Annotated in this window: 213 protein-coding genes, 9 tRNA genes, 1 other RNA gene and 1 pseudogene (2 of these 224 only partly in view); 89 read left to right on the top strand and 135 right to left on the bottom strand. The window is 54.9% G+C overall.

Features of this window, described 5'->3' with window-relative positions; all coding sequences use genetic code 11:
* From nrdI to emrB, 12 genes are all read left to right on the top strand, one after another.
* Window positions 1–197, top strand: partial view of a class Ib ribonucleoside-diphosphate reductase assembly flavoprotein NrdI gene (gene nrdI, locus FD428_RS05020; RefSeq protein WP_012134787.1) — the 3' end only. It extends 214 nt beyond the left edge of the window; 197 of the gene's 411 nt are visible here — the last part of the coding sequence; the start codon falls outside the window, past its left edge; its stop codon occupies window positions 195–197.
* Window positions 170–2,314 carry a class 1b ribonucleoside-diphosphate reductase subunit alpha gene (gene nrdE / locus FD428_RS05015; protein ID WP_114848656.1) on the top strand — a complete coding sequence of 715 codons (2,145 nt, stop codon included), beginning with the start codon at window positions 170–172 and terminating at the stop codon, window positions 2,312–2,314. Before nrdI ends, nrdE begins: the two co-directional genes overlap by 28 nt.
* Before the next feature lie 10 nt (window positions 2,315–2,324).
* The gene (nrdF, locus tag FD428_RS05010; protein WP_012134789.1) at window positions 2,325–3,284 is read left to right on the top strand and encodes a class 1b ribonucleoside-diphosphate reductase subunit beta; all 960 of its coding nucleotides are present in this window, start codon (window positions 2,325–2,327) and stop codon (window positions 3,282–3,284) included.
* A gap of 354 nt (window positions 3,285–3,638) precedes the next feature.
* Complete coding sequence (gene proV, locus FD428_RS05005; protein WP_012134791.1) at window positions 3,639–4,841, top strand: glycine betaine/L-proline ABC transporter ATP-binding protein ProV; 1,203 nt, start codon at window positions 3,639–3,641, stop codon at window positions 4,839–4,841.
* On the top strand, window positions 4,834–5,898 hold the full coding sequence (gene proW / locus FD428_RS05000; RefSeq protein WP_047461746.1) for a glycine betaine/L-proline ABC transporter permease ProW: 1,065 nt from the start codon (window positions 4,834–4,836) through the stop codon (window positions 5,896–5,898). Before proV ends, proW begins: the two co-directional genes overlap by 8 nt.
* A 189-nt stretch (window positions 5,899–6,087) precedes the next feature.
* Complete coding sequence (gene proX, locus FD428_RS04995; protein WP_012134793.1) at window positions 6,088–7,083, top strand: glycine betaine/L-proline ABC transporter substrate-binding protein ProX; 996 nt, start codon at window positions 6,088–6,090, stop codon at window positions 7,081–7,083.
* Window positions 7,084–7,274: 191 nt separating this feature from the next.
* Window positions 7,275–8,459, top strand: coding sequence for an MFS transporter (locus FD428_RS04990; RefSeq protein ID WP_012134794.1), 1,185 nt, complete (start codon window positions 7,275–7,277; stop codon window positions 8,457–8,459).
* Between the two features lie 124 nt (window positions 8,460–8,583).
* Entirely contained in the window at window positions 8,584–9,321 is a 738-nt protein-coding gene (locus tag FD428_RS04985) for an AzlC family ABC transporter permease (protein ID WP_012134795.1), read from the top strand.
* Window positions 9,311–9,646 (top strand): L-valine transporter subunit YgaH, encoded by a 336-nt coding sequence (ygaH, locus tag FD428_RS04980; RefSeq protein WP_047461737.1) that lies wholly within the window; start codon window positions 9,311–9,313, stop codon window positions 9,644–9,646. The genes FD428_RS04985 and ygaH overlap by 11 nt, the downstream gene beginning before the upstream one ends.
* Before the next feature lie 90 nt (window positions 9,647–9,736).
* Window positions 9,737–10,267, top strand: a complete 531-nt coding sequence (mprA, locus tag FD428_RS04975) for a transcriptional repressor MprA (RefSeq protein WP_012134797.1) — start codon at window positions 9,737–9,739, stop codon at window positions 10,265–10,267.
* A gap of 128 nt (window positions 10,268–10,395) precedes the next feature.
* Entirely contained in the window at window positions 10,396–11,568 is a 1,173-nt protein-coding gene (gene emrA / locus FD428_RS04970) for a multidrug efflux MFS transporter periplasmic adaptor subunit EmrA (RefSeq protein ID WP_024130884.1), read from the top strand.
* Between the two features lie 16 nt (window positions 11,569–11,584).
* The gene (gene emrB / locus FD428_RS04965) at window positions 11,585–13,123 is read left to right on the top strand and encodes a multidrug efflux MFS transporter permease subunit EmrB (protein WP_012134799.1); all 1,539 of its coding nucleotides are present in this window, start codon (window positions 11,585–11,587) and stop codon (window positions 13,121–13,123) included.
* A gap of 121 nt (window positions 13,124–13,244) precedes the next feature.
* Here the strand turns inward: emrB and luxS are convergent, their stop codons facing one another.
* From luxS to mltB, 18 genes are all read right to left on the bottom strand, one after another.
* Window positions 13,245–13,760, bottom strand: a complete 516-nt coding sequence (gene luxS, locus FD428_RS04960) for an S-ribosylhomocysteine lyase (protein ID WP_012134800.1) — start codon at window positions 13,758–13,760, stop codon at window positions 13,245–13,247.
* A 149-nt stretch (window positions 13,761–13,909) separates the two neighbouring features.
* Window positions 13,910–15,466: a glutamate--cysteine ligase gene (gene gshA / locus FD428_RS04955; protein ID WP_114848657.1), complete on the bottom strand. Its 1,557-nt coding sequence runs from the start codon at window positions 15,464–15,466 to the stop codon at window positions 13,910–13,912.
* 73 nt (window positions 15,467–15,539) lie between these two features.
* Window positions 15,540–15,968, bottom strand: coding sequence for a YqaA family protein (locus tag FD428_RS04950; protein ID WP_012134802.1), 429 nt, complete (start codon window positions 15,966–15,968; stop codon window positions 15,540–15,542).
* Window positions 15,965–16,531, bottom strand: a complete 567-nt coding sequence (yqaB, locus tag FD428_RS04945; protein ID WP_049011712.1) for a fructose-1-phosphate/6-phosphogluconate phosphatase — start codon at window positions 16,529–16,531, stop codon at window positions 15,965–15,967. The genes FD428_RS04950 and yqaB overlap by 4 nt, the downstream gene beginning before the upstream one ends.
* Before the next feature lie 265 nt (window positions 16,532–16,796).
* Window positions 16,797–16,873: transfer RNA gene (locus FD428_RS04940), tRNA-Arg, on the bottom strand.
* A 62-nt stretch (window positions 16,874–16,935) separates the two neighbouring features.
* Window positions 16,936–17,012 (bottom strand) — tRNA-Arg (locus FD428_RS04935).
* Between the two features lie 61 nt (window positions 17,013–17,073).
* Window positions 17,074–17,150 (bottom strand) — tRNA-Arg (locus tag FD428_RS04930).
* A 62-nt stretch (window positions 17,151–17,212) separates the two neighbouring features.
* A tRNA-Arg gene (locus FD428_RS04925) sits at window positions 17,213–17,289 on the bottom strand.
* Window positions 17,290–17,292: 3 nt separating this feature from the next.
* A tRNA-Ser gene (locus FD428_RS04920) sits at window positions 17,293–17,385 on the bottom strand.
* 346 nt (window positions 17,386–17,731) lie between these two features.
* Window positions 17,732–17,917, bottom strand: a complete 186-nt coding sequence (gene csrA, locus FD428_RS04915) for a carbon storage regulator CsrA (RefSeq protein WP_000906486.1) — start codon at window positions 17,915–17,917, stop codon at window positions 17,732–17,734.
* Window positions 17,918–18,156: 239 nt separating this feature from the next.
* Window positions 18,157–20,784, bottom strand: a complete 2,628-nt coding sequence (alaS, locus tag FD428_RS04910; protein ID WP_047461723.1) for an alanine--tRNA ligase — start codon at window positions 20,782–20,784, stop codon at window positions 18,157–18,159.
* 131 nt (window positions 20,785–20,915) lie between these two features.
* Complete coding sequence (gene recX, locus FD428_RS04905) at window positions 20,916–21,416, bottom strand: recombination regulator RecX (protein ID WP_047461718.1); 501 nt, start codon at window positions 21,414–21,416, stop codon at window positions 20,916–20,918.
* A gap of 106 nt (window positions 21,417–21,522) precedes the next feature.
* Complete coding sequence (gene recA / locus FD428_RS04900; protein ID WP_012134806.1) at window positions 21,523–22,587, bottom strand: recombinase RecA; 1,065 nt, start codon at window positions 22,585–22,587, stop codon at window positions 21,523–21,525.
* 96 nt (window positions 22,588–22,683) lie between these two features.
* Window positions 22,684–23,181, bottom strand: coding sequence for a nicotinamide-nucleotide amidase (gene pncC / locus FD428_RS04895; protein WP_024130886.1), 498 nt, complete (start codon window positions 23,179–23,181; stop codon window positions 22,684–22,686).
* Window positions 23,182–23,310: 129 nt separating this feature from the next.
* On the bottom strand, window positions 23,311–24,189 hold the full coding sequence (locus tag FD428_RS04890; protein ID WP_024130887.1) for a metal ABC transporter substrate-binding protein: 879 nt from the start codon (window positions 24,187–24,189) through the stop codon (window positions 23,311–23,313).
* A gap of 14 nt (window positions 24,190–24,203) precedes the next feature.
* Complete coding sequence (locus tag FD428_RS04885; protein WP_114848658.1) at window positions 24,204–25,064, bottom strand: metal ABC transporter permease; 861 nt, start codon at window positions 25,062–25,064, stop codon at window positions 24,204–24,206.
* Window positions 25,061–25,714, bottom strand: coding sequence for a metal ABC transporter ATP-binding protein (locus tag FD428_RS04880; RefSeq protein ID WP_071257943.1), 654 nt, complete (start codon window positions 25,712–25,714; stop codon window positions 25,061–25,063). The genes FD428_RS04885 and FD428_RS04880 overlap by 4 nt, the downstream gene beginning before the upstream one ends.
* Window positions 25,715–26,019: 305 nt before the next feature.
* Window positions 26,020–27,120, bottom strand: a complete 1,101-nt coding sequence (gene mltB / locus FD428_RS04875) for a lytic murein transglycosylase B (RefSeq protein WP_104868275.1) — start codon at window positions 27,118–27,120, stop codon at window positions 26,020–26,022.
* A gap of 255 nt (window positions 27,121–27,375) precedes the next feature.
* Between mltB and srlA the strand changes: the two genes are divergently transcribed.
* The 7 genes from srlA to gutQ all read left to right on the top strand — a co-directional run bounded on the left by srlA (window position 27,376) and on the right by gutQ (window position 32,344).
* Window positions 27,376–27,939, top strand: a complete 564-nt coding sequence (gene srlA, locus FD428_RS04870; RefSeq protein ID WP_012134812.1) for a PTS glucitol/sorbitol transporter subunit IIC — start codon at window positions 27,376–27,378, stop codon at window positions 27,937–27,939.
* Window positions 27,936–28,907, top strand: a complete 972-nt coding sequence (locus tag FD428_RS04865; protein WP_012134813.1) for a PTS glucitol/sorbitol transporter subunit IIB — start codon at window positions 27,936–27,938, stop codon at window positions 28,905–28,907. Before srlA ends, FD428_RS04865 begins: the two co-directional genes overlap by 4 nt.
* An 11-nt stretch (window positions 28,908–28,918) precedes the next feature.
* On the top strand, window positions 28,919–29,281 hold the full coding sequence (srlB, locus tag FD428_RS04860) for a PTS glucitol/sorbitol transporter subunit IIA (protein ID WP_012134814.1): 363 nt from the start codon (window positions 28,919–28,921) through the stop codon (window positions 29,279–29,281).
* A gap of 17 nt (window positions 29,282–29,298) precedes the next feature.
* Complete coding sequence (gene srlD / locus FD428_RS04855) at window positions 29,299–30,078, top strand: sorbitol-6-phosphate dehydrogenase (RefSeq protein WP_012134815.1); 780 nt, start codon at window positions 29,299–29,301, stop codon at window positions 30,076–30,078.
* A gap of 101 nt (window positions 30,079–30,179) precedes the next feature.
* Window positions 30,180–30,539 carry a transcriptional regulator GutM gene (gene gutM, locus FD428_RS04850; RefSeq protein ID WP_012134816.1) on the top strand — a complete coding sequence of 120 codons (360 nt, stop codon included), beginning with the start codon at window positions 30,180–30,182 and terminating at the stop codon, window positions 30,537–30,539.
* 73 nt (window positions 30,540–30,612) lie between these two features.
* Window positions 30,613–31,386 (top strand): glucitol operon DNA-binding transcriptional repressor SrlR, encoded by a 774-nt coding sequence (gene srlR / locus FD428_RS04845; RefSeq protein ID WP_012134817.1) that lies wholly within the window; start codon window positions 30,613–30,615, stop codon window positions 31,384–31,386.
* A complete protein-coding gene (gene gutQ, locus FD428_RS04840) occupies window positions 31,379–32,344 on the top strand; it encodes an arabinose-5-phosphate isomerase GutQ (protein ID WP_047461702.1) in 966 nt (321 codons plus the stop codon). The genes srlR and gutQ overlap by 8 nt, the downstream gene beginning before the upstream one ends.
* On the opposite strand, the gene norR is transcribed toward gutQ, so the two are convergent.
* A complete protein-coding gene (norR, locus tag FD428_RS04835; protein WP_012134819.1) occupies window positions 32,341–33,861 on the bottom strand; it encodes a nitric oxide reductase transcriptional regulator NorR in 1,521 nt (506 codons plus the stop codon). The two genes, gutQ and norR, sit on opposite strands and share 4 nt — an antisense overlap.
* Window positions 33,862–34,047: 186 nt before the next feature.
* Here norR and norV point away from each other — a divergent pair, with 186 nt between their 5' ends.
* Window positions 34,048–35,496 carry an anaerobic nitric oxide reductase flavorubredoxin gene (gene norV / locus FD428_RS04830; protein ID WP_012134820.1) on the top strand — a complete coding sequence of 483 codons (1,449 nt, stop codon included), beginning with the start codon at window positions 34,048–34,050 and terminating at the stop codon, window positions 35,494–35,496.
* The gene (norW, locus tag FD428_RS04825; protein WP_071257938.1) at window positions 35,493–36,626 is read left to right on the top strand and encodes an NADH:flavorubredoxin reductase NorW; all 1,134 of its coding nucleotides are present in this window, start codon (window positions 35,493–35,495) and stop codon (window positions 36,624–36,626) included. The genes norV and norW overlap by 4 nt, the downstream gene beginning before the upstream one ends.
* Before the next feature lie 2 nt (window positions 36,627–36,628).
* Here norW and FD428_RS04820 read toward each other — a convergent pair whose 3' ends face one another.
* The 4 genes from FD428_RS04820 to FD428_RS04805 all read right to left on the bottom strand — a co-directional run bounded on the left by FD428_RS04820 (window position 36,629) and on the right by FD428_RS04805 (window position 40,981).
* Window positions 36,629–36,853 (bottom strand): hypothetical protein, encoded by a 225-nt coding sequence (locus tag FD428_RS04820; protein WP_123907432.1) that lies wholly within the window; start codon window positions 36,851–36,853, stop codon window positions 36,629–36,631.
* Window positions 36,854–36,883: 30 nt separating this feature from the next.
* On the bottom strand, window positions 36,884–39,124 hold the full coding sequence (gene hypF / locus FD428_RS04815; RefSeq protein ID WP_114848659.1) for a carbamoyltransferase HypF: 2,241 nt from the start codon (window positions 39,122–39,124) through the stop codon (window positions 36,884–36,886).
* 143 nt (window positions 39,125–39,267) lie between these two features.
* Window positions 39,268–39,813 (bottom strand): electron transport protein HydN, encoded by a 546-nt coding sequence (hydN, locus tag FD428_RS04810; RefSeq protein ID WP_024130889.1) that lies wholly within the window; start codon window positions 39,811–39,813, stop codon window positions 39,268–39,270.
* A 154-nt stretch (window positions 39,814–39,967) separates the two neighbouring features.
* Entirely contained in the window at window positions 39,968–40,981 is a 1,014-nt protein-coding gene (locus FD428_RS04805) for a LacI family DNA-binding transcriptional regulator (protein ID WP_024130890.1), read from the bottom strand.
* Between the two features lie 264 nt (window positions 40,982–41,245).
* On the opposite strand from FD428_RS04805, the gene ascF reads away from it, so the two are divergent.
* Both ascF and FD428_RS04795 read left to right on the top strand, forming a co-directional pair.
* Window positions 41,246–42,700, top strand: coding sequence for a PTS cellobiose/arbutin/salicin transporter subunit IIBC (ascF, locus tag FD428_RS04800; protein ID WP_114848660.1), 1,455 nt, complete (start codon window positions 41,246–41,248; stop codon window positions 42,698–42,700).
* Window positions 42,701–42,722: 22 nt separating this feature from the next.
* A complete protein-coding gene (locus FD428_RS04795) occupies window positions 42,723–44,147 on the top strand; it encodes a 6-phospho-beta-glucosidase (protein WP_060815974.1) in 1,425 nt (474 codons plus the stop codon).
* 101 nt (window positions 44,148–44,248) lie between these two features.
* Here the strand turns inward: FD428_RS04795 and hycI are convergent, their stop codons facing one another.
* From hycI to hycA, 9 genes are all read right to left on the bottom strand, one after another.
* Complete coding sequence (gene hycI / locus FD428_RS04790) at window positions 44,249–44,722, bottom strand: hydrogenase maturation peptidase HycI (protein WP_114848661.1); 474 nt, start codon at window positions 44,720–44,722, stop codon at window positions 44,249–44,251.
* On the bottom strand, window positions 44,715–45,125 hold the full coding sequence (locus FD428_RS04785) for a formate hydrogenlyase maturation HycH family protein (protein WP_058668007.1): 411 nt from the start codon (window positions 45,123–45,125) through the stop codon (window positions 44,715–44,717). Before FD428_RS04785 ends, hycI begins: the two co-directional genes overlap by 8 nt.
* The gene (gene hycG / locus FD428_RS04780) at window positions 45,122–45,889 is read right to left on the bottom strand and encodes a formate hydrogenlyase subunit HycG (RefSeq protein ID WP_012134830.1); all 768 of its coding nucleotides are present in this window, start codon (window positions 45,887–45,889) and stop codon (window positions 45,122–45,124) included. Before hycG ends, FD428_RS04785 begins: the two co-directional genes overlap by 4 nt.
* Window positions 45,889–46,431 carry a formate hydrogenlyase complex iron-sulfur subunit gene (locus FD428_RS04775; RefSeq protein ID WP_114848662.1) on the bottom strand — a complete coding sequence of 181 codons (543 nt, stop codon included), beginning with the start codon at window positions 46,429–46,431 and terminating at the stop codon, window positions 45,889–45,891. Before FD428_RS04775 ends, hycG begins: the two co-directional genes overlap by 1 nt.
* A gap of 9 nt (window positions 46,432–46,440) precedes the next feature.
* Window positions 46,441–48,150, bottom strand: a complete 1,710-nt coding sequence (gene hycE, locus FD428_RS04770; RefSeq protein ID WP_012134832.1) for a formate hydrogenlyase subunit HycE — start codon at window positions 48,148–48,150, stop codon at window positions 46,441–46,443.
* A 17-nt stretch (window positions 48,151–48,167) separates the two neighbouring features.
* On the bottom strand, window positions 48,168–49,091 hold the full coding sequence (locus tag FD428_RS04765; RefSeq protein ID WP_104868271.1) for a respiratory chain complex I subunit 1 family protein: 924 nt from the start codon (window positions 49,089–49,091) through the stop codon (window positions 48,168–48,170).
* 2 nt (window positions 49,092–49,093) lie between these two features.
* Window positions 49,094–50,920 carry a formate hydrogenlyase subunit 3 gene (gene hycC, locus FD428_RS04760; protein WP_114848663.1) on the bottom strand — a complete coding sequence of 609 codons (1,827 nt, stop codon included), beginning with the start codon at window positions 50,918–50,920 and terminating at the stop codon, window positions 49,094–49,096.
* Complete coding sequence (hycB, locus tag FD428_RS04755) at window positions 50,917–51,528, bottom strand: formate hydrogenlyase subunit HycB (RefSeq protein ID WP_047461668.1); 612 nt, start codon at window positions 51,526–51,528, stop codon at window positions 50,917–50,919. The genes hycC and hycB overlap by 4 nt, the downstream gene beginning before the upstream one ends.
* A 146-nt stretch (window positions 51,529–51,674) precedes the next feature.
* Window positions 51,675–52,136 (bottom strand): formate hydrogenlyase regulator HycA, encoded by a 462-nt coding sequence (gene hycA, locus FD428_RS04750; protein ID WP_012134837.1) that lies wholly within the window; start codon window positions 52,134–52,136, stop codon window positions 51,675–51,677.
* A gap of 209 nt (window positions 52,137–52,345) precedes the next feature.
* Between hycA and hypA the strand changes: the two genes are divergently transcribed.
* From hypA to FD428_RS04715, 7 genes are all read left to right on the top strand, one after another.
* Window positions 52,346–52,717, top strand: a complete 372-nt coding sequence (hypA, locus tag FD428_RS04745; protein ID WP_024130894.1) for a hydrogenase maturation nickel metallochaperone HypA — start codon at window positions 52,346–52,348, stop codon at window positions 52,715–52,717.
* A 103-nt stretch (window positions 52,718–52,820) separates the two neighbouring features.
* Window positions 52,821–53,693 carry a hydrogenase nickel incorporation protein HypB gene (gene hypB, locus FD428_RS04740; RefSeq protein WP_012134839.1) on the top strand — a complete coding sequence of 291 codons (873 nt, stop codon included), beginning with the start codon at window positions 52,821–52,823 and terminating at the stop codon, window positions 53,691–53,693.
* Entirely contained in the window at window positions 53,684–53,956 is a 273-nt protein-coding gene (hypC, locus tag FD428_RS04735) for a hydrogenase 3 maturation protein HypC (RefSeq protein WP_047461662.1), read from the top strand. The genes hypB and hypC overlap by 10 nt, the downstream gene beginning before the upstream one ends.
* Window positions 53,956–55,077 (top strand): hydrogenase formation protein HypD, encoded by a 1,122-nt coding sequence (gene hypD / locus FD428_RS04730; RefSeq protein WP_012134841.1) that lies wholly within the window; start codon window positions 53,956–53,958, stop codon window positions 55,075–55,077. The genes hypC and hypD overlap by 1 nt, the downstream gene beginning before the upstream one ends.
* Complete coding sequence (gene hypE, locus FD428_RS04725; protein WP_114848664.1) at window positions 55,074–56,084, top strand: hydrogenase expression/formation protein HypE; 1,011 nt, start codon at window positions 55,074–55,076, stop codon at window positions 56,082–56,084. Before hypD ends, hypE begins: the two co-directional genes overlap by 4 nt.
* A gap of 303 nt (window positions 56,085–56,387) precedes the next feature.
* Window positions 56,388–58,466 carry a formate hydrogenlyase transcriptional activator FlhA gene (flhA, locus tag FD428_RS04720; RefSeq protein WP_024130895.1) on the top strand — a complete coding sequence of 693 codons (2,079 nt, stop codon included), beginning with the start codon at window positions 56,388–56,390 and terminating at the stop codon, window positions 58,464–58,466.
* A 44-nt stretch (window positions 58,467–58,510) separates the two neighbouring features.
* Window positions 58,511–58,939: a molybdopterin-binding protein gene (locus FD428_RS04715; RefSeq protein WP_012134844.1), complete on the top strand. Its 429-nt coding sequence runs from the start codon at window positions 58,511–58,513 to the stop codon at window positions 58,937–58,939.
* Between the two features lie 76 nt (window positions 58,940–59,015).
* Here the strand turns inward: FD428_RS04715 and FD428_RS04710 are convergent, their stop codons facing one another.
* Window positions 59,016–59,360, bottom strand: a complete 345-nt coding sequence (locus FD428_RS04710; RefSeq protein WP_024130896.1) for a nitrous oxide-stimulated promoter family protein — start codon at window positions 59,358–59,360, stop codon at window positions 59,016–59,018.
* A 187-nt stretch (window positions 59,361–59,547) separates the two neighbouring features.
* Between FD428_RS04710 and sitA the strand changes: the two genes are divergently transcribed.
* From sitA to mutS, 5 genes are all read left to right on the top strand, one after another.
* Complete coding sequence (sitA, locus tag FD428_RS04705) at window positions 59,548–60,465, top strand: iron/manganese ABC transporter substrate-binding protein SitA (protein WP_047461652.1); 918 nt, start codon at window positions 59,548–59,550, stop codon at window positions 60,463–60,465.
* Entirely contained in the window at window positions 60,462–61,283 is an 822-nt protein-coding gene (sitB, locus tag FD428_RS04700) for an iron/manganese ABC transporter ATP-binding protein SitB (RefSeq protein ID WP_058668011.1), read from the top strand. Before sitA ends, sitB begins: the two co-directional genes overlap by 4 nt.
* Window positions 61,280–62,140 (top strand): iron/manganese ABC transporter permease subunit SitC, encoded by an 861-nt coding sequence (gene sitC / locus FD428_RS04695; RefSeq protein ID WP_012134848.1) that lies wholly within the window; start codon window positions 61,280–61,282, stop codon window positions 62,138–62,140. The genes sitB and sitC overlap by 4 nt, the downstream gene beginning before the upstream one ends.
* Window positions 62,131–62,979, top strand: a complete 849-nt coding sequence (gene sitD / locus FD428_RS04690; RefSeq protein WP_012134850.1) for an iron/manganese ABC transporter permease subunit SitD — start codon at window positions 62,131–62,133, stop codon at window positions 62,977–62,979. Before sitC ends, sitD begins: the two co-directional genes overlap by 10 nt.
* A 148-nt stretch (window positions 62,980–63,127) precedes the next feature.
* Entirely contained in the window at window positions 63,128–65,689 is a 2,562-nt protein-coding gene (gene mutS / locus FD428_RS04685) for a DNA mismatch repair protein MutS (RefSeq protein ID WP_114848665.1), read from the top strand.
* Window positions 65,690–65,785: 96 nt separating this feature from the next.
* Here the strand turns inward: mutS and FD428_RS04680 are convergent, their stop codons facing one another.
* Genes FD428_RS04680 through FD428_RS04670 form a run of 3 tightly spaced genes read right to left on the bottom strand, consistent with a single transcriptional unit; the run spans window position 65,786 to window position 68,053 of the window.
* Window positions 65,786–66,022, bottom strand: a complete 237-nt coding sequence (locus FD428_RS04680) for a non-oxidative hydroxyarylic acid decarboxylases subunit D (RefSeq protein WP_012134852.1) — start codon at window positions 66,020–66,022, stop codon at window positions 65,786–65,788.
* 10 nt (window positions 66,023–66,032) lie between these two features.
* Complete coding sequence (locus FD428_RS04675) at window positions 66,033–67,460, bottom strand: non-oxidative hydroxyarylic acid decarboxylases subunit C (RefSeq protein WP_110493893.1); 1,428 nt, start codon at window positions 67,458–67,460, stop codon at window positions 66,033–66,035.
* Window positions 67,460–68,053, bottom strand: coding sequence for a non-oxidative hydroxyarylic acid decarboxylases subunit B (locus tag FD428_RS04670; RefSeq protein WP_112001657.1), 594 nt, complete (start codon window positions 68,051–68,053; stop codon window positions 67,460–67,462). Before FD428_RS04670 ends, FD428_RS04675 begins: the two co-directional genes overlap by 1 nt.
* A 168-nt stretch (window positions 68,054–68,221) precedes the next feature.
* On the opposite strand from FD428_RS04670, the gene FD428_RS04665 reads away from it, so the two are divergent.
* Window positions 68,222–68,626, top strand: coding sequence for a MarR family winged helix-turn-helix transcriptional regulator (locus FD428_RS04665; RefSeq protein ID WP_024130898.1), 405 nt, complete (start codon window positions 68,222–68,224; stop codon window positions 68,624–68,626).
* A 131-nt stretch (window positions 68,627–68,757) separates the two neighbouring features.
* Here the strand turns inward: FD428_RS04665 and rpoS are convergent, their stop codons facing one another.
* The 12 genes from rpoS to cysD form a co-directional block, all read right to left on the bottom strand.
* Window positions 68,758–69,750, bottom strand: a complete 993-nt coding sequence (gene rpoS, locus FD428_RS04660) for an RNA polymerase sigma factor RpoS (RefSeq protein WP_000081498.1) — start codon at window positions 69,748–69,750, stop codon at window positions 68,758–68,760.
* A 62-nt stretch (window positions 69,751–69,812) separates the two neighbouring features.
* Complete coding sequence (gene nlpD / locus FD428_RS04655; protein ID WP_104868264.1) at window positions 69,813–70,940, bottom strand: murein hydrolase activator NlpD; 1,128 nt, start codon at window positions 70,938–70,940, stop codon at window positions 69,813–69,815.
* A 138-nt stretch (window positions 70,941–71,078) separates the two neighbouring features.
* Window positions 71,079–71,705, bottom strand: a complete 627-nt coding sequence (pcm, locus tag FD428_RS04650; RefSeq protein WP_012134859.1) for a protein-L-isoaspartate O-methyltransferase — start codon at window positions 71,703–71,705, stop codon at window positions 71,079–71,081.
* Entirely contained in the window at window positions 71,699–72,460 is a 762-nt protein-coding gene (surE, locus tag FD428_RS04645; RefSeq protein WP_012134860.1) for a 5'/3'-nucleotidase SurE, read from the bottom strand. The genes pcm and surE overlap by 7 nt, the downstream gene beginning before the upstream one ends.
* Window positions 72,441–73,490, bottom strand: a complete 1,050-nt coding sequence (gene truD / locus FD428_RS04640) for a tRNA pseudouridine(13) synthase TruD (protein WP_114848666.1) — start codon at window positions 73,488–73,490, stop codon at window positions 72,441–72,443. Before truD ends, surE begins: the two co-directional genes overlap by 20 nt.
* Entirely contained in the window at window positions 73,487–73,966 is a 480-nt protein-coding gene (gene ispF, locus FD428_RS04635; protein ID WP_114848667.1) for a 2-C-methyl-D-erythritol 2,4-cyclodiphosphate synthase, read from the bottom strand. The genes truD and ispF overlap by 4 nt, the downstream gene beginning before the upstream one ends.
* Window positions 73,967–74,105: 139 nt before the next feature.
* On the bottom strand, window positions 74,106–74,801 hold the full coding sequence (gene ispD, locus FD428_RS04630) for a 2-C-methyl-D-erythritol 4-phosphate cytidylyltransferase (protein ID WP_012134863.1): 696 nt from the start codon (window positions 74,799–74,801) through the stop codon (window positions 74,106–74,108).
* Between the two features lie 18 nt (window positions 74,802–74,819).
* Window positions 74,820–75,131, bottom strand: coding sequence for a cell division protein FtsB (gene ftsB, locus FD428_RS04625; RefSeq protein WP_012134864.1), 312 nt, complete (start codon window positions 75,129–75,131; stop codon window positions 74,820–74,822).
* A 201-nt stretch (window positions 75,132–75,332) separates the two neighbouring features.
* The gene (locus tag FD428_RS04620) at window positions 75,333–75,656 is read right to left on the bottom strand and encodes a DUF3561 family protein (RefSeq protein ID WP_012134865.1); all 324 of its coding nucleotides are present in this window, start codon (window positions 75,654–75,656) and stop codon (window positions 75,333–75,335) included.
* Between the two features lie 49 nt (window positions 75,657–75,705).
* Entirely contained in the window at window positions 75,706–76,311 is a 606-nt protein-coding gene (cysC, locus tag FD428_RS04615) for an adenylyl-sulfate kinase (RefSeq protein WP_114848668.1), read from the bottom strand.
* Window positions 76,311–77,738, bottom strand: coding sequence for a sulfate adenylyltransferase subunit CysN (cysN, locus tag FD428_RS04610; RefSeq protein WP_114848669.1), 1,428 nt, complete (start codon window positions 77,736–77,738; stop codon window positions 76,311–76,313). The genes cysC and cysN overlap by 1 nt, the downstream gene beginning before the upstream one ends.
* A gap of 9 nt (window positions 77,739–77,747) precedes the next feature.
* Window positions 77,748–78,656: a sulfate adenylyltransferase subunit CysD gene (gene cysD / locus FD428_RS04605; protein WP_047461624.1), complete on the bottom strand. Its 909-nt coding sequence runs from the start codon at window positions 78,654–78,656 to the stop codon at window positions 77,748–77,750.
* A gap of 253 nt (window positions 78,657–78,909) precedes the next feature.
* Between cysD and FD428_RS04600 the strand changes: the two genes are divergently transcribed.
* Window positions 78,910–79,953 (top strand): aminopeptidase, encoded by a 1,044-nt coding sequence (locus FD428_RS04600; RefSeq protein WP_114848670.1) that lies wholly within the window; start codon window positions 78,910–78,912, stop codon window positions 79,951–79,953.
* 118 nt (window positions 79,954–80,071) lie between these two features.
* Here the strand turns inward: FD428_RS04600 and cysH are convergent, their stop codons facing one another.
* From cysH to cysJ, 3 genes and pseudogenes are all read right to left on the bottom strand, one after another.
* Window positions 80,072–80,806 carry a phosphoadenosine phosphosulfate reductase gene (gene cysH / locus FD428_RS04595; RefSeq protein WP_049008633.1) on the bottom strand — a complete coding sequence of 245 codons (735 nt, stop codon included), beginning with the start codon at window positions 80,804–80,806 and terminating at the stop codon, window positions 80,072–80,074.
* 101 nt (window positions 80,807–80,907) lie between these two features.
* Window positions 80,908–82,619 (bottom strand): annotated as a pseudogene (gene cysI / locus FD428_RS04585) (assimilatory sulfite reductase (NADPH) hemoprotein subunit).
* A complete protein-coding gene (gene cysJ, locus FD428_RS04580; protein WP_114848671.1) occupies window positions 82,619–84,424 on the bottom strand; it encodes an NADPH-dependent assimilatory sulfite reductase flavoprotein subunit in 1,806 nt (601 codons plus the stop codon). The pseudogene cysI and the gene cysJ overlap by 1 nt, the downstream one beginning before the upstream one ends.
* A gap of 307 nt (window positions 84,425–84,731) precedes the next feature.
* Between cysJ and queD the strand changes: the two genes are divergently transcribed.
* The 4 genes from queD (at window position 84,732) to FD428_RS04560 (ending at window position 87,356) form a co-directional block, all read left to right on the top strand.
* A complete protein-coding gene (queD, locus tag FD428_RS04575; RefSeq protein WP_012134875.1) occupies window positions 84,732–85,094 on the top strand; it encodes a 6-carboxytetrahydropterin synthase QueD in 363 nt (120 codons plus the stop codon).
* Between the two features lie 81 nt (window positions 85,095–85,175).
* The gene (locus FD428_RS04570; protein ID WP_114848672.1) at window positions 85,176–86,447 is read left to right on the top strand and encodes an FAD-dependent oxidoreductase; all 1,272 of its coding nucleotides are present in this window, start codon (window positions 85,176–85,178) and stop codon (window positions 86,445–86,447) included.
* On the top strand, window positions 86,438–86,698 hold the full coding sequence (locus FD428_RS04565; protein ID WP_012134877.1) for a ferredoxin: 261 nt from the start codon (window positions 86,438–86,440) through the stop codon (window positions 86,696–86,698). Before FD428_RS04570 ends, FD428_RS04565 begins: the two co-directional genes overlap by 10 nt.
* Before the next feature lie 82 nt (window positions 86,699–86,780).
* A complete protein-coding gene (locus FD428_RS04560; protein WP_012134878.1) occupies window positions 86,781–87,356 on the top strand; it encodes a glycerol-3-phosphate responsive antiterminator in 576 nt (191 codons plus the stop codon).
* A 166-nt stretch (window positions 87,357–87,522) separates the two neighbouring features.
* Here the strand turns inward: FD428_RS04560 and FD428_RS04555 are convergent, their stop codons facing one another.
* The 5 genes from FD428_RS04555 to FD428_RS04535 all read right to left on the bottom strand — a co-directional run bounded on the left by FD428_RS04555 (window position 87,523) and on the right by FD428_RS04535 (window position 92,898).
* Window positions 87,523–88,377: an electron transfer flavoprotein subunit alpha/FixB family protein gene (locus FD428_RS04555; RefSeq protein WP_114848673.1), complete on the bottom strand. Its 855-nt coding sequence runs from the start codon at window positions 88,375–88,377 to the stop codon at window positions 87,523–87,525.
* The gene (locus tag FD428_RS04550) at window positions 88,374–89,156 is read right to left on the bottom strand and encodes an electron transfer flavoprotein subunit beta/FixA family protein (protein WP_114848674.1); all 783 of its coding nucleotides are present in this window, start codon (window positions 89,154–89,156) and stop codon (window positions 88,374–88,376) included. The genes FD428_RS04555 and FD428_RS04550 overlap by 4 nt, the downstream gene beginning before the upstream one ends.
* Window positions 89,134–90,483 carry an MFS transporter gene (locus FD428_RS04545; protein WP_114848675.1) on the bottom strand — a complete coding sequence of 450 codons (1,350 nt, stop codon included), beginning with the start codon at window positions 90,481–90,483 and terminating at the stop codon, window positions 89,134–89,136. Before FD428_RS04545 ends, FD428_RS04550 begins: the two co-directional genes overlap by 23 nt.
* A gap of 111 nt (window positions 90,484–90,594) precedes the next feature.
* Entirely contained in the window at window positions 90,595–92,049 is a 1,455-nt protein-coding gene (locus tag FD428_RS04540; RefSeq protein WP_012134883.1) for an FAD-binding oxidoreductase, read from the bottom strand.
* Between the two features lie 63 nt (window positions 92,050–92,112).
* Window positions 92,113–92,898: an SDR family oxidoreductase gene (locus FD428_RS04535; protein WP_104868255.1), complete on the bottom strand. Its 786-nt coding sequence runs from the start codon at window positions 92,896–92,898 to the stop codon at window positions 92,113–92,115.
* Between the two features lie 317 nt (window positions 92,899–93,215).
* On the opposite strand from FD428_RS04535, the gene FD428_RS04530 reads away from it, so the two are divergent.
* Together FD428_RS04530 and FD428_RS04525 are read left to right on the top strand one after the other, a co-directional pair.
* Window positions 93,216–94,514 carry a nitrate/nitrite transporter gene (locus tag FD428_RS04530; protein WP_114848676.1) on the top strand — a complete coding sequence of 433 codons (1,299 nt, stop codon included), beginning with the start codon at window positions 93,216–93,218 and terminating at the stop codon, window positions 94,512–94,514.
* 25 nt (window positions 94,515–94,539) lie between these two features.
* On the top strand, window positions 94,540–96,018 hold the full coding sequence (locus tag FD428_RS04525) for an FGGY-family carbohydrate kinase (RefSeq protein ID WP_114848677.1): 1,479 nt from the start codon (window positions 94,540–94,542) through the stop codon (window positions 96,016–96,018).
* 149 nt (window positions 96,019–96,167) lie between these two features.
* Here the strand turns inward: FD428_RS04525 and queE are convergent, their stop codons facing one another.
* The 9 genes from queE to rlmD all read right to left on the bottom strand — a co-directional run bounded on the left by queE (window position 96,168) and on the right by rlmD (window position 106,690).
* Window positions 96,168–96,839 (bottom strand): 7-carboxy-7-deazaguanine synthase QueE, encoded by a 672-nt coding sequence (gene queE, locus FD428_RS04520; protein ID WP_114848678.1) that lies wholly within the window; start codon window positions 96,837–96,839, stop codon window positions 96,168–96,170.
* A gap of 301 nt (window positions 96,840–97,140) precedes the next feature.
* Entirely contained in the window at window positions 97,141–97,488 is a 348-nt protein-coding gene (locus tag FD428_RS04515) for a hypothetical protein (RefSeq protein ID WP_114848679.1), read from the bottom strand.
* 4 nt (window positions 97,489–97,492) lie between these two features.
* A complete protein-coding gene (locus FD428_RS04510; RefSeq protein ID WP_114848680.1) occupies window positions 97,493–98,278 on the bottom strand; it encodes a DUF4225 domain-containing protein in 786 nt (261 codons plus the stop codon).
* A 12-nt stretch (window positions 98,279–98,290) separates the two neighbouring features.
* A complete protein-coding gene (locus FD428_RS04505) occupies window positions 98,291–98,605 on the bottom strand; it encodes a hypothetical protein (RefSeq protein ID WP_114848681.1) in 315 nt (104 codons plus the stop codon).
* Window positions 98,606–98,804: 199 nt separating this feature from the next.
* Window positions 98,805–100,103, bottom strand: a complete 1,299-nt coding sequence (gene eno, locus FD428_RS04500; RefSeq protein ID WP_012134889.1) for a phosphopyruvate hydratase — start codon at window positions 100,101–100,103, stop codon at window positions 98,805–98,807.
* An 89-nt stretch (window positions 100,104–100,192) separates the two neighbouring features.
* Window positions 100,193–101,830 (bottom strand): glutamine hydrolyzing CTP synthase, encoded by a 1,638-nt coding sequence (gene pyrG / locus FD428_RS04495; protein ID WP_047461602.1) that lies wholly within the window; start codon window positions 101,828–101,830, stop codon window positions 100,193–100,195.
* 353 nt (window positions 101,831–102,183) lie between these two features.
* Window positions 102,184–102,975, bottom strand: coding sequence for a nucleoside triphosphate pyrophosphohydrolase (gene mazG, locus FD428_RS04490; RefSeq protein ID WP_012134891.1), 792 nt, complete (start codon window positions 102,973–102,975; stop codon window positions 102,184–102,186).
* 130 nt (window positions 102,976–103,105) lie between these two features.
* Complete coding sequence (gene relA, locus FD428_RS04485) at window positions 103,106–105,340, bottom strand: GTP diphosphokinase (RefSeq protein ID WP_012134892.1); 2,235 nt, start codon at window positions 105,338–105,340, stop codon at window positions 103,106–103,108.
* A gap of 51 nt (window positions 105,341–105,391) precedes the next feature.
* Window positions 105,392–106,690, bottom strand: coding sequence for a 23S rRNA (uracil(1939)-C(5))-methyltransferase RlmD (rlmD, locus tag FD428_RS04480; protein WP_114848683.1), 1,299 nt, complete (start codon window positions 106,688–106,690; stop codon window positions 105,392–105,394).
* A 57-nt stretch (window positions 106,691–106,747) separates the two neighbouring features.
* Between rlmD and barA the strand changes: the two genes are divergently transcribed.
* Window positions 106,748–109,504 (top strand): two-component sensor histidine kinase BarA, encoded by a 2,757-nt coding sequence (gene barA, locus FD428_RS04475; protein ID WP_049009494.1) that lies wholly within the window; start codon window positions 106,748–106,750, stop codon window positions 109,502–109,504.
* Window positions 109,505–109,636: 132 nt separating this feature from the next.
* Here barA and FD428_RS04470 read toward each other — a convergent pair whose 3' ends face one another.
* The 8 genes from FD428_RS04470 to syd form a co-directional block, all read right to left on the bottom strand.
* Entirely contained in the window at window positions 109,637–110,779 is a 1,143-nt protein-coding gene (locus FD428_RS04470) for a glycerate kinase (RefSeq protein WP_047461590.1), read from the bottom strand.
* A gap of 81 nt (window positions 110,780–110,860) precedes the next feature.
* Window positions 110,861–112,201 carry a glucarate dehydratase gene (gene gudD / locus FD428_RS04465; RefSeq protein WP_024130902.1) on the bottom strand — a complete coding sequence of 447 codons (1,341 nt, stop codon included), beginning with the start codon at window positions 112,199–112,201 and terminating at the stop codon, window positions 110,861–110,863.
* A 19-nt stretch (window positions 112,202–112,220) separates the two neighbouring features.
* Complete coding sequence (locus FD428_RS04460) at window positions 112,221–113,561, bottom strand: enolase C-terminal domain-like protein (RefSeq protein ID WP_012134897.1); 1,341 nt, start codon at window positions 113,559–113,561, stop codon at window positions 112,221–112,223.
* A 2-nt stretch (window positions 113,562–113,563) separates the two neighbouring features.
* The gene (gene gudP / locus FD428_RS04455) at window positions 113,564–114,916 is read right to left on the bottom strand and encodes a galactarate/glucarate/glycerate transporter GudP (protein ID WP_012134898.1); all 1,353 of its coding nucleotides are present in this window, start codon (window positions 114,914–114,916) and stop codon (window positions 113,564–113,566) included.
* Window positions 114,917–115,372: 456 nt separating this feature from the next.
* The gene (locus tag FD428_RS04450) at window positions 115,373–115,822 is read right to left on the bottom strand and encodes a flavodoxin (RefSeq protein ID WP_012134900.1); all 450 of its coding nucleotides are present in this window, start codon (window positions 115,820–115,822) and stop codon (window positions 115,373–115,375) included.
* 18 nt (window positions 115,823–115,840) lie between these two features.
* Window positions 115,841–116,623: a tRNA pseudouridine(65) synthase TruC gene (gene truC / locus FD428_RS04445; protein WP_047461581.1), complete on the bottom strand. Its 783-nt coding sequence runs from the start codon at window positions 116,621–116,623 to the stop codon at window positions 115,841–115,843.
* Window positions 116,623–116,952, bottom strand: coding sequence for a YqcC family protein (locus tag FD428_RS04440; protein WP_114848805.1), 330 nt, complete (start codon window positions 116,950–116,952; stop codon window positions 116,623–116,625). The genes truC and FD428_RS04440 overlap by 1 nt, the downstream gene beginning before the upstream one ends.
* A 634-nt stretch (window positions 116,953–117,586) precedes the next feature.
* Entirely contained in the window at window positions 117,587–118,132 is a 546-nt protein-coding gene (gene syd / locus FD428_RS04435) for a SecY-interacting protein (RefSeq protein ID WP_114848806.1), read from the bottom strand.
* 68 nt (window positions 118,133–118,200) lie between these two features.
* Between syd and queF the strand changes: the two genes are divergently transcribed.
* From queF to xni, 5 genes are all read left to right on the top strand, one after another.
* Window positions 118,201–119,049 carry an NADPH-dependent 7-cyano-7-deazaguanine reductase QueF gene (gene queF, locus FD428_RS04430; protein WP_114848807.1) on the top strand — a complete coding sequence of 283 codons (849 nt, stop codon included), beginning with the start codon at window positions 118,201–118,203 and terminating at the stop codon, window positions 119,047–119,049.
* Between the two features lie 114 nt (window positions 119,050–119,163).
* Complete coding sequence (gene ppnN, locus FD428_RS04425) at window positions 119,164–120,528, top strand: nucleotide 5'-monophosphate nucleosidase PpnN (RefSeq protein ID WP_024130903.1); 1,365 nt, start codon at window positions 119,164–119,166, stop codon at window positions 120,526–120,528.
* A 564-nt stretch (window positions 120,529–121,092) separates the two neighbouring features.
* A complete protein-coding gene (sdaC, locus tag FD428_RS04420; protein WP_049009488.1) occupies window positions 121,093–122,382 on the top strand; it encodes an HAAAP family serine/threonine permease SdaC in 1,290 nt (429 codons plus the stop codon).
* Window positions 122,383–122,442: 60 nt separating this feature from the next.
* Window positions 122,443–123,810 (top strand): L-serine ammonia-lyase II, encoded by a 1,368-nt coding sequence (gene sdaB, locus FD428_RS04415; protein WP_012134908.1) that lies wholly within the window; start codon window positions 122,443–122,445, stop codon window positions 123,808–123,810.
* A 170-nt stretch (window positions 123,811–123,980) separates the two neighbouring features.
* Window positions 123,981–124,736 carry a flap endonuclease Xni gene (gene xni / locus FD428_RS04410; protein WP_047461571.1) on the top strand — a complete coding sequence of 252 codons (756 nt, stop codon included), beginning with the start codon at window positions 123,981–123,983 and terminating at the stop codon, window positions 124,734–124,736.
* Between the two features lie 80 nt (window positions 124,737–124,816).
* Here xni and fucO read toward each other — a convergent pair whose 3' ends face one another.
* Window positions 124,817–125,965: a lactaldehyde reductase gene (fucO, locus tag FD428_RS04405; protein WP_058668032.1), complete on the bottom strand. Its 1,149-nt coding sequence runs from the start codon at window positions 125,963–125,965 to the stop codon at window positions 124,817–124,819.
* Between the two features lie 25 nt (window positions 125,966–125,990).
* On the bottom strand, window positions 125,991–126,638 hold the full coding sequence (fucA, locus tag FD428_RS04400; RefSeq protein WP_012134912.1) for an L-fuculose-phosphate aldolase: 648 nt from the start codon (window positions 126,636–126,638) through the stop codon (window positions 125,991–125,993).
* Window positions 126,639–127,193: 555 nt separating this feature from the next.
* Here fucA and fucP point away from each other — a divergent pair.
* The 5 genes from fucP (at window position 127,194) to fucR (ending at window position 133,038) form a co-directional block, all read left to right on the top strand.
* A complete protein-coding gene (gene fucP / locus FD428_RS04385; protein ID WP_012134914.1) occupies window positions 127,194–128,504 on the top strand; it encodes an L-fucose:H+ symporter permease in 1,311 nt (436 codons plus the stop codon).
* A 31-nt stretch (window positions 128,505–128,535) separates the two neighbouring features.
* Window positions 128,536–130,311 carry an L-fucose isomerase gene (gene fucI, locus FD428_RS04380; RefSeq protein ID WP_114848808.1) on the top strand — a complete coding sequence of 592 codons (1,776 nt, stop codon included), beginning with the start codon at window positions 128,536–128,538 and terminating at the stop codon, window positions 130,309–130,311.
* A gap of 103 nt (window positions 130,312–130,414) precedes the next feature.
* Window positions 130,415–131,833, top strand: coding sequence for an L-fuculokinase (gene fucK, locus FD428_RS04375; RefSeq protein WP_047461559.1), 1,419 nt, complete (start codon window positions 130,415–130,417; stop codon window positions 131,831–131,833).
* A gap of 1 nt (window position 131,834) precedes the next feature.
* Window positions 131,835–132,257 (top strand): L-fucose mutarotase, encoded by a 423-nt coding sequence (fucU, locus tag FD428_RS04370; protein WP_114848809.1) that lies wholly within the window; start codon window positions 131,835–131,837, stop codon window positions 132,255–132,257.
* A 58-nt stretch (window positions 132,258–132,315) separates the two neighbouring features.
* On the top strand, window positions 132,316–133,038 hold the full coding sequence (fucR, locus tag FD428_RS04365; RefSeq protein ID WP_012134922.1) for an L-fucose operon activator: 723 nt from the start codon (window positions 132,316–132,318) through the stop codon (window positions 133,036–133,038).
* A gap of 82 nt (window positions 133,039–133,120) precedes the next feature.
* Here the strand turns inward: fucR and rlmM are convergent, their stop codons facing one another.
* The 4 genes from rlmM to FD428_RS04345 form a co-directional block, all read right to left on the bottom strand.
* The gene (gene rlmM / locus FD428_RS04360) at window positions 133,121–134,221 is read right to left on the bottom strand and encodes a 23S rRNA (cytidine(2498)-2'-O)-methyltransferase RlmM (protein ID WP_114848810.1); all 1,101 of its coding nucleotides are present in this window, start codon (window positions 134,219–134,221) and stop codon (window positions 133,121–133,123) included.
* Window positions 134,214–134,609: a DUF423 domain-containing protein gene (locus tag FD428_RS04355; RefSeq protein ID WP_012134924.1), complete on the bottom strand. Its 396-nt coding sequence runs from the start codon at window positions 134,607–134,609 to the stop codon at window positions 134,214–134,216. The genes rlmM and FD428_RS04355 overlap by 8 nt, the downstream gene beginning before the upstream one ends.
* An 18-nt stretch (window positions 134,610–134,627) precedes the next feature.
* On the bottom strand, window positions 134,628–135,545 hold the full coding sequence (gene gcvA / locus FD428_RS04350) for a glycine cleavage system transcriptional regulator GcvA (protein ID WP_012134925.1): 918 nt from the start codon (window positions 135,543–135,545) through the stop codon (window positions 134,628–134,630).
* Window positions 135,546–135,894: 349 nt separating this feature from the next.
* Window positions 135,895–136,122, bottom strand: coding sequence for a YgdI/YgdR family lipoprotein (locus tag FD428_RS04345; protein WP_024130904.1), 228 nt, complete (start codon window positions 136,120–136,122; stop codon window positions 135,895–135,897).
* A gap of 198 nt (window positions 136,123–136,320) precedes the next feature.
* Between FD428_RS04345 and csdA the strand changes: the two genes are divergently transcribed.
* Complete coding sequence (gene csdA, locus FD428_RS04340; RefSeq protein ID WP_112001595.1) at window positions 136,321–137,526, top strand: cysteine desulfurase CsdA; 1,206 nt, start codon at window positions 136,321–136,323, stop codon at window positions 137,524–137,526.
* A complete protein-coding gene (gene csdE, locus FD428_RS04335) occupies window positions 137,526–137,972 on the top strand; it encodes a cysteine desulfurase sulfur acceptor subunit CsdE (RefSeq protein ID WP_071257909.1) in 447 nt (148 codons plus the stop codon). The genes csdA and csdE overlap by 1 nt, the downstream gene beginning before the upstream one ends.
* Before the next feature lie 77 nt (window positions 137,973–138,049).
* Here the strand turns inward: csdE and tcdA are convergent, their stop codons facing one another.
* Entirely contained in the window at window positions 138,050–138,856 is an 807-nt protein-coding gene (tcdA, locus tag FD428_RS04330) for a tRNA cyclic N6-threonylcarbamoyladenosine(37) synthase TcdA (protein ID WP_012134929.1), read from the bottom strand.
* Window positions 138,857–138,995: 139 nt separating this feature from the next.
* The gene (gene mltA, locus FD428_RS04325; protein WP_012134931.1) at window positions 138,996–140,093 is read right to left on the bottom strand and encodes a murein transglycosylase A; all 1,098 of its coding nucleotides are present in this window, start codon (window positions 140,091–140,093) and stop codon (window positions 138,996–138,998) included.
* A gap of 208 nt (window positions 140,094–140,301) precedes the next feature.
* Between mltA and FD428_RS04320 the strand changes: the two genes are divergently transcribed.
* The 3 genes from FD428_RS04320 to FD428_RS04310 all read left to right on the top strand — a co-directional run bounded on the left by FD428_RS04320 (window position 140,302) and on the right by FD428_RS04310 (window position 140,729).
* A tRNA-Met gene (locus tag FD428_RS04320) sits at window positions 140,302–140,378 on the top strand.
* A gap of 46 nt (window positions 140,379–140,424) precedes the next feature.
* Window positions 140,425–140,501: transfer RNA gene (locus FD428_RS04315), tRNA-Met, on the top strand.
* Window positions 140,502–140,652: 151 nt separating this feature from the next.
* Window positions 140,653–140,729, top strand: a tRNA-Met gene (locus FD428_RS04310).
* 72 nt (window positions 140,730–140,801) lie between these two features.
* Here the strand turns inward: FD428_RS04310 and amiC are convergent.
* The gene (gene amiC / locus FD428_RS04305; protein WP_024130905.1) at window positions 140,802–142,055 is read right to left on the bottom strand and encodes an N-acetylmuramoyl-L-alanine amidase AmiC; all 1,254 of its coding nucleotides are present in this window, start codon (window positions 142,053–142,055) and stop codon (window positions 140,802–140,804) included.
* A gap of 233 nt (window positions 142,056–142,288) precedes the next feature.
* Between amiC and argA the strand changes: the two genes are divergently transcribed.
* The gene (gene argA / locus FD428_RS04300) at window positions 142,289–143,620 is read left to right on the top strand and encodes an amino-acid N-acetyltransferase (protein ID WP_024130906.1); all 1,332 of its coding nucleotides are present in this window, start codon (window positions 142,289–142,291) and stop codon (window positions 143,618–143,620) included.
* 93 nt (window positions 143,621–143,713) lie between these two features.
* Here the strand turns inward: argA and recD are convergent, their stop codons facing one another.
* The 13 genes from recD to FD428_RS21935 form a co-directional block, all read right to left on the bottom strand.
* Window positions 143,714–145,540: an exodeoxyribonuclease V subunit alpha gene (gene recD / locus FD428_RS04295; protein WP_114848279.1), complete on the bottom strand. Its 1,827-nt coding sequence runs from the start codon at window positions 145,538–145,540 to the stop codon at window positions 143,714–143,716.
* On the bottom strand, window positions 145,537–149,082 hold the full coding sequence (recB, locus tag FD428_RS04290; protein WP_114848280.1) for an exodeoxyribonuclease V subunit beta: 3,546 nt from the start codon (window positions 149,080–149,082) through the stop codon (window positions 145,537–145,539). The genes recD and recB overlap by 4 nt, the downstream gene beginning before the upstream one ends.
* Complete coding sequence (gene ptrA, locus FD428_RS04285; protein WP_114848281.1) at window positions 149,075–151,963, bottom strand: pitrilysin; 2,889 nt, start codon at window positions 151,961–151,963, stop codon at window positions 149,075–149,077. The genes recB and ptrA overlap by 8 nt, the downstream gene beginning before the upstream one ends.
* A gap of 181 nt (window positions 151,964–152,144) precedes the next feature.
* Window positions 152,145–155,513, bottom strand: a complete 3,369-nt coding sequence (gene recC / locus FD428_RS04280; RefSeq protein WP_114848282.1) for an exodeoxyribonuclease V subunit gamma — start codon at window positions 155,511–155,513, stop codon at window positions 152,145–152,147.
* Window positions 155,514–155,525: 12 nt separating this feature from the next.
* A complete protein-coding gene (locus FD428_RS04275; RefSeq protein WP_012134939.1) occupies window positions 155,526–155,849 on the bottom strand; it encodes a prepilin-type N-terminal cleavage/methylation domain-containing protein in 324 nt (107 codons plus the stop codon).
* The gene (locus FD428_RS04270; RefSeq protein ID WP_114848283.1) at window positions 155,834–156,241 is read right to left on the bottom strand and encodes a DUF2509 family protein; all 408 of its coding nucleotides are present in this window, start codon (window positions 156,239–156,241) and stop codon (window positions 155,834–155,836) included. Before FD428_RS04270 ends, FD428_RS04275 begins: the two co-directional genes overlap by 16 nt.
* Window positions 156,238–156,801, bottom strand: coding sequence for a prepilin peptidase-dependent protein (locus FD428_RS04265; RefSeq protein ID WP_114848284.1), 564 nt, complete (start codon window positions 156,799–156,801; stop codon window positions 156,238–156,240). The genes FD428_RS04270 and FD428_RS04265 overlap by 4 nt, the downstream gene beginning before the upstream one ends.
* On the bottom strand, window positions 156,792–157,262 hold the full coding sequence (locus FD428_RS04260) for a prepilin peptidase-dependent protein (RefSeq protein ID WP_114848285.1): 471 nt from the start codon (window positions 157,260–157,262) through the stop codon (window positions 156,792–156,794). Before FD428_RS04260 ends, FD428_RS04265 begins: the two co-directional genes overlap by 10 nt.
* A 184-nt stretch (window positions 157,263–157,446) precedes the next feature.
* Complete coding sequence (gene thyA / locus FD428_RS04255) at window positions 157,447–158,241, bottom strand: thymidylate synthase (RefSeq protein WP_114848286.1); 795 nt, start codon at window positions 158,239–158,241, stop codon at window positions 157,447–157,449.
* A 6-nt stretch (window positions 158,242–158,247) separates the two neighbouring features.
* Window positions 158,248–159,123 carry a prolipoprotein diacylglyceryl transferase gene (gene lgt / locus FD428_RS04250; protein ID WP_047461522.1) on the bottom strand — a complete coding sequence of 292 codons (876 nt, stop codon included), beginning with the start codon at window positions 159,121–159,123 and terminating at the stop codon, window positions 158,248–158,250.
* 510 nt (window positions 159,124–159,633) lie between these two features.
* Window positions 159,634–161,880, bottom strand: a complete 2,247-nt coding sequence (ptsP, locus tag FD428_RS04245) for a phosphoenolpyruvate--protein phosphotransferase (RefSeq protein WP_012134945.1) — start codon at window positions 161,878–161,880, stop codon at window positions 159,634–159,636.
* A 13-nt stretch (window positions 161,881–161,893) separates the two neighbouring features.
* Window positions 161,894–162,424 carry an RNA pyrophosphohydrolase gene (rppH, locus tag FD428_RS04240; protein ID WP_114848288.1) on the bottom strand — a complete coding sequence of 177 codons (531 nt, stop codon included), beginning with the start codon at window positions 162,422–162,424 and terminating at the stop codon, window positions 161,894–161,896.
* Between the two features lie 351 nt (window positions 162,425–162,775).
* Window positions 162,776–162,922, bottom strand: a complete 147-nt coding sequence (locus FD428_RS21935; RefSeq protein ID WP_047461519.1) for a hypothetical protein — start codon at window positions 162,920–162,922, stop codon at window positions 162,776–162,778.
* Window positions 162,923–163,108: 186 nt separating this feature from the next.
* On the opposite strand from FD428_RS21935, the gene mutH reads away from it, so the two are divergent.
* From mutH to FD428_RS04220, 4 genes are all read left to right on the top strand, one after another.
* On the top strand, window positions 163,109–163,801 hold the full coding sequence (gene mutH, locus FD428_RS04235; protein ID WP_112001587.1) for a DNA mismatch repair endonuclease MutH: 693 nt from the start codon (window positions 163,109–163,111) through the stop codon (window positions 163,799–163,801).
* 78 nt (window positions 163,802–163,879) lie between these two features.
* Window positions 163,880–164,593 carry a TerC family protein gene (locus tag FD428_RS04230; protein WP_012134949.1) on the top strand — a complete coding sequence of 238 codons (714 nt, stop codon included), beginning with the start codon at window positions 163,880–163,882 and terminating at the stop codon, window positions 164,591–164,593.
* Window positions 164,594–164,739: 146 nt separating this feature from the next.
* On the top strand, window positions 164,740–164,958 hold the full coding sequence (gene ygdR, locus FD428_RS04225) for a lipoprotein YgdR (RefSeq protein WP_012134951.1): 219 nt from the start codon (window positions 164,740–164,742) through the stop codon (window positions 164,956–164,958).
* Between the two features lie 119 nt (window positions 164,959–165,077).
* A complete protein-coding gene (locus FD428_RS04220; protein WP_047461513.1) occupies window positions 165,078–166,118 on the top strand; it encodes an NADP(H)-dependent aldo-keto reductase in 1,041 nt (346 codons plus the stop codon).
* A 118-nt stretch (window positions 166,119–166,236) separates the two neighbouring features.
* Here the strand turns inward: FD428_RS04220 and lplT are convergent, their stop codons facing one another.
* Window positions 166,237–167,433 carry a lysophospholipid transporter LplT gene (gene lplT / locus FD428_RS04210; RefSeq protein WP_114848289.1) on the bottom strand — a complete coding sequence of 399 codons (1,197 nt, stop codon included), beginning with the start codon at window positions 167,431–167,433 and terminating at the stop codon, window positions 166,237–166,239.
* Window positions 167,426–169,585, bottom strand: coding sequence for a bifunctional acyl-ACP--phospholipid O-acyltransferase/long-chain-fatty-acid--ACP ligase (aas, locus tag FD428_RS04205; protein WP_047461507.1), 2,160 nt, complete (start codon window positions 169,583–169,585; stop codon window positions 167,426–167,428). The genes lplT and aas overlap by 8 nt, the downstream gene beginning before the upstream one ends.
* A 592-nt stretch (window positions 169,586–170,177) precedes the next feature.
* On the opposite strand from aas, the gene galR reads away from it, so the two are divergent.
* Window positions 170,178–171,206: an HTH-type transcriptional regulator GalR gene (gene galR / locus FD428_RS04195; RefSeq protein ID WP_047461505.1), complete on the top strand. Its 1,029-nt coding sequence runs from the start codon at window positions 170,178–170,180 to the stop codon at window positions 171,204–171,206.
* 13 nt (window positions 171,207–171,219) lie between these two features.
* A complete protein-coding gene (locus FD428_RS04190) occupies window positions 171,220–172,239 on the top strand; it encodes a LacI family DNA-binding transcriptional regulator (RefSeq protein ID WP_047461502.1) in 1,020 nt (339 codons plus the stop codon).
* Between the two features lie 102 nt (window positions 172,240–172,341).
* Here the strand turns inward: FD428_RS04190 and lysA are convergent, their stop codons facing one another.
* The gene (lysA, locus tag FD428_RS04185; RefSeq protein ID WP_114848290.1) at window positions 172,342–173,604 is read right to left on the bottom strand and encodes a diaminopimelate decarboxylase; all 1,263 of its coding nucleotides are present in this window, start codon (window positions 173,602–173,604) and stop codon (window positions 172,342–172,344) included.
* A gap of 124 nt (window positions 173,605–173,728) precedes the next feature.
* Here lysA and FD428_RS04180 point away from each other — a divergent pair, with 124 nt between their 5' ends.
* The gene (locus tag FD428_RS04180; RefSeq protein WP_114848291.1) at window positions 173,729–174,664 is read left to right on the top strand and encodes a LysR family transcriptional regulator; all 936 of its coding nucleotides are present in this window, start codon (window positions 173,729–173,731) and stop codon (window positions 174,662–174,664) included.
* On the opposite strand, the gene FD428_RS04175 is transcribed toward FD428_RS04180, so the two are convergent.
* Entirely contained in the window at window positions 174,651–175,343 is a 693-nt protein-coding gene (locus FD428_RS04175; RefSeq protein ID WP_058668045.1) for an aspartate/glutamate racemase, read from the bottom strand. The genes FD428_RS04180 and FD428_RS04175 overlap by 14 nt on opposite strands.
* Window positions 175,344–175,485: 142 nt before the next feature.
* On the opposite strand from FD428_RS04175, the gene FD428_RS04170 reads away from it, so the two are divergent.
* A complete protein-coding gene (locus FD428_RS04170) occupies window positions 175,486–175,812 on the top strand; it encodes a cupin domain-containing protein (RefSeq protein ID WP_047461492.1) in 327 nt (108 codons plus the stop codon).
* Window positions 175,813–175,897: 85 nt separating this feature from the next.
* Here FD428_RS04170 and kduD read toward each other — a convergent pair whose 3' ends face one another.
* The 4 genes from kduD to FD428_RS04150 form a co-directional block, all read right to left on the bottom strand.
* Window positions 175,898–176,659 carry a 2-dehydro-3-deoxy-D-gluconate 5-dehydrogenase KduD gene (gene kduD / locus FD428_RS04165; protein ID WP_005123393.1) on the bottom strand — a complete coding sequence of 254 codons (762 nt, stop codon included), beginning with the start codon at window positions 176,657–176,659 and terminating at the stop codon, window positions 175,898–175,900.
* Window positions 176,660–176,715: 56 nt separating this feature from the next.
* Complete coding sequence (gene kduI / locus FD428_RS04160; RefSeq protein ID WP_058668046.1) at window positions 176,716–177,552, bottom strand: 5-dehydro-4-deoxy-D-glucuronate isomerase; 837 nt, start codon at window positions 177,550–177,552, stop codon at window positions 176,716–176,718.
* A 392-nt stretch (window positions 177,553–177,944) separates the two neighbouring features.
* Window positions 177,945–179,123 carry an acetyl-CoA C-acetyltransferase gene (locus tag FD428_RS04155; RefSeq protein WP_047461488.1) on the bottom strand — a complete coding sequence of 393 codons (1,179 nt, stop codon included), beginning with the start codon at window positions 179,121–179,123 and terminating at the stop codon, window positions 177,945–177,947.
* Window positions 179,124–179,230: 107 nt separating this feature from the next.
* A complete protein-coding gene (locus tag FD428_RS04150; protein WP_114848292.1) occupies window positions 179,231–180,109 on the bottom strand; it encodes a LysR family transcriptional regulator in 879 nt (292 codons plus the stop codon).
* Between the two features lie 104 nt (window positions 180,110–180,213).
* Between FD428_RS04150 and FD428_RS04145 the strand changes: the two genes are divergently transcribed.
* Window positions 180,214–180,669 (top strand): multidrug/biocide efflux PACE transporter, encoded by a 456-nt coding sequence (locus FD428_RS04145; protein ID WP_024130912.1) that lies wholly within the window; start codon window positions 180,214–180,216, stop codon window positions 180,667–180,669.
* Between the two features lie 141 nt (window positions 180,670–180,810).
* A complete protein-coding gene (locus FD428_RS04140) occupies window positions 180,811–182,040 on the top strand; it encodes an amino acid permease (RefSeq protein ID WP_012134968.1) in 1,230 nt (409 codons plus the stop codon).
* A gap of 61 nt (window positions 182,041–182,101) precedes the next feature.
* Here the strand turns inward: FD428_RS04140 and FD428_RS04135 are convergent, their stop codons facing one another.
* Both FD428_RS04135 and FD428_RS04130 read right to left on the bottom strand, forming a co-directional pair.
* Complete coding sequence (locus FD428_RS04135) at window positions 182,102–182,563, bottom strand: hypothetical protein (RefSeq protein WP_123907428.1); 462 nt, start codon at window positions 182,561–182,563, stop codon at window positions 182,102–182,104.
* Window positions 182,550–183,251, bottom strand: a complete 702-nt coding sequence (locus tag FD428_RS04130; RefSeq protein ID WP_114848294.1) for a winged helix-turn-helix domain-containing protein — start codon at window positions 183,249–183,251, stop codon at window positions 182,550–182,552. The genes FD428_RS04135 and FD428_RS04130 overlap by 14 nt, the downstream gene beginning before the upstream one ends.
* A 689-nt stretch (window positions 183,252–183,940) precedes the next feature.
* Here FD428_RS04130 and FD428_RS04125 point away from each other — a divergent pair.
* Window positions 183,941–184,642, top strand: coding sequence for a transcriptional regulator (locus FD428_RS04125; protein ID WP_024130913.1), 702 nt, complete (start codon window positions 183,941–183,943; stop codon window positions 184,640–184,642).
* Between the two features lie 32 nt (window positions 184,643–184,674).
* On the opposite strand, the gene rcnR is transcribed toward FD428_RS04125, so the two are convergent.
* Window positions 184,675–184,947, bottom strand: coding sequence for a Ni(II)/Co(II)-binding transcriptional repressor RcnR (rcnR, locus tag FD428_RS04120; RefSeq protein ID WP_012134972.1), 273 nt, complete (start codon window positions 184,945–184,947; stop codon window positions 184,675–184,677).
* A 120-nt stretch (window positions 184,948–185,067) separates the two neighbouring features.
* Here rcnR and FD428_RS04115 point away from each other — a divergent pair, with 120 nt between their 5' ends.
* The 6 genes from FD428_RS04115 to FD428_RS04090 all read left to right on the top strand — a co-directional run bounded on the left by FD428_RS04115 (window position 185,068) and on the right by FD428_RS04090 (window position 192,886).
* Window positions 185,068–185,931 carry a nickel/cobalt efflux protein RcnA gene (locus tag FD428_RS04115; RefSeq protein WP_114848295.1) on the top strand — a complete coding sequence of 288 codons (864 nt, stop codon included), beginning with the start codon at window positions 185,068–185,070 and terminating at the stop codon, window positions 185,929–185,931.
* A 982-nt stretch (window positions 185,932–186,913) separates the two neighbouring features.
* Window positions 186,914–187,447 carry a fimbrial protein gene (locus tag FD428_RS04110; RefSeq protein WP_114848297.1) on the top strand — a complete coding sequence of 178 codons (534 nt, stop codon included), beginning with the start codon at window positions 186,914–186,916 and terminating at the stop codon, window positions 187,445–187,447.
* Window positions 187,448–187,499: 52 nt separating this feature from the next.
* A complete protein-coding gene (locus FD428_RS04105) occupies window positions 187,500–188,249 on the top strand; it encodes a fimbria/pilus periplasmic chaperone (protein ID WP_114848298.1) in 750 nt (249 codons plus the stop codon).
* Window positions 188,230–190,797 (top strand): fimbrial outer membrane usher protein, encoded by a 2,568-nt coding sequence (locus tag FD428_RS04100; protein WP_114848299.1) that lies wholly within the window; start codon window positions 188,230–188,232, stop codon window positions 190,795–190,797. The genes FD428_RS04105 and FD428_RS04100 overlap by 20 nt, the downstream gene beginning before the upstream one ends.
* 3 nt (window positions 190,798–190,800) lie before the next feature.
* The gene (gene stbD, locus FD428_RS04095; RefSeq protein ID WP_114848300.1) at window positions 190,801–192,138 is read left to right on the top strand and encodes a fimbrial usher protein StbD; all 1,338 of its coding nucleotides are present in this window, start codon (window positions 190,801–190,803) and stop codon (window positions 192,136–192,138) included.
* Window positions 192,104–192,886 carry a fimbria/pilus periplasmic chaperone gene (locus FD428_RS04090; protein ID WP_114848301.1) on the top strand — a complete coding sequence of 261 codons (783 nt, stop codon included), beginning with the start codon at window positions 192,104–192,106 and terminating at the stop codon, window positions 192,884–192,886. Before stbD ends, FD428_RS04090 begins: the two co-directional genes overlap by 35 nt.
* Window positions 192,887–192,899: 13 nt before the next feature.
* On the opposite strand, the gene FD428_RS04085 is transcribed toward FD428_RS04090, so the two are convergent.
* The 3 genes from FD428_RS04085 to FD428_RS04075 form a co-directional block, all read right to left on the bottom strand.
* Window positions 192,900–193,172: a GNAT family N-acetyltransferase gene (locus FD428_RS04085; RefSeq protein ID WP_047463941.1), complete on the bottom strand. Its 273-nt coding sequence runs from the start codon at window positions 193,170–193,172 to the stop codon at window positions 192,900–192,902.
* A gap of 11 nt (window positions 193,173–193,183) precedes the next feature.
* Entirely contained in the window at window positions 193,184–193,414 is a 231-nt protein-coding gene (gene yjdI, locus FD428_RS04080; protein ID WP_071257888.1) for a 4Fe-4S mono-cluster protein YjdI, read from the bottom strand.
* A gap of 121 nt (window positions 193,415–193,535) precedes the next feature.
* On the bottom strand, window positions 193,536–195,089 hold the full coding sequence (locus FD428_RS04075; RefSeq protein WP_058668056.1) for an L-lactate permease: 1,554 nt from the start codon (window positions 195,087–195,089) through the stop codon (window positions 193,536–193,538).
* A gap of 492 nt (window positions 195,090–195,581) precedes the next feature.
* On the opposite strand from FD428_RS04075, the gene FD428_RS04070 reads away from it, so the two are divergent.
* Genes FD428_RS04070 through FD428_RS04060 form a run of 3 tightly spaced genes read left to right on the top strand, consistent with a single transcriptional unit; the run spans window position 195,582 to window position 198,427 of the window.
* The gene (locus FD428_RS04070; RefSeq protein WP_024130919.1) at window positions 195,582–196,301 is read left to right on the top strand and encodes a (Fe-S)-binding protein; all 720 of its coding nucleotides are present in this window, start codon (window positions 195,582–195,584) and stop codon (window positions 196,299–196,301) included.
* 10 nt (window positions 196,302–196,311) lie between these two features.
* The gene (locus FD428_RS04065) at window positions 196,312–197,739 is read left to right on the top strand and encodes a LutB/LldF family L-lactate oxidation iron-sulfur protein (protein ID WP_047461453.1); all 1,428 of its coding nucleotides are present in this window, start codon (window positions 196,312–196,314) and stop codon (window positions 197,737–197,739) included.
* The gene (locus tag FD428_RS04060; RefSeq protein ID WP_012134990.1) at window positions 197,732–198,427 is read left to right on the top strand and encodes a lactate utilization protein C; all 696 of its coding nucleotides are present in this window, start codon (window positions 197,732–197,734) and stop codon (window positions 198,425–198,427) included. The genes FD428_RS04065 and FD428_RS04060 overlap by 8 nt, the downstream gene beginning before the upstream one ends.
* Window positions 198,428–198,602: 175 nt before the next feature.
* On the opposite strand, the gene FD428_RS04055 is transcribed toward FD428_RS04060, so the two are convergent.
* The 5 genes from FD428_RS04055 to actS form a co-directional block, all read right to left on the bottom strand.
* The gene (locus FD428_RS04055) at window positions 198,603–199,088 is read right to left on the bottom strand and encodes an Hcp family type VI secretion system effector (protein ID WP_064910234.1); all 486 of its coding nucleotides are present in this window, start codon (window positions 199,086–199,088) and stop codon (window positions 198,603–198,605) included.
* A gap of 1 nt (window position 199,089) precedes the next feature.
* On the bottom strand, window positions 199,090–199,608 hold the full coding sequence (locus FD428_RS04050; RefSeq protein ID WP_114848302.1) for a hypothetical protein: 519 nt from the start codon (window positions 199,606–199,608) through the stop codon (window positions 199,090–199,092).
* Window positions 199,589–200,104, bottom strand: coding sequence for a DUF2778 domain-containing protein (locus tag FD428_RS04045; RefSeq protein WP_110493853.1), 516 nt, complete (start codon window positions 200,102–200,104; stop codon window positions 199,589–199,591). Before FD428_RS04045 ends, FD428_RS04050 begins: the two co-directional genes overlap by 20 nt.
* Before the next feature lie 441 nt (window positions 200,105–200,545).
* Window positions 200,546–200,619, bottom strand: a tRNA-Gly gene (locus FD428_RS04040).
* 79 nt (window positions 200,620–200,698) lie between these two features.
* Window positions 200,699–201,445 carry an amidase activator ActS gene (gene actS, locus FD428_RS04035; RefSeq protein ID WP_058668057.1) on the bottom strand — a complete coding sequence of 249 codons (747 nt, stop codon included), beginning with the start codon at window positions 201,443–201,445 and terminating at the stop codon, window positions 200,699–200,701.
* A gap of 200 nt (window positions 201,446–201,645) precedes the next feature.
* Here actS and idi point away from each other — a divergent pair, with 200 nt between their 5' ends.
* Window positions 201,646–202,191 (top strand): isopentenyl-diphosphate Delta-isomerase, encoded by a 546-nt coding sequence (idi, locus tag FD428_RS04030; protein WP_114848303.1) that lies wholly within the window; start codon window positions 201,646–201,648, stop codon window positions 202,189–202,191.
* 99 nt (window positions 202,192–202,290) lie between these two features.
* Here the strand turns inward: idi and lysS are convergent, their stop codons facing one another.
* The 5 genes from lysS to xerD all read right to left on the bottom strand — a co-directional run bounded on the left by lysS (window position 202,291) and on the right by xerD (window position 208,375).
* Window positions 202,291–203,808 carry a lysine--tRNA ligase gene (gene lysS, locus FD428_RS04020; RefSeq protein WP_012134993.1) on the bottom strand — a complete coding sequence of 506 codons (1,518 nt, stop codon included), beginning with the start codon at window positions 203,806–203,808 and terminating at the stop codon, window positions 202,291–202,293.
* Window positions 203,809–203,817: 9 nt separating this feature from the next.
* Window positions 203,818–204,916 (bottom strand): peptide chain release factor 2 gene (gene prfB, locus FD428_RS04015; protein ID WP_096753903.1). Its coding sequence is split into 2 segments (ribosomal slippage): window positions 203,818–204,840 and window positions 204,842–204,916, totalling 1,098 coding nucleotides; the frame shifts between segments, so codons are not numbered across the junction.
* 86 nt (window positions 204,917–205,002) lie between these two features.
* Window positions 205,003–206,736 carry a single-stranded-DNA-specific exonuclease RecJ gene (recJ, locus tag FD428_RS04010; RefSeq protein WP_114848304.1) on the bottom strand — a complete coding sequence of 578 codons (1,734 nt, stop codon included), beginning with the start codon at window positions 206,734–206,736 and terminating at the stop codon, window positions 205,003–205,005.
* 5 nt (window positions 206,737–206,741) lie between these two features.
* Complete coding sequence (dsbC, locus tag FD428_RS04005) at window positions 206,742–207,455, bottom strand: bifunctional protein-disulfide isomerase/oxidoreductase DsbC (protein WP_114848305.1); 714 nt, start codon at window positions 207,453–207,455, stop codon at window positions 206,742–206,744.
* A gap of 23 nt (window positions 207,456–207,478) precedes the next feature.
* On the bottom strand, window positions 207,479–208,375 hold the full coding sequence (gene xerD, locus FD428_RS04000) for a site-specific tyrosine recombinase XerD (protein ID WP_012134998.1): 897 nt from the start codon (window positions 208,373–208,375) through the stop codon (window positions 207,479–207,481).
* Window positions 208,376–208,478: 103 nt separating this feature from the next.
* Here xerD and fldB point away from each other — a divergent pair, with 103 nt between their 5' ends.
* Complete coding sequence (fldB, locus tag FD428_RS03995) at window positions 208,479–209,003, top strand: flavodoxin FldB (RefSeq protein ID WP_012134999.1); 525 nt, start codon at window positions 208,479–208,481, stop codon at window positions 209,001–209,003.
* A 97-nt stretch (window positions 209,004–209,100) separates the two neighbouring features.
* Here fldB and FD428_RS03990 read toward each other — a convergent pair whose 3' ends face one another.
* On the bottom strand, window positions 209,101–209,508 hold the full coding sequence (locus FD428_RS03990) for a protein YgfX (protein WP_114848306.1): 408 nt from the start codon (window positions 209,506–209,508) through the stop codon (window positions 209,101–209,103).
* Window positions 209,489–209,755: an FAD assembly factor SdhE gene (sdhE, locus tag FD428_RS03985; RefSeq protein WP_112001575.1), complete on the bottom strand. Its 267-nt coding sequence runs from the start codon at window positions 209,753–209,755 to the stop codon at window positions 209,489–209,491. The genes FD428_RS03990 and sdhE overlap by 20 nt, the downstream gene beginning before the upstream one ends.
* Before the next feature lie 256 nt (window positions 209,756–210,011).
* On the opposite strand from sdhE, the gene ygfZ reads away from it, so the two are divergent.
* Window positions 210,012–210,992 (top strand): tRNA-modifying protein YgfZ, encoded by a 981-nt coding sequence (gene ygfZ / locus FD428_RS03980; protein WP_058668058.1) that lies wholly within the window; start codon window positions 210,012–210,014, stop codon window positions 210,990–210,992.
* A gap of 151 nt (window positions 210,993–211,143) precedes the next feature.
* Here ygfZ and FD428_RS03975 read toward each other — a convergent pair whose 3' ends face one another.
* Together FD428_RS03975 and yqfB are read right to left on the bottom strand one after the other, a co-directional pair.
* Window positions 211,144–211,803, bottom strand: coding sequence for a hemolysin III family protein (locus tag FD428_RS03975; RefSeq protein WP_012135004.1), 660 nt, complete (start codon window positions 211,801–211,803; stop codon window positions 211,144–211,146).
* A gap of 161 nt (window positions 211,804–211,964) precedes the next feature.
* Window positions 211,965–212,276, bottom strand: coding sequence for a N(4)-acetylcytidine aminohydrolase (gene yqfB / locus FD428_RS03970; RefSeq protein ID WP_114848307.1), 312 nt, complete (start codon window positions 212,274–212,276; stop codon window positions 211,965–211,967).
* Between the two features lie 52 nt (window positions 212,277–212,328).
* Between yqfB and FD428_RS03965 the strand changes: the two genes are divergently transcribed.
* The gene (locus FD428_RS03965) at window positions 212,329–213,057 is read left to right on the top strand and encodes a MurR/RpiR family transcriptional regulator (RefSeq protein WP_114848308.1); all 729 of its coding nucleotides are present in this window, start codon (window positions 212,329–212,331) and stop codon (window positions 213,055–213,057) included.
* 120 nt (window positions 213,058–213,177) lie between these two features.
* The gene (bglA, locus tag FD428_RS03960) at window positions 213,178–214,611 is read left to right on the top strand and encodes a 6-phospho-beta-glucosidase BglA (protein WP_012135007.1); all 1,434 of its coding nucleotides are present in this window, start codon (window positions 213,178–213,180) and stop codon (window positions 214,609–214,611) included.
* Between the two features lie 109 nt (window positions 214,612–214,720).
* Here bglA and gcvP read toward each other — a convergent pair whose 3' ends face one another.
* The 7 genes from gcvP to ygfB all read right to left on the bottom strand — a co-directional run bounded on the left by gcvP (window position 214,721) and on the right by ygfB (window position 224,225).
* Window positions 214,721–217,594, bottom strand: a complete 2,874-nt coding sequence (gene gcvP / locus FD428_RS03955; protein ID WP_047461420.1) for an aminomethyl-transferring glycine dehydrogenase — start codon at window positions 217,592–217,594, stop codon at window positions 214,721–214,723.
* A 221-nt stretch (window positions 217,595–217,815) separates the two neighbouring features.
* Window positions 217,816–218,205, bottom strand: a complete 390-nt coding sequence (gene gcvH, locus FD428_RS03950; protein WP_012135010.1) for a glycine cleavage system protein GcvH — start codon at window positions 218,203–218,205, stop codon at window positions 217,816–217,818.
* A 25-nt stretch (window positions 218,206–218,230) separates the two neighbouring features.
* Window positions 218,231–219,325, bottom strand: a complete 1,095-nt coding sequence (gene gcvT / locus FD428_RS03945; RefSeq protein WP_110493846.1) for a glycine cleavage system aminomethyltransferase GcvT — start codon at window positions 219,323–219,325, stop codon at window positions 218,231–218,233.
* Window positions 219,326–219,775: 450 nt separating this feature from the next.
* Window positions 219,776–220,978 carry an FAD-dependent 2-octaprenylphenol hydroxylase gene (gene ubiI / locus FD428_RS03940; protein ID WP_047461414.1) on the bottom strand — a complete coding sequence of 401 codons (1,203 nt, stop codon included), beginning with the start codon at window positions 220,976–220,978 and terminating at the stop codon, window positions 219,776–219,778.
* Window positions 220,979–221,120: 142 nt separating this feature from the next.
* Window positions 221,121–222,299, bottom strand: a complete 1,179-nt coding sequence (ubiH, locus tag FD428_RS03935) for a 2-octaprenyl-6-methoxyphenyl hydroxylase (protein WP_114848309.1) — start codon at window positions 222,297–222,299, stop codon at window positions 221,121–221,123.
* Window positions 222,296–223,621 (bottom strand): Xaa-Pro aminopeptidase, encoded by a 1,326-nt coding sequence (gene pepP / locus FD428_RS03930; RefSeq protein ID WP_049008277.1) that lies wholly within the window; start codon window positions 223,619–223,621, stop codon window positions 222,296–222,298. The genes ubiH and pepP overlap by 4 nt, the downstream gene beginning before the upstream one ends.
* 25 nt (window positions 223,622–223,646) lie before the next feature.
* Window positions 223,647–224,225 (bottom strand): UPF0149 family protein YgfB, encoded by a 579-nt coding sequence (gene ygfB, locus FD428_RS03925; RefSeq protein WP_123907426.1) that lies wholly within the window; start codon window positions 224,223–224,225, stop codon window positions 223,647–223,649.
* 166 nt (window positions 224,226–224,391) lie between these two features.
* Here ygfB and zapA point away from each other — a divergent pair, with 166 nt between their 5' ends.
* The 3 genes from zapA to FD428_RS03910 all read left to right on the top strand — a co-directional run bounded on the left by zapA (window position 224,392) and on the right by FD428_RS03910 (window position 225,569).
* Entirely contained in the window at window positions 224,392–224,721 is a 330-nt protein-coding gene (zapA, locus tag FD428_RS03920) for a cell division protein ZapA (protein WP_006686880.1), read from the top strand.
* A 41-nt stretch (window positions 224,722–224,762) separates the two neighbouring features.
* A non-coding RNA gene (gene ssrS / locus FD428_RS03915) (6S RNA) lies at window positions 224,763–224,946 on the top strand.
* Window positions 224,947–224,966: 20 nt separating this feature from the next.
* Window positions 224,967–225,569 carry a 5-formyltetrahydrofolate cyclo-ligase gene (locus tag FD428_RS03910; RefSeq protein WP_047461402.1) on the top strand — a complete coding sequence of 201 codons (603 nt, stop codon included), beginning with the start codon at window positions 224,967–224,969 and terminating at the stop codon, window positions 225,567–225,569.
* An 88-nt stretch (window positions 225,570–225,657) separates the two neighbouring features.
* Here FD428_RS03910 and serA read toward each other — a convergent pair whose 3' ends face one another.
* Complete coding sequence (gene serA / locus FD428_RS03905) at window positions 225,658–226,890, bottom strand: phosphoglycerate dehydrogenase (RefSeq protein WP_047461397.1); 1,233 nt, start codon at window positions 226,888–226,890, stop codon at window positions 225,658–225,660.
* A 268-nt stretch (window positions 226,891–227,158) separates the two neighbouring features.
* Window positions 227,159–227,818: a ribose-5-phosphate isomerase RpiA gene (rpiA, locus tag FD428_RS03900; protein ID WP_024130929.1), complete on the bottom strand. Its 660-nt coding sequence runs from the start codon at window positions 227,816–227,818 to the stop codon at window positions 227,159–227,161.
* A 158-nt stretch (window positions 227,819–227,976) separates the two neighbouring features.
* Between rpiA and argP the strand changes: the two genes are divergently transcribed.
* Entirely contained in the window at window positions 227,977–228,870 is an 894-nt protein-coding gene (argP, locus tag FD428_RS03895; RefSeq protein ID WP_012135021.1) for a DNA-binding transcriptional regulator ArgP, read from the top strand.
* Between the two features lie 154 nt (window positions 228,871–229,024).
* Here argP and FD428_RS03890 read toward each other — a convergent pair whose 3' ends face one another.
* The 3 genes from FD428_RS03890 to FD428_RS03880 form a co-directional block, all read right to left on the bottom strand.
* On the bottom strand, window positions 229,025–229,753 hold the full coding sequence (locus FD428_RS03890) for an oxidative stress defense protein (RefSeq protein ID WP_012135022.1): 729 nt from the start codon (window positions 229,751–229,753) through the stop codon (window positions 229,025–229,027).
* Window positions 229,754–229,846: 93 nt separating this feature from the next.
* On the bottom strand, window positions 229,847–230,482 hold the full coding sequence (argO, locus tag FD428_RS03885; RefSeq protein WP_058668062.1) for an arginine exporter ArgO: 636 nt from the start codon (window positions 230,480–230,482) through the stop codon (window positions 229,847–229,849).
* A gap of 203 nt (window positions 230,483–230,685) precedes the next feature.
* Window position 230,686: a 1-nt sliver of a small-conductance mechanosensitive channel MscS gene (locus FD428_RS03880; protein WP_114848310.1), read on the bottom strand. The gene runs 857 nt beyond the window's last position; only 1 of the gene's 858 nt is visible here; its start codon lies off the right edge, out of view — the gene reads right to left on this strand; its stop codon straddles the right edge of the window (only 1 of its three bases is visible, at window position 230,686).

Below are 230,686 nucleotides of genomic sequence, written 5' to 3'. Positions count from 1 at the left end.
GGGCGTTAATTCGCGGCGTGATCGCCTCCGGCAACCGTAACTTTGGCGAGGCTTACGGTCGCGCTGGCGAGGTCATTTCACAAAAATGCGGCGTCCCCTGGCTGTACCGCTTTGAACTGATGGGAACGCAAAGCGACATCGACAACGTCCGAAAAGGAGTGAGCGAATTTTGGCAACGACAACCGCAGAACGTGTGAAGCAAGAAACGATGGATTATCACGCGCTGAATGCCATGCTGAATCTGTACGATAAAGCAGGCCATATTCAGTTCGACAAGGATCGGCAGGCGGTAGAGGTGTTCTTTGCCACCCATGTCCGCCCCAATTCCGTCTCCTTTGCCAGCCAGGACGAGCGCCTGGAGTATCTGCTTCGCGAAGGCTATTACGACGAAAGCGTTTTAACCCGCTACGATCGCGCTTTCGTGGTGAAGCTGTTTGCTCACGCCCACGCCAGCGGTTTTCGCTTCCAGACGTTCCTTGGCGCGTGGAAATATTACACCAGCTATACGCTGAAAACGTTCGACGGCAAACGCTACCTTGAAGACTTTGAAGACCGGGTGACAATGGTGGCGCTGACGCTGGCGCAGGGCAATGAAGCGCTGGCGATGCAGCTTACCGATGAAATCCTCTCCGGGCGCTTTCAGCCGGCCACGCCGACCTTCTTAAACTGCGGCAAACAACAGCGCGGCGAGCTGGTCTCCTGCTTCCTGTTACGCATTGAAGACAATATGGAGTCCATCGGTCGGGCGGTTAACTCGGCGCTACAGCTTTCCAAGCGCGGCGGCGGCGTGGCGTTTTTGCTCTCGAATCTTCGTGAAGCGGGCGCGCCGATCAAGCGTATTGAGAACCAGTCCTCGGGCGTGATCCCGGTAATGAAGATGCTGGAAGACGCCTTTTCTTACGCTAATCAGTTAGGGGCGCGTCAGGGGGCGGGCGCCGTGTATCTGCATGCGCACCACCCGGATATCCTGCGTTTTCTCGACACGAAACGCGAAAACGCCGATGAAAAGATCCGCATTAAAACGCTGTCGCTGGGCGTGGTGATCCCGGACGTAACGTTCCGTCTGGCGAAAGAAAACGCGCAGATGGCGCTGTTCTCGCCTTACGATGTCGAACGCATTTACGGCAAACCGTTCGGAGATATCGCCATTAGCGAACGGTACGATGAGCTGCTCGCCGACGAACGCGTACGCAAGCAGTACATCAACGCGCGCGAATTTTTCCAGCGGCTCGCGGAAATCCAGTTTGAGTCAGGCTATCCCTACATCATGTATGAGGATACGGTAAACCGCGCGAACCCGATTGCCGGTCGCATCAACATGAGCAACCTGTGCTCGGAGATTTTGCAGGTCAACAGCGCCTCCACCTATGATGAAAATCTGGATTACGCGCAGACCGGGCATGATATCTCCTGCAACCTCGGTTCGCTGAACATCGCCCATACGATGGACTCCCCGAATTTTGGCCGCACGGTGGAAACGGCGATTCGCGGCCTGACGGCGGTATCGGATATGAGCCATATCCGCAGCGTACCGTCAATTGAAGCCGGAAACGCCGCGTCACACGCGATTGGCCTGGGGCAGATGAACCTGCACGGTTATCTGGCGCGAGAAGGCATTGCCTACGGCAGCCCGGAGGCGCTGGATTTCACCAACCTCTATTTCTACACCGTGACCTGGCACGCGCTGAATACCTCAATGATGATGGCGCGTGAACGCGGTAAAACCTTCGCCGGATTCAAACAATCGCGCTATGCCAGCGGCGAGTATTTCGAACAATATTTGCAGGGCGACTGGCAGCCGAAAACCGACACGGTTCGTGCGCTCTTTGCCCGTAGCGGCATTACGCTTCCGGGCCACGAAATGTGGGCGCGGTTGCGGGATGAGGTGATGCGCTACGGCATCTATAACCAGAATTTACAGGCGGTGCCGCCGACCGGTTCCATTTCCTATATCAACCACGCGACGTCAAGCATTCACCCGATCGTGTCGAAGATAGAGATCCGCAAAGAAGGAAAAACCGGACGCGTTTACTACCCGGCCCCGTTTATGACCAATGAGAACCTGGACATGTACCAGGACGCCTATGAAATCGGCCCGGAAAAAATCATTGATACCTATGCCGAAGCCACACGCCACGTTGATCAGGGACTGTCGCTGACGCTGTTCTTCCCGGATACCGCGACAACCCGCGATATCAACAAAGCCCAGATTTACGCGTGGCGAAAAGGGATCAAAACGCTGTATTACATCCGTCTGCGTCAGCTGGCGCTGGAAGGTACTGAAATAGAAGGCTGCGTATCATGCGCGCTATAAGGAGAGCAGGATGAAACTATCACGCGTGAGCGCCATCAACTGGAACAAGATTCAGGATGATAAAGACCTGGAAGTGTGGAACCGCCTGACCAGCAACTTCTGGCTGCCGGAAAAGGTGCCGCTTTCCAATGATATCCCCGCCTGGCAGACACTGAGCGCCGCCGAGCAGCAGCTTACCATCCGCGTGTTTACCGGATTAACGCTGCTCGACACCATTCAGAATATCGCCGGGGCCCCCGCGTTGATGCAGGACGCGCTGACGCCGCATGAAGAGGCGGTGCTGTCAAACATCAGCTTTATGGAAGCGGTACATGCCCGCTCGTACAGCTCGATTTTCTCTACGCTTTGCCAGACGAAAGACGTAGACGCGGCCTATGCCTGGAGTGAGGAAAATGCGCCGCTGCAACGCAAGGCGCAGATTATCCTGCAACATTACACCGCCGACAATCCGCTGAAAAAGAAAATCGCCAGCGTATTCCTGGAATCTTTCCTGTTCTATTCCGGCTTCTGGCTGCCAATGTATTTTTCCAGCCGGGGCAAGCTGACCAACACCGCCGACCTGATTCGTCTGATTATTCGTGACGAAGCGGTACATGGTTATTACATCGGCTATAAATACCAAAAAGGGCTGGAGAAACTGTCGGAATCCGAACGCGACGAATTGAAGCATTTCGCCCTTGATTTACTGATGGAGCTGTATGACAACGAGTCTCGCTATACGGAAGAACTGTATGCCGAAACCGGTTGGGTGGCAGACGTTAACGCCTTTCTCTGTTACAACGCCAATAAAGCGTTGATGAACCTGGGCTACGAAGCGTTATTCCCCGCAGAAATGGCGGAGGTCAATCCTGCCATACTTGCTGCGCTTTCACCGAATGCGGATGAAAACCATGATTTCTTCTCCGGTTCAGGCTCCTCCTATGTGATGGGAAAAGCCATCGAAACCGAAGACGAAGACTGGAATTTTTGACGGCGATTATCGCGGTAAATATCGATCACACTTCCGCGATAATATTTTAACGGGATCACGTTTTTATCACACAATTATTTCTGTGTGATCTACACTCAATATCTGCCACATTATTCGCCTGAATTTCAGCAATTCAGGCGCATTTTCGGTGGTCGTTACAAAAAATATCGCTCTCCCCCCACTCCCGCTCAGCCCTTATATCATGGGAAATCCCGGCAAATGGCCTCCGGCAATATTTGTGTCTGAGGAAAATTCAGGGTTGTCTCAGATTCTCAGTATGTTAGGGTAGAAAAAGGTGACTATTTCTATCAGGTATCGTATCGACATAATAAATAACAGGAATCTTTCTATTGCATGGCAATTAAATTAGAAGTTAAGAATCTCTATAAGATATTTGGTGAGCATCCGCAGCGAGCTTTCAAATATATTGAAAAAGGACTTTCGAAAGAGCAAATTCTGGATAAAACAGGGCTATCGCTTGGCGTTAAAGACGCCAGTCTGGCCATTGAAGAAGGCGAGATTTTTGTCATCATGGGATTATCCGGTTCGGGTAAATCCACAATGGTACGCCTTCTCAATCGCCTGATTGAACCCACCCGCGGGCAAGTGCTGATCGACGGCGTTGATATTGCAAAAATATCTGACGCCGAGCTTCGCGAGGTGCGCAGAAAGAAAATTGCGATGGTTTTCCAGTCATTTGCATTAATGCCGCACATGACCGTACTGGATAATACGGCATTCGGCATGGAATTAGCCGGCGTTGCCGCTGAAGAGCGCCGTGAAAAAGCGCTGGATGCCTTACGCCAGGTGGGGCTGGAGAATTATGCGCACGGCTACCCGGATGAACTCTCCGGCGGTATGCGTCAGCGTGTCGGTCTGGCCCGCGCATTAGCGATCAACCCTGACATTCTGTTAATGGATGAGGCCTTCTCGGCGCTCGATCCCTTAATTCGTACCGAGATGCAGGATGAGCTGGTAAAACTACAGGCAAAACATCAGCGTACCGTCGTTTTTATTTCCCACGATCTCGATGAAGCGATGCGTATTGGCGATCGTATTGCCATTATGCAAAACGGCGAAGTCGTTCAGGTGGGAACGCCAGATGAAATTCTGAATAACCCGGCGAATGATTATGTCCGCACCTTCTTCCGTGGGGTCGATATTAGCCAGGTGTTCAGCGCCAAAGATATTGCCCGCCGCAGCCCGGTGGGATTAATTCGTAAAACGCCAGGTTTTGGTCCGCGTTCCGCACTGAAATTATTGCAGGATGAAGACCGTGAATTTGGTTATGTGATTGAACGCGGTAATAAGTTTGTCGGCATTGTTTCCATCGACTCATTAAAAGCAGCATTAAGCCAGGCGCAAGGTATTGAAGCAGCACTTATTGACGAGTCACTGGCGGTGGATGCGCAAACACCTCTTAGCGAGTTGCTCTCTCATGTTGGCCAGGCGCCTTGTGCGGTGCCGGTTGTCGACGAGGAACAACAGTATGTCGGCATTATTTCAAAACGCATGCTGCTACAGGCTTTAGATCGCGAGGGGGCAAACAATGGCTGAACAAACTAATCCGTGGGATACCGCGCCAGCGGCGGATAGCGCCGCGCAATCCGCCGACGCCTGGGGAACGCCTTCGGGCGCGCCTGCCGATGGCGGCGGCGCAGACTGGCTGACTAGCGCTCCCGCGCCTGCGCCAGAACATTTTAATATTATGGACCCGTTCCATAAGACGCTGATCCCGCTGGACAGCTGGGTCACTGAAGGGATCGACTGGGTCGTTACGCATTTCCGCCCCGTTTTCCAGGGCATCCGTGTGCCGGTGGATTACATTCTCAATGGCTTCCAGCAGCTGTTGCTGGGTATGCCAGCTCCGGTGGCGATTATCATTTTCGCACTGATCGCCTGGCAGATCTCCGGCCTGGGGATGGGGGCCGCCACGCTGGTGTCCCTGATTGCCATCGGCGCGATTGGCGCCTGGTCACAGGCGATGATTACCCTGGCGCTGGTGCTGACCGCCCTGCTGTTCTGCGTGGTCATCGGTTTGCCGCTGGGGATATGGCTGGCGCGCAGTCCGCGTGCGGCGAAGATTGTCCGCCCGCTGCTGGATGCGATGCAAACAACGCCTGCGTTCGTCTATCTGGTGCCAATCGTGATGCTGTTCGGTATCGGTAACGTGCCGGGGGTGGTAGTGACCATTATCTTTGCCCTGCCGCCGATTGTGCGTCTGACCATTCTGGGGATTAACCAGGTTCCGGCGGATTTGATCGAAGCTTCACGCTCATTTGGCGCCAGTCCGCGTCAGATGCTGTTTAAAGTACAGCTACCGCTGGCCATGCCCACCATTATGGCGGGTGTTAACCAGACGCTCATGCTTGCCCTCTCCATGGTAGTGATCGCCTCTATGATTGCCGTCGGCGGGCTTGGTCAGATGGTGCTGCGTGGTATTGGCCGCCTCGACATGGGGCTGGCGACCGTCGGCGGGGTCGGTATTGTGATCCTCGCTATCATTCTGGACCGCCTGACCCAGGCCGTTGGTCGCGACTCGCGCAGCCGTGGCAACCGCCGCTGGTATACCACCGGTCCCGTTGGGCTTATCACTCGCCCTTTCGTTAAGTAATTCACCCGTTGCCCGGTGGCGCATTGCTTACCGGGTCTACAATTCATTAGCTTACACAAAATCGTTCAAGTTGCATCGCGGCGGCAAACGAATGTGTCCCCAGGAGCGTACACGCAGTACGTGACCGGGGGGCATGAGTGCAGCCAACAAAGAGGCAGCTTGAAAGATGAAGTGTAATAAGGAACAACGATGCGACATAACATTCTATTTGCCACAGCGTTTGCCACCCTTGTCTCTACCAGCGCATTCGCTGCCGACCTGCCGGGCAAAGGCGTTACCGTACAGCCGGTGCAGAGTACCATCACCGAAGAAACCTTCCAGACGCTGCTGGTCAGCCGCGCGCTGGAGAAACTGGGTTATACCGTCAATAAGCCAAGCGAAGTTGATTACAACGTCGGTTACACCTCCATTGCCTCTGGCGATGCAACTTTTACCGCCGTGAACTGGCAGCCGCTGCATGATGATATGTACGCCGCTGCGGGCGGAGACAAAAAGTTCTATCGCGAGGGGGTATTCGTGACGGGCGCCGCGCAGGGTTATCTGATCGACAAGAAAACCGCTGAGCAGTACAAGATCACTAACCTCGCCCAGTTAAAAGACCCGAAAATCGCCAAAATCTTTGATACCAACGGCGACGGCAAAGCTGACATGATGGGTTGTTCGCCAGGCTGGGGTTGTGAAGCGGTGATTAACCACCAGAACAAAGCGTTCGATCTGGAAAAAACCGTCGACGTCAGCCACGGTAACTATGCCGCGATGATGGCCGACACCATCACCCGCTTCAAAGAAGGCAAGCCGATTCTGTACTACACCTGGACGCCGTACTGGGTGAGCGACGTGATGAAGCCGGGTAAAGATGTTGTCTGGTTACAGGTGCCGTTCTCTTCCCTGCCGGGCGAGCAGAAAGACATTGATACTAAACTGCCGAACGGCGCGAACTATGGCTTCCCGGTGAACACCATGCACATTGTCGCCAACAAAGCCTGGGCAGAGAAAAACCCGGCAGCGGCGAAGCTGTTCGCCATCATGAAGGTACCGCTGGCGGATATCAACGCGCAGAACGCGATGATGCATGAAGGCAAATCGTCCGAGGCCGATGTTCAGGGTCACGTTGACGGCTGGATCAAAGCCCACCAGCAGCAGTTTGACGGCTGGGTAAAAGAAGCGCTGGCCGCGCAGAAATAACCCACTCGTCGGCCTTAAAGCTGCGCGCCATCAGGCGCAGTAACCACACCAATGCCGGATGGTGGCGCGATGCGCCTTATCCGGCCTATACGCCCTCCCCCAACCGCACAATCCATCACTCAACAAACCACTCACATTCATAAACATCCGCTATGATTGATACCCCAGGAAATCATATCTGACTCAAAATAATGACTAAATCCACTCACGGGCTTAGCCCGGCGCTGATTGTTTTAATGTCCGTGGCAACCGGTCTGGCCGTCGCCAGTAACTATTACGCCCAGCCGCTGCTCGATACTATCGCAAACAATTTCTCGCTTTCCGCCAGCTCGGCGGGCTTTATCGTTACCGCCGCTCAGTTGGGCTATGCCGCCGGATTGCTCTTTCTGGTGCCGCTGGGCGATATGTTCGAGCGCCGGACGCTCATCGTCTCCATGACGCTGCTGGCCGCAGGCGGCATGCTGATTACCGCCAGCAGTCAGTCGCTCGGTATGATGATTCTCGGCACGGCGCTCACCGGGCTGTTCTCCGTCGTGGCGCAAATCCTGGTGCCGCTGGCGGCGACGCTCGCCACGCCGGATAAGCGCGGCAAAGTGGTCGGCACCATCATGAGCGGCCTGCTGCTGGGGATTTTACTGGCGCGTACCGTTGCCGGATTGCTGGCGAATCTTGGCGGCTGGCGCACCGTCTTCTGGGTCGCTTCTGTGCTGATGGCGCTGATGGCCGTCGCGCTGTGGCGCGGTTTACCAAAGGTGAAATCAGAAACGCATCTTAACTATCCGCAGCTATTGGGTTCCGTGTTCAGCCTGTTTATCCACGACGGCCTCCTGCGCACCCGCGCGTTGTTAGGCTGCCTGACGTTCGCCAACTTCAGCATTCTCTGGACATCGATGGCCTTTTTACTGGCCGCGCCGCCGTTTAACTATTCCGAAGGGATGATTGGGCTGTTTGGTCTGGCGGGAGCCGCTGGCGCGCTGGGCGCACGTCCGGCGGGCGGTTTTGCCGATAAAGGGAAGTCCCATCTCACCACGACTTTCGGCCTGCTGTTGCTGTTGCTCTCCTGGCTGGCTATCTGGTACGGACACAGCTCCGTGCTGGCGCTGATTATTGGCATCCTGGTGCTGGATCTCACCGTGCAGGGCGTACACATCACCAATCAGACGGTGATTTACCGCGTCCACCCGGATGCGCGTAACCGGCTCACCGCCGGGTATATGACCAGCTACTTTATCGGCGGCGCCGCCGGTTCGTTGATTTCGGCATCGGCCTGGCAGCATGCCGGCTGGGCCGGCGTTTGTCTGGCCGGTACCACCGTCGCCGCGCTCAATCTGCTGGTCTGGTGGCGAGGTTTTCACCGACAAGAAGCCGCAAATTAAGCAGATGGCAAGCGTTTACCTTTGATTGAGCTCCCCAGGGTGTTAAGGCGTCCCCCACTCTGTTAAGGTTATATGATTCATTTATGCTGGTTATTTTAACATCGGTGACGAATCAGATAATCTTATGGAAAGCCCTGCACCCCAGTCTGAGCCCCGTCCGGCAACATTAACGGAAGGATTCAAAGACAGTTTACCGATAGTCATAAGTTATATTCCGGTGGCGTTTGCGTTTGGCCTTAACGCCACCCGTCTGGGCTTTACTCCCCTCGAAAGCGTTTTTTTCTCCTGTATTATTTACGCAGGCGCCAGCCAGTTCGTCATCACCACCATGCTCGCGGCGGGCAGCACATTATGGGTCGCCGCGCTGACCGTGATGGCGATGGACGTACGCCATGTGCTGTACGGCCCTTCCCTGCGTAGTCGCATCAGCCAACGGCTCAGTAAACCTAAAACCGCCCTGTGGGCATTTGGTCTCACCGATGAAGTGTTTGCTGCCGCCACGGCCAAACTGGTGCGGGATAACCGCCGCTGGAGTGAAAACTGGATGATCGGCATCGCGTTCTGCTCCTGGGCCTCCTGGGTGCTCGGCACGGTCATTGGCGCATTTTCCGGGAGCGGATTGCTGAAAGGCTTCCCCGCCGTTGAGGCGGCATTAGGTTTTATGCTACCAGCCCTGTTTATGAGCTTTTTGCTCGCCTCTTTTCAACGCAAACAAACGCTGTGCGTCACGGCGGCGTTAATCGGCGCGCTGGCAGGCGTCACGCTGTTTTCCATTCCTGCGGCTATCCTGGCGGGTATCGCCAGCGGGTGTCTGACCGCCTTGATCCAGTCGTTCTGGCAAGGAGCGCCCGATGAGTTATGAGGTTTTGCTGCTGGGGCTGCTGGTTGGCTGCGCCAATTATTGTTTTCGTTATTTACCGCTTCGTCTGCGAATGGGAAACACCCGTCCCGCCAGGCGCGGGGCAACGGGCGTGTTGCTCGACACCATTGGCATCGCATCCATCTGCGCCCTGCTGGTGGTGTCTACGGCTCCCGAAGTGATGCACGACGCCAGCCGGTTCATTCCGACGCTGGTCGGGTTTGCCGTCCTGGGCGTCAGTTTCTACAAGACGCGCAGCATCATCATCCCAACGCTACTGAGCGCTCTGGGCTATGGACTCGCCTGGAAGATAGGGGTCATTTTATAACCCAAAAGAATCATTTTAAATTAATAATACATTTACTTTATTTGTCACTGTCGTTACTATATCGGCTGAAATTAATGAGGTCATGCCCAAATGGATAGTTCGTTTACGCCCATTGAACAAATGCTAAAATTTCGCGCCAGCCGCCACGAAGAGTTTCCTTACCAGGAGATCCTTCTGACCCGCCTTTGCATGCATATGCAAGGCAAACTGCTGGAAAACCGCAATAAGATGCTGAAAGCTCAAGGGATTAACGAGACGTTGTTTATGGCGTTGATTACGCTGGAGTCTCAGGAAAACCACAGTATTCAGCCATCTGAACTGAGTTGCGCGCTGGGTTCGTCCCGTACCAACGCAACACGTATCGCAGATGAGTTAGAGAAACGCGGCTGGATCGAACGTCGTGAAAGCGATAACGACCGTCGCTGCCTGCATCTGCAACTGACTGAGAAAGGTCACGCGTTTTTGCGCGAGGTGTTACCGCCTCAGCATCACTGCCTGCACCAGCTATGGTCCTCTCTCAGCACCGCCGAAAAAGATCAACTTGAGCACATCACTCGTAAGCTCCTGACGCGTCTCGATCAGATGGATCAGGATGGCGCCGTTCTTGAGGCGCTACGCTAACGCGTCGACACGCTCAATCATCCAGATTTATAAAAGAAAAAACTGACAGGCCAGCACGTCATACTGCTGGCCTTTCTGACAAAAACGTCGGCCCAGCCGATATGAAAAATAAGATCGTGGAGAACAACATGAGCGCAAATGCGGAGACTCAAACCCCGCAGCAACCGGTTAAGAAGAATGGCAAACGTAAAAGCGCGCTAATCCTTTTAACCTTGCTCTTTATCGCAATTGCCGTGGCATATGGGATTTATTGGTTTTTAGTACTGCGTCATATCGAAGAGACGGATGATGCGTACGTGGCAGGGAACCAGGTTCAAATCATGGCGCAGGTATCAGGCAGCGTGACGAAAGTCTGGGCTGATAACACTGACTTTGTAAAACAGGGCGACGTGCTGGTCACGCTCGACCAGACGGATGCCAGACAGGCATTCGAAAAAGCGAAAACGGCGCTGGCCTCCAGCGTTCGCCAGACGCACCAGTTGATGATCAATAGCAAGCAGCTCCAGGCCAGCATTGAAGTGCAGAAAACCGCACTGGCACAGGCGCAAAGCGACTTTAATCGTCGCGTGCCGCTGGGCAATGCGAACCTGATTGGTCGCGAAGAGCTGCAACACGCGCGTGATGCCGTCGCCAGCGCGCAGGCGCAGCTGGATGTGGCAATTCAACAATATAACGCAAACCAGGCGATGATCCTCGGCAGCAAGCTGGAAGATCAGCCTGCCGTGCAACAGGCGGCCACGGAAGTGCGCAACGCCTGGCTGGCGCTGGAACGTACCAAAATCGTCAGCCCGATGACCGGCTACGTCTCCCGCCGAGCCGTACAGCCTGGCGCGCAGATTAGCCCGACCACGCCGCTGATGGCGGTCGTGCCTGCCACCAACCTGTGGGTGGACGCGAACTTCAAAGAGACGCAGCTCGCCCATATGCGTATCGGCCAACCGGCAACGGTCATCAGCGATATTTACGGCGATGACGTGAAATACACCGGTAAGGTTGTCGGCCTGGATATGGGGACAGGCAGCGCCTTCTCCCTGCTTCCGGCGCAAAACGCGACCGGCAACTGGATCAAGGTCGTGCAGCGCTTGCCTGTACGTATTGAACTGGATGCGCAGCAACTGGCGCAGCATCCGCTGCGTATCGGCTTATCAACCCTCGTCACCGTGGATACGTCGAATCGCGACGGACAGGTGCTGGCAAGCCAGGTTCGTAGTACCCCGGTTTCTGAGAGTAACGCACGAGAAATTAATCTCGCTCCGGTCAATAAGCTGATCGAAGAGATTGTGCAGGCCAACGCGGGATAATCCTGAGGTGCGTGTAATGCAACAGCAAAAACCGCTGGAAGGCGCGCAGCTGGTCATTATGACGATTGCGCTGTCGCTGGCGACATTCATGCAGGTGCTGGACTCCACCATTGCTAACGTGGCGATCCCCACCATCGCCGGGAACCTTGGCTCATCGTTGAGCCAGGGGACATGGGTTATCACCTCATTCGGGGTGGCGAACGCGATCTCCATCCCGATTACCGGCTGGCTGGCGAAACGCGTCGGGGAAGTGAAGCTGTTCATGTGGTCAACCGTCGCCTTTGCCATTGCGTCATGGGCGTGCGGGGTCTCCAACAGTCTGAACATGCTGATCTTCTTCCGCGTGGTTCAGGGTGTCGTCGCAGGGCCGTTAATCCCGCTCTCACAGAGCCTGTTGCTGAATAACTATCCTCCCGCAAAACGTTCTATCGCGCTGGCGCTATGGTCGATGACGGTGATTGTCGCGCCGATCTGCGGCCCGATACTGGGCGGCTACATCAGCGATAACTATCACTGGGGCTGGATTTTCTTCATCAACGTGCCGATTGGGGTTGCGGTCGTGCTGATGACGCTGCAAACCCTGCGCGGTCGCGAGACCCGCACCGAGCAGCGACGTATCGACGCTATCGGCCTGGCGCTGCTGGTGATTGGTATCGGCAGTCTACAGATCATGCTTGACCGCGGGAAAGAGCTGGACTGGTTCGCCTCGCAAGAGATTATCATCCTGACCGTGGTCGCCGTCATTGCCATCAGTTTCCTGATTGTCTGGGAGCTGACCGACGATAACCCAATCGTTGACCTCTCTTTGTTCAAGTCGCGTAACTTCACGATTGGCTGTTTGTGTATCAGTCTCGCCTATATGCTCTATTTCGGCGCGATTGTGTTGTTACCGCAGCTGTTGCAGGAGGTATACGGCTATACCGCGACGTGGGCCGGCCTGGCCTCAGCGCCGGTCGGGGTAATCCCGGTGATCCTGTCGCCGATTATCGGACGTTTCGCCCACAAGCTGGATATGCGCAGGCTGGTCACGTTCAGCTTTATCATGTATGCCGTCTGCTTTTACTGGCGTGCGTGGACGTTTGAGCCGGGTATGGATTTCGGCGCATCGGCCTGGCCGCAGTTTATTCAGGGCTTCGCCGTAGCCTGCTTCTTTATGCCGCTCACCACCATCACGCTCTCCGGCTTGCCGCCTGAGCGTCTGGCGGCGGCGTCGAGTCTGTCTAACTTTACGCGAACGCTGGCGGGGTCAATTGGCACATCAATCACTACCACCATGTGGACCAACCGTGAAGCGATGCACCATTCGCAATTGACCGAGTCGGTGAATCCGTACAACCCCAATGCCCAGGCGATGTACGATCAGCTACAGGGGCTGGGGATGACGCAGCAGCAGGCGTCAGGCTGGATCGCCCAGCAGATTACCAATCAGGGGCTGATTATTTCCGCCAATGAGATCTTCTGGATGTCGGCCGGGATCTTCCTCGTGCTGCTTGGGCTGGTCTGGTTCGCCAAACCACCTTTCGGCGCGGGCGGCGGCGGTGGAGGCGCGCATTAATAAAAAAGCCAGTTCATCATGAACTGGCTTTTTTTTGCCGGATGGCGGCTACGCCTTATCCGGCCTACAGAACACACATTGTAGGCCCGGTAAGCATCGTGCCACCGGGCATTGCATTCGACTAGATATGCAGTTCCTGCAATTTATCTTTCGGCAGGGCCAGCTCTTCGTTGCTGTTGATGCGAACGTCGTGTTCCAGAATATGACGTGCAATATCCTGCGCTTCGCTCAGAGAGTGCATCTGATACGTACCGCACTGATAAACGTTCAGCTCCGGGATCTGATTCTGCTCCTTCACTTTCAGCACGTCAGCCATCGCGGCTTTCCAGGCGTCCGCCACACGTTGTTCGTCAGGCGTACCGATCAGGCTCATGTAGAAACCGGTACGGCAGCCCATCGGGGAGATATCGATAATCTCAACGCCGTTGCCATTCAGATGATTACGCATAAAGCCAGCGAACAGGTGCTCCAGCGTATGGATACCCTTCTCAGGCATCACTTCTTTATTCGGGATGCAGAAACGCAGGTCAAACACGGTAATGGTATCGCCATGCGGGGTGTTCATCGTTTTCGCGACCCGGACTGCTGGTGCTTCCATCCGGGTATGATCGACTGTGAAGCTATCTAACAACGGCATTTAGCCACCTCCGATAATATTTTTTAAAATAAACTGAACTCTTCGTTCCGGGGCGAGTCTGAGTATGTGAAAGACGCGCATTTGTTATCATCATCCCTGTTTTCAGAGATGAAATTTTGGCCACTCACGAGTGGCCTTTTTCTTTTCTGTCAGGCGTGCTTTTCCAGCCACGCATCAAACGGTTCGGTATCCGCCGCTTCAACCTCAAGCTGACGACGCGTTGACGCCTCACGTTCAGCAATGAAGTCCTCTTCACGCAAAATTTCCAGCGGTTCTTCGCGCAGCAGATTGCGATAAGCCTCGCCCAGCGCTTTGCCGGTGCCGCCAATCCCGGTATCAATCATCGATCGCAGAATACGCGCTGAGAACGTCAGCTCCGGGTTGTCGAAACAGGCAACCAGTTCATCACATACCTTCTGATAATCCTCTCCCCCGTGGATGCTGTCCAGCGTTTGCGCCACACGTTTCAGGTCGCGGAACAGATCTTTACCCACTTTCGGCAGCGGGAACTGCGCGGTTTCACAGCCAATCCCTAACGTCAGCCCCGGTTTCCGCCCTTCCAGAATCACCCGATTCCAGTTCGTGCGCGTACACAGCAGCTCGTCGCTGCTCATTTCCGGCGCATCGGCCAGTACGCACCAGACCATAAACAGATCCAGGAAACGCACCTGCTGCTCGTCCACGCCAATGGGCGAGAACGGGTTAATATCCAGCGAACGCACTTCGATATATTCAATCCCGCCGCGCAGAAGCGCATCTGACGGCGTTTCTCCGCTACGCGTCACGCGTTTAGGGCGGATCGGCGCATACAGCTCGTTCTCAATCTGTAGCACGTTACCGTTGATTTGCAGGCGTTTACCGTCCTTCTCCAGACCGATCTCCGCATACTCCGTGGACGGCGTTTTGATCGCGCGCTTCAATCCTGCCACATATTCATGCAGATCGTTAAACGTAATTCCAAGATTGCTTTGCGACTTATTGGTATAACCCAGGTCGCTCAAACGCAGCGACGTTGCATACGGCAGGTAGTACATACCGCAGTCCGTTTTTTCAAACGGCAGCGTGGTGGGTTTGCCCTGCAAGAATGAGGAACAAATAGCCGGAGAGGCGCCAAACAGATACGGAATGACCCACCCAAAACGGTAATAGTTACGGATCAGGCGGAAATAGCCTGCGGAAATTTTCTCTTTCGCATCTTCCCCGTCCACGACGCCACACTTCGCCTGCCAGAATGCCATCGGCAGCGAAAAATTGTAGTGTACGCCGGAGATGGTTTGCATCAACGCGCCGTAACGGTTTTTCAACCCTTCCCGGTAAAGCGTTTTCAAACGACCAATATTTGACGTACCGTACTGCGCCAGCTCAATATCCTGCCCTTCAGCAATATAGCAAGGCATACTCAGCGGCCACATTCGCTCATCACCCAAATTTCTGGCCGTATAGCGATGCAGGTCGCGCATCAATGTGAGCATATGCTGAATATCGCCGTCTACCGGGGTAATAAACTCCAGCAGGGCTTCAGCAAAATCTGTCGTGACCCATTTGTGCGTCAGCGCCGAGCCTAACGCGTCAGGATGACCCGTGGTTGCCAGCGTGCCATCAGCGTTAACACGCAGCGTTTCGCGCTCCAGCCCGCGTTGAATCCCCTTTAGTGCCTGAGGATGCCTTTCCAGCCAGGTCAGAGCCTGTGATACGTCCGGGATCAAATTGACCTCCCGCCTGTCAAAATCGTTTTAATTAGCATAATTGTAATGGTGACGGTAAATGTCTATCCCACAATTAGTGCCACCACATAATGCCCTGAACCGTAGCGGCTGCGACGATAACGTAACGCAACGCTTTACCAAGGCATAAAAAAAAGAGCACTGGCCCCCACGAGATGCGCATCCATCCCGCTAACAGGCACAGCAAATCACCGATAACCGGCGCCCAGCTTAATAATAGTGTGACTGCACCGTAGCGCTTAAGCCAGCCAGTGGCTTTTTCCTGCCAGCGCGATGTTTTGCGCAACGGAAAAAAACGCCCAAGGATAACGTTAGTTAACCCTCCAAGGCTATTACCCATTGTTGCTGTTAAGACTAAGACCCAGGGATGACTTACCCCGGAGACTAACATGGCAACTAAAACAACTTCGGAATTACCGGGCAACAGCGTGGCGCTGAGAAAACTGCTGGCAAACAGTGACAGGAGCGACAGCCCGTCACTCACAATAGTCGAACGTCCACGGCATCCATTCCCGCCGCGCGTGCTGCCTGCAAGCCGAAATCCGCATCCTCAAACACGACGCATTGCGTCGGCACAACGCCCATACGCTTCGCACACAGCAGGAACGTGTCCGGCGCGGGTTTGTGGTGCAGAACATGATCCGCAGCGACAACTGCATCAAAATAACGACGCAGCCCCAGATGGGTCAATAGCGCTTCGGCAATTGCGCTTTCGCTGCCCGTTCCCACCGACAGAGGTCGACGGCCGTACCAGGCTTTAACCACCTCAACCAGCGGCAGAGGCTCTACGCTATCCAGCAACATGCTTTTCACTGCATCAGTTTTTTCTTGCGCCAGCGCATGAGGGTCAAGATCGGCGTGATTCAGTTCGATAATCGACTGCGCGATACGCCAGGTTGGAGAACCGTTAAGCGCCACCATCGCTTGCAGATCAAAGCGAAGACCATAGCGCCCTAATACCTCGTCCCACGCCTTACGGTGCGTCGGCTCGGTATCCAGGATGGTGCCATCCATATCAAAAATCAAACCCGCATAACGTTCGTACATCGTGTTCTCACAAACCAAATGACCAGATGTTACTTTATCGTAATTGACTGATTTTGTCGCTGACAGAGAAATGAGGATTGTTCAGGGTAGAGAGGTAATGGAGGTATTCAGGAGAAGATGGTGGAGAAGAAGATGGTGCATCCGGGAGGATTACTCGGCTGCGCCTCGCCCTACGGGCCGTTGCTGAAGCAACGTTATCCTCCCTGGTGCTTGCGACGATTTCGCAGACCATGAAACAACAGCGTAACTGTTATAACGGAGAAGATGGTGCATCCGGGAGGATTCGAACCTCCGACCGCTCGGTTCGTAGCCGAGTACTCTATCCAGCTGAGCTACGGATGCATCGGGAAACTTACTTTATTGCAGATTTTGATACCGCTACTAAAGCCGTATCAAGTAAGAGATGGTGCATCCGGGAGGATTCGAACCTCCGACCGCTCGGTTCGTAGCCGAGTACTCTATCCAGCTGAGCTACGGATGCATTGGGAAACTTATTTACTGCCGATATTGATACCGCTACAAAAGCCATATCAAGTAAGAGATGGTGCATCCGGGAGGATTCGAACCTCCGACCGCTCGGTTCGTAGCCGAGTACTCTATCCAGCTGAGCTACGGATGCATCGGGAAACTTACTTTATTGCAGATTTTGATACCGCTACTAAAGCCGTATCAAGTAAGAGATGGTGCATCCGGGAGGATTCGAACCTCCGACCGCTCGGTTCGTAGCCGAGTACTCTATCCAGCTGAGCTACGGATGCAAATGGCGGTGAGGCGGGGATTCGAACCCCGGATGCAGCTTTTGACCGCATACTCCCTTAGCAGGGGAGCGCCTTCAGCCTCTCGGCCACCTCACCACGCGCCTCTTACGAGTGCTTCGAAGAACTTGTTTCTGCTCATCGTCGCTGCGTGGCGCACATATTACTTTCTGGGACTTATAAGTCAAACAATTTTTCCCGCGCTTTTATCGTTTGCACACTTCACGCTCAATTAGTCTGCAAAAACGGCAAAAAGGGTGTTTTATCAACAGATAAATCGGCGTGTTACACCGCCTGAGCGCAGGCAGAAAAACCGAATAACCAGGAAAGAGCCTGCCGGCACGGGAAGCGATACGGAAAAAGAGTGAAGAAAAATGAAAAAGAGAAAGAGAAAGGACGCGAGGAGCAGGTTGCGCCTCATCGGAAGAGATGAGACGCGAAAACCTTAGTAACTGGACTGCTGGGATTTTTCAGCCTGGATACGCTGGTAGATCTCCTCACGATGGACAGAGACTTCTTTCGGGGCGTTTACGCCAATGCGCACCTGGTTGCCCTTTACCCCTAAAACTGTCACGGTGACCTCATCTCCAATCATGAGGGTCTCACCAACTCGACGAGTCAGAATCAGCATTCTTTGCTCCTTGAAAGATTAAAAGAGTCGGGTCTCTCTGTATCCCGGCATTATCCATCATATAACGCCAAAAAGTAAGCGATGACAAACACGTAAAGTGTAAGCAGTCACGGCATCACATTCTGTTAAACCTAAGTTTAGCCGATATACACAACTTCAACCTGACTTTATCGTTGTCAATAACGTTGATGCAAACGCCGCAGACCGGGGCCTGCGGCGTTAGATAACGCTTATAGTTATTACAGTTTTGCGCTAACCCAGCCTTTCACACTGGCTAACGCTGCTGGCAGAGCAGCCGCATCCGTACCACCGGCTTGCGCCATGTCTGGACGTCCGCCGCCCTTGCCGCCCACCTGCTGAGCGACCATGCCGACCAGCTCCCCTGCTTTCACGCGGTCGGTCACATCCTTCGACACGCCCGCAATCAGAGAAACCTTACCTTCCGCTACCGTTGCAAGAACGATAACGGTAGAACCCAGTTGATTTTTCAGATCATCAACCATCGTACGCAGCATTTTTGGCTCAACGCCCGCAAGCTCGCTAACCAGCAGCTTCACGCCGTTGATATCAACCGCTTTGCTGGAAAGGTTCGCACTTTCCTGCGCGGCAGCCTGTTCTTTCAACTGCTGCAACTCTTTTTCAAGCTGACGCGTACGTTCCAGTACAGAGCGGACTTTTTCGCCCAGATTCTGGCTGTCGCCCTTCAGCAGCTGTGCGATATCGCTTAAGCGATCGCTTTCAGCGTGCAGCGTAGCAATCGCGCCTTCGCCCGTAACCGCTTCAATACGGCGAACGCCTGCCGCAGTACCGGATTCAGAAACGATGCGGAACAGACCGATATCCCCCGTACGGCTGGCGTGCGTACCGCCACACAGTTCGGTGGAGAAATCGCCCATGCTCAGCACACGAACGCGATCGTCATACTTCTCGCCAAACAGCGCCATTGCGCCTTTGGCTTTCGCCGCTTCAAGGTCCATGATGTTGGTTTCGACCGGCAGGTTGCGACGGATTTGCGCATTCACCAGATCTTCCACCGCACGGATTTCAGACGGTTTCATCGCTTCATTATGCGAGAAGTCGAAACGCAGGACTTTGTCGTTAACCAGCGAGCCTTTCTGCGCTACGTGCGTGCCCAGAATCTGGCGCAGCGCCGCGTGCATCAGGTGCGTCGCAGAGTGGTTCAGGCGAATACGCGCCCGGCGAGCGTCATCCACATCAGCCTGCACCGCATCGCCCACTTTCAGGGAACCGGTCGAAAGCGTACCGATATGTCCAATCGCCTGGCCATATTTTTGCGTATCGCTAACCGCAAACGCGAAGCCTGCGCCTTTCAGTTCGCCTTTATCGCCAACCTGACCGCCGGATTCCGCATAGAACGGCGTCTGATCCAGTACGACAACGGCTTCCTGACCCGCGCTAATCGCATCTACCGCTTTACCATCCACAAACAGCGCGGTCACTTTACCGTTCAGTTCCAGATGGTCATAACCTTTAAATTCTGACGCGCCGTCAACGCGGATCATCGCGTTATAGTCTGCGCCAAAACCGCTGGCCTCACGCGCACGACGACGCTGTTCTTCCATCGCGGCTTCAAATCCCGCTTCATCAACTTTGATGTTGCGCTCGCGGCAAACGTCCGCCGTCAGGTCAACCGGGAAGCCGTAGGTGTCATACAGACGGAAAGCGGTTTCGCCATCCAGCGTGTCGCCGGAAAGCTTCGCCAGCTCTTCGTCCAGCAGCGCCAGACCACGTTCCAGCGTACGGGCAAACTGCTCTTCTTCCGTTTTCAGAACCTGCTCAACCTGCGCCTGCTGGCGCTTCAGCTCTTCACCGGCAGAGCCCATAACGTCAATCAGCGGCCCAACCAGCTTGTAGAAGAAGGTCTCTTTCGCGCCCAGCATGTTGCCATGACGAACCGCACGACGAATGATACGGCGCAGCACATAGCCACGGTTTTCATTCGACGGAACCACGCCGTCGGCGATCAGGAAAGCGCAGGAACGGATGTGGTCGGCAATCACGCGCAGCGACTTGTTGCTCAGGTCGGTCGCGCCAGTCACCTTCGCAACGGCTTCAATCAACGTGCGGAACAGGTCAATTTCATAGTTGGAGTTAACGTGTTGCAATACAGCGGCAATACGCTCCAGACCCATACCGGTATCGACGGACGGCTTCGGCAGCGGTTCCATCGTGCCGTCAGCCTGACGGTTGAACTGCATGAAGACGATGTTCCAGATCTCAATATAGCGATCGCCATCTTCTTCCGGGCTTCCCGGAGGGCCGCCCCAGATGTGATCGCCGTGGTCGTAGAAGATCTCGGTACATGGACCGCACGGCCCTGTATCGCCCATCTGCCAGAAGTTGTCGGACGCGTATGCCGCGCCTTTGTTATCACCAATTCGGATGATACGTTCGCGCGGAATGCCGACTTCTTTTTCCCAGATCTCGTAGGCTTCATCGTCAGTTTCATAGACGGTCACCCACAGACGCTCTTTTGGCAGGGCAAACCAGTTTTCACCGGTCAGCAGTTCCCACGCAAACTGAATCGCGTCGTGTTTGAAATAGTCGCCGAAGCTGAAGTTACCCAGCATTTCGAAGAAGGTGTGGTGACGTGCAGTGTAACCGACGTTTTCCAGATCGTTGTGTTTACCACCCGCACGTACGCAACGCTGCGAAGTGGTGGCGCGGGAATAATTACGCTTGTCGAGCCCAAGGAAAACATCCTTGAACTGGTTCATCCCGGCGTTGGTAAACAACAAAGTTGGGTCATTGTTTGGCACCAGGGAGCTGCTGGCAACTACCTGATGTCCTTTACTGTGGAAAAAATCGAGAAACGCCTGACGGATCTCAGCGGTGCTCTTGCTCATAATTATCCTGAAATCAAGCTAACGAAATATCATTACCCGCCTCAGCGCTCATATGCCCTGCCCGGCTGGCAATTGAAAAAAGTGGGAATAAGATAAGTTTTCTTTACGGGGAAGTAAAATCCCGTATGCAGTCAATCGTCAAAATTTCGCCATATCTCCTGAATATCCTCCATCAGATAGCCACGATAAAGCAGGAAACGCTGGACTTTGACCTTTTCCGAAAATGCGGCTGGTAAGGGTTCGCCATATTTGCGGATCGCCTGTTCGCGAGCAAGAAGCAACCACTCAATCTCGCATTCACGCATTGCGCGTTCAATCGCCTCACGCGCAATGCCTTTTTGATTCAGCTCCTGCCGAATACGTGCCGGGCCATAACCTTTACGGCTGCGGCTGGCGATAAAGCGCGAAACAAAACGATGATCATCAAGGTAGTTGTGCTCATGGCACCAGGCGATAACCCGTTCATAGTCTTCCGGCGCCGCATCGATCTCTTCCGGCCCGTTTTTTCCCATAACCGGTGCGGAGAGTTTACGCCGCAGTTCCTGTTCACTGTGATCGCGTACCGCCAGAATACGTACCGCGCGATCCAGCAGACGGTTATATGCGGGGCGTCGCGGTGTGGATTCACTCATAACAAACCTTCGGAAAAAGAAATGCAAAAAGGGCCGCAAGATATGCAGCCCTTCAAAGTATAAGCCCGATAAGACGCCAGAGCGCCGCCACCGGGCAATGCAACGATTAGAAATCTTCGTTGGTTTCTTTCACACCTTCACCGTTGTCATCAACGGAGAAGTCTGGCGTCGAGTCCTGGTTGCTCAGCAGCAGCTCACGCACTTTTTTCTCGATCTCTTTGGCGGTCGCCGGGTTCTCTTTCAGCCAGGCAGTGGCATTCGCTTTACCCTGACCGATTTTCTCGCCGTTATAGCTGTACCATGCACCGGCTTTCTCGATCAGCTTCTCTTTCACGCCCAGGTCAACCAGTTCGCCATAGAAGTTGATGCCTTCGCCGTAGAGGATCTGGAACTCAGCCTGTTTAAACGGCGCGGCGATTTTGTTCTTCACAACCTTCACGCGGGTTTCGCTACCCACGACGTTTTCGCCCTCTTTCACCGCGCCGATACGGCGGATATCCAGACGAACGGACGCGTAGAATTTCAGCGCGTTACCCCCGGTAGTGGTTTCCGGGTTGCCGAACATAACGCCAATTTTCATACGGATCTGGTTGATGAAGATCAGCAGGGTGTTGGACTGTTTCAGGTTACCGGCCAGCTTACGCATCGCCTGGCTCATCATACGCGCCGCGAGGCCCATATGAGAGTCGCCGATTTCACCTTCGATTTCCGCTTTCGGCGTCAACGCCGCCACGGAGTCAACAACGATAACGTCTACAGCGCCTGAACGCGCCAGCGCATCACAGATTTCCAGCGCCTGCTCGCCGGTGTCCGGCTGGGAGCACAGCAGGTTGTCGATATCGACGCCCAGTTTGCGGGCATAGATAGGGTCCAGCGCATGTTCGGCGTCGATAAACGCACAGGTTTTGCCTTCACGCTGTGCAGCGGCAATCACCTGAAGCGTCAGGGTGGTTTTACCGGAGGATTCCGGCCCGTAGATTTCTACGATACGCCCCATCGGCAGGCCACCCGCGCCCAGCGCGATATCCAGAGAAAGCGAACCGGTGGAGATGGTTTCCACATCCATGGAACGGTCTTCACCCAGGCGCATGATGGAGCCTTTACCGAATTGTTTTTCGATCTGGCCCAGCGCTGCCGCCAACGCTTTCTGTTTGTTTTCGTCGATAGCCATTAACTACTCCTGTCATGAGCCGGGGTCCGCTTGCGCTTGTACCGGATAGTGAATTCTGTACTGTTAGGTGCGATTATACTGTACAGTCATACAGTATCAAGTGTTTTGTAGAAATTGTTGCCAGAGCGTTTTGAGCGCATATTCCGTCGCCTGGCGACGTACGCTGTCACGGTCGCCGCTAAAGCACTCCCGGCGGGTGATCCCCTCGCCCTGTGCGGTTGCGAAACCAAACCAGACAGTGCCGACGGGCTTCACGTCGCTGCCGCCGTCCGGCCCGGCAATACCGCTGATAGAAACGGCATAATCCGCGCGGGCCGCTCTGAGCGCGCCAATCGCCATCTCAATCACCACCGGTTCGCTGACCGCGCCGTGCTGCTCAAGCGTCGGTTCGCGCACGCCAATCATTTGCGCTTTCGCTTCATTACTGTAGGTAACAAAACCGCGTTCAAACCAGGCGGAACTCCCGGCGATATCGGTAATCACTTTCGCTACCCAACCGCCCGTGCAGGACTCCGCTGTCGTTAGCGTTGCGCCGCGCTGTTTCAGCGCCAGCCCTACCACTTCGCTTAACTGCATCAATTCATGGTCAGTCATCATCGCTTAAGGCTCCTGAAAAACGTGCAGCACAAGATAGCACTTTCTGAGCAGATATGGGGACGAGGTGCGGATTTTACGAGGAGGCTTCAGAAAAAAGCCGATGCGAAGCATCGGCCAATCGTACGGTTACTTCATGCTGTTGGCGATGGTCTCAACATTGTGGCGAAACGCTTTTACGTAGCTATCCGCCACGCCGCCTTTTGCCGACAAGGCTTCAGGATACAGCTCGCCGCCCGGCTGCGCGCCCGTCGCGCTGGCGATCTGTTTTACCAGACGCGGATCGAGCTGATTCTCCATAAACCAGGTGTTCACTCCATCAGCTTTAATCTGCTTAATGAGCGCGGCGACCTGCGCAGCAGAGGCTTCACTTTCCGACGACAGCCCCTGCGGCGCCAAAAACTCAACGCCGTAGGCGCGACCGAAATAACCGAAGGCGTCGTGGCTGGTCAGCACCTTGCGTTTCTCCTGCGGGATCTGGCTAAAGCGCGCTTTCGCCCACGCGTCCAGTTCAGTCAGCTGTGCGATGTAAGGTTTGCCGGAAGCCTCCAGCGCGGCTTTATCCTGCGGGTCGGCATTGACCAGCCCGGAAAGAATATTCTGCGCATACAGCGCGCCATTCGCTGCGCTATTCCAGGCATGCGGATCGGTGACGGTTTCGCCGTCTTCATCCAGCGTATGCGTCTTCACCCCGTCGGAAGCCACCACCAGCGTACCTTTGAAACCGGAGGCTTTTACCAGCCGGTCAAGCCACCCCTCCAGCCCCAGACCGTTCACCACCACCACATCCGCTTTGCTCAACGCCGCGCTGTCTTTCGGCGAAGGCTCGAAGGTATGCGGATCGCCATCCGGCCCAACCAGCGTAGTGACGTTGACATTCTTGCCGCCGACCTCCTGGGTGATGTCGCCGAGAATAGAAAAACTCGTCACCACATTCAGCGTTTTCGCCAGCGCGCCTTGCGTCATCAACCCCAACGCGAGCGCAATCATTACCCCTGTACGTTTCATCTTTTCCCCTTGCATTAAAAAAGCGCGCGCAGACTGTCAGCCAGCCTGCTGCGCGTGCCGAATAAAATGGAAATAAAGAACAGCGCGCTGGCGGTCAGCACAATCGACGGCCCGGCGGGTAAACTCACCGCCCAGGAAAGGCTTAGCCCCAGCCATGCACAGACGACGCCGCTGCCGCTGGCAAGCAATAACAGCCCCGGTAACGTGCGCGCCCAGCAGCGGGCCGCAACGGCAGGAAGCATCATCAGCCCTACCGCCATCAGCGTGCCGAGTACCTGAAAGCCAGCCACCAGATTCAACACCAGCAACGAGAGAAACAGCCCGTGCAGCAGCGAAGGCAGCCAGCGCGCGTTAACCTGCAACCATGCGGTATCAAACGCTTCACTCACCAGACCACGATAGAAAATCGCCAGCATGATCAATGTGAATGCGCATACCCCCGCCACGAACAGCGCGGAATCGCGATCGACCGCCAGAATGGAACCAAACAGAAGATGCAGCAGATCGACATTTGACCCGCGCAGCGACACCAGCGTAACCCCCAGCGCCAGCGATCCCAGGTAGAACCCGGCGAAGCTGGCGTCTTCTTTTAGCGGCGTACGGCGACTCACCATTCCCGCCACCAGCGCTACCGTAATCCCGGCGATAAACCCGCCGATGCTCATTGCCAGCAATGACATTCCACTGAGCAGATAGCCCACCGCCACGCCGGGCAACACCGCATGCGACAGCGCGTCTCCCATCAGGCTCATACGTCGCAGCAGTAAAAAGACGCCAAGCGCCGTCGTGCTGACCGAAAGCGCCAGACAGACCACCAGCGCCCGCCGCATAAAGCCGTATTCAATAAACGGCTGAAAGAAGATATGCCAGATCATGCCACTCTCACCCGCTCGGTCATCCAGTGAGACACGTCCGTATCCAGCCGTAACGTCTGCGGAAAATAGCGCGCCACCCGTTCACTGTCGTGCAGCACCGCCAGCACCGTTTGCCCTCGCTGATACATCTCCAGCATCAGCCCCATCAGTACGTTGCAGGTCTCCTCATCCACGCCGGTAAAGGGTTCATCCAGCATGACCAGCGGCGCTTCCTGCACCAGCACACGGGCAAACAACATGCGTTGAAACTGACCGCCAGAGAGTTCATCAATGGTCATCGTCGCCATTGCCTCCAGCCCCACGCGCTCAATAGCGTGGGCGACACGCAGACGGGTTTTGCGCTGAAATCCCCCCAGCAGGGAAATAGCAGGCCAGCACCCCATGCTCACCACGTCCTGAACGGTAAGCGGAAACTGCGTCTCCAGCGCGTGACGTTGCGCCAGCCAGCCAATTACCGGGCGGCGTCCGCGCCAGCGAAATGCGCCGCTCACCGGAGGAAGAAAACCGGCCAGCGTTTTCAGTAGCGTTGATTTGCCGCAGCCGTTAGCGCCGATAATCGCCGTCATGCTGCCGCGTTCCAGCGTGCCAGTCAGCGGCGACGTGACCGGCTGTCGCTCGTAACCGGCCACCAGTTGATTCAGGATAATCATGGCAATGCCACCGCCCAGCGCACGGCCAGTCCGATACACAAAACAAGCGCGATAGCCATCAACAGGCGAGTCAGAGCCGAAAGAGAGAAGAGTGAAGCAGACATATTCGCACCACAACAAAATGTTATAACATAACAATAATGAAATACGATGCGGATGTAAATTGCCAGGAAAAAAGGGAGTGTGGCGAAATGTTTCAGACGTGAAATCGCGCAGCAGCGGCGCTGCACGCTCCCCTTTCTCTCAGGGAAAAGGGAGCGTAATCCAGACCGGGTAAGCGTAGCCCCCCGGAAAACACACCGCGGCTACTGACTAAACGGCGACGCCGCAGGTACACGCGCCAGCGCGACGGCCTGACCAAGCTGCCAGACCGCCATCGCATAGTGAGTGCTGTGGTTATAGCGCGTGATGGCATAGAAGTTCGGCAACCCGTACCAGTACTGATAGCCCGTACCCACATCCAGACGCAGCAGGCTGGCCTGCTGATGATTGCCCAGCGACTGCTGCGGCGTCAGCCCGGCGGCCGCAAGCTGAGAAATGCTGTACTGGGTTTTAAAGCCGTTCGCCAGCCCTGGCGCCTGACCGTTGGCCGGAACGGCGACCACATCGCCTTTCACCCAACCGTGGGCTTTGAAATAGTTCGCCACGCTGCCGATGGCATCAACCGGGTCCCACAGGTTGATGTGCCCGTCGCCGTTAAAGTCCACCGCGTACTGCTTATAGGACGACGGCATAAACTGTCCGTACCCCATCGCACCGGCAAAAGACCCTTTCAGATCCAGCGGGTCGTCCTGTTCATCACGCGCCATCAGCAGGAACGTTTCCAGCTCGCCGGAGAAATACTCCGCCCGACGCGGATAGTTAAACGACAGCGTCGCCAGCGCATCCAGAATTCGCGTTTTACCCATGATGCGGCCCCAGCGGGTTTCCACACCAATAATGCCGACGATAATCTCCGGCGGGACGCCATAAACCTGCCATGCACGGTTCAACGCATCCTCATATTGATTCCAGAACGCCACGCCGTTTTGCACATTGTCCGGGGTAATAAACTGCTTACGATAGCGCAACCATGCGCCATTCGGCCCCGCTGGCGGTTGCGTGGTCGGCGCCTGTCTGTCCATCAGTCGCAGAACGTAGTCCAGGCGCTTCGCCTGCGACAGAATTTCCTGCAACTGCTGGCGATTAAAACCGTGCTTGTTCACCATCTTCTCAATGAACTGCTGCGCGTTCGGATTATTGGCGAAATCACCGCCCATCACCATGACATTGTGCTGCGGCTCAAGCAGGAAACCGCCGGACGGCGCTCCCGTTGTCGTTTGAATTTCTGAAGACTGTGGTTTGCTGCTACAGGCAGCAAGCAACGCAAAGAGAGGAAGTAGTGCTACATAACGACGCTTGAACATGAGACATCCATTAAACAGATTCAGCCAGGGGGAAGTATGGTAAAGCATCCCGCTTCGCACAAGGAAGCGCTCTTCACAGAATACGCACTATTCTCCCGTAACATCCCTGCTTTTTTTCTCCGCAACAAACGCAAACTTTCACTTTAAAATATTTATCTTTCATTTTGAGATCAAAATAACACTTTTAAATCTTTCGATCTGATTAAAATAACTCACCAATTGGCAAGATAACAACAAACCCTACAGGAGAGAACAATGATCGAAACCATTACACATGGTGCGGAGTGGTTTATCGGGCTGTTCCAGAAAGGCGGAGAGGTGTTCACCAGTATGGTGACCGGCATCCTTCCGCTTTTGATAAGCCTGCTGGTCATCATGAATGCCTTAATAAACTTCATTGGCCAGCAGCGTATTGAACGTTTTGCCCAGCGCTGCGCCGGGAACCCGTTATCCCGTTACCTGCTGCTGCCGTGCATCGGTACGTTTGTGTTTTGTAACCCGATGACGCTGAGTCTGGGCCGCTTTATGCCAGAAAAATACAAGCCCAGTTACTACGCGGCGGCTTCCTACAGCTGCCACTCGATGAACGGACTGTTCCCACACATCAACCCCGGCGAACTGTTTGTTTACCTGGGCATCGCCAGCGGCCTGACGACACTCGGCCTCCCGCTTGGCCCGCTCGCCGTCAGCTATCTGCTGGTCGGTCTGGTCACCAACTTCTTCCGTGGCTGGGTGACTGACCTCACCACATCCATCTTTGAGAAAAAAATGGGCATTCAACTTGAGCAGAAAGTCCACCTGGCTGGAGCAACATCATGACGCGTATTCGTATTGAGAAAGGCACCGGCGGCTGGGGCGGCCCGCTTGAACTGGATGCAACCCCCGGAAAGAAAATCGTCTACATCACCGCCGGGACGCGTCCGGGGATTGTCGACAAACTGGCGCAACTAACAGGCTGGCAGGCGGTGGATGGCTTTAAAGAGGGCGAACCGCCTGAGGAAGAGATCGGCGCGGCGATCATCGACTGCGGCGGCACGCTACGCTGCGGGATTTATCCGAAGCGGCGCATTCCAACCATCAACATCCACTCTACCGGGAAGTCGGGGCCGCTGGCGCAATACATCATGGAAGATATTTACGTCTCCGGGGTGAAAGAAGAGAACATCACGCTGAGCGGCGAGGCGCCTGCAAACGCGCAGCCTGTCGCCTCGCCTGCGGGCCGCGATTACGACGCCAGCAAAAAAATCACCGAACAGAGCGATGGCCTCTTGGCGAAAGTCGGTATGGGGATGGGCTCAGCGGTAGCGGTGCTGTTCCAGTCCGGGCGCGACACCATCGATACGGTGCTGAAAACCATTCTGCCGTTTATGGCGTTCGTCTCGGCGCTGATCGGCATCATTATGGCCTCCGGTCTCGGCGACTGGATCGCTCACGGCCTGGCGCCGCTTGCCAGCCATCCGCTGGGGCTGGTCACGCTGGCGCTCATCTGTTCATTCCCGCTGCTGTCGCCCTTCCTCGGCCCTGGCGCGGTGATCGCCCAGGTTATCGGGGTGCTGATTGGCGTGCAGATTGGTCTGGGTAATATCCCTCCCCATCTGGCGCTGCCCGCGCTGTTCGCGATTAACGCTCAGGCCGCGTGCGACTTTATTCCGGTCGGTTTATCGCTGGCGGAGGCCCGCCAGGACACCGTTCGCGTCGGCGTGCCTTCCGTGCTGGTGAGCCGCTTCCTGACCGGCGCGCCTACCGTTCTCATCGCCTGGTTTGTTTCCGGCTTTATTTATCAATAAGAGGTTCAGAGATGACCGTGATTTACCAGACCACCATCACCCGTATCGGCGAGAGCGCGCCGGACGCGCTCTGCGACAGGATGCTGATTACCTTTCGTGAAGGCGCGCCGGCGGATATCGAAGCGTTTTGCTTTATCCACTGCCACGGCGAGCTGAACGGCACGCTGCAACCCGGCGCACAGTTTCAGCTGGGTGAGCATCGCTATCCGGTGACTGCTGTGGGCAGCGTGGCCGAGCAGAATCTGCGTGAACTGGGGCATATCACCCTGCGCTTCGACGGGCTGAACGAGGCGGAATTTCCCGGCACCGTACACGTTGCGGGGCCAGTACCGGACGACATCGCGCCGGGCTGTATTTTGAAGTTTGTGGCTTAAGGTTTAAGGAGAGAAAAATGAATCAGGTTGCCGTTGTCATTGGTGGAGGCCAGACCCTGGGGGCCTTCCTCTGCCGTGGGCTTGCAGAGGTTGGTTATCGCGTCGCCGTTGTCGATATTCAGAGTGATAAAGCCGCAAATGTGGCGCAGGAGATTAACGCCGCGTTTGGCGAAGGCATGGCGTACGGTTTTGGCGCCGATGCCACCAGCGAGCAGAGCGTTCTGGCGCTCTCTCGCGGAGTCGATGAAATTTTTGGCCGGGTTGATCTGCTGGTCTACAGCGCGGGCATCGCCAAAGCGGCGTTTATCAGCGATTTTCAACTCGGCGATTTCGACCGCTCGCTACAGGTGAATCTGGTGGGGTATTTCCTTTGCGCTCGCGAATTCTCCCGCCTGATGATCCGCGACGGCATTCAGGGACGCATTATCCAGATCAACTCCAAGTCCGGGAAAGTGGGCAGTAAACACAACTCCGGCTATAGCGCGGCGAAGTTCGGCGGCGTGGGCTTAACCCAGTCGCTGGCGCTGGATCTGGCAGAATACGGCATTACCGTGCATTCGCTGATGCTTGGCAACCTGCTGAAATCACCGATGTTCCAGTCGCTGCTGCCGCAATACGCCGCCAAGCTTGGCATCAAGCCGGACGAAGTGGAGCAGTATTACATCGACAAAGTTCCGTTAAAACGCGGCTGCGATTATCAGGACGTACTGGACATGCTGCTGTTTTACGCCAGCGCGAAGGCGTCGTACTGCACCGGACAGTCCATCAATGTAACCGGCGGTCAGGTGATGTTTTAAGAGGTATGATTGCCCGGTGGCGCTGCGCTTACCGGGCCTACGAATATTATGTAGGCCGGATAAGGCACAGCCGCCATCCGGCAAAATCAAAGGAGCGCATTATGGTTTCCGCACTGATCACCGTCGCCGTTATCGCCTGGTGTGCGCAACTGGCGCTGGGCGGCTGGCAAATCTCCCGCTTTAACCGGGCGTTTGACAAACTTTGCCAACGAGGGCGAGTGGGCGTCGGGCGCTCCGGCGGACGCTTTAAACCGCGAGTGGTGGTCGCCATCGCTCTGGATGACCAGCAGCGCGTTACGGATACCTTATTCATGAAAGGTCTCACCGTCTTTGCCCGACCGGTTAAAATTCCCGCAATACAGGGCAAACATCTTGATGAATTACAGCCTGATGTGATCTTTCCCCATGATTCGCTCTCACAGAATGCACTATCATTAGCGCTTAAACTGAAACATGGGTAATTTCGTTGTGAATGCTAATTGCTTGCGAAATTATCATTTCACAACTTATACATCAGTCAGGGTAATTACGCCTATGAAACCACGTCAGCGTCAGGCTGCTATTCTGGAGCATCTGCAAAAGCAGGGAAAATGCTCGGTTGAGGAGTTGGCCCAGTACTTTGACACCACGGGCACCACCATTCGCAAAGACCTGGTCATTCTGGAAAATGCCGGAACCGTTATTCGCACGTATGGCGGCGTGGTGTTGAATAAAGATGAATCCGACCCGCCTATCGATCACAAAACGCTGATCAACACCCATAAAAAGGCGTTGATCGCACAAGCGGCTGTCCAGTTTATCCACGATGGCGACTCCATCATCCTTGATGCCGGAAGCACCGTGTTGCAGATGGTGCCGATGCTTACCCGCTTTAGCAATATCACCGTCATGACCAACAGCCTGCACATTGTTAACGCCCTTTCGGAGCTGGACAACGAGCAGACCATCCTGATGCCCGGCGGCACATTCCGCAAAAAATCTGCGTCATTTCACGGTCAGCTGGCAGAAAACGCCTTTGAGCAGTTCAGTTTTGATAAACTGTTCATGGGCACCGACGGCATCGATCTCAATGCCGGAGTGACCACCTTTAATGAGGTCTATACCGTCAGCAAAGCGATGTGCAATGCCGCACGCGAAGTGATTCTGATGGCGGACTCCTCAAAATTTGGGCGTAAAAGCCCCAACGTTGTGTGCAGTCTGGAAAGCGTCGACAAACTGGTTACCGACGCGGGTATCGACCCCGCGTTTCGTCAGGCGCTGGAAGCAAAAGGGATTGAAGTGATCATAACCGGAGAAACCAATGAGTGATGCATTACTGAACGCGGGTCGCCAGACATTACTGCTGGAGTTACAGGAAGCAAGCCGTCTGCCGGAACGCCTGGGCGATGATTTTGTCCGTGCCGCCAATACGATCCTCCACTGCGAAGGCAAAGTGATTGTCTCCGGTATTGGCAAGTCAGGCCATATCGGCAAAAAAATCGCCGCGACTCTCGCCAGTACAGGAACGCCCGCGTTCTTTGTCCACCCGGCAGAAGCGTTACATGGCGATCTCGGCATGATCGAAAGCCGGGACGTGATGCTGTTCATCTCCTATTCCGGCGGTGCGAAAGAGCTGGATCTCATTATTCCGCGCCTGGAAGATAAATCGATAACCCTGCTGGCGATGACCGGAAAGCCAACCTCCCCGCTGGGTCTGGCGGCAAAGGCTGTGCTGGATATCTCCGTTGAGCGCGAAGCCTGCCCGATGCACCTGGCGCCGACCTCCAGCACCGTCAACACCCTGATGATGGGCGACGCGCTGGCTATGGCGGTGATGCAGGCGCGCGGTTTCAATGAAGAGGATTTCGCCCGTTCACACCCTGCCGGGGCGCTGGGCGCGCGTCTGCTCAACAAAGTCCATCACCTGATGCGCCGTGACGATGCGGTGCCGCAGGTTCAGCTCACCACCAGCGTGATGGACGCCATGCTGGAGCTGAGCCGTACCGGGTTAGGTCTGGTTGCGGTATGCGACGCGCAGCGCGTTGTGAAAGGCGTCTTTACCGACGGCGACCTGCGCCGCTGGCTGGTTGGCGGCGGCACGCTGGCTACGCCGGTCAGCGAAGCGATGACCCACAACGGCATTACGTTGCAGGAGCAGAGCCGCGCCATCGATGCCAAAGAACTTCTGATGAAGCGCAAGATCACCGCCGCGCCGGTGGTGGATGAAAACGGTAAACTCGCCGGCGCAATCAACCTGCAAGATTTCTACCAGGCAGGCATCATCTAACTTTTCAGCCCCAGACGCTTCGCCAGCCGATGCAGGTTGGCGACGTCTGTCTCCAGCGCCCGCGCGCAGGCGGCCCAGTTGTGGTTATTTTGCGCTAACGCACGGCGAATCATCTCCCGCTGGAAAGCCTCGGTCGCGTCGCGCAGATTGTGATTTGCCGGTAACGTCGGCGTACTGTCGTCAGGCAGAGCGGGAGAAACCTCCTCCTGTAAGGCAAAATGCTGCGCTTCCAGCACCACCTCATCCCCCGCCCGGGTCGCTCTTGCCAGAACCACCGCACGGTGGATCGCATGTTCCAGCTCGCGAACGTTCCCCGGCCAGCCATAGCTCAGCAGGTGGCTACGCGCCCCCGGGCTCAGCACCACGCGGGAAAGCCCCAGCCGCAGGCGGCACTGTTCGCAAAAATACCCGGCCAGCAAGACCACATCCTCACCACGCTCACGCAGCGGCGGCACGGAGAGCGGGAACACGCTCAAACGGTGGAACAGGTCGGCGCGAAAACGCCCGGCCAGCACCTCTTCACGTAAGTCGCGGTTAGTCGCCGCCAGCACGCGTACGTCGACGCGCAGGCTGCGATCGTCCCCGACGCGTTGAATATCGCCATACTGCAAAACGCGCAGCAGTTTCGCCTGCAACGCCAGCGACAGCTCGCCAATCTCATCAAGAAACAGCGTGCCGTTATCGGCCATTTCGAACTTACCGCTACGGTTGCTGATTGCCCCGGTAAACGCCCCTTTGACGTGGCCGAAAAGCTCGCTCTCCGCCACGCTTTCCGGCAGCGCGGCGCAGTTCAGATACACCAGCGGGTTCACCGCCCGTGGCGAGCCTTCATGAATCGCTTTCGCCACCAGCTCTTTCCCGGTTCCCGTTTCGCCGCTGATCAGCACGTTGAGATCCGACCCCGCTACAATCTCAATCTCTTTTTTCAACTGCATCATATTTGGCGACAGGCCGATCATCTGCGTTTCTTTCACCTGTTCGAAAGAGGCGGAAGACCCCGGCAACATATTCTGGCTTTCTAATTGCTCAATAAGCAGCGCATTGCTCAGCGCCCCCGCCGCCAGCGCTGCGATGAGCCGCAGCTCTTCATCGCTGAAAACATCAAACTGATCGGGTTCCATGCCGTCAAGCGTGAGTGCGCCAATCAGGGTTTGCCCGGCGAACAGCGGCAGCCCGATACAGGCGTGTACCTTCAGGCTCTCCTGATCCGGGATCAGCCCGTCATACGGGTCCGGCAGGTCGCTGTCGGCTGGAAAACGCACCACATCCCCGGCACGGGCAATGGCTTCCAGTCGCGGATGCCCTTCCAGAGTGAAGCGCCTGCCCAGTACATCCTGCGCCAGGCCGTCGATCGCCAGCGGAATAAACTGCCGCCCCTCATAGCGCAGCAGCGCCGACGCATCGCACTCCAGCACCTGACGCAGCGTGGTGATCAGGCGCTGAAAGCGGTCCTGATGCCCGATACCACTTTGTAATTCAATGGCGATGCCCGCCAGGACATCAACTGAAAAGCTCATGGCTACCTCATTGTCATTTTGACAATCAATAGTGTCATATTGACAATTAATTTAATAGTCTTTTTGACTACCATTTTATGAGTATAAATTTTTTAATTATTTAAAATCAATCAGTTAAAAAGTTGGCACGCATCCTGCTATTAGCAATACATCTTTCTTAAAAAAACTGTATTTACTGAGGTTGCTATGTCTATTCTGGTTAAAAATAACATTCATTGGGTTGGCCAACGTGACTGGGAAGTTCGTGATTTTCACGGGACCGAATATAAAACGCTGCGCGGCAGCAGCTACAACAGCTATCTCATCCGTGAAGAAAAAAATGTTCTGATCGATACCGTAGACCATAAATTCAGCCGCGAATTCGTGCAAAACCTGCGTAGCGAAATCGACCTGGCCGACATTGATTACATCATTATTAACCATGCGGAAGAAGACCACGCGGGCGCGCTGACCGAACTGATGGCGCAAATCCCGGATACGCCGATCTACTGCACCGCAAACGCCATTGACTCCATTACCGGTCACCACCATCACCCGGAATGGAACTTTAACGTCGTAAAAACAGGCGACACGCTGGATATCGGCAACGGCAAGCAGCTGATTTTTGTTGAAACCCCGATGCTGCACTGGCCGGACAGCATGATGACCTACATGACGGGCGACGCGGTACTGTTCAGTAACGACGCCTTTGGTCAGCACTACTGTGACGAACGTCTGTTCAACGATGAAGTCGATCAGACCGAGCTGTTCGAGCAGTGCCAGCGTTACTACGCCAACATCCTGACGCCGTTCAGCCGTCTGGTTACGCCAAAAATCACCGAAATCCTCGGCTTCAACCTGCCGGTAGATATGATTGCCACCTCTCACGGCGTGGTATGGCGCGACAACCCAACCCAGATCGTTGAACTGTATCTGAAATGGGCGGCGGATTATCAGGAAGATCGCATCACCATTTTCTACGACACCATGTCCAACAACACCCGCATGATGGCCGACGCGATTGCGCAAGGCATCAACGAAGTTGACCCGAACGTGGCGGTGAAAATCTTTAACGTCGCACGCAGCGATAAAAACGAAATTCTGACCAACGTGTTCCGTTCCAAAGGCGTGCTGGTCGGTACTTCTACGATGAACAACGTGATGATGCCGAAAATCGCCGGTCTCGTTGAAGAGATGACTGGCCTGCGCTTTCGTAACAAACGCGCCAGCGCTTTCGGTTCCCACGGCTGGAGCGGCGGCGCGGTAGACCGTCTGTCCACCCGTCTGCAAGATGCCGGCTTCGAGATGTCACTGAGTCTGAAAGCGAAATGGCGTCCTGATATTGATGCCCTGGAACTTTGCCGCCAGCACGGCCGCGATATTGCCCGTCAGTGGGCGCTCGCTCCGCTGCCGGAAACAAATGTGAAAGCGACAACCCAGGAAGAAGAGTGCGCCTGTGCCGCCGCCGCTGCGGCTGACCTCGGCCCAAGCATGCAGTGCAGCGTGTGCCAGTGGATTTACGACCCTGCAAAAGGTGAGCCGTTGCAGGATGTCGCGCCGGGTACGCCGTGGAGCGACGTACCGGATAACTTCCTGTGCCCGGAATGTTCATTAGGTAAAGACGTCTTTGATGTGTTGGCAACGGAGGCAAAATGAGCCGGGGAATTGTCATTATTGGTTCGGGCTTCGCCGCCCGCCAGTTAGTCAAAAACATCCGTAAACAGGACGCGACCGTAGCGCTGACCCTGATTGCCGCTGACAGTATGGACGAGTACAACAAACCCGACCTCAGTCACGTCATCAGCCAGGCGCAGCGCGCCGACGACCTCACCCGCCAGTCGGCGGGGGAGTTTGCCGAACAGTTTAATCTGCGTCTGTTCCCACACACCTGGATTACGGACATTGATGCCGACGCCCATGTGGTAAAAAGCCAGGACAAGCAATGGCAGTTCGACAAACTGGTGCTGGCGACAGGGGCATCAGCCTTTGTTCCGCCGGTTGCCGGGCGTGAGTTAATGCTCACACTGAACAGCCAGCAGGAGTATCGCGCCTGCGAAACGCAACTGCGTGACGCGCAGCGCGTACTGATCGTCGGCGGCGGTCTGATTGGTAGCGAGCTGGCAATGGATTTCTGCCGTGCGGGTAAAGCCGTCACGCTGATTGACAATGCCGCCAGCATTCTGGCCTCGCTGATGCCGCCGGAAGTGAGCAGCCGCTTGCAGCATCGTCTGACCGATATGGGCGTACATCTGCTGCTGAAATCGCAGTTGCAGGGTCTGGAGAAAACCGCTACCGGTATTCGCGCCACGCTGGATCGCGATCGTCAGGTAGAGGTGGATGCGGTCATCGCCGCGACCGGCCTGCGCCCGGAAACCGCGCTGGCGCGCCGTGCCGGGTTGACCATCAACCGTGGCGTCTGCGTTGACAGCTATCTGCAAACCAGCCACCCGGATATTTATGCGCTGGGAGACTGCGCGGAAATTAACGGTCAGGTTCTGCCTTTCCTGCAACCGATTCAGTTAAGCGCCATGTATCTGGCGAAAAATCTGCTCGGCGGGAACGCGCCGCTGAAGCTGCCCGCCATGCTGGTGAAAATCAAAACGCCGGAATTGCCGTTACATCTTGCAGGCGAAACCCAGCGTTGCGACCTGAACTGGCACATTGCGGCGGAGTCCGAAGGGATGGTCGCCCGAGGCATGAATACCGAAGGTCAGCTTTGCGCCTTTGTGGTGAGCGAAGACCGCATGAAGGAGGCCTTTGCGCTGCTGAAAACGCTGCCCGCGTAAGTTCATTGTGCCGGATGGCGGCTGACCTGCAAATCATGACGCCGTAGGCCTGATAAGCGCAGCGCCATCAGGCAATGTTCGAACATCTTTGCCGGATGGCGGCGTAAACGCCTGATCCGGCCTACGGGAAGCGCCTGTTTGTACGTCGCCATCCGGCGATACTGCCACTGATTTATTAACCTCACGCACACGGAAGTGCGCTGCTGCTTGTCGGTATGCCCCGACACGTTTCGCCCCGCCAGTCCCGGGGCTTTTTTTTATTTTTGCGCCAGCTCGCGCGCTGCGGCGATCGCTCCCTGCCCTAACGACACTCCCCCATCCCCGGCCGGTAAACGCTGTGGGAACAGTAAGGTAAAATCAGCAAGACAGAACGCCAGACGCCTGCACAGCAAGCGGTTATGCAGCACACCGCCGCCGAATACCAGCGTGGTGATCCCGCGTGCGGTCGCTTCCTGACGCAGCAGCGTGGCGAACCCATGCGCCAGCGCGTCGTGAAAGGCCCACGCCCGCTCCTCGGGAGCGGCCTGCCAGTTCAGCCACTGCCGCCAGAACGTGGCTAAATCCAGCTGGTTGTTTTTAACCGGCATCGTCACCGGATGTTCAACGCGATTGCATCGCGAAGCCAGCGCCTCCAGCGCACAGGCCGCTTCTCCTTCATAACTGAGTGTGTCAGGCGCGCAGCCTGATGCGGCGGCGACGGCATCGAACAGGCGTCCGCACGACGACGCCAGCGGGGCGTTGATTCCGCGCTCAATGGCCCGCGCCAGCACGTTCCACTGCTGTTGTTGCAACGCAGCCGTTTCTGGATAGTCCCGCCAGTCAGGAACAAAGCGCAGACACTGCGCCAGCAGGTTGCGCCAGGGCTGCTTCGCGGCGAGATCGCCGCCCGCCAGCGCGACGGCGGGCAGGCCGCCAAGATGCTCGCATTCACGGTAATTAACGCGTAAACACTCTCCGCCCCACAGCGCGCCGCCCTCTCCCATACCGATGCCGTCGAGCGTCAGGGCAATCACATCGCCTCCGTTCAACGGCCAGCCGTGTTCGACCATGCATGCCGCCGCATGCGCATGGTGGTGCAATACCGTTTCGGTCGGAAGCGTCATCTCGCTGGCCCACTGGCTGGAAACGTAGCCCGGATGCGCGTCGCAGACAACGCGTTGCGGCGTAAAATCGTAAATGTTCTGAATCAAACGCAGCGCGTCACGCCACTGCGTTTGAATGCCGTCATCGCTGAGATCCCCCAGATGCTGGCTTACCACCGCCTGCTCGCCGCGCACCAGACAGAAGGTATTTTTCAGATCGGCGCCCAGACAGAGCATCGGCGGCACATCGTGAAATCCCGGCGGCAGCGCGATCGCATCCGGCACATAGCCCCGCGAACGGCGTAGCATTTCGCCGCTGTCACGCACGACCGAGTCATCCATTCGCTGCACGATATCGCGGTTGTGCAACAGAAAACCGTCGGCGATCGCCTTCAGGTCGTCCAGCGCCTGTTGGTTAGTGATGGCCGGCGGTTTACCGCTAAGGTTGCCGGAGGTCATCACCAGCGGACAATTCAGCGCCTGTAAAAGCAGATGCTGGAGCGGATTCGCGGGCAGCATTACCCCCACTTCCGCCAGCCCCGGCGCAATCCCCTCGCACAGCGACGCGACATGCTGTTTATCCACCAGTACGATGGGGGCGGCCGGCGTAGTCAGCAGTCGGCGCGCCGCATCCGGCAAGCCTTCCGCATCCGGCAACATTACCGCCAGCGGTTTCGCAGGGCGGTGTTTACGCGCCCGCAGCATCGCCACCGCCTCATCGTTTTGCGCATCGCAGGCCAGATGAAAGCCGCCAATACCTTTGATGGCGACAATGCCCCCCGCTTTTAACATCGCGACGGCAGCCTGTAGCGCAGCGTCTTTTTCCGCCCGCGCGCTGCCAGAGCGCCACGCCAGATGCGGGCCGCAGGCCGGGCAGGCAACAGGTTGGGCGTGGAAACGGCGGTCGTACGGATCGCGGTATTCCGTCGCACACTTCCTGCACAACGGAAACGATGCCATCACGGTAAACGGACGGTCGTAAGGCATCGCACGAATGATCGTAAAACGCGGGCCGCAGTGGGTGCAGTTGATAAAAGGGTAACGGTAGCGCCGCTCGCCGGGCGTATTCATTTCGGCGAGACAGGCCGGGCATGTGGCCGCATCGGGCACAATTTGCGTATTCATCGTTCCGCCCGCGCTCTGGCGAATGGAGAAATCGGCAGGCAGTTGAGACCAGGCAAACGGCTCGCTCTCGACGCTGTCAATACGGGCCAGCGGCGGGCAATGTTGATGTAACTGCACAATAAACTCCGCCGGATCTTCCTGTAAGCGCACAACCACACCGTCACCGTCGTTACACACGTCGCCATGCAGTTGTAACCGCTGCGCCAGTTGCCAGACGTAGGGGCGAAATCCGACGCCCTGTACCTTGCCACGAATACGCAGCTGTACGCCGGAGTGGTTGTTTATTGTCATGAAGTCGTTCCCGCAGTCATCTATCCCGGTTTGCCTGATGGCGCTACGCTTATCAGGCCTACGGGGATACGAACAGTAGGCCGGATAAGGCAAGGCCGCCATCCGGCATGAATACCACCGTATTTTACGCGGTTTTTCAGAAATCAGAAAAGCAAAGACGCGGAGGAGTCCAGCGCCGCACGGCGACGTTTTTCCGCGCTCAGTTGTTCAAGTTTGTTGCGATCGACGCAAATCAGCGCGTGGGTCGGACAGGCTTCCATACAGGCAGGGCCGGCCTCGCGGTGGTGGCAAAGGTCGCATTTGTTGGCCTCCGCTTTTTCCGCCCGGACATTCAGGCCCGCGCCGCTGTTGCGAATCACCGGACGCACAACCACTTCCATCGCGCCGTATGGGCAAGCGACCACGCAGGTTTTACAGCCAATGCAACGCTCCTGCATCACATGTACGAAACCTTTATCACGGCTGATGGCGCCGTTCGGGCAGACGTTGGCGCACGGCGCGTCTTCACACTGGCGGCACAGCGTCGCCGTGGAGACATTCACACCTTTGATCACATGGATGCGGGGTAAGAAAGTTTCAGGGGTCAGCGACGCGCAGTCCTGGTTTTCCTGATGAGACACCACACAGGCCACTTCACAGGTACGGCAACCAATGCATTTATTGGCGTCGGCAATGATGAAACGGTTCATCAAATTCTCCAGCAATGACAGATTATGTGCCGAAACATTCATAAATCGTGCCAGTTTTTAACTGATTGTTATTGCTTGATATTTGATGATGACGTTGTGACCAGGCACTGTCATCGTCACGAATGACGATGACAAATGACAATGTAAAGCGGGATCAGCGGGCAGGCAGCGGCGCTGCCGAATCGCGCAGGATCAGCGCACCGGTAAAGGTTTTTGGCGGCGTAAATTCACCGCCGTCCAGCATGAAGATAAGACGTCCAATCGTCTCCTGAATCATCTCCGTGACCGGAATTTTAACGCTGGAAAGCGCCGGGATGGTATAGGGCGCCATCGCGATGTCGTCGAATCCGATGACCGAGGTCTGCGCAGGCACGCTCATGCCACGCTCGTGTAACTGTTTGATGGCGCCAATCGCCATATCGTCATTACTGGCTACCAGCGCGGTAAAACTCACCTTGCGCGCCAGGAGCGTATCCACCCCTTCAGCACCGCTGGCGGGCGTCCACTTTCCGTTGACAATCAATTCGTTATTGATAGCGATGCCGTGTCGCGTCAATGCGTCTTTATACCCTGAGAGACGCTCCACGCCGGTAGGGGAATCCATCGAACCGGTGATAAACGCAATCTCGCGATGCCCCCCGGCGATCAACTGTTCCACCGCGTTAAAACTGGTCTGCTTCTGGTCGCAATAAACGCAGTGGCTGCTGTTTCTTCGCAGCCGACGGTTAAGCACCATAATGGGCTGGGCGTGTGAGTCGATAATGTCGTCAATCTCATCCACGCTGAGAAAACGGGGATAAATCATAATGGCGTCGCAGCGCAGATCGAGCAGATACTGAATCGCCTGACGCTCTTCTTCCGCGCTGTGTTTGCCGTCCGCGAGCAGAAGCTGACGCCCCTTATCCTCTGCCATCCGCGCCGTATGAAACAGCAGCTCGCTAAAATAAACGCCGTGGTAAAGGGTGTTCGTCACCACCAGACCGAGGGTCTGCGTTTTCTTCGCCGCCAGACTGCGCGCTAACAAATTGGGTCGATAGCCGCTCTCTTCAATGGCCTGAAACACGCGGTCTTTGGTCTCCTGGCTGACGTAGCCGTTACCTGAAAGCACCCGGGAAACCGTCGCTTTCGACACCCCGGCGCGCTTCGCCACCTCCAGCATCGTCGTCATATTACTCATCCATTAGCACTCAATGACACGCAGTGTACTTCACCGTACCGTTGTTGTCCTTGATGGTAAATCACCGCCCAAAACAACAAGTGATCATTCTCACAATTATAAAAAATGATCAAATTGTGATCTTGTGTCATTCAGTGAAACTATTCATGATTTTGTGGAACCGGTTTCCTATTTTGCGTTTCATTGCCCACGTTTTTTTAGCGAAAAGGCGTAAGACGATAAAACTACCCTATTGATAAAACAGGATAAAATCCGATGTCTAAGAATTATGCGGCACTGGCGCGCTCCGTGGTGACGGCGCTGGGCGGTGTGGATAACATCACCGCCGTGACACACTGCATGACGCGTCTGCGTTTCGTTCTCAAAGATGACGCGCAGGTCGACAGCGCGACGTTGAAAACCCTCAGCGGCGTTCTCGGCGTGGTTCGCAGCGACAACCAGTGTCAGGTGATTATCGGCAACACCGTTTCACAGGCGTATCGCGAAGTCGTCAGTCTGCTGCCGACCGATATGCAGCCCGCAGCGCCCGTCGGCAAACCTAAACTCACCTTTAAACGCATCGGCGCGGGGATACTTGACGCGCTGATCGGTACCATGTCCCCGCTGATCCCGGCGATTATCGGCGGATCGATGCTGAAACTGCTGGCCATGATCCTCGAAATGACGGGGCTGCTGGAAAAAGGCGCCTCCACGCTGACCATCCTGACGGTGATTGGCGACGGCGCGTTCTTCTTCCTGCCGCTGATGGTGGCGGCGTCAGCGGCAATCAAGTTCAAAACGAACATGTCGCTGGCGATTGCCATCGCAGGTGTGCTGGTTCACCCGAGTTTTATCGACCTGATGGCGAAAGCCGCCGAAGGTGAACACGTTGAATTTGCCCTGATCCCGGTGACGGCGGTGAAATACACCTACACGGTGATCCCGGCGCTGGTGATGACATGGTGTCTTTCATACATCGAACGCTGGGTGGATCGCATTACCCCGGCCGTCACGAAAAACTTCCTGAAACCAATGCTGATCGTCCTGATCGCCGCCCCGCTCGCCATTGTTTTAATCGGCCCAATCGGGATCTGGATCGGTAGCGCCATCTCCGCGCTGGTTTACACCATTCACGGCTATCTGGGCTGGCTTTCCGTCGCCATCATGGGCGCGCTGTGGCCGCTGCTGGTCATGACCGGGATGCACCGCGTCTTTACCCCAACCATCATCCAGACCATTGCTGAAACCGGCAAAGAAGGCATGGTCATGCCGTCTGAAATTGGCGCTAACCTGTCGCTGGGCGGCTCCTCTCTGGCCGTCGCATGGAAAACCAAAAACCCGGAACTGCGCCAGACGGCGCTTGCCGCCGCCGCTTCCGCAATTATGGCGGGGATCTCCGAACCAGCGCTGTACGGCGTGGCGGTACGTCTGAAGCGTCCGCTGATTGCGAGCCTGATCAGCGGTTTTATCTGCGGCGCGGTGGCAGGTATGGCGGGGCTTGCCAGCCACTCGATGGCGGCGCCTGGCCTGTTCACCAGCGTCCAGTTCTTCGACCCGGCAAACCCGATGACCATCGCCTGGGTGTTTGGCGTGATGGCGCTGGCCGTGGTGCTCTCTTTTGTTCTGACGCTGATCCTCGGTTTTGAAGATATCCCCGTGGAAGACGCAGCCGCGCAGGCAAGAAAAAACCAGGCCACGCAACCGACTACTGCAAAAGAAGCCAGCATCTGACTGGCGCATATTGAGGATGACTATGTCTGTATTTCCGCAAGGATTTTTATGGGGCGGCGCACTGGCCGCCAACCAGTCTGAAGGGGCATACCGGGAAGGCGGCAAAGGGCTGAGCACCGTCGATATGATCCCGCACGGCGAGCACCGGATGCCGGTAAAACTGGGGCTGGAGAAACGCTTTCAACTGCGGGATGACGAATTTTATCCAGGCCATGACGCGATTGATTTTTACCATCGCTATAAAGACGATATCGCCCTGATGGCGGAGATGGGCTTCACGGTGTTTCGCACCTCGATCGCCTGGAGCCGTCTCTACCCTGACGGCGATGAGCTGACGCCGAACGAAGAAGGCATCGCGTTTTATCGCGCGGTGTTTGAAGAGTGTAAAAAGTACGGTATTGAGCCGCTGGTCACGCTGTGCCACTTCGATGTGCCGATGCACCTGGTGACGGAGTACGGCTCCTGGCGCAATCGCAAAATGGTGGAATTCTTTACCCGCTACGCGCGAACCTGCTTTGAAGCCTTTGACGGTCTGGTGAAATACTGGCTGACGTTCAACGAAATCAACATCATGCTGCACAGCCCATTCTCCGGCGCGGGCCTGGTGTTTGAGGAAGGTGAAAATCAGGATCAGGTGAAGTATCAGGCCGCGCATCACGAGCTGATTGCCAGCGCGCTGGCGACCCAAATCGCCCATGAGGTCAACCCGCAAAACCAGGTCGGCTGTATGCTGGCGGGCGGCAATTTTTATCCGTACTCCTGTAAACCGCAGGACGTCTGGACCGCGCTGGAGAAAGACCGCGAAAACCTGTTCTTTATCGATGTGCAGGCGCGCGGCGCTTACCCGGCCTATTCCGCCCGCGTCTTTCGCGAGAAAGGCGTGGTGATTGAAAAAGCCCCGGAAGACGACGCTATCCTGAAGAACACCGTCGATTTCGTCTCGTTTAGCTACTACGCGTCACGCTGCGCTTCAGCGGAGATGAACGCTAATAACACCAACGCCGCCAACGTGGTGAAATCGCTGCGCAATCCGCACCTTGACGTCAGCGAATGGGGCTGGGGGATTGACCCGCTTGGTCTGCGCATCACCATGAATATGATGTATGACCGCTACCAGAAGCCGCTGTTTCTGGTGGAAAACGGCCTCGGCGCGAAAGATGAGCCGGACGCGAAAGGTGAGATCCATGATGATTACCGCATCCGCTACCTGCGTGAGCATATTCGGGCGATGGCCGACGCCATTGAAGACGGCGTGCCGCTGATGGGTTACACCACCTGGGGCTGCATCGATCTGGTGTCCGCCTCGACAGGCGAAATGAGCAAACGCTACGGGTTTGTGTATGTCGACCGTGACGACGCTGGCAACGGCACGCTGGCGCGTACCCGCAAAAAATCATTCTGGTGGTACAAGAAAGTGATTGCGAGTAACGGGGAAGATCTGGCGTAGCCCGTTTTGCCGGGTGGCGGCTTCGCCTTACCCGGCCTACAAGAAATGCGCCGTATGTAGGCCGGATAAGCGTTAGCGCCATCCGGCATCACAAACGACGCCTACTCCTCGCCCTCAGCAATCAACTGCTCAAATCCACCATTCCCCTGCCACCCTTCAAGACGCTGATAAACTACCTCAACCGCGTCTTTAATCGCTTGCGTCATCGGATAATAAAAGCCAACGATATCCGGCTGGATGCCGAGGAAAATCACGTCGCCAACGTCCTCTTTCAGCTGATCCACCAGGTAATTCAACGGCATATTGTGGGTGGTCATCATAAACATTTCGGCGATGTCATCCGGGTCGATGATGCGGATCTCGCCCGGATTCAGCCCCATGTCGGTCGCATCGACAATCAGCAGACGATCCGGGCGCAGTTCGCGGATCGCGACAATATCGTTCTCCGGCGCGCTGCCGCCGTCAATAACAACCCAGTTGCCTTTAGGCTGCGCGGCGCACATTTCGGCCAGCAGCGGCCCGGCGCCGTCATCGCCCATCATACTGTTGCCGACGCACAATAAAACGTCAGTCACGGTGTCTCCTCACCATCAGATAGATGGCGCTTTCCTGATGAATATCGTGGAGCATACTCAGCATCAGCTTGCTCCACGCCTGTTGTTGCGGGCTTTGCGCAGCGAGCGCGCTGTCGAAAGCGCGCGCCAGCATTTGCACATGGTTAAAATCGATGACGATCTCGCCGTACTTTGGCACGCCTTCCATTTTACGTCTGGCCTCGCTTCCCTCTTCCAGAGTCGCGATCCACGCCAGATAATCCTCCCACGGGCAGGTTAACGCCGCTTCCAGGCAGTCGATGACCCCAAGGTGGTGGCCAATCGCCAGGCTGTAATAGACAACCTGCTGCGCCTCGGCGGGCGTCGCATCGTTCTCATCAATAAACTTACGGCTCAGTTGACTGAACACCACCGTTTCACTCATCGGATACGCGCCTCTTCAACCACATGATTCAGGTGAGTGACGATCTCGGTCAGACGCGGATCGTTTTCCGCTTCCAGCCAGCGCGCCACCTGATGTTCACCCTGTCCCAGTTGGGTCAGGTAATCATCGGCGATCTGACGGCCATAGCGATAACCCGCCAGACGACGCGCCGCGCGATCCACCTTCACGCGCAGCGGCTGCACCATGTCGGGATGCAGAATCTCTGCCGCCTGCTCGTCCAGTTCACCCGGCGCGCGGGCGTGAATTTTCTGTTCCAGCAAACCCAGCGCCATCGCAAAACCGTACAACGTTGCCGCAGGCGTCGGCGGGCAGCCCGGAATGTAGACATCCACCGGTACGATTTTGTCGGTGCCGCCCCAGACGCAGTACAGGTCGTGGAAGATACCGCCGCTGTTGCCGCAGGCGCCGTAAGAGATACAGATTTTTGGGTCCGGCGCGGACTGCCAGGCGCGCAGCGCCGGAGAACGCATCGCGCGCGTCACCGCCCCGGTGAACAGCAGAATATCCGCATGACGCGGCGACGGGACGACCTTGATGCCAAAACGTTCAGCGTCAAACAGCGGAGAAAGGGTGGCAAAAATTTCGATTTCGCAGCCGTTGCAGCCACCGCAGTCCACGCGGTAGACATACGCCGAACGCTTAATGTTTTTCAGCAAAGACGCCTTCATGCTGGCGATGGATTCATCCACCGTCATCGGCAGCGGAATGCCGTTGGCGTCGCGTGGGCCTAATAAATTGCTCATCAGCTGGCCTCTTTCATATGGCGAGTCAGTTCAATACGGTCGGACGGCACCAGGCATTTCTGACGCTTGCAGTCCGGGCAGGTCTCAAAGCTTTCACGGTGATATTCCGCGCGGCTGTCGCCATTGTGTTTCAGCAGCGCGATGGCGTAATCAATCTCTTTCTGCACCGCGAAAGGACGGTTGCACACGCGGCAATTGCACAGCGTAAAGCGGGATTGTTGCAGAAAGTCCGCTTTCTTCCACACCGCCAGCTCATACTCCTGCGAGAGTTTAATCGCCGCCGTCGGGCACACTTCTTCGCAGCGGGCGCAAAAGATGCAGCGCCCGAGGTTGAACTGCCAGGCCAGCTCGCCGGTAACAAGGCAGGTTTCAACCGTCAGCGCATTCGACGGGCAGGCATTGACGCAGGCTGCGCAGCCAATACACTGCTGCGGGTTATGCTCCGGTTTGCCACGGAAGTTTTTATCGACCGCAATCGGCTCCAGCGGATACGACGACGTCGGCGCGCCGGTTTTGATAACTTTTTTGATAAAGGTAAACATGGCGATTCCTTATTTCAGCGGCGAGTTTTTACGCTCAATGCTGTAGCGCTCAAGTTCTTTGTACGGCACGACTTTGCTCTTCTTCTTACGCACATCCACCACGGTCATGCGGTCGGTACAGGAGTAGCAAGGGTCGAGGCTACCGATGATCAGCGGCGCGTCGGAGACCGTGTTACCGCGCAGCATATAGCGCAGGGTCGGCCAGTTGGCGTAGGTCGCCGCACGGCAGCGCCAGCGGTACAGCTTCTGGTTGTCGCCGGTCATGCTCCAGTGGATGTCATCCCCGCGCGGCGCTTCGGCAAAGCCCAGCGCAAAACGGTGTGGGATATAGGTAAAGCCTTCCACCATCAGCGGGCCGCCCGGCAGGTTGTCCAGGCCGAAATCGATCATGTTCAGCGCGGTGTACACTTCGTTGATGCGCACTTTCAGACGGGAGATGACGTCACAGCCCTGCTCGCTATGCACTTCCATCGGCAGCAGCCCGTAGCCGACAAACGGGTGATCGGCGCGGGTATCGCGGGCGTGGCCGCTGGCGCGCACCATCGGCCCCACGTTACTGAAGTCGCGGGCGATTTCCGGGTCGAGGCGCCCAATGCCGACGGTGCGCTGCTCCATGTTCGGCGTGCTGAGCAGCATATCCACCAGTTCCTGCACCTCGCGGCGCATCTGCTGCGCCAGTTGACGGGTCTGGATCATGTCCTCTTTCAGCAGATCGCGACGAATCCCGCCGATCAGGTTCAGACCGTAGGTTTTACGCGCCCCGGTAAGGATCTCCGCCATTTTCATCGACGTTTCACGCACGCGGAAGAACTGCATAAAGCCGGAGTCAAAGCCGGTGAAGTGACAGGCCAGACCGAGGTTCAGCAGGTGCGAATGCAGACGCTCCACCTCCAGCAGAATGGCGCGAATCATCTGCGCGCGTTCCGGCACCACGATGCCCATCGCATTCTCGACGGAGGTGGTATAGGCGGTGCTGTGAGCAAAGCCGCAAATGCCGCACACGCGGTCCGACAGGAAGGTGACTTCGTTGTAACCCATGCGGGTTTCCGCCAGTTTCTCCATGCCACGATGGACGTAGAACAGGCGGTAATCGGCGTCGATAATGTTTTCGCCGTCAACAAACAGACGAAAGTGGCCCGGTTCATCAGAGGTGACGTGCAGCGGGCCGATCGGCACCACGTTGTTTTTCTTGTCACCCAGCTCGTTGATAAATTCGTAGGTTTCGGCATCGGTGGTCGGCGCCGGGCGTTGACGGTAATCCATGCTGTCTTTACGCAGCGGATAGAGTTCATCCGGCCAGTCATCCGGCAGCACCAGGCGGCGTTCATCAGGCAGGCCGACCGGGATCAGGCCATACATGTCGCGGACTTCGCGTTCGCCCCACACCGCAGCCGGCACGCGCGGCGTCACGGACGGGAACTCCAGTTTGTTGGCATCGACTTCAACGCGCACGGTAATCCAGCACTTCGTCCCCTGCTCCATCGACAGCACGTAGTAAACGGCATAGTGGCCGCACAGCTGGCGTTCGTCGTTGCCAAACAGTACCGAGAGCCATCCGCCCTGTTTGTAGTAGAGAAACTCCACCACTTCCGGCAGGTAGTTCACCTTCACGGTGAGGGTCAGCTGATCTTTGGTCTGCCAGGCTTCGTCCAGCACCACGCCCGGAAAAGCCTGGTGCAGCGCCGCAAGGTATTGTTGACCTAATTTTTCTTCAGACATGCTCAAACTCTCTTAAATCACGCCACCAGCAAGGAGACGAATGCTAAAAACGCAAACCCAAAACCTGCCCAGGTCACGCGTGAAGTGGCGCAAAAACGCAGGCGCGCCATGCTGTTTTCGAACAGGGCAATCACCAGTACGCCAGCGATCAGCTTGACGATGGCAATGACCAGCGCCAGCAGCAGCCCACCCGCGCTGAAGGTTTCCATCTGTCCCCACGGCAGGAATACGCCGACAAACATTTGCAGCACCACCAGCTGTTTCAGGCTGATGCCCCACTTCAGCACCGCGAAGCCGCTGCCGCTGTATTCGGTCAGCGGGCCTTCCTGCAACTCCTGCTCCGCTTCCGCCAGATCGAACGGCAGTTTGCCCATCTCGATAAAGGTGGCGAACGCGCAGGCGCACAGCGCCAGCATCAGCGGAATGCTGCGCGCTACCGGCCAGTGGTAAATCGTGTCGGTGATATTGCTGATGTGCGTGGAACCGGCCACCTGCGCCGCCACCCACAGGCCGAGCAGCAGGATTGGCTCCACCAGTACGCCGAGCATCGCTTCGCGGCTTGCGCCGATCGCGGTAAACGGACTCCCGGTATCCAGACCGGCAATAGAAAAGAAGAAGCGGGCGATCGCAAAGAGATAGATCAGGGTGATCAGATCGCCCAACTGCGGCAACGGTGAACCAACCGTCACCACCGGCAGCGCGGTCGCGATAGTCAGCATGACGCCGACCATCACAAACGGCGTCAGGCGAAAGACCCAGCCGGAATCGGCAGGCGCAACGCTCTGGCGCCCCAACAGCTTGATCAGGTCGCGATACTCCTGCAAAACGCCCGGCCCACGACGGTTGTGCAACCGGGCACGCGCCACGCGGGTAATACCGGACAGCAGCGGCGCTGCGGCGAATAACACCAGCGCCTGAATTAACGGATATAACACACTCATTCTCAGGCTCCTCGTGAAACCACAATCACCACCAGCACCGCCAGCTCAATCAGCGCCAGGCGGCGGAACAGAACCGGTGCCGCCGCATTCTGCCAGCCCGGAACCAGCGATACCGGGTTAAGCCATTTACGCAACTTGAGTACCGGGGCAAAGGCCTCTTTCACCGGCATGGCGAAACCGTGGGCGGTAATCACCATCGACTGCTCGTGGTCGTAGCCACAGACCCAGGCCGCGCCGCGTGAACGTGACGGCAGACGGTTGCCTTTGAAAATCGCCATGATGATGAACGGCAGCAGCGGACAGGCGATCAGCAGCAGCGCAATCATCGGCTGAGAAACGGTGGTATTCGCCGTCTCCAGCGGCAGAGGCACGGCAGCGGAGATCAGCGGCAGCAGCCACGGCGCGGCAACGCCGCCCAGCACGCAGCAAATGGCCAGCGCGACGACGCTCACCCCCATCAGGATTGGCGCACAGCAGGCGTTTTCCGCCTCTTTGGTACGCGGCGCGCCGAGGAAAGTGACGCCATAGACTTTCGCCATACACATCACCGCCAGCGCACCGGTAATCGCCAGCCCGACGGCCAGCAACGGCCCTAACAGACGGCCAATGAACGCGCCGCTGTTGCCCAGTTTGAAGAAGGACTGATAGATAACCCACTCACCGGCAAACCCGTTCAGCGGCGGCAGCGCGGCCATCGCCATCAGGCCAATCAACATCGCGACAGAAATCACCGGCATACGTTTACCAATACCGCCCAGTTTTTCGATGTCGCGGTGCCCGGTACGGAACCAAATGCTGCCCGCGCCCAAAAACAGCACGCTTTTGAACAGGCTATGGTTGACCAGATGATAGAGACCACCGGTCAGGCCGAGCGCAATCAGCGCCGGTTGATTAAGGGCGATACCGGTGACGCCCGCGCCCAGACCGAGCAGGATAATGCCGATGTTTTCCAGAGTGTGGTACGCCAGCAGACGCTGAATGTTATGTTCCATCAGCGCATACAGACCGCCGACAAACGCGGTGATCATGCCGAGCACCAGCAGCAGAACGCCCCACCACAGCGGCGCATTGCCGCCAATCAGCGATAAAGAGAGAATGCCCAGCAGACCCATTTTCATCACCACGGTAGAGAACAGGGCCGCCGCCGGCGCGCTGGCGTTGGCATGCGCCTGCGGCACCCAACCGTGCAGCGGGATAATCCCGGCCAGCAGACCAAAACCGACTACGCCGAGCAGCCAGATGTCAGAACCGAGCGGCAGCGCCTGGGCGCGCAGATCGAGCAGACGCAGCTCCAGCGTGCCGTAACGCTGCCACACCAGCCAGCAGGCGACAGCCAGCAGCAGCGTACCGATACGCCCCAGCGCAAACCACAGTTTGCCCTCTTTGCTGCAACCGGTAAGAAACACCGCGCACAGCGCCATGATTTCCGCCATCACCACCAGCGTGCCGAGATTGCTGGCGACGACCGCGCAAACTGCCGCCGCCATCAGCAGGTTTACCAGTAGCCCGTTGGCTAACACCTGTGGGTGACGATGCCAGTCGATGTTGTACAAGCTGACGAACAGCCCGCACAGCCCCAGCGTAATCAGCCAGATGGCGTTCAGCGGGGTGATTTGTAAACCATGACCGATCAACGGCATCACGCCGCTGACCGCTGTCGCATTCACCAGGACGGAAAAACCCGCCGCCGCGGTATACAGACTGCCGACCGCGCCGCCGACACCGGCGACCCAGCCGCTCAGCGCTTTATGAAAGGAGAACAGAAATGCCAGTACGGCCGCCGCCGCGAACCAGGCCACACCGCTATTGATCAGTGAAATTGCGTTCATTTTGCCTCCCCACTTTGCGCCTGCTGAAACAAGGTGAGATCGCCAAAATCGGTGTTGAAGGTCAGCTCACGTTTGCGCTTGCTGGCGCGGGCGATATCCATGTTATTCACCAGGTGTAACGCGTTGGTCGGACACATCCGCACGCAGGCCGGGCCTTGTTCGTCGAAGCTGCACAGATCGCATTTGACCGCGATGGCGCGCACGCCCGGCACCCAGTCCAGCAGCGTGCTGACGCGTGCCGGCGCGGGAGGCGCCGGCGGGGCTTTCGGTGAATTGGCATTCGCCGGAATATGCAGCGGACGGCTGCCGGAAAATTCAATCGCGCCGAACGGGCAGGCAATGCCACACAGCTTGCAGCTTACGCACAAGCTTTCATTCAACTGTACGGCGCCGTCTACCCGATTGATGGCGTTCACCGGGCACACCACGGCACAGGGCGCATCTTCACAGTGGTGACACAGCTGCGGCGCGGATTCTTTTTCATTGAGCATCACTTTCAGCCGCGGCATTGATTGCAGGCCGTGCTGGCGATGCGTCTCTGAACAGGCTGCTTCACAGGTGTGGCAGCCAATACAGAGCGTGGAGTCAGCAATTACAAAACGATTCACCAGGCATTCCTCAGGTGATAGTCATTTTTGACGAAAACATGTCTGAAAAATGTCATTTTCGACACTTATCGACATTCCCATCCCCTCAAACATTCATATGCAGCGTGAAGCGCACGCCGCGAGTAACAACGGGCAGCGCCTCGTGCTTATGCCGCCGGGCTATTTCCCTTTACCAGTTGACGTAAATTCACCGGGCGATTGTTTTCCACGGCGGTGTACAGGCTGTCGTAAACGCTGGCGATTTTTTCGAGATAGTGCTCCAGCACCTGCTCGCGATCGCGGTTACTGACCTTCTCATCAACGAGGCCGTCAATGGTCAATTGCGCTTGTGCAATCAACTGCTTATCTTCACCGTCTTTGGTTTCGACGTAATACTCGATGGTGTGGCTGTTAAAGCCGTCCGCCAGGGTGACGTAAATCGTGAAGTGCTCGAAAAGCACAAAGCACAGATCTTTGTCCGGCGCACAGCTCATGGCGTGATGCAGACGCGCTTTTGATAAGGTGATCCCCTGAACCAGTGAGTTGCAGTAGATTCGCCACTGGTCCAGCAGGCGATGATGCCGCTGCGCGATGTAATCAGCCTTTTCGCTTATTTCCCAAATAGTCATGTCAGGTTACCCGGTTAGCAGAGATAGCCAGCCTTAAGCATTTTCCATGCCAGTTTTTAAACCTTTATTTTTCATGATGATACAAAAACAGCCATCACGTTCGACGCTGTGACGACATGTCATTTCGTCATCGTCGTCATTGTCACAAGCAAGGGAAAAATAACTGGCATATTTATTGCTTATTCAGGGCAATGAATTCGGGAGGCGATATGCACGAAATAACTCTCTGCCAACGGGCACTGGAATTAATTGAACAACAGGCCGCAGCGCACGGTGCAAAACGGGTAACTGGGGTCTGGCTCAAAATTGGCGCATTTTCTTGCGTAGAAACCAGCGCTCTCGCCTTTTGTTTTGATCTGGTATGCCGTGGCACCCTGGCGGAAGGTTGTAAACTCCACCTCGAAGAACAAGAAGCCGAATGCTGGTGCGAGTCTTGTCAGCAGTACGTCACGTTACTGACGCAGCGCGTGCGCCGTTGTCCGCAATGCCAGAGCGACACATTACGCATTGTGGCCGATGACGGATTGCAGATTCGCCGAATTGAAATAGACAGTAATCCAACGCCGGATAGCGACGCCTGAGCGTCTTATCCGGCCGACAGGAATGGCCTGAGTTGTAGGCTGCATAAAGCAAAGCCGCCATCCGGCAATAGAGTTACCGCAAGATAGAGATCAGGAGTGAGCGATGTGTACGACATGCGGTTGCGGTGAAGGCAACCTTTATATAGAGGGAGATGAGCATAATCCCCATTCGGCGTTTCGTAGCGCGCCTTTTGCCCCGGCGGCTCGCCCGGCGCTGAACATCACCGGCGTGAAGACATCCGCCTTTACCCCGAGCCAGACCGCAGAAGGCGATCTGCACTACGGTCACGGTGAAGCGGGAACCCATGCGCCGGGTATGAGCCAGCGCCGGATGCTGGAAGTCGAAATTGACGTGCTGGACAAAAATAACCGTCTGGCCGAGCGCAACCGCGCCCGCTTCGCCGCCCGCCAGCATCTGGTGCTCAACCTTGTCTCCAGCCCCGGTTCCGGTAAAACCACCCTGCTGACCGAAACGCTGATGAAGTTAAAAGACAGTGTGCCGTGCGCGGTGATTGAAGGCGACCAGCAGACGGTCAACGACGCCGCCCGCATCCGCGCGACCGGTACGCCCGCTATTCAGGTCAACACCGGCAAAGGCTGCCATCTTGATGCGCAAATGATTGCCGATGCCGCTCCGCGTCTGCCGCTGGCCGACAACGGTATTCTGTTTATCGAAAACGTCGGCAACCTTGTCTGCCCGGCCAGCTTTGACCTCGGCGAGCGCCATAAAGTGGCGGTGCTTTCCGTCACGGAAGGCGAAGACAAGCCGCTGAAATACCCGCATATGTTCGCCGCCGCTTCGCTCATGCTCCTGAACAAAGTCGATCTGCTGCCGTACCTCAATTTTGACGTTGAGAAGTGCATCGCCAGCGCCCGGGAAGTCAATCCTGACATTGAGATCATCCTCATCTCCGCCACCAGCGGCGAAGGGATGGATCGGTGGCTGAACTGGCTGGAGGCACAGCGATGTGCATAGGCGTTCCGGGGCAAATTCGCTCCATTGACGGCAATCAGGCGAAAGTCGATGTCTGCGGCATCCAGCGCGATGTCGACCTGACGCTGGTTGGCAGTTGCGATGAGAGCGGTGAGCCGCGTCTGGGCCAGTGGGTGCTGGTTCACGTTGGTTTTGCCATGAGTGTGATTAACGAAGCGGAAGCGCGCGACACCCTCGACGCGCTGCAAAACATGTTTGATGTCGAACCAGACGTCGGCGCTTTGTTGTATGGCGAGGAAAAATAATGCGTTTTGTTGACGAATATCGCGCGCCGGAACAGGTGATGCAGTTGATTGATCACCTGCGTGAACGTGCCGCGCATCTCCCTTATACCGCCGAACGTCCGCTGCGCATCATGGAAGTGTGCGGCGGTCATACGCACGCCATCTTCAAGTTCGGCCTCGACCAGCTGCTGCCCGACAACGTGGAGTTTATCCACGGCCCCGGCTGCCCGGTGTGCGTGCTGCCGATGGGCAGAATTGACAGCTGCGTGGAGATCGCCAGCCATCCTGAGGTGATTTTCTGCACCTTTGGCGATGCCATACGCGTACCGGGGAAACAGGGTTCGCTATTGCAGGCCAAAGCCCGTGGCGCAGATATCCGCATTGTTTATTCGCCAATGGATGCCCTGAAACTGGCGCAGGAAAACCCAACGCGCAAAGTCGTTTTCTTCGGTCTGGGATTTGAAACCACCATGCCGACCACCGCCATCACGCTGCAACAGGCGAAGCTTCGCAACGTGCAGAACTTTTACTTTTTCTGCCAGCACATCACGCTTATTCCAACGCTGCGCAGCCTGCTGGAGCAGCCGGATAACGGAATTGACGCGTTTCTCGCGCCGGGTCACGTCAGCATGGTGATCGGCACCGACGCCTATAGCTTCATCGCGACGGATTTCCATCGTCCTCTGGTGGTGGCGGGATTCGAACCGCTTGATCTACTGCAAGGCGTCGTCATGCTGGTTGAGCAGAAAATAGCCTCCCATAGCCAGGTTGAGAACCAGTACCGTCGCGTGGTGCCGGATGCCGGTAATCTACTGGCGCAACAGGCTATCGCCGAGGTGTTTTGCGTCAACGGCGACAGCGAATGGCGCGGGCTGGGCGTGATTGAATCGTCTGGTGTCCACCTGACGCCAGACTACCAGCGGTTTGACGCCGAAGCGCACTTCCGCCCGGCACCGCAACAGGTGTGCGACGATCCGCGTGCGCGCTGCGGAGAAGTGCTCACCGGCAAGTGCAAACCGCACCAGTGCCCGTTGTTTGGCACGACCTGTAACCCGCAGACGGCGTTCGGCGCGTTAATGGTCTCCTCCGAGGGGGCATGCGCCGCCTGGTATCAATATCGTCAGCAGGAGTGTGAAGCATGAACAGCGTACAACTTGCCCACGGCAGCGGCGGTCTGGCCATGCAGCAGCTGATTAACAGCCTGTTTATGGAGGCCTTTGCCAACCCGTGGCTGGCTGAGCAGGAAGATCAGGCGCGTCTTGAACTGGCGCAACTGGCGGCGGAAGGCGACCGCCTGGCCTTCTCCACCGACAGCTATGTTATTGACCCGCTGTTTTTCCCCGGCGGCAATATCGGCAAACTGGCGATTTGCGGCACGGCCAACGACGTGGCGGTCAGCGGCGCAATCCCGCGTTATCTCTCCTGCGGCTTTATCCTCGAAGAAGGTCTGCCGATGGATACGCTGAAAAGCGTGGTGAACAGCATGGCGGCAACCGCGCGCGAAGCCGGTATCGCCATTGTGACCGGTGATACCAAAGTCGTTCAGCGCGGCGCGGCGGATAAGCTGTTCATCAACACCGCCGGGATGGGGGCGATTCCCGCCAATATTCACTGGGGGGCGCAGACATTAAGCGTGGGAGATGTGCTGCTGGTCAGCGGCACGCTCGGCGATCATGGCGCAACGATCCTCAATTTGCGTGAACAACTGGGGCTGGATGGCGAGCTGGTCAGCGACTGCGCAGTATTAACCCCGCTTATTCAGACGCTGCGCGATATTCCAGGCGTGAAAGCCTTACGCGATGCGACGCGCGGCGGCGTGAATGCTGTCGCCCATGAGTTTGCCGCCGCCTGCGGCTTCGGTATTGAGTTGTCCGAATCCGCGCTGCCGGTCAAACCGGCGGTGCGCGGCGTCTGCGAACTGCTGGGGCTGGATGCGCTTAACTTTGCCAATGAAGGCAAACTGGTGATCGCCGTTGAGCGCCAGGCCGCAGACGCGGTACTTGACGCGCTGCGCGCGCACCCGCTGGGCCGCGATGCGGCGCCGATCGGCGAGGTAGTTGAACGCAGAGGCGTTCGCCTGGCCGGTCTGTATGGCGTGAAACGTACCCTTGATTTACCCCACGCCGAACCGTTGCCGCGTATATGCTAGCGCCTGATGGCGCTGCGCTTATCAGGCCTACGGTTCAATGCAGTTTGTAGGTCGGATAAGGCGTTTACGCCGCCATCCGGCAAAGGCGCCTGATGGCGCTGCGCTTATCAGGCCTACGGTTCGACGCAGTTTGTAGACCGGATAAGGCGTTTACGCCGCCATCCGGCAAAGGTGCCTGATGGCGCTGCGCTTATCAGGCCTGCGGATGGACAGGCCTGCGGTGATACCCAAAATATATTACCTATATCTATAATTTATTTACCGTTTTCGCACCGCATCGCGGTGCTTTTCTGGAAAAGCAACATGTCGTATACACCGATGAGCGATCTCGGACAACAAGGTTTGTTCGACATCACTCGTACATTATTGCAGCAGCCCGACCTGGCGTCGCTCAGTGAAGCGCTTTCGCAACTGGTCAAGCGCTCAGCGCTGGCCGACAGCGCGGCTATTGTGTTATGGCAGCCACAGACACAACGCGCGCGTTATTATGCAACTCGCGAAAATGGTAAACCTGTCGCGTATGAAGACGAAACCGTGCTGGCACACGGCCCGGTTCGGCGCATTCTCTCGCGCCCCGATGCGCTGCACTGCAATCATCACGAATTCAGCGAAACCTGGCCACAACTGGCGACAAACGGGCTGTACGGTGAATTTGGCCACTACTGTTTGCTGCCGCTGGCCGCTGAAGGGCGCATTTTTGGCGGCTGCGAATTCATCCGCCAAAACGACCAGCCGTGGAGCGAGAAAGAGTACGAACGTCTGCAAACCTTCACCCAGATTGTCGCAGTGGTCGCTGAGCAAATTCAGTGTCGGGTCAGCAATAACGTTGACTACGATCTCCTGTGCCGTGAGCGCGACAACTTCCGCATTCTGGTGGCGATCACCAATGCCGTGCTTTCACGGCTGGACATCGACGAACTGGTGAGCGAAGTCGCGAAAGAGATCCACCACTACTTTAATATCGATGCCATTAGCATCGTCCTGCACAGCTCCCGCAAAAACAAGCTGAGCATCTATTCCACGCATTATCTGGATGAACATAATCCCGCGCATGAACAAAGCGAAGTGGACGAAGCGGGAACGCTCTCTGAACGGGTTTTCAAAAGCAAAGAGATGCTGCTGATTAACCTGAACGAGCGGGATACGCTTGCGCCGTACGAACGTATGCTGTTCGACACCTGGGGCAACCAGATACAGACCCTGTGTCTGCTGCCGCTGATGTCCGGCAATACAATGCTCGGCGTGCTGAAGCTGGCGCAATGCGAAGAGAAAGTGTTTACCACCGCCAACCTCAAACTGCTGCGCCAGATTGCCGAACGCGTGGCGATTGCCGTGGACAACGCCCTCGCCTATCAGGAGATTCACCGGCTGAAAGAGCGTCTGGTCGACGAGAACCTGGCGCTTACCGAGCAGCTCAATAACGTGGATAGCGAATTTGGCGAGATAATCGGTCGCAGCGAAGCCATGTACAACGTACTCAAGCAGGTGGAGATGGTGGCGCAAAGCGACAGCACCGTCCTGATCCTCGGTGAAACAGGAACCGGTAAAGAGCTGATTGCCCGGGCGATTCATAATCTGAGCGGGCGGAACGCACGGCGAATGGTGAAGATGAATTGCGCGGCGATGCCCGCCGGGCTGCTGGAAAGCGATCTGTTTGGTCACGAGCGCGGCGCCTTTACCGGCGCCAGCGCGCAGCGTATTGGTCGTTTTGAGCTGGCGGATAAAAGCTCGCTGTTTCTTGATGAAGTGGGCGACATGCCGCTGGAGCTACAGCCGAAACTGCTGCGCGTGCTCCAGGAGCAGGAATTTGAACGTCTGGGCAGCAATAAACTGATCCAGACGGACGTCAGGCTGATCGCCGCCACCAACCGCGATCTGAAAAAAATGGTGGCCGATCGTGAGTTCCGCAACGATCTCTATTACCGTCTGAACGTCTTTCCGATCCAGCTCCCGCCGCTGCGCGAGCGCCCGGAGGACATTCCGCTGCTGGTCAAAGCCTTCACCTTTAAAATCGCCCGCCGGATGGGGCGCAACATCAACAGTATTCCTGCCGAAACGCTGCGTACGCTGAGCAATATGGAGTGGCCGGGGAACGTCCGCGAGCTGGAAAACGTCGTCGAGCGCGCCGTTCTGCTGACGCGGGGCAACGTGCTGCAACTCTCGCTGCCGGACATGGGAATGCTCACGCCGGGCGCGCCGCCGGTCGCCACCGAAGTCGCCCAGGAGGGCGAGGATGAATTTCAGCTCATTATGCGCGTGTTGAAAGAGACAAATGGCGTGGTGGCGGGGCCAAAAGGCGCCGCGCAGCGTCTGGGGCTGAAGCGCACCACCCTGCTCTCTCGCATGAAACGATTAGGCATTGATAAAGATGCATTGGTATAGCATCTCTGGCTATACTGGCAGATATCTCAACGAAAGGAGGCAGTATGGCGGTATCAGCACGTAATCAACTGACCGGTACGGTTAGCGCAGTCGCAACGGGTGCGGTGAATGATGAAGTTGAACTGACGCTGGCGGGCGGCGCAAAACTGGTGGCGATTGTCACTCACAGCAGCCAGCAGGCGCTGGGTCTGACAAACGGCAAAGACGCCATTGCTTTGATTAAAGCCCCCTGGGTTACTCTGGCAAGCGAAGATTGCGGCCTGAAGTTCTCCGCCCGCAACCAGTTTGCCGGTAGCGTATCTCAGGTGACGGAAGGCGCGGTCAACGCGACTGTACACATCAAAACCGACGCCGGTTTTGAGATTGTGGCCGTTGTCACCAATGAAAGTCAGGAAGAGATGAAACTGGCGCAGGGCAGTCGCGTTATTGCGCTGATTAAGGCGTCAGCGATTCTGATTGCGACCAAAGCGTAATGGTGTTGCCCGATGGCGCTAACGCTTATCGGGCCTACGCAACTGCGATTAACTCCCGCCATCCGGCAAGACACATTTATTTCTTGCGCTGATACTTTTCCGGCAATTCCGGGACGGGGCGTTTGTCATCAATAAGGTGACGGATGGTCAAAATCGGATGGCGCCAGAGCATTCTTGGGCCTGCCCAACGCATGATCTGCTTCATCTCCTCACGCTTCGCGGGCTGATAACAGTGCACCGGACACTGCTTACAGGCCGGTTTTTCCTCGCCAAACACGCACTTATCCAGCCGCTTTTGCGCATAGGCAAACAGCGCATCGTAATGACCTTGCTCGTTTGAGGCCTGCGGGCACTGGCTCTCGTACAGCGCGATCATTTTTTTAATCGTCAGTTTTTCACGAGCAATACGCTTACCGGACATGATGCCTCCACAAATAAGTTGCATAAATAATACACCTTATCTTCTCTCAGGACTATCACCCTAAAGTGACACATCCTTAGCGCCCTACGTAAATAAGAATTATTTTCATTTATCTATACCTTGTGCTATATAACATAGCAAAGGCTATATTCGATGAATAATTAACCGCATTATGATGAGGGATACTATGCCGCACTTGCTCCGTCTGAAATCCATTCTCCTTGCCAGCGCGCTGGCGATGCTTGCGCTGTCGCCTGCTTATGCAAAAGATAAATTTAAGGTCATCACAACGTTTACCGTCATCGCCGACATGGCGAAAAACGTAGCGGGCGATGCGGCGGACGTCAGTTCAATCACGAAGCCTGGCGCGGAGATCCACGAGTATCAGCCGACGCCCGGCGACATTAAGCGGGCGCAGGGCGCGCAGCTGATCCTCTCTAACGGCCTGAACCTGGAGCTGTGGTTCGCCCGGTTCTACCAGCACTTATCCGGCGTGCCGGAAGTTACAGTATCCAACGGCGTGAAGCCGATGGGCATTACCGAAGGGCCGTATAACGGCAAACCCAACCCGCACGCCTGGATGTCGGCGGAAAATGCGCTGATTTACGTGGATAACATTCGCGATGCGCTGGTGAAATACGATCCAGATAACGCCGCAACGTACCAGAAAAACGCCGAAAACTATAAAGCCCAAATCCGCCAGACGCTCGATCCACTACGCGACGCGCTGGCGAAGATTCCTGCCGACAAGCGCTGGCTGGTGACCAGTGAAGGGGCATTTTCCTATCTGGCGCGCGATAACGACCTGAAAGAGCTGTACCTCTGGCCGATCAACGCCGATCAGCAAGGCACGCCTAAACAGGTGCGCAAAGTGATCGACGCGATCAGGGAACATCACATCCCGGCGGTGTTCAGCGAAAGTACCGTTTCCGATAAACCGGCCCGCCAGGTCGCGCGTGAATCCGGCGCGCACTACGGTGGTGTGCTATATGTTGATTCTCTGAGCGCTGCCGACGGTCCGGTGCCGACGTATCTGGATCTGCTGCGCGTCACAACTGAAACCATCGTCAGCGGCATCACTGACGGGCTGAGGAGCCAGAAATGAGTCAATCTGCGATTACCGTTGATCGCGTCACGGTGACGTATCGCAATGGTCACACTGCCCTACGGGACACAACGTTTCAGGTGCCTGGCGGCTCAATTGCCGCGCTGGTTGGCGTCAACGGTTCAGGGAAATCGACGCTGTTTAAAGCATTGATGGGGTTTGTCCGACTGGCGAAGGGAGAAATCGCCATCCTGCAACAGCCCGTCAACAAAGCGTTGAAACAGAATCTGATCGCCTATGTCCCGCAATCTGAAGAGGTGGACTGGTCGTTTCCGGTACTGGTGGAAGATGTGGTGATGATGGGGCGCTACGGCCATATGGGGTGGCTGCGCCGCCCCAGCGCGCGCGATCGTGAAAGCGTGGACGCCGCGCTGGCGCGGGTGGACATGCTGGAATATCGCTATCGGCAGATTGGCGAGCTTTCCGGCGGGCAGAAAAAACGCGTCTTTCTGGCCAGAGCCATCGCCCAGGACGGGCAGGTTATTCTTCTGGATGAGCCTTTTACCGGCGTTGACGTGAAAACCGAAGCCCGCATTATTGCCCTGTTGCGCGAGCTGCGCGATGAAGGCCGCACCATGCTGGTTTCAACGCATAACCTCGGCTCGGTAACGGAGTTTTGCGATTACACGGTGATGATCAAAGGCACCGTGCTGGCGAGCGGCCCGACGGAAACCACCTTCACCGCTGAAAACCTCGAACTGGCGTTCAGCGGCGTATTGCGTCATGTGGCGCTGAGCGGCGGCGAGGAGCATATCATCACCGACGACGAGCGTCCCTTTATCTCACGGCGCGCAGCAGGCGGAGGAGAATCATCATGAACTGGCTTGTGGAACCGTTCGGCTACCAGTACATGCTCAACGCCATGTGGGTCTCGGCAATGGTCGGCGGCCTGTGCGCCTTTCTCTCCTGCTATCTGATGCTTAAAGGTTGGTCGCTGATTGGCGACGCGCTTTCCCACTCCATCGTCCCCGGCGTGGCGGGCGCGTATATGCTGGGGCTGCCCTTCTCTCTCGGCGCGTTTCTCTCCGGCGGCCTGGCGGCGGGCAGTATGCTTTTTCTCAACCAGCGTTCACGCCTGAAGGAAGACGCGATTATCGGTCTTATCTTCTCCTCTTTCTTTGGCATCGGGCTGTTTATGGTTTCGCTCAATCCGATGTCGGTCAACATCCAGACCATTATCCTCGGCAACGTGCTGGCTATTGCGCCGGAAGATATTCTGCAACTGGCGATCATCGGCACGGTCTCTCTGGTGATTTTGCTGCTGAAGTGGAAAGATCTGATGGTGACTTTTTTCGACGAAAACCATGCGCGATCGATTGGGCTTAACCCCGCCCGGCTGAAGCTGCTGTTTTTCACGTTGCTGTCGGTCTCCACCGTCGCCGCTCTGCAAACCGTCGGCGCTTTTCTGGTGATCTGTCTGGTGGTCACGCCTGGGGCCACCGCCTGGCTGCTGACCGATCGTTTTCCGCGCCTGTTAACCATCGCCGTCGCCATCGGCAGCCTGACCAGCTTTTTCGGCGCCTGGCTCAGCTACTGGCTGGATGGTGCGACCGGCGGGATCATCGTCGTCCTGCAAACGCTATTGTTTCTGCTGGCATTTATCTTCGCCCCGAAACACGGCCTGCTTGCCAACCGCCGTCGTGCGCGTCTGAATAAGGAGACCCCATGCGCTTAACCGCCTTACTGGAACCCTTCCAGTTTGATTTTATGATCAACGCGCTCATGGTCTCGGCAATTGTGGCGATCCCCTGTGCGTTATTGTCGGTGTTTCTGGTGCTGAAAGGCTGGGCGTTAATGGGCGACGCCATGAGTCACGCCGTGTTCCCCGGCATTGTGCTGGCCTATATCGCCGGTATTCCGCTGGCCATCGGCGCGTTTATTGCCGGGCTATTCTGCGCGGTTGCCACCGGCTATCTCGACGATAACAGCCGCATTAAGCGCGATACCATCATGGGAATCGTCTTCTCAGGAATGTTTGGCGCAGGGCTGGTGCTGTACGTTTCTATCCAGTCTGAAGTCCATCTGGATCATATTCTGTTCGGCGATATGCTGGGCGTGTCCATCAGCGATATTCTGCAAACGGCGCTGATTGCGCTGGGTATTGCGCTGATTATCGGTTTGAAATGGAAAGATTTTTTACTGCATGCCTTCGATCCGCACCAGGCAAAAGCCAGCGGCCTTAATACCTCCCTGCTGCATTATGGTCTGTTGTGCATGATCGCGTTGACCATCGTCGCAACGCTGAAATCGGTGGGGATTATTCTTTCCATCTCGCTGTTAATCGCCCCTGGCGCGATTGCGATTTTGCTGACGCGGCGTTTTGCCCGCGCGCTGATGCTGGCGGTCACGCTGTCGGTCGTCACCTCTTTTCTCGGCGTTTATCTGTCGTTTTTCCTCGACAGCGCCCCTGCGCCAACCATCGTGGTATTGTTCACTGCGATCTTCATCGTGGCATTTATTTACGCTACGTTGCGGGAGCGGCGTTCCGAAATGCAGCTCAAACAGCAGTTATAAAAATCAGAAACGGAATAAGGATCGATAAGTCGTCCATCGCTGCTTTCCCTGAAATGCGTATCTCCGTTATCATGTGCCCCTTATGTGATAACAACGAAAAGAAAAAGCATCGCAATCCATTTAAAATCAGGGAACTGGACACGACTCCATGAGTACAATCGATAATCTCGACGCCCACACCCCCATGATGCAGCAGTATCTCAAGCTGAAAGCCCAGCACCCGGAGATCCTGCTGTTTTACCGCATGGGCGATTTTTACGAACTGTTTTACGACGATGCACGCCGCGCCTCGCAATTACTCGATATTTCGCTGACCAAACGCGGCGCATCGGCGGGCGAACCGATTCCGATGGCGGGCATCCCGCATCACGCCGTCGAAAACTACCTTGCGAAGCTGGTCAATCAAGGGGAGTCCGTCGCAATCTGTGAACAGATTGGCGATCCGGCCACCAGCAAAGGCCCGGTTGAACGTAAGGTCGTGCGCATCGTTACGCCTGGTACCATCAGCGATGAAGCGCTGTTACAGGAGCGCCAGGACAACCTGCTGGCCGCCATCTGGCAGGACAGCAAAGGCTACGGTTACGCCACGCTGGACATCAGCTCCGGGCGTTTTCGCTTAAGCGAACCGGTTGACCGTGAAACGATGGCCGCAGAATTACAGCGCACTAACCCGGCAGAACTACTATACGCCGAAGATTTTGCCGAAATGGCGCTGATCGACGGCCGCCGTGGTTTACGCCGTCGCCCGCTGTGGGAATTTGAAATCGATACCGCTCGCCAGCAGCTAAACCTGCAATTTGGTACGCGGGACCTGATCGGCTTTGGCGTAGAGAACGCACCACGCGGACTGTGCGCCGCAGGCTGTCTGTTGCAGTACGTCAAAGACACCCAGCGCACTTCACTGCCGCACATTCGCTCCATTACGATGGAACGCCAGCAGGACAGCATCATTATGGATGCCGCCACGCGCCGCAACCTGGAGATCACCCAGAACCTGGCGGGCGGCGTGGACAATACGCTGGCTTCGGTGCTCGACTGCACCGTCACGCCAATGGGCAGCCGTATGCTCAAACGCTGGCTGCATATGCCGGTGCGCGACACGAAAACCCTGATCGAACGTCAGCAGACCATTGGCGCGTTGCAGGATGTGACCAGTGAATTGCAACCGGTGCTGCGTCAGGTGGGCGACCTGGAGCGTATCCTCGCCCGTCTGGCCTTGCGTACCGCCCGACCACGCGATCTCGCCCGTATGCGTCACGCCTTCCAGCAGTTACCGGAACTGCGCACACAGCTTGAAACCGTAACCAGCGCCCCCGTGCAGAACCTGCGCGAGAAAATGGGCGAGTTTACCGAACTGCGCGATCTGCTGGAACGCGCCATTATCGACGCGCCGCCGGTTCTGGTGCGCGACGGCGGCGTTATTGCGCCGGGCTACAACGAAGAGCTGGACGAATGGCGCGCGCTGGCTGACGGGGCGACCGACTATCTCGATCGTCTGGAAATCCGCGAGCGTGAACGTACCGGGCTGGATACGCTGAAAGTCGGCTTTAACGCCGTACACGGTTATTACATCCAGATCAGCCGTGGGCAAAGCCACCTGGCGCCCATTAACTACGTCCGCCGTCAGACGCTGAAAAACGCCGAGCGCTACATTATTCCCGAGCTGAAAGAGTACGAAGACAAAGTTCTGACCTCTAAAGGCAAAGCGCTGGCGCTGGAAAAACAGCTTTATGACGAGCTGTTCGATCTGCTGCTCCCTCACCTGGCAGAGCTGCAACAGAGCGCCAATGCGCTGGCTGAGCTGGACGTGCTGGTCAACCTGGCTGAACGCGCGTATACGCTGAATTATACCTGTCCGACTTTTAGCGATAAGCCCGGCATTCGTATTACCGAAGGTCGCCATCCGGTTGTCGAGCAGGTGCTGAACGAGCCGTTTATCGCCAACCCGCTGAACCTTTCCCCGCAGCGCCGAATGTTGATTATCACCGGGCCGAACATGGGGGGTAAAAGCACCTATATGCGTCAGACCGCGCTGATTGCGCTGCTGGCGTATATTGGCAGCTACGTGCCAGCGCAAAGCGTTGAGATTGGCCCGATTGACCGCATCTTTACCCGCGTAGGCGCGGCGGACGATCTGGCTTCCGGTCGTTCAACCTTCATGGTCGAGATGACCGAAACCGCCAATATTTTGCACAACGCGACCGAAAACAGTCTGGTTTTGATGGACGAAATCGGGCGCGGCACATCAACCTATGACGGCCTGTCGCTGGCGTGGGCGTGTGCGGAAAATCTGGCGAATAAGATCAAAGCGTTGACGCTGTTCGCCACCCACTACTTCGAACTGACGCAGTTGCCGGAGAAAATGGAAGGCGTCGCGAATGTGCATCTGGACGCGCTGGAGCACGGCGATACCATCGCCTTTATGCACAGCGTGCAGGACGGGGCGGCAAGCAAGAGTTACGGTCTGGCGGTAGCTGCGCTGGCGGGCGTGCCGAAAGAGGTGATCAAACGCGCGCGGCAGAAGCTGCGCGAGCTGGAAAGCCTCTCGCCGAATGCCGCCGCGACCCAGGTGGATGGTACGCAGATGTCGCTGCTGTCGGTTGCGGAAGAGACCTCTCCTGCCGTTGAAGCGCTGGAGAACCTCGACCCTGACTCTCTGACGCCACGCCAGGCGCTGGAGTGGATCTACCGGTTGAAGAGTCTGGTGTAAATCAGAAACGCCCGGTGGCGCTACGCTTACCGGGCCTACAAGAAGCATCACAATAAGTAGGCCGGATAAGGCGTCAGCCGCCATCCGGCTTTTTTATTAACGCTTATCTTCCGCCAGCAGCGGTGGAATGCCCGGCACCATCGGCGCTTGATCAATATCTTTCTGCGTCATGCGAAACGCTTGCGGATAATGTTCGCGGCTGGTACGGCGTAGCGGCTCAGTATCACGCCAGGTGTACAGACAATGTTGGCACTGATACACCGTCCAGATCCCTTTGACCGGAGAGGTCGCCATCAATTCAATATGTTCATCAGCGCAACGTGGACAAATCATCTGCTACTCCTTATTTACGGTTGGCCAGCATGGCAGTCAGCTTTTCAGCCCAGGCTTTGGTTTCCGGTAAATCACATACCGGCTGGCTGTAGTGGCCGCGATTATCCGGCGCAACCGGCGTTGTGGCGTCGATGATCAGTTTGTCAGTGATCCCCGCCGGGCTTGAGCCTGGGTCCAGTTCCAGCACCGACATGTTCGGCAGCTGCACCAGATCGCCTGCCGGGTTGACCTTCGACGACAGCGCCCACATCACCTGCGGCAGGTTGAACGGATCGACATCCTCATCAACCATAATCACCATCTTCACGTAGCCCAGACCATGCGGCGTGGTCATTGCCCGCAGGCCGACTGCGCGGGCAAACCCGCCGTAGCGTTTTTTGGTCGAGATAATCGCCAGCAGACCGTGGGTATACATGGCGTTAACCGCCTGCACTTCCGGGAACTCCGCTTTCAACTGCTGATACAGCGGCACACAGGTCGCTGGCCCCATCAGGTAGTCGATTTCAGTCCACGGCATCCCGAGGTAGAGCGATTCAAAAATCGGTTTAGTGCGATAAGACACTTTGTCGATGCGCACTACCGTCATATTGCGCCCACCAGAATAGTGGCCGGTAAACTCGCCAAACGGCCCTTCAATTTCACGCTTACGGCTTTCGATCACCCCTTCAAGGATCACTTCTGAACCCCACGGCACATCAAAGCCGGTCAGCGGCGCGGTGGCGATCGGGTATGGGCTTTCGCGCAGCGCGCCCGCCATTTCATACTCAGACTGATCGTATTTCAGCGGCGTGGCGCCCATCAGAGTGATGATCGGATCGTTACCGAGCGTAATAGCAATCGGCAGATCTTCGCCACGCTCTTCCGCCTTATGCAGATGCAGCGCGATATCGTGCATTGGCACCGGTTGCAGGCCCAGCTTGCGCTTGCCTTTCACTTCCATCCGGTAGATACCCACATTCTGCTTGCCGAAGTGATCCGGGTCGAGCGGATCGCGGGAGACGACACAGGCTTTATCCAGATAGAAGCCGCCATCGCCATCGTTGAGGCGAAACAGCGGCAGAATATCAAACAGGTTGATCGCCTCGCCATCAACGGTGTTTTCCGCCCACGCCGGGTTGGCACGGCGCTCGGGGGCGACGGGGAACGTGTCCCAGCGGCGGATAAATTCATCAATTTGCTTTTTTACTGGCGTATTGGGCGGCAAGCCTAAAGAGATGGCATGGTTCTGCCAGGAACCAATGGTGTTCATCGCCACGCGCGCATCCGTGAAGCCACGGATATTGTCGAACCACAGCGCCGGCGCGCCGTCGCCAATGCGCCCGGTTGCGTTAGCCGCAGCAGCCAGATCCGGCTCTGCATTCACTTCTTCACTGATTTTCAGCAGTTGCCCCTGCTCGTCGAGCGCCTGCAAAAAGCTGCGTAAGTCATCAAATGCCATTATTCATTCTCCTGTGAAAAATTCTGCGCCTGCTGCAAGCCCTGCCAGCGCCGGGCACGCGGATGCTCCAGACCAAACTGATCCAGCACACGCGCCACAATATGCTGCGTAATATCATCAATGGTTTGCGGATAGTTGTAGAAAGCAGGCATGGGCGGCACCATCGCGACCCCCATGCGGGAAAGGGCGAGCATGTTTTCCAGATGGATCGTGCTGAGCGGCATTTCACGCGGCACCAGCACCAGTTTGCGCCCTTCTTTCAGCACCACGTCGGCGGCACGGCCAACTAACCCCTCGGCATATCCTGCGCGAATCCCCGCCAGCGTTTTCATACTGCAAGGAATAATGATCATGCCGTCGGTGCGAAATGAGCCGGAAGAGATCGTCGCCGCCTGATCCGCCGGGTTATGGCAGTAATCAGCCAGTCCGGCAACATCTCGCGCACTGTAAGGCGTTTCCAGCTCAATGGTCGTTTTGGCCCACTTAGACATTACCAGGTGTGTTTCTACTGTCGGCATTTGCCGCAGCGCCTGTAGCAACGCAATGCCTAGCGGCGCCCCCGTTGCGCCGGTCATCCCCACAATCAGTCTCATTCATCACTCCATTTTTGTTCGTATACGAACGTTTTAGATAAAATACGCTACCCGGAATACCTGGACAAGCTTCATTCCCCATAGCCGCACGGAGAGCTAAAAGATTGAGCATTATAAAAATTGCTACAACCCGTTATGATAGCAACAGATATTTTGCCAGGAGCGCACATGGAGTTACGAAACACAGCGTTTCATCTGTTACGTCAGCTTTTTCAACAGCATACGGCCCGCTGGCAGCACGAATTACCGGAACTGACCAAGCCACAGTATGCGGTAATGCGCGCTATTGCTGAGCATCCAGGCATTGAGCAGATTGCCCTAATGGAGGCGGCGGTCAGTACAAAAGCGACGCTGGCGGAGATGCTAAGCCGAATGGAAAGCCGGGGACTGGTGACGCGGGAAAGCGATCCACAAGATAAACGCCGCCGCTTTGTTTATCTTACTGGCGAAGGAGAAACGCTGCTGACCGGCGCCATGCCCTTGGGGGATCGTGTGGATGATGAATTTTTAGGGCGCCTGAGCGACGATGAGCGTGAGCAGTTCACGCAGCTGGTGCGCAAGATGATGGGGTAAAGTCAGCCCGATAAGCAAAGCGCCATCGGGCAATAAGTACCAGATGGCGGCTACGCCTTATCTGGCCTACGAACTGACGGCCAAAGAAAAAGGCCAGTCTCACGACTGGCCTTTTTTTGACGAATAATCACTTACTCACGGAACAGCGCTTCGATATTCAGCCCCTGAGTCTGCAAAATTTCGCGCAGACGACGCAGGCCTTCAACCTGAATCTGACGAACACGTTCACGGGTGAGACCAATTTCACGCCCCACATCTTCCAGTGTCGCCGCTTCATACCCCAGCAGACCGAAACGACGTGCCAGCACTTCACGCTGTTTGGCGTTCAGTTCGAACAGCCATTTGACGATACTCTGTTTCATATCATCATCTTGCGTGGTGTCTTCCGGGCCGTTCTCTTTTTCATCGGCCAGGATATCCAGCAACGCTTTTTCGGAATCACCACCCAACGGGGTGTCTACCGAGGTTATGCGCTCGTTGAGACGAAGCATACGGCTGACGTCATCAACCGGTTTATCCAGTTGCTCTGCTATCTCTTCCGCGCTCGGTTCGTGGTCCAGTTTATGCGACAACTCTCGTGCGGTACGCAGATAGACGTTCAGCTCTTTAACAATGTGAATCGGCAGTCGAATCGTACGGGTTTGGTTCATAATGGCCCGTTCGATCGTCTGGCGAATCCACCAGGTAGCGTATGTTGAGAAACGGAACCCACGTTCAGGGTCAAACTTCTCGACGGCACGGATAAGCCCCAGATTGCCCTCTTCAATCAGGTCCAGCAACGCCAGTCCACGATTGCCATAACGGCGGGCAATTTTTACCACCAGACGCAAGTTACTCTCAATCATGCGACGGCGAGAGGCAACATCTCCACGCAGTGCGCGACGCGCAAAATAAACTTCTTCTTCGGCCGTTAACAGTGGCGAATAACCAATCTCACCAAGGTAAAGCTGAGTCGCGTCCAACACACGCTGTGTGGCCCCTTGCGATAACAGCTCCTCTTCAGCCAGGTCGTTATCACTGGGTTCCTCTTCACTCAAGGCTTTTTCGTCAAAAGCCTCTACTCCGTTCTCATCAAATTCCGCGTCTTCATTTAAATCATGAACTTTCAGCGTATTCTGACTCATAAGGTGGCTCCTACCCGTGATCCCTGGACGGAACTAGCAAGTGCAAGCCTGGTTCCGCCGAATTATCGCTGCGGTAAATAGCGCAGCGGGTTTACGGATTTCCCCTTGTAACGAATTTCAAAATGCAAGCGTGTAGAACTGGTTCCGGTGCTACCCATGGTAGCGATTTTTTGCCCCGCCTTAACTTCTTGTTGTTCCCGGACCAGCATCGTATCGTTATGGGCGTAGGCACTCAGGTAATCATCGTTGTGTTTGATGATAATAAGATTACCGTAACCGCGCAGCGCGTTACCGGCATATACGACGCGTCCATCTGCGGTCGCGACAATAGCCTGTCCTTTACTGCCTGCAATGTCGATCCCTTTGTTGCCACCTTCGGTAGCCGCGAAGTTTTCGATCACTTTGCCCTCAGTCGGCCAGCGCCATGTGGAGATTGGCGAACTGGTTGACGTACTGCTTGCAGTCGGTTCGGTTGTGCTCGCTGTTGGTGCCGTTACAGGCGCTGTGACCACGGTCCCAGCAGGCTTGTTGTTCGGCAACATTTTATTAGCACTTTGTTCACCTGAATCCTCAGAATACGTAATTGTCGGTTTCGACGCAACTACAACGGTGGAATTTTGTGCAGGTTTGGTCACAACTCCTTGCTCTACTGCATCCGCCTGCGTAATCGCGTTGCCGCCGGTAATTGGCGTGCCTGAGGCATTGCCGACCTGGAGCGTTTGCCCCACATTCAGGCCGTATGGGGCCGGAACGTTGTTACGCTGAGCAAGGTCGCGGAAATCGTTCCCGGTGATCCAGGCGATATAGAAAAGCGTGTCGCCTTTTTTAACGGTGTATGTGCTGCCGCCGGTGTAGCTGCCTTTCGGAATGTTCCCATACTGGCGGTTGTACACGATACGGCCATTTTCCATTTGCACAGGCTGCTCAGCAACCGGCTGGATCTGCCGGGACTGGGCAACCGGTTGAACAGGCTGCACGGGCTGAATCTGCGGCGTTTGTTGCGCCGTTGTCCCCATTTTGGGCGGCGGCGTGATCAGCATCCCGGAGCTGGTGCTCGACGGGGTATTACCATTAACTGAGCTTACCGGCGCAGGAGGATTCGAAGAATTGGAACAACCTGCCAGCCATAGCGAAACCAGCGACAATGCCGCAATGCGGCTAACGGTGAATTTTGGGCTTCCCGCGCTCATTTATCCCCCAGGAAAAATTTGGTTAACAACCAGTGACGTAATAACCGTGCAAGGCATCGGCCTGGACGCTGGAAACGTCCCCACAATACGCTTACCCTTTATAAAATAACCAGGAAAAATCCGGGTATTAAAGGATGCTTAAGCGAGTTCGCCTTTCACTAAAGGCACAAAGCGAACGGCCTCCACGGTATCGATAATAAATTCGCCTCCCCGGCGACGCACCCGTTTCAAGAACTGATGCTCCTCACCCACGGGTAAAACGAGAATCCCGCCTTCATCCAGTTGCGTCATTAACGCCGTCGGAATTTCCGGCGGAGCTGCCGTCACGATGATGGCGTCAAACGGGGCGCGAGCCTGCCAACCTTGCCATCCATCGCCATGACGAGTTGAAACATTGTGTAAATCAAGCTGTTTCAGGCGACGACGCGCCTGCCATTGCAGCCCTTTAATGCGCTCCACCGAGCACACATGCTGTACCAGATGCGCGAGAATCGCCGTCTGATACCCGGAGCCTGTGCCGATCTCCAGCACTCTGGATTGCGGCGTCAGCTCAAGCAATTCTGTCATTCGCGCCACCATATAGGGCTGCGAAATGGTCTGCCCCTGGCCAATCGGCAAAGCAATATTGTCCCAGGCTTTATGTTCAAACGCTTCATCAATGAATTTTTCACGCGGGACGGCGGCAAGCGCATCCAGCACTTGCTCATCTTTGATGCCCTGAGCGCGCAATTGTTCAAGAAGAGTGTGTACGCGTCTGCTTACCATTGCGCGTCAACTCCCACGCTGTCTAACCAGTCCGAAACCACATCATGCGCGCTATACGCCGTTAAATCCACATGCAGCGGGGTAACGGAGACATAGCCCTCATCCACCGCTGCAAAATCGGTGTCCGGCCCGGCGTCGCATTTGCCGCCCGGCGGGCCGATCCAGTACAGCGTGTTGCCGCGCGGGTCCTGCTGTGGAATAACCTGATCGGCCGGATGGCGGCTGCCGCAGCGGGTTACGCGAATGCCTTTGATTTGATCCAGCGGCAGATCCGGGACATTGATATTCAGAATGCGTCCGGTACGCAGCGGCTCCCGACGTAATGCACGCAAAATAGAGCAGGTTACCGCTGCCGCCGTCTCATAGTGCTGATGGCCGTCAAGCGATACCGCCAGCGCGGGAAAACCCAGGTGACGGCCCTCCATCGCTGCGGCGACGGTCCCGGAATAGATGACATCATCGCCCAGATTAGGGCCCGCGTTAATGCCTGAAACCACAATATCCGGGCGCGGACGCATCAGCGCGTTCACGCCCAGGTAGACGCAGTCGGTCGGCGTGCCCATCTGCACGGCGATATCGCCGTTATCAAAGGTAAAGGTACGAAGCGAGGATTCCAGCGTCAGCGAGTTTGACGCGCCACTGCGGTTACGATCCGGGGCGACGACCTGTACGTCAGCAAACTCACGCAGCGCTTTCGCCAGCGTTTGTATACCGGGCGCGTGGACCCCATCATCGTTACTCAGCAATATGCGCATAATCACCCATTGTGTTAATCAGTTCCCTTACGACGCTGGTGGCGAAACTGCCTGCCGGTAGCCAGAAGCGCAGCTCAACGGTGACGTCATCCCACCAGTTCCAGCGTAATTGTTGCGGATAGAGCAGCATCGCCCTGCGCGCCGCGTCAACCTTTTCGCGTAGCAGTAACGATTGCAGTTCGCTCTCATCCGCAATGGCAGCCTCTTCAAACGCCAGCGCGTCGCGCAGGGTTCCCCACTCGCCGCTACCGGGAAGCGCCGCCGTAATCATCAGTTCTTTTTCGTCAACGCGACGCTGCAATTCCGCCTGTTCTTCCTGCGTGGCCACAAACCAGCTCCCGCGCCCCGCTAATTGTAGCGCATCGCCATCAACAACTTGATTAAAGTCTGGTTTTTTCACGCGTTCGTTGACGATCTGATTAAACAACGCACTGCGGGCCGCCGACAACCAAAAACTGCGTTTATTGCGATCGCGCACCGGCGCATTGCTTTGCGCCCAGCGCAGCGCGCCTTGCAGGTTGCTGCCGCCAATACCGAATCGCTGCGCGCCAAAATAGTTTGGTACGCCGCGCGTATTGATGGCCTGTAGCCGGGCTTCAACATCATCACGATGGCTGACTTCACGCAGCACCAGCGTAAACGCGTTGCCCTTCAGCGCGCCTAAACGCAGCTTACGTTTGTGACGCGCGTACTCCAGCACTTTACAGCCTTCAATCTGGAATGCGCTCAGGTCTGGCATCTCTTTGCCCGGCACGCGCGCGCACAGCCACTGTTCAGTGACGGCATGCTTGTCTTTCTGCCCGGCAAAGCTCACTTCACGGGCATGAATTTTAAGGAATTTCGCCAGCGCATCGGCCACAAAACGGGTGTTACAACCGTTTTTCAGAATGCGAACCAGAATATGTTCGCCTTCGCCATCTGGCTCAAAACCTAAATCTTCAACCACCACAAAATCTTCCGGGTTCGCTTTAAGCAGCCCGGCGCCCTGCGGCTTTCCGTGGAGGTACGTCAGGTTTTCAAACTCGGTCATTTCGCGGCCTTAATCAGTAGCGCCACCGCTTCGCAGGCAATCCCTTCCCCACGCCCGGTGAACCCGAGTCTCTCCGTGGTGGTCGCCTTGACGTTGACATCATCCATATGACAACCAAGATCTTCCGCGATAAACACGCGCATTTGCGGGATATGCGGCAGCATCTTCGGCGCCTGGGCGATAATGGTCACGTCCACGTTACCAAGGGTATAGCCTTTGGCCTGAATGCGTCGCCATGCTTCCCGCAGCAATTCGCGGCTGTCCGCGCCTTTAAAGGCCGGATCGGTATCCGGGAAAAGTTTGCCGATATCGCCAAGCGCCGCCGCGCCGAGCAGCGCATCAGTCAACGCATGCAGCGCCACGTCGCCATCAGAATGCGCCAGCAGCCCTTTGTCATACGGGATGCGCACGCCACCAATGATAATTGGGCCTTCTCCGCCAAAAGCGTGTACGTCAAAACCGTGTCCGATTCGCATTATGCATTCTCCTGATATACACATCATCCTTCAAGCTGCCTCTTTGTTGGCTGCCTTTGTTCACCCCAGTCACTTACTTATGTAAGCTCCTGGGGATGCACTCAGTTGCCGCCTCGATGCAGCCTGAATGATTTTGTGTCTAGATTGTTCGGGTCAGATAAAATTCCGCAAGCGCCAGATCTTCCGGGCGGGTGACTTTTATATTATCAGCCCGGCCTTCAACCAGTTGGGGATGAAAACCGCAATACTCCAGCGCGGACGCCTCATCGGTAATGGTCGCGCCTTCGTTCAGCGCACGGCTCAGGCAATCATGCAGCAGCTCGCGTGGGAAGAATTGCGGCGTTAACGCGTGCCACAGGTCGGTACGCTCTACGGTATGCGCAATGGCGGCTTTACCCGGCTCGGCGCGTTTCATGGTGTCGCGTACCGGAGCGGCGAGGATTCCGCCCGTGCGGCTGGTTTCGCTAAGCGAGAGCAGGCGCGCCAGGTCATCCTGATGCAGACAAGGCCGGGCGGCGTCATGCACCAGCACCCACTGCGCGTCACCAGCCGCCCGTAAGCCTGCCAGTACAGAATCAGCGCGTTCGTCGCCCCCGTCCACGACGGTGACCTGCGGATGTTGCGCCAGAGGAAGTTCGGCGAAGCGGCTGTCGCCAGGGCTGATTGCGATAACGACGCGCGTCACCCGGGGATGCGCCAGCAGCGCATGCACCGAGTGTTCAAGAATGGTTTTATTGCCAATAGAGAGATATTGCTTAGGACATTCCGTTTGCATTCGGCGGCCAAATCCGGCAGCCGGTACCACAGCGCAAACGTCCAATAAAGTGGCTGCCATGTCATTTCCTGGGCTGATTTATCGATTAGTTTGCCCCGCAGCCTGAGCACGTTTAGACGCGTCAGGCACCAGACGGTAAAAAGTTTCGCCCGGTTTGGTCATGCTGAGTTCATTACGCGCGCGCTCCTCGATCGCTTCCTGGCCGCCATTGAGATCGTCAATTTCGGCGAAAAGCTGATCGTTACGCGCTTTAAGTTTCGCATTCGTAGCTTGCTGCGCAGCCACATCATCGTTGACGCGGCTGTAGTCATGTATGCCGTTCTTACCGAACCACAGCGAATACTGCAACCAGACCAGTAAAGTCAGCAGCAGCAGCGTTAGTTTACCCATCCTGCCCCCTGAAAAACGGCACCATCATCCCATAACTTTCCCAGAGACTCTACTCTGAGGCGGGAATGCCGCGACAACGCGGGCAAATGTACCACATTTATCCGCCGATCCGCATATCTCGTGCAGGGAGAACATAATCTTATTGTTGGTTACGGTTTGAATTATGGCCACTCTCGCCCGTCATGAAAAGGGAGGGCTGGCCTACCCCAACAGCCACATGAAGAGCGCGCCAAACATCGCGCCTACCGTTAATAGCGTAGCCGTAATGCTGTAGAACAGTTTGCCGCTCATGATTGAATGCAGGGCCACGCCAACCACAACCGCAACGGGCATGAGCGCCAGGAAGAAGGGCCAGGTATAGAGGAAGAAAAACAGCGTGTTAGGGCCATAGATGAGAAAGGGAATTCCCAACGCCAGCAGCCACGAGGCAAAACCGACCACGGCGCCCGGCAGTGACCAGGTTGTGTCGTCGTCGGTCGTGAGGGCATCTGACCTTGTGATAGTAATGTTATGGCTATTACGCATATCGAATCCTGTAACCTTGACTCACCGGGCATACAAGCCCGGCGGTGTCTCAGGATCTGATAATATCGCCCTGTCTCAGTAGATCTAATAATTGGGCAACCAAATTTGTTACTAATTGTTCACCATCCAGATGAACTTCAGGCGATTCAGGCGTTTCATATACCGAATCAATGCCGGTGAAATTACGCAGTTCACCCGCCCTGGCCTTCTTGTACAGCCCTTTAGGATCGCGCGCTTCACAGGTTGCCAGCGGCGTATCGACAAAAACTTCGATAAACCGCCCCTCCCCGATGCGCTCGCGCACCATCTGCCGCTCCGCGCGATGCGGCGAAATAAACGCCGTCAGCACCACCAGCCCGGCATCCACCATCAGGTTCGCAACCTCCCCCACCCGGCGGATATTCTCTTTACGGTCTGCGTCGCTAAAGCCAAGATCGCTGCACAGGCCGTGACGGACATTATCGCCATCCAGCAGCCAGGTGCTGACGCCCAGCTTATGCAGGGCCTCTTCCAGCGCGCCTGCAATCGTTGATTTCCCCGAACCGGAAAGTCCCGTAAACCAGACCACAGCCCCTTTATGCCCATGCAGCGCTTCACGATCTTCGCGCGTCACCGCATGGGCATGCCAGACGACGTTTTCGTCATGCCGCGCCATTACTTGCCTCCCAGCAAATCACGCGCGCCCCAGTGCGGGAAGTGGCGACGGATCAGCGCGTTCAGTTCCAGCTCAAAATCGCTGACCCCGGAAGGCGTCGCGGCGGTGCGCTCAATAGGCTCACGCACCAGCCCCGCGCCAACGGTCACGTTGGACAGCCGGTCGATGATGATTAACCCGCCAGTGACCGGGTTCTGCTGGTATGTATCCAGCACTAACGGTTCGTCAAAAGTCAGTTCGACCAGGCCGATACCGTTCAACGGCAGGCTTTCCACCTCGCGCTGGGTCAGGTTGTTGATATCAACCTGATGGCGAATGGCATCGACGCGCGCACGGGTCTTTTTACCGGCAATCTTGATGTCATAACTCTGCCCGGCCGACAGCGGTTGTTCCGCCATCCATACCACATCAACGGCGGCGCTCTGTACAGCAGGCAGGTTTTCGCCTGCATCCAGCAACAAATCGCCACGGCTGATGTCGATTTCATCTTTCAGCACCAGCGTAATCGCTTCACCGGCGTGCGCCTCTTGCAGATCGCCATCAAAGGTGACGATGCGCGCCACGTTGGATTCAACGCCGGACGGCAGAACTTTGACACGCTGCCCGACCTTCACGCTGCCGGAGGCCAGCGTTCCGGCATAACCACGGAAATCGAGGTTCGGACGGTTCACATACTGTACCGGGAAGCGCATCGGCTGGGTGTCGACAACCCGCTGGATCTCAACCGTCTCCAGCACTTCCAGCAGCGTCGGGCCGTTGTACCACGGCATACTGGCGCTCTGGGTCGCGACGTTATCCCCTTCCAGCGCAGAGAGCGGCACAAAGCGGATGTCCAGGTTCCCCGGCAGCTGCCCGGCAAACGTCAGGTAGTCTTCGCGAATACGGGCGAACGTCTCCTCGCTGAACCCCACCAGATCCATCTTGTTGATCGCCACCACCAGGTGTTTAATGCCCAGCAGCGTAGAGATAAAACTGTGGCGGCGGGTCTGATCCAGCACGCCTTTGCGGGCGTCGATCAGCAGGATCGCCAGATCGCAGGTCGATGCGCCGGTCGCCATGTTACGCGTGTACTGCTCGTGCCCTGGCGTGTCGGCAATAATAAATTTGCGTTTCTCGGTCGAGAAATAGCGGTACGCCACATCAATGGTAATTCCCTGCTCGCGCTCAGCCTGCAACCCGTCGACCAGCAGCGCCAGATCGAGTTTTTCACCCTGGGTGCCATGACGCTTACTGTCGTTATGCAGCGACGAGAGCTGATCTTCATAAATCTGACGCGTATCGTGCAGCAGTCTGCCAATCAGCGTGCTTTTACCGTCATCGACGCTGCCGCAGGTCAGGAAGCGCAGCAGGCTTTTGTATTGCTGGGCAACCATCCAGGCTTCGACGCCGCCTTCATTAGCGATTTGTTGTGCAAGTGTGGTGTTCATGGCGGCTCCTTAGAAATACCCCTGACGTTTCTTCAGCTCCATTGAGCCCGCCTGGTCGCGGTCAATCACGCGCCCCTGACGTTCACTGGTGGTCGAGACCAGCATCTCTTCAATAATTTCCGGCAGCGTCTGCGCGCTGGATTCCACCGCCCCCGTGAGCGGCCAGCAGCCGAGGGTACGGAAACGCACCATGCGTTTTTTGATCACCTCGCCGGGTTGCAGGTCAATACGATCGTCATCGATCATCATCAGCATGCCGTCGCGCTCCAGCACCGGGCGCTCAGCGGCCAGGTACAGCGGCACGATCTCGATATTTTCCAGCCAGATGTACTGCCAGATATCCTGCTCGGTCCAGTTAGAGAGCGGGAAAACGCGGATGCTTTCACCTTTGTTAATCTGCCCGTTGTAGTTGTGCCATAGCTCCGGGCGCTGGTTTTTCGGGTCCCAGCGATGAAAACGGTCGCGGAAGGAGTAAATACGCTCTTTGGCGCGCGACTTCTCTTCGTCGCGGCGCGCGCCGCCGAACGCGGCGTCAAAGCCATATTTATCCAACGCCTGTTTCAACCCTTCGGTTTTCATAATATCGGTGTGTTTAGCGCTGCCGTGAACGAACGGGTTAATCCCCATCGCCACCCCTTCCGGGTTTTTATGCACCAGCAGTTCACAACCGTAGGCCTTTGCGGTGCGATCGCGGAATTCGTACATCTCACGAAACTTCCAGCCGGTATCAACGTGCAGCAGCGGAAACGGCAACGAGCCTGGATAAAACGCTTTACGCGCCAGATGCAGCATGACGCTGGAATCTTTACCGATGGAATACATCATCACCGGATTAGAAAATTCGGCGGCCACCTCGCGAATGATATGGATGCTTTCCGCTTCCAGCTGCCGCAGGTGGGTGAGTCGTTTTTGGTCCATAACCGTTCCTTTGCAATACCGCTATTTTGCTAAACATTCAGATAACACGACTATAGGGAGCGCAGGAGAACGAATGAAATTACGAATTGGAATGAGTAGTTCCTCAAAGGAATAACGATTTGAGAAAGCAAATATCAAAAAGTGCTTAACCCACCGAATTTAGGGCATTTCAGAGCAAATGAAATTGTTTTACGGCAATCACGGTTTCATACTAAGCGGGTAAAAATTTCTGCTCTGTATTTAAGGACTCACTATGTTTTCCGCATCGCGCCTCCGTGCAGCGCTCCTGGCGCTCGGCGTATGCTTTATCCTTCCCGCGCAGGCAACGTCACCGAAGCCTGGCGATATCGCCAATATTCAGGCACGACACATTGCAACATTCTTTCCCGGCAGAATGACCGGAACACCGGCGGAGATGCTCTCTGCCGATTATTTACGTCAGCAATTTGAGCAGATGGGATATCGCAGCGATATCCGAACATTTAATAGCCGCTATATTTATACCGCCAGGAATAATCGCAAGAACTGGCATAACGTGACGGGCAGTACCGTTATTGCGGCGCACGAAGGGAAAGCGCCGCAACAAATTATTATTATGGCGCACCTGGATACCTATGCGCCGCTGAGCGATGCCGATACCGACGCCAATCTCGGCGGTTTAACCTTGCAGGGCATTGACGATAACGCCGCCGGGCTGGGCGTGATGCTGGAACTGGCTGAACGCCTGAAAGACATCCCGACGCAGTACGGCATCCGCTTTATCGCCACCAGCGGTGAAGAAGAGGGAAAACTGGGCGCAGAAAACCTGCTTAAGCGGATGAGCGCCGCTGAGAAGAAAAATACGCTGCTGGTAATTAACCTTGATAACCTGATTGTCGGCGACAAACTCTACTTCAACAGCGGGCAGCAAACGCCGGAAGCCGTACGCAAACTGACGCGCGACCGGGCGCTGACGATTGCGCGCAGCCACGGTATCGCCGCCGCGACCAATCCGGGTCTGAACAAGGATTACCCGAAAGGCACAGGCTGCTGTAACGACGCCGAAGTCTTCGATAAAGCCGGTATTTCCGTGCTGTCGGTTGAGGCCACCAACTGGAATCTGGGGAAAAAAGACGGCTATCAGCAGCGTGCGAAAACGCCTTCATTCCCGGCCGGAAACAGCTGGCACGATGTGCGTCTGGATAACCAACAGCACATCGACAAGGCGCTACCAGGAAGAATTGAACACCGCAGTCGCGATGTCGTGCGCATCATGTTGCCGCTGGTAAAAGAACTGGCGAAAGCCGGTAAAGCCTGATGTGTCGCCCGGTGGCGGCTACGCCTTACCGGGCCTACAGAACAGCGCCATCAGGCAAAACAATCACCCTTCGTGCTGTCTGGTAGGCCTGATAAGCGCAGCGCCATCAGGCAAACAATCACCCTTCGTGCAGCCCGCACTCGCGCTTCAGCCCGAAGAATCGCGTCTCTTCTTCTGCCATGCCGGGCTCCCATTTACGGGTGGTGTGGGTATCGCCAACCGACAGATAGCCCTGATCCCATAACGGATGGTATTTCAGACCGTGTTTTTGCAGATACTGGTACACCGTCCGGTTATCCCAGTCGATGATGGGCAGCACTTTAAAAACGCCGCGCTGAATCGCCAGCACAGGCAGATGCGCCCGGCTCCCGGATTGTTCGCGGCGCAGGCCAGCAAACCACGTTTGCGCGTTAAGCTCTTTTAACGCCCGGTTCATCGGCTCGACTTTGTTGATGTCATTGTATTTCTCAATGCCCTCAACGCCTTGCTCCCACAGTTTACCGTAGCGGGCTTCCTGCCAGGCCGCGCTTTCCGTCGCACGATAGACTTTCAGGTTCAGATTCAGCTTTTCCGTCAGCTCATCAATAAACTGGTAGGTTTCCGGGAACAGATAGCCGGTATCGGTCAGGATAACCGGAATATCCGGGCGAATCTGGTTAACCAGATGCAGGCTGACCGCCGCCTGAATACCAAAGCTCGACGAGAGCACGTATTCACCGGGTAGATTCTCCAGCGCCCACGCCACGCGTCCTTCAGCATCCTGCTTTTCCAGCTGCGCGTTGGTTTCAGCCAGCGCCATGACGCGCTCGACTTTTGGCAATTCATTCAGGGCGTTTAGATCGAGTACGGACATAAGTTCCTCACTGTTTGCCTTGCCTGATGGCGCTACGCTTATCAGGCCTACCGTCTACGTAGGCCGGATAAGGCATTTATGCCGCCATCCGGCGATGCACGTTATTCCCAGAAATCCCGGGCGGGATCGAGCACCGGGCGAATGATGCCCGCACGCACCGTAAAGTCGCCGAAGCCTTCACCCGCTTCGCGCTCTTTCACCCAGCGCCCAATCAGTTCATCCAGCGACGCCAGAATTTCCGGCTCGGTAATATTCTCTTTGAACATACGCGGGATACGCGTTCCGATGCGATTGCCGCCCAGATGCAGGTTATAACGGCCCGGCGCTTTCCCCACCAGACCGACTTCCGCCAGCATGGCGCGTCCGCAGCCATTTGGGCAGCCCGTCACGCGCAGCACGATGTGCTCATCGCTCACGCCGTGGTGGGTCATCAACGCGTCCACTTTATCGACAAAGGTCGGCAGGAAACGCTCCGCTTCCGCCATCGCCAGCGGGCAGGTCGGGAACGATACGCAGGCCATCGAGTTTTCACGCTGCGACGTGACCGCATTCATCAGGCCGTGGTTGCGCGCCAGTTTTTCAATCTTCGCTTTCTGGCTTTCCGGCACGCCGGCAATGATCAGGTTCTGGTTGGCGGTAATACGGAATTCACCCTTATGGATCTTCGCGATCTCCAGCAGGCCTGTTTTCAGCGGGCGCCCCGGATAATCCAGAATACGGCCATTCTCAATAAACAGCGTCAGGTGCCATTTGTTGTCGATACCTTTCACCCAACCGATGCGATCGCCGCGCCCGGTAAATTCATACGGGCGGATCGGTTCAAATTTGATGCCTGCACGACGCTCGACTTCCGCCTTGAACGTCTCGACCCCAACACGCTCCAGAGTGTATTTGGTTTTGGCGTTTTTACGATCGGTGCGATTACCCCAGTCGCGCTGAGTCGTCACCACCGCTTCCGCCACCGCCAGGGTATGCTCCAGCGGCAGATAGCCGAACTCGCTCGCGGTGCGGGCATACGTTTTCTTGTTCCCGTGCTCAATGGAAAGCCCGCCGCCGACCAGCAGGTTAAAGCCCACCAGCTTGCCGTTTTCCGCCACGGCGACAAAGTTCATGTCGTTGGCGTGCAGATCGATGTCGTTCTGCGGCGGGATCACCACGGTCGTTTTGAACTTACGCGGCAGATAGGTCTGGCCGAGGATCGGCTCCTCATCCGTTGTGGCGACCTTTTCCTGATCAAGCCAGATCTCCGCATAGGCGCGGGTACGCGGCAGCAAATGCTCGGAGATCTTTTTCGCCCACTCATAGGCTTCGGCATGCAGCTCAGACTCATACGGGTTAGAGGTGCACAGCACGTTACGGTTCATGTCGTTGGCGGTCGCCAGCGCGTCCAGCCCAACGGAGTGCAGCATCTGATGTACCGGCTTCACGTTCTTTTTCAGAATACCGTGGAACTGGAAGGTCTGACGGTTAGTCAGGCGAATGCTGCCGTAAATCGTATTTTCAGCGGCGAATTTATCAATCGCCTGCCACTGTCTGGTGGTGATAACCCCCCCGGCAGACGGCAACGCAGCAGCATCGCATGACGCGGCTCCAGCTTCTGCTCGGCGCGCTCGGCGCGAATATCGCGGTCATCCTGCTGGTACATACCGTGAAAACGGATCAGCAGAAAGTTGTCGCCTTTAAAACCGCCGGTCAGGCCGTCATTCAAATCTTCAGCAATGGTGCCGCGCAGGTAGTTGCTCTCAAGCTTCATGCGCTCGGCATCTGCCAGTTTACCTTCGACCACCAGTGGGCCTGGATGTTTTTCGCTCATTAGTAGACATCTCGCTGATAACGGCGCTCAACGCGCAGCTCACTTAAAAATTCATCCGCCGCTTCGGCATCCATACCGCCGAATTCGGCAATCACTTCCAGCAGTGCCTGCTCAACGTCTTTCGCCATGCGATTGGCGTCGCCGCAGACATAAATGTGCGCGCCGTCATTAATCCAGCGCCACAGCTCTGCGCCCTGTTCGCGCAGTTTGTCTTGTACGTATATTTTTTCTTTTTGATCGCGGGACCAGGCCAGATCGATGCGGCTCAGGACGCCCTCTTTGACGTAGCGCTGCCATTCCACCTGGTAGAGAAAATCTTCGGTAAAGTGCGGGTTGCCAAAGAACAACCAGTTTTTACCCGGCGCTTCATCTGCCGCACGCTGCTGCATAAAGGCGCGGAAAGGGGCGATCCCGGTGCCTGGACCAATCATGATTACCGGTGTTTCCGGGTTGGCCGGCAGACGGAAATTATCGTTGTGTTCGATAAATACGCGCACTTCACCCTCTTCTTCCACGCGGTCGGCCAGGAAGCTTGATGCCCCGCCCGCCCGTGCCCGACCTTCTATTTCATAACGCACGGCGCCTACGGTGATATGTACTTCGCTCTCGACTTCCGCCTGGGAAGAGGCTATCGAGTAAAGACGCGGCGTTAGCGGGCGCAGCAGCCCCACCAGCGCGTCAGCATCCAGCTGAGCCGGAGAGAAACGCAGCATATCAACGACAGGCGTCGTCGCGGCGTAATGCTGCAACTGGGCTTTATCACCCACCAGCGGCAACAGCGATTCGCTGCGGGTCAGCGTGGCGTAGTTTTCCACGATATTGGCGGTGTTCACCGTCAGCTCAAAATGCCACTGCAAGGCTTCGGCAAGCGGCAGCACCTTACCGTTAACGGTAACCGGCTCCGTGCCTTTCAGCCAGACCAGTTCGACGATCTCTTTGACCAGTTCAGGATCGTTCTGATACCAGACGCCCAGGGCATCGCCCGGCTGATAACGCAGGCCGGAATCGCCCAGATCGATTTCGATATGGCGCACATCTTTTTCCGAGTCGCGGCCGGTGATTTTCTGATTGACGGCGAGCGAGGCGCTCAGCGGCGCTTCTTTGGTATAAGGGCTGGAATGCACGTCATTCACGGCCCCCGTTGCCGCGACAGCGACCTGCGCTGCCGATGCGCTCGGCGCGCGCGCTTTCAGTACGTCAACAACGCGAGCCCGCCATTCTTGTGCCGCCGCCTGGTATTCCACATCCGCATCGACGCGATCGAGCAGACGCTCCCCCCCCAGTTCCGCCAGCTTGCTGTCGAAATCTTTACCCGCCTGGCAGAAAAATTCATAGGAGGTATCGCCGAGGCCAAAGACGGCGAAGGCGGTGTTGTCGAGCTTCGGCGCTTTTTTAGAGAACAGAAACTTACGCAGCGCAACGGCTTCTTCCGGCGGCTCGCCTTCGCCCTGCGTGGACGCGACCACGATCAGCAGCTTTTCATTGGCGATCTGTTTGAATTTGTAGTCGCCCGCATTAACCAGCGTGACGCTCAGTTTTGCCGCCAGCAGGTCATCGCGCAGGGCTTCCGCCACGCGCCGCGCATTGCCGGTTTGCGATGCAGAAATAAGCGTAATACCCGGCATTTCAGCGACAGGCGCTGGCGTGGCGGCGAGCGTGCCCGGCTGCTGGTTCAGCATTCCCCAGAAATAGCCGGAAACCCAGGCAAGCTGGGTGGGAGAAAGATCGGTTGTGGCCGCCTGAAGGCGTGCCAGCTGCTCCGGGTTTAGCGGAAGCAAAGCGGATGGTGGGGCCTGTGTTGTCATGCGTCGTTATGTTCCAGTAGCAAAGCGGAATTTATGCAAAAAGACCAAACTAGCGATAAGGTTAACGGCGGGGATAATAACAATTAAAGAAGGGATGGAAATAACAAATAACCAAATGAACTAACCTGTTTTAGTTATAGTTATTAACAACAAAAGCGATTAAATAACCTATTGAAATAGAAAGAAATAATTCACGATTCTTGTGTAAATCTCATTATCCGCGCGTCAACGCCGTTTTAGTTAATGATAAAAAATGTGCTTTCCGGTACCCTACGGCGGTTTTTGTATTCTTGAGAGTTAATCATCCATGTCCACCACCTTGTTTAAAGATTTCACCTTTGAAGCCGCTCACCGCCTGCCCCACGTACCGGAAGGGCATAAATGTGGCCGCCTGCATGGTCATTCATTTATGGTGCGCCTTGAAATTACCGGTGACGTCGATCCGCATACCGGTTGGATCATGGATTTCGCCGAACTGAAAGCCGCGTTCAAACCGACGTACGATCGTCTGGATCATTATTATCTGAACGATATTCCAGGTCTGGAAAATCCAACCAGCGAAGTGCTGGCAAAATGGATTTGGGATCAGGTTAAACCTGCCGTACCGCTGCTGAGCGCAGTAATGGTGAAAGAGACCTGCACAGCAGGCTGCGTGTATCGCGGCGAGTGATTTTTTCGTTTGTGTCGCGGGTCAATTTTCCTTAAATAACGTTATGTTAGGGTTGTGTTCTCAGGATTTCTGGAGCACAACATGGCTGACGATTTCGATATCATCATCATCGGTGCAGGGATAGCGGGCACCGCTTGTGCTTTACGCTGTGCGCGGGCTGGACTCTCAGTCCTGCTGCTTGAACGCGGTGAGTTTCCCGGCAGCAAAAATCTTTCCGGCGGTCGTTTATATTGTCATGCGCTCGCCGAACTTCTTCCCGACGTTCACCAGTCCGCCCCCCTTGAACGCCGTATCACTCAGGAAAACCTCACGCTATTAACCCGTGATGGCGCGACAACCTGGTCCAGTCTGCAACCAGACGGTGACTCATGGAGCCTACTGCGAGCCCGCTTCGATCCCTGGTTTGTCGCTCAGGCCGAGGCCGCAGGGGTACAGTGCGTTAACGGCATTACGGTTGAAGCGCTCCATATTGAAGATGGCCGAGTCTGCGGCGTCATGTGCGAAGATGAAACGCTGCGCGCCCGTTATGTCGTGCTGGCCGAAGGAGCAAACAGCGTACTGGCGGAACGGTATGGATTCCTGCCTCGCCCCGCCGCGACATCAATGGCGCTGGGGATCAAGGAGGTGCTGGCGCTGGATAAACAAACGCTTGAAGAGCGCTTCCGATTGTCCGGGGCGGAAGGTGCCGCCATGTTGTTTAGCGGAGAAATTTGCGGCGATCTCCCTGGCGGCGCGTTTCTTTATACCAACCAGGAGACGCTCTCTTTAGGCGTAGTGTGTCCACTCTCTTCTGTTGCGCAGAGCGACATTCCGACAGTCGAAATGCTGGAACGGCTCAAAGCACATCCAGCGCTGCGTCCTTTGCTCAGAGGCAGCGAAACGCTGGAGTACGGCGCACATCTGGTGCCGGAAGGCGGCTTACACAGCATGCCCGTCCAGTACGCAGGCGAAGGCTGGCTGCTGACAGGCGATGCGTTGCGCAGCTGCGTCAATACCGGCTTCTCCGTACGCGGTATGGATATGGCGCTCATCGGCGCTCAGGCGGCCGCGCAAACCCTGATTAACGCCTGCCAGAAACATGCGCCGCAAAATCTGTTCCCGGCCTATCATCAGGACATCCGGCACAGTCTGCTGTGGGAGGTTTTGCAACGCTATCGGGATGTTCCCGCGCTGTTGCAGCGCCCGGGATGGTATCGTCAATGGCCTGCATTAATGCAGGATATTTCTCACGAGCTCTGGCATCAGGGGCATCATCCTGTGCCGCCGCTGCGCCAGATCGTCTGGCGTCATTTTCGCCGTCACGGCCTGCGCCATCTGGCAGGCGATATTATCAGGAGCTTACGATGTCTGTAGCCCGCAACATCTGGCGCCCCGCCGATATTTCCCATATCGTTACGGCTGCCGCTGTCGACAGCAAAACGGCAGAACGGCTGATCACGTCCTGCCCCGCCGGACTCTTTTCCCGCACGCCGGAAGGGGGCCTGCAAGTCGACTTTCGCGGCTGCCTGGAGTGTGGCGCCTGTCGACTACTGTGTGATGAAAAAACGCTGCAACAGTGGCGCTACCCGGCATCTGGGTTTGGCATCACTTACCGATTTGGCTAATTTGATACTCTAAATAATTCGAGTTGCGAGGAAAGCCAACGCACCAGCAAATTGAAGTATGACGAGTATATAAGGATAATCTATGCCCCTGTTACACCTGCTCCGCCAGAATCCGGTGATTGCCGCCGTTAAAGATAACGCCAGCCTACAGTTAGCCATTGATTCCGAATGTCAGTTCATCTCCGTGCTGTACGGGAACATTTGCACCATCAGCGCGATTGTGAAGAAAATAAAAAATGCGGGTAAATATGCGTTTATCCACGTTGATCTGCTGGAGGGGGCGTCAAATAAAGAGGTCGTGATCCAGTTTTTAAAATTGGTCACCGAAGCAGATGGCATCATCAGCACGAAAGCGGCAATGCTGAAAGCCGCCAGAGCGGAAGGTTTTTTCTGTATTCACCGTCTGTTTATCGTTGATTCCATTTCATTTCACAATATTGATAAGCAGGTCGCGCAGTCAAACCCGGACTGTATTGAGATCCTGCCGGGCTGTATGCCGAAAGTGTTGGGCTGGGTGACAGAGAAGATACGCCAGCCGCTGATTGCCGGGGGGCTGGTATGCGATGAAGAAGACGCCCGCAATGCGATGAAAGCCGGTGTGGCGGCGCTTTCCACCACCAATACCGATGTCTGGACGTTAGCGAAACACCTTAATTAAGCCGGGCAACGCCGGATGGCGACGATAAATCGTCTTATCCGGCCTACACGTAGGCCCGATAAGCATAGTGCCATCAGGCATTTTTGTAGCCTACACGTAGGCCTGATAAGCGTAGCGCCATCAGGCATTTTGTAGCCTACACGTAGGCCTGATAAGCGTAGCGCCATCAGGCATTTTTGCAGCGGACCAACTCTTCCAGCACCGGTAGCCAGTCATCGACAATCCCGACATCCGCCTGCGCAAAAACCGGCGCGCTGGCATCGTGGTTTATCGCCACAACAAAACGGCTCCGGCGTACTCCGGCCATCAACGCCGCCGCTCCTGACGCGCCAGCCACGATACAGACATCCGGCGACAGCAGATGCCCCGATATTCCAGTCACGCGATCGGCATCAAAACCGCCGTTCATCACCCGCGCACGGCTGTACCCTACCTCAGCATCAAGCGCCTGACCAAGCGCGGTAATCTTATCTGCATCCGCTTCACTTCCCCCTTGCCCAACCACCAGTACGCGCCCGGCACGTAACAAAGGATGGGTAGTGACGCTATTTACGCTTTCCACCTTATCCAGCCAGTCGGGGGGCGCCGTGGGGGTAATCAGATGTTCCGTCATCACAGGCAAGGAATGACCAGAAGCGCTCACCTCCGGCTGTCGCGCCAGCGACAGGCACAAAGGGCGCGCGGTAATTTGCAACGTTGCCGTCAGCGCATTCCCCCAGTGGGATTTTTTCACCAGGCCTTGTCGCACATCCACAGCCTGAACCTGACAGAGGCTGCCGCCATGCAGACGCCAGGCGAGTCGCGTCGCCAGTTCATCGCCCGGACTACCTGCCGGAAAGATCAGCATATCAACAGGTGTCCGCAGCCATTGCGCCGCCAGCGCATCCAGCACCTGCTCTGCAACATCCGGCACGGGATCGATAATCCAGCGCTCCAGTTCTGCGGTGCAAAGCGCATTCTCTGCGATCCAGCTCGCCATCGCCGCACACTCATGCGAGTCAGTAATGATGGCAATTTTCATGACGGCATCCTCTGGCGCAAATAATCCGCCCATAGCCTCCGGGCTTTTTCCTGCGCCGTCGCGCCGCTGATAATTGTTGCATGCCGCCGCTGCTCCGGCCTCTCCAGACGCAGGCACTGAACCGCTGATGTTGTCTCAACCACAACGTTCCGACGCTCGACGTCTGCTTTCGCCGCCACCAGACGCTGGCGCATCCCCGGTACGGGAAGCGCCACTTCACCACACTGCCTGACGGCGATGACGGCCGGGAACCGTACCCGACAACGCCGAAGCCCGGTCATCGTTCGCTGCTCAACCACAATAAAAGGAGGCTCAAGCGTAAAACGCTCCACCTGGGTAAAACAGGGCCACGCCAGCATTTCAGCAACCAGAAATGGCGTCTGACTGTTCTGACCCTCGCTACTCTGACAGCCCGTTATAATCAGATCCGCACCGTGATTACGCTGCCAGTCGGCAATGTTCCTGGCGATAAATTCGGGAGCAAACCGCAGGTCTGCCGTCGTCTCCAGCAACACCGGCGTCTCAAAACCCAGCGCGACAAAATAGCGTAACCAGTGGAGCGCCCGCTCATCGCCGATGCTTAACGCAGTCAACGTCATCTCACAGCCCCCATTGCGCTGAGCCAGCAGCAACGCTGCCGCCGCCTGTTCATCCGCACCTGGGGAGCAACGCAGCAAGGAGACATCCGGGCCGTGGGTATCCGCCGTCGCCGCCTGCCAGTCTTTCTCCGCCAACATACCGGGATCGGGCTCTGCCTTAAACGCTAACAGAATGTTCATTCACACCTCCCTGTCTTTTGTCCACACTCCCGGCAGCCACCAGCGGCAGCGCCTTGGTTTCCGGCGCCCACAGCCAGGTCACCACAAATCCGATGACTAATACCCCAGCCAGCAGTAATAGCGTAACCTGCATTCCCCACTGCGCCAGCGTCCAGGGCAACAAACTGGTGCTGATCGCCGCCCCTAATCGGCTCATTGCCGTGGCAAACCCGACGCCCAGGGAACGAATATCCGTCGGGAAGCTTTCCGCAGGCAGAACCCCCACCAGATTGCTGACGGCAGAAATGGTGGTACTGAACAACACAAACAGCAACAGCGTCAGGCTGCTTCCCGCCGGTAAACAAGCCATGACGACAAGCGTCGCGGCGAGCAGCATAAAACTGCCGAGCAGAAATTGGCGGTGCGCCAACAGGTGTGTTAACAACAGCCCCAGCAGCGCGCCAACAATCAGCAGCGCGTTAAGCATCAGGCTGGCGGTTAGCGCATTTTCAAGACCGATCGTTTGTGCAATGGTGGGAAGCCAGGTGTAAATCACAAACCACGGGATCACCAGGCAGACAAAGAACACGCTGTTAAACGCGGTTCTTCGCCAGTAATGCGTTGAAAATAGTGTTTTGATATGTCTGCCCGTCGGCGCCGCCACCTCATCGCCGAGCAGCACATGCGTGCCAAAATAGCGGTGCACAATCGCATACGCTTCTGTTATCCGCCCCTGACGCATCAGCCAGCGAGGCGACTCCGGCGTTCCCCAGCGTAAGAACGTAATGCACAGCGCGGGTAATGATGCCGATGCCAGCAGCCAGCGCCAGGCATCCGGCGTTTCCTGAATAAAATGATGCCCCACCAGGCTCGCCAAAACATAGCCGATAGTCCACACCACACTGAATGCGCCCAGTAATATTCCCCGATGGCGACGCGGCGCAAATTCAGCCAGCAATGTATGACCAACCGAGTAGTCACCGCCAAGGCCGATACCAATCAGAATGCGCAAGCCAATAAGCTGTTCCGGCGTTGTGGCAAAAAACTGTAGGAAAGAGGCGATGGTTATCAGCATAAAGCTGAAGGTAAAAATTTTCTGACGCCCGATATAATCAGATACCCATCCCAGGATCAGGCTACCGAGAAAAAGTCCAACCAGCGCCGAGCCGCCAATCATCCCTTCCATAAAAGGCGTCAGTTGCATGGCGGGGGTCAGTTGGATCATGGCATAGCCGACGACGCCTAATACATAGCCATCGGTCAAATGCGCGCCGAATGTCAGCGCAGCAATGCGGCAATGAAAACCATTCAGCGGTAAATCATCCATTCGCACCGGTGAAGTGTTCATCGTAGCCCCTTCATTGTCCGGTAAAGTCGCGGCTTCCCGGTTGAGAAGCCGTTTATACGCTTCGCCCTTTAAGCTGCCTGATGCAGCTTAAAGGATTTTGCGTATAACTCTCTATTTTTCAATCGGGTAGATCGTGCCTGTATTCATAATACCGTTTGGATCAAACTGGCGCTTGAGACCTTCCAGCAGCGGCCAGGCGCTACCGTGTTCCAGCTTGCTCCAGTGAACGCGGTGCTTACCAATGCCGTGGTGATGCACCATTGAGCCGCCAAGACGGATCGTCTCTTCGCAGATGATCTTGTTGAGCGGGTTATGGTACTTATCAATCTCCTCTTCCGGCTTGCAGTCCACCACGTTGTAGTCGTACACAAAATACATGTTGGTGCCGTTGATATAGCTGTGAGAAGAGTGGCCGCCCAGCATGGTGATATCGTCCGCATGCGGGAACTCGGTACGGATACGGTTGATCACGCTTTCGTAGATTTGATGGATGCAGCTCCAGCAACCGGATACTTCCGTCGTAAAGCCCATATTGCCGGTTTTCAGGATCTGTACGCGTTCGGCAGCCACTTTTTCCGGCCCCCAGTTCAAATGGTTGAACCAGTTTTCGATAAGTTTGCTGTCCACCCGCTGGCACTGCGGGTAGCGCGCCACGATCTCCGCAATCCCTTCTCCGGTGGCTTGCGCCAGTCGCGGATTGCCTTCAGCCATAAAAATCAGCACACATTTGCCGTCGGCAAAATGCGTGAAGTGCTGGGTTCCATCTTCGGCGTCGTACAGGCGCGCAATGGAGGGGCGATAGCCTTCCACCATGACTTCACGCAGGATGTCGAAACCGGTTTTCATGTCGTCCAGCACATAGCCGTAGTAGAGGTTGTTTTCAGGCGTGAACTTAAAGATTTTCACTGTGACTTCAGTGATGTAGCACAGCGCGCCTTCGTTCCCAATGATGATATGGCGGATATCCGGCCCGGCCGCCCGGCGAGGCACGTTTTTGATGCGGGTAATGGTTCCGTCCGCCAGTACGGCTTCCAGCCCCACCACCATATCTTCAATCGCGCCGTACAGCGTGGAGAACTGGCCGATACTGCGGGTGGCGACCAGACCGCCCATCTGCGCCAGCGGCTTAGACTGCGGCGAGTGCCCGGTGGTATAGCCTTTTTCACGCAGCGCGTTTTCCAGAATCTCAAGCGGTACGCCACATTGCGCGGTTGCCTGCATGTTTTCGATATCAATACTCAGGATTTGATTCATCCCTGCGCCGTCCAGCACCACAGAATCTTTGACGACAGTTTCCAGACCGCCTTCCGTCGCAGATGCGCCGGTACGCGGCACGCCATTGATTTTATGCTGATTCATGAATGCCAGAACGCGAGAGACCTGCTCCGTCGAACCGAGCTTAACCACGGCCGCCGGAATGGGCAGCGTGTAAACGCCGTGAATATCCGCATATTTGCGAAAACGGTCAATACTGTTTTTCTTTAATACGGTTTCATCCGTAATAACACGCCCGGAACCCACAATTTCTTTTAACTGGTCAACAATCGCTTCACGGGATAATGACATAATAAATCCTTCCTGATAGTCAATGCAGAATAAAATAAAAACCAGAAACCACCGATATTAAAATTAACGCACCAGATAACCGCCATCGACAACCAAAAGATGACCATTAACATAATTTGATGCCTGGCTGGCGAGGAATATCGCCGACCCCATAAGATCCTGAGTATCACCCCAACGATTGGCCGGAATATGATCCAGTACACGCTGATTAGTTTCCGGGTTACTGCGGGTTGCCAGCGTAATATCAGTGGCATAATAACCCGGCGCAATACCGTTAACCTGAATATTATATTGCCCAAGTTCATCGCAATATGCTTTGGTAAAACCAGCAAGCGCATGCTTGGTTGCTGAATAAGCCGGAGACCACTGCCCGCCAAGATAAGAGAACAAAGAGCAGATATTAATAATTTTCCCGCTATTTTGTGGGATCATAATTTTTGCCGCTTCATAGCTCAGCTCAAACGCCGCGGTCAGGTTGACATCAATCATCGGGTCCCAGTCCGCGCGGCCAAAGTCCAGAACCTTATTCAGCTTACAGATCCCGGCGTTGTTCACCAGAATATCTACCGTGCCAAAACGCTCGCAGCAGGCGGCAATAATCTTCTGCGGCGCGCCTTTCTCGGTGATGTCCACTTGCATGAACGCCACTTCAACACCCTGGGCTTCAATGAGTTCTTTCGTTTCACCGTTATCCTTTACGAAGCTGGGAATAAAAAGGTTGGCTCCGGCTTTCGCCAGCGCCATTGCGAAAGCCTGACCCAGACCACTGTTCCCGCCCGTTACAATTGCCGTTTTCCCTTTCAGGGAGAAAAAATCCATTGAGAATGCATTGAGAGATTCGATCGACATAGTTGGCTCCAAATTCCTTCAGGCAAAAAAAAAGAAAGGTAACTTCCCCCGCGAGAGGGAAGTTACCTTTCTCATTATCTCTGGTAACTGGCGTAAATTTTTAGCACAACCTCCAGACATCTAATGTGATCGTAATCACAGATGAACCGTTCGCTTTGTAATTATGGTAAAAAACAAGAAGCGTGATTATTCTCACACTATAAGCTGCCCTTCCATGCTATTTCTAACGCAATTACTAGAGACCTGAGAAAAGTAATCCTCCTGAAAAGGCGGCTTACTTTTCTCTTTTTTTTGTCCATTACAAATGGGAATTCGATATGCAACACAACTCATATCGCCGCTGGATAACCCTCGCCATTATTAGTTTTAGCGGTGGCGTCAGTTTTGATCTGGCTTATTTACGCTATATATATCAAATTCCCATGGCAAAATTTATGGGATTTAGCAATACCGAAATAGGGCTAATAATGAGTACCTTTGGTGTTGCTGCTATTATTCTTTATGCGCCCAGCGGAATCATCGCCGATAAGTTTTCCCATCGCAAAATGATTACCTCCGCAATGATTATTACCGGACTCCTCGGTCTGGTCATGGCGACGTATCCACCGCTATGGGTCATGCTGTGCATTCAGGTCGCGTTCGCGATTACGACAATCCTGATGCTGTGGTCCGTATCCATTAAAGCCGCGTCGCTGCTTGGCGATCACAGTGAACAAGGCAAAATTATGGGCTGGATGGAAGGGCTGCGCGGCGTCGGCGTGATGTCGCTGGCAGTGTTTACCATGTGGGTCTTTTCTCGCTTCGCGCCGGATGACAGCAACAGCCTGAAAACGGTGATTCTGATTTACAGCGTGGTCTATATCCTGCTGGGTATCCTGTGCTGGTTCTTCGTCAGCGATGGTCATCATCACAGCAGCGCGGCAAAAGAAGAGAAAAAATCATTCCAGCTCAGCGATATTCTGGCCGTGTTACGCATCAGCACCACCTGGTATTGCAGCATGGTCATCTTCGGTGTCTTTACGATCTATGCCATCCTCAGCTACTCCACCAACTACCTGACCGAAATGTATGGCATGTCGCTGGTCGCCGCGAGTTACATGGGCATTGTGATCAACAAAATTTTCCGCGCTATCTGTGGCCCGCTGGGCGGCATCATTACCACTTACAGCAAAATTAAATCGCCGACGCGCGTCATTCAGCTTCTCTCCATTGTCGGAGCCGTCGCGCTTATTGCGCTGCTGGTCACCAACTCAAATCCACAGTCTGTCGTGATGGGGATCGGCCTGATTCTGCTGTTGGGCTTCACCTGCTACGCCTCACGCGGGCTTTACTGGGCCTGCCCTGGTGAAGCCAGAACGCCGTCTTACATCATGGGAACGACGGTAGGTATCTGCTCGGTTATCGGTTTTCTACCCGACGTTTTTGTTTATCCGATCGTAGGCCACTGGCAGGACACGCTCCCGGCAGCGGAAGCCTATCGCAACATGTGGCTGATGGGACTGGCGGCGCTGTGTATGGTGATTCTGTTTACCTTTTTGCTCTTTCGCAAAATTCGTACCGCTAACGCCACACCGGAAAAGATGACATCGCTGGCCGCAGAAACCTCCGGCGAGTGAAGAGAGAAAATTAAGGAGAATGACAATGTCGAAGAAATACATCATTGGAATTGATGGCGGAAGTCAGAGTACGAAGGTCGTGATGTACGATCTCGAAGGGAATGTGGTGTGCGAAGGGAAAGGATTGTTACAGCCCATGTATACACCCGATGCCAATACGGCAGAACATCCTGATGATGATTTATGGACGTCTTTATGCTCCGCAGGGCAAGACCTGATGAGTCAGTTTTCGGGTGACAGAAAAGACATTGCTGGAATCGGTCTGGGTTCCATCCGTTGCTGTCGCGCATTATTAAAAGCAGACGGCACGCCCGCAGCTCCGCTGATTAGCTGGCAGGACGCGCGCGTAACCCGTCCCTACGAGCATACCAACCCCGATGTGGCTTATGTCACCTCATTTTCAGGTTATCTGTCGCATCGCTTAACCGGTGAGTTTAAAGACAATATCGCCAACTACTTTGGGCAGTGGCCGGTGGATTACAACACCTGGGCGTGGAGCGATGACGATGAGGTGATGAAGAAGTTCAACATTCCGCGCAGGATGCTGTTTGACGTCCAGATGCCGGGAAGCGTGCTCGGTCATCTGACTGAAGCCGCCGCCCTGGCAACGGGTTTCCCTGTCGGCTTGCCCGTGGTCTGCACCACCAGCGACAAACCAGTGGAAGCACTGGGCGCAGGATTGCTGGACGATGAAACCGCAGTTGTCTCATTAGGCACCTATATCGCCCTGATGATGAACGGCAAAGCGCTCCCCAAAGATCCGGTCGCTTACTGGCCGATTATGTCTTCTATTCCCGAAACCCTGCTCTATGAAGGCTACGGTATTCGTAAAGGCATGTGGACGGTCAGCTGGCTGCGGGATATGTTGGGCGAATCACTGATTCAGGACGCCAAAGCACAGGGGCTGTCGCCGGAAGATTTACTCAATAAGAAAGCGGCCGGCGTACCGCCTGGCTGTAACGGTTTAATGACGGTTCTCGACTGGCTGACCAATCCCTGGGAACCGTTCAAGCGAGGAATCATGATCGGCTTTGATTCCAGCATGGATTACGCATGGATTTACCGTTCTATTCTGGAGAGCGTTGCGCTGACGCTGAAAAACAACTACGACAATATGTGCAATGAAATGAACCACTTTGCTAAACATGTGATCATCACCGGGGGTGGTTCGAATAGCGACCTGTTTATGCAAATCTTTGCCGATGTGTTCAATCTCCCCGCCAGACGCAATGTGATAAATGGTTGCGCGAGTCTGGGAGCGGCAATTAACACGGCCATAGGGCTTGGTCTGTACCCGAACTATGAGACCGCGGTTGAAAAAATGGTGCGGGTAAAAGATGTGTTTATGCCGATAGAGAGCAATGCCAGACGCTATGACGCGCTGAATAAAGGGATTTTCTGCGACTTAACGCAATACACCGATGTGATTTTGAAAAAGTCGTATGAAGTACTGCATGGCAATCTGGATAACGTCGATTCGATTCAAAGCTGGTCGAACGCGTAGTATTCCTTATCTCGCGTCTTATCCGGCCTGTAAATGAACGGGCGAACGTGCCGGATGGCGACGCGTTGCGTCTTATCCGGCCTACAAATGAGTATGACCGTAGGCCGGGCAAGCGAAGCGCCCCCGGCAAGCGCGCTAACGATTTTTTATCACGCAATATTCAGATATTTGTGCGTCTGCATTGATAAGCGCCAGTTACGCGCGATACAGGTTTCAATGCACAGACGCGTCGCGTCTTCTTTCTGGCTGATTGGCTGCAAGGCAATGATTCGCGGCTTATCGTCGCTCAGCGTCGCCAATAGCTCATCCAGTGCTTCAATATCACGGACGCGACCAACAGGGTGCTTGATTTCATTCGCACGCTCCAGCGCCTGCGACAGGACATCATAGCCACCGCGCATATTCACCTTCGGCGAGACCGTCACCCAGGTATTGGGCGTACAGCGCACCTCGTGGGTACCGCTGGTTTCAATCTGACAGCTGAATCCATTCTTCTCGAGTAAATCAGTCAATGGCATCAGGTCATGGATGCATGGCTCACCGCCGGTGATCACGGCATGACGCGCGGTATACCCCTGTCGGTTTATCACCGCCAGCAGGTCTTCGCTACTTGCCGCGCCCCACTTGTCGCTCTCTTTGGTCTTCGCCAGGATGCTGTACAACGACACTTCCCGATCTTCAAGCTTATCCCAGGTGTGTTTGGTATCGCACCAGGCACAGCCAACCGGGCATCCCTGTAAACGAATAAAAATGGCGGGGACGCCGGTAAAGTAACCCTCACCTTGCAGGGTCTGGAATATCTCGTTAATCGGGTACTGCATAGCATTCTCTGTTAAGGGGATAATCAGTAATTATCGCAGAAAACCTCGCTAAGGTCATGCACAGCAGCTGTTTAAGGTGAGATTCCGCTGTTCCCCACAAAGCATATATCGAGCTTAGTTTCTCTACCGCTTACCCATTAGTTTAATCTGAACCTTGATGCCCCAAACCAGATTGATAAAGAAAGAGTTAAAGAAAACTGAAATCAAGGCTAAGGTGAGACAACAAAGTATATAAATTATAAATATCTCATTGTTGCAGGGAAAAGTATAGAGAAAAACAACGTACCACTAAACCAGTCACTTACAGCCCTCGCAACTTGATATAAATTCTCCATATCTTAAAGTAGCCTTTATGAAATCGACAGGTTAATTCAATGACAAAAAACGACAAACCGAATATTAAAAAGAAAGACCATAATTCACTGAAGTCCTTTTGTGCAATTGAAAAGGCAAAGAGTAATAAAATCGAAACCATGATAATATCAACTCTGATAACACTTGCATCTTTTAGCCAATAAGCTTTCTGCAAACTTATTTTATTTTCATTAGCAAAACGAATAAGTTTCTGTGCTTTATATTCACTTAAACCCGCAAGTTTAATACTTTCAGTTAAAGACTTATCATTCTGATCATATGTTTTGAAGATCATTTCCTTATTCCCTCAATTCAGCCCAGTTAGTACTTTCCCCACCAAGAAGTTGATAAATGGTGAATCCACTAACTGCATCACCGGCTAACTCACTCGCGCTTCCAACAGCTCCCAGGGTTCTCCAGCTGCGAATATAATCTTCCTGTATATAGCGGAATAATTTCCACGAATCTGTTCTCAACGTCAGCGTTGAGGCTGAACCGAAAGAAAGAACAAGATCTCCCGTTGAAAAAGCAATATCACCATCCTTTTCATCCCCGCCCAAAAGCTTTGTTGCCTGACGGTAGGCATACCGCAAAGGCATTTTCCTGGGGTCTTCATGATATAATAAATAATAACCATTTTCCCAAATATTCTCGCTTCCCTGCATCATTAAAGGAACTCCATAACTTTTACATGCAGCGCCAAGGGTTGCTTTACATAAACCAAAACCACCGATAACTTGCATTGTCCCACTAACAAATCCAACTCGTTTTAATGTTATGGTAAGTGTAGAATGCCTTTCTCTTTCACGCTCAGCTATTGCATATAATTTAATACTCCCCATTTTTAATTGCATATAATATTTAGTTAAAGACATATGGTATTCACGTAATCCATCCATCGCCCTGCCAAAATCTAATTTTCCATACCGATATTCATCAAGGCAATATGATGTAACTCTACGTTCCTCGATCATATATTTTGAACGCATAGCCGGATCATGAAGATATTGAAAACCGATATCATAGACAAGTCGGTCAATCTTTTCTTTTTCGCGCTGTAAATTCATTAATCCATAACTACTCAAAATAACCTCCTGTTATTTTCCGATCAACTTAACTTGAATTTTAATACTCCGAATTAAATTTATGACAAAGGGTGTAAAGAAGAGTGAAACGAGAGCTACAGCAATACAGAAGAGAACGTTTACTATAAAGTACTCAATTCCCTCAGAAAGTGAGGCAAAAATGACTGCCAATAGTAAAGCTCCACTCCAGGCATAATATTTCCATGCATACAAAAAAAATGCCCGACCCAAGCTGATATGTTTCCTTTTTGCCAGCTTAATCAGGATAGTAGCATCCTTTTTTTTCATGCCCGTTTTCGCCAGTATGTCTTCCAATTTATTATCCATTCAATATTTCTATTATTTATTAATGATAAATATAAAAAATACATATTAGTAAATAGTCACACCATTAAATTACTCTCTGTAAAATAATAACAAAGTGACAAAGATCAAATCGATCATTAAAATTTTCAAATAAGAATATATTACAGACATAAAAAAACCCGCCGGAGCGGGTTTTTTACGTTAAGAGTGAAGAGCAGGATTACGCCTGACCTTTGATCTCTTTACGACCGTTGTACGGAGCTTTTTCGCCCAGCGCTTCTTCGATACGAATCAGCTGGTTGTATTTAGCAACACGGTCAGAACGGCTCATAGAACCGGTTTTGATCTGGCCTGCCGCAGTACCAACAGCCAGGTCAGCGATGGTCGCGTCTTCAGTTTCGCCAGAACGGTGAGAGATAACGGCAGTGTAGCCAGCGTCTTTCGCCATCTTGATAGCAGCCAGCGTTTCGGTCAGAGAACCGATCTGGTTGAATTTGATCAGGATGGAGTTAACGATGCCTTTGTCGATACCTTCTTTCAGGATCTTGGTGTTGGTTACGAACAGGTCGTCACCAACCAGCTGGATTTTGTCGCCCAGCACTTTGGTCTGGTATGCGAAACCGTCCCAGTCAGACTCGTCCAGACCGTCTTCGATGGAAACGATCGGGTACTGTTTGGTCAGGTCTTCCAGGAAGTGAGTGAATTCTTCAGAGGTGAATGCTTTGTTGCCTTCGCCAGCCAGAACGTATTTGCCGTCTTTGTAGAATTCAGATGCTGCGCAGTCCATCGCCAGAGTGATGTCTTTGCCCAGCTCGTAGCCAGCAGCTTTAACCGCTTCAGCGATAACAGCCAGTGCTTCAGCGTTGGAGCCCAGGTTCGGCGCATAGCCGCCTTCGTCACCAACAGCAGTGTTCATACCTTTAGCTTTCAGAACTTTAGCCAGGTTGTGGAACACTTCAGAACCCATACGCACTGCTTCTTTCAGGGTTTTAGCGCCAACCGGCTGAATCATGAATTCCTGGATATCAACGTTGTTGTCAGCGTGCTCGCCGCCGTTGATGATGTTCATCATCGGAACCGGCATGGAGTATTTGCCCGGGGTGCCGTTCAGTTCAGCGATGTGCTCGTACAGCGGCTGACCTTTAGAGGCCGCAGCGGCTTTGGCGTTAGCCAGAGACACAGCCAGGATCGCGTTCGCACCGAAGTTAGATTTGTTTTCAGTACCGTCCAGGTCGATCATGATTTTATCAATGCCAGCCTGATCTTTGGCGTCTTTGCCAAGGATTGCCTGAGCGATCGGGCCGTTAACCGCTGCAACAGCTTTGGTTACGCCTTTACCCAGGAAACGGGATTTGTCGCCATCGCGCAGTTCCAGCGCTTCGCGGGAACCCGTAGAAGCACCTGACGGAGCGGCTGCCATACCAACGAAACCACCTTCCAGGTGTACTTCGGCTTCAACAGTCGGGTTACCACGGGAGTCGATGATTTCACGACCGATGACTTTAACGATTTTGGACATTAGGTTTTCCTCAGTACAAGTTAAACTAAAACTCCAGACAAACAACGCGTACCTTTGGTACGCGTTGCCGTTCTAACTTTTTTTACTTCTTACTTCGCCTGACGCTTCTGATAGTCGCTGGCGGCTTTCACAAAGCCTGCAAACAGCGGATGCCCGTCACGCGGCGTTGAAGTAAATTCCGGGTGGAATTGACAGGCAACGAACCACGGATGGTTCGGCACTTCGATGATCTCGACCAACTGATCATCCCCGGAACGGCCCGCAATACGCAGACCCGCAGCTTCAATTTGGTTCAACAACATGTTGTTGACTTCATAGCGGTGACGATGGCGCTCAGTGATTGTCGGCGTACCGTACATCTGGCGAACCAGGCTCTCATCGGAAAGCTGACACATCTGCGCGCCAAGACGCATGGTGCCACCCAGATCGCTCTTCTCCGTACGGACTTCAACGTTGCCGTTCTCGTCACGCCACTCGGTAATCAGCGCCACAACAGGGTACTTACAGTCTGGCACAAATTCCGTTGAGTTGGCGTTTTCCATACCCGCTACGTTGCGCGCAAATTCAATCAGCGCAACCTGCATACCCAGGCAAATACCCAGATAAGGAATATTGTTCTCACGCGCATAACGCGCCGTCGCGACCTTACCTTCAACGCCACGGTAGCCGAAGCCGCCAGGGATCAGGATAGCGTCTAAATCTTTCAGAATTTCGACGCCGCGCGTTTCAACATCCTGCGAATCGATCAGCTTGATGTTGACGGTGACACGGTTCTTCAGGCCACCGTGTTTCAGCGCTTCAATCACCGACTTATAGGCATCCGGCAGTTCAATGTACTTGCCGACCATACCGATAGTCACTTCGCCCGCCGGGTTCGCTTCTTCGTAGATAACCTGTTCCCATTCGGCCAGGTTCGCTTCCGGGCAGTCTAAGCTGAATCGTTTACAAATATAATCGTCCAGGCCCTGAGATTTCAACATGCCCGGAATTTTATAAATAGAATCGACGTCTTTCAGAGAAATAACGGCCTTTTCAGCAACGTTACAGAACAATGCAATCTTCGCACGTTCATTGGCCGGAACGGCGCGATCGGAACGGCAGATCAGAATATCCGGCTGGATACCGATGGAGAGCAGTTCTTTAACAGAGTGCTGCGTCGGTTTCGTTTTGACTTCGCCTGCCGCGGCCATGTACGGCACCAGCGTCAGGTGCATAAACAGCGCGTGCTCACGACCGATATCAACCGCCAGTTGACGAATCGCTTCCAGGAACGGCAGGGACTCGATATCACCGACAGTACCGCCGATTTCGACCAGCACCACGTCGTGGCCTTCGCCGCCTTCGATGATGCGCTCTTTAATCGCATTGGTGATGTGCGGGATAACCTGTACGGTTGCGCCCAGATAGTCGCCACGGCGTTCTTTACGCAGAACGTCGGAGTAAATACGGCCCGTGGTGAAGTTGTTGCGGCGGCTCATCTTGGTGCGAATGAAGCGCTCATAGTGACCCAGGTCCAGATCGGTTTCGGCGCCGTCTTCAGTAACGAACACTTCCCCGTGTTGGATTGGACTCATAGTACCGGGATCGACGTTGATGTACGGATCCAGTTTCATGATGGTCACGTTGAGGCCACGGGCTTCAAGAATGGCTGCGAGGGAGGCTGCGGCAATGCCTTTACCCAGAGAGGATACGACCCCGCCGGTCACAAAAATATAGTTCGTTGTCATGCTGAACCTGAGAAGTTAGGTTTAAAAGACGATGGAATAACCAGGACGGGAAAGCAGTATACCCGAACATGGCGTACGCCACAAACTTTCATTATCCCCTCTCCTTCGTTCTTCAAGCCGCACCAGTGTTAGCTTCCTTCACTCCCCCCAGTCACATCGCATTTCTATGTTCCTGGAGATTCTTTCAGTCGCCGCCTTGTTGCGACTCGAATAACTCGAAGAGGCAGTACACAAGGTGTTTCATCAACATAACGGGAAGAGAAAATAGCCCCTTTGGGGTAAATGTTTTTGACGTAAATCAAGAGCTTGTTATTTAAAAAATCACACAAAACGCCCTTGACTGCCTAAATTCGTTAGAGATCAATTTCCTGGCGTTTTACCTGCTGCCAGACTTCTTCCATTGTTTCCAGATCAACTCCCGTCATTTCCAGGCCTCGCGCCGCAACAATCCGCTCAACTTCACGAAAACGCCGTTCGAACTTTTCATTGGCTTTTTGTAACGCGGTCTCTGCTTTTGTCCCTAAATGACGCGCCATATTGACGGTGGCAAAGAGCAGGTCGCCCATTTCCTCCTCCAGTTTAGCCTGGTCTACGACAGCCTGCCGCGCCTCGAACATGACCTCGTCGATCTCTTCATACACCTTATCGACAACCGGCCCTAACGTCGTCCAGTCAAAGCCGACGTTCGAACAGCGCTTCTGGATTTTTTGCGCGCGCATTAACGCCGGTAAGCTGCGGGGAATATCATCCAGCGCCGAATGCTGCGCTTTCTGCGCGCGCTCTTCGGTTTTGATTTGCTCCCAGCGGGCTAATACCTCGGTACTGTTGTGAGCGGCAACGTCCGCAAAGACATGCGGATGGCGGCGCTCCAGTTTATCGCTGATGGCAGCGCAAATATCATTAAAGTCAAAGCGCCCTTCTTCCTGCGCCATCTGCGCATAAAACACGACCTGAAACAGCAGATCGCCCAGCTCTCCGCGCAGGTCGTCAAAGTCCTCACGGGCAATGGCGTCGAGCACTTCATAGGTTTCTTCAAGGGTATACGGCGCAATGGTGGCAAACGTCTGCTCTTTGTCCCACGGGCAGCCGTTTTCCGGGTCGCGCAAGCGTTGCATGATGCCAAGCAGGCGATCGATTTGATTCATTGGAATATCCTGAAAATTGTCACCAACGTAGGCCGGATAAGGCGACAGCCGCCATCCGGCAACTGGCAATGCCTGATGGCAACGCTGACGCGTCTTATCAGGCCTACAAAGCTTATCCGGCCTGGAAAAATTAATTACCGTGCAAACGACGCGCGTCGATCACATCCGGCACCTGGTTGAGTTTACTGAGTACGCGCCCCAGCACTTGCAGGTTGTAAATTTCGATGGTCATATCGATGGTGGCGAGTTGCTGCCGGGTGTCGCTGCGGCTGGCCACCCCCAGCACGTTTACCTTCTCGTTAGCCAGAATGGTGGTGATATCCCGCAACAAGCCGCTGCGATCGTTGGCCTGAACGCGTACCACCAGCGAATATCCCGCAGAGTAGCTCTCGCCCCACACCGCATCCACGATACGTTCCGGTGCATGAGAACGCAGTTCCACAAGCTGTTCGCAGTCCGCCCGGTGTACGGAAATACCGCGCCCCTGGGTGATAAACCCGACAATCTCATCTCCTGGAATCGGCTGGCAGCAGCGCGCAATGTGGTGCATCAGGTTGCCGACCCCTTCCACCACCACGCGACCATCGTCTTTACGGCGATTCTGCGGAGCGTATGTTTTCTGCTGAAGCTGTTTCAGCGCGGCGGCATCCTGTTCGGCGGCGCTCGGCTTATTAAACTGCGATTGCAGGAAGTTCACCATCTGGTTAAGGCGAATATCCCCGCCGCCAATCGCCGCCAGCAGTTCCTCCAGCTCATTGAAGTTGTAGCGCGGCAGCAGGTGTTTTTCCGCCTCTTTCAGGCTGATGCCCAAATGCGCCAGTTCATCGTCGAGGATTTGCCGCCCGGCGAGAATGTTCTTGTCCCGATCCTGCTTGCGGAACCAGGCGTGGATTTTAGAACGACCACGGCTGGTCGTCACATAGCCCAGGTTCGGATTGAGCCAGTCCCGGCTAGGGTTTGGCTGCTTCTGGGTGATGATTTCAATCTGATCGCCCATCTGCAACTGATAGGTAAACGGCACGATACGCCCGCCGATTTTCGCCCCGATGCAGCGATGCCCCACATCGCTGTGGATATGGTAGGCGAAGTCAAGCGGCGTGGAGCCTGCGGGCAGATCCACCACATCGCCTTTTGGCGTAAAGACATACACCCGGTCGTCAAAGACCTGGCTGCGCACTTCATCCAGCATTTCGCCAGAATCCGCCATCTCTTCCTGCCAGGCGATCAGCTTACGCAGCCACGCAATTCTGTCTTCATGGCCCGTGCGTGCGCCCCCGGAGACCGCTCCCTCTTTGTACTTCCAGTGCGCCGCGACGCCTAGTTCGGCATCTTCGTGCATCTGTTTGGTACGAATCTGGATCTCAACGGTTTTACCGCCAGGGCCAAGTACCACCGTATGGATTGACTGGTAGCCATTAGGCTTCGGGTTGGCGACGTAATCATCGAACTCGTCCGGCAGATGGCGATAGTGCGTATGCACAATCCCCAGCGCGGCATAGCAGTCCTGCAAACGTTCAGCCACAATACGCACGGCGCGCACGTCAAACAGCTCATCAAACGCCAGATGCTTTTTCTGCATTTTGCGCCAGATGCTGTAGATGTGTTTCGGGCGGCCATAGACCTCCGCCTTCACACCTTCGGTTTTCATTTCAGAACGCAGATGCCCGACAAACTCTTCAATGTAATGCTCGCGGTCAATGCGGCGTTCGTGCAGCAGTTTGGCGATCCGCTTGTATTCCGCCGGGTGCAGATAGCGGAAGCAGTAATCTTCCAGCTCCCACTTCAGTTGCCCGATGCCCAGCCGGTTAGCCAGCGGAGCATAGATATTGGTGCACTCTTTCGCCGCCAGTACGCGTTCATCTTCCGGCGCGTCTTTAACCTCGCGCAGATGGGCGATACGTTCCGCCAGCTTGATGACCACGCAGCGGAAGTCGTCCACCATCGCCAGCAGCATCCGACGAACGTTATCCACCTGCTCGGAGGAGACGGAATCGTTATGCGTCGCTTTCAACTGACGAATCGCCGCCATATCGCGCACGCCGTGAATCAGATTGACGATCGATGTCCCCACGCTCTCGCGCAGGATATCTTCGCTGACAACATTGGCGTCAGCCAGGGGGAAGAGCAGCGCCGCCCGCAGCGTGTCGATATCCATACTTAACGTAGAGAGGATTTCCACCATCTCCACGCCACGCCACAGCAACAGTTCCGCATCGGGATGTCCTTGTGTCTGTTGCAGGCAATACGCCCAGGTTTCGGCTAAGCGTTCACACGACTGCTGGCTGGAGATACCCAGACTCGCGATCCATTTTTTCGGATCAAACTCACCAGCTTTATTAAGATGTGCACTTCTTACCGCAACCATTGTCCTCTCCTTAAGGGACCAGGCCTACCGAAGTCAGCAAGCCATGACTCATTACAAACGCTCAAACAACACCATTGATTCCAGATGCCCAGTGTGTGGGAACATGTCGAGCATCGCCAGCCGCTGAATTTGGTATCCGGCATTCAACAAGGCGTCGCTATCCCGTGCCAGCGTAGCAGGATTACAGGATACATAAACAATACGAATTGGTTTTAACTTTATAATGTGTTTCATCACGCCTGCCGCCCCGGCACGAGCGGGATCGAGCAAAATTTTGTCAAAACCATTTTTCGCCCATTGCTGCTTCGTGACATCTTCTTCGAGATTTTCGTGAAAGAATGTCACATTCTGTAATCCGTTACGCCGCGCGTTTTCCCGGCCTTTTTCCACCAGCGCCGGAACGCCTTCAACGCCCACAACGCTGGCGGCGCGCGTCGCCAGCGGCAGAGTAAAATTCCCCATGCCGCAGAACAGATCCAGAACCCGGTCGCCAGGTTGAATATCCAGCCATTCCAGCGCCCGGGCGACCATTTTCTGGTTCACCCCTTCGTTGACCTGAATAAAGTCGCGCGGGCTGAAGGTTAAGCGTAGCCCGTTTGAATCATACCAGGGCGTCTCCCCGGTAAGCGGTTCAAGTATGTCGCTTTGAGGGGCCAGAAACAGAGACAGTCCCTCAGAATGCGAAAAGCGTTCCAGTTTTTCTCTGTCTGCCGCGCTCAAGGGCGCCGTATGACGCAGCACCATCAGGGTGCCATTCCCCGCCTGTACCAGCTCGACATGGCCAAAGTGGCGGTTTCCTTGCAAACTTTCCAGACACGCCCTGACGCGAGGCAGCAGCGCCTCAAGCTGGGGCACCAGAATGGGGCACTGCCTGACATCCACGATATCGCTGGAGCCCGCCTTGCGAAATCCCATCTGCAATTGCTGAGTTTTAGGCAGATAATTCAGGCTTAAACGCGCACGGCGTCGATAGCCCCACGGCGTATCGGCGATCACCTCGGCGACATCGCATTTCATTAAGCGCGACAGCGCAGCGCTTTTGCTGCGTTGTTGCAGCGCGACGCTGGCATGCTGCTGCTGGCAGCCGCCACAGACGCCAAAGTGCGGGCAGCGCGGCGTTTCCCGTTCCGGGCTATCATTCAGGCGACGCTTAACTTGCGCGCGGGCGAACTGTTTTTTATCTTCGGTAATGACGACGTCGCCCTTTTCCTGGGGCAGTAATCCCGGTATAAACAGCGCCTTTCCATTATGGCGAGCCACGCCCTGACCAAAAGGATCGAGGTCATTGACCGTAACGGTTATGATCTGACGCGTCGTCACGCGTCGTTTTGCAGAGTAGAATTGCGCCATCGACGAGATATTTCTCAATTTAACAGTGTGACCCTAATTGTCCCATAACGGAACTCCATGACCAACTACAGCCTGCGCGCACGCATGATGATTCTGATCCTGGCCCCGACCGTCCTCATTGGTTTACTGCTCAGTATCTTTTTCGTTGTGCATCGCTATAACGACTTGCAGCGTCAACTGGAAGATGCTGGCGCCAGCATTATCGAACCTCTTGCGGTCTCCAGCGAATATGGCATGAACCTGCAAAACCGCGAATCAATCGGGCAGCTCATCAGCGTTCTCCATCGCCGCCACTCCGACATCGTGCGCGCCATTTCCGTTTATGACGAGAATAACCGGCTGTTTGTCACATCCAATTTCCATCTCGATCCGTCAGAAATGCAGCTCGCCACCGGGGAGCCGTTTCCCCGCAGGCTGAGCGTGACCCGCCACGGGGACATTATGATCCTGCGAACGCCGATTATCTCCGAAAGGTATTCGCCGGACGAATCCCCCGTAACAGACGCCAAAACGCCGAGAAATATGTTGGGATATGTGGCGCTTGAACTGGATCTCAAGTCCGTCCGCCTGCAACAGTACAAAGAGATTTTCATCTCCAGCGTGATGATGCTGTTCTGTATCGGCATTGCCTTAATTTTTGGCTGGCGTCTGATGCGCGACGTCACCGGCCCCATTCGTAATATGGTCAATACCGTTGACCGCATTCGTCGTGGGCAGCTCGACAGCCGCGTCGAGGGCTTTATGCTGGGCGAGCTGGATATGCTGAAAAACGGCATCAACTCGATGGCGATGTCGCTTGCCGCTTACCATGAAGAGATGCAGCATAATATCGATCAGGCCACTTCGGATCTGCGCGAAACGCTGGAACAGATGGAGATCCAGAACGTTGAACTGGATCTGGCGAAGAAGCGCGCTCAGGAAGCGGCGCGTATTAAGTCTGAGTTTTTGGCCAACATGTCGCACGAACTGCGCACGCCGCTTAACGGCGTGATTGGCTTTACCCGTCTGACGCTAAAAACCGAACTTAATACAACCCAGCGCGATCACCTCAATACTATCGAACGTTCGGCCAACAACCTGCTGGCGATCATCAATGACGTGCTCGATTTTTCCAAGCTGGAAGCGGGCAAGCTGATTCTGGAAAGCATTCCCTTCCCGCTACGCAGCACGCTGGATGAAGTGGTGACGCTGCTGGCGCATTCATCCCATGACAAAGGGCTGGAGCTCACGTTAAACATCAAAAATGACGTACCGGATAACGTCATCGGCGACCCGCTGCGCCTACAGCAGGTCATTACCAATCTGGTCGGTAATGCCATTAAATTTACCGAAAGCGGCAATATCGACATTCTGGTTGAAAAGCGCGCGCTCAGTAATACCAAAGTACAGATTGAAATCCAGATCCGCGATACCGGCATCGGCATTCCCGAGCGCGACCAGTCGCGTCTGTTCCAGGCTTTCCGCCAGGCGGACGCCAGCATTTCACGCCGTCATGGCGGAACCGGTCTGGGGCTGGTGATTACGCAAAAACTGGTCAATGAGATGGGCGGCGATATCTCATTCCACAGTCAGCCCAATCGCGGTTCCACTTTCTGGTTCCACATTAATCTCGATCTCAACCCGAATGTGATAAGCGACGCGCCGCCAACGCGCTGCCTGGTCGGAAAACGGCTGGCCTACGTCGAACCGAACGCCACCGCCGCGCAATGCACGCTGGATATGCTGAGCGACACGCCGCTGGAGGTGATCTACAGCCCGACGTTCTCAGCGTTGCCGCTGGATCACTACGATATCCTGCTCATCAGCGTTCCGGTGACCTTTAACGAACCGCTCACCATGCAGCAAGAACGGCTGGCAAAAGCCGCCGCCATGACGGACTTCCTGCTGCTGGCGCTGCCTTGCCATGCCCAGATTAACGCCGAAAAACTCAAGCAAGGCGGCGCGGCGGCCTGTCTGTTAAAACCGCTCACCTCAACGCGTTTACTGCCAGCGCTGACGGAATACTGCCATTTAAATCAGCATGTTGAACCGCTGCTGACGGATGAGAATAAAATCGCCATGACGGTAATGGCGGTCGACGATAACCCGGCCAACCTGAAGCTGATCGGCGCGCTGCTGGAGGACAAAGTCCAGCATGTAGAGCTTTGCGACAGCGGGCATCAGGCGGTGGAGCGGGCCAAACAGATGCAGTTTGATTTGATCCTGATGGACATTCAGATGCCGGATATGGACGGTATCCGCGCCTGTGAGCTGATTCATCAGCTTCCGCATCAGCAGCAAACGCCGGTGATCGCCGTGACGGCACATGCGATGGCGGGTCAGAAAGAGAAGCTGCTGAGCGCGGGGATGAATGACTATCTGGCCAAGCCGATAGAAGAAGAAAAGCTGCACAGCCTGCTGTTGCGCTATAAGCCGGGGGCCGTGGTAGCAACCCGATTACCCGCCGCTGAATCGACAGAGTTTATCGTCAACCCGAACGCAACGCTCGACTGGCAACTGGCGCTGCGCCAGGCGGCCGGAAAATCCGATCTGGCGCGGGATCTGCTGCAAATGCTCATCGACTTCCTGCCGGAAGTGCGTAACAAAATTGAAGAACAGCTGGTGGGAGAGGCGCCCGAAGGACTGGTGGATCTCATCCACACGCTGCACGGCAGCTGCGGCTACAGCGGGGTGCCGCGCATGAAAAACTTGTGCCAGTTAATTGAGCAGCAGTTACGCAGCGGCACCAAAGAAGAGGAGCTTGAACCCGAGTTTCTGGAGCTGCTTGATGAGATGGACAACGTCGCGCGCGAAGCAAAGAAAATATTAGGATGAGAGGATGCCGGATGGCGACGCTAGCGCGTCTTATCCGGCCTACAGGTGCGTGGCCGTAGGCCTGATAAGCGCAACGTGACCGGCCTACAGGTGCGTGACCGTAGGCCTGATAAGCGCAGCGCCATCAGGCAGTTAACGTAAATGCTGCCCCACGTTAAGGGTGGCGGCGATATTGCGCGCGGCCATGCGCACATTTTCTGCGGCATTCTCCAGCGCCTCATCCAGCGTACAGATGGTATAAATCACGCTGAAAACAGCATCCAGCCCATGTTGGTGTACAACACCCACATCTGCCGTCAGGCTACCTGCAATACCAATCACGGGCTTATTATGTCGTTTCGCGACCTTTGCCACGCCGACAGGCACTTTGCCGTGTATCGTTTGGCTGTCGATGCGCCCTTCTCCGGTAACAACCAGATCCGCATCAGCAACGCACTCCTCCAGATGCAAGGCATCGGTCACGATCTCAATGCCACGCCGTAACTCCGCGCCGCAAAACGCATATAATGCGGCCCCCAGACCGCCCGCCGCGCCGCCGCCCGCCAGTTCGAATACGTTAATATCCAGATCGCGGGAAATCAGCCGGGCATAGTGCGTCAGCGCGTCATCTAAGCGTTGAATCATCTCCGGCGTGGCGCCTTTTTGCGGACCAAATACCGCAGATGCCCCCTCTTTCCCGGTCAGCGGATTCGTGACATCGCAGGCGACTTCGATACGACACGCGGCAAGACGTTTATCAATACCGCTGATATCAATCTTTGAGAGCGCTTCCAGCGCCGCGCCGCCTTGCGTAATCTCCTGGTGCTGCGCATCCAGCAATTTCGCCCCCAGCGCCTGCACCATACCGGCGCCGCCGTCATTCGTCGCGCTACCGCCAAGGCCAATAATAATATGTTCCACCCCGGCATCGAGGGCGTGGCGAATTAACTCACCGGTTCCCCACGAGGTGGTTTTTAGCGGATCGCGTAATTGCGGTGGAACCAACTCCAGCCCGCTTGCGGCGGCCATTTCGATAAAGGCCGAACGTTCGTCGCCAGAAAGCCCATAAAATGCCCGCACGCTGTCGCCGAGCGGGCCCGTCACGTCAACATCAACAATTCGGCCTGCCGTGGCCTCGACCATCGCTTCAACCGTTCCCTCACCACCATCAGCAACCGGGAGTTTTACGTAATCCGCATCAGGCCAGATTTCACGAAACCCCTCCTCAATGGCGGTCGCTACCTCAAGAGCGCTCAAACTTTCCTTATAAGAGTCCGGTGCGATCACTATTTTCATAAAGCATCCTTACGCATGTTGACTGTACTAAGCATACACCAGGAGAAGAACCGACCCCATGACGAAACCGGTTCAATACAGTCAGCGCACCATGCACGGGCGCTTATTGTCGAATGTCCAGTTCGGGATCAGATACTGCATTCCCATCGCATCATCACGCGCACCCAGGCCGTGTTGCTGATACAACTCGTGCGCCTTCATCACCTGATCCATGTCAATCTCAACGCCAAGACCTGGTTTATCAGGCACCTGCACCATACCGCCTTTGATTTCAAACGGCTCTTTGGTCAGACGCTGATTACCTTCCTGCCAGATCCAGTGGGTGTCGATCGCGGTGATCTTGCCTGGCGCGGCGGCCGCCACATGCGTGAACATCGCCAGGGAAATATCAAAGTGGTTGTTGGAATGCGAACCCCAGGTCAGGCCGAACTCATGGCACATCTGCGCGACGCGAACTGATCCCTGCATCGTCCAGAAATGCGGGTCAGCCAGCGGAATGTCCACAGACTGCAAGGAGAGCGTATGCCCCATCTGACGCCAGTCAGTGGCGATCATATTGGTGGCCGTCGGCAGGCCGGTCGCGCGACGGAACTCCGCCATCACTTCACGACCAGAGAAACCCTGCTCCGCCCCGCACGGATCTTCCGCATAGGCCAGCGAGCCTTTCAGGTACTTACCGATTTGGATTGCTTCGTTCAGCGACCAGGCGCCGTTCGGGTCCAGCGTCACGCGGGCATTCGGGAAGCGTTTCGCCAGCGCTACAATGGATTCCGCCTCTTCATCTCCCGCCAGAACGCCGCCCTTCAGTTTAAAGTCGTTAAAGCCATACTTCTCGTATGCCGCTTCCGCCAGGCGGACGACCGCATCAGGAGTCATCGCCTCTTCGTGACGCAGACGATACCAGTCGCATTTCTCATCCGGCTGGCTCTGGTACGGCAGCGGCGTCGCTTTACGGTTGCCGACAAAGAACAGATAGCCAAGCATTTCCACTTCGCTACGCTGTTGCCCCTCACCCAGCAGGGATGCCACGTTAACCCCCAGGTGCTGGCCTAACAGATCAAGCAGCGCCGCTTCAATGCCGGTGACCACATGAATGGTGGTACGTAAGTCGAAGGTTTGTAAGCCGCGCCCGCCCGCATCACGATCGGCGAACTGATGACGCACGGCATTCAGCACGTTTTTGTACTCACCCAGCGTTTTACCCACCACCAGCGGGATCGCCTCTTCCAGCGTCTGGCGGATTTTCTCACCGCCAGGGATTTCCCCTACGCCGGTGTGACCAGAATTGTCTTTAATAATGACGATATTACGGGTGAAGAACGGCGCATGCGCCCCGCTCAGGTTCATCAGCATACTGTCATGCCCCGCAACCGGGATAACCTGCATAGCGGTAACAACAGGGGTCGTAAATTGTGTACTCATCATTCAGTCCTTATATGAATTAGCGACGGCCGAAAACGGGGCGTTTACGATCAAAAGTCCAGCCGGGGATCAGGTATTGCATCGGGCCTGCGTCATTGCGCGCGCCGCCGGGCAGTTTTTTGTAAGCGTCATGCGCTTTCTGCACCTGTTCCCAGTCCAGCTCCACGCCAAGACCCGGCGCATCCGGCACAGCAATTTTTCCGTCTTTAATTTCCAGCGGTTGCTTCGTCAGGCGACAATCGCCCTCCTGCCAGATCCAGTGGGTGTCAATCGCCGTCGGTTTACCCGGCGCGGCAGCGCCAACGTGAGTGAACATCGCCAGGGAAATATCGAAATGGTTGTTCGAATGGCAGCCCCAGGTCAGCCCCCAGTCATCGCATAATTGCGCCACGCGTACCGCGCCGGAGAGCGTCCAGAAATGCGGGTCGGCGAGCGGAATATCCACCGCGTTTAACATCACCGCATGGCCCATTTCACGCCAGTTGGTGGCAATCATGTTGGTCGCGACTGGCAGCCCCGTCGCACGACGGAACTCCGCCATCACTTCACGCCCGGAGAATCCTTGTTCTGCGCCACACGGATCTTCAGCATACGTGAGCACATCGTTCAGCCCTTTACACAGCGCGATGGCTTCATCCAGCAGCCAGGCGCCGTTTGGGTCAACCGTGATTCGCGCATCCGGGAAGCGTTTTTTCAGCGCGCGGGCCGTGTCGATCTCCTGCTCGCCGGGCAACACGCCGCCCTTCAGTTTGAAATCTTTAAAGCCGTAGCGATCCTGCGCCGCCTGCGCCAGATGCACAACCGCGTCGCTGGTGAGCGCTTCCTGATGGCGCAGGTGATACCAGTCATGATTGCCCGGCGTTTTTTCGAGATAAGGCAAATCCGTTTTGGTGCGATCGCCCACGTAGAAAAGGTAGCCCAGCACAGTCACCGCATCGCGCTGTTTGCCCGGCCCTAACAGTTCGCACACCGGTACATTCAGCGCTTTGCCCAGCAGATCCAGCAGCGCCGCTTCCAGCGCCGCTACCGCATTCACCCGCAGTTCAAAAGTCCAGGCGCCTTTACCAAAGGTATCAAAGTCGGCAGCCTGATTACCTTTATGCACCTGTTGCACCACTTTATTCAGGCGGGCCACTTCCTGGCCTAAAACCATCGGAATCGCATCCACCAGCGTCTGGTAAATCACCTCGCCGCCGGGCGCTTCACCCACGCCGGTGTTACCGGCGTTATCGGTGAGGACGACGATATTGCGCGTGAAATACGCGTTATGCGCCCCACCGATGTTGAGTAACATACTGTCATGTCCGGCCACCGGAATGACTTTCATATCGGTAATGACGGGACTTGATTGCGTTGTCATATTTATTGTCCTGCTACAGGTTTCAGTTCGATGCGTTTAATATCCCCGACCAGCACGAGGTAACTCAGTACCGCCACCAGCGCATGGACGCCAACGTAAATCAGCGCGCCATTGAACGAGCCGGTCGTGCCGACGATGTAGCCAATCGCAATTGGCGTTACGATGCCGGAAATATTGCCAAACATGTTGAATAAGCCGCCGCTCAAGCCGCTGATCTCTTTCGGCGCGGTGTCCGCCATGACTGCCCAGCCCAGCGCGCCAATGCCTTTACCGAAGAAGGCCAGCGCCATGAAGCCGATAATCATCCATTCGACGTTGACGTAATTACAGAACACCATCACCATCGACAGCAGCATCCCCATCACGATCGGCGTCTTACGGGCGATGTTCAGCGAGCCGGTACGACGCATCAGCCAGTCGGAAATAATGCCGCCCAGCACGCCGCCCACGAAGCCGCAAATAGCCGGGACGGAAGCGACGAACCCCGCTTTCAGAATCGACATGCCACGCGCCTGCACCAGATAAACCGGGAACCAGGTGATAAAGAAATAGGTCAACGCATTAATGCAGTACTGGCCGATATAGACGCCGATCATCATGCGGGAACCCAGCAGCTGTTTGATTTGGCCCCATTTCACGCTAAACGGGACTTTCACCTTCGTATCTTTCTGATCCATATTGATCAGCGCGCCGCCTTCAGCAATGTACTCCAGCTCTTTTTTGTTAACGCCGGGATGCTGGTTTGGTTCATGGATCACTTTCAGCCAGATAAAGCTGATCACGATCCCCAGACCGCCCATAAAGAAGAAGACATGCGACCAACCCACTTCATGGGTCAGCCAGCCCATGATTGGCGCAAAGATAACGGTGGCAAAGTATTGCGCGGAGTTGAAAATCGCCACCGCCGTTCCCCTCTCCTGCGCCGGGAACCAGGCCGCGACGATTCGGCTGTTGCCGGGGAAAGATGGCGCTTCGGCCAACCCGACCAGGAATCGCAGGGTAAACAGCGCCACGATGATGCCAAAACCGCTGAAGATATCCACAAAGCCCTGTAACAGGGTAAACATGGACCAGATAAAGATGGACCAGAAGTAGACACGTTTAGAACCAAAACGGTCGAGCAGCCAACCGCCGGGAATTTGCCCGATCACGTAGGCCCATGAGAAAGCGGAGAACACGTACCCCATGCCTACCGGGTCGAGACCAATATCTTTGGCCATTTCCGATCCGGCAATGGACAATGTGGCGCGGTCGCCATAGTTGAAGGATGTGACGATAAACAGCATCACCACTATCCAGTAGCGGGCATTGGTGCGTTTTTCCGCGCCGCTCACCGCGTGACTTAATGAACTCATTGTTGCACTCCTGAATTTTCGCGTTATCTACGCTCACTCTGAACTGCACAACCGGTAGGGAATCAGAGATGACGTTTCGTGTTTTTTTGCAGCTTTTTATGAGGTCGTTTGCCTTGTGTACTGCATTTTTAATAACTGGCACGAGAAGTATAAAAAGCACACCTCGCACTCTCACCGTGCAACAACACAGTATTTCGGCAGCGTATCACGTATGTTTGTGGCAAAAGCCCAGGGCAATGGAAGCCACTTCACGGAAATGAAAAACGAAGAGGTAAACAGACAGGGTGCGAGAAGCAAAAGAAGAGGAGTGTGAAACGGGTCGCTTGACCCTATGAAAATGCCTCTGAAAACCCTTTCGTATGAAAGGGTTTTAGGGCACATGCCTGATGGCGCCACGCTTATCAGGCCAACAGACTGCGCATGTAGACCGGACGTCGCCATCCGGCTGGGTTTTGCTCAGGAGAGCAATGTTCCCCAGTTTTCGACCCAGGGGTTGGATTCGCTCTCCGGCTCCGGGTGTTCGCTGGCGTCAATCAACAGCATCTCCCCAACACGCTGCGCGCTTTGCTCCTGTAACAGCGCATCGAACTGTTTGCCGCCATTGCAAAAATTAACGTAGCTGCTGTCGCCCAGCGCAATCACGCCGTAACGCAGATTTGGCTGAAAACCGAGATTGTCCTTTATTCCCTGGAATAGCGGCACAATGCTGTCCGGGAGATCGCCCTGACCCGTCGTCGATGTCACAACCAGCACAACTTTATCCAGATACGGCTGCCAGTCGCTCAGTTGCGGATCTTCAAAGACGGTTGCTTTATGCCCCTGCGCGGTAAGGATCGCCTCGGCCTCTTCGGCAACCAACAGCGAGTTTCCATACATGGTGCCGACAAAAATACCAATTTCCGCCATTAACGTTTTCTCCCTGATTTAAGCCTGATTATTTTCATCCTGCCGGGACAACGCACTAAACTCAACCCTTTCATTCTCAGGGAGAAGTCCGCGCCAGCCAAACTGTGATAACGCCTGCATCCAGACGTCGTCCAGACCGGCGCGCAGGATCAGCGGTTCACCGGTAAAGGGGTGGGTAAGCGTCAGTTGACTGGCATGCAACATTAAGCGCTGGCAACCAAAATGCTCTGCGGCGCTGCGATTCTGACGTAAATCGCCGTGTTTGCTGTCGCCGATAATCGGATGGCGTAAATGCGCGAGATGACGTCTGAGCTGGTGTTTACGGCCCGTTTTCGGCTCCAGCTCCACCAGGCCGTAGCGGGTTGTCGGATAACGCCCGGTCGCCACCGGCATTTCGACCGTCGCCAGCCCCCGGTAATGGGTCACGGCAGGCTGCGGGCCTTTATCCTCGCGGGCAAATTTATCGGCAATCTTATCCAGTTCTTCCACCAGCGGATAATCCAGAACGGCCTCATCCATTAACCAGCCGCGCACAATCGCATGGTAGCGTTTCTGAATCTGATGCTGCTCAAACTGCTGCGCCAGCAAGCGCCCCGCTTCGCTGGAAAGCCCCATCAGCAGAACACCGGAAGTCGGCCTGTCGAGCCGGTGGGCGGTAAAGACGTGCTGACCAATCTGGTCGCGTACGGTTTGCATCACCACGACTTTTTCGTCGCGATCCAACCAGCTGCGGTGAACCAGCCAGCCAGACGGTTTATTCACCGCCACCAGCCATTCATCCTGATAGAGGATTTCCAGCATCAGACGTTATCGCGCGTAAACAGCGCGTCCAGATCCTGCAATGTCGTCAGGATCACCTCGCGTTGAGGATGATCGGCCGTCAGCACCATTTCATAATACGGCGCGACAGCAAAGGCTTGCGGAAGCGGCTGCGCGTTATCGAGCAACGCGTGCATACGGGGGATCAGCACCCATTGCAGCCATTCAAGCGGTTCCATCGTATCCATACAAAAAGGTTGCGTGCTGGTAAACAGGTGGGCCTGCGGCTCGTCCATCCGCCAGTGATGATGTTCACGCAGCAGGGCTTCCAGCGCGTGGAGTTGCTGGCGCACACGGTCATGAGTCGTCATGAAATTAACCTCAGTGATGAAAAACTGGCGCGAAGGATAGCATCAGTGAAGACGAAATAAAAAAAAGGGAGCACTGTAAAAACAGTGCTCCCGGTTCGTTTCGCAGCATTCCGGCTACTTTTGGTGCTCCCTGCTCATCCGTGACAACTTTTCCTGTGGTCTTGCGACCTGCTCATCCTGAACAATTTGCATCCTGCTCACATCACCCCGATGTGAATCGACTTCATCCTGAAGTATCCTGGCCATCCTGACCCACCGAACATCCTGCCCGGCTCTCGTTCTCCGTCCTGGAGGTGTCCCTTAACGCATCCGGCGTTTTCCACTTTGCTTCATCCTGAAGCCTGTCCTTGTAACACCATCCTGGCGTGTCCTGCTGAAGCGCCATCATCCTGACGTTCGCTTCGTTGTGCGACTCCTTGTCGACAGGTATAGAATCGCCTGTTTCGCCTTGTCTTACAAGACACTTACAGACAATGCCTTAAGGATATTTTCATATGAAAGGCAGGATTGTTAACTCAACTCATTAATATTAAAGGAATTATAGTTAACACCATGAGATAAGTATTCGCTTATTATCTGGCGATCTCTCACAGGGTATGTAAGAGATCTCTCACACGGTGTCTGGCAAAGTGGATTACAGAAGCGGCTTAAGCTGAGTCAGGAATTCCGCAAGAGAGGCGGCCAGAACGGTACGATTGCGCGTTCCCAGGGTCTCTTTGCAAACTTCCCCAGAGAGATTACACACCGAAATGACCTCAAGTTCATTTTCCAGCGTGGCGATAAAAAGCGTAGGCGGTAACTTGAGACGCTTCTGCGTGACCAGATGGCCGATCAGGTTTTCCTGAACGCGTCTGAAGTCATCTGCGCTCCATGTTTGCAGCAGCGTCAGCTTTTCATTCGCGAACTGCGCGTACATATCCCCGGCAAATTGCGTGGTGTAAAAAGCATGGACCGCAGGTTGTATCACAATATCAAATGCGCGTTCAACCGCGTTTACATTCGCCTCGCCTTCAAACGGCTGCGGCTGCCAGTAAACGGCATCGCTGGTCGAAGAGATAATGCACGGGGAAGGCACGCCATACAGCTCTTCGCTGAGCGGCCAGCTGTTGTGTTTCTCATGCCATGCGTCGCAATAACGCGTCGTAAATGCCGTCAGGGCTTGCGATGTCAGTTCGTCCACCGATTTCTCTCTTCATAAAAGCCAGGATACACTTGACGCATAGTGTATCTGGTTTATGACGGTGAAACATGTCTTCTTATGAAAACCATCAGGCGCTTGATGGCCTGACTCTCGGAAAATCAACGGATTACCGGGATAATTATGACGCCAGCCTGTTACAGGGCGTCCCGCGCAGCCTGAATCGCGATCCGCTGGATTTAAAAGCGGACAACCTGCCTTTTCACGGCGCCGATATCTGGACGCTGTATGAACTGTCATGGCTGAACGCGAAAGGCGTGCCGCAGGTCGCCGTTGGTCATGTGGAACTGGACTACACCAGCGTCAATTTGATTGAGTCGAAAAGTTTTAAGCTGTACCTGAACAGCTTTAACCAGACCCGTTTTGACTCCTGGGACGCCGTGCGTCAGACGCTGGAAAACGACCTGCGCGCCTGTGCGCAAGGCGAAGTCAGCGTCGCGCTGTACCGTCTTGATGAGCTGGAAGGGCAACCTGTCGCCCATTTTCACGGCACCTGCATTGATGACCAGGATATCACCATCGATAACTATCAGTTCAGCACCGACTATCTGGAGAATGCCGCCAGCGGCGAAAAAGTCGTGGAAGAGACGCTGGTCAGCCATCTGCTGAAGTCAAACTGCCTGATCACCCACCAGCCGGACTGGGGCTCCATACAAATTCGTTATCGCGGGCGCAAAATCGACCGCGAGAAGCTGCTGCGTTATCTGGTCTCGTTCCGTCATCACAACGAGTTCCACGAGCAGTGCGTTGAGCGCATTTTTAACGACCTTCTGCGTTTCTGCCAGCCGGAAAAACTGAGCGTGTACGCACGCTATACGCGTCGTGGCGGTCTGGATATCAACCCGTGGCGCAGCAACACCGATTTTGTGCCTGCGACGGGCAGACTGGTGCGTCAGTAATCTTTTTTTCTCAATTTTGCGCGCCGGATTCCGCGCGCAAGGTTGTGAAAGGTCATAAGCCAGCGCTATTGTAATCAACAGGGAATGACGTCTTGCGTCCCATAAGGAGTTTACTTGATTACACATATTAGCCCGCTTGGCTCAATGGACATGTTGTCGCAGCTGGAAGTCGATATGCTTAAACGCACGGCCAGCAGCGACTTGTATCAACTGTTTCGTAACTGTTCGCTTGCCGTACTGAACTCCGGCAGTCTGACTGATAACAGCAAGGAATTGCTGTCTCGTTTTGAAAGTTTCGACATCAACGTGCTGCGTCGTGAACGCGGCGTGAAGCTCGAACTGATTAACCCGCCTGAAGACGCCTTTGTGGACGGACGCATCATCCGCGCCTTGCAGGCTAACCTGTTCGCCGTGTTGCGCGACATCCTGTTCGTCAACGGTCAGATTCACAATGCAGGCCGTTTCCAGCATCTGGATCTCGAAAGCTCGGTGCATATTACCAACCTGGTGTTCTCGATCCTGCGCAACGCCCGGGCGCTGCACGTCGGCGAAGCGCCAAACATGGTCGTCTGCTGGGGCGGTCACTCCATTAACGAAAACGAATATCTCTATGCCCGCCGCGTCGGCACCCAGCTGGGTCTGCGTGAGCTGAACATTTGCACCGGCTGCGGGCCAGGCGCAATGGAAGCGCCAATGAAAGGCGCGGCAGTAGGCCACGCGCAGCAGCGTTACAAAGACAGCCGCTTTATCGGTATGACGGAACCTTCCATCATCGCGGCAGAACCGCCTAACCCGCTGGTCAATGAATTGATCATCATGCCGGATATCGAAAAACGCCTCGAAGCCTTCGTGCGTATCGCCCACGGCATTATCATCTTCCCGGGCGGCGTCGGTACGGCGGAAGAACTTCTCTATCTGCTGGGGATCCTGATGAACCCGGCGAATAAAGATCAGGTGCTGCCGCTGATCCTCACCGGGCCGAAAGAGAGTGCGGATTACTTCCGCGTGCTGGACGAATTTATCGTGCATACGCTGGGAGAAGACGCCCGCCGTTACTACCGCGTCATCATTGATGACGCCACGGAAGTGGCGCGGCTGATGAAAAAAGCGATGCCGCTGGTGAAAGAGAATCGCCGCGACACTGGCGACGCTTACAGCTTCAACTGGTCGATTCGCATCGCGCCGGACCTGCAAATTCCGTTCGAACCGTCGCATGAGAATATGGCGAATCTGCAACTTTACCCCGATCAACCGGTTGAAATTCTGGCGGCGGATCTGCGGCGCGCCTTCTCCGGCATCGTTGCGGGTAACGTCAAGGAGGTCGGCATCCGTGCGATTGAGGAGTTCGGGCCTTATAAAATCCACGGCGACCGCGAGATGATGCGTCGCATGGACGACCTGCTCCAGGGCTTTGTCGCGCAGCATCGTATGAAACTGCCCGGCTCGGCTTACATTCCCTGCTACGAAATCTGCGCATAACGCGCAGCGCCCGGTGGAGCACATCCGCCGGGTCAGACGATCGTCCGCTTTCTCAGACCGGGTCTGGTGTTTTCACCGCCCGGTTTTTTCATTGATACCAGTCACATAGTGAAGCTAAGTTTATAAATGCCGCTTATATTTCAAAATAAAAGCATTAACGCGCAAACGTTTACCTTGCAATACCAATAGTAATTTATCAGCCGTAATTCTTATTAGTCGCGACAATCCTCCAAAAACATTGTTTTTTATAGCCAAACCTCCGTATATTGCGCCCCGATCTTTTAGGGCATATGTCGTTAATGGTAGCCTTCGCGCCCGTAAATTCGCTTTGATGTTTTTTTAACAGATTAATGGTCCAAATTTATCCACATAACAGGTGGATTATTGCATTTGGGATCGCGATCACTGATACATTCATAAGTTAAATGTATCTTTCCGCCCGCAAATTATTACGGCGAAAAATTATATAAAAATCGTCATTAAACGAATTTCATTTTACGGTCAGGTCTTTTTTCATTGGATTAGACCACAAACCTGACTTTTAGCTTCCTCCAGGAGAAACAGATGGAAACCACTCAAACCAGCACTATTGCTTCGATTGATTCTCGAAGCGGATGGCGCAAGACGGACACCATGTGGATGCTGGGCCTTTACGGCACGGCAATCGGCGCGGGCGTACTGTTCCTGCCAATTAACGCAGGCGTCGGCGGTATGATCCCGCTGATCATCATGGCGATTATCGCTTTCCCGATGACCTTCTTCGCACACCGCGGCCTGACTCGCTTCGTGCTGTCCGGTAAAAACCCTGGCGAAGACATCACTGAAGTGGTTGAAGAGCACTTCGGTATTGGCGCGGGTAAACTGATCACCCTGCTCTACTTCTTCGCGATTTACCCGATTCTGCTGGTTTACAGTGTGGCGATTACCAACACCGTGGAAAGCTTCATGACCCACCAGTTGGCCATCACCCCTCCGCCGCGCGCGATTCTGTCTCTGATCCTGATTGTCGGCATGATGACCATCGTGCGCTTCGGTGAGCAGATGATCGTTAAAGCGATGAGTATTCTGGTATTCCCGTTTGTTGCGGCCCTGATGCTGCTGGCCCTGTACCTGATCCCTCAGTGGAGCGGCGCAGCGCTGGAAACACTCTCCTTTGATTCCGCTGCCTCTACCGGCAATGGTCTGTGGATGACGCTGTGGCTGGCAATTCCGGTAATGGTGTTCTCTTTCAACCACTCTCCGATCATCTCCTCCTTCGCGGTCGCGAAGCGTGAAGAGTACGGCGATGCGGCTGAGAAGAAATGCTCTAAGATCCTGGCATTCGCTCACATCATGATGGTGCTGACCGTTATGTTCTTCGTCTTCAGTTGCGTATTGAGCCTGACGCCGGCAGACCTGGCAGCAGCGAAAGAGCAGAACATCTCTATTCTGTCTTACCTGGCGAACCACTTTAACGCGCCAGTCATCGCCTGGATGGCGCCGATCATCGCGATTATCGCCATCACGAAATCCTTCCTCGGCCACTACCTGGGCGCTCGTGAAGGTTTCAACGGAATGGTTATCAAGTCTCTGCGCGGCAAAGGCAAATCCATCGAAATCAACAAACTGAACAAAATCACTGCGCTGTTCATGCTGGTTACGACCTGGATTGTCGCCACGCTGAACCCAAGCATCCTGGGGATGATTGAAACCCTGGGCGGCCCAATCATCGCGATGATTCTGTTCCTGATGCCGATGTATGCCATCCAGAAAGTCCCGGCAATGCGTAAGTACAGCGGCCACATCAGCAACGTATTCGTTGTTGTTATGGGTCTGATCGCTATCTCCGCTATTTTCTACTCCCTGTTCAGCTAAGTTTTGTAGCGCCGCTTTCGGGCGGCGCTTCCTCCCTGAGATTTAAGCAATGGATGCCCTATGATTAGCGTATTCGATATTTTCAAAATCGGCATTGGCCCTTCCAGCTCTCACACCGTCGGGCCAATGAAAGCAGGCAAACAATTCACGGATGATCTGATTGCCCGCAATATTCTGACCGATGTCACCCGCGTCGTGGTGGATGTCTATGGTTCACTGTCGCTGACCGGTAAAGGTCACCACACTGACATTGCCATTATTATGGGTCTGGCGGGAAATCTGCCGGATACCGTCGACATCGACGCCATTCCGTTCTTTATTCAGGACGTGAACACCCACGGACGTTTACTGCTGGCGAATGGTCAGCATGAAGTGGAGTTTCCGGTCGATAAGTGCATGAATTTCCATGCCGACAACCTGTCTCTGCATGAGAACGGGATGCGTATTAGCGCGCTGGCGGGCGATAAGGTCCTCTACAGCCAAACTTACTACTCCATTGGCGGTGGTTTCATCGTTGATGAAGAACATTTCGGTTTGTCGAACAGTGCGCCGGTCAACGTGCCGTATCCGTACAAATCCGCAGCCGATCTGCAAAAACACTGCCAGGAAACCGGTCTGTCGCTTTCCGGCCTGATGATGCAAAACGAGCTGGCGCTGCACAGCAAAGAAGAGCTGGAACAGCACTTTGCCAACGTCTGGGAAGTGATGCGCGGCGGTATTGAACGCGGCATCACGACGGAAGGCGTACTGCCGGGGAAACTGCGCGTTCCACGTCGTGCCGCAGCGCTGCGTCGTATGCTGGTCAGCCAGGATAAAACCACGACCGATCCGATGGCGGTTGTCGACTGGATCAACATGTTCGCGCTGGCGGTCAACGAAGAGAACGCGGCGGGCGGGCGTGTCGTGACTGCGCCAACCAACGGCGCATGCGGCATCGTTCCGGCGGTACTGGCGTACTACGACAAGTTTATCCGCGAAGTTAACGCCAACTCACTGGCTCGCTACATGCTGGTGGCCAGCGCGATCGGCTCTCTGTACAAGATGAACGCCTCCATTTCCGGTGCGGAAGTGGGCTGTCAGGGTGAGGTCGGCGTGGCCTGCTCTATGGCGGCGGCGGGTCTGGCAGAGCTGCTGGGCGGCAGTCCGACGCAAGTGTGCATCGCTGCGGAAATTGGCATGGAACACAACCTGGGTCTGACCTGCGATCCGGTTGCGGGCCAGGTACAGGTGCCGTGCATTGAGCGTAACGCGATTGCCTCCGTGAAAGCGGTCAACGCCGCGCGTATGGCGCTGCGTCGTACCAGCGAGCCGCGCGTGTGCCTCGATAAAGTTATTGAGACCATGTACGAAACCGGTAAAGACATGAACGCCAAGTACCGTGAAACCTCTCGCGGCGGCCTGGCGATGAAGATTGTCGCCTGCGATTAAGTCCTACCACGTTTCAGGATCTGTAGGCCGGATAAGGCGCTCGCCGCCATCCGGCATTTATTGCCTGATGGCGCTTCGCTTATCAGGCCTACGGATCGCGCTATTTCGCAACACTCGCCTCCTGTCGCCCTGGATGTTACCCTGTCCCCAAATTTGTCAGGGAGAACACCGTGGCCGTCCATCTGCTTATCGTCGATGCACTGAATTTAATTCGCCGTATTCATGCGGTTCAAGGCTCGCCCTGCGCGGAGACCTGCCTGCATGCGCTTGAGCAGTTGATTGTACACAGTCAGCCGACGCACGCCGTCGCCGTATTTGACGATGAAGCGCGCAACAGCGGCTGGCGTCATCAGCGTCTCCCGGACTACAAAGCCGGTCGTCCTCCCATGCCTGACGAGTTGCACAATGAGATGCCCGCAATACGCGCCGCCTTCGAACAGCGCGGCGTGCAATGCTGGGTTTCCAGCGGCAATGAGGCGGATGATTTAGCCGCCACGCTGGCGGTCAAGGTCACACAGGCCGGGCATCAGGCCACTATCGTTTCTACCGACAAAGGCTACTGTCAGTTGCTCTCCCCGACGCTGCGTATCCGCGATTATTTCCAGAAACGCTGGCTGGATGCGCCATTCATTGAGAAAGAGTTCGGCGTCCTTCCCCAACAGTTGCCGGACTACTGGGGGCTGGCGGGGATCAGCAGTTCAAAAGTCCCCGGCGTGGCGGGTATCGGCCCCAAAAGCGCGACTCAATTGTTGGTTCAGTTTCAGACTCTGGAAGGGATTTATGCGCACCTCGACGAGGTGGCGGAAAAGTGGCGCAAGAAGCTTGAAGCGCATAAAGAGATGGCATTTTTGTGCCGCGATATCGCGCGCCTGCAAACGGATCTCCATATCGACGGGAACTTGCAGCAGCTACGGCTGACGCGGTAGCTGTATTGCCGGATGGCGCTACGCTTATCCGACCTACATTTCGTGCAATCCTGTAGGCCGGATAAGGCCATCCGGCAAAATTACCAGGCGGTATGATACAACTCGACGATATCGGCAATACTCGCTTCACGCGGATTACCACCGGTGCAAACATCGTCAAATGCCGCCTGCGCCAGCGCCGGAATATCCTCTTTACGCACGCCGACATCGCGTAAATGCAACGGAATACCGACGTCCCGGTTGAGGGTAAATACCGCTTCCACGGCGGCATTACGCGCCTCGCTCAAACTTATCCCTTCGACCTTCTCGCCCATCGCACGCGCGATATCACGGAACTTCTCACCGGTATATTCCGCGTTGTAGCGCATGATATGCGGCAGAAGAATCGCATTAGCAACGCCGTGCGGAGTGTTATAAAACGCGCCCAGCGGATGCGCCATCCCGTGCACCAGCCCAAGCCCCACGTTGGAAAAGCCCATCCCGGCAACGTACTGCCCCAGCGCCATCGCTTCGCCCGCTTCACGCTCGCCTGCAACCGAACCACGCAATGCCCCAGCGATGATCTCAATGGCCTTAATATGCAGCGCATCCGTCAACGCCCACGCGGCACGGGTGATGTATCCTTCGATCGCGTGGGTTAACGCATCCACCCCGGTTGCCGCCTTCAGCGCGGGCGGCATGCCGTCCATCATGTCGGCATCAATAAACGCGACCTGCGGGATATCATGCGGATCGACACAAACAAATTTACGCCGCTTTTCTTCATCAGTGATCACATAGTTAATGGTCACTTCCGCTGCGGTTCCCGCAGTGGTCGGGATCGCCATCACCGGCACGCTCGGATAACGGGTCGGCGACAGCCCCTCCAGACTGCGCACGTCAGCAAACTCAGGGTTATTGCTGATAATACCGATCGCCTTACAGGTATCCTGCGGGGAGCCGCCGCCGATGGCAATCAGGTAGTCTGCCCCGCTTTGTTGAAATACGTTCAGCCCCTCTTTCACCACGCCGATGGTTGGATTTGGGATCACGCCATCGTAGATCGCCCATGCCAGCCCTGCGGCATCCATCTTATCCGTGACGTTTCTGACCACCCCGCACTGCACCAGCGTTTTGTCACTGACAATTAGCGCCTTGCGATAGCCCCGGCGTTGAACCTCATCGGTTAACGCCGCCACCGCCCCCCGGCCAAACCATGCCGTTTCGTTCAGGATCATTCTGTTCGCCATAGCCCGTCTCCTTCGCTGTGCGAAATTACTCTTCGATACGTAATCCGTAGGTTTTGAATTTTTCCAGCACAATGGCGATAGCCTCATCATCCAGTACAGGCACTGGATCGGTAATCGCCAGCGTACTGAGGTACAGCTGCGCCAGCACTTCCACTTCATGCGCCAGCCACAGCGCTTTTTCCAGGTTCTCTTCGCAGGCGATCAACCCATGATGCTGTAGCAGGGTCGCTTTGCGATTTTTGAGCGCAACGGCAACGTATTCAGAAAGTTCACGCGTGCCGAACGTGGCGTAAGGCGCACACGGAATGGAGTTCCCCCCCGCCGCCGCAATCATGTAATGAATGGCTGGAATAGGACGATTGAGGATCGACACCGCCGTGCAGTGAACGGCATGGTTATGGACGACAGCGTTAGCATCCGGGCGCGTCTGGTAGGCCGCCATATGGAAACGCCACTCGCTGGAAGGCAATTTTCCCTGCTCATGCTGACCCTCTGCATCAATAAAGACGATATGTGATTCGGTGAGTTTGTCATACGGAATGCCCGTTGGCGTGATCAGCATCCCGCCCTGATAACGCACGCTCACATTGCCTGCGGTCCCCTGGTTCAGCCCCAGCCGGGTCATCTCCAGGCAGGTGTCGATAATCTGGCGGGCCAGTGTGTTTCGTTCCATTAGTTACCTCTCTCAGTCATTCAAAACGCGACAACAGAACAGCACGTTGCTCTGCTGAATTAATTGAACATTTGGTAACCATCATCATATTGAATAGCGATAAAGGAATTTACATGACTTTATTTTGTGATACGCATCAATTAATCACGTCAGTTAAATACCGTTTTCGCCGGATTCACTCTCGCCAAAATGACCGCTCTTAATATTATTTATCCAAACGGGCATTTTCATAATATTTGTAACAAATGCCCGTTTTCGCAGTAATAAATTAAATCGGTCATCAACGCTGTGGGTTTTTAATTTTATTTACTCAAACGGGCATCATTTTTCAGAAATTAAAGTGATGATAATCACATAAAGCCACCCTCCAGGTGCTAAATGTGACCACCATCATATTAAACAGCGTTTTTTATTTGAAAATGAATTCATGAGTTCACCATCAACAGCCAATCTTCTCTGGCAGATAACAGGAACTCGCCTGGTTTGTCGATCTGGTGAGAAACACCGGTCGTACTTCTAAAATGTTGAACACGCTTCTGAGCCAATGAGGATGCTATGGGAAACACAACAATACAGACGCAGAGTTTTCGTGCGGTGGATACAGGGCAAAGCAAACGCTATATCATTCCGTTCGCTTTACTCTGCTCACTGTTTTTCCTTTGGGCGGTTGCCAATAACCTGAATGACATTTTATTACCACAATTTCAGCAAGCTTTTACGTTAACTAATTTCCAGGCAGGTTTGATTCAGTCTGCTTTTTATTTCGGCTATTTTGTTATTCCCATCCCCGCGGGTATTTTGATGAAAAAGCTGAGTTATAAAGCGGGGATAATTACCGGACTATTCTTATATGCTTTTGGCGCGGCATTATTCTGGCCGGCTGCTGAAGTGATGAATTACACCTTGTTTTTGATTGGTCTTTTTATTATTGCCGCAGGACTTGGTTGTCTTGAAACCGCCGCGAACCCTTTTGTTACGGTATTAGGGCCAGAAAGCGGTGGCCATTTCCGTCTCAATCTGGCGCAAACATTTAACTCTTTCGGCGCTATTATCGCCGTGGTGTTCGGGCAAAGTCTTATTTTGTCTAACGTCCCACATCAATCTCAGGACGTGCTCGATAAAATGACGCCTGAGCAATTGAGTACGTATAAACACAGCCTGGTTTTGTCGGTACAGACGCCTTATATGATCATCGTGGCTATCGTTTTACTGGTTGCCCTGCTGATCATGCTGACCAAATTCCCGGCGCTACAGAGCGACGATCACAGTGACGCCCAACAAAGTTCATTCACCGCTTCGCTTGCCCGCCTGGTGCGTATTCGCCACTGGCGCTGGGCGGTGCTGGCGCAGTTCTGCTACGTCGGCGCGCAAACCGCCTGCTGGAGCTACCTGATCCGTTACGCTATCGAAGAGATCCCCGGCATGACGCCTGGCTTTGCCGCCAACTACCTGACCGGCACGATGGTGTGCTTCTTTATTGGCCGCTTCTCCGGCACCTGGCTTATCAGCCGCTTTGCGCCGCATAAAGTGCTGGCGGCCTATGCCCTGCTCTCCATGATCCTGTGTCTGGTTTCAGCCTTTAGCGGCGGCCATATCGGCCTGCTGGCCCTGACGCTGTGCAGCGCATTTATGTCGATTCAGTACCCCACTATCTTCTCGCTGGGTATTAAAAATCTGGGACAGGACACCAAATACGGCTCGTCGTTCATCGTCATGACCATCATTGGCGGCGGCATCGTCACGCCGGTCATGGGTTTTGTCAGCGATGCGGCTGGCAACATCCCAACGGCTGAACTGGTCCCGGCGCTCTGCTTTGCCGTCATCTTCATCTTTGCCCGTTTCCGTTCACAAGCGGCAACTAACTGAACATTTTTCCGAATAACGTGAGGAACCTGTAATGAAAAAAATCAGCTTACCGAAAATTGGCATTCGCCCGGTTATTGATGGACGTCGCATGGGGGTACGCGAGTCGCTGGAAGAACAGACCATGAATATGGCGAAAGCCACCGCTGCGCTTATCACCGAAAAACTCCGCCATGCCTGCGGCGCGCAGATTGAGTGCGTGATTGCGGATACCTGCATTGCCGGAATGGCGGAATCCGCCGCCTGTGAAGAGAAATTCAGCAGCCAGAATGTTGGCGTAACCATTACCGTGACACCGTGCTGGTGCTACGGCAGCGAAACCATCGATATGGACCCAATGCGCCCGAAAGCCATCTGGGGCTTCAACGGTACGGAACGTCCCGGCGCCGTTTATCTGGCCGCCGCGTTGGCCGCGCACAGCCAGAAAGGCATTCCGGCATTCTCTATTTATGGTCATGACGTACAGGATGCCGACGACACCTCGATCCCTGCCGACGTTGAAGAAAAACTGCTGCGCTTTGCGCGCGCTGGTCTGGCGGTCGCCAGCATGAAAGGCAGAAGCTACCTCTCTGTGGGTGGTGTCTCAATGGGGATTGCCGGTTCCATCGTCGATCACAACTTCTTTGAGTCCTGGCTGGGGATGAAAGTGCAGGCGGTGGACATGACCGAGCTGCGCCGTCGCATCGACCAGAAAATCTATGACGAAGCCGAGCTGGAGATGGCGCTGGCGTGGGCGGATAAAAACTTCCGCTATGGCGAGGATCAGAACGCGCAGCAGTACAAACGTAATGAAGAACAAAGCCGCGCGGTGCTGAAAGAGAGCCTGCTGATGGCGATGTGCATTCGCGACATGATGCAGGGCAACAACAAGCTGGCGGAAAAAGGGCTGGTCGAAGAGTCGCTGGGATATAACGCCATTGCGGCAGGCTTCCAGGGCCAGCGCCACTGGACCGATCAATACCCGAACGGCGACACCGCCGAAGCGCTGCTGAACAGCTCCTTTGACTGGAACGGCGTGCGCGAACCGTTTGTCGTCGCTACCGAAAACGACAGCCTCAACGGCGTAGCGATGCTGCTGGGCCATCAACTCACCGGAACCGCGCAGGTCTTTGCCGACGTGCGAACCTACTGGTCCCCGGAAGCGGTAGAGCGCGTCACAGGCCAGCCGCTCACCGGCCTTGCGGAGCACGGCATCATTCACCTGATCAACTCCGGCTCTGCGGCGCTGGACGGCTCCTGCAAGCAGCGCGATAGCGAAGGCAAACCAACCATGAAGCCGCACTGGGAAATCAGCCAACAGGAAGCGGACGCCTGCCTGGCCGCCACCGAATGGTGCCCGGCGATCCACGAATACTTCCGTGGCGGCGGCTACTCCTCTCGCTTCCTGACCGAAGGCGGCGTGCCGTTCACCATGACCCGCGTGAACATCATCAAGGGTCTAGGGCCGGTACTGCAAATCGCTGAAGGCTGGAGCGTGGAACTGCCGAAAGATATGCACGATCAGCTCGACGCCCGCACCAACTCGACCTGGCCGACCACCTGGTTTGCGCCGCGTCTTACCGGTAAAGGCCCGTTCACCGACGTTTACTCGGTGATGGCGAACTGGGGCGCTAACCACGGCGTACTGACCATCGGCCACGTCGGCGCTGACTTCATCACGCTCGCCGCCATGCTGCGTATTCCGGTCTGTATGCACAACGTGGACGATGCGAAAATCTACCGTCCTTCCGCCTGGGCTGCGCACGGTATGGATATTGAAGGTCAGGATTATCGCGCCTGCCAGAACTACGGGCCGCTGTACAAACGTTAATGCGTCACTTCTTTGCCCGGTGGCGTAAGCTTACCGGGCCTACAATTTCGCATTTTGTAGGCCGGATCAGCGCAGCGCCATCCGGCAACGTTTCGGAGCTACTATGAAACAAGACGTCATTCTGGTTCTCGACTGCGGCGCCACCAACGTACGGGCAATGGCCGTTGACCGTCAGGGAAACATTGTCGCCCGCGCATCAACAGCGAATGCCAGCGACATCGCCACGGAAAATAGCGCCTGGCATCAGTGGTCGCTGGCGGCCATTCTGCAACGCTTCGCGGACTGCTGTCAGCAACTGAAGACGGAACTGGCGGCCTGCCGGGTTCGCGGCATCACCGTCACGACGTTCGGCGTAGACGGCGCGCTGGTTGATGAACAGGGTCAGTTACGCTATCCGGTCATCAGCTGGAAATGCCCCCGCACCCTTGCCGTCATGGAAAACATCGGCCGCTTTATGCCGCCGCAGCAGTTGCAGGCGATCTCCGGCGTCGGCGCATTCGCTTTTAATACGCTGTATAAACTGGTGTGGCTGAAAGAGAACCACCCGCAGTTGCTCGAACAGGCGCACGCCTGGCTGTTTATTTCATCGCTGATCAACCACCGTTTAACCGGTGAATTCACCACCGATATCACCATGGCGGGCACCAGCCAGATGCTGGATATCCACCAGCGGGATTTCAGCCCGGAGATTTTACAGGCCACGGGTTTACCCCGCCGTCTGTTTCCACGGTTAGTTGAAGCGGGCGAACGGATTGGCACGTTGCAAAACGACGCCGCAAACCTGCTTGGGCTTGAGGCGGGTATCCCGGTGATCTCCGCCGGGCATGACACGCAGTTTGCCCTTTTTGGCGCCGGCGCAGAACAGGATGAACCGGTACTCTCGTCCGGTACGTGGGAAATCCTGATGGTACGCAGCGCGCAGGTGAACACGCCGCTGCTCAGCCATTACGCCGGCTCCACCTGTGAACTGGACAGCCAGGCCGGGCTTTATAACCCAGGCATGCAGTGGCTGGCTTCCGGCGTGCTCGAATGGGTGCGCAAACTGCTCTGGACGCCAGAAACGCCGTGGCAGACGCTGATTGACGAAGCGCACGCCATTCCGCCGGGTGCTGAAGGCGTGAAGATGCAGTGCGATCTCCTCACCTGTCAAAACGCGGGCTGGCAGGGGGTGACGCTGAACACAACGCGTGGTCATTTTTACCGCGCCGCGCTGGAAGGGCTCACGGCGCAACTGCAACGTAATCTGCAAACGCTGGAAAAGATTGGTCACTTCCAGGCAACTGAGCTTCTGCTGGTTGGCGGCGGAAGCCGCAACGCGCTGTGGAATCAAATCAAAGCCAATCTGCTTGATATACCGATTAAGGTGCTGGATGACGCGGAAACCACCGTCGCCGGGGCCGCCATGTTCGGCTGGTATGGCGTAGGCGAATTTGCCAGCCCGGAACAGGCCCGAGCCCAGGTACGCTATCAGTACCGCTATTTCTGGCCGCAAACTGAACCCGAATTTATTGAGGGAGTGTGAGATGCTAAAAACTATTTCGCCATTAATATCCCCTGAGTTACTGAAAGTGCTGGCTGAAATGGGGCACGGGGATGAGATTATTTTTTCCGATGCCCACTTTCCCGCGCACAGTATGGGACCGCAGGTTATTCGCGCAGATGGTCTGAAAGTCAGCGATCTGCTCCGGGCGATTATCCCGTTGTTTGAACTGGACAGCTACGCGCCGTCGCTGGTGATGATGGCCGCCGTAGAGGGCGATTCGCTCGACCCGACGGTTGAAGCGCGTTATCGCGATGCGCTCTCATTACAGACGCCGTGCCCGGAGATTGTCCGCATCAACCGCTATGCATTTTATGAGCGGGCGCAAAAAGCCTTTGCGATCGTTATCACAGGAGAGTGTGCGAAGTACGGGAATATTCTTTTAAAAAAAGGGGTAACGCCGTAATCTCTTGCCGGTGCGCCCGCATGATGCGGGCGTTCATCGAATGATGGGGTGAGAAAAGATGAAAGCGGCACGCCAACAAGCGATAGTAGACCTGCTGATCAACCATAAAAGTCTGACCACCGAGGCGCTGTCAGTACAGCTTAACGTCAGCAAAGAGACCATTCGCCGCGATCTCAGCGAGCTACAGGCGCAGGGAAAAGTGCTGCGCAATCACGGGCGCGCCAAGTATATTCACCGGGAAAACCAGGACAGCGGCGACCCGTTCCACATCCGGCTGAAAAGCCACTATGCGCATAAGGCGGATATCGCCAGGGAGGCGCTGGCATGGATAGAACCGGGCATGGTGATCGCTCTGGATGCCAGCTCAACCTGCTGGTATCTGGCCCGCCAGTTGCCGGACATTGATATTCACGTCTTTACCAACAGTCACCCGATTTGCCAGGAACTGGGCAAACGCGAGCATATTCAGCTCATCAGTTCCGGCGGCCAGCTTGAGCGTAAATATGGCTGCTACGTCAATCCGTCGCTTATCTCTCAGCTTAAGCCGCTCGACATTGACCTGTTTATTTTTTCCTGCGAGGGGATCGACCGCGGCGGCGCGCTCTGGGACTCAAATACGATCAACGCGGATTTCAAATCCACGCTGCTTAAGCGCGCATCACAGTCTTTATTGTTGATCGACAAGAGTAAGCTCAACCGCTCGGGAGAGGCCTGCATCGGGCATCTGGATGATGTGACGCACATCATTTCCGATGAGCGCCAGGGGGTAATTCATGCCTGATAGCCTTGCCGCTTATCAGGCCAACAAATACCCGGCGCGGGCCGGATAAGGCATTTACGCCGCTATCCGGCAATCCATCGTATTACCGCTCGTCGCGACGCCCGCCCACGGCGGCCCACAGCCGACGGACATGCACGGTCACTTCTTCACGATCGTGATACAGCTGTCGCGCCTGAATTTGCGCGTTAATGCCGTGTTCATCAAGCTGCGCCTGAATATACGCCAGGTTCTGCGACACCTCTTCATAGCGTTTTTTCATCGGCAGCTTGAGATTGAAGATCGTCTCGCGACACCAGCCGTTTACTAACCACTGCGCCATCAGCGCGGCAACCTTAGCAGGCTTTTCCACCATGTCGCACACCATCCACGAGATGTTATTGCGATTCGGACGGTATCTGAATCCATCTTCGCGCAGCCAGGTCACCTGCCCGGTATCCATCAGGCTCTGCGCCATTGGGCCGTTATCGACAGAGTAAACCCACATGTTGCGCTTCACTAACTGGTAGGTCCAACCGCCAGGGCAGGCGCCTAAATCCACGGCATACATCCCGTTCGCCAGACGTTCATCCCACTCATCGGCCGGAATAAAAACATGCAGCGCTTCTTCCAGCTTCAGCGTCGAACGGCTTGGCGCATCGGCCGGGAATTTCAGCCGTGGAATCCCCATATAGAACGGCGAGTTGTTGTCAGGATACGAATACCCGGTATAACAGCAGCCCGGCGCGATGAAGAAAACATGCACCACCGGACGCTTTGGCGTTTCATAGTTTGTCAGAATCCCCGCGTCGCGCAGCGCGGCCCGCAGCGGCACCGTAAATTTACGGCAAAACTTCATCAACTCTTTGCTTTCATTGGTGTCTGCGACTTCAACACGCAGCTCGCCGCCTTTTTCCACAACGCCCTGTAGCATCACGACAATCGGCGTAATGCGATCGTCCGGCGGCAGGTCGCGCAGCAACTCGCCGACGACGAACATCTGACGCGCAAAAATGAGCGAGGAAAAAGGCAGCTCTTTTACTATTTTTTCAGCATCGTCAGGCTGATAGCACTCAAAGACGACGTACCCGGCATTGTCTTTAACACGAGCGAAGCCAAAGATTTCCCGACGCGCCGCCTTATCCGTTATTTCAGCAGCGCACTCCTTTTCAAAACCAGGGCGACACAACAATACAACCTTATTCATGACCAACGCCCTTACGTTTCAAACGGATGGCGCCAATTAACATCAGCACCCAGCCTGCCAGGAAACTCACGCCGCCGACAGGAGTAACAAACGCCCACAGGCGTAAATGAGACAGCGCCAGGCAATACAGGCTGCCGCTAAACAGCACCGTACCTAACGCCAGAAAAACGCTGCTCCAGTAAAACCAGATGCTAATGCGTCGCTGCATCGCAACCGCCAGGCCAAAAATGGCCAGCGTATGAAACGCCTGATATTGCAGGCCGGTCTGGACCCAGCCCATTTCAACCACACCAAGAGTTTTGCTCAGGACATGCGCCCCAAAGGCACCCAGAGCAACATAGATAAAGCCGCTTATCGCGGCAAAAATCAGCATAAAACGGCTGGTCATGGTAGTACCCTAAATAAATTATTGTTCGTAACGAAAGCGGAATTTTTCTTGTTCAGCGGCCGCTTTGGTCAGAATCCACTGACGAAAGGCGGCTATTTTACCCAGTTCTGCCTGACTGTCATGACAAACCAGATAAAAAGCATTTTTACTGACCAGAACGTCGTTAAAGGGACAGACAAGACGCCCGGCTTCAATTTCTGATTGCGCCATGACGTTGTTCGCCAGCGCAACCCCCTGTCCGTGGATGGCAGCCTGTAGCACCATTGCGCTATGGCTGAAAATAGGTCCCTGCTGCACATTAATATGATTCAGCCCCAACTGACGCGTATAGGTCTGCCAGTCTCTTCGCGAAGCATCATGCAGTAATGTATGTTTTGCCAGATCTTCCGGCGTCTTTAACGGCTTATCGCCCGTCAGTAATAACGGTGAACACACCGGCAGTAAATATTCTGCGTACAATTTTTCGACGCGCAAGCCCGGCCAGTTGCCACGCCCATAAAAAATAGCGACGTCGACATCATCAGCCAGCTTATCTTCCTGACGGTCCACGGCCTGAATTCTGACATCGATTCCCGGATAAGTTGAGTTAAAGCTTGAGAGTCGAGGAACCAGCCACTGGATCGCAAAACTGGGCAATAAACTGACCGTAAGCGCGCCTTTTGCACTCCGCGCCTGAAGTTTACGCGTCGCTTCGGTTAATTGCGAAAAAATCTCTTTGATGTCGAGGAAATAGCTCTGCCCCTCTTCCGTTAGCAAAAGCGAACGATTGCGACGACGGAACAGTTTTAGCCCCAAAAAATCCTCAAGTGACTTGATTTGGTGACTTACTGCGGCCTGTGTCACAAAAAGCTCTTCTGCTGCGCGAGTGAAGCTTAAATGCCGCGCTGCGGCATCAAAAACACGTAATGCATTTAAGGGTGGTAATCGTTTTGACATGGCTTTTAGACTTTGATGTTAAATAAATTTAACAATTAGGTAACCTTGTGTAACCTATTAGTTTTTTTAATCTGAGCCATTATAATTTGTCCGTTGAGGTTCTACCAGCAAATACCTATAGTGGCGACACTTCCTGAGCCGGAACGAAAAGTTTTATCGGAATGCGTGTTCTGATGGGCTTTTGGCTTACGGTTGTGATGTTGTGTTGTTGTGTTTGCAATTGGTCTGCGATTCAGACCATGGTAGCGAAGCTACCCTTTTTCACTTCCTGTACATTTACCCTGTCTGTCCATAGTGATTAATGTAGCACCGCCAATTGCGGTGCTTTTTTTTGTCCATGACCGACCGGTTACTGATCCAGTTCGACCATCTCTTTAACGTCAGTACGATTGATCTGCTGTTTGTTGCCGTTAGCGTCTTTATAAGAAATCATGCCGGTTTCATCATCGGTTTTTGGCTTACCGTCTGACACGATAGTACGGCCATCATTTGTGTGCATCACATAATTCGGACCGGAACAGGCGCTCAGGGCAAAAGTCAGCATACATGCAGAGATCATTGCGGCAGTCTTTTTCATTTTCATCTTCTTCTCCTTAGAGCTGTTTATGCTAAATAAAACGGGTTCCGTAACAGGCAAAAACATTCGCCTAACACTATTTAGCATAACCTGCTTCCCTGACTTCACCAGGATAACCAGACAATTCCGATGGTTAGGACAAACCTTGTATCACAGCCCTTTTTGCGCCACGATCGGTATACTGAATTGAGGAATACCATGAACGCTTTCAATCCTGCGCAGTTTCGCGCGCAATTTCCTGCCCTTACCGATGCGGGCGTTTATCTCGACAGCGCCGCGACGGCGCTTAAGCCTCAGGCCGTGATCGACGCCACGCATCAGTTCTACAGCCTGAGCGCCGGAAACGTCCATCGCAGCCAGTTCGCCGAGGCACAGCGGCTAACCGCACGCTATGAAGCGGCGCGCGGCAAAGTGGCGCAGTGGCTGAACGCGCCTGATGATGCATCGATTGTCTGGACACGCGGCACCACGGAAGCCATCAATATGGTGGCGCAATGCTATGCCCGCCCGCGCCTGCAACCCGGCGATGAGATAATCGTCAGTGAAGCGGAGCATCACGCGAATCTCGTTCCCTGGCTGATGGTCGCTCAGCAGACGGGCGCAAAAATCGTCAAACTGCCCCTGAATGCCCTTTTCCTCCCCGACGTGGAGCGTCTGCCTGAACTCATCACGCCACGCAGCCGGATTCTGGCCCTGGGACAGATGTCGAACGTCACGGGCGGCTGCCCGGACCTGGCGCGCGCTATCACGCTGGCGCACGCGGCAGGGATGGTGGTGATGGTTGACGGCGCACAAGGCGCGGTGCATTTCCCCGCCGATGTACAGCAGTTAGATATTGATTTTTATGCCTTCTCCGCCCATAAGCTGTACGGCCCGACGGGCATCGGCGCGCTGTACGGCAAACCGGCCTTACTGGAAGAGATGTCCCCGTGGCTCGGCGGCGGCAAGATGATCGCTGAAGTCAATTTTGAAGGATTCACAACCCAGGCCGTTCCCTGGCGTCTGGAAGCCGGCACGCCAAACGTGGCAGGGGTTATTGGCCTTAGCGCCGCGCTGGAGTGGCTGGCGGAAGTGGATATGGCGCAGGCCGAAAGCTGGAGTCGCGGTCTGGCGACGCTGGCGGAAGACGCGCTGGCGAAGCGTCCGGGTTTCCGCTCTTTCCGTTGCCAGGACTCCAGCCTGCTGGCCTTCGATTTTACCGGCGTTCATCACAGCGATATGGTGACATTACTGGCTGAATACGGCATCGCCCTGCGCGCCGGGCAGCACTGCGCGCAGCCGCTGCTGGCGGCGCTTGGCGTAACGGGCACCCTGCGCGCCTCTTTTGCGCCGTATAATACAAAGCATGATGTGGATGCGTTGGTCAGCGCCGTTGACCGCGCGCTGGAAATACTGGTGGATTAATGACAAGCCCTCTTTTTGCCGGACACCCGTTTGGCACGACCGTAACGGAAGAGACGTTACGCGCTCTCTTTATCCCGCTCTCGCAGTGGGAGGACAAGTATCGCCAGCTTATTCTGTTGGGTAAGCAACTCCCGGCATTGCCGGATGAGCTAAAAACGCAGGCAAAAGAGATCGCAGGATGTGAGAACCGCGTCTGGCTGGGGCATACCCTGTCGGAGAAGGGAACGCTGCACTTTTTCGGTGACAGCGAAGGGCGTATTGTACGTGGTTTGCTGGCGGTTTTACTCACGGCGGTAGAGGGAAAGACCCCGGCGGAACTGCTGGCGCACTCGCCGCTGGGGTTGTTTGATGAGTTAGGCTTAACAACACAACTTAGCGCATCGCGCAGCCAGGGGCTGCATGCGCTGAATAACGCGATTCTTGAGGCTGCCCAGCAAGCCGGATGACGACACTGATGCGTCTTATCCGGCCTACAACACCGCACGAACCGTAGATCGGATAAGCATAGCGCCATCCGACACAATCAAGCCTGACGCGCCGCCTTCGCCATCATCTTCTTCAGCGCGTGGGACACAGCAACAAAGCCAAAGGTCGCAGTTACCATCGTGGCTGCGCCGAATCCAGAGGCGCAATCCATTCGTTTCGGCCCTTCCGCCGTCGCTTTCATCGCACATACGGAACCATCAGCCTGCGGATAAACCAGCGCTTCCGTTGAGAACACGCAGTCCACGCCCAGTTTGCCCTTGCTGTTTTTCACCACACCAAAGTCGCTTTTCAACCGTTCGCGCAGTTTCGCCGCCAGCGGGTCCTGGATGGTTTTCGCCAGATCCGTTACCTGAATCTGGGTCGGGTCTATCTGCCCACCCGCCCCGCCGGTGGTGACTAACGGAACCTTATTTCGGCGGCACCAGGCAATCAGCGCGGCTTTTGGCCGCACGCTGTCAATGGCATCAATGACATACGAAAACCCTGCGCTCATATACTCCGCGACGTTATCCGGCGTGACAAAGTCATCCACCACCGTCACCCGGCACTCCGGGTTGATCTGACGAATACGCTCGGCCATCACCTCGGCTTTCGCCAGACCGACGTTATCGCGCAGCGCATGAATTTGCCGGTTGGTGTTGGTGACGCATACGTCATCCATATCGATGAGCGTGATCGCGCCAATGCCGGTACGCGCCAGCGCCTCTGCCGCCCAGGAGCCGACGCCGCCGATTCCGACCACGCAAATATGCGCACCGGCAAACAGCTGCAACGCTTTTTCACCATACAGACGGGCGGTGCCGCCAAAACGCTGGCGCCAGGCATCACTAATTACAACAGACATACGACCTCAGAATTAAAAAGGGGTAATACGATCGTAGGCCGGATACGTCGCTTGCGACGCCATCCGGCATGATTTGCCTGATGGCGCTACGCTTATCAGGCCTACGATTTAAATCTTCAGCGAAGCCGCCATCAGGCAATCAACCGCTAAATACGTTACCGGTTCCCGGGGCGTTTTTCAGCACCCAGACGCGCCCATAGTGATTATACCAGCCTGCGCGGTGCCCGGCGTCCGGGCCAATCCCCTGATAAATATCAAAGTGCTGGCCTTTAATCGCGCCGCCCACGTCCAGCGCCACCATCAGGCGCAGTTCGTACTGGCCGTTAAACTTGCCGTTGTTATCCAGCAGCGGGACTTCCGCCAGCAGGGTTGTTCCTGCCGGGATAATGCTGCGATCGGAAGCCACAGACGCACGACCGATAAGCGGCACGGCGCTGGCGCCTTTCACCGGCGCAAAAGATTGCGGCTTAAAGAAGACGAATGACGGGTTTTGCTCCAGCAGCTCGCGCACTTCCGCTTCACTGTGGGTTTCTCCCCAGTGGCGAATAGCCTGCATCGACATATCTTCTTTCTTCACTTCACCGCGATCGATCAGCACCTTGCCGATACTGCGGTAAGCATGGCCATTTTTCCCGGCATAGCTGAAGAAATTCAGCGGACTGCCGTCGCCAAAATCAATATAGCCGCTGCCCTGAACGTCCATGATGAAGTTATCCATCAGCGAGTTGCTGTACGCCAGAATGTAGCTGTCGCTCAGCGCGCCGGAATAGATCTCGGCACGAGACGGTAAGCGGCCGCGTTTTGGCGGCATGCGATAAATAGGGTACTGGAACTCGCCCTGACGGGTATGGCGCGCCTGGATAACCGGCGTGTAGTAACCGGTGAACTGGACGTTGCCGTAGTTATCCGCCCCTTCCATCTGCCAGGCATCAATACCAAACTGGCGCATCATTCGCGTATCGCCACCGGAACGTAACCACTCCTGCACGGCGTTATAGACGTTGCTCTGGTTGCCATACAGACGCGGCGACGCGCTGCGGATTTGGTTGACCTGCTCGGCGAAATCGCCTGCGTTGATAGGCGCCCCAATGGCGTCAGGTTGGTTCACCAGTGAGAAAGGCTGGGTAAACTTCCCGTCTTTATACTGCTGGCCGCGATCGGTTGGTTTAGAGGAACAGGCGGCAAGCATTGCAACCACCGCCCCCATAAGAAGGTAATTTGCCCAACGTCCTTTCATGAGTTCTCGTCTTTTAGCTGTAAATCTTGCGCTATGAAGATAACAAACCCCCGAACCTAATGAAATGCGAAGCGCTCCCCTGACGCAAATTACGCACAAAAAACGTACCAAAGCGCGTTGTTTTTGCACACAATCATCCCAATTTCGTGATCCGGGTGAAAAAAGGGTTGCATGAAAATGTTAGCAGAGTATAGTGCGCATCCACGGACGCGGGGTGGAGCAGCCTGGTAGCTCGTCGGGCTCATAACCCGAAGGTCGTCAGTTCAAATCTGGCCCCCGCAACCAATACAATGTGAAGAAAAAGTTACTCGATGGAAGAGTAACAGACGGACGCGGGGTGGAGCAGCCTGGTAGCTCGTCGGGCTCATAACCCGAAGGTCGTCGGTTCAAATCCGGCCCCCGCAACCAATTGAAATCTGATGTAATATTTTGCAAAGTAGTTCGAATCACAACAAGGCGGCGACGCAGTGAATCCTTAGGAGCTTACTCCAGTAAGTGACTGAGGTGAACGAGGAAAGCCAACGCAGATGTGGTTTGAAATACGAAGCAGAAAGACGGACGCGGGGTGGAGCAGCCTGGTAGCTCGTCGGGCTCATAACCCGAAGGTCGTCGGTTCAAATCCGGCCCCCGCAACCAATATTAAACACCTTAACGGGTGTTTTTTCGTTTCTGCGGTCCGTAAAAAAAGCGCCTTTCAGCGCTTTTTTATTATCCCCTTCTCGCCAGCGTCGCCCCATCGGCAAAGTAGGCTTTAATACCCGCCAGAATCGACTCCGCCACTTCCTGCTGGAACTTCGCCGTTTTGAGCTTACGCTCCTCTTCAATATTACTGATAAAGGCGGTTTCCACGAGAATAGAGGGAATATCCGGCGCTTTCAGCACCGCAAAGCCGGCCTGCTCGACCTGATTTTTGTGCAGATTATTAACCCTTCCCAGCTTGTTGAGCACCGCTTTACCGAACTTCAGGCTATCGGCGATGGTCAACGATTGCACCATGTCGAACATCGTGTGATCGACATAGCGATCGCCGCTTTTACTCACGCCGCCGATCAAATCCGAGGCGTTCTGAGTTTGCGCGAGGTATTTTGCCGCCGTACTGGTCGCGCCCTTCGTCGAGAGCGCAAAAACGGATGAACCGCTGGGCTGTCGGCTGGTAAACGCGTCCGCATGGATAGAGACAAACAGGTCGGCGCGCTGCTTCTGGGCTTTCGCCACGCGCACTTTCAGCGGAATGAAGATATCCTCATTACGCGTCATGTAGACCTTCATATTGCCTTCTCTCTCAATTAACGCGCGCAAGCGGCGGGCAATCTGCAACACCACGTCTTTTTCGCGCGTCTTGTATTTCCCCACGGCGCCGGGATCTTCCCCTCCATGACCGGGATCGAGCATGATCACGATCGGGCGATCGCGTCCCGCCTTGCCCGGCTGCGGCCCGCTCTGCGCAGGCGGCACCTGCTTATCCAGATCGCCTTTGTTGTAATCTTCCAGCAGCGCCAGCAACGGGTCCTGCATATCCTGCGCATTGGCAGGGTAGAGATCCATCACCAGGCGTTCTTTAAAGCCCGCCACCGGTGCAAGGGCAAACAGCTGCGGTTTCACGTTTTGCTTCAGCTCAAACACCATCCGCACCGTCTGTGGATCAAACTGCCCCACTCGCGCTGACTTGATATACGGATCGTCCGCACGGATCTGCGCGCCAATGCCTTTAAGCACCGAGTTCAGATTCACGCCTTCAATATCCACCACCACGCGCTCAGGGTTACTCAGGGCAAACTGTTTGTATTTCAGCAGACGGTTCGATTCCACCGTGACGCGGGTATAGCTGGACGCAGGCCAGATGCGTACCGCGACGACCTGGCTGACGGCAGCCAAACCGACCTGACTTACGCTCAATAGCCACATGGCGCCCGTCCCTTGTAGTAAACGACGGCGACTGATTGCTGAGTTGGATCCCGACATGCTTCTCCCGAGCAAAACAAACTTAACGGTGCTGATGTACAAAACGTCTAAATTGACCGGAAACTTTAGCGAATGACGCATAATCTGTCATCTATAAAAGGGTAAACTTTCTTTTTGTATTCACGGTATTACTGGGAGAAAACTTCAGCAGGATTAAAATTTGCGCTTGCGTGCGACGGGAAAACAGAATAAAAATACATTAATTTCGAATAATCATGCAATGAGGGTGTGCCGTGGTGAAGGAACGTAGAACCGAACTGGTACAGGGATTCCGCCATTCTGTTCCCTATATCAATACCCATCGGGGAAAAACGTTTGTCATTATGCTTGGCGGTGAGGCCATTGAGCATGAAAATTTCTCCAGTATCGTCAATGACATCGGGCTTCTGCACAGTCTGGGCATTCGCCTGGTGGTGGTGTATGGCGCGCGTCCGCAAATCGACGCGAACCTTGCAGCACATCACCATGAGCCGCTGTACCACAAAAATACCCGCGTGACGGACGCCAAAACGCTGGAACTGGTTAAGCAAGCGGCAGGCACGTTGCAGCTGGATATCACCGCCCGTCTGTCGATGAGCCTGAACAACACCCCCTTACAGGGCGCGCACATCAACGTCGTCAGCGGCAATTTTATTATTGCACAGCCGTTGGGCGTGGATGACGGCGTGGATTACTGCCACAGCGGACGCATTCGCCGTATTGATGAAGAGGCAATTCATCGCCAGTTAGACAGCGGCGCAATTGTGCTGATGGGGCCGGTCGCGGTTTCCGTCACAGGCGAAAGTTTTAACCTGACCTCAGAAGAGATCGCCACGCAGCTCGCCATCAAACTGAAGGCGGAGAAGATGATCGGCTTCTGTTCGTCGCAAGGGGTAACTAACGACGAAGGCGACATCGTTTCCGAACTTTTCCCGAACGAAGCGCAGGCACGCGTTGAAGCGCAGGAAGAAAAAGGCGATTACAATTCAGGCACCGTGCGGTTCCTGCGCGGCGCGGTGAAAGCCTGTCGCAGCGGCGTGCGTCGCTGCCATCTGATTAGCTACCAGGAAGACGGCGCGCTATTGCAGGAGCTGTTCTCACGCGACGGGATCGGGACGCAAATCGTGATGGAGAGCGCCGAGCAGATTCGCCGCGCCACCATTAACGATATCGGCGGGATCCTGGAGCTGATTCGCCCGCTGGAGCAACAGGGGATTCTGGTGCGCCGCTCCCGTGAACAACTGGAGATGGAGATCGACAAATTCACGATTATCCAGCGAGATAATCTGACCATCGCCTGCGCCGCGCTGTACCCTTTCCCCGAAGAAAAAATCGGCGAAATGGCCTGCGTGGCGGTACATCCAGATTATCGCAGTTCATCGCGTGGCGAAGTCTTGCTGGAGCGGATCGCCGTGCAGGCAAGACAGATGGGCCTCAGCAAGCTGTTTGTGCTGACAACGCGCAGTATTCACTGGTTCCAGGAACGTGGGTTTACGCCGGTGGATATCGAACTGCTGCCCGAGAGCAAAAAAGAGATGTACAACTATCAGCGTCGTTCAAAGGTGTTGATGGCAGATTTGGGATAACCCATTTTGCCTGACGGCGACGCTAAAGCGTCTTATCGGGTCTACGGGGATGCTGTAGGCCGGATAAGCGCAGGCGCCATCCGGCAACTTGCCTCACAGCCCGTTATTAAAAAACGCGGACAGTCCGCTACGTCGTTCCGTGCGCGTCGCAATTGCCCCGCTCAAAACCCGTTCATCGGCATAGAGAGACAGGCGACGACGTGCGCGCGTCACGGCGGTATACACCAGCTCGCGGGTCACAACCGGCGAGCGCTGGCTGGGTAAAATCAGCGCCGCATGATCGAACTCCGATCCCTGCGATTTATGCACCGTCATCGCCCAGGTTGTTTCATGCTCCGGCAAACGGCTGGGCTGCACCGACTTAATGCTGCCATCCGGCATGGCGAACCACACCCTCAACCCCTGGCCGCGATCGAGCGCAATACCGATATCGCCATTGAACAACCCCAACGCGCTGTCATTGCGCGCAATCATTACCGGACGCCCTTCATACCAGCGGCTGTGCGGGTGACGCTGAATTTTGCGCTTTTGCAGCATAACCTGTTCGATACGTTCATTCAGACCGCCAACGCCAAACGGCCCTTCACGCAGCGCGCACAGCAACTGGTACTCATTGAAAGCCTGAATAATCGCCTCCGGCTCCGCGCCCTCGCGAACAAGCGCCAGATAACGCCCATAACCGGCCAGCGCCTCGTCGAGCATGGCGGCGTAATCCTCGCTGCTCTGTAGCGTTCGTTTTTTAATATCGCTGAATCCCTGCTGAAAGACCGTTTTCATCGCCGCTTTATCGCCGCGATTAATGGCTGCCGCCAGTTGACCAATGCCGGAATCATGCCCGAAGCGATAGCTTTTTTGCAGCAAACACAGGCTATCGCGCAAAGAGGCCGCCTCCGTGCCTGCGCCCGCAGGAATGGGGCTTCCCGTCAGTCGGCTCAGCTGCTGCGCGCGCCCGGCGGTAAATCCGGCATTTACCCAGGCGCAGATATCGCCCAGCACCGCCCCCGCCTCAACGGAAGCCAGCTGATCGCGATCGCCGAGAAAAATCACGCGTCCGTGCGGCGGCAGCGCCTCAATTAGCCGCGACATCATCGGCAAATCGATCATTGATGCCTCATCCACCACCAGCACGTCCAGATGCAGCGGGTTTCCCGCGTGATGGCGCAGCCTCTGGCTACCGGGCTGTGCGCCCAACAGCCGGTGCAACGTACTGGCGTCATCCGGGATGCGTTTTTTTTGCTCATCCGTGAGCGGAAGCTGGCGCAATGCCGCGCCAAGCGACTCGGTCAGACGCGCCGCCGCTTTCCCCGTCGGCGCCGCCAGTCGTATACGGCATCGCTCGCCGTCCGCCATCTGAATCAACGCGGCCAGCAGCTTCGCCACGGTAGTGGTTTTACCGGTGCCAGGCCCGCCGGAAATGACGGAAATACGGCGCGTCAACGCCACGGCCGCCGCCACTTTTTGCCAGTTGACGTCATCCGTCGGCGGGAAAAGCGCATCCAGCGTGCGGGCCAGTTGCAGTTCATCTACCGCGATCGCCTGGTTAACCTCGCTAAAAAAGCGGGCTACCGTGCGCTCGTTACTCCACATCCGGTTCAGGTAAAGGCGATCTTCATGCAGAATCAACGGCGTTGGCCGCTCTCCCCGACTGACCGCCCCGGAAGCCAGCAGACACGATGCCCAGTCTTCAGGCGCGTCCCTCTCGCTAAACCAGGAGACCAGTAGCGGATGCGACTCTTCCGTTATCGCCAGGCGCGAAAGCGGCATACAGACATGCCCTTCCCCGGCATCGCGGCTGAGCAATGCAACGGCCAGCGTCACGCACGGATCGTCCTGCCCGGCAACCGCCAGCGCAAACTGAGCGTCTAATGGCCGCAACAACTGTTGTTCTACGGCCTCCAGTAATCGCTTCTGAATTGTCATTGCGCCTCCTCCGCTACAACGCCTGCAAACATCTCATCCATTAACGCAATCAGTTCGCCGTCCGGCCGGGTCGAGAAAATGCCCTGCCGTGGATATTCACGGTCAACGCCGCGCAGGAAAAGGTAGATCACGCCGCCGAAATGACGTTCATAGTCATAATCGGCGATGCGATGGCGCAGATAGCGGTGCAACGCCAGCGTATACAACTGATATTGCAGGTCATAGCGATGCGCCTGCATCGCTGAGGCCATCGCCTCCTGAGTGTAGGCCGTGCTGTCTTCGCCCAGCCAGTTTGATTTGTAATCGAGCAGGTAATACCGCCCTTCATGGCGAAACACCAGGTCGATAAACCCTTTCAGCATGCCGCGAACCTGCATGAAGTCGAGCGGCGGGCAGCCCGCCGAGAGCGGATCAAACCGGCGAATCAGCGCATCCAGTTGACTGGCGATAAGCGGCTGTGCGATCGGCAGATAAAACGCCATCTCCACCTGTTTTTCACGGGCGGAAAGATGACGCAGACTCACGCCGCGTTCGGTCAGGGGAGCCTGCAAAACAGCGTCCAGCCACTGCGTTAAAACCGGCTCCCAGTGCGCGTCATAACCGCCAAGCTCCAGTTTTTCCCGTACCCAGGCCGGGTCAACGGGCTGCGTAAAGTCGAGGTCTTCAAACAGGCTATGCAGGAATGTACCCGGCGATGCCCCTCGCGGGAACTGGTGCGGCGTCAGCTCCGGCTCTTCCACCACGTCCCCTACCCCGGCGGCATCCACATCCAGACGCGGAATTAAATCCTGGGCGACGCTATGGCCTTGCTGCTGTAAGCCGGAATAACTGGTTACTCGCCAGTTGTCGGCAGGCATTCGGCGTAATTCTCTGGCGCTTAGCGCCGCACGCGACGCTTCCGTTACCTGCCAGCGTTCGCTGTCCGGTTCGTCTGGCGTCCGACAGGCGATATCCTCCCCGCAAAGCGCGTCAATGCAGGCGCGAAGCCCAGCGGCATCTTTCGGCTCACCTTTTTGCAGCAGGCGCCCGAGCGCGCTCTGGTGTACATCGGTATCGCCTTTCTTATCTCCGCGACGACGCACCAACGGCGCAACGCCGAGGCTGCAATGCCACACCGAACGGGTCAGCGCCACATAAAGCAAACGCAGGTCTTCCGCCAGACGCTCTGCTTCCGCCAGTTCAACGCTCTCCTCGGCGTGGCTGAGATCCAGCACCGCGTCAAACGAATTGCGATCGTGATAAAACGCCTGATCCTGCACGCGGAAATGGGTAATAAAAGGCAGCCAGACGAGCGGGTATTCCAGCCCTTTTGATTTATGGATGGTGACGATTTGCACCAGATGTTTATCGCTTTCCAGCCGCAGTTGCTGGCTGGCGGCATTGCTGTCCGGCTCAAGAATATGCTGCGACAGCCAGCGCACCAGCGCATGCTCACTTTCCAGCTGCGAACCGGCTTCCTGCAACAATTCGCTGATGTGCAGAATATCGGTCAGGCGGCGCTCGCCTCCCGCCGTCGCCAGCAGGTTTTCGGCAATATTCCGCGCTGACATCAGCGCGCGCAGCATGGGCATGACGCCGCGCTTATGCCAGATTTGACGATAGCCGTCGAACTCTTCGACCACCGTATCCCAGGCATTTTCGTCGTTATTCAGCGTTTCGATGTCCTGCGCGGTCAACCCCATCATTGAGGCCGCCATCGCGCTACGCAGCGTATTTTCACGCTCAGGCGTCATGACGGCCTGTAAGATCCACAGCATCTCCTGCGCTTCCAGCGTCTCAAATACGCTGTCGCGGTTGGAGAGATAAACGGACGGAATCGCCAGCAGCGTCAGCGCATCACGAATTTGTGCCGCTTCCTGGCGGCTTCGCACCAGCACGCTGATATCCGAGGCTCGAACCGGGCGTGAGGTTTTCTCGCTAACAAGCAGCGCATCGCCAGTTTGCCCGGCTTTCAGCCAGTCACGAATTTGCGTCGCGCACACCTGCGCCATGTAACTCTGATAGTCGCCAATGCCGCAGCTTTCCCCTTCCATCAACCACATGTTCATGGCGGGCTGCGTCTCGCCGTTCAGCACAAAGCGCAGCGACTGGTTCTTCTGGGCCGATTTAACCGGCGCAAATGGAATTTCGCGGAACATAAAGGCGTCGTTCATCTGACTGAACAACGTATTCACGCTGTTGACCATGCCCGGTGCGGAACGCCAGTTGGTATCCAGCGTATAATGGGCGCTGACCTCGCTGCGGGCTTTCATGTAGGTGAAGATATCCGCGCCGCGAAACGCATAAATCGCCTGTTTCGGATCGCCAATCAGCAACAGCGCGGTGTCCGGCTGATGCCGCCAGATGCGGCGGAAAATGCGGTACTGCTGCGGGTCGGTATCCTGAAATTCATCAATCATCGCCACCGGGAAACGGCCACGAATTGCGCTTGCCAGCGCATCGCCGCTATTACTACGCAGCGCAACATCCAGACGACTCAGCATGTCGTCGAAACCTAATTCACCCCGGCGTTGTTTTTCCTGCGCAACCGTCTCGCGGATTTCTGCCAGCGCACGGGTAATCAGCAGATCTTTTATCGTCAACGGTTCAGCCAGCAGTTCCTCAATGGCGACAAACAGCGGATGCTGCGGGGTTATGCCGCCCGCTTTGGTTCTCTCTTCCAGGAATCGCCGGGAGAATTTCTCCAGCGCGTCGGGTAATTGATAGGTTTGCGTTTCCGCCTGCGCCCACGCCGTGATCTTCTCGATCCATTTCGTCTGGTTGCCGCGATTGAATTTTCTGCGATCGATTCCCGACGACTCTATCACCCCATCCAGTTCATCAACGGACGCGCACCATTGCTGCTTCAGGGCGTTAATACGCGACAAAATGTGTTCGTGGCGAGACGCCAGCGTCTCGTCTGACGGCGGCGGTGCTTTGATGACCGGCGCTTCGCCCTGCAAATAACGATCGATATCTTTCAGTAGCGCCCGGGGGCCTTTCCACGCTTCAAAGACAACCTGGGCAATTTCGCGTGGCAGCGGATAACAGTGACGCCGCCAGAAGTCGGCGCAGGCCTGATAGCGCAGAAGGGATTCATCTTCGATTAATTGCTGCTCGAACAGCATGCCGGACTCAAACGCATTCAGGCTGAGCATGCGCTGGCAAAAACCGTGGATGGTGAATACTGCCGCCTCATCCATCTGTCTTTCCGCCAACAGTAACCACTGCGCCGCCTGCTTTTTATCCTCGATCTCTTCCAGCAGGCGAGCATATAACGGGTTATCGGTAGTTTCACGCAGACAGGCGATGCGCAGTTCATGGATGTTGCTGCGGATGCGGCCGCGTAACTCTTCGGTGGCCGCCTCGGTAAACGTCACGACCAACAGTTCTTCCACGGTCAGCGGTCGGGGAAAGGCGGCAGAGCCGCCCAATCCGAGCAGCAGGCGCAGATACAACGCGGCGATAGTAAACGTTTTGCCAGTGCCCGCAGAGGCTTCAATCAGACGCTCGCCCGTAAGGGGCAAGCGTAAAGGATCAAGGGACTCAGCGGCATCATTCATTCTTTTCACTCATCAGGGGTAAGGTTTGCTGCAACGCGCTGACGTTCTCCCACACTTTCCAGCCTTCCGGGCGCACGTACTCTGCTTTCCCGTTCTGACTGCCGGAAACCTGTGACAGTATCGCCATGCCTTGCGGCTCAACCACCGCCTGATGGAAGAAATCGGCAAGTTTTTGCGGCGTCAGCAGTTTAATCTGAGCCACGATTTTATCACGTGAATCAAAGCGCATATTGCCGCGATCGAAATCTTTGCTTAATTTCGACGCTTCTTCGCCCAGCGTTTGCGGCGCTTGCAACATCTGCGCGATGATCGCCTGCTGAATTTGCGCAAACTCTTCCGGCGTCATCGCCCGCAGCTTCGCTTCCGCCGTTGGGAAGAATGCTTTGTAACGCTCCCAGAGATAAGACGGTTGCTTGTCGCTGCTTTGCAGCAGGAAACCCATCCCCCACTGACGCCCGACGCTCATCGGGAAAGCGAACACCGCATAACCTAACTGTTCTTCAGTACGCAACTGATTATAGAACCACGGCTGAACGATTTGCCCTAACATCGCGCTGTAGGCTGAACTGGCATATTCATCGTAACCGGTTGGAACGAATACCGCCGCCAGCGCGGAGTCAGTGCTGCTGCCCGCCTTCTCAAAGATGACCGACTGCTTTTTATCCACCAGTACGTCTTTATTGCGACACCACTCTGAACCGTTGGCGCCAAGCTGCTGTTGGATATCCCGCGCCATGGTTTTCACCTGAGCTTCGCGCATATTGCCAATCACCAGGAACTCCGGTCGCGCGCCTGCTTTTAACGTATCGCGGTAAGCCATGACCTCTTTCAGCGTGATCGAAGGCAACAGCTTACGGCGTTCATCACGCTGGAAGTAAGGCACCTGAGAAAGCATCTGTACCGGCATAATCGCCTGATCGTAGGCCTTCCCTTTTTCTGCGGAATCCATCATCTGTGCATACCAGGATTTCGCCTGTTCCAGCTGTTCTTCCGTCGCGGTGTAGCTGAAATACCCTTCCAGCAATGCCTGGAAAAGCTGCGGCAAGCGCTGCGTGTAACCGTTCGCGTTAAGCATCAGACCATTGTTGGCGTTGGTGGAAAAGCCAATCCCGCCAACCGATGCCTGGTTGCTTAACTGGTCGAGCGCGATCCCCGCGAGATAATCGTTTAACGCAAACATCACCTGGTTTCTGGCGCTGTCCATTGCTTTCGGGTTACGCAGAATAACGCTGACATCCGCCTTAGGCTCGCTGGCAAAATAACGGCTCGGCGCATAAACCACGCGCAAATCCGGTTCATCGACAATCAGCTCCGGGTGGGGATATTCCTTCTCCGGTTTGATCAGCGTGAAATCGTCTGGAATATAGGGGTTAAGCTCCGGTAATGACAGCGCAATGCCCTGCGCTTTTTGCTGCCAGTCGGCGAGCGTTTTGTCGTCGATTTTATTCACCTGATAAGGCGCGTCGACAAAATAGGCCGTTTTGTTGTGCGGTTCCTTCGGGCTGATGTACCAGATACGCGCATTCTGCGGCGTCATCATCGCCAGGCGTGATTTCACCGCCGCCGCATCGTATTGATCGGCGATATTCACCGCATCCAGCGTATGTTCCACCGGAACGCGAATCATCGTATCCGCCAGCCATTCGACGTAATCCATATCACGGGTGATAGAGGGGTAACGGAAGTCGAGATCCAGCACATGCGCCAGCTCATCGAAGTAACGTTTATCCACGCCTTTTTCACGTAACAGATTGAGATAGCTGAAGATGGCGGCGACAACGTCGTCCCGGTTCGCCAGCCCTTTGTCCGTCAGGGTAGCGGAAATAGCCAGTACGCCGCTGTTACCGTTAACCACCGGGTCGGAGTCCGCACGAATGCCTTCCACTAATCCTTGTTTTTGCAGCCAGTCGGAGAGCGTTCCCGGGCTACGGTTGCCAATCAGGTAGGTCACCAGTTCGTCGGTTTTGCTGCGAAACTGCGCGCTGTTGTTATCAATACGAAACTCTACGCGCAGCACTTTACGCGGCAGAGCAGGCACATAATGAATGATGATGCCCTTTTGCGCGTCCGTTACTACCGGCACGGTAATTTCCGGCTTTTTGATATTTTTATTCGGCACCCGGCCATAGGTTTCAGCCGCAATACGCGCCAGTTCCGGCAGCGGTTTGTTACTGTAAATCACCGCCTTCATCAGGTTCGCTGAATAATATTTTTCGTGAAACGCCTGCAACGCCTGCTGAACCGGGTTGCCCGGTTTGTCGCTTAAAGTTTCCAGATTGCCGCCAGAGAAGCGCGAACCCGGGTGCGCCGGGTTGATGGTTTCTGCGCTGACCTGCGCCATACGCATACCGTCTCGCGTACGCGCCATCGTCAGTTCGGCATTGACCGCATTGCGCTCACGCTCGGCATATTTTTTATCCAACAACGGGGCGGCAATGGCATCGGCAAGGCGATCGACCGCACCTGACAGGGCGTCGTTTTCCACCTCCAGATAGAAGGCGGTACGATACGGCGCGGTGCTGGCATTATGGCTGCCGCCGTGCATTTTAAGGTATTCGGCAAGGCTGTCAGGCTGGGGATATTTTTTAGATCCCATCAGACTCATATGTTCGAGATAGTGCGCCAGCCCCTGATGTTCATCGGGGTCCTCCAGCGATCCAACAGGCACCACCAGCGCCGAAAGCGATTTCACCGCTTGCGGGTCGGATACCAGCAAAACCACCATGTCATTGTCCAGACGAATCGCCTGATACTGACGCGTATCTTTCTCGCTTTTACGGATGGTTTCCGCCAAAGGCTGCCAACCGGTATCTGCCTGACTTAAGGGTGCCCAAAGGGCGACAAACAACAATAACGCTTTGAACCAGGTGCTGCGGGGCATTCACGAACCTCATCATTAACTTTCTTTCCCGCTCAGGTGAAGCGCGAGCGCGACGCTGGCGCTTATTGAGCAGGACAAAACTGTGTGCTAAACGAGTCAGCATCTCTTATTGTAAAATCAGTCCGTGACAGAAAACGCATCATAAATGAAGCCATTTAATTGCGCAATTTTTATACAGCCCTCACGACTGATTAAAACGAAATAGCGGTAACAGATAACGTTGAGACTGAGAAATAATGCTCTCTATCGTCTTCGGCTCCAGCTGACGCCACAACCGTTGATACCAGATATCATCCCCTTCTCCGCGTATCACCATGTTACCTTCATAAGCCTGCAAGAACTTCGTCCGGGCTTTTTGCAGCGTGTCAGCATCATCTAACATGGCATCATTCGCCGCGTCATAACAAGCTTTTATCCATGCGCCGCCGCTTTCAGGAAGAACCAGCAGTGGGGACGACATCCCTTCCCGATAACCGTCAATCAGCTGTGCGAGGTAAGTTAACGCCTGTTCAGCCTCTAACGGCGGGAAGCGCCACTCTCCCTCTTTACGCAGGAACAAACGACTTTCGCCTTTTCCGCCACAGGCACAATAGACAAGGTGTTCCAGCCAAAGTTGCATTCCCTGCGCAACGCTTATTAAAGATGGGCGCCAGCGCAACAAACCGTCTTCCTGCACCTGCGGCAACCACCCCGTGATCTGCACGCCATTGCAGAGCAGATCAACTTCCATACTTTTCCCCGGCTGACGACACGCGATAATCCTGTCCGCCAGCGACTGCATCTCCTGACGCTGCGTATCCCAGAGGATCTCGCCAAAAGCGCCATACGGGAGATCGCCCGCCGCCCGGAAGCGACGGAATAAAAGCCCGGCATCCTCTTCTTCGACCAGCGTATTAAGCAACTGCTGATTAAGCTGATAGCGGGTTAGCCCTTCCAGAATGAACGGCTCCGTATCGGGAATTTCACTCTCTTCCGCGCGGAAATTCACCTGTAGCCGCATCTGGAAAAACGCCCGCACCGGATGCGCCCAGAAGCGCTGAAGTTTTTCCAGCGTCAACGTCTCAGGGAGTTCATAGGGCAACGGCTGTACAAAATCAGAATGGGCCTCGCCTGACTGACTTGCAGCAGGCAGCCATTCGCGCGCGTAGCTTTGCTGTTCACCGGGAAGATAGTTTTGCGCATCAAACGGCATCCGCGTGTGCAGGCGAGCGATATGCGCTTTCACGCGGGCCTCGCTCTCATCGCTGGTCAGTTCTTCATCTCCCGGCAAATAGTGACTTTGCCCGATATAATCCATCAGTTCCTGCACCAGGACTGACGGGAAACGTTCGCTGTTATCCTGAATAGAGCGCCCGATGTAGCTGATATAGAGCGTCTGCTGCGCAGAAATTAAGGCCTCAAGGAACAGGTAACGGTCATCATCGCGACGGCTACGATCCCCACGCATCGGTTTCTGACTCATCAGGTCAAAACCGAGCGGCGCCAGCTGACGCGGATAGACGCCGTCATTCATACCAAGGAGACACACAACCTTAAAGGGGATAGAACGCATAGGCATGAGCGTACAGATGTTTACCGGCCCCGCCAGAAAACGCTGGCTGATGCGTTCCTGATCCAGCCTTTGTGCCAGCTCGTCCCGTAACAGAGACAGCGGCACCGCATCGCCATACTCCGCCTCAAGCCCTTCGGTGATAATCGCCTGCCATTGCTGCTCGATAAGGGTCATCGCGGCTTCCGTTTCCGCATCGGGCAGGAAAAAGTCATTGAGCATGTCGCGGCAAACCGGGAGCCACTCTTCCAGCGGACGCGCCTGCGCCAGTCCGCGACGCCAAAGGTTCAACTGCATAAGCAGGGACGCCAGATGCCCGACCAGCTCTGCAATCAGCCCGCTGGACTCGTCATAAGGCAGCACGGACTGCCATTCGCCCTGCGCGCTTTCCATCGCGTAACCCAGCAGCATACGCGTCAGGCCAAATTGCCAGGTATGCTGCCCCGTTGCAGGAAGCGCCAGCTCGCGCACGTTGTCGTCATCAATCCCCCAGCGGATACCCGACTCATTGACCCATAAGCGAAGATAGCGCAACCCTTCTTCGTTGATGTTAAATCGAGCCGCCAGAACCGGCACGTCCAGCAGCGCCAGCACATCTTCAGAGACAAAACGGCTGTCCGGCAACGACAGCAGGCTGATAAACGCCTGCAAAACAGGATGCGACTGACGCGCCCGGCGATCGGAGATGGCATAAGGCAAATAGCGTTCGGCAGGCGCACTGCCAAATACGGCCTGAATAAAGGGGCTATAGCTGTCGATATCCGCCACCATGACGATAATATCGCGCGGCATCAGCGTCGGGTCGGCCTCCAGCATCGCCAGCAGACGATCGTGCAGGATCTCCACTTCACGCTGCGGGCTATGGCATACGTGAAAGGTCACGCTGGCGTCATTCGGGTCAAGCAGACGCTTGTTGTCGCTTCGGGCGTACTCTTCGAGGTTCACCCCAGCCACGGCGCGACTTTCCAGCTCAAGGATGTCCGCCTGAATGTTATGAAGCAGGTTGCCCGGGGGAATATCGACAAACGCATCCAGTTCCTGCGTGTTTTCCAGTTCGGAAAGCAAGTAGATGTAATCCCGCCCCAGTTTCCCCCAGGACGCCAGCATCGGGTTCCCGACATCCTGCTCGCCGTCGCTATTAAATAACTCCCCGGCGCGTTGGTTATCGCGAAACAGCGGTAAGTCGCGCTCCTCAAAGCTGTGACGACGCTGACGAGCCACCAGTTTTGCCAGCCAGGCAGGGTCTCCGATATCCCCCCAGTAATAACGGCAGGGGTTAGTGAACAGCAGATAGATTTCGATGTGCTTTCCCAGTGCCTGCAAGGCCCGGAGATACACCGGCGGCAGCGCGGAAATACCACAAATAAAGACGCGCGAAGGCAGCCCCGTCGGGCTGGTTGTCGCATTTTCCAGCGTCTGGATAAAACGCTGATACACATTCGCACGGTGCCAGCGCGGCTGCCCCAGTTCAGCCGTGTATTCCACCAGCGCCTTCCACAGCGGCGCCTGCCAGATCTGAGCCTCCCCTAACCCGTCAACCATCTGCCCCGCCTCCCACTGGGTAAGCCAGTCGGGGCGATAGACCAGATACTGATCGAAAAGATCGGCGGCACGCGAGGAAAGCTGGAATAGTTTGCGCTTATCAGCGTCATCCGTCAGATAGTGGCGCAGTAGCGTAAAATCCTCACGCTCCAGCAGTTGCGGCAGCAGCGTCATCAGCTTCCAGCTCATGTTTTGCTTGCTGAACGCGCTCTCTTTCGGGATATCAGGCAGCACGCGTACAAACATATCCCAGATAAAACTCGCGGGTAGCGGAAAATCGATATTCGCGGCGATACCAAATTTCTGCGAAAGGGTCATTTGCAGCCACTGCGCCATACCGGTACTTTGAACCAACACAATTTCGGGTTCAAAGGGATCGTCAAGCCGATCGCGCTCAACGATGAATTCCATTAACGCTTCCAGCACGTCCAGACGGTTGGAGTGGTAGACCCTTAACATAGCAACTCCTGACTACTGACTTTTCGGGCAATGTAAGCGCGACATCTGGCCTTGCCTGCCCAAAGGGGAAATGAGTTTAACGCTGATGCTGACACATCCCGCTTGTGTTGTCTGCATTCGGTTGGCCTGCCAGCTTTCGGGAGGTGAAAATGAATACAGCGCCGTTTGCTGCCAGCCGTACCGCCAGAGCTGTTGATATTGCGCCCTGACGACAAGACTCGTCATCAACGCCCGCTGATAACCCGATAACGCGGTGACGGTTATCACCAGCAGCGCCATCGCCAGTATCACTTCCGGCAAACTAAAACCACGCTGCCTGTTCAGGGTATCTGGCATAACGCCACCTCACTCAACGGGCAAAAATCGCTCCATCCATGCGGAGAAAATACAACGCCGCTTTCCTCCCGCGCTCCCAGACGCCAGACCGATGCGCCATCATACTGCGCAATCAATAAAGCGGTGTTGTTCACAAGCAGGCGCAGGCAAACGCGGGCATTCGGCGTGGCGTATTGCCGACACTCAACCGCAGCCTGCGCCGACCATGACTGCATCCTTCCCCATTCCAGCGCCGACTGCGCCACCGCCTGACGCTGCAAGGCCCGGCTTTCTGTCGCCACCAGAGTGGAAAAACTCGCCTGCTGCTGGTTTGCCCCCTGAAGCAGCAGGCTGCCCAATACCAGCAGCAAAAGCACCATCGCCAGAGAAGACACACCCCGTTCACGCTTCACAGATTAAACCCGGTGACGCTGTATTGCGCCTTAACAGCGGTTTTAGAAGCCGCTTTACTGCGCCCCCGAAGAGACAGCGTCAGTACCGGCGCAAAACCGGGCATCTCCTGACGCTCAACGTTAAATGCCTCAATCTGTACCGTATCGGGATCGGTCATTTTATCCCACCCTTTATCTGCGCATGATGTTGCCCCACGCAGTGTTTCCAGCGTTTTATTGTTTAAACGAAACCCGATCTGTTCGGCCTCTTTTCCCGGCGCAGTCTCCCAGCGCCCGTTATTATTGGCGTCCCACTGTACGATAACGCACTCCCCCTGCCCGGCAATCACCAGTCCTTTCCCTGTGCAGTTTCCCCGACAATATCCCGCGCGTTGCAGGTGTTTTGCCACGGTATAAGCACGCTGCCAGATCTCATCTTCCAGCAACAGCTGCCGCGTGGTCTGTAGAATCTCACGCTGTAGCGCGGGTAAAAATCGTGCCGCGCCGAGCAGTAGCATGCTGCTTATCGCCATCGCGATAAGTACCTCCAGTAGAGAAAAACCGCGCTCGTTCATCGACATGCTTCGGCCTCGCGTCCCTCACAGAGCCGGATTCGCCCCCAGGACGAAACCACCAGACGCCATTCGCCCGCGGCATTTTTCAGGCGGATATGACCGGCCCAGGCGGTATTGCGCAGACCAAAAAACGCCAGCGAGGGGGTGATCTCCACCATGTCTATATCGCGCCATGCTGGAATAAAGACGAACGGCGCGTCTGGCGTACAGGCACCTTGCGCCGAAGCAGTGCTGACAAAGCACCAGCCGCCGCGTTCTCTGATGACCTGAACAATGTGATCCCGGTTGTGCCAGTTCGCATCCTCACGCAGTTGCAGCAAATAATCCCGCAGCTGGCTGGCGGTTTGCCATAACCGTTGCTGCTGTTGCCAACGCTGCCAGCCATAGAGCCCTGTGGCGCTAAGGCTAACCATAAGAAGCATTGCGACCATTGTTTCAATGAGCGTATAGCCCTGTTGTTTTTTCATAGCGGCAGTATGCCGGGAGCGGAGAAAATGACGAGGCAAGAATGCAGATTATTCGGCGCGTTACGAGAAATAGTTATCGTATTACAGCGCGTTGCAAAAATTCGGGAATCAGCGCCGAAGAATGGCGTACGGGATAAAAAAAACCGACGCGCAAGGACGTCGGTTATGACAGGATGAGCTCAGGTCAGATAGCGACCGGCGCTTTAATGCCAGGATGCGGGTCGTAGCCTTCAATCTCAAAATCTTCAAAACGGTAGTCGAAGATAGAGTCAGGCTTACGTTTGATCACCAGTTTCGGCAGCGCGCGCGGTTCGCGGCTTAACTGTAGGTGCGTCTGTTCCATATGGTTGCTGTACAGGTGCGTGTCGCCGCCGGTCCAGACAAAGTCGCCCACTTCCAGGTTGCACTGTTGCGCCATCATATGCACCAGTAACGCATAGCTGGCGATATTAAACGGCAGCCCCAGGAAGACGTCGCAGGAGCGCTGATACAGCTGGCAGGAGAGCTTGCCGTCCGCAACATAGAACTGGAAGAACGCATGACACGGCGCCAGCGCCATTTTATCCAGCTCGCCGACGTTCCAGGCGGAAACAATAATACGGCGGGAGTCCGGGTCATTTTTCAACTGGTTCATGACCGTGGTGATCTGGTCAATATGGCGACCGTCCGGCGCAGGCCATGCGCGCCACTGTTTGCCATATACCGGGCCTAAATTACCGTTTTCATCGGCCCATTCGTCCCAGATCGTCACATTGTTTTCATGCAGGTAAGCGACGTTGGTATCGCCTTGCAGGAACCACAACAGCTCGTGAATGATGGAGCGTAAATGGCAGCGCTTCGTCGTCACCAGCGGAAATCCTTCCCGCAGGTTAAAACGCATCTGATGACCAAAAATGGAAAGCGTTCCGGTTCCGGTACGGTCGTTTTTCTGTGTGCCTTCATCCAGCACTTTTTGCATCAGTTCTAAATACTGTTTCATGGTTCCTCAGGAAACGTGTTGCTGTGGGCTGCGGCGGTAAGCCCAAACCATCATGATCACACCAGCGACAATCATCGGGATAGAGAGAATCTGCCCCATGCTGATGTACTGTACCCATGCGCCGGTAAACTGCGCATCCGGCTGGCGGAAGAATTCAACAATGATACGAAACGCGCCATAGCCAATCAGGAACAGGCCAGAGACAGCCCCCATCGGGCGCGACTTGCGGATAAACAGGTTAAGAATAATGAACAGCACGATACCTTCCAGCACCAGCTCATACAGCTGGGACGGATGGCGAGGCAGAACGCCATAGGTATCAAAGATCGACTGCCACTGCGGGTTTGACGGCAACAGCGCGATATCTTCCGCACGAGAGCCCGGGAACAGCATGGCAAACGGGAAGCTTGGATCGACACGCCCCCACAGCTCGCCGTTGATAAAGTTCCCCAGACGCCCTGCGCCTAAACCAAAAGGAATCAGCGGCGCGATAAAATCGGATACCTGGAAGAAAGAACGTTTAGTGCGTCTGGCGAAGATCACCATCACCAGAATGACGCCGATCAGGCCGCCGTGGAAAGACATGCCGCCATCCCAGACGCGGAACAGATAGAGCGGATTTTCCAGGAACAGCGGGAAGTTGTAGAACAGAACGTAACCAATACGGCCACCGAGGAAAACGCCGAGAAAACCGGCATAGAGTAAGTTTTCAACTTCGTTTTTGGTCCAGCCGCTGCCCGGACGGTTTGCCCGGCGAATCGCCAGCCACATTGCAAAGACAAAACCGACCAGGTACATCATGCCGTACCAGTGCAGCGCAACGGGCCCAATTGAGAAAATGACCGGATCAAATTCCGGAAAATGCAGATAGCTACTGGTCATCTGTCACCACAAGTTCTTGTTATTTCGCTGAAAATAGACAGCAATTGATATGCGCGCCAGCCGTTCACAGGCGCTCCAAAGGAGCGAATGATAGCACAAGGGGTGCATCGGTGATGCCGGGAAGATGTAAAAGATCTGTATAGGCTATCAATGACAATCCCAGGAATGCCTGATGGCGCTTACGCTTATCAGGCCTACAGCCGGCACAACATCTTTGCCTGATGGCGCTTACGCTTATCAGGCCTACAGACGGCACAACATCTTTGCCTGATGGCGCTTACGCTTATCAGGCCTACAGACCGCGCAACATCTTTGCCTGATGGCGCTACGCTTATCAGGCCTACAGACCGCACAACATCTTTGCCTGATGGCGCTACGCTTATCAGGCCTACGGACCGCACAACATCTTTGCCTGATGGCGCTATGCTTATCAGGTCTACAGACGGCACCGCGCCGTAGGCCGGATAAGGCGCGTGCGCCGCCATCCGGCAATCAAGGGCACAGCGCCTGTCACAACCCCCCGCGTATCAGGCCTCCCATGCCACGGCGCTCCATAAACGCCGCCACCTGATGACGCACTTCCGTCGCCATTTGCGCTTCCAGACTGCGCTGCGCCAGCGTTTGCGCGTCTTCATAATCAATGTGCCGCAGCAGGTATTTCACGCGCGCGACGGAGCGACCGTTCATCGACAGATGGCGGAATCCCAGGCCTATCAGGATCGCCACACACATCGGATCGCCCGCCATTTCACCGCATAGCCGCAAATCAAGCCCCTGTTTTTCGGCTTCCTGAGCGATCATCGCCAGCGCACGTAACATCCCCGGGTGCAGGCTGTCGTAAATACTGGCCACACGCGTATTGTTGCGATCAACCGCCAGGATGTACTGCGTCAGATCATTGGTGCCAACGGAGATAAAATCGACCCGGTTCGCCAGTTGCGGCAGCATAAATACCATCGACGGCACTTCCAGCATGATCCCAATGCGCGGCCTGGGGATCGCGTAACCGATCATCTCTTCGACTTCACGCCCGGCACGCTCAATCAGGCGTCGCGCTTCATCCACTTCATCAATGCTGGTGACCATCGGCAGTAAAATGCTCAGGTTGCCGGTCGCGGCGTTGGCGCGCAGCATCGCGCGCACCTGGATCAGGAAGATCTCCGGCTGATCGAGCGTAATACGAATGCCGCGCCAGCCCAGGCACGGGTTTTCTTCGCTGATCGGCATATAGGGCAGTTGCTTGTCCGCGCCGACATCCAGCGTACGCAGAGTCACCGGTTTGTCGTTAAACATTTGCAGCATCCCCTGATACTGCGCCACCTGCTCTTCTTCCGAGGGGAAACCGCTTTGCAACATGAACGGAATTTCGGTGCGATAAAGCCCGATACCGTCGATACGGCTGCCCAGCTTCTCTTCATGTTCCGGGCTTAACCCTGCGTTAAGCATCACCTTAACGCGTTCGCCGCTTTTCAGATGCGCGGGCAGATTGACATCATCTTCCGCCAGCCGGCTTAGTTCATTCTCTTCGCTGATAAGCCGCTGATATTCCTGCAACAATACCGGTTCAGGATCGACCAGCAGCTCCCCGCGATAGCCATCCACCACCAGCGTGCGGTGATGAAGAACCGAAGGCTGAATATCCGCGCCCATCACGGTCGGAATACCGAGCGCGCGTACCATAATCGCCGCATGCGAGTTAGCTGCGCCGTCGCGAACCACGACGCCGGCCAGTCTGTCCTGCGGTAGTTCCGCCAGCGTGGTGGCTGAGAGTTCGTCCGCCACCAGCACAAAACGCTCGGGCCATGTGTTCGGCCCCTGAATGGTGTCATCCAGGTGGAATAACAGACGCTGGCCCAGCGCGCGTAAATCTCCGGCACGCTCTTTGAGGTAGCCATCCGTCAGGGCGGCAAACTGCTCGGCAAACTTTTCGATGACTTTTTTGACGGCCCACTCCGCCACCGCGCCTTTATCGACTTCGGCAAACAGTTCACGACGCAGTCGGGCATCAGAAAGCAGGTGTGAATACAGATCGAAGATCGCCGCCGTCTCTTTCTGCGCGCCAGCGGCAAAGCGCTTACTGTAACGACGAAATTCGTTAGCGGCCTCTTCCAGCGCGCCGGTCAGCCGCTCGCGCTCAAGCGCCGGGTCAAGGGTGGAAGCCTCGTAGACCTGCTCCATCAGCGGCAACGTTGCATCCTGCCAGCCTTCCGCTATCGCCACGCCGGGCGCGGCGGGCAGCGCACGGATGCGCGTATGGCGGTATTGACCAAATAACGCGGTTAGCTGCGTCTGAGAAAGGATAGCCGCCATCTGAGTCGCCAGCGTAACGAGGAAAGACTCTTCGCTTTCATCGTACTGGCGCAGTTCACGCTGCTGTACCACCAGCACCCCCAGTAACTGGCGGCGCTGGATAATCGGCACGCCCAGAAAAGCGCGGAAACGCTCCTCTTTTACTGACGGGATGTATTTAAAGCTGGGGTGTTTCTGCGCATCGGCAAGGTTGATCGGTTCCGCCAGCCTGCCAACCAGACCGACGATACCTTCATCAAATGCGAGTGTGACAGTACGGCCACGCGGTTTTTTTAGCCCTCGCGTCGCCATGAGGTAGTAACAACGTCGGTCGTGATCGGCCAGATAGACCGAACAGACCTCTGTATCCATCGCAAGACAGATATCAGTGACCAGAATATTCAGCGCCTCGTTAAGGCGCGGCGCACTGGCCACCTTTTCCACTATTTCGCGCAGGCGGGTGAGCATAATTTGCGTAGCTTTAACCTCTTTTACGTCGCCAGGCAAGTGCGTTTTGTGGCTTCGGCGTACTCTCCTGAAGCGCCATCACGACACTTGCGAACTCTTTCATCACCCTGCGGTAGACATCGCGTTTAAATGACACCACCTGCCTGACCGGGTACCAGTAACTTACCCAGCGCCAGCCATCAAACTCAGGGGTGCTGCTGGTTTGCATATTGATTTCCGCATCAGCGCTCATCAATTGCAGAAGAAACCATTTTTGTTTCTGGCCGATACAAACCGGCTTCGTGTCCCAACGCACCAAACGTTTCGGTAACTTGTAACGCAACCAGTTGCGAGTAGAAGCAAGTATCCGCACATCTTTACGGCTCAACCCGACTTCTTCAAACAGTTCCCGGTACATCGCTTGTTCTGCTGACTCCCCTGAATTTATCCCGCCTTGCGGGAATTGCCAGGAGTGCTGACCAAATCGCCGGGCCCACATAACCTGCCCCTGGCGATTACAAATTACGATACCTACATTTGGGCGGTAGCCATCGTCATCAATCACCGGACTACCTCAACATAAACCTTATATATGAATGATTGTTTCACACTCCAGAGAGACGGTAAACCACTCTGTTAGGCGTACGCGCTACTAATAACAATTGAATAACTCACAGCAAATAGCCGAGTTATAAACAGAGAGGTGTGTTCACAGACGATTTTATTCACCTTTTCTGTGGATATAGTTGTGAAGAAGTACGGAATTACTACGGGAAAACCCGGAACAGTCTGAATTGGGCGGCAAACACCATCAAAAAATAGCCTCGTAAATTCATTAAGTTAAATGCAAAACCTGCGTCTATTCGTGCTAAATAGTGACAGCCATCACATTGAAGATCGTCAGGCTGATGAAAGATCAACCACCGTCGCTTTTATCCACAGATTGTGCCAATAAGTTAGGCACAATTTGTGTAAAAATTCGATTTTCGTCGCACGTCAAGGCTGTAAATTGAAACAGTAGTGGCGGTTTTTCACAGTTATCCCATCTTTCTGTGGATAACATGGTGTAAGATCCTGTTTATTTTCAGTGACCAGATTTGGAAAACCCATTTCTCTGTTGCGCAACTTGCAGAATCAGATCCTAAAAACCAATATAAATCATGCGATTGAACATCGCGTGTGGAAATCGTTAAACTCTGTTCATACGGTATAAAATCATTGTTCACTTTTTCGCCTAAGGTATAACGTCATGCCCGGACTCCGCCCGCTACTTTCTCCGCCAGCATCTGAAGCCCTTTTGCTTGCCCAGGCGCAGCAGCTTTCAGGTTACTCGCTGGGCGAACTGGCGGCGCTGGCCGGTTTAGTGGCCCCCAAAGATTTGAAGCGGGATAAAGGCTGGATTGGCGTGCTGCTGGAGATCTGGCTCGGCGCCAGCGCCGGTAGCAAACCGGAACAAGATTTCGCCGCGCTTGGCGTGGAGCTGAAAACCATTCCCGTCGATAGCCTTGGCCGCCCGCTGGAAACCACGTTTGTCTGCGTCGCGCCGCTAACCGGCAACAGCGGCGTGACGTGGGAAACAAGTCACGTCCGCCACAAATTAAAACGTGTGTTATGGGTTCCCGTAGAGGGGGAGCGCAGTATTCCGTTAGCCGATCGGCGCGTCGGTTCCCCACTGTTGTGGAGCCCAAATGAAGAAGAAGATCAGCAGCTTCGCCTCGACTGGGAAGAGTTGATGGACATGATTGTGCTGGGTCAGGTTGAGCGGATCACCGCCCGGCATGGCGAATTTTTACAACTGCGGCCAAAAGCGGCGAATGCCAAAGCCCTTACCGAAGCAATTGGCGCGCAGGGAGAGACCATTCTGACGTTGCCGCGCGGCTTTTATCTGAAAAAGAACTTCACTCGCACGCTGCTGGCCCGCCATTTCCTGTTACAGGGCTAACAGGCACAGACTGGACTTTCACCTGCCGCATTGCGCGCCTATAATTAGCGCTTCTTTTTTTTGGCAGGACTTTGTTCGATGTTATTTGCATGGGTAACCGATCCTAACGCCTGGCTCGCGCTCGGTACGCTGACGCTGCTGGAGATCGTTCTTGGGATCGACAATATTATTTTCCTCTCTCTGGTGGTGGCGAAACTTCCTACAGCGCAACGGAATCACGCCCGACGCCTTGGGCTGGCGGCGGCGATGGTGATGCGCCTGGCTTTGCTGGCTTCTATCGCCTGGGTCACACGCCTGACAAACCCGCTGTTCGAGATTTTCGGCGAAGCGATTTCCGCCCGCGATCTGATCCTGCTGCTGGGTGGATTGTTCCTGATCTGGAAAGCCAGTAAAGAAATTCACGAATCGATTGAAGGCGAGGAAGAAGGGCTGAAAACGCGCGTCTCCTCCTTCCTGGGCGCGATTGTCCAGATCATGATGCTGGATATTATTTTCAGCCTTGACTCCGTCATCACGGCGGTGGGCCTCTCGGATCATCTGTTTATCATGATGGCAGCAGTTGTGATTGCCGTCGGCGTGATGATGTTCGCGGCGCGTCCTATCGGCGAGTTTGTTGACCGCCACCCTTCCGTAAAAATGCTGGCGCTCTCTTTCCTGATTCTGGTCGGCTTTACCCTGATTCTGGAAAGTTTCGATGTACACGTTCCGAAAGGGTACATCTACTTCGCCATGTTCTTCTCTATCGCGGTAGAGAGCCTGAACCTGATGCGCAATAAAAAGAACCCTCTCTGATTCACTCTTTCGCTCCCTGTAAGGGGAGCGAACACCCGCAATGCCTCTCCCGTTCCTCACAGTTTAAGATTTTACTGCTTTTATCAGACATAACTTCAGGTTATTACTAGACTATTATCAGACGCAGGCCACGTGAGGATAAATGGATGAAAAAATGGGCAGTTGTGATTTCCGCTGTAGGACTGGCTTTTGCTGTTTCTGGATGTAGCAGCGATTATGTAATGGCGACCAAAGATGGTCGGATGATTCTGACCGACGGTAAACCAGAAATTGACGATGATACGGGTCTGGTGAGCTACCACGATCAGCAAGGCAACGCGATGCAAATCAATCGTGACGAAGTCTCTCAGATCATTGAACGCTAATTGTTGAGGTCAGCAGCCCTGCTGGCCTTAGAATTTTCTCTTTCCCTTTTCTCTTCCCTCTGCCATTTTTATATTCCTTTGTCGGGATTTACTGACTTCATAATAAGAAGGAAACGGCTATGCACTATCACCGTATACCCCACAGCTCGCTTGAAATAAGTACACTGGGGCTGGGCACAATGACGTTTGGTGAACAAAACAGCGAAGCCGACGCACATGCACAGCTCGATTACGCCGTGGATCAGGGCATTAACCTGATCGACGTCGCCGAAATGTATCCGGTGCCTCCACGCCCGGAAACCCAGGGACTAACAGAAACCTATGTCGGTAACTGGCTTGCTAAACACGGCAGCCGTGAGAAGCTGGTTATCGCTTCCAAGGTAAGCGGCCCATCGCGTAATAACGACAGCGGAATTCGCCCCAATCAGGCGCTGGATCGTAAAAATATCCGTGAGGCCTTACACGACAGCCTCAAACGCCTGCAAACCGACTATCTGGATCTGTATCAGGTTCACTGGCCGCAGCGCCCGACCAACTGCTTCGGCAAGCTGGGCTACAGCTGGACGGATTCGGCTCCGGTTGTCACGCTGCTCGAAACGCTGGACGCGCTGACGGAGTTCCAGCGCGCGGGCAAAATTCGCTACATCGGCGTCTCTAACGAAACGGCCTTCGGCGTCATGCGCTATCTGCATCTGGCGGATAAACATGACCTGCCGCGCATTGTCACTATCCAGAACCCTTACAGCCTGCTGAACCGCAGTTATGAGGTGGGATTAGCGGAAGTCAGCCAGTATGAAGGCGTCGAGCTGCTGGCCTACTCTTGCCTGGCATTCGGTACGTTGACCGGTAAATATCTGAATGGCGCCAAACCCGCCGGCGCGCGCAACACCCTGTTTAGCCGCTTTACGCGCTACAGCGGCGAGCAGGCGCAAAAGGCGGTTGCGGCCTACGTCGACATCGCCAGACGCCACAACCTCGATCCGGCCCAGATGGCGCTGGCGTTTGTGCGTCGTCAGCCGTTCGTCGCCAGCACCCTGTTGGGCGCAACGACGATGGCGCAGCTAAAAACCAACGTTGAGAGTTTGCATCTGGAGTTAAGCGAAGAGGTGCTGGCGGAGATCGAAGCGGTGCATCAGGTTTATACCTACCCGGCACCGTAATATGCATATCCGGCCTACCAACAGCACCATACCGTAGGCCGGATAAGGCGCCTGCGCCGCCATCCGGCACTTCTGCCTGATGGCGCTGCGCTTATCAGGCCTACCGACGGCGCAACAATCACATCTGGCGGCGCTGCCAAATCCACAGCGCCGCAATCGCCAGCGCAAACAGCCCGCCAAAACCAATGCCGATCGCCACGACCGGAATGTCCACCAGTACGGCCAGCGAATAGAGACCCAGCATCAACAGCATCGCGCTGTTCTCCCCCAGGTTCTGTACCGCAATCGCGTTGCCCGCGCCGACGCTTTTCTTGCCGCGCTCCTGCAATAACGCATTGAGCGGCACCACGAAAAAGCCGCCCAGCACGCCAATAAGCGTCAACAGCGCATAGGCCGGAAGCAACGCGTGTTGCAAAGAAAAAATCAGCACCACCACGCCAATCAGAATACCCGCAGGCATACAACGCGCAACCGTCTCCAGCGTAACCAGCTTCGCCGCAGCACCTGCGCCCACAACAATACCGATCGCCACCATTGCGTTCAGGTAAGTCGGCGTGGCGTTATCGGTAATTCCCAGCGCTACCGGCACCCACAGCACCAGCAGAAAACGCAGCGTGACGCCCGCGCCCCAAAAAAGGCTGGTGCCAACCAGCGAGAAACGCGTCTCCCCGTTACGCCAGAGCGACATGCAGGCGCAGAAGAAGCTGCGCACCATCTTACGCAAATGCCAGGACTGGCCTGGCCGCGCCGCCGCGAGTTTCGGAATAAAAAGGTTAGCGACGACTGCGCCCGCATAGGCCAACGCACAGGCGACCAGCGCCGCAATCACATGCCAGTCTGCCAGTACGCCGCCTGCCACCGATCCCAGCAGAATCGCGGCAATGGTGGAGGCTTCCATCAGACCATTGGCTTTCACCAGTTTGTCGCCCGTGGTCAGCTCGCCAAGAATGCCATATTTCGCCGGAGAGTAAGCCGCCGCGCCAATCCCCACCAGCGTATAGCCGACAAAGGGATTAAAACCAAAACAGATGCTCGCAGCGCCCAACAGTTTCAGGCCGTTGGCGAACATCATCACCCGACCTTTGGCAAAGCTGTCCGCCACCTGCCCGACAAAGGGAGCAAAAAGAATGTAAGCGCCTACAAACACCATTTGCAGGATCGGCTGGCTCCAGTCCGGGTAGAACTGCGCCTTCAGCAACGCCAGCGTCGCGAACAACAGCGCGTTATCGCCAAACGCAGAGAGAAACTGCGCGGCGATAACCGACATCATCCCTTTCGACCAGATCGAAGTGTTAGTATGTACTGACTCACGCATGTTGTTTTTCCGGTTCATCAACCCAGCTTTTCAGCGTCACAAAGTCCGGCTTGCCGCTGCCCAGTAACGGAAGTTGTTTCAGATAGCGGATATCACGCGGTACGGCAAGTTCAGGAATGCCGTGTGTGCGGGCATATTGCAGCAGGCTTTCACGCGTCAGCTCGCCGTCTGTCGTGAACAGCACCAGCGCTTCGCCCTTGCTGGCGTCGCTTTTAATCGCCGTGGCGTGCATTTTATCTGGCGAGACGCCCAGCGCCAGCTGTTCGACCATCTCCAGCGAAACCATCTCTCCGGCGATTTTCGCAAAGCGCTTCGCTCGCCCCTGGATCTGCACAAAACCGTTTTCATCGAAACGCACAATATCGCCCGTGTCGTACCAGCCCTGTTCAACGTCGCCCAGCGCATTTTCCGCCGCAGGCGCTTCCAGCACGCCCGGTTTTTCAACCCGCAGGTAGCCGTTCATGATATTAGGCCCTTTGAGTTGCAGACGCCCGCCGTCATCAATGCCTGGAACCGCCAGCAAGCGCGCATCCATGCCTGGCAAAATGCGCCCAACGGTGCCCGGCTTCGCCGCCATCGGTACGTTAATCGACACGACCGGCGCGCATTCGGTCACGCCGTAACCTTCCAGAACGCGCAGGCCGAATTTGTCCTGCCAGAGCTGTCGGGTGCTGTCCTGCAATTTTTCCGCGCCGGCGACGACATAGCGCAGACGATAGAAATCATACGGGTTGGCAAACCGCGCGTAGTTGCCCAGAAACGTCGACGTGCCAAACAGCACCGTGCAGTTCCGGTCATAGACCAGCTCCGGCACAATGCGATAGTGCAACGGGCTGGGATAGAGAAACACCTCAGCGCCGGTCAGCAGCGGCGTCAACAGGCCGACGGTCAGACCGAAGGAGTGGAACAGCGGCAGCGCTGACATAAAGCGGTCGTTCGCCGTGAAATCGGCAATGGTTTTTATCTGCTCAACGTTCGCCAGAAGGCTTTTATGGCTGTGCACCACGCCTTTCGGGTGCCCTTCCGAACCGGATGTAAAGAGGATCATTGCCGCCTCTTCCGGCCGCTGTTTGACCTGCGCCAGGCGCGGCATCAGCAGATGTGCAAAAATCCAGAGCTTATCGGCGAGCGTCACATCAGCTTTTAAATCTTCGAGATAAATCCAGCGAACCTGCGTCAGTTGCTCCGGCAGATGCCAGAGCTTGCCTTTCTCAAGAAACTGACGGGAGGTGAATACGGTTTTGATCTCCGCAGCGGTAATGGCGCTGGTCAACCCTTTCACACCCGCCGTGTAGTTCATCATCGCCGGGATACGGCCACGAGAAACCGCGCCAAAAATGACGGCGGCGCTGATGGCCGCGTTTGGCAGCATCAGGCCGATGTTTTCGCCCTGCGCGCTGTATTTTTCCAGAATGCGGCCGACAAACAGCGTTTTTGTCAGCAATTTGCGATAAGTGTCCGGCGTGAAGTTAATATCTTCAACACAGTTTTTACCCGCCCCGTAGCGGTACTGCGCAGCTAACAGTGATTCATACAGCGTTTCACGCGGGCGCACCGCCATGCGCGCTTCCATCATAATTTGATGCAGCATTTCTCCGGCCAGTTTGCGGCGCTCGCGCGCTCGCGGCGCCTCCGGCATCGGCAGATGGGTAGGCGGCAGGATATGCAGGTGAATGCGCGGGAAAAAGCGCTGTTTTACCAGACCTTTCAGGCGGCTAAAGTACGTAAGCTCTGCGCCTTCAATACGAACCGGCACCACCGTTGCGCCAGACTTCGCCGCCACAAACCCGGCGCCGTCGTAGATTTTCATCAACGAACCGCTCACCGAAATTCGCCCTTCCGGGAAGATAACCACCGGGCGGCCCTGCTCTACCAGGCGTACCAGGTGCTTAATCGCCATCGGCTTCGTCGGGTCGAGCGGCACAAAATCAATCAGCGACTTTAACCAGCGCATATACCATTGCTGGCTGATAGAGGAATAGACCGCGAAAACAGGGCGAACCGGTAAAAACAGGGCGAGTAAAATACCGTCGATAAAAGAGACATGGTTTGGCGTGATCAGGATGCGCTCACCCTGTAGCGCCCTGGCATCCCCGGTGACGCGTACACGATAAAGCACGCGGAACAGGTTGCGAAAAAATCCAAAAAGCATGTCAACTCCCTTTGCTCACAGTTCGGTAAAGATGCATGGTTGCAGATTATACGAGATGGGGAACAGGCGCGACAGGTAAATGGAAGGACGAAAAAAAACCTGCGCATCCGCGCAGGTTGGTGCAAGAGACAGGTACGAAGAGCGTACCGAATAATCTCACCAATCAATACCTCTGGGATCTTGATTGTGGTCTCCGGCGACGCTGCGCGCCACCAGCAAAACGCAAAGGAATGAACACAAATGCAACGAGTTGTGTAAATTATCGGTTACTGTTACAGATTGGTGTAAGCGCAAAAAAAACCTGCACATGATGCGCAGGTTGGTGTAATTCTTGTGATCAACCCGAAAGCTGATTTCACCTATCAATACCTCTGGGATCTCAACTCTAGCAATCCGCCCGACGCCCTCACCAGCGAACAATCGCAACAGCGCTTCGCAAAGTGTAACCAAAGGTTTGCATTCTCCCTTTTCTGTCTTACTTCCCCGGCGTGCGCTCACATTTGCGCGTTCCCGTCAGGCAATCTGCTTGAACAGATAGCCATTTTCCGTAACACTGACGAAATGTAAGCGTTTACCCACTATAGGTACTGTCATGGCGACCATAAAGGATGTAGCCCGACTGGCTGGTGTTTCAGTCGCCACCGTTTCTCGCGTTATTAATGATTCCCCGAAAGCCAGCGAAGCATCCCGCCTCGCGGTCACCAGCGCGATGGAATCGCTCAGCTATCACCCCAACGCCAATGCGCGAGCGCTGGCGCAGCAATCCACGGAGACAATTGGTTTAGTCGTGGGGGATGTCTCCGACCCTTTCTTTGGCGCGATGGTTAAAGCGGTCGAGCAGGTGGCCTACCACACCGGTAATTTCTTACTGATTGGCAACGGCTACCACAATGAACAAAAAGAGCGTCAGGCGATTGAACAACTGATCCGCCATCGTTGCGCGGCGTTAGTCGTACACGCCAAGATGATCCCGGACGCGGACCTGGCGTCATTAATGAAACAGATGCCCGGCATGGTGCTGATTAACCGCATCCTGCCTGGGTTTGAGCAGCGCTGCGTGGCGTTAGATGACCGTTACGGCGCCTGGCTGGCAACGCGTCACTTAATTCAGCAGGGCCATACCCGCATCGGCTATATCTGTTCCAACCATTCGATTTCTGATGCGGAAGACCGGCTCAAGGGTTATTACGACGCGCTGGAAGAGAGCCATATTCCGGCTAACGACAGGCTGGTCACATTTGGTGAACCGGATGAGAGCGGCGGTGAACAGGCAATGACCGAACTGTTAGGTCGCGGAAGAAACTTCACGGCGATCGCTTGTTACAACGATTCGATGGCCGCAGGCGCAATGGGCGTATTAAACGACAACGGTATTGACGTGCCGGGCGAAATTTCACTGATTGGTTTCGATGATGTGCTGGTCTCGCGCTACGTGCGTCCACGTCTGACCACAGTACGCTACCCGATCGTGACCATGGCGACCCAGGCCGCCGAACTGGCGCTCGCGCTGGCGGAAAAACGGCCTGTACCCGAAATCACCCATGTCTTTAGCCCTACTCTGGTACGTCGGCATTCCGTTTCGACGCCGTCGGAAACCGGGAATTCTTCGTCAAACGATTAATCAGGATAGCGTCATGACAACAATGCTGGATGTTTCACGTCGCGCGGGCGTATCAAAAGCGACGGTTTCTCGCGTGCTGAACGGAACGGGACAGGTGAAAGAGAGCACGCGCCAGAAAGTCTTCAAAGCGATGCAGGCGTTAGATTACCGACCCAATTTTTTGGCGCGATCGCTGGCGAACCGCACCAGTAACAGCATTGGGCTTGTTGTCTCGACCTTTGACGGATTTTACTTCGGGCGTTTGCTGCAACAGGCGTCACGCCAGACGGAGTCGCACGGTAAGCAGCTTATCGTGACCGATGGCCATGACACGCCGGAACGCGAGCAAGAGGCGGTGCAGATGCTGGCCGACAGGCAGTGCGACGCGATCATTCTCTATACCCGCTATATGAGCGAAAAAACGATCATCTCGTTGATTAATACCATAGAGACGCCGCTGGTCGTGATCAACCGCGATGTCAGTCTGGCCCGCGATCGCGCCATATTCTTTGAACAGGAAGATGCCGCGTTTCAGGCGGTGGATTACCTGATCTCACAAGGCCATCGGGATATCGCCTGCATTACCGTACCGAATCACACGCCAACGGGAAAATCCCGTCTGACGGGCTACCGCAAGGCGCTGGAGAAAAACGGGATCGCCTGGGACCCGGCGAAAGTGAAATACGGCGACTCCAGTATGACACGCGGGTACGAAGCGTGCCGTGAACTGCTGGAGGAAGGGATCGCCTTTACCGCGCTCTTTGCCTGTAACGACGATATGGCGCTTGGCGCATCAAAGGCGCTGCATCAGGCCGGGCTGCGGATACCGCAGGATATTTCGCTGTTTGGCTTCGATGACGCGCCCAGCGCGAAGTGGCTGGAACCGGCGCTGTCCACCGTTTATCTGCCGATCGACAGTATGATCACCACCGCAATCGATCAGGCGATTCGGCTGGCGAGCGGCGAGGAGCTGGAGCCGATCCCGCCGTTTACAGGAACATTAGTGCTGCGTGATTCAGTGACCACCGGGCCATTTTTTCAGTCGGATTGCTGATGGTTTGCCGGATGGCGGCGCAAGCGCCTTATCCAGCCTACAGTATCGTAGGCCTGATAAGCGTAGCGCCATCAGGCAAAGGAACCTTATCCGGCCTGCCGGTTAAAAAACTTCCAGCGCCAGCAACTCTTCAATCGTCTGGCGGCGGCGAATCAATCGCGCTTTACCGTTATCAAACAGCACTTCCGGCAGCAGCGGTCGGCTATTGTAATTTGATGACATGGACGCGCCGTACGCGCCGGTATCGTGCAGAACCAGGTAATCCCCCGGTGCTACCGCAGGCAGCGCACGCGTTTCCACGTTACCGCCTTCCTGCTGCGTAAAGACATCGCCAGATTCACACAACGGCCCCGCCACCACGGTGTCCAGCAGCGGCGCATGTTCAAGCGAGCGACCGTCCGCCGCCAGCGCCGTAATATGGTGGTAGCTGCCGTACATTGCCGGACGCATCAGGTCGTTGAAACCGGCATCCACCAGCACAAAATGACGGCGCCCCATCTCTTTCACGCTGCGTACCTGCGTCACCAGCACGCCGGATTGCGCCACCAGAAAACGTCCCGGCTCAATTTCCAGCTTCACCCGATGCCCCAGATGGCGAGCGATTTGCTCGCGGGCAGCGTTCCACAGCCCGAAGTAATGCTGCGTATCGACCGCCTCTTCTCCCTCGTGATAAGGGATCGACAGCCCGCCTCCCGCCGAAATCGCCTCCAGATCCTGCCCAAAATCGATAACCTGGCGCACCATCGCGCCGCATACCTGCTCCAGATGACCGTAATCAACGCCGGAACCAATGTGCATGTGAACCCCGACAAGCTGAAGCCGATGGCGCTGCATCACCGCCAGCGCGGCAGGCAGATCGGTATGCCAGATGCCGTGTTTGCTGTTCTCGCCGCCGGTATTGGTTTTCTGGCTGTGCCCGTGACCAAAACCGGGATTAATACGCAGCCAGACGCGATGACCCGGCGAAACCTGCCCCAGTTGCTCCAGCATATCCACCGACCCGGCATTCACCGGAATGCGCAGTTCATTGACGCGGGCCAGCGTGGCGGCGTCAATGACATCAGCCGTGAAGACAATATCATCAGGATGGTTTTGCGGATCGTATCCCGCCGCCAGCGCGCGCTCAATTTCACCCAGCGAGACGGAATCCACCTTTACGCCCTGCTCACGCATCAGGCGTAAAATATGAATATTCGAGCAGGCCTTTTGCGCAAAGCGCACCACATCAAACTGTTGCAGGGCCGCGATCTGACGGCGAATAATCTGCGCGTCATAGACCCATACCGGGCAGCCGAATTCCGCCGGTAGTCTGAGCAGATTTTCAGCGTTGAGGTCAGTATCAGTGCAATTCAGTGAATGTGGCATAGCAGGCTCCGGGCAAGACATTTTTTATGATTACGCCACAAACTGAAGGGAATAAAAAATATCGTTTTATGGCGAGTCTATGCAAAAATGATATGGATGATATCCACTGAGGGGAAAGCCAACGATGGCAGCCGTGAACCTGCGCCACATTGAAATCTTTCATGCTGTGATGACCGCCGGAAACCTGACCGAAGCGGCGCGCCTGCTGCATACCTCGCAGCCCACCGTTAGCCGGGAGCTGGCGCGGTTCGAAAAAGTATTGGGGCTTAAACTGTTTGAGCGCACGCGCGGACGCCTGCACCCAACGGTGCAAGGATTACGGCTATTCGAAGAGGTGCAGCGTTCCTGGTATGGGCTGGATCGCATTGTAAACGCGGCGGAGAGCTTACGTGAATTCCGCCAGGGCGAGCTGTCGATTGTCTGCCTGCCCGTTTTCTCCCAGTCCTTTTTACCCACGCTGCTGCAACCGTTTCTCGCCCGCTATCCTGATGTCAGCCTGAACATCGTGCCGCAGGAGTCGCCGCTGCTGGAAGAGTGGCTTTCAGCTCAACGCCACGACCTCGGCCTGACGGAGACGTTGCATACCCCGGCAGGCACCGAACGCACCGCGTTGTTGACGCTAAATGAAGTGTGCGTGCTGCCGCCCGGCCACCCGCTGGCGACCAAATCCGTGCTGACGCCGGACGACTTTCAGGGAGAGAATTACATCAGCCTGTCGCGCACCGACAGCTATCGCCAGCTGCTGGATGCGCTGTTTAACGAACACCAGGTTAAACGCCGGATGGTCGTGGAAACCCACAGCGCGGCGTCGGTTTGTGCGATGGTGCGCGCGGGCGCCGGGCTTTCGGTGGTTAACCCGCTCACCGCGCTGGATTATGCCGCCAGCGGAGTGACCGTGCGGCGGTTCAGTGTCGACGTTCCGTTTACCGTCAGTCTGATCCGCCCGCTGCACCGGCCATCATCCGCGCTGGTGGATGCGTTCAGCGAGCACCTGCAAACCAGCCTTCCGCGTCTTGTCGATCCGCTGGAGGCCATTCTGGAGCCGGTTACGAAAGCATAAATTCCACGGCGTCAGCCGCATGGATCGCCGCAGTATCAAACACCGGCAGCGCGCTCTGCGCTTCCGGCACCAGCAACCCAATCTCGGTACAGCCGAAAATCACGCCCTGAGCGCCCTGCGCCGCCAGACGTTCGATCACCTGCAAATAATACTGGCGGGAGCGTTCGCTAAACTCGCCGAGGCACAGTTCGTCAAAGATTATCTGGTTGATCTGCGCGCGGTCGTCAGTTTCCGGCACCAGGGTTTCAATCGCAAACCGCTGCTCCAGACGCCCGCGATAAAAATCCTGCTCCATCGTGTAGCGCGTCCCCAGTAGCGCCACGCGCGTCATGTTTTTGCGCGCAATCGCCCGCCCTGTCGCATCCGCAATATGTAAAAACGGCAGTGAACAGCGCGACTCAATCGTCTCCGCCACTTTATGCATAGTATTAGTACACAGCACTATCGCTTCTGCGCCCGCCTGCTGCAAACCCAGTGCGGCCTGCGCCAGAATATCTCCCGTTTTATCCCACTCGCCCTGGCGCTGACACTCTTCAATTTCATGGAAATCAACGCTATGCAGCAACAGGCTGGCGGAATGCAAACCGCCCAGGCGTGCTTTGATTCCTTCATTAATCAAACGGTAATAGGGGATCGTCGATTCCCAACTCATGCCGCCCAGCAGTCCAATCGTTTTCATTACCTTCTCCTTCTCACCTTGATGACAGCAGTGAAGCAAACTTGTGATCAAGTTTCCAGTTCATTTGGTCTGCCATTTTCTTTTTCCCCGGTATGAACTAATTTAGTTGAAACATTGTTTCAATAAATAACAGGATCACCGCATGTTTATTTTTCATAATGAGACGACGCTTGAGGATCTGGGAAATGGCGTTACCCGGCGTATTCTGGCTCACGACGGCAACATGATGGCGGTAGAGGTGAATTTCGAAAAAGGCGCAATCGGGCCGTTGCACAATCATCCTCATGAACAGCTGACTTACGTTTTGTCCGGTGAATTTGAGTTTACTATTGGTGAAGAAAAGCATGTGGTGCGCGCCGGCGATACGCTATATAAACAGCCCAATATCATGCATGGCTGCGTGTGTTTACAACCGGGAACACTGCTGGATACCTTCACGCCAGTACGCGAAGATTTCCTCAACGCGTAAGCCATACGCATCCGGCCTGTACAGGAAACCCTGCGCAGGCCGGATGTTATCGCCTCACCGGGGCGAGGCTTTTACGACATCAGAATTAACGCGCCAGCCAGCCGCCATCCACCGCAACGGTATAGCCGTTAATATAGTCAGATGCGCTGGATGCCAGGAACACCACCGGCCCCATCAGATCGCTCGGCAGCCCCCAACGCCCCGCCGGAATACGGTCGAGGATTTCCGCGCTACGCTGCTCATCGGCACGCAGTTGCTGAGTATTGTTCGTCGCCATGTAACCCGGCGCGATAGCGTTCACGTTGATGTTATGTTTCGCCCATTCGTTCGCCATCAGGCGCGTTACGCCCATAACGCCGCTTTTAGACGCGGTGTAGGAAGGAACGCGAATCCCGCCCTGGAAGGAGAGCATAGAGGCGATATTAATAATTTTGCCGCCGTTACCCTGGGCGATGAAGTGCTTCGCCGCAGCCTGAGACATAAAGAACACGCTCTTAATGTTCAGGTTCATGACGTCATCCCAGTCTTTTTCACTGAAGTCGATCGCGTCTTCACGGCGGATCAGACCGGCGTTATTCACCAGAATATCGATGTGGCCGAACTCCGCCACCGCACGTTCAAGCAGGGCTGGGATACCGTCAATCTGACGTAAATCCGCCGTCAGACTTAAAAAACGGCGGCCCAGCGCGGTGACGCGTTCAATGGTTTCCGTCGGCTCAACAATGTTGATCCCGACAATATCACAGCCCGCTTCCGCCAGACCCAGCGCCATCCCCTGACCCAGACCGGTATCACAACCTGTGACTACCGCGACCTTACCTTCAAGAGAGAATGCATTCAAAATCATTGTTAATCCTTATTTTCTTAGTGCCTGTCACGGACAGACATGATTGCCGTCCGCGACTAGCGCAGATCTTTTACTGCAACGTGGTCCATATCATCAAAGACCTGGTTTTCACCCACCATCCCCCAGATGAACGTATAGGCCTGGGTGCCGACGCCGGAGTGAATAGACCAGCTTGGGGAGATAACCGCCTGCTCGTTATGCATCACAATATGACGCGTTTCCTGAGGCTGCCCCATCATATGAAAGACGCAGGCGTTCTCTTCCATGTTGAAATAGAAGTACACTTCCATACGGCGTTCATGGGTATGACAAGGCATGGTGTTCCACAGGTTGCCGGGCGCCAGTTCGGTCAGGCCCATGCTCAGCTGGCAGGTCTCCAGTACGTCCGGCACGAAGTATTTGTTAATGGTGCGGCGGTTACTGGTGAGGTTGTCGCCCAGAGTGACCGGCGCGACATCGGCTGGCGTCACTTTTTTAGTCGGGTAAGTGGTATGCGCCGGCGCGCAGTTGTAGTAGAACTTCGCCGGTTTTGCGCCATCAACGCTGGCGAAAACAACTTCTTTCGCGCCTTTACCGACGTATAAGGCATCGCGGTGGCCGATCTCATAGCACTGCCCATCGACAGCGATCGTGCCCGGCCCGCCGATGTTGATCACCCCCAGTTCACGACGCTCCAGGAAGTAGGTAACGCCCAGCTGTTTACCAACTTCACCGCCAACGGAAACCGTTTTCGCTACCGGCATGATGCCGCCGACAATAATGCGGTCGATGTGGCTGTAAACCATGGTGTATTCATCAGCAACAAACACTTTCTCGACCAAAAACTCGTTGCGCAGCCCCTGGGTGTCCAGCGTTTTAGCGTGCGCGCTGTGGATGCTCTGTCTTACGTCCACATCAACCTCCAATAATAAACCGACCGTGAATGTCAGAACGGAAGGCGAAACACCGTTCCGTTTTACTTTATGCGGTAATGATATCCCTCCAGAAACGGGTTTTCAATTACAAATAAAACGTTGTTTCATTTTTTCCGCATCTTATTATCAAAAGTGTAATTGCGATCACGTCAGCGCGAGATTTCCCTTTAACAGGCACAGGTGGAGATACTTAAAATAAAATTAAAAACAATAAGATAGGTTTATCAGGTGGATATGGGAGCAGCGTGTGCTCCTGAAAAGAAACGCCGGATTGCTGCAACCCGAGGCGTCAGGGAGGGGAAATATCAGCACATATTGCGGCTGGCACGGTTGGCAGCGCCAGCACGGGGAAGCGGAAAATGAAGGCGGTCTTAATCTCGTTCGATAGCAAGCGCCACGCCTTGCCCGCCGCCAATGCAGAGCGTCGCCAGGCCCTTTCGCGCATCGCGTTTAACCATCTCATGCACCAGCGACACCAGAATCCGGCAGCCGGATGCGCCAATGGGATGACCGAGCGCAATCGCTCCGCCGTTAACGTTCACCCGGCGTTCGTCCCACTCCAGCATTTTGCCAACGGATAACGCCTGCGCAGCAAAAGCCTCGTTAGCCTCGATAAGATCCACATCCGCCAGCTGCCAGCCTACCCGTTCAAGACAACGTCGGGTGGCGTAAACGGGTGCGATGCCCATCAGTGCGGGATCGACGCCGACGCTGGCAAAAGCGCGAATACGCGCCAGTATGGGTAAATCCAGTTCCTGCGCTTTGGCTTCGCTCATCATCATGACGGCAGCCGCGCCATCGTTAATTGACGAGGCATTGCCCGCCGTGACCGAGCCGAGGAGATCAAATGCCGGGTTCAACTGGGCCAATCCTTCCGCGCTGGCATCGGTTCTTGGCTGCTCATCAGTATCGACAACGACAGGCTGGCCGTTACGCTGGGTGACAACCGGGACAATCTCAGCTTTAAAACGCCCGGCATCAATGGCCGCTCGCGCTTTTTGCTGGGAACTGAGGGCATAGGCGTCCTGCAATTCGCGGCTGATGCCGTATTCCCGCGCCAGATTTTCAGCGGTAACGCCCATGTGGTAATCGTTAAACGCATCCCACAAGCCGTCGTGAACCAGGCTGTCCACCAGTTGGCTGTTACCGAGCTGCGCCCCTGTGCGGCTGTCGGTAAGAACGTGCGGCGCCCGACTCATGTTCTCCTGCCCGCCGGCAATGACAATATCCGCCTCGCCGCACTGAATCGCCTGCGTAGCCAGATGCAGCGCTTTCAGGCCGGAACCGCAGACATCGTTGATGGTGATAGCGGAAACGGTGTTGGGCAGCCCACCTTTGATGGCTGACTGCCGCGCCGGGTTTTGTCCTGCGCCCGCCGTGAGCACCTGACCGAGGATAACTTCATCGATAGCATGTACATCAACGCCGGTACGCTCCATCAACGCTTTTACCACCATGCTGCCCAGTTCAACGGCAGAATGGCGGGACAGCGTTCCCTGGAAGCATCCGATCGGCGTACGTAAAGCCCCAACTATCACAACCTCTTTCATCACCACCTCAGCGCAAAATAACACCGCAATAGTAGAGGATTGTTAAAGATAATTATCCTGCTTGTTTAAAAATGGTGAGTTTTATCACAAAGGAAATTGCAGCTATTTTAATCAGCCGGTATACGCCCCTGCTGTAAATGATCGCGGAGCCAGCTTCCCGCCGCGCCCGGCGGCGACTTCTTGTTCCAGAGAAGATCAATCGAGATCGCCTTCGGCCAGCCGGGCACATCCAGTTGCACCAGCGGTTTTTCAGCCGCGAACTCTTCCACCAGCGCGCAAGGCAATGCGCACCAGCCAAATCCCTGTACCGCCATACTCAGTAATAACAAATAGTTAGGTGCAGACCAGGCCGGGCCGCGCGCCATGCTGGCGCCACTTTCCAGATAGGTATTCAGCCGCAGTTCACGCCAGGTATGCAGTTGATCCCATTGCAGGGTTTTCTGCACGGCCAGAGGATGTGAGGCCGCCACGTAGAGTCCCATCCAGGTTTGCATGGGCAGGCGCGTCACCCCCATCTCGGTAGGGTAATGATTGCGCGCTTCAATCAGCCCAACCTGCGCGCGTCCCTTTTGCAGGAGATCGATGACATCTTCATCTTCGCCGATCAGACATTCAAATTCCGTATGGGGAAACTGGCGGTCGAACTGCACCATTAATTCTTCCAGAACGTCTGGATGCAGGGTGTCGGATAGCACGAATGTCAGACGGGTTTCCGTTTCGCCAGACAGGGATAACGCCACCTCATCCAGACGATCGCTTGCTGACAGAATAGCCTGCACATAGCTGAGCACCCGCTTGCCCTCTTCCGTCAGCACCGGCTGTCGTGAAGAGCGATCAAACAGTGAAAACCCCAGATCGGCTTCCAGGTGGGCAATCGCCGTACTGACGGTGGACTGACTTTTCCGTAACCGGCGCGCCGCAGCGGAAAACGAGCCGCAGGAGACCGTCTCAACAAATGCGATCAATGCTTCGGGAGAGTAGCGCATGAACTATCTACTTTATCGATGGATTCTATCTTTTAGATATCATATTAAACGATAAAATGCCTGACATTCCGTTTTCCCGGAGATGAAAAAAAAGGTTTGATCCTATGCAACATGACTTAGTCCAACGCCGTTCGCTACTCGAACGCATTTTCCACGCGGTCTGCTTCGAAGGTATTGCCACCGCCATTCTGGCCCCGACTACCGCCTGGCTGATGCAGCGCTCAGTGCTGGAAATGGGAGGCTTAACCATTCTGCTGGCAACCACGGCGATGATCTGGAATATCATCTATAACGCGCTGTTTGACCGCTTCTGGCCGTCACACGTAGTGACGCGCACCGCTAAAGTTCGCGCACTGCACGCGCTGGGATTTGAAAGCGGCTTTATCGTTATTGGTGTAAGTATTGTCGCCTGGGCGCTGAACGTCAGCCTGTTGCAGGCCTTCACGCTGGAAATCGGTTTCTTCCTTTTCTTCCTGCCATACACCATGTTCTACAACTGGGCCTATGACACGTTGCGTCTTCGCGTAGTAAGACGCCGCCAGCAGCGCGTTACTGCCTGATAATGCTCTGTTTAGCCGGAACATTCCCCGTTCCGGCGCTTCCTGCCTGCCCTCGCACACCGCTTTAGTTTCCCCAGCCCCATGCCATTTATGGTAAATTGCGCTTCTTTTTGTTTATTTTATAGTTGATACGTTCAAATAATGTCGAAAATTTGGTCAAAAGAAGAAACTCTCTGGAGTTTTGCACTATATGGGACTGCGGTCGGCGCAGGCACCCTTTTCCTCCCCATTCAGTTGGGCTCCGCGGGGGCCATCGTGCTGTTTATTACCGCACTGGTTGCCTGGCCTCTGACTTACTGGCCTCATAAAGCGCTGTGCCAGTTTATCCTCTCTTCGAAAACCTCCGCTGGCGAAGGGATCACCGGTGCGGTAACGCATTACTACGGCAAGAAGATCGGCAGTCTCATCACCTCGCTATACTTTATTGCGTTTTTCGTGGTGGTCCTGATTTACGCCGTGGCGATAACCAATTCCCTGACGGAACAGCTGGCAAAGCAGATGACGATAGACCTGCGGGTGCGTGTTCTGGTCAGTCTGGGCGTCGTATTGATTCTGAATCTGATTTTCCTGATGGGACGACATGCGACTATCCGCGTGATGGGCTTTTTAGTGTTTCCGCTTATCGCCTATTTCTTATTTCTGTCGCTTTATTTGACCGGAAGCTGGCAGCCCGCGTTATTGACCAGCCAGATGTCTTTCGATCGGCACACACTTCATCAGGTATGGATATCCATTCCGGTGATGGTTTTCGCTTTTAGCCATACGCCCATTATCTCCACGTTTGCTATCGACAGACGTGAAAGATACGGCGAGCAGGCCATGGGTAAATGCAAAAAAATCATGAAGGTGGCTTATCTGATCATTTGCCTGAGCGTGCTGTTTTTCGTTTTCAGCTGTCTGCTCTCCATTCCGCCATCCTATATTGAAGCCGCGAAACATGAAGGCGTGACCATCCTGTCAGCGCTGTCTATGATGCCAGCCGCACCGGCATGGCTCTCCATTTCAGGGATTATTGTCGCCGTTATCGCGATGTCAAAATCGTTTCTGGGCACCTATTTTGGAGTGATTGAAGGGGCGACAGAGATAGTACGAACGGCGTTACTTCAGACTGGCGTGAAGAAAAGCCGGGCATTTAATCGCGCCCTGTCTATCATGCTGGTCTCGCTGATTACCTTTGTCGTTTGCTGCATTAATCCCAACGCCATTTCGATGATTTATGCGATCAGCGGCCCGCTTATTGCCATGATTTTGTTTATCATGCCGACGCTGTCAACCTATCTGATCCCCGCGCTCAAACCATACCGCTCTCTGGGAAATCTGCTTACCCTGATTGTGGGTCTGCTTTGCGTGTCCGTGATGTTTTTTGGCTAATCTCAATACAAAACGGCTCATCCACCTGAAGAGGGGCGAGCCGTTTTACTCAGTCTTTAATCTATCGGCATAATAGTGAGGGCGACCCGACTGTCGTAAACGTCCAGCCTTCCCGCCAGGGTTGTATCAAAAACGAGAACGTCGCGTCCTTTGATAAATAAATAAGCGGCATAGCCTTGCGTTCATGGCTGCCCTGTAATTCGTCAGACGGATATCGGACCAGATTATGCGTCGTAATAATATAGTTTTGCTGCAACTTCTGGTACGTAAAATAAATAATCCGGCTAATTTTATAAGAATGAGCGTCGGGCGTATTCAACACGCCGGTTAATGTCACGATTCCCTGATGATTATGCATCTGGTAGGTAATATCACCAGCAAAAAGTTCATGGTCAATATCCCAGACGGCATAACCACTGCAATCAATTTTCGGGTTAATGCTGTGTGCATACCAGAGTCCTCCGCCGCCCACAATGAAGAACGTGATAATAATAGCCACTGCCAGTATTTTAATTTTCATCATTTATCGAATAGTAGGTTATACACTTTACGGACGGATTTTCTCTGGCATCCTCCGGGCATATAATCGCCGTGATATTTTTTGCGCTGCTCATTCCTGAGAGAAACACATAGTTATTGTTATCGCAAATCTCGCGATGTTTGTGCATAAAGCGAATATAATTTAGCTCCAGCACATCATTCCCTTTTTGCAGGACGGTACAGGATGAAAAAGTCTCGGAGTCCAGAACCTCATAAGACGACAGCAGAGACTCTGGAGACATATAAAACAGGCTGGCGGCAATGCTTATCATCACCACCAGAAGCGCCAGTCCGCAAAGCGCCGCAGGCAACAAGAGATGGCGCTTTTTTATTGGCGTGTCTCCCTTCGGCTCCATTTGGGGTGCAACAATCTGCGCCGGCGCTTCGGTCGCTGATGCTTTTGCGGTTATCTCATCCGTCTGAATATTCGCTGAAATCATCATACCGCGACGGGCAATGGTTTTTATAAGATCGCGCGGTAACCCAATATCACTTAACGCATTTCTTAGAATGAGAATCGTCTGATAAAAAGTATTCGCCGAGGTAACATGATTCTTCTCTCCCCAACCCGCTGTAATCAGCTGGTTTTGAGAAACCACCGTGTTGTTATGCTGAATAAGATATAAAAGGATAAGGCTTGCAGGACTTTGTAACGTTACGGTCTTCTGCATTGCGCTATTCGATAACGCCCGATTTCCAGGGTGAAAGTCAACCAGGTTATTAATTGTGTAACATCTGGCGTGTTTTAACAAATCCGACACAGTATTCCTTCTGGCATTCACATGATGAATGCCATGCTACAAAATTCTTATATCGAGATCACTATAAATATTTGATTATGCGATTACTGTCAAACGCCAGCGGTAAAATTACTTACAAATCAAAAACCTTAAGTCAAAAAAGATCATTTGTTCTTAATTAAGACTATTTTTAAAGCATTTTCATGCTCTCCTGATATTATTACGATAAGCTTAAAAAGCACACAAACACATAATTTATTAATTATGAAAAACAATAGCAATTTTACAATTAAGATACAGCAATTAACATTGATGCAACTTTTGTCCATAAATGCCATTTAACAAAATATCTTAAACATTTTTGCAATATAACTATTCCTGGATTTTGCTATAAAAGTCCTGGATGCTAAATTGTTTCTGTCTCTGACGAGACGTCGCTCCAGGAAAATAAGTAGCATGTAAATAGCCACTATTATAAATGCATCGCAAGGCTTTAAGAAAAATAGCAATAAGTGATATACATCGATTTTTTACGCACGCTAATTGCCGTCTGGCAAAGTATTGACATATTTAAAAACGGATGAAATTATGAAATTATCTACGGATAGGGAGGTTCCTGTATGGAGCTGGATGTTAAATTAAAAAACCTTACGTGCAGTAGTTGTTCTTTACATTGTAAAATAATGCCAGAAAAATCACCTCGTTTACAATATTGTGCTAACGCATGTTTTTGTATGTGGCCGGAAGAAAGTATCTACTTTAACAGAGGTGTTATTGAGGGCATTTTAAATAATAATCATAATGCCCGATTAAATGGTTATATTTTTGTCGATTTCTCTATCAGCTTTTTGCGGCTGTTTCTCGACAAACAGTGGATTGATTATCTCGCCAGCACACGTATGGGTATTGTACTGGTGAGCGATCGGAACATGCAGTCGTTAGCCAACTACTGGCGTAAACATCATCCGGCGGTTTCTGTCGTCATTTATCACGATGATGGACTGGCGGTTGCAAATGAAAAAATCAGACAAGTATTTATTGGGCGACATCTGTCTTTTACAAAAGGGAATACCCTGACCCAGACGGAGTTCATCATTATGGGTAACATGGTTGCAGGGAAAAATCCGCATCAAATCGCCGAGTTACTGAGTATGGATATCCGCAGCGTCTATGCTTATAAACAGAGGATCGAGAAAAGAATGGGCGGGAAGATAAACACGCTGTTTATTCATTCGCATCCACTTTCCAATGAAAAAGCCGCATTCCCAATGATCACAAAGGAATGCAAAGGCTCGCTTATTCATCTGCAAAGACGGCGTTAGCATTGAAGACAACAGTCGGGCACCGGTCCCGGCTATTTTATATAGGAATCCAGCACCTTCAGGATCACCTCCAGATCATCTTCGCGCTTCACTTCATCGCTCTGGTGAACAATGTGTTCGGTCAGATGCCCTTTGATCACCTCACGCATTAATCCGTTCACCGCGCCGCGTATCGCCGCGATTTGCTGCAATACCGCGGCACACTCGTGAGGTTCATCCAGCATTTTTTTCAGTGCGACAACCTGCCCCTGGATTTTACTGGCACGAGCTTTAAGTTTTTGTTTATCCCGGATCGTATGTGACATAACAACGCCTTATTAACATAAATCATTATGGATTATAGCATTGTGACGCTACTGGGGGGTAGTATTTGGTACTGGGGGGGAGTAGAATGCGGGGAAATAAGACAACTAAGAATCATTCTCATGGGCGAATTTTCAACATTACTTCAGCAAGGAAACGCCTGGTTCTTCATTCCCAGCGCCATTCTATTGGGCGTATTACATGGGCTGGAACCCGGGCACTCCAAAACGATGATGGCGGCGTTTATCATCGCCATCAAAGGGACGATTAAGCAGGCTGTGATGCTGGGGCTGGCAGCCACGCTTTCACATACCGCCGTTGTGTGGCTTATCGCCCTGGGCGGCATGTACATCAGCAGAGCGTTTACCGCAGAATCCGTGGAACCCTGGCTACAGCTGGTCTCCGCCATCATTATTCTGAGCACGGCGTTCTGGATGTTCTGGCGTACCTGGAAAGGGGAGCGGGACGGATTGGCTAACAGGCTTCCTGCCCACACTCACCACCATCACGACCATGAGCACCACCACGACCACGACCACGACCACGACCACGACCACCAGCATGTTCATATTTCCTTGAAGGGGCTAACGGACGGATCGCACGCCTGGCAGGATGCCCATGAACGGGCACATGCGACCGATATTCAGCGCCGCTTTCACGACCGGGAAGTGACAAACGGACAGATTTTACTGTTTGGCCTGACGGGCGGCCTGATCCCTTGCCCGGCAGCCATCACCGTATTGCTGATCTGCATCCAGCTTAAAGCCTTCACGCTGGGAGCCACGATGGTACTGTGCTTCAGCATTGGTCTGGCGTTAACGCTGGTAGCCGTTGGCGTAGGCGCAGCCATCAGCGTGCAACAGGCCGCAAAACGCTGGAACGGATTTAATACCCTGGCGAGAAAAGCCCCCTATTTCTCCAGCATACTGATCGGTCTGGTGGGGCTTTATATGGGAATGCATGGTTATCTGGGCATTATCCACTAATTGTTCCCCGCCTGTTTCCACAAACGTGCAGCGACCCGAGCGCTGCACGTCCGTTCATATCAATTTTTCGCAAGCCATGAGCAGACCGTAGACGGACGGTAAGCCGCTCTGATGAGTGAGGCGCATTAACAAATCTTTCCAGAAAGTCGCCTGGCCGTATAATTCGATGCTATTACCCGACGCGTATTGCAGTTCCGCGCTTTTGCGACAAGCGCGCAGGCATTGCGGATTTATTGCGGAAAAATTGTTCTCTCCCACGCTCAACATCAGCATAATTCCGCGCAGAAAACACGCTTCATGCGAACAAAACGCACTATATCAACTGGCAACTTAAATACGATTGCATCAATTGTTGATCTTAATCAAATGGGGTTTATTGGAAACTAAGCCTTTTAAGCTCCAAAAGATCCAACAAAATAAAATAAAATTCCTAAAGTAAAGAGTACGCACCTAATAGTCAGCAACAGAAACAGTATAGTGATGCTGATGATTATTATAAAACCGGTATCTATTTACATCACACATTCAATTAATTAACACACCGATATGGAACGACTTTACGGCTAAATCATTAATACCAATAAAGCGAATATCTAATTATCTTAATATCGACGCAACCGATCTATTTCCAGTTTTTAATAGCCACCACCTATTACAAAAGATTTATTCGGATGTTTTAAACGATTTTCATATTTAAGATTACTGTCGTTAAAATTCCGGCATAAGAAAAAAGATATATTTTCAGATGGGCTATTTGTCGCCTGGGACGCATTGTTGAATAAAAACGGAGAAGGCGTGTGCAGCAGCACATTTTTCTATTTCAACGCCTCAATACCAGGATTAATACCAATATTTTCGCCAACACTGACTTAATACAGCAACATTCCAGCACAGTGCCATTTTTATGAATGTCCCTGAGCATTGGGAACACCCTGAATTCTCAGGGTAAATCAACACGACTGAATGAAAATGGAGTTTAGTTATGAAACTGAATCGTGCCCTAATTCCGGCGCTGGTGATCTCCGCGATCTATTCTGCGGGCGCGCTGGCTTCTGATAATACCATTACATTTATGGGAGAAGTTTCTGATGAAACCTGTTCCGTATCGGTAAATGGTTCTGAGGCCTCACCTGTCGTCTTACTGCCTACCGTCACGGTAAGCACCTTGAACACCAATCAGGTTGCAGGACAAACGACCTTCGACATCGGCGTTAGCGGATGCACCGGCTCAGCCTCCGGGATCAATATTTCGACCGTCTTCGTCGGAAATAACATCAGCGCCACGACCGGAAACCTGGCCAGCAATGGCTCGGCGAGCGATGTTGAAATTCAGATCCTCGACACCAGTGATACAGAGATCGATTTTCGCAACGCGTTTAATGGCGGCGGAGATTTAGCGCTGGCGGCAAATGAGACATCAGCCACGGCAACCTACAAGGCCCAATATTACTCAGGGGGCGCAGCAACCACCGGTACGGTACAAGCCTCCATGCAATATGCGGTTTCTTACCAGTAATTTAACCCAGGCGGGAATTTCGTCCCGCCCTCTTTCGACCAGGGAGTAATAAATGACCCCCATTCGCGACGCCCTGTATTCTCTCGCGGGGTTTCTGTTTATCTTTTTTACACTCTGGAGTGAACACGTCGCCGCCAGTATTACCATGACCGGGACGCGAATTATTTATAATAGCTCAGCCAACTCTGTCGATGTTCATTTAAAGAATAAAGATTCCTTCCCTTACGTGGTCTCAACCTGGTTCGATAACGGCAATATGGCAGACGGGCCGGAGAAATCAGCTCAACTTCCCTTTATCGCCACGCCGCCGGTATTTCGTATTCAACCCGGCGAAGGGCAAATTATTCGGATTGTTTTTACGGCGGCCCAGTCCCTGCCACAAGACAGGGAATCTCTGTTCTATTTTAATTTTATGCAGGTTCCGCCCGCGAATGTGGGCCAACGTAGCCCGGATCAGGGCAATCAAAACAGCCTGCTGATCATGCTACGCAACCGGGTGAAGTTATTTTATCGTCCGGCTGAATTAAACGGTAATCCACAAAAAATGCTGGCGAACCTTCAGGTCACGCGAACGGGTCAAACCGGCATCACCATTAAAAATAATCAGCCTTATTACATCACCATTGCCGGGCTACAGTTGATCAATGCCTCAGAAACCCGCGCCCAAAAAGCAGGCATGATTGCCCCTTTCAGCAGTGAGCGTTATGTCTTTACCGACGCCCGATCGGCTGCAAATCAGCGTGTTCGCATCACGTTGATTAACGATCAGGGAGCCAGAATCAGTGAAGATTTTCCTCTTTAATCGCCCGGCGGGTTTCGGCCTGATGGTATGCGTTACGGCATTTTCCGCTGCGGCCAGGGCTGATTACTATTTTGATCCCGCGCTGCTCCAGGGGTCCGCATACGGTCATGGTCTGGATCTCCAGCGCTTTAATCATACCCAAGACAGCGTGCCTGCGGGTGAATACGTGCTGGATGTTTATCTTAATAACCAGTTGATTCGCCAGCAGGAAAAGATCGAACTTATCGCATCCGCCACGCCGGATAGCGCCGTCGAACCCTGTCTGCCGTTTGAGGTGGTTCGAGCCAGCGCGATTCGCACCCGCTCCTCTGCGGCGTCTTCAACGCCGCACTGTCTGCGCATCAGCGAGACCGGGCAAAAAATCAGTTGGCAAGTGGATATGGCGAAGCTGCGCCTGAATATGACGATTCCTCAGGCCGGGCTTTACCACGCTCCCCGGGGGTATATTCCCGTTTCCGAATGGGACGCCGGAGAGACCGCGCTGTTTTTGCGCCACAATACCAATTTTTATCATACGGAAAATACAGACTCACACCTGCGCTACGACTACCTGTGGAGCAATATCAATGGCGGTTTCAACATCGGGCTGTGGCAATTTCGCCATCAGGGGAACCTCCGCTATGCCGATGACAACCAGACGGGTAGCCACTACAAATACAATGCGGTAGCGACTGCGATTCAGCGCCCTCTACCTCAGTTTGAGAGCGTGATAGCGTTTGGGGACAATTACACCAACAGCAGCCTGTTCGGCAGCCTCTCATTCAACGGCATAAAACTGAACACCGATCAACGGATGTGGCCGCAGGGCAAACGCGGTTATGCGCCGGAAGTGCGCGGCGTGGCGACCACAACCGCCCGCGTGGTGGTACGCCAGCAGGGTAAAGTGATTTACGAAACCACCGTCGCGCCCGGCGCTTTTGTTATTAACGATCTTTACAATACCCGTGGCCAGGGCGATCTGGCCGTCGATGTCATCGAAGCGAACGGGCAAATCTCAAGTTTTACCGTTCCCTACTCGGCGGTTCCTGATTCCGTTCGACCGGGAAACTGGAACTATGAGCTGGCAATGGGCTACGTTCGCCACTACTACAGCGTGGAGAATAAATTTGTCGAAGGCGTTTTGCAGCGCGGGATGAGCAACACGCTAACCGCCAATTTGGGTTCACGGCTGGCCGATGATTATCAGGCGTTTCTGCTGGGCGGGGTAATGGCAACATCCGTCGGGGCATTCGGCCTCAATACCGTTTACTCAAACGCCAGAGTCGAAAACGACGATAACGAGCAGGGCTGGCGCATTGAGGCCAGCTACAGCAAAACGTTTACCACCGGCACAAATCTGGTGCTGGCGGCCTATCGTTACTCCACCAGCGGTTATCGTGATTTACAGGATGTGCTGGGCGTGCGCCGTCAGCAGAAAAACAGCGTGGCGTATTATTCGGATACGCTGCACCAGCGTAATAACTTTTCCGCTACGCTCAGCCAGCCGATGGGCGACTGGGGCATGGTTAGCTTCACCGGCAGTACGTCAGATTACTACAGCGACGCGTCGCGCATCACCCAACTCCAGTTTGGCTACAGCAACAGCTGGCGCAACATCACCTTTAATCTTAGCGCCGCCAGGCAGCGCAGCAGTTATGCCAGCCGCTACGACACCAGCGTAAACGACCGGGATTTTGACCGCGAAAACCAGCGTAAATACACCGAAAACACGCTTTCACTGGGGATCTCCATCCCCTTCGATGTTGGCGCCAGCCGCACGCAGCTAAATCTGGATATGAATCGCAGCCGCGACGTTCGCACCGCCACGGTGGGGATAAGCGGCGCCACGGGCGAGAACAGCGCCACATCCTGGGCCGTTTATAGCGGTCTGGAGCGAGATAAGCACGACGGCAGCAGCGCAACCTGGGGCGGCAACGTGGAGCAACGAACCGCCGTCGGCGCGTTTCGCGGCTTCGCCTCCCGCGGCAGCGATTACCAGCAATATGGTCTGGGGATGTCCGGCACGCTGGTTGCGCACCGCGGCGGGATCACCGCTGGCCCCTACACCAGCGATACGTTCGCGCTTATCGAAGCGCCAGGCGCGCACGGCGCGGCTGTACGTAACGGGCAAGGTGCAACGGTCGATTATTTCGGCTATGCCCTGCTCCCTTCCATGACCCCCTATCGCTATAACACCGTAAGCCTGGACAGCGGAAACATGAATGCCGAAGTTGAGCTACAGAGCGGCAGCAAGCGCATCGTGCCCTACGCCGGCGCGATTTCCCGCGTGAAATTCACGACCACCAGCGGTAAAGCGGCGCTCATCAACACAACGCTTCCCGATGGCGACCAGCCGCCGATGGGTGCTGACGTGACGGACGGCCACGGCGAATCCGTGGGAATGGTCGGCCAGGGCGGGCAAATTTACGCCCGACTGGCGGAACAATCCGGCGTGCTGTTCGTACAGTGGGGGCAAAAATCCACGCAGCGATGCCAGGTCTGGTATCAACTACCGGCTAAAACGCATACGCCGCTGTACCAGCTCACACTACCTTGTCGTCAGGAATAACGTATGAAAATCAGACAGCTCTTTTACGGCCTGTTATTCAGCGGCATGGTTGCGCATCCTGCCCTGTCCGCCTGCATCAAGGTCACGTCAGCCAACCCCCTTTCTCAGGCGGCAAAAGACGCAGGCTATGTGGGCGCCAGTTGGGGCGGCGTGGGGGATGGCGATGTAAAAGGGAAACTGGGCTTGCCCGGCGTCATTACCTTAAGCAACGGGACGGGATTTCAGAGCGAAGGCACGTTGCTGGGCAGCGCCGCTGCCAGTTTCGTCCCCAATGGACGAACGCAGGGCGTCACGGCCAATCAGATTATGTTTCGCTGTACCGTTTCCGAAATCGGCCAGGTATATGAATACTACGCCACCAACGGCGACGATTACTGGGGAGGCATGGTCGACGTACCGGGAATCGACGGCGCTTACTACACCTACGTTAAAAACGTGGCGGTCAGGCTGACCAATCTAAAAACCGGAGAATATTACTCCCGTTACTGGAAAGCGCGCGCAATCCCGGAAAGTGAAATGTTCAATGACGGCACCTATATCTACATCCCAGCCAGCGCCTTTAGCGACGTATTTGTTGAATTGTTTCGGGTTGATGACAGCGCCAGAGGCGTTGATGGTTCCAACCGTTATACCTATCCCTACGCGGGACCGGCAGGCTATATCGCTTTCCACGGCGGCGGCATGAGTTCAGGGCTTTTCGAGGGCGCTGACAGCCGAACCAACTATAGCGGCTGGGGTGCGGCGCAGTGGCCCGGCGGCTGGACGTTAACCAGCCAGACCGTGTTCGTGCGCGGCGCCGCCTGCCGGGTCAACGACTACCCCGCCATTGTCAGGTTACCGCCTACCAGCGTTGGCGAACTCATCAGCGGCAGCAGCAGTCAGGCTCCTTTTAGCATTAGCGTCGAATGCGAAACCGGGGCGTTGTCCGGCACGACGGCGTCCACCAGCTTAAGAGCATATGTGGCGATGGGATTCCTGGTCAGCAATCCCACCGCAGCCAATGCGGCCTCTCAGTTGGGCCTCAAGACCGGCTCCGGCGCTTATACATGGCTACTCGACAATCATTATGGCGTAAACGGCGTTGCATCAGGCGTTGGCATTCGCCTCTACAGCGACAAGCAAAATGGCAATGCGCTGAATCTTCTGCCCAACCGAATAGCCACAGCCACGGGCAACGCGGGCGGCTGGTACGGCTATCAGGATCTGACCACGCAAACCGCCAGCGGCTCAACCAGCCTCTACAGCGGCGACTTTACCGCCTCTCTGGAAGCGATTCCGGGGGAAAACGTGACAGCAGGAACGGTCTATGCACAGCTCCAGGTGGTGGTCAGTTTTCAGTAACTGGCCCACATACACGCTTCTTATCGTCTGGACAGGATGGACGGCGACTCCCGCACGGGCCGTGGTCAATACGGAAGTGACCCGCGTTATTTTTAACGCCGGGGAGAGCCATTATTCGCTGGCGCTGGCAAATTCAGCGCAGCACCCTGCCCTGGTTCAAATCTGGACGGATGAAGGCGATCCGCTGAGTCAGCCTGCTGAGACCATCACGCCCATCGTCGCGATACCGCCCGTATTCAAAATGCAGCCGACGGAAATTCGGACGGTAAAGTTACAGCTCGCAGAGAAACCTGGGTTAGCGCGCGAGCGGGAGTCGCTTTACTGGCTGAATATCTACCAGATCCCGCCGATGACCGTTCAGGATGCGAAAACGCGGCAAAAACTCGTGCTGCCGCTGCGCATCCGCATGAAAGTGTTTATTCGTCCACAGGGCGTTGGGCCATTGAGAGAGCAGGATGGCGAACGGCTGACCTTCACATTCCAGCCGCAGGAGACGCAGCTTTATGTTAATAACCCGACGCCGTGGTACATCACGCTGGCAGCGCTGGCATGTGACAACACCAGCGCAACGCCGCTGATGATCGCTCCGCTGTCTTCACAACCGTTATCGTTATCCGGGAAGGCAGGACATTGTCGTACCGTCAGGTACGAGCTTATCAACGACCACGGTAATCGCTGGATTTATGAGAAACCGATAATAAACAGCGAAGCGCCGGAAAATACCGTGGGCAGAAACCCACGGCGATGACCGGTAAAACGCATCAGGCGCGGATATCGTCATACTCGCGCGTTTTATCAAACTCATGTTTGGCGAAAGGACAAAGCGGAATAACCTTGCGGTTCTCCTGGCGCATCTTTTCAACCACCTTCGCGACAAGCTGTTTACCGACGCCCTGCCCCTTCAGGCTGGGATCGACATCCGTATGCTCAATAATGCTCAGATGCTCGCCCGTCGGTACAAATACGATTTCGGCGACCTGATTACCCGCAGCATCATTCACATAAAATTTGTTGTGGCCTTCGAGTATCTCCATCATTTCCTCACTTATTTCTGGCGGTATTTCAGCGCGCCGCTCGGACAGGTATCAATAACATGCACAACCGTTGCCACATCCACTTCATCCGGGATGATCCACGGCTTACGTTTCAGATTAAAGAGCTTCGCGCTACCGCGCACGCAATTACCCGAGTGCTGACAAATGGCCGTATTGAAATAGACATCGATTTTCTCGCCGGTATAGGCCCGGTAACCCGCATCCAGTAGTTCCTGATCCATGACATTGCCTCTGTAATTGTTATGTTTTCGCTAGTAAGCATAGCCCCGTCAAAGTGGCGTGGCTACAGGAAAACAGAGGCATTTGCCAGTTGATGAAAAGTCGTCGTTGCGCAAAATAACGTTAAGTCATAAACCAGTAATAAAAGAGACCAACTTTTAATCCAAGGATCACAATATAGGCACAGCAGTACTTCATGGTGCCAGACATTATCTGATTCGCCTGTCCTTCCATTTTGGTTGCCGAAACCGCAATGGCGATACTTTGCGGTGAAATCATTTTCCCGCCTGTTGCGCCGGAGGTATTTGCCGCAGCCAGCCAGTTTGGATCAATATTTAATTTACTGGCGGCAATGGTTTGTAGTTTGCCAAACAGAATATTCGAGTTGGTGTCGCTGCCGGTAACAAACGTCCCCAGCGCGCCAATCACCGGAGCGAGAAAGACGTACGAGCTTCCGGTCAGATCGACAATCGACTGGGCCAGCGTGGAGATAATACCGCTGAGATCCATTACCGTTGCCAGGGCGACGATCGCCATAATCGCGACAATGGAATTTTTAAGCTGGAATACGGTTTTGACAAACACTTCCAGCATACCGCGTGCCGATGCCCCCTGAATAAAACCGCCAATAATGGTCGCAAAGATGATCAACATTCCGGGCGTGGTGACCCATTCGACTTTCAGCGCCAGCGTTTTGCCATCGGCCAGCGTAAAATGCAGCACCGAAGCCAACTGAGAAGCCGCCGCTTTTATCGTTGGAAATAACGGCGAGCACAGCAGAATAAAGACAAAAATAAACAGATAGATAGAACCGACCCGGAACAGCACTTTCGCCGAGCGCGGCGTCGTTTCACGGGTGTGGCTGACTTCAATGCGCCACTCGGGATCTGTTTTCCCTTTGCGCAGGCGGCTGGCAATTGCGACGGCAAAAAGACTGACCAGGCTGCCGGCAAAAGCGGGTAATTCTGCCCCGAGATGTATGGCGACAAAATACTGCGGAACAAGCGTTGTGATACCGCAAAGCAGCGTAATAAGGAACACGCCGCGAATGGCTTTCAGGCCACCGCCAATAATGCAAATTATGACAAACGGCAGCAGGATATTAAAAAGGGCTAATTGCAGAATAATCGTTCCGCCTAAGGTGTAAACCGGCAGATTAACCTGTTCAGCCAGGATAGAGACCGGAATACCAACCGCCCCGAACGCCGTGGGTACGGTGTTGGCCACAAGTGAAGCAATTGCTGCCTTCAGTGGGTTGAATCCCAGCGCGATGAGAATACCGATAGGTATCGCGACCGCCGTACCGTACCCGGCAGCCGCTTCAAGGAATCCACCGAAACACCACGAAATCAGCAGTACCTGAATACGCTTATCTTCGCTAATACTGGCGAGAATATCGCGGAGAATATCCAGCGCTTTGGTCGCCTGCATGACGTTATAACTGAATATAGCGCCGAGGATCACAATCACGATCGGCCATAATCCTTTCAGTGCGCCATAACCCATCGAGGCTTTAAGATTTTGTACTGGCATGTCCCAGAATATTGCAGACAGCGCGGCAGTGAATGCCAGCGAAATCAAAACTGAATAATGGATGGGCATTTTCAATTTCAGAATTAAAAATACCATAAGCAGCAAAGGAGAGAGTGCCAGGGCAAACATAAAATATTCGTTCATTACTATTCCTGATTGGTTCATTAAACCTGATTTATATTTATGGTGGGGAGGCTACATTGCTGGTCAAATGAAATATGTAAACTGAATCGCTTCAGTGAATAAAGTAATTATGATTTGTAGTTTTGTAACTATTGTAATCTTTTAATTAAAATTCAATGCCAGGCAAATATACTTAAGAGCAAGACAGATACCTATAAATAGTTATTTAACAACCTGTTTAATAATGATATTGACGAAATTAGTAATCACTTGAAACTATTTTTCGGACGTTCACATCGCTGTGGTTTTCATTATAAAAATGTGAGCGATGCCGAAATAAATAAACCCGGGTATTGCATATGGGTATTGATTGGTGGATTATTCTATTTTGTCATACAAATGAACGTAGAGTAGGATAAACCGAAAAACAATGGTCGTTTTTATTATTGATTTATGACCCGGTGGCCGGTTGCCATCGGGGCTAAATAGAAGTGAAGCAATGGAGCATTGATTGTGAATGTAAATTTCTTTGTTACCTGTATTGGTGACGCGCTGAAATCACGGATGGCCCGAGACTCCGTATTGCTGCTGGAAAAACTGGGCTGCCGCGTTAATTTCCCTGAGAAGCAAGGGTGTTGCGGCCAGCCAGCCATCAACAGCGGCTACATCAAAGAAGCGATCCCTGGGATGAAAAACCTGATCGCAGCGCTGGAAGACAACGACGACCCGATTATCTCTCCTGCTGGCTCCTGTACCTACGCGGTAAAAAGCTACCCGACATATCTGGTCGATGAACCTGAATGGGCGTTACGTGCGGAAAAGGTCGCCGCGCGCATGCAGGATCTCACCTCCTTTATCGTTAATAAACTGGGTGTGGTGGATGTGGGGGCCAGCCTTCAGGGCAGAGCCGTCTATCACCCATCCTGTAGCCTGACCCGCAAGCTGGGAGTGAAGGAAGAGCCGCTCACGCTACTGAAAAATGTGCGCGGGCTGGAGCTGTTGACGTTTGCCGATCAGGATACCTGCTGCGGATTTGGCGGGACGTTCTCGGTCAAAATGGCCGAAATATCCGGCGAGATGGTGAAAGAGAAAGTCTTACACCTGATGGATGCCCGGCCTGAATATTTGATTGGCGCAGACGTCAGTTGCCTGCTGAACATTGGCGGTCGACTGCAACGGGAAGGCCAGCCGGTCAAAGTGATGCATATTGCTGAAGTGCTGATGAGCCGCTGAGGGGAAAGAGATGTCGATAAAAACCAGCGATGTAGAATTTAAACTGCGCATTCGTCAGCAAATTGAAGATCCGATCATGCGCAAAGCCGTGGCCAATGCGCAGGAGCGAATCGGCGCGAATCGGCAAAAAATGGTCGATGAGTTAGGGCACTGGGACGAATGGCGTGACCGTGCCAGCCAGATCCGCGATCACGTTCTGAGCAATCTCGACGCTTACCTGTATCAACTCACCGAGAAAGTGACGGAAAACGGCGGGCACGTCTATTTCGCCAAAACCAAAGAAGAAGCCACCCGCTACATTTTACAGGTCGCCCAAAGTAAAAACGCGCGCAAGGTAGTGAAGTCCAAGTCGATGGTGACCGAAGAGATTGGCGTCAATCATGTGTTGCAGGATGCCGGAATTCAGGTGATCGAAACCGATCTGGGCGAGTATATTCTCCAGTTGGATCAGGACCCGCCTTCACACGTTGTGGTTCCGGCAATCCATAAGGATCGCTATCAGATCCGCCGCGTGCTGCATGAACGTCTGGGCTATGACGGCCCGGAAACGCCAGAAGCGATGACCTTATTCATCCGCCAGAAGATCCGCGAGGATTTCCTCAGCGCTGAAATCGGTATTACCGGCTGTAATTTCGCCGTGGCGGAAACCGGATCGGTGTGCCTGGTGACCAACGAAGGCAATGCGCGGATGTGTACCACGCTGCCGAAAACGCACATTGCGGTGATGGGGATGGAGCGTATCGCCCCCACCTTTGCCGAGGTGGACGTACTGATCACCATGCTGGCGCGCAGCGCCGTTGGCGCACGTTTGACGGGATACAACACCTGGCTGACCGGCCCGCGCGAGGCTGGCCACGTTGACGGGCCGGAAGAGTTCCACCTGGTTATTGTGGATAACGGGCGTTCCCAGGTACTCGGTTCTGAATTTCGCGACGTGCTGCGCTGCATTCGCTGCGGAGCCTGTATGAACACCTGCCCGGCATACCGCCACATTGGTGGACACGGCTATGGCTCTATCTATCCCGGCCCTATCGGCGCGGTGATTTCCCCGCTGCTCGGCGGTTATAAGGATTTTAAAGATCTGCCGTATGCCTGTTCATTATGCACGGCCTGCGACAGCGTCTGCCCGGTGCGCATTCCGCTGTCAAAACTGATCCTGCGCCATCGCAGAGTGATGGCCGAAGAGGGCATTACCCCGAAAGCCGAGCGACGGGCGATCAAAATGTTCGCTTATGCCAACAGCCATCCGGGACTGTGGAAAGTCGGGATGATGGCGGGCGCCCATGCGGCAAGCTGGTTTATTAATGGCGGTAAAACGCCGCTTAAAGTCGGCGCTATTGGTGACTGGATGGAGGCGCGAGATCTCCCTGATGCTGACGGAGAGAGTTTCCGTAGCTGGTTTAAGAAACATCAGGCAGAGGAGAAAAAGAATGGATAACCGTAGCGCGTTTTTAAACACCATCGCCCAGGCGCTGGGCCGCCCGCTGCGATTCGAACCGCAGGCAGATACGCTGCCGGTTAACAACTATGCGAACGAGCGACTGACCGAACTTAGCCAGCAGCAGCGCTGCGACGCGTTTATCCAGTTTGCGAGCGATGTCATGCTGGTACGCTGCGAACTGACCAGCGAAGCGCAGGCGCCGGAAGCGGCGTTACGCCTGTGTGAAGAACTGGGACATAAATCGGTGGTGCTCAGCGGCGACAGTCGGCTGGTTGAACTGGGCATCACCGAACGCTTGCAGCAGGAATGCAACGCCGTGGTCTGGGCCCCGGCCCGGGGAGCAGAAAATGTTACCCAGGCCGAACAAGCGAAAGTCGGCGTAGTGTATGCCGAATATGGCTTAACGGAATCGGGCGGTGTGGTGCTGTTTTCCGCGCCTGAGCGCGGGCGTTCATTAAGCCTGCTGCCGGAGTCCTCGATTTTCGTGCTACGCAAGAGCACCATTCTGCCGCGCGTGGCACAACTGGCGGAAAAACTGCATCAGAAATCGCAGGCCGGTGAACGCATGCCATCGTGTATTAACATCATCAGTGGACCCAGCTCAACGGCGGATATCGAACTGATCAAGGTGGTCGGCGTGCATGGCCCGGTTAAGGCGGTATATCTGATTATTGAAGATTGTTGATACGACTGTTAATGACCGCACTACTGGCACGGACGCCATAATAGCGGGCAGTTAATCCTGTTGGGAGTTGAATGCGGAGTTCAGGAAACTTGAAGCTGGAGCGGGCGAAGGGAAATCACCCCCGTTCCAAAGATCTCGTAATCCCATGGATTTATTAACAAAAACTTGGTGCATGTTACGCTCTTACGTTCCAATCGTCCGTATACTGGACATTACCATCAACATAACGCCAGGTGATTTTGTCATACATCAGGGAAACAGATTCCATGTGGTTGATCTGCGAGTTCCCTGCCATTTTAGCGTTTGGCATCCCTGGATTAATGCCCGTCACTTTCACGCCCTCAATGGTCATGACGAAGTAACACTCTTCTTGTCCTGCATGGTTAATTCGATACCAGCGAATCTCCGCACTTTTCAACGTTTGACCAGTGGCAACGGCTTTGTATAGATACGGGCTGGAGCTATCAAACTCCTTTTCAATCATCATCGGAGAATGTGAACGCTTGCCAGTGATCTTACCGTTGGCACTGTCTACTGGAATGTTCAGACCATGACTAAAGCCAACAATTTCTATACTCCCCTCACGATCCTGAACGTCTACAGATCCTTTAATGTCTGCGCCGCCATCGTCTTTAAGCCACATGTAAGCCGGAATAGGCATTTTACAAACGCCTTTTAGTTGTGATTTTCTTCGTGATGAACCAGTAGCAAACAATCGTTAAGAGCAACTGAAAGCCCACAATCGCCGCCATTGTGAAATTTGAATACGTTTGATCTGGGAATAAAGACTGATAAGGCAGCAAGCGAAACAACGCCCAAAACAGGAAGGTAAACCCGAAGATTTTAGCTAACCGCCGCAACGTAGAACTGCCCCACTCTCTGGGGATACCTGCTGGACTAACTTTGTGTGTCACGCCACTGTACGCCGTGATAATGGCACTCATGACAGGTACGCTGATTAATGTGTTAATTAAGATGCTAAAATAGTCGCCTAACGATTCCCAAACTTCTAAATCAGGTTCACCCAAAATGAAGCGGGTAAACTTGTCGGCACTCTGGAAATCGAAAAGCCCCGTAATAGAATTAACTAATCCCTCATACGGAACCATTTTAGCAACGATCAGCATAACAACAGCGAACAGCACTATCTTGATGAACAAACTAAGGGCATGTTTTGCCATTGGCGATCACCTCAATCGTGCCGTATGCCTGTAGCTTCCTCATGCAAGGAACATCTATTTTTCGGGTTCTCAACAGAGCATTACGCAACATGGCAAAATCAGAATCATGTGGGAGAGTGATACAACCTTCTGATAGTACGCCTGGATGCAAACGGAAATTGCCACGCTTAACGTTCTCAATCCATGTGTAATCGTCGTTCCCCCAATCATCACGCCATAATGCGAACCATTCGGAATGTTTGAATGTTGCGCCACTGGCGAAGTGATTATAAATGTCTCTCACCCCTGCGTTTAGCTGTGACTTGAGTCCACCTTGAGGGCGGTCAACAATCCAGTATTTACCCGCTGGTACTGGCCCCTCTTTGGGGATCATTCCACATGCCCCACGGTTACGGTAAGCACCATTACCAGAGAAAGCTAAAAACGTGCCTACACCAGGAAACGATAAAGGGGAGTAGTACGCATCATTAATTACGAACTTTCCATGTAGAGCCACAGATAACCCTTTTATCTATAATGATTTGTTGGCTTATCGTACTCCTAAGCAATTGGACATAGGAAGGTTTTCTTCCGAGAAGCCTCTGATTTTCAGACAATAGCAGCCATAAAGCCCCGTTAGTGATACAGCAACAAGCGTAGCGACTTCATCAGACTGTTAGAGGGATCACACCTTATCAGAATAACCGTGTACCCTTGCGGGAGCGTGGCTGAAACGCTGATAGAGCCTACATGTCGTTTGTAGGTACTAAACCTGTTTACGTGGCTCATAAGGCCGCACATCGGGCTTGAATGCGTGTGATCAGTCTGGTGTAAGAGACAATATACCTCTTGTTGGTACTTCGTCGTTCAATGGTAGAACGATCACGACAGCTTATGTTAAGTAAATTGTTGAAAGAAAAACGAGTTTTATAGAAGTTTTGCCACAAGGGGAGAGATCTGGAGCGGGCGAAGGGAATCGAACCCTCGTATAGAGCTTGGGAAGCTCTCGTTCTACCATTGAACTACGCCCGCTTCGAGATGCGTAAGGCATTATAAACCTTACGCTCTTATTGACAAGGTGCTTGCTCACTGACTGGCGATTAATTCACCGTCAGCATTTTGGTTTGCTCCCCTGCGGCGGTAAATAACGCAGTGGATCAATCGCTGTTGCGCGGTAGCGAATCTGGAAGTGCAAGCGAACGGAATCCGCATCAGTGCTCCCCATTGTGGCAATTTTCTGCCCGGCTTTTACGCTCTGCCCGTTGTTAACTAACAGCGTGTCGTTGTGGGCATAAGCGGTGATGTAATCCTCATTATGTTTAATCATGATGAGGTTCCCGTAACCGCGTAACTGGTTGCCAACATAGACCACCTTCCCTGCCCCTGCCGCATAAATCGGCGTGCCGCGCGCGGCGGAAATATCAATGCCTTTGTTGCCGCCTTCCGCCGTTGAATAAGGCAAAATGACTTTGCCGCTGGCAGGCCAGCGCCAGCAACGTTGCCCTACCGGAGGCCAGGAAGATTGCGGCACAGAAGAGGATGGTCTGACTGCCGCCGTTTTCGTAGAGGATTTCGCCGTGGTCGCACGCGATGAACCGGAACGCTTCGCCCCGCCGCCCAGTTTCAGTTTTTGCCCGACCTCAATGGTGTAAGGCGGGGAAATACCGTTCAGGCGGGCAAGTTCTTTCACGCTGGTTCCCGTCGTGCGCGAAATGCGGTAGAGCGTATCTCCCCGCTTAACGGTATAGACGGAACCCGAATCAGAAGATTGATTGCTGGAGCAGCCCGCTAAAAGCAAGCCTGCACAAAGCAGCATCACAATACTCAGGCTCTTGTTGTTCAGGCGTCCTGCACTCAAAACTATTCCTCGCAACATTTCAAACGCCTTATCATAGCAGCCAAAAGCCAGATGCCCAATGTATTGCCATCGGTGTCACGATATCTCCTTCTTGCCACCGCTACTTTTGGTAATGCCTTTCCACCCTATATAGACTACGCTAGTTGCCAGAGTATATGGCTTGCAGCAGTATGCGGCTATTTTCATATTCAGGAGTTTTTATGACCGGGGAACATGTCATATTGCTGGATGAGCAGGGTAATCCTGACGGCATACTGGAGAAATATGCGGCTCATACCTCTGATACCCTTTTACATCTCGCCTTCTCATGCTGGTTGTTTAACGCGCAGGGGCAATTGCTGGTCACTCGCCGCTCGCTCAGTAAAAAAGCGTGGCCGGGAGTCTGGACCAACTCAGTATGCGGACACCCACAGCAGGGAGAAAGCACTGAAGCGGCAATTATCCGACGCAGCCGTTTTGAGCTTGGCGTCGAAATTACCAACCTGACGCCCGTCTATCCAGATTTTCGCTATCGGGCAACTGACCCGAATGGCATCGTGGAAAATGAGGTCTGTCCGGTATACGCCGCGCAGGTGACCAGTGCGCTACAGGTAAACCCGGATGAAGTGATGGACTACCAGTGGAGCGGCCTGGAAACCGTACTGCAAGCATTGAGCGCGGCGCCTTGGGCGTTCAGTCCGTGGATGGTATTGCAGGCGTATGACGACAAGGCGCGTGAGTTGTTGCGGGAGTATAACCAGGGTTAATTTACTGGCTTTGTGCCCGGTGGCGCTACGCTTACCGGGCCTACAGAGATGCAAAACGTAGGCCGGATAAGGCGAAGCCGCCATCCGGCATCTCACGTCTTATTTTACCGGACGCATCGCCGGGAACAGAATCACGTCGCGGATGGTGTGGCTGTTGGTGAACAGCATTACCATGCGGTCGATACCAATTCCCAGACCCGCTGTCGGCGGCAGGCCGTGCTCCAGAGCGGTAACGTAGTCTTCGTCGTAGAACATCGCTTCGTCGTCACCGGCTTCTTTCGCGTTAACCTGATCCTGGAAACGCTGCGCCTGATCTTCTGCATCGTTCAGCTCGCTAAAGCCGTTACCGATTTCACGGCCGCCGATGAAGAATTCAAAGCGGTCGGTGATCTCCGGGTTCACGTCGTTACGGCGCGCCAGCGGAGAAACCTCTGCCGGATATTCGGTGATGAAGGTCGGCTGAATCAGGTGCGCTTCCGCCACTTCTTCGAAGATCTCAGTTACGATGCGGCCCAGGCCCCAGCTTTTCTCAACCTTGATGCCGATAGATTCAGCGATCGCTTTGGCGGAGTCGAAGTTATCCAGATCGGCCATATCCGTTTCAGGACGGTATTTCTTGATAGCCTCGCGCATGGTCAGTTTTTCGAACGGCTTGCCGAAGTCGAACACTTCATCGCCGTAAGGCACTTCAGTTTTGCCCAGGATATCCTGCGCCAGCGTACGGAACAGCGATTCGGTCAGTTCGATCAGGTCTTTATAGTCCGCATACGCCATATAGAGTTCCATCATGGTGAACTCTGGGTTATGACGAACGGAGATCCCTTCGTTACGGAAGTTACGGTTGATTTCGAACACACGCTCGAAGCCGCCAACCACCAGACGCTTCAGGTACAGTTCCGGCGCGATACGCAGGTACATGTCCAGATCCAGCGCGTTGTGATGGGTGATAAACGGACGTGCTGCCGCACCGCCAGGAATCACCTGCATCATCGGGGTTTCTACTTCCATAAAGCCGCGGCCCACCATGAACTGACGAATACCCGCCATAATCTGTGAACGGACTTTAAAGGTGTTACGGGATTCATCGTTAGAGATGAGATCCAGGTAACGCTGGCGATAGCGCGCTTCCTGATCCTGCAAGCCGTGGAATTTATCCGGCAGCGGACGCAACGCTTTGGTCAGCAGACGCAGTTCGGTGCAGTGGATGGACAGCTCACCGGTTTTGGTCTTGAACAGCTTCCCTTTCGCGCCGAGGATATCGCCCAGATCCCATTTTTTGAACTGCTCGTTGTAAACGCCTTCCGGCAGATCGTCACGGGCAACGTACAGCTGAATACGGCCGCCGACATCCTGCAACGTAACGAAAGACGCTTTACCCATAATACGACGGGTCATCATACGGCCCGCAACGGACACTTCGATGTTCAGCGCTTCCAGTTCTTCGTTCTCTTTCGCGTCGAAGTCAGCGTGCAGTTGGTCTGAGGTGTGATCGCGACGGAAATCATTCGGGAACGGGATACCCTGCTCGCGCAGGCTAGCCAGCTTCTCGCGGCGCGTTTTCAGTTCGTTGTTAAGATCGGTTACCGCGTCAGCGCCCTGTGCGTGTTGTTCAGACATGTTGGTTCCTCATAACCCTGCTTTCAAACTTGCTTCGATAAATTGATCCAGGCTGCCATCCAGCACCGCCTGCGTGTTGCGGGTCTCAACCCCGGTACGCAAGTCTTTAATGCGGGAGTCATCAAGGACATAAGAACGAATCTGGCTACCCCAGCCGATGTCGGATTTGTTATCTTCCATCGCCTGTTTCTCGGCATTTTTCTTCTGCATCTCCAGTTCATAAAGCTTCGCTTTCATCTGCTTCATGGCCTGGTCTTTGTTTTTGTGCTGGGAACGGTCGTTCTGGCACTGCGTCACAATCCCGGTCGGGATGTGCGTAATACGTACCGCAGATTCTGTACGGTTAACGTGCTGACCGCCCGCGCCGGATGCGCGATAAACGTCGATACGCAGGTCTGCCGGGTTGATTTCGATATCAATATCATCGTCAACTTCCGGGTAGACGAACGCGGAGCTGAACGAGGTATGACGACGACCGCCGGAATCGAACGGGCTCTTACGCACCAGGCGATGAACGCCGGTTTCGGTACGCAGCCAGCCATAGGCGTATTCGCCGGAAATCTTGATGGTGACGGATTTGATCCCCGCGACTTCACCTTCAGACTCTTCAATAATTTCGGTTTTAAAGCCGCGCGCTTCTGCCCAGCGCAGATACATACGCTCCAGCATGCTTGCCCAGTCCTGCGCTTCAGTACCGCCGGAACCTGCCTGAATATCGAGGTAGCAATCCGCGCTGTCATACTCACCGGAGAACATACGACGGAATTCCAGCTGCGCCAGCTTTTCTTCCAGCGTATCGAGTTCAGCTACGGCTTCGTTAAAGGTTTCTTCGTCGTCGGCTTCTACAGCCAGCTCCAGCAGCCCGGAAACATCTTCCAGACCCTGAGTCATTTGGTCGAGGGTGTCGACAATCGCTTCAAGGGAGGAACGCTCTTTGCCCAGCGCCTGCGCGCGTTCGGGTTCGTTCCAGACATCCGGCTGTTCCAGCTCGGCGTTTACTTCTTCCAGACGCTCTTTCTTGGCATCGTAGTCAAAGATACCCCCTAAGAACGTCAGAGCGTTCCGTGAGGTCCTGAATGCGGTTATTTACCGGGTTAATTTCAAACATGGTCTGATTTCTTTTATTGGACTAGTCAAAATGCAGTGATAAGAGCGGAATTCTACCGGATTCGCGCTCTCATTAATATACTGTTGTCAATTTGGCCAGAGGTGATCAATGATCAGCTGTAGGCTACGGTTGCCGCGGAACTCGTTGATATCCAGCTTATAGGCAAGCTGAACTTCGCGTACGCCGTTATCCGGCCAGCAGGCGGTATCAACGTTAAACGCAATGCCGTCCAGCAGCGGGCCGCCGCCAACCGGTTCGACCATCACTTTCAGGTGGCGTTCGCCGACCAGCCGCTGCTGCAACAGGCGAAAACGTCCGTCAAACAGCGGTTCCGGGAACATCTGCCCCCACGGCCCTGCGTCACGCAGCAGTTGCGCCACTTCCATCGTCATCTCAGCCACGCTCAGCGGGCCATCAGAAACCACTTCGCCCTGTAGCAGAGATGGGTCGAGCCATTCGGTCACCAGCTCGCCAAAACGCTGCTGGAAATGTTCAAACTGCGCCTCTTCCAGCGACAATCCTGCCGCCATCGCATGGCCGCCGAATTTGAGCATCATCCCCGGAAACAGCGTATCCAGACGCTCCAGCGCATCGCGCATATGCAGCCCCTGAATGGAACGACCGGAACCTTTCAGCGTACCGTCACCGGCGGGCGCAAAGGCAATCACCGGGCGATGGAAGCGCTCTTTAATGCGCGAAGCCAGAATGCCGACCACGCCCTGATGCCATTCTGGATGGTACATCGCCAGGCCGCCAGGCAGCGTTTCACGGCTGCGTTCCAGTTTCTCGCACAGGGTCAGCGCTTCCGCCTGCATCCCCTGTTCGATCTCTTTACGCGTCTGGTTCAGCGCATCCAGTTCATTCGCCAGCACCCGCGCTTCGCCGATGTTATCACACAGCAGCAACGCCACGCCGACGGACATATCATCCAGCCGCCCTGCGGCATTCAGACGCGGCCCCAGCGCAAAGCCTAAATCGCTGGCCGCCAGCTTCTGCGGATCGCGGTTCGACACCTCAAGCAGCGCCTTAATGCCTGGGCGACATTTCCCGGCGCGGATACGGCTCAACCCCTGCCACGTCAGGATGCGGTTATTGGCGTCCAGCGGCACCACGTCCGCCACCGTGCCTAACGCGACCAGGTCGAGCAGTTCCGCCAGATTCGGCGGCGTAATGCCACGCTCATCAAACCAGCCTTTATCACGCAGGAAAGTGCGCAGCGCCAGCATCAGATAAAACGCCACGCCAACGCCTGCCAGCGACTTCGACGGGAAATCGCAATCTCGCAGATTCGGGTTAATGATGGCTTCTGCGTCAGGTAGCGTATCGCCCGGCAGGTGGTGATCGGTCACCACCACCGGAATCCCCAACGCTCTGGCATGTTCCACACCGGCATGAGAAGAGATACCATTATCCACCGTCACAATCAGCTGCGCGCCGCGAGCATGCGCCTGATCGACCACTTCCGGGCTTAATCCGTAGCCGTCTTCAAAACGGTTTGGCACCAGGTAGCTGATATTGTTACAGCCCAGCGAACGCATACCGAGGACGCTAAGCGCCGTACTGGTGGCGCCATCCGCGTCAAAATCGCCCACGACGACGATGCGAGTCCCCTCGCGAAACGCGTTATAGAGGATCTCAACCGCCTTTTCGACGCCGCTAAGCTGCTGCCACGGCAGCATCCCTTTTACGCTGCGCTCCAGCTCCTGCGCGCTGCGTACGCCCCGGCTGGCGTATAAACGGCGCAGCAGCGGCGGCAGGTCAGCAGGCAGCTCAGCTGTCTCGTCGGCCTCACGCCGACGAAGTTGTATCTGTTGTTTCACGCGAATTATTTACCGCTGGTCTGTTTCTGGTGCGCGTCAAGGAACGCCTTCATCTCTTTCGGCCCCTGATAGCCAGGCACCACATAGCCGTTGCTCAGCACAATCGCTGGCGTGCCGCTCACGCCGAACTGCACGCCCAGCGCATAATGATTGGCGATATCGATATCGCAGGTGGCGGCTTTCACGCCTTTGCCCGCCATCGCGTCATCAAAGGCTTTGTTTCGATCTTTCGCGCACCAGATGGACTTCATATCCTGCTCGGCCTGGCTTTCCAGCCCCTGGCGCGGGAAGGCCAGATAACGCACGGTAATCCCCAGCGCGTTGTAGTCTTTCATCTCTTCATGCAGCTTGTGACAGTAGCCGCAGGTGATGTCGGTAAAGATGGTGATGACGTGTTTTTCCTGCGGCGCTTTGTAAACAATCATCTCTTTTTCCAGCGCATTCAGGTGTTTCATTAGCAACTGATTGGTGACATTTACCGGCGACGCGCCGCTGACGTCATACATCGGCCCCTGAATAATATGCTTGCCATCGTCGGTGACGTACAGCACGCCGCTGTTGGTCAGCACGGTTTTCATGCCTGCAACCGGCGCGGGTTGAATTTCCGTGCTCTGCACGCCCAGCTTAGTCAGCGACTGGTGAATGGCTGCATCGTCCGCATGGACCATTCCCGAAAATGCCGCTGCCAGCAGGGTGAACATCATAAAACGTTTTTTCATAACCTATCCTTTCCTGTCAGCACTCACGCTCGCGGGTGATGCTGTTGATGAAGTTGACGCAAGCGCTCCGTTGCGACATGAGTATAAATTTGTGTGGTCGAGAGATCGCTATGCCCAAGCAGCATCTGTACAACGCGTAAGTCAGCGCCATGATTCAGCAAATGGGTGGCGAAAGCGTGACGCAAAACGTGCGGCGACAGCTTTTCGCTGTCGATTCCCGCCAGCACGGCATAGTGTTTAATGCGGTGCCAGAAGGTCTGACGCGTCATTTGTTGCGCCCGCTGGCTGGGAAATAAAACGTCAATCGACACGCCGTTCAACAGCCACGGGCGCCCGTGCTCCAGATACGTCTCCAGCCAGTACACCGCCTCTTCACCCAACGGCACCAGACGTTCTTTATTGCCTTTACCGATAACCCGCACGACGCCCTGGCGCAGGCTGATATCGCTCATGGTCAGCCCGACCAGCTCAGAAACGCGCAGGCCCGTCGCATACAGCACTTCCAGCATTGCTTTGTCGCGTAATTCCAGCGGTTGGTCAACAACTGGCGACTGTAATAATCTCTCAACTTGTGCTTCGCTGAGATCTTTTGGCAAACGCTGCGGAAGTTTGGGCGACGCGAGCTGCGCGCTCGGATCGTCCTCACGAAATTTTTCACGGTACAGATGCTGAAAGAAGCGCCGCGTGGCGCTCAACAACCGTGCGGAACTGGTGGCTTTATACCCGCCATCCATACGTTCCGCCAGCAGCGTTTGTAAATCATCGCTCTGCACCGTCGCCAGCGTTTTTCCACGATGATGCAACCATTCGACCACCATCGACAAGTCGCGCCGATACGCGCTCAGCGTATTTTCCGCCAGATTACGCTCCAGCCACAGGGCATCGAGAAACTGCTCGATACGCGCCAGATCCTTATCCATCTCGGGCCCCTCTGCGTGTTAAATCAACGCCATTATGCCTGAAGCCGACGCCTTTCTGGTACACTAGCCGCATCGTCATCGCAAGAATCGAGAGCAGTACGTCATGAATATCGGCCTTTTTTATGGTTCCAGCACCTGCTATACCGAAATGGCAGCGGAAAAAATTCGCGACATTATTGGCCCGGAACTGGTCACATTACACAACCTCAAGGATGACTCTCCGACCTTAATGGAGCAGTACGATGTGCTCATTTTAGGCATTCCGACCTGGGATTTTGGTGAAATACAGGAAGACTGGGAAGCCGTCTGGAATCAACTGGACGATCTCAAGCTGGAAGGCAAAATTGTCGCGCTCTACGGCATGGGCGACCAGTTGGGCTACGGCGAGTGGTTCCTGGATGCGCTGGGTATGCTGCATGATAAACTTGTCACCAAAGGCGTTAAATTTGTCGGCTACTGGCCTACCGAAGGCTATGAGTTCACCAGTCCGAAACCGGTCATTGCCGATGGGCAACTTTTTGTCGGCCTGGCGCTGGATGAAACCAACCAGTACGATCTCAGCGATGAGCGCATCCAGGCCTGGTGCGAGCAAATTCTCGGTGAGATGGCAGAGCACTATTCCTGCTGACCGTTTTGCCGGGTAGCGGCGTGAACGCCCTGTCCGGCCTGCATGGCGCACCGAACCGTAGGCCTTAAAGCTGCGCGCCATCAGGCCTTCGTTGGCGTTACCCCTGCGTCACCTGTTGCAACATTAACCGCCGTAAATCCCGCCACTCGGCGTCATCCATGCTGTCTGCCGCCAGCCACAAGTGCTGACGCTTCCCGCTGTCGGCGCGCAAACGCAGCATCATGCCGGTTTTAAGCATCCAGGGCGGGCCCTGAATCGTCCAGTCTTGCCCTTGCCAACGTAAACGCCCATCCATCAGCAATTTAATTTCGCCCTGTCGGGTATTAATCCGCCGCTGACTGCGCACACAGTCGAACACCACCAGCGAAAGCAATATCAGCCAGAGCGGCGTGTAGCTCAATGGCCAGGGCATCAATAAAACCAATGCGGCGACAAGCCCATGAATGAGCAAAGAGAGCCATTGTGCGCGCCAGGAGACGCGTAAATCAGATTGCCACAGGACCACGTTCCCGATTCCGTGTCTGGATGAGTTGCACCATTTGTTCCAGTTCTGCATCCCCCGGTTTACCGTGGTTCATCAACCAGTTAAATAAATCAGGATCGTCGCATTCCAGCAAACGAACAAAGATGCATTTTTCTTCATCGCTTAAGTTATCGTACTCATGTTCGAAAAACGGCATGATGGAAATGTCGAGCTCACGCATACCGCGACGGCATGCCCAATGAATACGTGCTTTGTTATTAATATCCATGTTCTTCTTCCTGTCTCGCGAAAATGAAGTACCCGGCTATTGTAACGTGTTTTTCATGTTCTTTTACGGGAATCTCCATAAACGGAAGCATGATCGGCAAATAAAACCACATTAAGTCAAAGGGTTCATCGATTTTGCATCGCGCCTCGCAAAGCGGGCGATAAGGCACAAATGGGATGTTTAAACCGCTTGCAATGGGCTATAGCTCTTTTACCATTAGTCACTATTACTGCGTTAAGCAAATCAGGACATTATTATGGCTTTTACACCTTTTCCTCCTCGTCAACCGTCCGCGTCAGCCCGTTTGCCTCTGACGCTGATCACTCTCGATGACTGGGCGCTGGCCTCGATCACCGGCGCCGACAGCGAGAAGTATATGCAAGGTCAGGTTACTGCGGACGTCAACCAGCTTACCGAACAGCAACACTTACTGGTCGCCCATTGCGATGCAAAAGGGAAGATGTGGAGCAACCTGCGTCTGTTCCGCGACGGCGACGGTTTTGCCTGGATTGAACGCCGCAGTCTGCGCGAGGCCCAACTGACCGAGCTGAAAAAATACGCCGTGTTCTCTAAAGTCGCGATCGTGCCTGACGATGAGCGTGTTCTGCTCGGTATCGCTGGTTTTCAGGCTCGCGCAGCGCTGGCGAATATCTTTAGCGAGTTACCGAACAGCGAAAAACAGGTCGTGAGCGAAGGGGCGTCCACCCTGCTTTGGTTTGAACATCCGGCGGAACGTTTTCTGCTGATTACGGATGTCGCCACGGCTGAATCCCTGACTGAAAAACTGCGTGGCGAAGCGGCGCTGAACAACAGCCAGCAGTGGCTGGCGCTGGATATTGAAGCGGGCATTCCGGTCATTGACTCCGCGAACAGCGGGCAATTTATACCGCAGGCAACCAACCTACAGGCGCTGGGCGGCATCAGCTTTAAGAAAGGCTGCTACAGCGGGCAGGAGATGGTCGCCCGGGCAAAATTCCGCGGTGCGAACAAACGCGCGCTCTGGTCTCTGGCAGGTAAAGCCAGCCGCGTACCGGAAGCCGGAGAAGATCTGGAGTTGCAGATGGGTGAGAACTGGCGTCGTACCGGCACCGTTCTTGCGGCAGTGCAACTGGATGACGGCCAGGTTCTGGTGCAGGTGGTCATGAACAACGATATGGAAGCTGACAGCGTATTTCGCGTACGCGATGATGCGAATACCCTGCACATCGTACCGCTGCCCTATTCGCTGGAAGAGTAAAAAAATACGCCTGATGGCGCGCAGCTTTAAGGCCTACGGTTCAGTGCGCCATGTAGGCCGGATAAGGTATTAGCCGCCATCCGGCAGTTGGGTTTCAGGCCCCATCCCTCGTAGGCCGGATAAGGCGTAGCCGCTATCCGGCAACAGTGTGTCAGACCTGCCCTACGTACAGATAGATCGCCAGAAAGTGGCACACGCTGCCGCCCAGCACGAACCCGTGCCAGATTGCATGGTTATAGGGAATGCGTTTGCAGACGTAGAAAATCACGCCTAGCGAATAGACCACGCCGCCGACCGCCAGCAGCGTCACGCCTCCCGCCGCCAGTTTGATCGCCAGTTGATAAACTACAATCAGCGACAGCCACCCCATCGTTAAATACGTTACCAGCGAGAGAACCTTAAACCGGTGGGCAATAGTCAGCTTGAATAAAATACCGAGCAGCGCCAGGCTCCAGATGACAATCATCAGCCCACGCGCCAGCGGCGAATCCAGCCCCACCAGCAAAAACGGCGTATAGGTTCCGGCAATCAGCAGATAGATAGCGCAGTGGTCGAATTTTTTCAGCCAGATCTTCGCCCGCTGATGCGGAATCGCGTGGTAGAGGGTTGAAGCAAGAAACAGCAGGATCATGCTGCCGCCGTACAGGCTGTAGCTGGTAATGGCCGTTGCACTGGCATTCGCGTCTACCGCCTGAACCAGTAACAGCACCAGACCGACAATACCAAACACCAACCCAATACCGTGGCTGATGCTATTGGCAATTTCCTCTGCCAGCGAATATCCCTGTGCGATTAATGGTTTCTGCACCATAGCTTACTCCAAAGAACGTTCACAATCGTGATAGCGTACCTAGCGTAACTGAGAATGGTTCCAGTGAACACCTGTTAGCTAAAATAAATATCAACTTAATATTAATCCTTGTAAATCATGATGTTGAAACTTATTTTTCAACTAACAGTTGTTCATTAAAATCAAAGGCATTTAAAATCAATCACATAAAATTGCGTCTGATCCGGGTAAATCCCGGCAATCACATGTTTAAGTTCTTCAAGCGTCATGTTTTCCTGCCGGGCATGTTTTTCCGTCAGCGTCTCCAGCGTGACGGTTGAAGTGCCAACAACCTCAATTGTGCAGAAGTAACCCTCATCTTCGAAGCGTCCAACCCGTAGAATATCCCCGGCTTTGAAGTGTGATTCGGACTCGTCACGAATGGTGATAGTTTTGCGTCCGGCCAGAATGTCATCCTGGAAACGCTGAAAAAAAGTGATGTCATTTGGCTGCATGTTATTATTCCCTGTAGATGAAGTCTGATGAGTGAGTTTTGCCATTGTGAGTATGTTCTCCCACGCTGCCATCGCCAGTCTCAACAATCTTGAGATGCTGGTCTACAACTATGTCATCAAAAACCGTGACAAAGTCATGTACATGACCATTCGCGAACTGGCTGATGCCGTGGGCGTTTCCACCACCACCGTACTGCGCTTTTGTCGCAAACTTCACTGTGACGGCTACTCTGAATTCCGCGTGCGCTTTAAATTATATTTAGAGCAGGATGAGCCGCAACAGGCTAATTTTGGCGCCAGCGAAATTATCAGTTTCTTTAAAAGCGTCAATAACGATGAGTTTGATAAATTACTCGATCAGGCTGTCGATATCATTTTATCTTCCGAACGTATTATATTTGTCGGCGCAGGAACTTCCGGCGCGCTGGCAAAATATGGCGCACGTTTTTTCTCTAACGTCGGGAAATTCAGTAATCATATTGATGATCCTTATTTTCCGGTCACCAACGATATGGCAAAAAACGCGCTGGCGATTGTGCTTTCAGTATCGGGAGAGACTACGGAGATCCTGCGCTTTGCCAGCCAGTTCAGCCTGCACAACTGCAAAGTGCTGTCGATTACCAGCCATGAACATTCGGCGCTGGCAAAGCTGGCCGATTTTAATCTCTCCTGGCATGTACCACAAACCCGTATTGCTGGCGTTTATGATATTACAACGCAGATCCCCGTTATCTATATTCTTGAATCATTAGGCCGTAAGCTGGCGAAAAAATTAGCGTAAAAAAACAAATTGTTTTTTGGGCGTAACAAATTACACCAGCGCTATTTTGTTATATCGTGACTTTTTGCCTTCCTTTGTTAGACTCAAAATCAGATTGTATTAATTTGAGATTGAGCAACAATGAAAAAACTCACCTTACCAAAAGATTTCTTATGGGGCGGCGCAGTTGCCGCTCATCAGGTTGAAGGCGGCTGGAACAAAGGCGGCAAAGGGCCGAGCATCTGTGATGTGCTGACCGGCGGAGCGCATGGCGTACCGCGTGAAATCACCCGACAAGTCGTAGCGGGTAAATATTATCCGAACCATGAAGCGGTCGATTTTTACGGTCACTATAAAGAAGACATTAAGCTGTTCGCCGAGATGGGGTTTAAATGCTTTCGCACCTCCATCGCCTGGACCCGCATTTTCCCGCAGGGTGACGAGACGCAACCGAACGAAGAAGGGCTGAAATTCTACGATGATATGTTCGATGAGTTGCTCAGATACAACATCGAACCGGTCATCACCCTCTCCCACTTTGAAATGCCGCTGCATCTGGTACAGCAATACGGCGGCTGGACCAACCGTAAAGTGGTGGATTTCTTCGTCCGCTTCGCGGAGGTGGTATTTGAGCGCTACAAGCACAAAGTCAAATACTGGATGACCTTCAACGAGATCAACAACCAGCGCAACTGGCGCGCGCCACTGTTTGGCTACTGCTGTTCTGGCGTGGTGTATACCGAGCATGAAAACCCGGAAGAAACCATGTATCAGGTGCTGCATCACCAGTTCGTCGCCAGCGCGCTGGCGGTGAAGGCGGCACGCCGCATCAACCCGGAGATGAAGGTCGGCTGTATGCTGGCGATGGTCGCGCTCTATCCGTTTTCCTGTAAGCCGGAAGATGTCATGTTCGCGCAGGAATCCATGCGTGAGCGCTATGTGTTTACCGACGTTCAGCTACGCGGCTACTACCCGTCTTATGTACTGAACGAATGGGAACGTCGCGGCTTTAACATCAACATGGACGCTGGCGACGCGGAGATTCTGCGCGAAGGCACCTGCGATTACCTTGGCTTCAGCTATTACATGACTAACGCAGTAAAAGCGGAAGGCGGTAGCGGCGATGCCATTTCCGGCTTCGAGGGCAGCGTGCCGAATCCGCACGTCAAAGCTTCCGACTGGGGCTGGCAAATTGACCCGGTCGGCCTGCGTTATTCCCTGTGCGAGCTGTATGAACGCTATCAGAAACCGCTGTTTATTGTGGAAAATGGGTTTGGCGCCTACGACAAAGTGGAAGAAGACGGCAGCATCAACGACGATTACCGCATCGACTATCTGCGTGCTCACGTAGAAGAGATGATGAAAGCGGTGACGTATGATGGCGTGGATCTGATGGGCTATACGCCGTGGGGCTGCATCGACTGCGTGTCATTCACGACCGGACAATACAGCAAGCGTTACGGTTTTATTTACGTGAATAAGCATGACGACGGTAGCGGCGATATGTCGCGCTCGCGGAAGAAAAGTTTTACCTGGTATAAAGAGGTTATCGCCAGCAACGGCGAGAAGCTGTAATTTTTTGCCGGATGGCGGCTAATACCTTATCCGGCCGACAAGTTCTGTCTCCGAATAAAAAAAGCCGGGTAGCGCTTGCGCTTACCCGGCCTACAGCATGGCAGAGAGATTACTGATATTCGCTCATCGGTACGCAGGAGCAGAACAGATTACGGTCGCCGTAAACGTCATCAAGGCGTTTCACGGTCGGCCAGTACTTGTTCGCTACCCCCGCCGGGAACACCGCGACTTCACGGCTGTATCCGTGGTTCCACTCCGCGACCAGCTCATTCTGCGTATGCGGCGCGTTAACCAGCGGGTTATCCTCCAGCGGCCACTCACCGGCTTTCACGCGATCGATTTCCGCGCGAATCGCCAGCATCGCATTGATAAAGCGATCCAGCTCCATCTTGCTTTCAGATTCCGTCGGTTCAACCATCAACGTTCCCGCCACCGGGAACGACATGGTCGGCGCGTGGAAGCCGTAGTCGATCAAACGCTTGGCAATATCCAGCTCGCTGATGCCGGTTTCTTCTTTCAGCGGGCGGATGTCGAGAATACACTCGTGCGCCACGCGGCCATCGCGACCGGTATACAGCACCGGATACGCGTCTTTCAGGCGGCTGGCGATATAGTTGGCGTTCAGAATCGCCACCTGGCTCGCCTGCTTCAGCCCTTCCGCGCCCATCATGCGGATGTACATCCAGCTGATCGGCAGAATGGATGCGCTGCCGAACGGTGCGGCGGACACCGCGCCCTGACGGGTCAGCATCCCTTCGATCTGCACCACGCTGTGACCCGGAACAAACGGCGCCAGATGTGATTTCACGCCGATCGGCCCCATACCCGGGCCGCCGCCGCCGTGCGGAATGCAGAAGGTTTTATGCAGGTTGAGGTGTGAAACATCCGCGCCGATGAAGCCCGGAGAGGTAATGCCAACCTGCGCGTTCATGTTTGCGCCATCGAGGTATACCTGGCCGCCGAACTGATGCACGATCTCGCACACCTCACGAATGGTTTCTTCGTACACGCCGTGGGTGGATGGGTAAGTCACCATGATGCAAGAGAGATTGTCACCCGCCTGCTCGGCTTTAGCGCGCAGATCCGCCAGATCGATGTTGCCGTTCTTATCGCATGCGACCACCACCACCTGCATACCCGCCATCTGTGCGGAAGCCGGGTTGGTGCCGTGAGCGGAGGCCGGGATCAGACAGATATCGCGATGACCGTCGTTGCGGCTTTCGTGATAATGACGAATCGCCAGCAGGCCCGCGTATTCGCCCTGCGCGCCGGAGTTCGGCTGCATACACACGGCATCATAGCCCGTCAGTTTCACCAGCCAGTCAGAAAGCTGGTTGATCATCTGATGATACCCTTCCGCCTGATCTGCCGGGCAGAACGGATGCAGTTCCGCAAATTCCGGCCAGGTGATGGGGATCATCTCCGCCGCCGCGTTCAGCTTCATGGTACAGGAACCCAGCGGGATCATTGCCTGGTTCAGCGCCAGATCTTTACGCTCCAGCGAGTGCATGTAGCGCATCATCTCCGTTTCGCTGTGGTAACGGTTGAACACCGGATGCGTCAGGATCGCGTCATCACGCAGCATACTCTCCTGGATAGAGCGGCTATCGTGCGCCACGTCTTTATCCAGCGTATCAATGTTCAGACCGTGGTCGTCGCCCAGCAGTACAGAGAACAGTTGCAGCACGTTTTCGCGGGTTGTCGTTTCATCCAGCGTGATGCCGACAGCGTTGTGGATGTCGCTGCGCAGGTTGATCTCTGCGGCTTCCGCGCGCGCCAGGACGGCGGCTTTATCGGCCACCTCTACGCACAGGGTGTCGAAGTAATGCGCATGGCGCAGTTTCAGCCCTTTTTGTTGCAGGCCCGCCGCCAGAATGTCGGTCAGGCGGTGAATGCGATTAGCAATGCGCTTCAGCCCAACCGGACCGTGATAAACGGCATACAGGCTGGCGATGTTGGCCAGCAGCACCTGCGAAGTACAAATATTGGAGTTCGCTTTCTCGCGACGGATATGCTGTTCGCGAGTCTGCATAGCCATGCGCAGTGCGGTATTGCCCGCCGCATCTTTCGATACGCCGATAATACGGCCCGGCATGGAACGTTTGAATTCATCTTTGGCGGCAAAGAACGCCGCGTGTGGGCCGCCGTAGCCCATCGGTACGCCGAAGCGTTGCGCAGAGCCGAACACAATGTCCGCGCCCTGTTTACCCGGCGCCGTCAGCAACACCAGCGCCATAAAATCGGCGGCCACGCTGACGATAACTTTACGTGACTTCAGTTCGCTAATCAGCGCGCTGTAGTCGTGGACTTCACCGGTGGTGCCAACCTGCTGCAACAGCACGCCGAACACATCCTGGTGATCCAGCACTTTTTCCGCGTCATCGACGATCACATCAAAACCGAAGGTCTCCGCGCGGGTGCGCACGACGTCCAGCGTTTGCGGGTGAACGTCAGAGGCGACAAAGAAACGGTTGGCGTTTTTCAGTTTGCTGATGCGTTTTGCCATCGCCATCGCTTCTGCGGCAGCGGTTGCTTCATCCAGCAACGAAGCGGAGGCCATATCCAGCCCGGTCAGATCCAGCGTCACCTGCTGGAAATTCAGCAGCGCTTCCAGACGCCCCTGCGAAACTTCCGGCTGATAAGGCGTATACGCAGTGTACCAGCCCGGATTTTCCAGCATATTGCGCAGGATAACCGGCGGCAGCTGCACCGCGGTATAACCCATGCCAATGTAAGACGTGAAGCGCTTGTTGCGACCGGCAATCGCTTTTAATTCGGCCAGCGCGGCGTATTCCGTCGCCGCTTCACCTACCTGCGGCGGCGTGGCAAGCTGAATGTCTTTCGGCACAATCTGGCCGATCAGCGCGTTTAACGACTCGGCGCCAACGGTATTCAGCATCTCTTGCTGCTGTGCGGCGTCCGGTCCAATGTGGCGTTCAATGAAAGCGCCGCTGTTTTCAAGCTGGCTTAGCGTCTGTGTCATGGGCGATGGTTCCTGAAACGTGCAGTGAATCGTGATTGTCTCTGGCTCAATTGCCCGGTGGCGCTAACGCTTACCGGGCCTACGCGTGCGAAAACGAATACGCAAAATCATTCACGTTGCAGGACGGCGGCGACGCAGAGAACCCCCAGGAGCTTACATAAGTAAGTGACTGGGGTGAGCGAGGAAGCCAACACACCTGCTGCGTGAAGGATGAAGCGTATTTATTCGTCTTCTAACAATGCTTCGTATGCGGTTGCATCCAGCAGCGAGTCGATTTCGCTTTCGTCGCTGGCTTTGATTTTGAAGATCCAGCCACCCGCATACGGCTCGCTGTTGACCAGTTCAGGGGAGTCGCTGAGCGCGTCGTTTACCGCCACAATCTCACCGCTCACCGGCGCATAAATGTCAGAAGCGGCTTTTACCGATTCTGCTACCGCGCAGTCATCGCCCGCCGCAACGGTGGCGCCGACGTCTGGCAGATCGACAAAAACCATATCACCCAGCAATTCCTGAGCGTGCTCCGTGATGCCAACCGTGTAAGTACCGTCTGCTTCTTTGCGCAGCCATTCGTGTTCTTTGCTGTATTTCAGTTCTACAGGTACGTTGCTCATCAATAAATCTCCAAAAAAGGATGAATCACGCGACGGCTTTGCCGTTACGCACAAAAACAGGTTTAGTGACTTTTACTGGCATTTCGCGGTTGCGGATCTGCACGATCGCCGTCTCGCCAATACCCGCCGGAACGCGCGCCAGCGCAATGCTGTAGCCCAGCGTCGGAGAGAAAGTGCCGCTGGTAATAATGCCTTCCAGCTGATTCCCCTGGGCATCGGTAAAGCGTACCGGCAGTTCGTTACGCAGTACGCCTTTCTCGGTCATAACCAGACCCACCAGTTGTTCGGTGCCTTTTTCACGCTGGACTTCCAGCGCCTCGCGACCAATAAAATCGCGATCGGCCGGTTCCCAGGCGATGGTCCAGCCCATGTTCGCCGCCAGCGGAGAGACGCCTTCATCCATCTCCTGACCATACAGGTTCATACCCGCTTCCAGACGCAGCGTATCGCGCGCGCCCAGGCCACACGGCTTCACGCCGGATTCCACCAGCGCACGCCAGAAATCCGCCGCCTTTTCGTTTGGCATCGCAATTTCATAGCCTGCTTCGCCGGTATAACCGGTTGTTGCAATAAACAGATCGCCCGCCTGCACGCCAAAGAACGGTTTCATGCCTTCCACCGCCTTGCGCTGTTCTTCAGTAAACAGCGTGGCCGCTTTCGCCTGCGCATTCGGCCCCTGTACCGCAATCAGCGACAGGTCGTCACGAACGGTGATGTCGATGGCGTAAGGTTCGGCGTGTTGGGTAATCCAGGAGAGGTCTTTTTCGCGGGTGGCGGAGTTTACAACGAGGCGGAAGAAATCTTCAGTGAAGTAATAGACAATCAGGTCATCTATCACGCCGCCCGAGGCATTGAGCATACCAGAGTAGAGGGCTTTACCGGTCTTTGTGAGTTTCGCCACGTCATTCGCCAGCAGATAACGCAAAAACTCCCGGGTGCGGCTGCCGCGTAGATCGACGATGGTCATATGCGACACATCAAACATACCGGCATCAGTGCGAACTGCATGGTGCTCATCAAGTTGAGAACCATAGTGCAGCGGCATCATCCAGCCATGGAAATCCACCATGCGCGCGCCACAAAGCGTGTGTTGTTCGTATAAAGGAGTCTGTTGAGCCATCTTGTCCTCATTGAATAAGCGGGGCTTACAACCATTTCATGGTGAAATCTTCGCCACGAAACCCGGCGTCGCAGCCACTCCAGGGCTTCGACGCAAACGTTCTCTTTTACCTGAACTTACCACCGAAGCAGACGCTAAACCATAAGGCAAAATTAACCATCACATTAGCTTATGACCAAAAAACGCCAAACCCACATCAGCATAAAAAACCATGAAATAAACAAAAAACCTCCATAAACGATAATAAAATACGCAACCACCCGCACATATCCATATTAAATGTGGAAAAATTGTCAAAAATGACGATAGTTGAAAATCGTAATATTAAAAAAACTAATGCGAAAAGAGAGGTGAAATTAGATTATTTCAAATGAGGAAAGCGTCCCGGCGCGAAGGCCGGGAGAGGAAAATGTGACGGGTTTCAAACTCTCAGAAGCAGGAGGGAAATGCTTAGCGGAGCCACTCAGGCAGATCGTTCAATCCCATCGCCTGACGAATCAGTTGCGGTTTTACGCCCGGGAGAGTATCGGCCAGTTTCAGACCAATATCGCGCAGCAATTTCTTCGCAGGGTTCTCTCCGGCAAACAGTTCGCGAAAACCCTGCATACCTGCCAGCATCATCGCGGCGCTGTGCTTACGGCTGCGCTCGTAGCGACGCAAATAGAGGTATTGACCAATGTCTTTGCCCTGACGTTGCAGACGTTTGAGTTCATCGATCAACTCTGCGGCGTCCATAAAGCCGAGGTTCACCCCCTGTCCCGCCAGCGGATGGATGGTATGTGCGGCGTCGCCCACCAGCGCCAGCCGGTGTGCGGCAAACTGACGCGCATAGCGTCCCGTCAGCGGGAACACCTGGCGTTCGCTCTCAACGCGGCATAAGCCGAGGCGGTTATCAAACGCGACGTTCAGCGCCCGGTTGAACGCATCCTCACTCGCCTGCTGCATATGCTCAGCATCCTGCGGAGACAGCGACCAGACAATGGAACACAGATGCGGATCGCTTAATGGCAGGAATGCCAGGATGCCTTCGCCATGAAACGCCTGACGCGCAACGGCGCCGTGCGCTTCTTCGGTGCGGATGGTCGCCACCAGCGCATGATGACGGTAATCCCAGAAGGTCAGCGGAATATCCGCTTTGTTGCGCAGCCAAGAGTTCGCGCCGTCTGCGCCAATCACCAGCCTTGCCGTCAGCATCGCGCCATCTTTCAGGGTCAGGAAGGTTTCATTTTCTCCCCAGGCGACCTGCTGCAATTCAGCCGGTGCCATCAGGGTAATATCCGCTGACTGCTGCGCCTTTTGCCATAGCGCGTAGTGGATCACCGAATTTTCAATGATGTGCCCCAGGTGGCTGTATCCCATGCTTTTGTCATCAAACTCAATGCGGCCAAAGCTGTCTTTATCCCAGACTTCCATACCGTGGTAGCAGCTTGCGCGGCGAGCAAGAATGTCTGACCAGACCCCAAGACGCGTAAGCAGTTTTTCACTGGCGGCATTGATAGCCGACACGCGTAATGCCGGGGGAGCGTCGCTCGCCAGCGGCTGTGGAACGCGCTGTTCCAGAACGGCAACGCGTAAACCGCTGCCCTGCAAACCGCAGGCGACAGCCAGGCCTACCATGCCTCCGCCAACAATGGCTACATCAACACTTTGCACTGTGTACTCCTGAAAATAGGACAATCAAAAACCGTAGGCCGGATAAGGCAAAGCCACCATCCGGCATTATATTACTTCCGCGGCATTGCCTGATGGCGCTGCGCTAATCAGGCCTACTTCTTTATTCCGACCTACCGGTAAATTATCGTGCGACCCAGCCCAACGTCCGTTTTGCCAACGTGTCGCGAAGGGGAGGCAATAACTCCATCGCCATTAAGCCGACGTTGCGCCCGGCAATCAGCGGCGCCCAGCGGTTAGCAAACAGATGCACCAGGCTATCCGTTATGCCAACCGTCGCCTCTCTGTCAGCCTGACGGCGCGACTGGTACTCAGAAAGCACGCCGTACTCGCCGACGTCCGCCCCAGACTCATGCGCCTGCACCAGCGTTTCGGCAAGGCTCATCACATCGCGCAGCCCCAGGTTAAACCCTTGCCCGGCGATAGGATGCAGCGTCTGCGCCGCATTGCCGACCAGCACGGTGCGATGGGTTATCGCTTTGGCCGCCGTGGTGAGCGCTAACGGATAAGCGCTGCGCTTACCCGCATGGGTGATTCGTCCCAGCCGCCAGCCAAACGCCGACTGTAGCTCATGGCAAAAACGTTCATCCGACCAGCGCATGATCTCGTCGCGCTGTTCAAGCGGATGGCACCACACCAGCGAACAGCGACCTTCGGACATCGGCAACATCGCCAGCGGGCCGTGTTGGGTAAAGCGTTCAAACGCACGTCCGTCATGCGCGATAGCGGTCGCAACGTTGGCGATCACCGCCAGTTGTTCATAAGGCTGCTGCTGCCAGTCCACGCCGCAGGCGGTCGCCAGAGCGGAGTGCGTACCGTCGGCCGCCACCACGACATGACCAGAAATCACGTCACCGTTTTCCAGAGTGACATTCACCTTTTCTTGCGTTCGCGCCACGCTGGCAACGCGATCCGGGCAATGCAGCGTCACGCCCGGCGCTTTGCGCAACAGCGCAAACAGTCGCTGACCGACATCATGCAGCTCCACAACCTGCCCCAACGCAGCGATGCTGTAATCCTGCGCGTCCAGAGTGACAAAACCGGCATGGCCGCGATCGCTGACATGTACCGTGTTGATCGCCGTTGCGCAATCAGCAATCGCCTGCCAGACGCCAATCCGCGCCAGTTGCTGACAGGTGCCTGCCGCCAGCGCGATCGCCCGGGCGTCGAACCCGGGATGCGCGGCGGCTTCAGGCGCGCTCGCTTCAATCAGGTGCACGGCCAGTTTGCCGTGGCTAAGCTGAGAAAGGGCCAGCGCCAGCGTCGCGCCCACCATACCGCCGCCAACAATAATCACGCTCATAGCTGACGCGCCGCCGCCATTAAGGCTTCAATATCGTCCGCTTTTTTCACTACGCTGGCGGTCAGGTTTTCGTTGCCCGTTTCCGTAATGACAATGTCATCTTCAATACGGATGCCGATGCCGCGATACGCTTCCGGCACGTCGGCGTCCGGCGCAATGTACAGACCCGGTTCAACGGTGAGCACCATACCCGGCTCCAGCACGCGGGAGCGATCCTGCCCGTAAACGCCGACATCGTGTACGTCCAGCCCCAGCCAGTGGCTAAGACCATGCATAAAGAATGGACGATGGGCGTTTTCCGCGATCAACTGCTCCACGTCACCCTGCAAAATGCCCAGATTCACCAGCCCCGCGATCATGATGCGCACCACTTCTCCCGTGACCTCCTGGATAGACGTTCCCGGACGAAACAGGCGTAAGCTGGTTTCCAGCGACGCCAGCACGATATCGTAGATTTCGCGCTGGGCGGGCGTAAATTTGCCGTTCACCGGGAAAGTACGCGTAATGTCGCCAGCATAACCTTTGTATTCGCATCCGGCGTCGATCAACACCAGATCGCCGTCGCGCATTTCGCTTTCATTTTCGGTGTAGTGGAGGATGCAGCCGTTCTCACCGCTGCCGACAATGGTGTTATAGGACGGATAGCGCGCGCCGTGACGGTTAAATTCGTGGTGAATTTCACCTTCCAGTTGATATTCGAACATCCCCGGACGGCATTTTTTCATTGCGCGGGTATGCGCCAGCGCGCTGATCTCGCCCGCGCGACGCATAACGGCAATCTCTTCCGGCGATTTAAACAGGCGCATCTCGTGCACCATTGGCCGCCAGTCGGTCATCGTCGCCGGTGCAGTCAGGTTCTGTCGGGAACCTTTACGCAGTTTATCCAGCGCGGCGAAAACAATCTCGTCGGCATACGCATATTCGCCCTGCGCGTGGTAAACCACGTCAAGGCCATTGAGTAACTGATAAAGCTGCTGGTTGATTTCGCTGAACGCCAGCGCGCGATCTACGCCCAGTTTTTCCGGCGCGGCGTCCTGCCCCAGGCGGCGGCCAAACCAGATCTCCGCCGTCAGATCGCGAACGCGGTTAAACAAAACGCTGTGGTTATGAGTGTCATCACTTTTAATCAGCACCAGCACCGCTTCCGGTTCGTTAAAACCGGTGAAATACCAGAAATCACTGCTCTGGCGATACGGATATTCACTGTCCGCGCTGCGCGTGGCTTCCTGAGCTGCAAAAATCAACGCGGCGCTGCCCGGCTGCATTTGCGCCAGTAATGCCTGGCGGCGACGCTGATACTCCTGCTGAGATATATCGCTCATAACACTCTCCATTGCGTTTACGTTCTTAGTGCAGAGTCGGTTTCTGGACTTCCGGCGCCGTTGGCTGCTGACGCGTAAAGGTGTCGTGGCACAGCAGCGCCGCAACCCGCACATATTCGATGATCTCTTCGAGCGACATCTCCAGCTCTTCCTGATCTTCGTCTTCGTCATAACCGAGCTGGGCGATGTTGCGCAGATCGTCAATGGCTTCACCGGTTTCGCCGGTCACTTTATCCAGCTTAGGCTGCGTGACGCCAAGCCCCAGTAAAAAGTGGTTAACCCAGCCGGCCAGCGCATCAGCGCGATCGAACACGCTCACGTCGTCGCCTTCAGGCAGAAAAAGCTGAAAAAGGAAGCCGTCGTCTTCCAGCGCGTCGCTGGTTGCCGCGTGCATTTTACGCAGCGCCTGCGCCAGTTCGTGACCAAATGCCAGCCCCTCGTTCGTCAGGTCGTGCAACAGCGGCTGCCATGAGCTGTCGTTGTTGCCGCCGCAAATCATCCCACTGATCAAACCGTGCATTTCGGCCGGGGTTAACCCCGTCCCCTGTTGGTTCAAAAACTGGTTCATTTCGTTGTAACCAGGCATTTCGTTCTGTATAGACATAAGCATTCGTCATCAAAGGGAGGATATTCATGATATGCTACCACTTTGGACCCTGGTGAACCAGAAAAGGGCTTGTATCTTCACACCGGGGTAGCTATAGTGTCGCCCCTTCGCCGACCCAGGGTCTGGAGGCGAAGGCAGCGCAGTCAATCAGCAGGAAGGTGGCATGTCTGCACAACCCGTCGATATCCAAATTTTTGGCCGTTCACTCCGCGTGAATTGCCCGCCTGAACAAAGGGATGCGTTGAATCAGGCTGCGGACGATCTGAATCAGCGGTTGCAAGATCTAAAAGTTCGCACTAGAGTCACAAATACTGAGCAGCTGGTTTTCATTGCCGCATTGAACATCAGCTATGAATTAACTCAGGAAAAAGCGAAGACCCGCGACTACGCGGCGAGCATGGAACAACGAATTCGGATGCTTCAACAGACCATTGAACAGGCGTTGCTTGATCAGGGTCGCATAACCGAAAAAACGGGCCAAAACTTTGAATAACACTTTTCGGTTTACTATGGTAGAGTGACCGTGAAGACAAAATTTCTCTGAGATGTTTGCAAGCGGGCCAGTCCCCTGAGCCGATATTTCATACCACAAGAATGTGGCGCTCCATGGTTGGTGAGCATGCTCGGCTAGTCCGAGAAGCCTTAAAACCGTGACGACGCATTCACCTTGAACCAAGGGTTCAAGGGTTACAGCCTGCGGCGGCATCTCGGAGATTCCCCTTCTACCTGGCGACAGCCATGACGCAACTTCCTGAACTTCTTTTATCCCGACAAGAAATCCGCCAGATGATTCGGCAACGTCGCCGTACGCTAACGTCTCAACAGCAAACTGCGTTCGGTCAACAGGCCGCCACCAGAATGCTTGCTTATCCTCCCGTGGTTCTTGCCCACACCGTCGCGGTGTTTCTTTCATTTGATGGCGAGCTGGACACGCAACCCTTGATTGAGCAGCTCTGGCGCGCGGGAAAACGCGTGTATTTACCGGTTCTCCATCCGTTCAGCCCCGGCAATTTACTGTTTCTGCATTATCATCCGCAAAGCTCGCTGGTGATGAATCGTCTGAAAATTCAGGAACCGAAGCTGGACGTGCGTGACGTGCTGCCGCTCTCTCAGTTAGATGTGCTGGTTACACCGTTAGTCGCTTTCGACGAAGACGGCCAGCGTCTGGGAATGGGCGGCGGGTTCTACGACAGAACGTTGCAGAACTGGCGACAGCATAAGATCCAACCGGTGGGTTATGCGCACGATTGTCAGTTAGTGGAAAAGTTGCCTGTCGAAGAGTGGGATATCCCGCTGCCTGCGGTGGTGACGCCGTCAAAAGTGTGGGAGTGGCCGCAGTGAATTGCCTGATGGCGCTACGCTTACCCGGCCTACGAACCGATCTCACAGGCCGGGTGAGGCATAGCCGCCACCCGGCACAGTATACAAATTAGTACAGCAGACGAGCGCGAATCGTACCCGGTAGCGCTTTCATCGCCAGCAGGGCTTTCTCCGCCACATCTTCATCCGCTTCGATATCAATCACCACGTAACCGACCTGGGCAGACGTTTGCAGATACTGTGCGGCGATGTTAACGCCCTGCTCGGCAAAAATCTGGTTAAGCGCGGTCAGCACGCCCGGACGATTTTCATGGATGTGCATCAGACGACGACCGCCGTGCAGCGGCAGGGAAACTTCCGGGAAGTTCACCGCAGACAGCGTAGAGCCGTTATCAGAATACTTCGTCAGTTTGCCCGCCACTTCAAGGCCGATGTTCTCCTGCGCTTCCTGGGTAGAGCCGCCGATATGCGGCGTCAGAAGCACATTGTCGAATTCACATAGCGGAGAAGTAAACGGATCGCTGTTGGTCGCAGGTTCCGTCGGGAACACGTCGATAGCTGCGCCCGCCAGGTGTTTGCTCGCCAGCGCATCGCACAGCGCCGGGATGTCCACCACCGTACCGCGAGACGCGTTGATCAGCAGCGCGCCCGGTTTCATCAGTGCGATTTCCGTCGCGCCCATCATATTTTTGGTGGAGGCGTTTTCCGGCACATGCAGGCTCACAACGTCGCTCATGTTCAGCAGATCGGAAAGATGCTGTACCTGGGTCGCGTTGCCCAGCGGCAGTTTATTTTCAATATCGTAGAAGAAGACGTGCATGCCCAGCGATTCCGCCAGAATGCCCAACTGCGTGCCAATGTGGCCGTAACCGATGATCCCCAGCTTTTTGCCGCGCGCTTCAAACGAACCGGCCGCCAGTTTGTTCCACACGCCACGGTGCGCTTTCGCGTTCGCTTCCGGCACGCCGCGAAGCAGTAGCAGCAGCTCGCCAATCACCAGCTCCGCAACAGAACGCGTGTTGGAGAACGGCGCGTTAAACACGGGGATTCCGCGTTTTGCCGCTGCGCTCAGATCAACCTGGTTGGTGCCGATGCAGAAACATCCAATCGCCACCAGTTTCTCTGCGGCGTCAATCACATCTTCGGTCAGATGGGTTCGGGATCGCAGGCCAATGAAATGGGCATCACGGATGGACTCTTTCAACTGCTCAGTATCCAGAGCGCCTTTGTGAAATTCGATGTTGGTATAACCTGCCGCGCGAAGGTTTTCGAGTGCCTTTTGGTGCACACCTTCAACCAGCAGAAATTTAATCTTGTCTTTCTCCAGTGATACCTTTGCCATTTCCCCGACCCTGTCTTTTTATCGAAACTGATGTGTTGTATGTGGATTTGTATCCGCCTTTCAACATATCAAAAAAAACTATTGCGGCAATATGAACGTTTGCGTCGCCACTCTGAAGAAATATCATTCAGCGTGAAATGGCAGAGGAAAATGCTGGGGATAAGATTTTCTTTGGAGAGATCGGCAGGGCAACATCCAAAACGTGACACAAGTCACCAAATTTGCCCTGCCAAATTTTTTTAACGCGGGATGAATCACCCTCGCCAGATCATTTTACGATAGTTTTTACGCCGTCTGCCGTACCAATCAGCGCCACATCCGCGCCACGGTTGGCGAACAGGCCGACGGTCACGACGCCCGGAATGGCGTTAATCGCGTTTTCCATCGCGATCGGATCAAGAATTTCCATGCCGTATACGTCGAGGATCACATTGCCGTTATCAGTGACTACGCCCTGACGGTACTCAGGACGACCGCCCAGCTTCACTAACTGGCGTGCGACAGCGCTGCGCGCCATCGGGATCACTTCCACCGGCAGCGGGAATTTACCCAGAATATCGACCTCTTTGGAGGCATCCGCGATGCAGATGAATTTCTTCGCCACCGAAGCAATGATTTTCTCACGCGTCAGCGCCGCGCCGCCGCCTTTAATCATCTGCATGTGGCCGTTGATCTCATCCGCGCCATCAACATAGACGCCCAGGCTGTCCACTTCATTCAGATCGAAAACGGTAATGCCGAGGCTCTTGAGTTTTTCAGTAGATGCATCCGAGCTGGACACCGCCCCTTCAATCTGACCTTTCATTGTGCCCAGCGCATCAATAAAGTGCGCGGCTGTTGAACCGGTACCTACGCCCACAATGGTGCCGGGCTGTACATACTGAAGTGCCGCCCATCCTACTGCTTTTTTCAGTTCATCCTGCGTCATGATCGTTTCGCCTGTGGTGTGAAAATTCAGGCGCATTATAGATCATTGTGCGAAAAAATCCCTCCGACCCCGCTCGCAAGCGGCGGATTTCGTCTGTACCTGAGTGAAATTTATGTCATAGTGCGGGATAAGAAAAATTTCAGGAGTACCTCAGAGCAATGAAACGTCCAGACTACAGAACACTACAAGCGCTGGATGCGGTGATTCGTGAACGGGGATTTGAACGCGCCGCACAGAAGTTGTGCATCACACAATCCGCTGTCTCACAACGCATAAAACAGCTTGAGAATATGTTTGGGCAACCGCTGCTGGTACGTACCGTTCCGCCGCGTCCTACCGAACAAGGACAAAAATTGCTGGCGCTGCTGCGTCAGGTAGAGCTACTGGAAGATGAGTGGCTTGGCGATGAGCAAACCGGCTCCACGCCGCTGCTGCTGTCACTGGCGGTCAACGCCGACAGTCTGGCGACCTGGCTGCTTCCGGCGCTGGCGCCGGTTCTGGCCGACTCGCCTATTCGCCTCAATTTGCAGGTGGAAGATGAAACCCGCACCCAGGAACGTCTGCGTCGCGGCGAAGTGGTTGGCGCGGTGAGTATTCAGCACCAGGCGCTGCCAAGCTGCCTGGTAGACAAACTTGGCGCGCTCGACTATCTGTTCGTGGGATCAAAACCCTTCGCCGAGCGCTACTTCCCCAACGGCGTCACCCGTTCCGCGCTGTTGAAAGCGCCCGCAGTGGCGTTTGACCATCTGGACGACATGCACCAGGCCTTTTTACAGCAGAACTTCGATTTACCGCCGGGCAGCGTGCCGTGCCATATCGTTAACTCTTCCGAAGCCTTCGTACAGCTCGCGCGTCAGGGCACCACCTGCTGTATGATCCCGCATTTGCAGATCGAGAAAGAGCTGGAGAGCGGTGAGCTGATCGATTTAACGCCTGGCCTGTTCCAGCGTCGGATGCTCTACTGGCACCGTTTTGCGCCGGAAAGCCGTATGATGCGCAACGTGACTGACGCGCTGCTGGAGTATGGGCATAAGGTTTTAAGGCAGGATTAACGCGCCGTGCCTGATGACGCTACGCTTATCAGGCCTACAGGTTATTTTGTAGGCCGGATAAGGCGTTTACGCCGCCATCCGGCAATTTGCCCGGGGCGCTGCGCTTGCCGGGCCTACGATGGTTTGTAGGCCGGATAAGACGTTTCAACAACGCTTACTGTGCTTTTGTCTCTGCTGCTGGTTCTAACTGGAACACCACATCGACCTGATCAGCAAACTGAATTGTCGGCTGCTCATAGGTTTCCTGGGCCGACACCGCAGGCGCCGCGTCCGCTTTCATCATTCGCACCACCGGGCTCGGCTGATAATTAGAAACGTGGTAACGCACGCTATAAACCGGCCCCAGCTTGCTGTTAAAGCCCGCTGCCAGTTGCTCAGCCTGGTGAACCGCGTCGTCAATCGCCGCTTTACGCGCTTTATCTTTATAGGCATCCGGTTGCGCAACGCCTAATGACACCGAACGGATCTCATTCAGACCCGCTTTCAGCGCGCCATCCAGCAGAGAGTTGAGTTTGTCCAGCTGGCGCAGCGTAACTTCAACGGTTCGCACCGCGCGGTAGCCTTTCAGCACACTTTTACCATTCTGGTAGTCATAGTCCGGCTGAGTGCGCAGGTTTGCAGAGCTGATGTCTTTCTTGGCAATCTGATTTTGTTCAAGGAAAGAAAGGTATTGCGCAACACGCTCATCGGCCTGTTTCTTGGCGGAAGCGGCATCCTTTGCCGACACGTTGACTTCAATCGCCAGGGTGGCGATGTCAGGCGTCGCATCTACGCTTGCCGTCCCGGAAGTCACGATGTGCGGTCCATTCGGCAACTCATTTGCCTGTACCGGGATTGCGCTAAATCCGACTAATGCCGCAAGGGCCATCACTTTGAACTTCACTGTCGCTCCTCCATGTTACGTTAATCGCCCTGAAACTCAGGGCGCATGCAGGCAAGCTTAGCGGGTATCTGCGCGTTGTCCATCAGACAACGCTTAGTTGAACAATGCGTGAACGTGTGCAACCCCTTCTTTTGCCAGTTGAAAAGCGATAAACCACATCACCAGCCCTACCAGAGTATTGATGATACGCTGGGCTTTGGCGGTACGCAGTCGCGGCGCCAGCCAGGCGGCCAGCAGCGCCAGACCGAAGAACCACAGGAAAGAGGCGCTAACGGTTCCCAAAGCGAACCAACGCTTCGGCTCCATATCCAGTTGCCCGCCCAGGCTACCCAGTACCACGAAAGTGTCCAGATAAACGTGCGGATTCAGCCACGTCACCGCCAGCATTGTGGCGATGATTTTCCAGCGCCCCTGCTTCATCACCTCTGCGCTGGCCAGTTCCAGGTTGCTGCTCATTGCCGTTTTTAACGCGCCAAAGCCGTACCACAATAAAAACGCCACACCGCCCCAGGTCACTAACGCCATCAGCCAGGGAGACTGCATGAGCAATGCGCTGCCGCCAAAGATGCCTGCGCAGATAAGCACTAAATCGCTGATCGCGCAAAGCAGCGCAATCATGATGTGATACTGCCGACGAATCCCCTGATTCATCACAAACGCATTCTGCGGGCCGAGCGGCAGAATCATGGCCGCACCAAGCGCAAGACCTTGAAAATAATAAGATATCACGATAATTATTCCGAACTGTTTCTCTTAAGCGCAGACTATAGCGCGAGAGAATCATTAGCGGAAATTGATAATTTTAATCGCAGATTAGGGGAATTAATAAAGGGGGAAGGAAATGCCGGATGGCGGCTAACGCCTTATCCGGCCTACAAAACAACCTGTAGGCCCGGTAAGCGACAGCGCCACCGGGCGAAACGGCAAACGGCT

This window comes from Citrobacter sp. TBCP-5362, assembly GCF_005406305.1.
GTDB lineage: Bacteria > Pseudomonadota > Gammaproteobacteria > Enterobacterales > Enterobacteriaceae > Citrobacter_B > Citrobacter_B koseri.
This window is presented reverse-complemented; position numbering and strand designations above follow the sequence as displayed.

Excerpts from the sequence above, each read along its gene's own strand:
- nrdF (WP_012134789.1), top strand. The coding sequence starts at position 2,325 with ATGAAACTATCACGCGTGAGCGCCATCAACTGGAACAAGATTCAGGAT.
- proV (WP_012134791.1), top strand. The coding sequence starts at position 3,639 with ATGGCAATTAAATTAGAAGTTAAGAATCTCTATAAGATATTTGGTGAG.
- proW (WP_047461746.1), top strand. The coding sequence starts at position 4,834 with ATGGCTGAACAAACTAATCCGTGGGATACCGCGCCAGCGGCGGATAGC.
- proX (WP_012134793.1), top strand. The coding sequence starts at position 6,088 with ATGCGACATAACATTCTATTTGCCACAGCGTTTGCCACCCTTGTCTCT.
- FD428_RS04990 (WP_012134794.1), top strand. The coding sequence starts at position 7,275 with ATGACTAAATCCACTCACGGGCTTAGCCCGGCGCTGATTGTTTTAATG.
- FD428_RS04985 (WP_012134795.1), top strand. The coding sequence starts at position 8,584 with ATGGAAAGCCCTGCACCCCAGTCTGAGCCCCGTCCGGCAACATTAACG.
- ygaH (WP_047461737.1), top strand. The coding sequence starts at position 9,311 with ATGAGTTATGAGGTTTTGCTGCTGGGGCTGCTGGTTGGCTGCGCCAAT.
- mprA (WP_012134797.1), top strand. The coding sequence starts at position 9,737 with ATGGATAGTTCGTTTACGCCCATTGAACAAATGCTAAAATTTCGCGCC.
- emrA (WP_024130884.1), top strand. The coding sequence starts at position 10,396 with ATGAGCGCAAATGCGGAGACTCAAACCCCGCAGCAACCGGTTAAGAAG.
- emrB (WP_012134799.1), top strand. The coding sequence starts at position 11,585 with ATGCAACAGCAAAAACCGCTGGAAGGCGCGCAGCTGGTCATTATGACG.
- luxS (WP_012134800.1), bottom strand. The coding sequence starts at position 13,760 with ATGCCGTTGTTAGATAGCTTCACAGTCGATCATACCCGGATGGAAGCA.
- yqaB (WP_049011712.1), bottom strand. The coding sequence starts at position 16,531 with ATGTACGAACGTTATGCGGGTTTGATTTTTGATATGGATGGCACCATC.
- csrA (WP_000906486.1), bottom strand. The coding sequence starts at position 17,917 with ATGCTGATTCTGACTCGTCGAGTTGGTGAGACCCTCATGATTGGAGAT.
- alaS (WP_047461723.1), bottom strand. The coding sequence starts at position 20,784 with ATGAGCAAGAGCACCGCTGAGATCCGTCAGGCGTTTCTCGATTTTTTC.
- recX (WP_047461718.1), bottom strand. The coding sequence starts at position 21,416 with ATGAGTGAATCCACACCGCGACGCCCCGCATATAACCGTCTGCTGGAT.
- recA (WP_012134806.1), bottom strand. The coding sequence starts at position 22,587 with ATGGCTATCGACGAAAACAAACAGAAAGCGTTGGCGGCAGCGCTGGGC.
- pncC (WP_024130886.1), bottom strand. The coding sequence starts at position 23,181 with ATGACTGACCATGAATTGATGCAGTTAAGCGAAGTGGTAGGGCTGGCG.
- FD428_RS04890 (WP_024130887.1), bottom strand. The coding sequence starts at position 24,189 with ATGAAACGTACAGGGGTAATGATTGCGCTCGCGTTGGGGTTGATGACG.
- FD428_RS04885 (WP_114848658.1), bottom strand. The coding sequence starts at position 25,064 with ATGATCTGGCATATCTTCTTTCAGCCGTTTATTGAATACGGCTTTATG.
- FD428_RS04880 (WP_071257943.1), bottom strand. The coding sequence starts at position 25,714 with ATGATTATCCTGAATCAACTGGTGGCCGGTTACGAGCGACAGCCGGTC.
- mltB (WP_104868275.1), bottom strand. The coding sequence starts at position 27,120 with ATGTTCAAGCGTCGTTATGTAGCACTACTTCCTCTCTTTGCGTTGCTT.
- srlA (WP_012134812.1), top strand. The coding sequence starts at position 27,376 with ATGATCGAAACCATTACACATGGTGCGGAGTGGTTTATCGGGCTGTTC.
- FD428_RS04865 (WP_012134813.1), top strand. The coding sequence starts at position 27,936 with ATGACGCGTATTCGTATTGAGAAAGGCACCGGCGGCTGGGGCGGCCCG.
- srlB (WP_012134814.1), top strand. The coding sequence starts at position 28,919 with ATGACCGTGATTTACCAGACCACCATCACCCGTATCGGCGAGAGCGCG.
- srlD (WP_012134815.1), top strand. The coding sequence starts at position 29,299 with ATGAATCAGGTTGCCGTTGTCATTGGTGGAGGCCAGACCCTGGGGGCC.
- gutM (WP_012134816.1), top strand. The coding sequence starts at position 30,180 with ATGGTTTCCGCACTGATCACCGTCGCCGTTATCGCCTGGTGTGCGCAA.
- srlR (WP_012134817.1), top strand. The coding sequence starts at position 30,613 with ATGAAACCACGTCAGCGTCAGGCTGCTATTCTGGAGCATCTGCAAAAG.
- gutQ (WP_047461702.1), top strand. The coding sequence starts at position 31,379 with ATGAGTGATGCATTACTGAACGCGGGTCGCCAGACATTACTGCTGGAG.
- norR (WP_012134819.1), bottom strand. The coding sequence starts at position 33,861 with ATGAGCTTTTCAGTTGATGTCCTGGCGGGCATCGCCATTGAATTACAA.
- norV (WP_012134820.1), top strand. The coding sequence starts at position 34,048 with ATGTCTATTCTGGTTAAAAATAACATTCATTGGGTTGGCCAACGTGAC.
- norW (WP_071257938.1), top strand. The coding sequence starts at position 35,493 with ATGAGCCGGGGAATTGTCATTATTGGTTCGGGCTTCGCCGCCCGCCAG.
- hypF (WP_114848659.1), bottom strand. The coding sequence starts at position 39,124 with ATGACAATAAACAACCACTCCGGCGTACAGCTGCGTATTCGTGGCAAG.
- hydN (WP_024130889.1), bottom strand. The coding sequence starts at position 39,813 with ATGAACCGTTTCATCATTGCCGACGCCAATAAATGCATTGGTTGCCGT.
- FD428_RS04805 (WP_024130890.1), bottom strand. The coding sequence starts at position 40,981 with ATGACGACGATGCTGGAGGTGGCGAAGCGCGCCGGGGTGTCGAAAGCG.
- ascF (WP_114848660.1), top strand. The coding sequence starts at position 41,246 with ATGTCTAAGAATTATGCGGCACTGGCGCGCTCCGTGGTGACGGCGCTG.
- FD428_RS04795 (WP_060815974.1), top strand. The coding sequence starts at position 42,723 with ATGTCTGTATTTCCGCAAGGATTTTTATGGGGCGGCGCACTGGCCGCC.
- FD428_RS04785 (WP_058668007.1), bottom strand. The coding sequence starts at position 45,125 with ATGAGTGAAACGGTGGTGTTCAGTCAACTGAGCCGTAAGTTTATTGAT.
- hycG (WP_012134830.1), bottom strand. The coding sequence starts at position 45,889 with ATGAGCAATTTATTAGGCCCACGCGACGCCAACGGCATTCCGCTGCCG.
- FD428_RS04775 (WP_114848662.1), bottom strand. The coding sequence starts at position 46,431 with ATGTTTACCTTTATCAAAAAAGTTATCAAAACCGGCGCGCCGACGTCG.
- hycE (WP_012134832.1), bottom strand. The coding sequence starts at position 48,150 with ATGTCTGAAGAAAAATTAGGTCAACAATACCTTGCGGCGCTGCACCAG.
- FD428_RS04765 (WP_104868271.1), bottom strand. The coding sequence starts at position 49,091 with ATGAGTGTGTTATATCCGTTAATTCAGGCGCTGGTGTTATTCGCCGCA.
- hycC (WP_114848663.1), bottom strand. The coding sequence starts at position 50,920 with ATGAACGCAATTTCACTGATCAATAGCGGTGTGGCCTGGTTCGCGGCG.
- hycA (WP_012134837.1), bottom strand. The coding sequence starts at position 52,136 with ATGACTATTTGGGAAATAAGCGAAAAGGCTGATTACATCGCGCAGCGG.
- hypA (WP_024130894.1), top strand. The coding sequence starts at position 52,346 with ATGCACGAAATAACTCTCTGCCAACGGGCACTGGAATTAATTGAACAA.
- hypB (WP_012134839.1), top strand. The coding sequence starts at position 52,821 with ATGTGTACGACATGCGGTTGCGGTGAAGGCAACCTTTATATAGAGGGA.
- hypC (WP_047461662.1), top strand. The coding sequence starts at position 53,684 with ATGTGCATAGGCGTTCCGGGGCAAATTCGCTCCATTGACGGCAATCAG.
- hypD (WP_012134841.1), top strand. The coding sequence starts at position 53,956 with ATGCGTTTTGTTGACGAATATCGCGCGCCGGAACAGGTGATGCAGTTG.
- hypE (WP_114848664.1), top strand. The coding sequence starts at position 55,074 with ATGAACAGCGTACAACTTGCCCACGGCAGCGGCGGTCTGGCCATGCAG.
- flhA (WP_024130895.1), top strand. The coding sequence starts at position 56,388 with ATGTCGTATACACCGATGAGCGATCTCGGACAACAAGGTTTGTTCGAC.
- FD428_RS04715 (WP_012134844.1), top strand. The coding sequence starts at position 58,511 with ATGGCGGTATCAGCACGTAATCAACTGACCGGTACGGTTAGCGCAGTC.
- FD428_RS04710 (WP_024130896.1), bottom strand. The coding sequence starts at position 59,360 with ATGTCCGGTAAGCGTATTGCTCGTGAAAAACTGACGATTAAAAAAATG.
- sitA (WP_047461652.1), top strand. The coding sequence starts at position 59,548 with ATGCCGCACTTGCTCCGTCTGAAATCCATTCTCCTTGCCAGCGCGCTG.
- sitB (WP_058668011.1), top strand. The coding sequence starts at position 60,462 with ATGAGTCAATCTGCGATTACCGTTGATCGCGTCACGGTGACGTATCGC.
- sitC (WP_012134848.1), top strand. The coding sequence starts at position 61,280 with ATGAACTGGCTTGTGGAACCGTTCGGCTACCAGTACATGCTCAACGCC.
- sitD (WP_012134850.1), top strand. The coding sequence starts at position 62,131 with ATGCGCTTAACCGCCTTACTGGAACCCTTCCAGTTTGATTTTATGATC.
- mutS (WP_114848665.1), top strand. The coding sequence starts at position 63,128 with ATGAGTACAATCGATAATCTCGACGCCCACACCCCCATGATGCAGCAG.
- FD428_RS04680 (WP_012134852.1), bottom strand. The coding sequence starts at position 66,022 with ATGATTTGTCCACGTTGCGCTGATGAACATATTGAATTGATGGCGACC.
- FD428_RS04675 (WP_110493893.1), bottom strand. The coding sequence starts at position 67,460 with ATGGCATTTGATGACTTACGCAGCTTTTTGCAGGCGCTCGACGAGCAG.
- FD428_RS04670 (WP_112001657.1), bottom strand. The coding sequence starts at position 68,053 with ATGAGACTGATTGTGGGGATGACCGGCGCAACGGGGGCGCCGCTAGGC.
- FD428_RS04665 (WP_024130898.1), top strand. The coding sequence starts at position 68,222 with ATGGAGTTACGAAACACAGCGTTTCATCTGTTACGTCAGCTTTTTCAA.
- rpoS (WP_000081498.1), bottom strand. The coding sequence starts at position 69,750 with ATGAGTCAGAATACGCTGAAAGTTCATGATTTAAATGAAGACGCGGAA.
- nlpD (WP_104868264.1), bottom strand. The coding sequence starts at position 70,940 with ATGAGCGCGGGAAGCCCAAAATTCACCGTTAGCCGCATTGCGGCATTG.
- pcm (WP_012134859.1), bottom strand. The coding sequence starts at position 71,705 with ATGGTAAGCAGACGCGTACACACTCTTCTTGAACAATTGCGCGCTCAG.
- surE (WP_012134860.1), bottom strand. The coding sequence starts at position 72,460 with ATGCGCATATTGCTGAGTAACGATGATGGGGTCCACGCGCCCGGTATA.
- truD (WP_114848666.1), bottom strand. The coding sequence starts at position 73,490 with ATGACCGAGTTTGAAAACCTGACGTACCTCCACGGAAAGCCGCAGGGC.
- ispF (WP_114848667.1), bottom strand. The coding sequence starts at position 73,966 with ATGCGAATCGGACACGGTTTTGACGTACACGCTTTTGGCGGAGAAGGC.
- ispD (WP_012134863.1), bottom strand. The coding sequence starts at position 74,801 with ATGGCAGCCACTTTATTGGACGTTTGCGCTGTGGTACCGGCTGCCGGA.
- ftsB (WP_012134864.1), bottom strand. The coding sequence starts at position 75,131 with ATGGGTAAACTAACGCTGCTGCTGCTGACTTTACTGGTCTGGTTGCAG.
- FD428_RS04620 (WP_012134865.1), bottom strand. The coding sequence starts at position 75,656 with ATGCGTAATAGCCATAACATTACTATCACAAGGTCAGATGCCCTCACG.
- cysC (WP_114848668.1), bottom strand. The coding sequence starts at position 76,311 with ATGGCGCGGCATGACGAAAACGTCGTCTGGCATGCCCATGCGGTGACG.
- cysN (WP_114848669.1), bottom strand. The coding sequence starts at position 77,738 with ATGAACACCACACTTGCACAACAAATCGCTAATGAAGGCGGCGTCGAA.
- cysD (WP_047461624.1), bottom strand. The coding sequence starts at position 78,656 with ATGGACCAAAAACGACTCACCCACCTGCGGCAGCTGGAAGCGGAAAGC.
- FD428_RS04600 (WP_114848670.1), top strand. The coding sequence starts at position 78,910 with ATGTTTTCCGCATCGCGCCTCCGTGCAGCGCTCCTGGCGCTCGGCGTA.
- cysH (WP_049008633.1), bottom strand. The coding sequence starts at position 80,806 with ATGTCCGTACTCGATCTAAACGCCCTGAATGAATTGCCAAAAGTCGAG.
- cysJ (WP_114848671.1), bottom strand. The coding sequence starts at position 84,424 with ATGACAACACAGGCCCCACCATCCGCTTTGCTTCCGCTAAACCCGGAG.
- queD (WP_012134875.1), top strand. The coding sequence starts at position 84,732 with ATGTCCACCACCTTGTTTAAAGATTTCACCTTTGAAGCCGCTCACCGC.
- FD428_RS04570 (WP_114848672.1), top strand. The coding sequence starts at position 85,176 with ATGGCTGACGATTTCGATATCATCATCATCGGTGCAGGGATAGCGGGC.
- FD428_RS04565 (WP_012134877.1), top strand. The coding sequence starts at position 86,438 with ATGTCTGTAGCCCGCAACATCTGGCGCCCCGCCGATATTTCCCATATC.
- FD428_RS04560 (WP_012134878.1), top strand. The coding sequence starts at position 86,781 with ATGCCCCTGTTACACCTGCTCCGCCAGAATCCGGTGATTGCCGCCGTT.
- FD428_RS04555 (WP_114848673.1), bottom strand. The coding sequence starts at position 88,377 with ATGAAAATTGCCATCATTACTGACTCGCATGAGTGTGCGGCGATGGCG.
- FD428_RS04550 (WP_114848674.1), bottom strand. The coding sequence starts at position 89,156 with ATGAACATTCTGTTAGCGTTTAAGGCAGAGCCCGATCCCGGTATGTTG.
- FD428_RS04545 (WP_114848675.1), bottom strand. The coding sequence starts at position 90,483 with ATGAACACTTCACCGGTGCGAATGGATGATTTACCGCTGAATGGTTTT.
- FD428_RS04540 (WP_012134883.1), bottom strand. The coding sequence starts at position 92,049 with ATGTCATTATCCCGTGAAGCGATTGTTGACCAGTTAAAAGAAATTGTG.
- FD428_RS04535 (WP_104868255.1), bottom strand. The coding sequence starts at position 92,898 with ATGTCGATCGAATCTCTCAATGCATTCTCAATGGATTTTTTCTCCCTG.
- FD428_RS04530 (WP_114848676.1), top strand. The coding sequence starts at position 93,216 with ATGCAACACAACTCATATCGCCGCTGGATAACCCTCGCCATTATTAGT.
- FD428_RS04525 (WP_114848677.1), top strand. The coding sequence starts at position 94,540 with ATGTCGAAGAAATACATCATTGGAATTGATGGCGGAAGTCAGAGTACG.
- queE (WP_114848678.1), bottom strand. The coding sequence starts at position 96,839 with ATGCAGTACCCGATTAACGAGATATTCCAGACCCTGCAAGGTGAGGGT.
- FD428_RS04515 (WP_114848679.1), bottom strand. The coding sequence starts at position 97,488 with ATGATCTTCAAAACATATGATCAGAATGATAAGTCTTTAACTGAAAGT.
- FD428_RS04505 (WP_114848681.1), bottom strand. The coding sequence starts at position 98,605 with ATGGATAATAAATTGGAAGACATACTGGCGAAAACGGGCATGAAAAAA.
- eno (WP_012134889.1), bottom strand. The coding sequence starts at position 100,103 with ATGTCCAAAATCGTTAAAGTCATCGGTCGTGAAATCATCGACTCCCGT.
- pyrG (WP_047461602.1), bottom strand. The coding sequence starts at position 101,830 with ATGACAACGAACTATATTTTTGTGACCGGCGGGGTCGTATCCTCTCTG.
- mazG (WP_012134891.1), bottom strand. The coding sequence starts at position 102,975 with ATGAATCAAATCGATCGCCTGCTTGGCATCATGCAACGCTTGCGCGAC.
- relA (WP_012134892.1), bottom strand. The coding sequence starts at position 105,340 with ATGGTTGCGGTAAGAAGTGCACATCTTAATAAAGCTGGTGAGTTTGAT.
- rlmD (WP_114848683.1), bottom strand. The coding sequence starts at position 106,690 with ATGGCGCAATTCTACTCTGCAAAACGACGCGTGACGACGCGTCAGATC.
- barA (WP_049009494.1), top strand. The coding sequence starts at position 106,748 with ATGACCAACTACAGCCTGCGCGCACGCATGATGATTCTGATCCTGGCC.
- FD428_RS04470 (WP_047461590.1), bottom strand. The coding sequence starts at position 110,779 with ATGAAAATAGTGATCGCACCGGACTCTTATAAGGAAAGTTTGAGCGCT.
- gudD (WP_024130902.1), bottom strand. The coding sequence starts at position 112,201 with ATGAGTACACAATTTACGACCCCTGTTGTTACCGCTATGCAGGTTATC.
- FD428_RS04460 (WP_012134897.1), bottom strand. The coding sequence starts at position 113,561 with ATGACAACGCAATCAAGTCCCGTCATTACCGATATGAAAGTCATTCCG.
- gudP (WP_012134898.1), bottom strand. The coding sequence starts at position 114,916 with ATGAGTTCATTAAGTCACGCGGTGAGCGGCGCGGAAAAACGCACCAAT.
- FD428_RS04450 (WP_012134900.1), bottom strand. The coding sequence starts at position 115,822 with ATGGCGGAAATTGGTATTTTTGTCGGCACCATGTATGGAAACTCGCTG.
- truC (WP_047461581.1), bottom strand. The coding sequence starts at position 116,623 with ATGCTGGAAATCCTCTATCAGGATGAATGGCTGGTGGCGGTGAATAAA.
- FD428_RS04440 (WP_114848805.1), bottom strand. The coding sequence starts at position 116,952 with ATGACGACTCATGACCGTGTGCGCCAGCAACTCCACGCGCTGGAAGCC.
- queF (WP_114848807.1), top strand. The coding sequence starts at position 118,201 with ATGTCTTCTTATGAAAACCATCAGGCGCTTGATGGCCTGACTCTCGGA.
- sdaC (WP_049009488.1), top strand. The coding sequence starts at position 121,093 with ATGGAAACCACTCAAACCAGCACTATTGCTTCGATTGATTCTCGAAGC.
- sdaB (WP_012134908.1), top strand. The coding sequence starts at position 122,443 with ATGATTAGCGTATTCGATATTTTCAAAATCGGCATTGGCCCTTCCAGC.
- fucO (WP_058668032.1), bottom strand. The coding sequence starts at position 125,965 with ATGGCGAACAGAATGATCCTGAACGAAACGGCATGGTTTGGCCGGGGG.
- fucA (WP_012134912.1), bottom strand. The coding sequence starts at position 126,638 with ATGGAACGAAACACACTGGCCCGCCAGATTATCGACACCTGCCTGGAG.
- fucP (WP_012134914.1), top strand. The coding sequence starts at position 127,194 with ATGGGAAACACAACAATACAGACGCAGAGTTTTCGTGCGGTGGATACA.
- fucI (WP_114848808.1), top strand. The coding sequence starts at position 128,536 with ATGAAAAAAATCAGCTTACCGAAAATTGGCATTCGCCCGGTTATTGAT.
- fucK (WP_047461559.1), top strand. The coding sequence starts at position 130,415 with ATGAAACAAGACGTCATTCTGGTTCTCGACTGCGGCGCCACCAACGTA.
- fucU (WP_114848809.1), top strand. The coding sequence starts at position 131,835 with ATGCTAAAAACTATTTCGCCATTAATATCCCCTGAGTTACTGAAAGTG.
- fucR (WP_012134922.1), top strand. The coding sequence starts at position 132,316 with ATGAAAGCGGCACGCCAACAAGCGATAGTAGACCTGCTGATCAACCAT.
- rlmM (WP_114848810.1), bottom strand. The coding sequence starts at position 134,221 with ATGAATAAGGTTGTATTGTTGTGTCGCCCTGGTTTTGAAAAGGAGTGC.
- FD428_RS04355 (WP_012134924.1), bottom strand. The coding sequence starts at position 134,609 with ATGACCAGCCGTTTTATGCTGATTTTTGCCGCGATAAGCGGCTTTATC.
- gcvA (WP_012134925.1), bottom strand. The coding sequence starts at position 135,545 with ATGTCAAAACGATTACCACCCTTAAATGCATTACGTGTTTTTGATGCC.
- FD428_RS04345 (WP_024130904.1), bottom strand. The coding sequence starts at position 136,122 with ATGAAAAAGACTGCCGCAATGATCTCTGCATGTATGCTGACTTTTGCC.
- csdA (WP_112001595.1), top strand. The coding sequence starts at position 136,321 with ATGAACGCTTTCAATCCTGCGCAGTTTCGCGCGCAATTTCCTGCCCTT.
- csdE (WP_071257909.1), top strand. The coding sequence starts at position 137,526 with ATGACAAGCCCTCTTTTTGCCGGACACCCGTTTGGCACGACCGTAACG.
- tcdA (WP_012134929.1), bottom strand. The coding sequence starts at position 138,856 with ATGTCTGTTGTAATTAGTGATGCCTGGCGCCAGCGTTTTGGCGGCACC.
- mltA (WP_012134931.1), bottom strand. The coding sequence starts at position 140,093 with ATGAAAGGACGTTGGGCAAATTACCTTCTTATGGGGGCGGTGGTTGCA.
- amiC (WP_024130905.1), bottom strand. The coding sequence starts at position 142,055 with ATGTCGGGATCCAACTCAGCAATCAGTCGCCGTCGTTTACTACAAGGG.
- recD (WP_114848279.1), bottom strand. The coding sequence starts at position 145,540 with ATGACAATTCAGAAGCGATTACTGGAGGCCGTAGAACAACAGTTGTTG.
- recB (WP_114848280.1), bottom strand. The coding sequence starts at position 149,082 with ATGAATGATGCCGCTGAGTCCCTTGATCCTTTACGCTTGCCCCTTACG.
- ptrA (WP_114848281.1), bottom strand. The coding sequence starts at position 151,963 with ATGCCCCGCAGCACCTGGTTCAAAGCGTTATTGTTGTTTGTCGCCCTT.
- recC (WP_114848282.1), bottom strand. The coding sequence starts at position 155,513 with ATGTTAAGGGTCTACCACTCCAACCGTCTGGACGTGCTGGAAGCGTTA.
- FD428_RS04275 (WP_012134939.1), bottom strand. The coding sequence starts at position 155,849 with ATGCCAGATACCCTGAACAGGCAGCGTGGTTTTAGTTTGCCGGAAGTG.
- FD428_RS04265 (WP_114848284.1), bottom strand. The coding sequence starts at position 156,801 with ATGTCGATGAACGAGCGCGGTTTTTCTCTACTGGAGGTACTTATCGCG.
- FD428_RS04260 (WP_114848285.1), bottom strand. The coding sequence starts at position 157,262 with ATGAAAAAACAACAGGGCTATACGCTCATTGAAACAATGGTCGCAATG.
- thyA (WP_114848286.1), bottom strand. The coding sequence starts at position 158,241 with ATGAAACAGTATTTAGAACTGATGCAAAAAGTGCTGGATGAAGGCACA.
- lgt (WP_047461522.1), bottom strand. The coding sequence starts at position 159,123 with ATGACCAGTAGCTATCTGCATTTTCCGGAATTTGATCCGGTCATTTTC.
- ptsP (WP_012134945.1), bottom strand. The coding sequence starts at position 161,880 with ATGCTCACCCGCCTGCGCGAAATAGTGGAAAAGGTGGCCAGTGCGCCG.
- FD428_RS21935 (WP_047461519.1), bottom strand. The coding sequence starts at position 162,922 with ATGTTATCCACAGAAAGATGGGATAACTGTGAAAAACCGCCACTACTG.
- mutH (WP_112001587.1), top strand. The coding sequence starts at position 163,109 with ATGCCCGGACTCCGCCCGCTACTTTCTCCGCCAGCATCTGAAGCCCTT.
- FD428_RS04230 (WP_012134949.1), top strand. The coding sequence starts at position 163,880 with ATGTTATTTGCATGGGTAACCGATCCTAACGCCTGGCTCGCGCTCGGT.
- ygdR (WP_012134951.1), top strand. The coding sequence starts at position 164,740 with ATGAAAAAATGGGCAGTTGTGATTTCCGCTGTAGGACTGGCTTTTGCT.
- FD428_RS04220 (WP_047461513.1), top strand. The coding sequence starts at position 165,078 with ATGCACTATCACCGTATACCCCACAGCTCGCTTGAAATAAGTACACTG.
- lplT (WP_114848289.1), bottom strand. The coding sequence starts at position 167,433 with ATGCGTGAGTCAGTACATACTAACACTTCGATCTGGTCGAAAGGGATG.
- aas (WP_047461507.1), bottom strand. The coding sequence starts at position 169,585 with ATGCTTTTTGGATTTTTTCGCAACCTGTTCCGCGTGCTTTATCGTGTA.
- galR (WP_047461505.1), top strand. The coding sequence starts at position 170,178 with ATGGCGACCATAAAGGATGTAGCCCGACTGGCTGGTGTTTCAGTCGCC.
- FD428_RS04190 (WP_047461502.1), top strand. The coding sequence starts at position 171,220 with ATGACAACAATGCTGGATGTTTCACGTCGCGCGGGCGTATCAAAAGCG.
- lysA (WP_114848290.1), bottom strand. The coding sequence starts at position 173,604 with ATGCCACATTCACTGAATTGCACTGATACTGACCTCAACGCTGAAAAT.
- FD428_RS04180 (WP_114848291.1), top strand. The coding sequence starts at position 173,729 with ATGGCAGCCGTGAACCTGCGCCACATTGAAATCTTTCATGCTGTGATG.
- FD428_RS04175 (WP_058668045.1), bottom strand. The coding sequence starts at position 175,343 with ATGAAAACGATTGGACTGCTGGGCGGCATGAGTTGGGAATCGACGATC.
- FD428_RS04170 (WP_047461492.1), top strand. The coding sequence starts at position 175,486 with ATGTTTATTTTTCATAATGAGACGACGCTTGAGGATCTGGGAAATGGC.
- kduD (WP_005123393.1), bottom strand. The coding sequence starts at position 176,659 with ATGATTTTGAATGCATTCTCTCTTGAAGGTAAGGTCGCGGTAGTCACA.
- FD428_RS04155 (WP_047461488.1), bottom strand. The coding sequence starts at position 179,123 with ATGAAAGAGGTTGTGATAGTTGGGGCTTTACGTACGCCGATCGGATGC.
- FD428_RS04150 (WP_114848292.1), bottom strand. The coding sequence starts at position 180,109 with ATGCGCTACTCTCCCGAAGCATTGATCGCATTTGTTGAGACGGTCTCC.
- FD428_RS04145 (WP_024130912.1), top strand. The coding sequence starts at position 180,214 with ATGCAACATGACTTAGTCCAACGCCGTTCGCTACTCGAACGCATTTTC.
- FD428_RS04140 (WP_012134968.1), top strand. The coding sequence starts at position 180,811 with ATGTCGAAAATTTGGTCAAAAGAAGAAACTCTCTGGAGTTTTGCACTA.
- FD428_RS04135 (WP_123907428.1), bottom strand. The coding sequence starts at position 182,563 with ATGATGAAAATTAAAATACTGGCAGTGGCTATTATTATCACGTTCTTC.
- FD428_RS04130 (WP_114848294.1), bottom strand. The coding sequence starts at position 183,251 with ATGCAGAAGACCGTAACGTTACAAAGTCCTGCAAGCCTTATCCTTTTA.
- FD428_RS04125 (WP_024130913.1), top strand. The coding sequence starts at position 183,941 with ATGGAGCTGGATGTTAAATTAAAAAACCTTACGTGCAGTAGTTGTTCT.
- rcnR (WP_012134972.1), bottom strand. The coding sequence starts at position 184,947 with ATGTCACATACGATCCGGGATAAACAAAAACTTAAAGCTCGTGCCAGT.
- FD428_RS04115 (WP_114848295.1), top strand. The coding sequence starts at position 185,068 with ATGGGCGAATTTTCAACATTACTTCAGCAAGGAAACGCCTGGTTCTTC.
- FD428_RS04110 (WP_114848297.1), top strand. The coding sequence starts at position 186,914 with ATGAAACTGAATCGTGCCCTAATTCCGGCGCTGGTGATCTCCGCGATC.
- FD428_RS04105 (WP_114848298.1), top strand. The coding sequence starts at position 187,500 with ATGACCCCCATTCGCGACGCCCTGTATTCTCTCGCGGGGTTTCTGTTT.
- stbD (WP_114848300.1), top strand. The coding sequence starts at position 190,801 with ATGAAAATCAGACAGCTCTTTTACGGCCTGTTATTCAGCGGCATGGTT.
- FD428_RS04090 (WP_114848301.1), top strand. The coding sequence starts at position 192,104 with ATGCACAGCTCCAGGTGGTGGTCAGTTTTCAGTAACTGGCCCACATAC.
- FD428_RS04085 (WP_047463941.1), bottom strand. The coding sequence starts at position 193,172 with ATGGAGATACTCGAAGGCCACAACAAATTTTATGTGAATGATGCTGCG.
- yjdI (WP_071257888.1), bottom strand. The coding sequence starts at position 193,414 with ATGGATCAGGAACTACTGGATGCGGGTTACCGGGCCTATACCGGCGAG.
- FD428_RS04075 (WP_058668056.1), bottom strand. The coding sequence starts at position 195,089 with ATGAACGAATATTTTATGTTTGCCCTGGCACTCTCTCCTTTGCTGCTT.
- FD428_RS04065 (WP_047461453.1), top strand. The coding sequence starts at position 196,312 with ATGTCGATAAAAACCAGCGATGTAGAATTTAAACTGCGCATTCGTCAG.
- FD428_RS04060 (WP_012134990.1), top strand. The coding sequence starts at position 197,732 with ATGGATAACCGTAGCGCGTTTTTAAACACCATCGCCCAGGCGCTGGGC.
- FD428_RS04055 (WP_064910234.1), bottom strand. The coding sequence starts at position 199,088 with ATGCCTATTCCGGCTTACATGTGGCTTAAAGACGATGGCGGCGCAGAC.
- FD428_RS04050 (WP_114848302.1), bottom strand. The coding sequence starts at position 199,608 with ATGGCAAAACATGCCCTTAGTTTGTTCATCAAGATAGTGCTGTTCGCT.
- idi (WP_114848303.1), top strand. The coding sequence starts at position 201,646 with ATGACCGGGGAACATGTCATATTGCTGGATGAGCAGGGTAATCCTGAC.
- lysS (WP_012134993.1), bottom strand. The coding sequence starts at position 203,808 with ATGTCTGAACAACACGCACAGGGCGCTGACGCGGTAACCGATCTTAAC.
- dsbC (WP_114848305.1), bottom strand. The coding sequence starts at position 207,455 with ATGAAAAAACGTTTTATGATGTTCACCCTGCTGGCAGCGGCATTTTCG.
- xerD (WP_012134998.1), bottom strand. The coding sequence starts at position 208,375 with ATGGATAAGGATCTGGCGCGTATCGAGCAGTTTCTCGATGCCCTGTGG.
- fldB (WP_012134999.1), top strand. The coding sequence starts at position 208,479 with ATGAATATCGGCCTTTTTTATGGTTCCAGCACCTGCTATACCGAAATG.
- sdhE (WP_112001575.1), bottom strand. The coding sequence starts at position 209,755 with ATGGATATTAATAACAAAGCACGTATTCATTGGGCATGCCGTCGCGGT.
- ygfZ (WP_058668058.1), top strand. The coding sequence starts at position 210,012 with ATGGCTTTTACACCTTTTCCTCCTCGTCAACCGTCCGCGTCAGCCCGT.
- FD428_RS03975 (WP_012135004.1), bottom strand. The coding sequence starts at position 211,803 with ATGGTGCAGAAACCATTAATCGCACAGGGATATTCGCTGGCAGAGGAA.
- yqfB (WP_114848307.1), bottom strand. The coding sequence starts at position 212,276 with ATGCAGCCAAATGACATCACTTTTTTTCAGCGTTTCCAGGATGACATT.
- FD428_RS03965 (WP_114848308.1), top strand. The coding sequence starts at position 212,329 with ATGTTCTCCCACGCTGCCATCGCCAGTCTCAACAATCTTGAGATGCTG.
- bglA (WP_012135007.1), top strand. The coding sequence starts at position 213,178 with ATGAAAAAACTCACCTTACCAAAAGATTTCTTATGGGGCGGCGCAGTT.
- gcvP (WP_047461420.1), bottom strand. The coding sequence starts at position 217,594 with ATGACACAGACGCTAAGCCAGCTTGAAAACAGCGGCGCTTTCATTGAA.
- gcvH (WP_012135010.1), bottom strand. The coding sequence starts at position 218,205 with ATGAGCAACGTACCTGTAGAACTGAAATACAGCAAAGAACACGAATGG.
- gcvT (WP_110493846.1), bottom strand. The coding sequence starts at position 219,325 with ATGGCTCAACAGACTCCTTTATACGAACAACACACGCTTTGTGGCGCG.
- ubiH (WP_114848309.1), bottom strand. The coding sequence starts at position 222,299 with ATGAGCGTGATTATTGTTGGCGGCGGTATGGTGGGCGCGACGCTGGCG.
- pepP (WP_049008277.1), bottom strand. The coding sequence starts at position 223,621 with ATGAGCGATATATCTCAGCAGGAGTATCAGCGTCGCCGCCAGGCATTA.
- ygfB (WP_123907426.1), bottom strand. The coding sequence starts at position 224,225 with ATGTCTATACAGAACGAAATGCCTGGTTACAACGAAATGAACCAGTTT.
- zapA (WP_006686880.1), top strand. The coding sequence starts at position 224,392 with ATGTCTGCACAACCCGTCGATATCCAAATTTTTGGCCGTTCACTCCGC.
- FD428_RS03910 (WP_047461402.1), top strand. The coding sequence starts at position 224,967 with ATGACGCAACTTCCTGAACTTCTTTTATCCCGACAAGAAATCCGCCAG.
- serA (WP_047461397.1), bottom strand. The coding sequence starts at position 226,890 with ATGGCAAAGGTATCACTGGAGAAAGACAAGATTAAATTTCTGCTGGTT.
- rpiA (WP_024130929.1), bottom strand. The coding sequence starts at position 227,818 with ATGACGCAGGATGAACTGAAAAAAGCAGTAGGATGGGCGGCACTTCAG.
- argP (WP_012135021.1), top strand. The coding sequence starts at position 227,977 with ATGAAACGTCCAGACTACAGAACACTACAAGCGCTGGATGCGGTGATT.